This is a genomic window from Stenotrophomonas sp. AN71 (genome assembly GCF_050435725.1).
Lineage (GTDB): Bacteria > Pseudomonadota > Gammaproteobacteria > Xanthomonadales > Xanthomonadaceae > Stenotrophomonas.
In genome coordinates this window covers 281,381-486,506 of the sequence record NZ_JBNDKU010000002.1, presented here as the reverse complement: position 1 = coordinate 486,506, position 205,126 = coordinate 281,381, and the positions used below count along the sequence as shown (strand labels likewise).

Annotated in this window: 187 protein-coding genes and 2 tRNA genes (1 of these 189 only partly in view); 105 read left to right on the top strand and 84 right to left on the bottom strand. The window is 67.2% G+C overall.

Features of this window, described 5'->3' with window-relative positions; all coding sequences use genetic code 11:
- Nucleotides 1–160 precede the first annotated feature (160 nt).
- Complete coding sequence (locus ABH900_RS05960) at nucleotides 161–445, bottom strand: DUF2782 domain-containing protein (protein WP_014038952.1); 285 nt, start codon at nucleotides 443–445, stop codon at nucleotides 161–163.
- 98 nt (nucleotides 446–543) lie between these two features.
- On the opposite strand from ABH900_RS05960, the gene polA reads away from it, so the two are divergent.
- Nucleotides 544–3,318 (top strand): DNA polymerase I, encoded by a 2,775-nt coding sequence (gene polA / locus ABH900_RS05955; protein WP_429621977.1) that lies wholly within the window; start codon nucleotides 544–546, stop codon nucleotides 3,316–3,318.
- Between the two features lie 373 nt (nucleotides 3,319–3,691).
- Nucleotides 3,692–4,171 carry a DUF421 domain-containing protein gene (locus tag ABH900_RS05950; RefSeq protein WP_429621976.1) on the top strand — a complete coding sequence of 160 codons (480 nt, stop codon included), beginning with the start codon at nucleotides 3,692–3,694 and terminating at the stop codon, nucleotides 4,169–4,171.
- A 40-nt stretch (nucleotides 4,172–4,211) separates the two neighbouring features.
- Here the strand turns inward: ABH900_RS05950 and ABH900_RS05945 are convergent, their stop codons facing one another.
- The 7 genes from ABH900_RS05945 to ABH900_RS05915 form a co-directional block, all read right to left on the bottom strand.
- On the bottom strand, nucleotides 4,212–5,732 hold the full coding sequence (locus tag ABH900_RS05945) for a hypothetical protein (RefSeq protein WP_429621975.1): 1,521 nt from the start codon (nucleotides 5,730–5,732) through the stop codon (nucleotides 4,212–4,214).
- Between the two features lie 96 nt (nucleotides 5,733–5,828).
- On the bottom strand, nucleotides 5,829–6,725 hold the full coding sequence (gene hemF, locus ABH900_RS05940) for an oxygen-dependent coproporphyrinogen oxidase (protein WP_429621974.1): 897 nt from the start codon (nucleotides 6,723–6,725) through the stop codon (nucleotides 5,829–5,831).
- Between the two features lie 54 nt (nucleotides 6,726–6,779).
- Complete coding sequence (locus tag ABH900_RS05935) at nucleotides 6,780–8,384, bottom strand: hypothetical protein (protein ID WP_429621973.1); 1,605 nt, start codon at nucleotides 8,382–8,384, stop codon at nucleotides 6,780–6,782.
- A 37-nt stretch (nucleotides 8,385–8,421) separates the two neighbouring features.
- Nucleotides 8,422–9,543 carry a hypothetical protein gene (locus ABH900_RS05930; protein WP_429621972.1) on the bottom strand — a complete coding sequence of 374 codons (1,122 nt, stop codon included), beginning with the start codon at nucleotides 9,541–9,543 and terminating at the stop codon, nucleotides 8,422–8,424.
- A gap of 35 nt (nucleotides 9,544–9,578) precedes the next feature.
- Entirely contained in the window at nucleotides 9,579–10,139 is a 561-nt protein-coding gene (locus ABH900_RS05925; RefSeq protein WP_429621971.1) for a hypothetical protein, read from the bottom strand.
- 30 nt (nucleotides 10,140–10,169) lie between these two features.
- The gene (locus tag ABH900_RS05920; RefSeq protein WP_429621970.1) at nucleotides 10,170–10,589 is read right to left on the bottom strand and encodes an NUDIX hydrolase; all 420 of its coding nucleotides are present in this window, start codon (nucleotides 10,587–10,589) and stop codon (nucleotides 10,170–10,172) included.
- Nucleotides 10,586–12,955 carry a prolyl oligopeptidase family serine peptidase gene (locus ABH900_RS05915; RefSeq protein ID WP_429621969.1) on the bottom strand — a complete coding sequence of 790 codons (2,370 nt, stop codon included), beginning with the start codon at nucleotides 12,953–12,955 and terminating at the stop codon, nucleotides 10,586–10,588. The genes ABH900_RS05920 and ABH900_RS05915 overlap by 4 nt, the downstream gene beginning before the upstream one ends.
- Before the next feature lie 167 nt (nucleotides 12,956–13,122).
- On the opposite strand from ABH900_RS05915, the gene ABH900_RS05910 reads away from it, so the two are divergent.
- The 26 genes from ABH900_RS05910 to ABH900_RS05785 all read left to right on the top strand — a co-directional run bounded on the left by ABH900_RS05910 (nucleotide 13,123) and on the right by ABH900_RS05785 (nucleotide 37,836).
- Nucleotides 13,123–13,452, top strand: a complete 330-nt coding sequence (locus ABH900_RS05910; protein ID WP_429621968.1) for a hypothetical protein — start codon at nucleotides 13,123–13,125, stop codon at nucleotides 13,450–13,452.
- Between the two features lie 36 nt (nucleotides 13,453–13,488).
- Nucleotides 13,489–14,133: an RNA polymerase sigma factor gene (locus ABH900_RS05905; RefSeq protein ID WP_429621967.1), complete on the top strand. Its 645-nt coding sequence runs from the start codon at nucleotides 13,489–13,491 to the stop codon at nucleotides 14,131–14,133.
- Complete coding sequence (locus ABH900_RS05900) at nucleotides 14,130–14,345, top strand: hypothetical protein (RefSeq protein ID WP_429621966.1); 216 nt, start codon at nucleotides 14,130–14,132, stop codon at nucleotides 14,343–14,345. Before ABH900_RS05905 ends, ABH900_RS05900 begins: the two co-directional genes overlap by 4 nt.
- A 228-nt stretch (nucleotides 14,346–14,573) precedes the next feature.
- Nucleotides 14,574–15,971 (top strand): cytochrome ubiquinol oxidase subunit I, encoded by a 1,398-nt coding sequence (locus tag ABH900_RS05895; protein ID WP_429621965.1) that lies wholly within the window; start codon nucleotides 14,574–14,576, stop codon nucleotides 15,969–15,971.
- 1 nt (nucleotide 15,972) lies between these two features.
- On the top strand, nucleotides 15,973–16,986 hold the full coding sequence (gene cydB, locus ABH900_RS05890; RefSeq protein WP_429621964.1) for a cytochrome d ubiquinol oxidase subunit II: 1,014 nt from the start codon (nucleotides 15,973–15,975) through the stop codon (nucleotides 16,984–16,986).
- A 216-nt stretch (nucleotides 16,987–17,202) separates the two neighbouring features.
- On the top strand, nucleotides 17,203–17,946 hold the full coding sequence (locus ABH900_RS05885; protein ID WP_429621963.1) for a beta-ketoacyl synthase chain length factor: 744 nt from the start codon (nucleotides 17,203–17,205) through the stop codon (nucleotides 17,944–17,946).
- The gene (locus tag ABH900_RS05880; RefSeq protein WP_429621962.1) at nucleotides 17,939–18,736 is read left to right on the top strand and encodes a lysophospholipid acyltransferase family protein; all 798 of its coding nucleotides are present in this window, start codon (nucleotides 17,939–17,941) and stop codon (nucleotides 18,734–18,736) included. Before ABH900_RS05885 ends, ABH900_RS05880 begins: the two co-directional genes overlap by 8 nt.
- A complete protein-coding gene (locus tag ABH900_RS05875) occupies nucleotides 18,723–18,980 on the top strand; it encodes a phosphopantetheine-binding protein (RefSeq protein ID WP_005411610.1) in 258 nt (85 codons plus the stop codon). Before ABH900_RS05880 ends, ABH900_RS05875 begins: the two co-directional genes overlap by 14 nt.
- 17 nt (nucleotides 18,981–18,997) lie before the next feature.
- Nucleotides 18,998–19,255, top strand: coding sequence for an acyl carrier protein (locus tag ABH900_RS05870; RefSeq protein ID WP_057497823.1), 258 nt, complete (start codon nucleotides 18,998–19,000; stop codon nucleotides 19,253–19,255).
- A 22-nt stretch (nucleotides 19,256–19,277) separates the two neighbouring features.
- Nucleotides 19,278–19,829 (top strand): hypothetical protein, encoded by a 552-nt coding sequence (locus ABH900_RS05865; RefSeq protein ID WP_429621961.1) that lies wholly within the window; start codon nucleotides 19,278–19,280, stop codon nucleotides 19,827–19,829.
- Nucleotides 19,822–21,507, top strand: coding sequence for an AMP-binding protein (locus tag ABH900_RS05860; protein WP_429621960.1), 1,686 nt, complete (start codon nucleotides 19,822–19,824; stop codon nucleotides 21,505–21,507). Before ABH900_RS05865 ends, ABH900_RS05860 begins: the two co-directional genes overlap by 8 nt.
- Nucleotides 21,497–22,267 (top strand): glycosyltransferase family 2 protein, encoded by a 771-nt coding sequence (locus ABH900_RS05855; RefSeq protein ID WP_429621959.1) that lies wholly within the window; start codon nucleotides 21,497–21,499, stop codon nucleotides 22,265–22,267. Before ABH900_RS05860 ends, ABH900_RS05855 begins: the two co-directional genes overlap by 11 nt.
- A 1-nt stretch (nucleotide 22,268) precedes the next feature.
- Nucleotides 22,269–23,210, top strand: a complete 942-nt coding sequence (locus ABH900_RS05850; protein WP_429621958.1) for an acyltransferase — start codon at nucleotides 22,269–22,271, stop codon at nucleotides 23,208–23,210.
- Nucleotides 23,200–24,750 (top strand): HAL/PAL/TAL family ammonia-lyase, encoded by a 1,551-nt coding sequence (locus ABH900_RS05845; RefSeq protein ID WP_429621957.1) that lies wholly within the window; start codon nucleotides 23,200–23,202, stop codon nucleotides 24,748–24,750. The genes ABH900_RS05850 and ABH900_RS05845 overlap by 11 nt, the downstream gene beginning before the upstream one ends.
- On the top strand, nucleotides 24,737–25,168 hold the full coding sequence (locus ABH900_RS05840) for an acyl-CoA thioesterase (RefSeq protein ID WP_429621956.1): 432 nt from the start codon (nucleotides 24,737–24,739) through the stop codon (nucleotides 25,166–25,168). The genes ABH900_RS05845 and ABH900_RS05840 overlap by 14 nt, the downstream gene beginning before the upstream one ends.
- Nucleotides 25,165–25,794 carry an outer membrane lipoprotein carrier protein LolA gene (locus ABH900_RS05835; RefSeq protein ID WP_429621955.1) on the top strand — a complete coding sequence of 210 codons (630 nt, stop codon included), beginning with the start codon at nucleotides 25,165–25,167 and terminating at the stop codon, nucleotides 25,792–25,794. Before ABH900_RS05840 ends, ABH900_RS05835 begins: the two co-directional genes overlap by 4 nt.
- Nucleotides 25,772–28,141, top strand: coding sequence for an MMPL family transporter (locus ABH900_RS05830; protein ID WP_429621954.1), 2,370 nt, complete (start codon nucleotides 25,772–25,774; stop codon nucleotides 28,139–28,141). The genes ABH900_RS05835 and ABH900_RS05830 overlap by 23 nt, the downstream gene beginning before the upstream one ends.
- Nucleotides 28,142–28,194: 53 nt before the next feature.
- Complete coding sequence (locus ABH900_RS05825; RefSeq protein WP_429621953.1) at nucleotides 28,195–29,445, top strand: NAD(P)/FAD-dependent oxidoreductase; 1,251 nt, start codon at nucleotides 28,195–28,197, stop codon at nucleotides 29,443–29,445.
- Entirely contained in the window at nucleotides 29,433–29,990 is a 558-nt protein-coding gene (locus ABH900_RS05820; RefSeq protein WP_429621952.1) for a DUF3261 domain-containing protein, read from the top strand. Before ABH900_RS05825 ends, ABH900_RS05820 begins: the two co-directional genes overlap by 13 nt.
- Complete coding sequence (locus ABH900_RS05815) at nucleotides 29,987–31,171, top strand: beta-ketoacyl-ACP synthase (protein ID WP_429621951.1); 1,185 nt, start codon at nucleotides 29,987–29,989, stop codon at nucleotides 31,169–31,171. The genes ABH900_RS05820 and ABH900_RS05815 overlap by 4 nt, the downstream gene beginning before the upstream one ends.
- A complete protein-coding gene (locus ABH900_RS05810) occupies nucleotides 31,168–31,623 on the top strand; it encodes a hypothetical protein (protein ID WP_429621950.1) in 456 nt (151 codons plus the stop codon). Before ABH900_RS05815 ends, ABH900_RS05810 begins: the two co-directional genes overlap by 4 nt.
- Nucleotides 31,620–32,351: a 3-ketoacyl-ACP reductase FabG2 gene (locus ABH900_RS05805; RefSeq protein WP_429621949.1), complete on the top strand. Its 732-nt coding sequence runs from the start codon at nucleotides 31,620–31,622 to the stop codon at nucleotides 32,349–32,351. Before ABH900_RS05810 ends, ABH900_RS05805 begins: the two co-directional genes overlap by 4 nt.
- The gene (locus ABH900_RS05800; protein ID WP_429621948.1) at nucleotides 32,351–33,589 is read left to right on the top strand and encodes a beta-ketoacyl-ACP synthase; all 1,239 of its coding nucleotides are present in this window, start codon (nucleotides 32,351–32,353) and stop codon (nucleotides 33,587–33,589) included. The genes ABH900_RS05805 and ABH900_RS05800 overlap by 1 nt, the downstream gene beginning before the upstream one ends.
- Before the next feature lie 54 nt (nucleotides 33,590–33,643).
- A complete protein-coding gene (locus ABH900_RS05795; RefSeq protein WP_429621947.1) occupies nucleotides 33,644–34,084 on the top strand; it encodes an excinuclease ATPase subunit in 441 nt (146 codons plus the stop codon).
- Between the two features lie 160 nt (nucleotides 34,085–34,244).
- Nucleotides 34,245–34,505: a YcgL domain-containing protein gene (locus tag ABH900_RS05790; RefSeq protein ID WP_429621946.1), complete on the top strand. Its 261-nt coding sequence runs from the start codon at nucleotides 34,245–34,247 to the stop codon at nucleotides 34,503–34,505.
- Nucleotides 34,498–37,836 carry an ankyrin repeat domain-containing protein gene (locus ABH900_RS05785; RefSeq protein WP_429621945.1) on the top strand — a complete coding sequence of 1,113 codons (3,339 nt, stop codon included), beginning with the start codon at nucleotides 34,498–34,500 and terminating at the stop codon, nucleotides 37,834–37,836. Before ABH900_RS05790 ends, ABH900_RS05785 begins: the two co-directional genes overlap by 8 nt.
- A 167-nt stretch (nucleotides 37,837–38,003) precedes the next feature.
- Here the strand turns inward: ABH900_RS05785 and ABH900_RS05780 are convergent, their stop codons facing one another.
- Nucleotides 38,004–39,782, bottom strand: coding sequence for a monovalent cation:proton antiporter-2 (CPA2) family protein (locus tag ABH900_RS05780; RefSeq protein WP_429621944.1), 1,779 nt, complete (start codon nucleotides 39,780–39,782; stop codon nucleotides 38,004–38,006).
- 345 nt (nucleotides 39,783–40,127) lie between these two features.
- Between ABH900_RS05780 and mgtE the strand changes: the two genes are divergently transcribed.
- On the top strand, nucleotides 40,128–41,498 hold the full coding sequence (gene mgtE, locus ABH900_RS05775; RefSeq protein ID WP_429621943.1) for a magnesium transporter: 1,371 nt from the start codon (nucleotides 40,128–40,130) through the stop codon (nucleotides 41,496–41,498).
- Between the two features lie 179 nt (nucleotides 41,499–41,677).
- Nucleotides 41,678–44,404: a bifunctional acetate--CoA ligase family protein/GNAT family N-acetyltransferase gene (locus ABH900_RS05770; RefSeq protein WP_429621942.1), complete on the top strand. Its 2,727-nt coding sequence runs from the start codon at nucleotides 41,678–41,680 to the stop codon at nucleotides 44,402–44,404.
- Between the two features lie 42 nt (nucleotides 44,405–44,446).
- Here ABH900_RS05770 and ABH900_RS05765 read toward each other — a convergent pair whose 3' ends face one another.
- A complete protein-coding gene (locus ABH900_RS05765; protein WP_429621941.1) occupies nucleotides 44,447–44,827 on the bottom strand; it encodes a YbjQ family protein in 381 nt (126 codons plus the stop codon).
- Nucleotides 44,828–44,986: 159 nt separating this feature from the next.
- Here ABH900_RS05765 and ABH900_RS05760 point away from each other — a divergent pair, with 159 nt between their 5' ends.
- Nucleotides 44,987–45,688 carry an alpha/beta fold hydrolase gene (locus tag ABH900_RS05760; RefSeq protein ID WP_429621940.1) on the top strand — a complete coding sequence of 234 codons (702 nt, stop codon included), beginning with the start codon at nucleotides 44,987–44,989 and terminating at the stop codon, nucleotides 45,686–45,688.
- Between the two features lie 73 nt (nucleotides 45,689–45,761).
- Here ABH900_RS05760 and dkgB read toward each other — a convergent pair whose 3' ends face one another.
- Nucleotides 45,762–46,571, bottom strand: coding sequence for a 2,5-didehydrogluconate reductase DkgB (dkgB, locus tag ABH900_RS05755; protein WP_429621939.1), 810 nt, complete (start codon nucleotides 46,569–46,571; stop codon nucleotides 45,762–45,764).
- A gap of 86 nt (nucleotides 46,572–46,657) precedes the next feature.
- Nucleotides 46,658–47,872 carry an MFS transporter gene (locus ABH900_RS05750; RefSeq protein WP_429621938.1) on the bottom strand — a complete coding sequence of 405 codons (1,215 nt, stop codon included), beginning with the start codon at nucleotides 47,870–47,872 and terminating at the stop codon, nucleotides 46,658–46,660.
- A 105-nt stretch (nucleotides 47,873–47,977) separates the two neighbouring features.
- On the opposite strand from ABH900_RS05750, the gene ABH900_RS05745 reads away from it, so the two are divergent.
- Nucleotides 47,978–48,880 carry a LysR substrate-binding domain-containing protein gene (locus tag ABH900_RS05745; RefSeq protein ID WP_429621937.1) on the top strand — a complete coding sequence of 301 codons (903 nt, stop codon included), beginning with the start codon at nucleotides 47,978–47,980 and terminating at the stop codon, nucleotides 48,878–48,880.
- 109 nt (nucleotides 48,881–48,989) lie between these two features.
- Here the strand turns inward: ABH900_RS05745 and ABH900_RS05740 are convergent, their stop codons facing one another.
- The gene (locus ABH900_RS05740; protein WP_429621936.1) at nucleotides 48,990–51,110 is read right to left on the bottom strand and encodes a methyl-accepting chemotaxis protein; all 2,121 of its coding nucleotides are present in this window, start codon (nucleotides 51,108–51,110) and stop codon (nucleotides 48,990–48,992) included.
- A 183-nt stretch (nucleotides 51,111–51,293) separates the two neighbouring features.
- Here ABH900_RS05740 and ABH900_RS05735 point away from each other — a divergent pair, with 183 nt between their 5' ends.
- From ABH900_RS05735 to ABH900_RS05720, 4 genes are all read left to right on the top strand, one after another.
- On the top strand, nucleotides 51,294–51,749 hold the full coding sequence (locus tag ABH900_RS05735) for an Rrf2 family transcriptional regulator (protein ID WP_429621935.1): 456 nt from the start codon (nucleotides 51,294–51,296) through the stop codon (nucleotides 51,747–51,749).
- Complete coding sequence (locus tag ABH900_RS05730; protein ID WP_429621934.1) at nucleotides 51,739–52,644, top strand: NAD(P)/FAD-dependent oxidoreductase; 906 nt, start codon at nucleotides 51,739–51,741, stop codon at nucleotides 52,642–52,644. The genes ABH900_RS05735 and ABH900_RS05730 overlap by 11 nt, the downstream gene beginning before the upstream one ends.
- 170 nt (nucleotides 52,645–52,814) lie before the next feature.
- On the top strand, nucleotides 52,815–54,485 hold the full coding sequence (locus ABH900_RS05725; RefSeq protein WP_429621933.1) for a SulP family inorganic anion transporter: 1,671 nt from the start codon (nucleotides 52,815–52,817) through the stop codon (nucleotides 54,483–54,485).
- Nucleotides 54,482–55,102, top strand: coding sequence for a ParB-like protein (locus tag ABH900_RS05720; RefSeq protein WP_429621932.1), 621 nt, complete (start codon nucleotides 54,482–54,484; stop codon nucleotides 55,100–55,102). Before ABH900_RS05725 ends, ABH900_RS05720 begins: the two co-directional genes overlap by 4 nt.
- 93 nt (nucleotides 55,103–55,195) lie before the next feature.
- Here ABH900_RS05720 and ABH900_RS05715 read toward each other — a convergent pair whose 3' ends face one another.
- The 4 genes from ABH900_RS05715 to ABH900_RS05700 form a co-directional block, all read right to left on the bottom strand.
- Nucleotides 55,196–56,416 (bottom strand): RtcB family protein, encoded by a 1,221-nt coding sequence (locus ABH900_RS05715; protein ID WP_429621931.1) that lies wholly within the window; start codon nucleotides 56,414–56,416, stop codon nucleotides 55,196–55,198.
- A 56-nt stretch (nucleotides 56,417–56,472) separates the two neighbouring features.
- Nucleotides 56,473–57,597: a slipin family protein gene (locus ABH900_RS05710; RefSeq protein WP_429621930.1), complete on the bottom strand. Its 1,125-nt coding sequence runs from the start codon at nucleotides 57,595–57,597 to the stop codon at nucleotides 56,473–56,475.
- 355 nt (nucleotides 57,598–57,952) lie between these two features.
- Nucleotides 57,953–58,020 (bottom strand) — tRNA-Thr (locus tag ABH900_RS05705).
- 649 nt (nucleotides 58,021–58,669) lie between these two features.
- A complete protein-coding gene (locus tag ABH900_RS05700) occupies nucleotides 58,670–59,626 on the bottom strand; it encodes an aldo/keto reductase (RefSeq protein WP_429621929.1) in 957 nt (318 codons plus the stop codon).
- Nucleotides 59,627–59,795: 169 nt separating this feature from the next.
- On the opposite strand from ABH900_RS05700, the gene ABH900_RS05695 reads away from it, so the two are divergent.
- Nucleotides 59,796–60,653, top strand: a complete 858-nt coding sequence (locus tag ABH900_RS05695; protein WP_429621928.1) for a class I SAM-dependent methyltransferase — start codon at nucleotides 59,796–59,798, stop codon at nucleotides 60,651–60,653.
- 170 nt (nucleotides 60,654–60,823) lie between these two features.
- Nucleotides 60,824–61,363, top strand: coding sequence for a pseudouridine synthase (locus ABH900_RS05690; RefSeq protein ID WP_429621991.1), 540 nt, complete (start codon nucleotides 60,824–60,826; stop codon nucleotides 61,361–61,363).
- Between the two features lie 93 nt (nucleotides 61,364–61,456).
- On the opposite strand, the gene ABH900_RS05685 is transcribed toward ABH900_RS05690, so the two are convergent.
- Together ABH900_RS05685 and hrpB are read right to left on the bottom strand one after the other, a co-directional pair.
- The gene (locus ABH900_RS05685; RefSeq protein ID WP_429621927.1) at nucleotides 61,457–61,831 is read right to left on the bottom strand and encodes a hypothetical protein; all 375 of its coding nucleotides are present in this window, start codon (nucleotides 61,829–61,831) and stop codon (nucleotides 61,457–61,459) included.
- A gap of 211 nt (nucleotides 61,832–62,042) precedes the next feature.
- On the bottom strand, nucleotides 62,043–64,547 hold the full coding sequence (hrpB, locus tag ABH900_RS05680; RefSeq protein ID WP_429621926.1) for an ATP-dependent helicase HrpB: 2,505 nt from the start codon (nucleotides 64,545–64,547) through the stop codon (nucleotides 62,043–62,045).
- 67 nt (nucleotides 64,548–64,614) lie between these two features.
- Between hrpB and ABH900_RS05675 the strand changes: the two genes are divergently transcribed.
- Nucleotides 64,615–65,412 (top strand): TatD family hydrolase, encoded by a 798-nt coding sequence (locus ABH900_RS05675; protein ID WP_429621990.1) that lies wholly within the window; start codon nucleotides 64,615–64,617, stop codon nucleotides 65,410–65,412.
- 76 nt (nucleotides 65,413–65,488) lie between these two features.
- Here ABH900_RS05675 and ABH900_RS05670 read toward each other — a convergent pair whose 3' ends face one another.
- From ABH900_RS05670 to ABH900_RS05650, 5 genes are all read right to left on the bottom strand, one after another.
- On the bottom strand, nucleotides 65,489–66,319 hold the full coding sequence (locus ABH900_RS05670; RefSeq protein ID WP_429621989.1) for an NAD-dependent epimerase/dehydratase family protein: 831 nt from the start codon (nucleotides 66,317–66,319) through the stop codon (nucleotides 65,489–65,491).
- A 50-nt stretch (nucleotides 66,320–66,369) separates the two neighbouring features.
- Nucleotides 66,370–67,308, bottom strand: a complete 939-nt coding sequence (gene panE / locus ABH900_RS05665) for a 2-dehydropantoate 2-reductase (protein WP_429621925.1) — start codon at nucleotides 67,306–67,308, stop codon at nucleotides 66,370–66,372.
- Between the two features lie 172 nt (nucleotides 67,309–67,480).
- On the bottom strand, nucleotides 67,481–68,032 hold the full coding sequence (locus ABH900_RS05660) for a hypothetical protein (RefSeq protein ID WP_429621924.1): 552 nt from the start codon (nucleotides 68,030–68,032) through the stop codon (nucleotides 67,481–67,483).
- A 178-nt stretch (nucleotides 68,033–68,210) separates the two neighbouring features.
- Nucleotides 68,211–69,011 (bottom strand): ABC transporter permease, encoded by an 801-nt coding sequence (locus ABH900_RS05655; protein WP_429621923.1) that lies wholly within the window; start codon nucleotides 69,009–69,011, stop codon nucleotides 68,211–68,213.
- Nucleotides 69,008–69,976: an ABC transporter ATP-binding protein gene (locus ABH900_RS05650; RefSeq protein WP_429621922.1), complete on the bottom strand. Its 969-nt coding sequence runs from the start codon at nucleotides 69,974–69,976 to the stop codon at nucleotides 69,008–69,010. Before ABH900_RS05650 ends, ABH900_RS05655 begins: the two co-directional genes overlap by 4 nt.
- Nucleotides 69,977–70,060: 84 nt before the next feature.
- On the opposite strand from ABH900_RS05650, the gene ABH900_RS05645 reads away from it, so the two are divergent.
- A complete protein-coding gene (locus ABH900_RS05645) occupies nucleotides 70,061–70,810 on the top strand; it encodes a ferredoxin--NADP reductase (protein WP_429621921.1) in 750 nt (249 codons plus the stop codon).
- Nucleotides 70,811–70,884: 74 nt separating this feature from the next.
- Here ABH900_RS05645 and ABH900_RS05640 read toward each other — a convergent pair whose 3' ends face one another.
- Nucleotides 70,885–72,051, bottom strand: coding sequence for a lytic polysaccharide monooxygenase (locus tag ABH900_RS05640; protein ID WP_429621920.1), 1,167 nt, complete (start codon nucleotides 72,049–72,051; stop codon nucleotides 70,885–70,887).
- A gap of 301 nt (nucleotides 72,052–72,352) precedes the next feature.
- Between ABH900_RS05640 and ABH900_RS05635 the strand changes: the two genes are divergently transcribed.
- The 4 genes from ABH900_RS05635 (at nucleotide 72,353) to ABH900_RS05620 (ending at nucleotide 77,074) form a co-directional block, all read left to right on the top strand.
- Complete coding sequence (locus ABH900_RS05635; protein ID WP_429621919.1) at nucleotides 72,353–73,555, top strand: GGDEF domain-containing protein; 1,203 nt, start codon at nucleotides 72,353–72,355, stop codon at nucleotides 73,553–73,555.
- Between the two features lie 68 nt (nucleotides 73,556–73,623).
- Nucleotides 73,624–75,150 (top strand): alpha/beta fold hydrolase, encoded by a 1,527-nt coding sequence (locus ABH900_RS05630; protein WP_429621918.1) that lies wholly within the window; start codon nucleotides 73,624–73,626, stop codon nucleotides 75,148–75,150.
- Nucleotides 75,147–75,893 (top strand): ATP-binding cassette domain-containing protein, encoded by a 747-nt coding sequence (locus tag ABH900_RS05625; protein WP_429621917.1) that lies wholly within the window; start codon nucleotides 75,147–75,149, stop codon nucleotides 75,891–75,893. The genes ABH900_RS05630 and ABH900_RS05625 overlap by 4 nt, the downstream gene beginning before the upstream one ends.
- Nucleotides 75,890–77,074: an ABC transporter permease gene (locus tag ABH900_RS05620; protein WP_429621916.1), complete on the top strand. Its 1,185-nt coding sequence runs from the start codon at nucleotides 75,890–75,892 to the stop codon at nucleotides 77,072–77,074. Before ABH900_RS05625 ends, ABH900_RS05620 begins: the two co-directional genes overlap by 4 nt.
- Nucleotides 77,075–77,144: 70 nt before the next feature.
- Here ABH900_RS05620 and ABH900_RS05615 read toward each other — a convergent pair whose 3' ends face one another.
- Nucleotides 77,145–77,570 carry a hypothetical protein gene (locus ABH900_RS05615; RefSeq protein ID WP_429621915.1) on the bottom strand — a complete coding sequence of 142 codons (426 nt, stop codon included), beginning with the start codon at nucleotides 77,568–77,570 and terminating at the stop codon, nucleotides 77,145–77,147.
- A 67-nt stretch (nucleotides 77,571–77,637) separates the two neighbouring features.
- Nucleotides 77,638–78,423: an AraC family transcriptional regulator gene (locus ABH900_RS05610; protein WP_429621914.1), complete on the bottom strand. Its 786-nt coding sequence runs from the start codon at nucleotides 78,421–78,423 to the stop codon at nucleotides 77,638–77,640.
- A gap of 76 nt (nucleotides 78,424–78,499) precedes the next feature.
- Here ABH900_RS05610 and ABH900_RS05605 point away from each other — a divergent pair, with 76 nt between their 5' ends.
- Nucleotides 78,500–78,754 carry a hypothetical protein gene (locus ABH900_RS05605; protein ID WP_429621913.1) on the top strand — a complete coding sequence of 85 codons (255 nt, stop codon included), beginning with the start codon at nucleotides 78,500–78,502 and terminating at the stop codon, nucleotides 78,752–78,754.
- Between the two features lie 74 nt (nucleotides 78,755–78,828).
- Here the strand turns inward: ABH900_RS05605 and ABH900_RS05600 are convergent, their stop codons facing one another.
- Both ABH900_RS05600 and ABH900_RS05595 read right to left on the bottom strand, forming a co-directional pair.
- Nucleotides 78,829–79,842 (bottom strand): TonB family protein, encoded by a 1,014-nt coding sequence (locus ABH900_RS05600; protein ID WP_429621912.1) that lies wholly within the window; start codon nucleotides 79,840–79,842, stop codon nucleotides 78,829–78,831.
- Nucleotides 79,843–80,043: 201 nt separating this feature from the next.
- On the bottom strand, nucleotides 80,044–80,664 hold the full coding sequence (locus ABH900_RS05595) for a TIGR00645 family protein (protein ID WP_429621911.1): 621 nt from the start codon (nucleotides 80,662–80,664) through the stop codon (nucleotides 80,044–80,046).
- 112 nt (nucleotides 80,665–80,776) lie between these two features.
- Here ABH900_RS05595 and ABH900_RS05590 point away from each other — a divergent pair, with 112 nt between their 5' ends.
- From ABH900_RS05590 to ABH900_RS05575, 4 genes are all read left to right on the top strand, one after another.
- Nucleotides 80,777–81,466, top strand: a complete 690-nt coding sequence (locus ABH900_RS05590; protein ID WP_429621910.1) for a glutathione binding-like protein — start codon at nucleotides 80,777–80,779, stop codon at nucleotides 81,464–81,466.
- Nucleotides 81,467–81,660: 194 nt separating this feature from the next.
- A complete protein-coding gene (locus ABH900_RS05585; RefSeq protein ID WP_429621909.1) occupies nucleotides 81,661–83,886 on the top strand; it encodes a S9 family peptidase in 2,226 nt (741 codons plus the stop codon).
- Between the two features lie 25 nt (nucleotides 83,887–83,911).
- Nucleotides 83,912–84,427: a cytochrome c oxidase assembly factor Coa1 family protein gene (locus tag ABH900_RS05580; RefSeq protein ID WP_429621908.1), complete on the top strand. Its 516-nt coding sequence runs from the start codon at nucleotides 83,912–83,914 to the stop codon at nucleotides 84,425–84,427.
- A 67-nt stretch (nucleotides 84,428–84,494) separates the two neighbouring features.
- Nucleotides 84,495–86,294: a DUF885 domain-containing protein gene (locus ABH900_RS05575; RefSeq protein ID WP_429621907.1), complete on the top strand. Its 1,800-nt coding sequence runs from the start codon at nucleotides 84,495–84,497 to the stop codon at nucleotides 86,292–86,294.
- A gap of 105 nt (nucleotides 86,295–86,399) precedes the next feature.
- Here ABH900_RS05575 and ABH900_RS05570 read toward each other — a convergent pair whose 3' ends face one another.
- Nucleotides 86,400–86,864, bottom strand: a complete 465-nt coding sequence (locus ABH900_RS05570; RefSeq protein WP_429621906.1) for a hypothetical protein — start codon at nucleotides 86,862–86,864, stop codon at nucleotides 86,400–86,402.
- 184 nt (nucleotides 86,865–87,048) lie between these two features.
- Between ABH900_RS05570 and ABH900_RS05565 the strand changes: the two genes are divergently transcribed.
- The 4 genes from ABH900_RS05565 (at nucleotide 87,049) to ABH900_RS05550 (ending at nucleotide 89,648) form a co-directional block, all read left to right on the top strand.
- Nucleotides 87,049–87,297, top strand: coding sequence for a hypothetical protein (locus ABH900_RS05565; protein ID WP_012512426.1), 249 nt, complete (start codon nucleotides 87,049–87,051; stop codon nucleotides 87,295–87,297).
- Nucleotides 87,298–87,419: 122 nt separating this feature from the next.
- A complete protein-coding gene (locus ABH900_RS05560) occupies nucleotides 87,420–88,337 on the top strand; it encodes a bestrophin family protein (RefSeq protein WP_429621905.1) in 918 nt (305 codons plus the stop codon).
- A gap of 19 nt (nucleotides 88,338–88,356) precedes the next feature.
- Nucleotides 88,357–89,346 carry a porphobilinogen synthase gene (gene hemB / locus ABH900_RS05555; protein WP_429621904.1) on the top strand — a complete coding sequence of 330 codons (990 nt, stop codon included), beginning with the start codon at nucleotides 88,357–88,359 and terminating at the stop codon, nucleotides 89,344–89,346.
- 32 nt (nucleotides 89,347–89,378) lie between these two features.
- Complete coding sequence (locus tag ABH900_RS05550; RefSeq protein WP_406753126.1) at nucleotides 89,379–89,648, top strand: SHOCT domain-containing protein; 270 nt, start codon at nucleotides 89,379–89,381, stop codon at nucleotides 89,646–89,648.
- Between the two features lie 87 nt (nucleotides 89,649–89,735).
- Here the strand turns inward: ABH900_RS05550 and ABH900_RS05545 are convergent, their stop codons facing one another.
- A complete protein-coding gene (locus ABH900_RS05545) occupies nucleotides 89,736–90,599 on the bottom strand; it encodes a hypothetical protein (RefSeq protein WP_429621903.1) in 864 nt (287 codons plus the stop codon).
- Between the two features lie 48 nt (nucleotides 90,600–90,647).
- On the opposite strand from ABH900_RS05545, the gene aroE reads away from it, so the two are divergent.
- From aroE to dinG, 3 genes are all read left to right on the top strand, one after another.
- A complete protein-coding gene (gene aroE / locus ABH900_RS05540; RefSeq protein ID WP_429621902.1) occupies nucleotides 90,648–91,493 on the top strand; it encodes a shikimate dehydrogenase in 846 nt (281 codons plus the stop codon).
- A gap of 3 nt (nucleotides 91,494–91,496) precedes the next feature.
- Nucleotides 91,497–91,850, top strand: a complete 354-nt coding sequence (locus ABH900_RS05535) for a hypothetical protein (RefSeq protein WP_429621901.1) — start codon at nucleotides 91,497–91,499, stop codon at nucleotides 91,848–91,850.
- A 168-nt stretch (nucleotides 91,851–92,018) separates the two neighbouring features.
- On the top strand, nucleotides 92,019–94,121 hold the full coding sequence (dinG, locus tag ABH900_RS05530; RefSeq protein WP_429621900.1) for an ATP-dependent DNA helicase DinG: 2,103 nt from the start codon (nucleotides 92,019–92,021) through the stop codon (nucleotides 94,119–94,121).
- A gap of 16 nt (nucleotides 94,122–94,137) precedes the next feature.
- On the opposite strand, the gene ABH900_RS05525 is transcribed toward dinG, so the two are convergent.
- Entirely contained in the window at nucleotides 94,138–94,668 is a 531-nt protein-coding gene (locus tag ABH900_RS05525; protein WP_429621899.1) for a hypothetical protein, read from the bottom strand.
- 127 nt (nucleotides 94,669–94,795) lie between these two features.
- The gene (gene ilvD / locus ABH900_RS05520) at nucleotides 94,796–96,634 is read right to left on the bottom strand and encodes a dihydroxy-acid dehydratase (RefSeq protein ID WP_429621898.1); all 1,839 of its coding nucleotides are present in this window, start codon (nucleotides 96,632–96,634) and stop codon (nucleotides 94,796–94,798) included.
- A gap of 409 nt (nucleotides 96,635–97,043) precedes the next feature.
- Between ilvD and ABH900_RS05515 the strand changes: the two genes are divergently transcribed.
- From ABH900_RS05515 to ABH900_RS05505, 3 genes are read left to right on the top strand one after another with little or no spacing between them, the layout of a single operon-like run.
- Nucleotides 97,044–97,616 (top strand): DUF1190 domain-containing protein, encoded by a 573-nt coding sequence (locus ABH900_RS05515; RefSeq protein WP_429621897.1) that lies wholly within the window; start codon nucleotides 97,044–97,046, stop codon nucleotides 97,614–97,616.
- A gap of 7 nt (nucleotides 97,617–97,623) precedes the next feature.
- Nucleotides 97,624–98,802 (top strand): glutathionylspermidine synthase family protein, encoded by a 1,179-nt coding sequence (locus ABH900_RS05510; RefSeq protein WP_429621896.1) that lies wholly within the window; start codon nucleotides 97,624–97,626, stop codon nucleotides 98,800–98,802.
- The gene (locus ABH900_RS05505; protein WP_429621895.1) at nucleotides 98,802–99,461 is read left to right on the top strand and encodes a hypothetical protein; all 660 of its coding nucleotides are present in this window, start codon (nucleotides 98,802–98,804) and stop codon (nucleotides 99,459–99,461) included. The genes ABH900_RS05510 and ABH900_RS05505 overlap by 1 nt, the downstream gene beginning before the upstream one ends.
- Before the next feature lie 83 nt (nucleotides 99,462–99,544).
- Here the strand turns inward: ABH900_RS05505 and ABH900_RS05500 are convergent, their stop codons facing one another.
- The 10 genes from ABH900_RS05500 to baeS form a co-directional block, all read right to left on the bottom strand.
- Nucleotides 99,545–100,819 (bottom strand): DUF58 domain-containing protein, encoded by a 1,275-nt coding sequence (locus ABH900_RS05500; RefSeq protein ID WP_429621894.1) that lies wholly within the window; start codon nucleotides 100,817–100,819, stop codon nucleotides 99,545–99,547.
- Nucleotides 100,816–101,802 carry an AAA family ATPase gene (locus ABH900_RS05495; RefSeq protein ID WP_429621893.1) on the bottom strand — a complete coding sequence of 329 codons (987 nt, stop codon included), beginning with the start codon at nucleotides 101,800–101,802 and terminating at the stop codon, nucleotides 100,816–100,818. The genes ABH900_RS05500 and ABH900_RS05495 overlap by 4 nt, the downstream gene beginning before the upstream one ends.
- The gene (locus ABH900_RS05490; RefSeq protein ID WP_429621892.1) at nucleotides 101,799–102,983 is read right to left on the bottom strand and encodes a DUF4350 domain-containing protein; all 1,185 of its coding nucleotides are present in this window, start codon (nucleotides 102,981–102,983) and stop codon (nucleotides 101,799–101,801) included. The genes ABH900_RS05495 and ABH900_RS05490 overlap by 4 nt, the downstream gene beginning before the upstream one ends.
- A complete protein-coding gene (locus ABH900_RS05485) occupies nucleotides 102,980–104,596 on the bottom strand; it encodes a DUF4129 domain-containing protein (protein WP_429621891.1) in 1,617 nt (538 codons plus the stop codon). The genes ABH900_RS05490 and ABH900_RS05485 overlap by 4 nt, the downstream gene beginning before the upstream one ends.
- Entirely contained in the window at nucleotides 104,586–105,578 is a 993-nt protein-coding gene (locus ABH900_RS05480; protein ID WP_429621890.1) for a stage II sporulation protein M, read from the bottom strand. The genes ABH900_RS05485 and ABH900_RS05480 overlap by 11 nt, the downstream gene beginning before the upstream one ends.
- On the bottom strand, nucleotides 105,575–106,264 hold the full coding sequence (locus ABH900_RS05475; RefSeq protein WP_429621889.1) for an RDD family protein: 690 nt from the start codon (nucleotides 106,262–106,264) through the stop codon (nucleotides 105,575–105,577). The genes ABH900_RS05480 and ABH900_RS05475 overlap by 4 nt, the downstream gene beginning before the upstream one ends.
- Before the next feature lie 124 nt (nucleotides 106,265–106,388).
- Nucleotides 106,389–106,919: a gamma carbonic anhydrase family protein gene (locus tag ABH900_RS05470; RefSeq protein WP_429621888.1), complete on the bottom strand. Its 531-nt coding sequence runs from the start codon at nucleotides 106,917–106,919 to the stop codon at nucleotides 106,389–106,391.
- A gap of 155 nt (nucleotides 106,920–107,074) precedes the next feature.
- Entirely contained in the window at nucleotides 107,075–107,896 is an 822-nt protein-coding gene (locus ABH900_RS05465) for a nucleotidyltransferase domain-containing protein (RefSeq protein ID WP_429621887.1), read from the bottom strand.
- An 86-nt stretch (nucleotides 107,897–107,982) separates the two neighbouring features.
- A complete protein-coding gene (locus ABH900_RS05460; RefSeq protein WP_429621886.1) occupies nucleotides 107,983–108,672 on the bottom strand; it encodes a response regulator in 690 nt (229 codons plus the stop codon).
- Nucleotides 108,669–110,072 carry a sensor histidine kinase efflux regulator BaeS gene (baeS, locus tag ABH900_RS05455; protein WP_429621885.1) on the bottom strand — a complete coding sequence of 468 codons (1,404 nt, stop codon included), beginning with the start codon at nucleotides 110,070–110,072 and terminating at the stop codon, nucleotides 108,669–108,671. Before baeS ends, ABH900_RS05460 begins: the two co-directional genes overlap by 4 nt.
- Before the next feature lie 118 nt (nucleotides 110,073–110,190).
- Between baeS and smeA the strand changes: the two genes are divergently transcribed.
- The 3 genes from smeA to smeC are packed head-to-tail and all read left to right on the top strand — an operon-like array spanning nucleotide 110,191 to nucleotide 115,961.
- Nucleotides 110,191–111,387, top strand: coding sequence for a multidrug efflux RND transporter periplasmic adaptor subunit SmeA (gene smeA / locus ABH900_RS05450; protein WP_429621884.1), 1,197 nt, complete (start codon nucleotides 110,191–110,193; stop codon nucleotides 111,385–111,387).
- Between the two features lie 12 nt (nucleotides 111,388–111,399).
- Nucleotides 111,400–114,549, top strand: a complete 3,150-nt coding sequence (gene smeB / locus ABH900_RS05445; RefSeq protein ID WP_429621883.1) for a multidrug efflux RND transporter permease subunit SmeB — start codon at nucleotides 111,400–111,402, stop codon at nucleotides 114,547–114,549.
- The gene (smeC, locus tag ABH900_RS05440) at nucleotides 114,546–115,961 is read left to right on the top strand and encodes a multidrug efflux transporter outer membrane subunit SmeC (RefSeq protein ID WP_429621882.1); all 1,416 of its coding nucleotides are present in this window, start codon (nucleotides 114,546–114,548) and stop codon (nucleotides 115,959–115,961) included. Before smeB ends, smeC begins: the two co-directional genes overlap by 4 nt.
- A gap of 185 nt (nucleotides 115,962–116,146) precedes the next feature.
- Here the strand turns inward: smeC and mnmG are convergent, their stop codons facing one another.
- A complete protein-coding gene (mnmG, locus tag ABH900_RS05435; RefSeq protein WP_429621881.1) occupies nucleotides 116,147–118,036 on the bottom strand; it encodes a tRNA uridine-5-carboxymethylaminomethyl(34) synthesis enzyme MnmG in 1,890 nt (629 codons plus the stop codon).
- A 667-nt stretch (nucleotides 118,037–118,703) separates the two neighbouring features.
- Nucleotides 118,704–119,195: a hypothetical protein gene (locus ABH900_RS05430; protein WP_429621880.1), complete on the bottom strand. Its 492-nt coding sequence runs from the start codon at nucleotides 119,193–119,195 to the stop codon at nucleotides 118,704–118,706.
- A 159-nt stretch (nucleotides 119,196–119,354) separates the two neighbouring features.
- Between ABH900_RS05430 and ABH900_RS05425 the strand changes: the two genes are divergently transcribed.
- Complete coding sequence (locus tag ABH900_RS05425; protein WP_429621879.1) at nucleotides 119,355–120,317, top strand: pyridoxal-phosphate dependent enzyme; 963 nt, start codon at nucleotides 119,355–119,357, stop codon at nucleotides 120,315–120,317.
- The gene (locus tag ABH900_RS05420; protein WP_429621878.1) at nucleotides 120,302–120,946 is read left to right on the top strand and encodes a YdcF family protein; all 645 of its coding nucleotides are present in this window, start codon (nucleotides 120,302–120,304) and stop codon (nucleotides 120,944–120,946) included. Before ABH900_RS05425 ends, ABH900_RS05420 begins: the two co-directional genes overlap by 16 nt.
- 214 nt (nucleotides 120,947–121,160) lie before the next feature.
- Here the strand turns inward: ABH900_RS05420 and bioC are convergent, their stop codons facing one another.
- From bioC to bioB, 5 genes are all read right to left on the bottom strand, one after another.
- The gene (bioC, locus tag ABH900_RS05415) at nucleotides 121,161–122,045 is read right to left on the bottom strand and encodes a malonyl-ACP O-methyltransferase BioC (protein WP_429621877.1); all 885 of its coding nucleotides are present in this window, start codon (nucleotides 122,043–122,045) and stop codon (nucleotides 121,161–121,163) included.
- A gap of 12 nt (nucleotides 122,046–122,057) precedes the next feature.
- Complete coding sequence (locus ABH900_RS05410; protein ID WP_429621876.1) at nucleotides 122,058–122,837, bottom strand: SDR family oxidoreductase; 780 nt, start codon at nucleotides 122,835–122,837, stop codon at nucleotides 122,058–122,060.
- Nucleotides 122,838–122,866: 29 nt separating this feature from the next.
- Entirely contained in the window at nucleotides 122,867–123,646 is a 780-nt protein-coding gene (gene bioH, locus ABH900_RS05405) for a pimeloyl-ACP methyl ester esterase BioH (RefSeq protein WP_429621875.1), read from the bottom strand.
- Nucleotides 123,647–123,663: 17 nt separating this feature from the next.
- Nucleotides 123,664–124,887, bottom strand: a complete 1,224-nt coding sequence (gene bioF, locus ABH900_RS05400) for an 8-amino-7-oxononanoate synthase (protein WP_429621874.1) — start codon at nucleotides 124,885–124,887, stop codon at nucleotides 123,664–123,666.
- 67 nt (nucleotides 124,888–124,954) lie between these two features.
- The gene (gene bioB, locus ABH900_RS05395; RefSeq protein ID WP_429621873.1) at nucleotides 124,955–125,998 is read right to left on the bottom strand and encodes a biotin synthase BioB; all 1,044 of its coding nucleotides are present in this window, start codon (nucleotides 125,996–125,998) and stop codon (nucleotides 124,955–124,957) included.
- A 204-nt stretch (nucleotides 125,999–126,202) separates the two neighbouring features.
- On the opposite strand from bioB, the gene ABH900_RS05390 reads away from it, so the two are divergent.
- The 6 genes from ABH900_RS05390 to ABH900_RS05365 all read left to right on the top strand — a co-directional run bounded on the left by ABH900_RS05390 (nucleotide 126,203) and on the right by ABH900_RS05365 (nucleotide 131,802).
- Nucleotides 126,203–127,105 carry a hypothetical protein gene (locus ABH900_RS05390; RefSeq protein ID WP_429621872.1) on the top strand — a complete coding sequence of 301 codons (903 nt, stop codon included), beginning with the start codon at nucleotides 126,203–126,205 and terminating at the stop codon, nucleotides 127,103–127,105.
- A 105-nt stretch (nucleotides 127,106–127,210) separates the two neighbouring features.
- The gene (locus ABH900_RS05385) at nucleotides 127,211–128,554 is read left to right on the top strand and encodes a chloride channel protein (RefSeq protein WP_429621871.1); all 1,344 of its coding nucleotides are present in this window, start codon (nucleotides 127,211–127,213) and stop codon (nucleotides 128,552–128,554) included.
- A 224-nt stretch (nucleotides 128,555–128,778) separates the two neighbouring features.
- A complete protein-coding gene (locus tag ABH900_RS05380) occupies nucleotides 128,779–129,948 on the top strand; it encodes an L-dopachrome tautomerase-related protein (RefSeq protein ID WP_429621870.1) in 1,170 nt (389 codons plus the stop codon).
- 88 nt (nucleotides 129,949–130,036) lie between these two features.
- Nucleotides 130,037–130,726, top strand: coding sequence for a ComF family protein (locus ABH900_RS05375; protein WP_429621869.1), 690 nt, complete (start codon nucleotides 130,037–130,039; stop codon nucleotides 130,724–130,726).
- Between the two features lie 57 nt (nucleotides 130,727–130,783).
- Nucleotides 130,784–131,335: an HdeD family acid-resistance protein gene (locus tag ABH900_RS05370; protein ID WP_429621868.1), complete on the top strand. Its 552-nt coding sequence runs from the start codon at nucleotides 130,784–130,786 to the stop codon at nucleotides 131,333–131,335.
- Nucleotides 131,336–131,385: 50 nt separating this feature from the next.
- Complete coding sequence (locus ABH900_RS05365; RefSeq protein WP_429621988.1) at nucleotides 131,386–131,802, top strand: SecDF P1 head subdomain-containing protein; 417 nt, start codon at nucleotides 131,386–131,388, stop codon at nucleotides 131,800–131,802.
- Nucleotides 131,803–131,854: 52 nt separating this feature from the next.
- Here ABH900_RS05365 and ABH900_RS05360 read toward each other — a convergent pair whose 3' ends face one another.
- The 6 genes from ABH900_RS05360 to ABH900_RS05335 form a co-directional block, all read right to left on the bottom strand.
- Nucleotides 131,855–133,657, bottom strand: a complete 1,803-nt coding sequence (locus tag ABH900_RS05360; protein ID WP_429621867.1) for an MFS transporter — start codon at nucleotides 133,655–133,657, stop codon at nucleotides 131,855–131,857.
- Between the two features lie 166 nt (nucleotides 133,658–133,823).
- The gene (nagA, locus tag ABH900_RS05355; protein ID WP_429621866.1) at nucleotides 133,824–134,939 is read right to left on the bottom strand and encodes an N-acetylglucosamine-6-phosphate deacetylase; all 1,116 of its coding nucleotides are present in this window, start codon (nucleotides 134,937–134,939) and stop codon (nucleotides 133,824–133,826) included.
- On the bottom strand, nucleotides 134,936–135,712 hold the full coding sequence (locus tag ABH900_RS05350) for a DeoR family transcriptional regulator (RefSeq protein ID WP_429621865.1): 777 nt from the start codon (nucleotides 135,710–135,712) through the stop codon (nucleotides 134,936–134,938). Before ABH900_RS05350 ends, nagA begins: the two co-directional genes overlap by 4 nt.
- Nucleotides 135,713–135,745: 33 nt before the next feature.
- Nucleotides 135,746–137,080, bottom strand: coding sequence for a D-tagatose-bisphosphate aldolase, class II, non-catalytic subunit (locus ABH900_RS05345; RefSeq protein WP_429621864.1), 1,335 nt, complete (start codon nucleotides 137,078–137,080; stop codon nucleotides 135,746–135,748).
- Between the two features lie 17 nt (nucleotides 137,081–137,097).
- Entirely contained in the window at nucleotides 137,098–138,036 is a 939-nt protein-coding gene (locus ABH900_RS05340; protein ID WP_429621863.1) for an ROK family protein, read from the bottom strand.
- Complete coding sequence (locus ABH900_RS05335) at nucleotides 138,029–139,183, bottom strand: SIS domain-containing protein (protein ID WP_429621862.1); 1,155 nt, start codon at nucleotides 139,181–139,183, stop codon at nucleotides 138,029–138,031. Before ABH900_RS05335 ends, ABH900_RS05340 begins: the two co-directional genes overlap by 8 nt.
- Nucleotides 139,184–139,504: 321 nt before the next feature.
- On the opposite strand from ABH900_RS05335, the gene ABH900_RS05330 reads away from it, so the two are divergent.
- From ABH900_RS05330 to ABH900_RS05320, 3 genes are all read left to right on the top strand, one after another.
- On the top strand, nucleotides 139,505–142,864 hold the full coding sequence (locus ABH900_RS05330) for a TIM-barrel domain-containing protein (protein ID WP_429621861.1): 3,360 nt from the start codon (nucleotides 139,505–139,507) through the stop codon (nucleotides 142,862–142,864).
- 133 nt (nucleotides 142,865–142,997) lie between these two features.
- Nucleotides 142,998–145,973 carry a TonB-dependent receptor domain-containing protein gene (locus tag ABH900_RS05325; protein ID WP_429621860.1) on the top strand — a complete coding sequence of 992 codons (2,976 nt, stop codon included), beginning with the start codon at nucleotides 142,998–143,000 and terminating at the stop codon, nucleotides 145,971–145,973.
- A gap of 65 nt (nucleotides 145,974–146,038) precedes the next feature.
- Complete coding sequence (locus ABH900_RS05320) at nucleotides 146,039–147,394, top strand: Gfo/Idh/MocA family protein (protein ID WP_429621859.1); 1,356 nt, start codon at nucleotides 146,039–146,041, stop codon at nucleotides 147,392–147,394.
- Nucleotides 147,395–147,473: 79 nt separating this feature from the next.
- Here the strand turns inward: ABH900_RS05320 and ABH900_RS05315 are convergent, their stop codons facing one another.
- From ABH900_RS05315 to ABH900_RS05305, 3 genes are all read right to left on the bottom strand, one after another.
- The gene (locus ABH900_RS05315; protein WP_429621858.1) at nucleotides 147,474–149,366 is read right to left on the bottom strand and encodes an aspartyl protease family protein; all 1,893 of its coding nucleotides are present in this window, start codon (nucleotides 149,364–149,366) and stop codon (nucleotides 147,474–147,476) included.
- An 82-nt stretch (nucleotides 149,367–149,448) separates the two neighbouring features.
- Entirely contained in the window at nucleotides 149,449–150,576 is a 1,128-nt protein-coding gene (locus tag ABH900_RS05310; RefSeq protein WP_429621857.1) for a helix-turn-helix domain-containing protein, read from the bottom strand.
- 73 nt (nucleotides 150,577–150,649) lie between these two features.
- Nucleotides 150,650–150,726, bottom strand: a tRNA-Arg gene (locus ABH900_RS05305).
- A 149-nt stretch (nucleotides 150,727–150,875) separates the two neighbouring features.
- Between ABH900_RS05305 and ubiA the strand changes: the two genes are divergently transcribed.
- The 3 genes from ubiA (at nucleotide 150,876) to ABH900_RS05290 (ending at nucleotide 153,816) form a co-directional block, all read left to right on the top strand.
- Nucleotides 150,876–151,769 carry a 4-hydroxybenzoate octaprenyltransferase gene (gene ubiA / locus ABH900_RS05300; RefSeq protein ID WP_429621856.1) on the top strand — a complete coding sequence of 298 codons (894 nt, stop codon included), beginning with the start codon at nucleotides 150,876–150,878 and terminating at the stop codon, nucleotides 151,767–151,769.
- 168 nt (nucleotides 151,770–151,937) lie between these two features.
- A complete protein-coding gene (locus ABH900_RS05295) occupies nucleotides 151,938–153,362 on the top strand; it encodes a short-chain fatty acid transporter (protein ID WP_429621855.1) in 1,425 nt (474 codons plus the stop codon).
- A gap of 274 nt (nucleotides 153,363–153,636) precedes the next feature.
- The gene (locus ABH900_RS05290; RefSeq protein ID WP_429621854.1) at nucleotides 153,637–153,816 is read left to right on the top strand and encodes a hypothetical protein; all 180 of its coding nucleotides are present in this window, start codon (nucleotides 153,637–153,639) and stop codon (nucleotides 153,814–153,816) included.
- Between the two features lie 54 nt (nucleotides 153,817–153,870).
- On the opposite strand, the gene ABH900_RS05285 is transcribed toward ABH900_RS05290, so the two are convergent.
- Nucleotides 153,871–154,497: a YiiX/YebB-like N1pC/P60 family cysteine hydrolase gene (locus tag ABH900_RS05285; RefSeq protein ID WP_429621853.1), complete on the bottom strand. Its 627-nt coding sequence runs from the start codon at nucleotides 154,495–154,497 to the stop codon at nucleotides 153,871–153,873.
- A gap of 81 nt (nucleotides 154,498–154,578) precedes the next feature.
- Here ABH900_RS05285 and ABH900_RS05280 point away from each other — a divergent pair, with 81 nt between their 5' ends.
- Entirely contained in the window at nucleotides 154,579–155,022 is a 444-nt protein-coding gene (locus tag ABH900_RS05280; RefSeq protein ID WP_429621852.1) for a hypothetical protein, read from the top strand.
- A 19-nt stretch (nucleotides 155,023–155,041) separates the two neighbouring features.
- Here ABH900_RS05280 and ABH900_RS05275 read toward each other — a convergent pair whose 3' ends face one another.
- Genes ABH900_RS05275 through ABH900_RS05265 form a run of 3 tightly spaced genes read right to left on the bottom strand, consistent with a single transcriptional unit; the run spans nucleotide 155,042 to nucleotide 157,703 of the window.
- Complete coding sequence (locus ABH900_RS05275; protein WP_429621851.1) at nucleotides 155,042–155,728, bottom strand: VOC family protein; 687 nt, start codon at nucleotides 155,726–155,728, stop codon at nucleotides 155,042–155,044.
- A 54-nt stretch (nucleotides 155,729–155,782) separates the two neighbouring features.
- A complete protein-coding gene (locus tag ABH900_RS05270; protein WP_429621850.1) occupies nucleotides 155,783–156,862 on the bottom strand; it encodes an alpha/beta hydrolase family protein in 1,080 nt (359 codons plus the stop codon).
- Nucleotides 156,863–156,875: 13 nt separating this feature from the next.
- Complete coding sequence (locus tag ABH900_RS05265) at nucleotides 156,876–157,703, bottom strand: AraC family transcriptional regulator (protein WP_429621849.1); 828 nt, start codon at nucleotides 157,701–157,703, stop codon at nucleotides 156,876–156,878.
- A 186-nt stretch (nucleotides 157,704–157,889) separates the two neighbouring features.
- Here ABH900_RS05265 and ABH900_RS05260 point away from each other — a divergent pair, with 186 nt between their 5' ends.
- The 3 genes from ABH900_RS05260 to ABH900_RS05250 all read left to right on the top strand — a co-directional run bounded on the left by ABH900_RS05260 (nucleotide 157,890) and on the right by ABH900_RS05250 (nucleotide 162,261).
- Complete coding sequence (locus ABH900_RS05260) at nucleotides 157,890–158,276, top strand: hypothetical protein (RefSeq protein ID WP_429621848.1); 387 nt, start codon at nucleotides 157,890–157,892, stop codon at nucleotides 158,274–158,276.
- Nucleotides 158,277–158,557: 281 nt separating this feature from the next.
- Entirely contained in the window at nucleotides 158,558–160,960 is a 2,403-nt protein-coding gene (locus ABH900_RS05255) for a TonB-dependent receptor plug domain-containing protein (protein ID WP_429621847.1), read from the top strand.
- Nucleotides 160,960–162,261: an aminotransferase class V-fold PLP-dependent enzyme gene (locus ABH900_RS05250; protein WP_429621846.1), complete on the top strand. Its 1,302-nt coding sequence runs from the start codon at nucleotides 160,960–160,962 to the stop codon at nucleotides 162,259–162,261. The genes ABH900_RS05255 and ABH900_RS05250 overlap by 1 nt, the downstream gene beginning before the upstream one ends.
- Nucleotides 162,262–162,377: 116 nt before the next feature.
- On the opposite strand, the gene ABH900_RS05245 is transcribed toward ABH900_RS05250, so the two are convergent.
- From ABH900_RS05245 to ABH900_RS05230, 4 genes are all read right to left on the bottom strand, one after another.
- Entirely contained in the window at nucleotides 162,378–163,892 is a 1,515-nt protein-coding gene (locus tag ABH900_RS05245; RefSeq protein ID WP_429621845.1) for a PLP-dependent aminotransferase family protein, read from the bottom strand.
- Between the two features lie 9 nt (nucleotides 163,893–163,901).
- Nucleotides 163,902–164,501: a DUF6436 domain-containing protein gene (locus tag ABH900_RS05240; protein WP_429621844.1), complete on the bottom strand. Its 600-nt coding sequence runs from the start codon at nucleotides 164,499–164,501 to the stop codon at nucleotides 163,902–163,904.
- Nucleotides 164,501–164,761, bottom strand: coding sequence for a hypothetical protein (locus tag ABH900_RS05235; RefSeq protein WP_429621843.1), 261 nt, complete (start codon nucleotides 164,759–164,761; stop codon nucleotides 164,501–164,503). Before ABH900_RS05235 ends, ABH900_RS05240 begins: the two co-directional genes overlap by 1 nt.
- Before the next feature lie 72 nt (nucleotides 164,762–164,833).
- Entirely contained in the window at nucleotides 164,834–166,249 is a 1,416-nt protein-coding gene (locus ABH900_RS05230; RefSeq protein WP_429621842.1) for a PLP-dependent aminotransferase family protein, read from the bottom strand.
- Between the two features lie 180 nt (nucleotides 166,250–166,429).
- On the opposite strand from ABH900_RS05230, the gene cyoA reads away from it, so the two are divergent.
- Genes cyoA through ABH900_RS05205 form a run of 5 tightly spaced genes read left to right on the top strand, consistent with a single transcriptional unit; the run spans nucleotide 166,430 to nucleotide 170,975 of the window.
- Nucleotides 166,430–167,335: a ubiquinol oxidase subunit II gene (gene cyoA, locus ABH900_RS05225; protein WP_429621841.1), complete on the top strand. Its 906-nt coding sequence runs from the start codon at nucleotides 166,430–166,432 to the stop codon at nucleotides 167,333–167,335.
- Between the two features lie 5 nt (nucleotides 167,336–167,340).
- A complete protein-coding gene (gene cyoB / locus ABH900_RS05220) occupies nucleotides 167,341–169,317 on the top strand; it encodes a cytochrome o ubiquinol oxidase subunit I (RefSeq protein WP_429621840.1) in 1,977 nt (658 codons plus the stop codon).
- The gene (gene cyoC, locus ABH900_RS05215; RefSeq protein ID WP_429621839.1) at nucleotides 169,314–169,949 is read left to right on the top strand and encodes a cytochrome o ubiquinol oxidase subunit III; all 636 of its coding nucleotides are present in this window, start codon (nucleotides 169,314–169,316) and stop codon (nucleotides 169,947–169,949) included. The genes cyoB and cyoC overlap by 4 nt, the downstream gene beginning before the upstream one ends.
- A gap of 1 nt (nucleotide 169,950) precedes the next feature.
- Nucleotides 169,951–170,283, top strand: a complete 333-nt coding sequence (cyoD, locus tag ABH900_RS05210; protein ID WP_006399830.1) for a cytochrome o ubiquinol oxidase subunit IV — start codon at nucleotides 169,951–169,953, stop codon at nucleotides 170,281–170,283.
- Between the two features lie 11 nt (nucleotides 170,284–170,294).
- Entirely contained in the window at nucleotides 170,295–170,975 is a 681-nt protein-coding gene (locus ABH900_RS05205) for an SCO family protein (RefSeq protein ID WP_429621838.1), read from the top strand.
- A gap of 140 nt (nucleotides 170,976–171,115) precedes the next feature.
- On the opposite strand, the gene ABH900_RS05200 is transcribed toward ABH900_RS05205, so the two are convergent.
- Complete coding sequence (locus tag ABH900_RS05200; RefSeq protein WP_429621837.1) at nucleotides 171,116–171,694, bottom strand: DNA breaking-rejoining protein; 579 nt, start codon at nucleotides 171,692–171,694, stop codon at nucleotides 171,116–171,118.
- The gene (locus tag ABH900_RS05195) at nucleotides 171,694–173,460 is read right to left on the bottom strand and encodes a S8 family serine peptidase (protein WP_429621836.1); all 1,767 of its coding nucleotides are present in this window, start codon (nucleotides 173,458–173,460) and stop codon (nucleotides 171,694–171,696) included. The genes ABH900_RS05200 and ABH900_RS05195 overlap by 1 nt, the downstream gene beginning before the upstream one ends.
- Before the next feature lie 253 nt (nucleotides 173,461–173,713).
- Here ABH900_RS05195 and ABH900_RS05190 point away from each other — a divergent pair, with 253 nt between their 5' ends.
- The 3 genes from ABH900_RS05190 to ABH900_RS05180 all read left to right on the top strand — a co-directional run bounded on the left by ABH900_RS05190 (nucleotide 173,714) and on the right by ABH900_RS05180 (nucleotide 175,976).
- Complete coding sequence (locus tag ABH900_RS05190) at nucleotides 173,714–174,124, top strand: hypothetical protein (RefSeq protein ID WP_429621835.1); 411 nt, start codon at nucleotides 173,714–173,716, stop codon at nucleotides 174,122–174,124.
- A 108-nt stretch (nucleotides 174,125–174,232) separates the two neighbouring features.
- Nucleotides 174,233–174,673: a DUF2231 domain-containing protein gene (locus ABH900_RS05185; protein WP_429621834.1), complete on the top strand. Its 441-nt coding sequence runs from the start codon at nucleotides 174,233–174,235 to the stop codon at nucleotides 174,671–174,673.
- Complete coding sequence (locus tag ABH900_RS05180) at nucleotides 174,666–175,976, top strand: PQQ-dependent sugar dehydrogenase (RefSeq protein WP_429621833.1); 1,311 nt, start codon at nucleotides 174,666–174,668, stop codon at nucleotides 175,974–175,976. The genes ABH900_RS05185 and ABH900_RS05180 overlap by 8 nt, the downstream gene beginning before the upstream one ends.
- 129 nt (nucleotides 175,977–176,105) lie before the next feature.
- Here ABH900_RS05180 and ABH900_RS05175 read toward each other — a convergent pair whose 3' ends face one another.
- Nucleotides 176,106–176,768, bottom strand: coding sequence for an exopolysaccharide biosynthesis protein (locus ABH900_RS05175; RefSeq protein ID WP_429621832.1), 663 nt, complete (start codon nucleotides 176,766–176,768; stop codon nucleotides 176,106–176,108).
- A gap of 150 nt (nucleotides 176,769–176,918) precedes the next feature.
- On the opposite strand from ABH900_RS05175, the gene yidA reads away from it, so the two are divergent.
- The 4 genes from yidA (at nucleotide 176,919) to ABH900_RS05155 (ending at nucleotide 181,345) form a co-directional block, all read left to right on the top strand.
- Nucleotides 176,919–177,752, top strand: a complete 834-nt coding sequence (gene yidA, locus ABH900_RS05170) for a sugar-phosphatase (protein WP_429621987.1) — start codon at nucleotides 176,919–176,921, stop codon at nucleotides 177,750–177,752.
- 423 nt (nucleotides 177,753–178,175) lie between these two features.
- Nucleotides 178,176–180,494 carry a TonB-dependent receptor gene (locus tag ABH900_RS05165; protein WP_429621831.1) on the top strand — a complete coding sequence of 773 codons (2,319 nt, stop codon included), beginning with the start codon at nucleotides 178,176–178,178 and terminating at the stop codon, nucleotides 180,492–180,494.
- A gap of 140 nt (nucleotides 180,495–180,634) precedes the next feature.
- Nucleotides 180,635–181,024, top strand: a complete 390-nt coding sequence (locus ABH900_RS05160; protein WP_429621830.1) for a hypothetical protein — start codon at nucleotides 180,635–180,637, stop codon at nucleotides 181,022–181,024.
- A gap of 24 nt (nucleotides 181,025–181,048) precedes the next feature.
- Nucleotides 181,049–181,345, top strand: a complete 297-nt coding sequence (locus ABH900_RS05155) for a hypothetical protein (RefSeq protein WP_429621829.1) — start codon at nucleotides 181,049–181,051, stop codon at nucleotides 181,343–181,345.
- A 7-nt stretch (nucleotides 181,346–181,352) separates the two neighbouring features.
- On the opposite strand, the gene ABH900_RS05150 is transcribed toward ABH900_RS05155, so the two are convergent.
- Complete coding sequence (locus ABH900_RS05150; protein WP_429621828.1) at nucleotides 181,353–182,858, bottom strand: YifB family Mg chelatase-like AAA ATPase; 1,506 nt, start codon at nucleotides 182,856–182,858, stop codon at nucleotides 181,353–181,355.
- A 448-nt stretch (nucleotides 182,859–183,306) separates the two neighbouring features.
- Between ABH900_RS05150 and ABH900_RS05145 the strand changes: the two genes are divergently transcribed.
- Together ABH900_RS05145 and ABH900_RS05140 are read left to right on the top strand one after the other, a co-directional pair.
- Nucleotides 183,307–184,212 (top strand): Abi family protein, encoded by a 906-nt coding sequence (locus tag ABH900_RS05145; protein WP_429621827.1) that lies wholly within the window; start codon nucleotides 183,307–183,309, stop codon nucleotides 184,210–184,212.
- 432 nt (nucleotides 184,213–184,644) lie between these two features.
- Nucleotides 184,645–186,039 carry a serine hydrolase domain-containing protein gene (locus ABH900_RS05140; RefSeq protein ID WP_429621826.1) on the top strand — a complete coding sequence of 465 codons (1,395 nt, stop codon included), beginning with the start codon at nucleotides 184,645–184,647 and terminating at the stop codon, nucleotides 186,037–186,039.
- A 52-nt stretch (nucleotides 186,040–186,091) separates the two neighbouring features.
- On the opposite strand, the gene ABH900_RS05135 is transcribed toward ABH900_RS05140, so the two are convergent.
- Nucleotides 186,092–186,595: a cold-shock protein gene (locus tag ABH900_RS05135; RefSeq protein ID WP_429621825.1), complete on the bottom strand. Its 504-nt coding sequence runs from the start codon at nucleotides 186,593–186,595 to the stop codon at nucleotides 186,092–186,094.
- 45 nt (nucleotides 186,596–186,640) lie between these two features.
- Nucleotides 186,641–186,997, bottom strand: a complete 357-nt coding sequence (locus tag ABH900_RS05130; RefSeq protein ID WP_429621824.1) for a hypothetical protein — start codon at nucleotides 186,995–186,997, stop codon at nucleotides 186,641–186,643.
- Nucleotides 186,998–187,663: 666 nt separating this feature from the next.
- Between ABH900_RS05130 and ABH900_RS05125 the strand changes: the two genes are divergently transcribed.
- The 4 genes from ABH900_RS05125 (at nucleotide 187,664) to ABH900_RS05110 (ending at nucleotide 190,930) form a co-directional block, all read left to right on the top strand.
- Nucleotides 187,664–188,266 carry a DUF998 domain-containing protein gene (locus ABH900_RS05125; protein WP_429621823.1) on the top strand — a complete coding sequence of 201 codons (603 nt, stop codon included), beginning with the start codon at nucleotides 187,664–187,666 and terminating at the stop codon, nucleotides 188,264–188,266.
- A gap of 55 nt (nucleotides 188,267–188,321) precedes the next feature.
- On the top strand, nucleotides 188,322–188,687 hold the full coding sequence (locus ABH900_RS05120; RefSeq protein WP_429621822.1) for a hypothetical protein: 366 nt from the start codon (nucleotides 188,322–188,324) through the stop codon (nucleotides 188,685–188,687).
- A gap of 996 nt (nucleotides 188,688–189,683) precedes the next feature.
- Nucleotides 189,684–190,118, top strand: a complete 435-nt coding sequence (locus ABH900_RS05115) for a hypothetical protein (protein ID WP_429621821.1) — start codon at nucleotides 189,684–189,686, stop codon at nucleotides 190,116–190,118.
- A 95-nt stretch (nucleotides 190,119–190,213) separates the two neighbouring features.
- Complete coding sequence (locus ABH900_RS05110; RefSeq protein ID WP_429621820.1) at nucleotides 190,214–190,930, top strand: hypothetical protein; 717 nt, start codon at nucleotides 190,214–190,216, stop codon at nucleotides 190,928–190,930.
- 341 nt (nucleotides 190,931–191,271) lie between these two features.
- Here ABH900_RS05110 and arr read toward each other — a convergent pair whose 3' ends face one another.
- Together arr and ubiK are read right to left on the bottom strand one after the other, a co-directional pair.
- Nucleotides 191,272–191,706, bottom strand: a complete 435-nt coding sequence (gene arr, locus ABH900_RS05105) for an NAD(+)--rifampin ADP-ribosyltransferase (RefSeq protein ID WP_429621819.1) — start codon at nucleotides 191,704–191,706, stop codon at nucleotides 191,272–191,274.
- A gap of 126 nt (nucleotides 191,707–191,832) precedes the next feature.
- Nucleotides 191,833–192,084: a ubiquinone biosynthesis accessory factor UbiK gene (ubiK, locus tag ABH900_RS05100; RefSeq protein WP_429621818.1), complete on the bottom strand. Its 252-nt coding sequence runs from the start codon at nucleotides 192,082–192,084 to the stop codon at nucleotides 191,833–191,835.
- Nucleotides 192,085–192,239: 155 nt separating this feature from the next.
- Between ubiK and ABH900_RS05095 the strand changes: the two genes are divergently transcribed.
- Nucleotides 192,240–192,578: a P-II family nitrogen regulator gene (locus ABH900_RS05095; protein ID WP_005411374.1), complete on the top strand. Its 339-nt coding sequence runs from the start codon at nucleotides 192,240–192,242 to the stop codon at nucleotides 192,576–192,578.
- Between the two features lie 88 nt (nucleotides 192,579–192,666).
- Here ABH900_RS05095 and ABH900_RS05090 read toward each other — a convergent pair whose 3' ends face one another.
- Together ABH900_RS05090 and ABH900_RS05085 are read right to left on the bottom strand one after the other, a co-directional pair.
- Nucleotides 192,667–193,326, bottom strand: coding sequence for an RIO1 family regulatory kinase/ATPase (locus ABH900_RS05090; protein ID WP_429621817.1), 660 nt, complete (start codon nucleotides 193,324–193,326; stop codon nucleotides 192,667–192,669).
- Nucleotides 193,327–193,496: 170 nt separating this feature from the next.
- A complete protein-coding gene (locus ABH900_RS05085) occupies nucleotides 193,497–194,474 on the bottom strand; it encodes an alpha/beta fold hydrolase (RefSeq protein ID WP_429621816.1) in 978 nt (325 codons plus the stop codon).
- 223 nt (nucleotides 194,475–194,697) lie between these two features.
- On the opposite strand from ABH900_RS05085, the gene ABH900_RS05080 reads away from it, so the two are divergent.
- On the top strand, nucleotides 194,698–195,606 hold the full coding sequence (locus ABH900_RS05080) for an aspartyl/asparaginyl beta-hydroxylase domain-containing protein (RefSeq protein WP_429621815.1): 909 nt from the start codon (nucleotides 194,698–194,700) through the stop codon (nucleotides 195,604–195,606).
- A gap of 124 nt (nucleotides 195,607–195,730) precedes the next feature.
- Here the strand turns inward: ABH900_RS05080 and speE are convergent, their stop codons facing one another.
- Entirely contained in the window at nucleotides 195,731–196,582 is an 852-nt protein-coding gene (speE, locus tag ABH900_RS05075) for a polyamine aminopropyltransferase (RefSeq protein WP_429621814.1), read from the bottom strand.
- 191 nt (nucleotides 196,583–196,773) lie between these two features.
- Here speE and speA point away from each other — a divergent pair, with 191 nt between their 5' ends.
- Together speA and ABH900_RS05065 are read left to right on the top strand one after the other, a co-directional pair.
- Entirely contained in the window at nucleotides 196,774–198,663 is a 1,890-nt protein-coding gene (gene speA, locus ABH900_RS05070) for an arginine decarboxylase (RefSeq protein ID WP_429621813.1), read from the top strand.
- 43 nt (nucleotides 198,664–198,706) lie between these two features.
- The gene (locus ABH900_RS05065) at nucleotides 198,707–199,027 is read left to right on the top strand and encodes a DUF6122 family protein (protein ID WP_049417052.1); all 321 of its coding nucleotides are present in this window, start codon (nucleotides 198,707–198,709) and stop codon (nucleotides 199,025–199,027) included.
- Nucleotides 199,028–199,070: 43 nt separating this feature from the next.
- Here ABH900_RS05065 and ABH900_RS05060 read toward each other — a convergent pair whose 3' ends face one another.
- From ABH900_RS05060 to ABH900_RS05050, 3 genes are read right to left on the bottom strand one after another with little or no spacing between them, the layout of a single operon-like run.
- Nucleotides 199,071–200,399 carry an ATP-binding protein gene (locus ABH900_RS05060; RefSeq protein WP_429621812.1) on the bottom strand — a complete coding sequence of 443 codons (1,329 nt, stop codon included), beginning with the start codon at nucleotides 200,397–200,399 and terminating at the stop codon, nucleotides 199,071–199,073.
- On the bottom strand, nucleotides 200,396–201,055 hold the full coding sequence (locus ABH900_RS05055; protein WP_429621811.1) for a response regulator transcription factor: 660 nt from the start codon (nucleotides 201,053–201,055) through the stop codon (nucleotides 200,396–200,398). Before ABH900_RS05055 ends, ABH900_RS05060 begins: the two co-directional genes overlap by 4 nt.
- Complete coding sequence (locus tag ABH900_RS05050) at nucleotides 201,055–201,345, bottom strand: PepSY domain-containing protein (protein WP_429621810.1); 291 nt, start codon at nucleotides 201,343–201,345, stop codon at nucleotides 201,055–201,057. The genes ABH900_RS05055 and ABH900_RS05050 overlap by 1 nt, the downstream gene beginning before the upstream one ends.
- Nucleotides 201,346–201,492: 147 nt before the next feature.
- Between ABH900_RS05050 and ABH900_RS05045 the strand changes: the two genes are divergently transcribed.
- Nucleotides 201,493–201,927 (top strand): PepSY domain-containing protein, encoded by a 435-nt coding sequence (locus ABH900_RS05045; RefSeq protein ID WP_429621809.1) that lies wholly within the window; start codon nucleotides 201,493–201,495, stop codon nucleotides 201,925–201,927.
- 127 nt (nucleotides 201,928–202,054) lie between these two features.
- Here ABH900_RS05045 and ABH900_RS05040 read toward each other — a convergent pair whose 3' ends face one another.
- From ABH900_RS05040 to ABH900_RS05030, 3 genes are all read right to left on the bottom strand, one after another.
- The gene (locus ABH900_RS05040) at nucleotides 202,055–202,534 is read right to left on the bottom strand and encodes a hypothetical protein (RefSeq protein WP_429621808.1); all 480 of its coding nucleotides are present in this window, start codon (nucleotides 202,532–202,534) and stop codon (nucleotides 202,055–202,057) included.
- A gap of 126 nt (nucleotides 202,535–202,660) precedes the next feature.
- A complete protein-coding gene (locus ABH900_RS05035; RefSeq protein WP_429621807.1) occupies nucleotides 202,661–203,869 on the bottom strand; it encodes an NAD(P)/FAD-dependent oxidoreductase in 1,209 nt (402 codons plus the stop codon).
- 13 nt (nucleotides 203,870–203,882) lie between these two features.
- Nucleotides 203,883–204,377, bottom strand: coding sequence for a lipocalin family protein (locus ABH900_RS05030; protein WP_429621806.1), 495 nt, complete (start codon nucleotides 204,375–204,377; stop codon nucleotides 203,883–203,885).
- Between the two features lie 182 nt (nucleotides 204,378–204,559).
- Here ABH900_RS05030 and ABH900_RS05025 point away from each other — a divergent pair, with 182 nt between their 5' ends.
- Nucleotides 204,560–204,808: a hypothetical protein gene (locus tag ABH900_RS05025; protein WP_429621805.1), complete on the top strand. Its 249-nt coding sequence runs from the start codon at nucleotides 204,560–204,562 to the stop codon at nucleotides 204,806–204,808.
- 141 nt (nucleotides 204,809–204,949) lie between these two features.
- Nucleotides 204,950–205,126 carry the beginning of a DUF3772 domain-containing protein gene (locus ABH900_RS05020; protein ID WP_429621986.1) on the top strand. Its footprint extends 2,190 nt past the window's final position, so the window shows 177 of its 2,367 coding nt (coding positions 1–177); it begins with the start codon at nucleotides 204,950–204,952; its stop codon lies off the right edge, out of view.

Below are 205,126 nucleotides of genomic sequence, written 5' to 3'. Positions count from 1 at the left end.
CATGCGTGGATAGGGCCACCGCGATGCCCAGTAGATCCACGCCATGCGTGGATAGGGCCACCGCGATGCCCAGTAGATCCACGCCATGCGTGGATAGGGCCACCGCGATGCCCAGTAGATCCACGCCATGCGTGGATGGCGCGCACCCACCGCAACCGCATCACCAGCTGTACAGTTTCCAGTACACCGGCGATACGCCGTCCTTGTCGTTGTCCATGCGGCCGTCGCCGTTCTTGTCATACATGTAGAACGGTGCGCCACGCGACGGGGTCACCTTGACCATGCGCAGCTGGCCGGACACGCGGTATTCCTCGATGGTGTCGCCGTTGTCCATGGTGCGCTTGGAGACATCCGCGCCCTTGACGTCCACCGGGGGAGCACCTGCGCCGCCCATGCTGGCGCAGCCAGCAAGCAGGAGCAGGGAAGCCAGCATCAGGGTCTTCATCGGCGGGGGCCTTTGCCTGGATAGAGCCCTGATTATGCCCCATCGCCGGGTGGGTGCCGTGTCGTCGCGATGCAGGCACGGGCGCGTAGAATCGACGCATGAGCAGATTAGTCCTGATCGACGGGTCCAGTTACCTGTACCGCGCGTTCCACGCGCTGCCGCCCCTGTCCAATGCACAGGGTGAACCCACCGGCGCGCTGTTCGGCGTGGTCAACATGCTGCGCTCGACCCTGAAGGAGCGCCCGGCCTACGTGGCGTTCGTGGTCGATGCGCCTGGCAAGACCTTCCGTGACGACCTGTACGACCAGTACAAGGCCAACCGTCCGCCGATGCCCGACGAACTGCGCAGCCAGGTCGAACCGATGTGCCGCATCGTCGAAGCGCTGGGCATCAGCATCCTGCGCATCCCGGGCGTGGAGGCCGATGATGTGATCGGCACTCTCGCGCTGCAGGGCCTGGCGCAGGACCTGAAGGTGACCATTTCCACCGGCGACAAGGACTTCGCCCAGCTGGTGCGGCCGGGCCTGGAGCTGGTCAACACCATGACCGGCAGCCGCATGGATTCGGATGCGGCGGTGATGGACAAGTTCGGCGTGCGCGCCGACCAGATCATCGACCTGCTGGCATTGATGGGCGACACCGTCGACAACGTGCCGGGCGTGGAGAAGTGCGGGCCGAAGACCGCCGCCAAGTGGCTGGCCGAGTACCAGCACCTGGACGGGGTGATGGCCGCCGCGCCGACCATGAAGGGCAAGATCGGCGAGAACCTGCGCGCCGCGCTGGAGCGGCTGCCGCTGAACCGCGAGCTGGTGACCATCCGTACCGACGTGGAGCTGGACGCCAGCCCGACCACGCTGGCCCTGCGCGAGCAGGACGTGCCGGTGCTGACCGAGCTGTATGCGCGTTATGGCTTCACCCAGGCGCTGAAGGAGCTGGGCGCGCCGTTGCCGGCACCGGCCGTCGCCAGTGAGGCCACGCCGAGCCTGCGTGGCACCGCCGCAGGGTTTGCCCGTGGTAGTGCCGAAGCGCCGGCTGCCGGCACCCTGGATCCGGCATTGGCCGCACCGGGTGAGTACGAGACGGTGCTGGACGCCGAGCAGCTGCAGGCCTGGGTCGAGCGCCTGCAGCAGGCAGAGCTGATCAGCTTCGATACCGAAACCGATGCGCTGGATGCGATGCGCGCGCGTCTGGTCGGCATCAGCCTGGCGGTCGAGCCAGGCAAGGCGGCCTACATTCCGGTCGGCCACGATTACCCGGGCGCACCGGCGCAGCTGCCGATGCAGCAGGTGCTGGATGCGCTGCGCCCGGTGCTGCAGGACCCGGCGAAGAAGAAACTGGGCCAGCATGGCAAGTACGACCTGCACGTGCTGCGCCGCCATGGCGTGGACGTGCAGGGCTACCACGACGACACCATGCTTGAGAGCTTCGTGCTCAATTCCACCGCCACCCGCCACGATATGGATTCGCTGGCGCTGCGCTACCTGGGCTATAGCACGATCAAGTTCGAGGACGTGGCCGGCAAGGGCGCCAAGCAGATTCCGTTCTCGCAGGTGGGCATCGACGAGGCCAGCCGCTATGCGGCCGAAGATGCCGACATCACCCTGCGCCTGCACCGTGCGCTGCAGCCGCAGCTGCAGGCCGAGCCGAGCCTGGACAGCGTGTACCGCGACATCGAGATGCCGCTGGTGCCGGTGCTGACCACGATCGAAGCCAATGGCGTACGGATCGACTCCGATGAGCTGCGCCGGCAGAGCCAGGACCTGTCCTCGCGCATGCTGGCCGCGCAGCAGAAGGCCACCGCCCTGGCCGGCCGCAGCTTCAACCTGGATTCGCCCAAGCAGCTGCAGGCGGTGCTGTTCGACGAGCTGAAGCTGCCGGCGGTGGTGAAGACCCCGAAGGGCCAGCCGAGCACCAATGAAGAGGCGCTGGAGGCGATCGCCGACCAGCACGAACTGCCGCGGGTGATCCTCGACTACCGGGGCCTGGCCAAGCTGCGCAGCACCTACACCGACAAGCTGCCGGAAATGGTCAACCCGGACACCGGCCGCGTGCATACCAGCTATCACCAGTCCGGTGCCGCCACCGGCCGCCTGTCCTCGTCGGACCCGAACCTGCAGAACATCCCGATCCGCACCGAGGATGGCCGCCGCATCCGCCGCGCCTTCATCGCTCCGGAGGGCTTCCAGCTGCTGGCGGCCGACTATTCGCAGATCGAACTGCGGATCATGGCCCACCTGTCCGAGGACCCGGGCCTGGTGCGTGCCTTCGAGCAGGGCGCCGACGTCCACCGTGCCACCGCTGCCGAGGTGTTCGGACGCACGCTGGAAGAGGTGACCCCGAACGAGCGCCGTGCCGCCAAGGCGATCAACTTCGGCCTGATGTACGGCATGAGCGCCTTCGGCCTGGCCCGCAACCTGGGCATCGACCGTGGCCAGGCACAGGACTACGTGGCGCTGTACTTCAGCCGCTACCCGGGCGTGCGCGACTTCATGGAGCGGATGCGGCAGCAGGCCCGCGAACAGGGCTATGTGGAAACCCTGTTCGGCCGCCGGCTGTACCTGAACGACATCAACGCCCGCAACCAGGGCCTGCGGGCCGGTGCCGAACGCGCGGCGATCAATGCGCCGATGCAGGGCACCGCCGCCGACATCATCAAGCGTGCGATGGTGGATGTGGACCAGTGGCTGCGCGACAGCGGGGCGCCGGCACGGATGATCCTGCAGGTGCACGATGAACTGGTGTTCGAAACCGAAAGTAGTTTCGTGGAAGACTTGCGTTTGCAGGTGGTCGAGCGCATGTCGCAAGCGGCCAAACTGCGGGTGCCGCTGGTGGTTGATACCGGTATCGGCAACAACTGGGACGAAGCGCACTGAGCCTGTTTCAAGCCGAAAACGACGTGAATTTGTTCATCCGTCGGGGGTTTCTGACTCGATCATGAATGTTGCCCTGATTGACGTTCATTAAATTGGGCCCCTTCACGAACCGTTAGTGTTCGGAGTGCTTCTATAACTCCCGACAGGCGCAACGCCTGTTGTGGATCTCTCCCATCCCCTGGAGCAGATCTCGGAACGGGGACTCCTCCCCAAGTGCCCGTTCCCCGGCCCCGTTGACCTCCCCCTGGTCAGCGGGGCTTTTTATTTGTGCCGCCGGAAATGCGTGGTGTCCGGGGTCAGATCCCTTTGCCCGCCGGGCAAAGGGATCTGACCCCGGATGCTAGTCTGGGCCACCGCTCCACAGGGGAAAACAATGCCCGATCTGTTCGCACTGGCGATGCCGTGGTGGGAGTTCATCCTGCGCGCGGTGGTGGTCTATACCGTGGTGCTGGGCATGGTGCGGCTCAGTGGCAAGCGCGCGCTGGGCCAGATCACCCCGTTCGACGTGCTGCTGATCGTGCTGCTGGGCAATGCCGTGCAGAACGCCCTGCTGGGTACCGATACCTCGCTGGGCGGCGGCCTGTTGCTGGCCGCCACGCTGATCCTGCTCAACTACGGTGTGGGCTGGGTGAGCACCCGCAGCCGCCGTATCGAACGCCTGGTCGAGGGCGAGCCGGTGGTGATCGCACGCGATGGGCGGCTGTTCGAGGCCGTTCTGCGCCGCGAACAGGTCACCCGCGCGGATGTCGAGGCCGCCATGCGCCAGCAGGGCTGCCTGGGCGTGGAGGATGTCGAGCTGGCCCTGCTGGAGATCAACGGGCACATCACGATCATCCCCAGGAAGAGCGCCTGACCATGGCCGGGCAGGGGCTCGGCGCCACCGCTACCTTGCGTCAGCGCACGGCCTTGGCCTTCAGCGCCGGCCAGTTGCGCGTCGCGTCCACGTCGCAGGCCACATGGGTGCCCTTGCCGTCTTTCGCGCACAGTGCTGCCATGGTCTGCGGAATCTTCGGGTCTGCCGTCTGCGAGTACACCTCTACCAGCGACAGGCACCCTTCGCGAACGCCAGCGCTGCACAGCGTCTCGAAATAGGGCAGCGCGGCGCTCCATTTTTCAGCCTTGAACCGTGCTTCGCCGGCGACCTTGCAACCCAGCAGCTTGCCGTCGCTGCAGCAGGCCTCGGCACCGTTCTTGCGGCCGACCGTCGGGCAGTCCAGCGGCATGGGGATTTCCACGAATGCCAGCGGCGGTTGGCAGCTGGCACCAGCGGCTGCCGGTTTACGCACGAAGTAGGCATAGCTGTGGTCGCGGTCGACTCCGGCCAGGTTGCCATTGGCCAACGGCTGCAATACGAAATCGCTGCCGACGTCACGACGGATGTGAATCTGCCCGTCCTGCAGGCGAGCACGCAGGCGGGTGTCCAGGCCAGGCACCTCGACCAGCCCATTGTCGACAAAGCGCAGCTCCGTCAGCAGGCCACGGGTGGACGCATAGCTGCCACACGGCAGTGCGGTGGCGGGCACCGGTGCCAGCGATGCCGCGCTCAGCCCGGACAGCTGCGCCAGTGCCTTGGCCGGCTTGCAGGCGTAAGCTTCGGCGCGATGCGCACAGGAGCGCTGCAGCGCGTCCAGCGACGCCTGCAGACGTCCGCCGGTCCACAGGGAATCGGCCACCTTGTCGCAGAACGTCTCGCCCTGCTGCTGCCGGCACAGGGCGGTCAGTTCGTCCAGCTGCGCGTCCGTCAACGGTGTCCTGCGCGACTTGTCCAGACCCATGATCGAGCGCCCGATCAACTCACTGGCCATGACCTTCATCATGGCCATGCAGTTCTCCGCCTCGAACGCAGGCGATTCTTCGCGGCAGATATCGGGCATTACCGGTTCCGCGCCGGTCAGCTGCGGGCGCTCCCGGTCGGCATCCATCTGATAGTGGTCATACAGGTTGTTGCAGGCGACCTCGATCCCCTCGCTGCACCATGCGTGCAGCTGCGTCGACTCGGCGCGGGGCAGGGCTTCCAGACAATCGCTGGTGTTGGCCATGCAGCTGCCTTCCACCATGTCCGGCACCGGCTTGCAGGCCGCGGCGCGTTCCAGGTGGAAATCGTGGTAACCGCCGGTGATGGTGCGGTCTTCGTCGCTGAACTCGCGGTTCTCCAGCTCGCCGGTGGAGAGGTTGCCCATGGCCAGAATATTGTCCTGGCGTGCCAGCCGCAGCTGCTCGGTGGCCTGGTAGGGGCCGGCGATGAAGCCGTGCGCTCCGCTCTCGATGGTCAGCGTGGCGTTGCCGTCGTCCTGCTTGTAGGTGCCGCAGGCCATCGATTGTGCAGCGGCTGGCAGGCTGGCAGCGGCCAGTGCGAACAACAGCAGGGCGCGCCAGCCCGCAGCGCGGGGGCGAAGGGATACCGCAGGGAACATCGGTTCGTCCTTGAAGGAAGTGGAACGGGGGCCGTACGGCGCGCAGCGCACCGCAGGCGGGGGAGGGCAGCACGCGTCAGGCGTGGCGCCGGACGCTCACAGCCAGTCGCGCGGCACCAGGTAGTCCGCCAGACGTGCCTCGGCACTGCCAGCTTCGGGACTGAAGCCGTATTCCCAGCGCACCCGCGGCGGCAGACTCATCAGGATGCTCTCGCTGCGGCCGCCGCTCTGCAGGCCGAACAGCGTGCCGCGGTCGTAGACCAGGTTGAACTCCACATAGCGGCCGCGGCGGTACAGCTGGAACTCGCGTTCGCGTTCGCCGTGCGCGGTGTCCTTGCGCTGCTGGACGATCGGCAGGTAGGCATCAAGGAAGCCATCACCCACCGCACGCAGGTAGTCGAAATCGCGTTCGAAATCGCCATGTAGATCGTCGAAGAACAGGCCGCCCACACCACGTGTTTCGTTGCGATGGCGCAGGAAGAAGTACTCGTCGCACCAGCGCTTGTGCGCCGGGTAGCGCTCTTCGCCGAAGGGGGCGCACAGATCGCGGGCGACCTGGTGCCAGTACTGCACGTCTTCGTCGAACGGATAGAACGGGGTCAGGTCGAAGCCACCGCCGAACCAGCTGGCCACCACTTCACCATCGCGCTGGGCCTGGAAGAAGCGCACGTTGGCATGGGTGGTCGGCACGTAGGGGTTGAGCGGATGGAACACCAGCGACACACCCGTGGCGCGCCAGGAGGCGCCGGCCAGTTCCGGGCGGTTGGCCGAGGCCGACGGCGGCAGGCGGCTGCCGGCCACGTCGGAAAAGCCGATGCCAGCCTGCTCGAACACGGCGCCGTCGCGCAGCACGCGGGTACGCCCGCCACCCCCCTCGGCACGCTGCCACAGGTCTTCCTGGAAGCGGGCCTGGCCGTCGGCGGCCTCGATGGCCGCACAGATGCGGTCCTGCAGGTCGGTGAGGTAGGCGCGCACGCGCTCGAATTCGTTCATGGCGCGTACTTTACCGCAGGGCCCGCCCGAAGCCGCAGGCAGGCCCTGGCGGGCTCAGCGCTTGCGGTTGGAACTCCGTGGCGCCGGGGCGTCATCCACTGCCGTGTCGTTGGCCGCCTTCTGCAGCGCGCCGCCAAGAACGATCAGTTCCCAGTTCTGGGTTCCAAGCACGTCGCAGGCCACGTGAAGACCGCTGCGATCGGCATTGCACAGCTCTTGCAGAACTCCACGTGCGTCCACCCCGGCACCGTTGCCCTGCGCGGTGACCAGGTTCTGGCACCCCTCGCGGACGCCGGCGCGGCAGACCGTGGTGTAGTGCTCCGCGGCCTGCAGCCAGTGCCCAGACAGCGCAAAGCGGTTGCCGAGAATGTTGCAGCCCTGCAGCTTGCCCTGCGCGCAGCAGGCTTCGGCACCACCGCCATCGGCCAATGCCAGCGGGCAATCCTGTGGTAGCGGCAGCACGTTGAACTGCTTGGGTGTGCTGCAGCGGGCCGCGCCCTCGCCGGTGGGAGTGAACACCTGGAATCGTGTCCAGGTATCCAGGCCCAGCAGCTGGCCGCTCGGCAGCGGGCGCACCACGAAGTCGCCGCCCTGGTCGTGGCGGATGCGGAGGTCGCCCGCTTCGACACGCGCGCGAAGATGACTGCTCCAACCCACGCCGACCAGGCCGGCGTCACCGAAGTCCAACGTGTCCATCAGGCCACCCTCGGCCCGGTAGTTGCCGCAGGGCAGGGCCGTTGCAGGCTGCGGTCGCAACGATGTACCCACGGCCAGCAATGCAGGCAGGCGTTCGCAGGTAGCGGTATCGTTGTTGGATGTGCAGGCCGCAGTCAGCGCCTGCACTGCCTGCAAGGGGTCTCCTGCGTCCCAGGACAGTTCAGCCACCCGGGTGCAGAAGCCACCCTGCGGCACCTTCCGGCACAGCTGCAGCAGCTGTTGGCGGCGCTCAGCCGGCACGATCACCGTATGGGGCGGGGCCGCCATCGTCACCAGTGCTTCGGTCATCGCTGCCTTGACCAGCTGCTCCTGCACCGCGGGCGCAGCCTCCAGGGCCGCAGCACAGGCGGGAGTTCCCCGTTCGAAGCCACTGTCGTGGCAGGCAGCAGGGAGCTCGATGCCGGACAGGGCGGCGTCGAGGGCCGCCTTCTTTACCGCAGGGTCGGTCTCGACGGAGGGTGTTGCCTCATCGCGCCACCGGTCGGCCAGTTGCAGGCACATGCCCGGCACGCCTTCCTGGCAGGCCGATTCAAGAACGGAAAGCGGGGCGATGGTGCGGTTGTCCAGGCATGCAGCGGCATCGGCCAGGCAACTGCCAGCGGCCGGCGCGGCGGCCGCCGCGCACTGCGCCGGGGCCTGCAGGGTGTAGACCGTGCCCTCCACCTCGACGGTGTGGCCGTTGTCGCGCACCTGCAACGCGCTGGGCAGGCCGTACTCCAGGCTCACCAGCTGCAGTTTCCCGTCGATGTGCTGGAAGGCGACCGGCGTCGGTGCGCTGCCGAAATGCTTCTGCTCACCGCGGTTGGGCGAGCCGATGCGCAGCGTGCTGCTGCCTTCATCGGCCTTGAACAGGCCACACTGCGGTGACTGCGCGGCGGCCATCGGCGCGGCCAGCAGCAATGCCCAGGCCAGCCAGGGGCGGCACGGTGCGGGTGAAAGCATGTCGTCTCCTTGACGATCGAACAGAACACTCCAGGCGTTACGGCGAACCACGGCCTTCGCGTGGGGGCGTGCATTGTGCCGCACCCGGCACGGGCTGATATCGCTGGTAACCGGTCTGCGTGTCCATGCCGAGCAGGTCGCCGTTGCCGAGCCAGCGTAATACAAGGGTTTCGCCGTTCTGTTGCAGATGGATGGCACCCTTGTGCAGGCGGGCCCGGGTGCCATCACCGAAGTCGAGCATGTCGATCACGCCCCCATCGGCCTGATAGCGGCCGCACGGTACCTGCCGGGCCGGGACCAGGCGCAGGTCGGCGCCGAGTTCATGCAAGGGTGCAGTACGTTCGCAGGCACTGATGCGCCCTGCATCGCAGACCACCTGCAGGGCCTGCACCGCCAACGCAGGTTCCAGTGCATCCAACTGCTGTGCAGCCACTTCCACGCAGAAGCGGCCACTGCGGTGCTGCAGGCACAGCTGCTGCAGGTGATCGCGTGCAGCGGCCGGAAGGGGCGAATCCAGCGTGTCTTCGCCTTCCTGTTGCAGACGTTCATCCACCCGCTGCATGGCGGCTGCCAGAGCATCTTCGGTCAGCACCTCGCAGGCCAGAAGGTCATGCCCGGGCGTGTGTTCGCGGCACGCGGGAGGCCGCTCGAAGCGCGCGTGGCTGGTGCCGTCGGCTGCTGCCGCTGCGCTGCCATCGCGCAGCTGTCGCAGCAGCGTCGAACAGCCCGCGCCAATGCCTTCGCTGCAGGCGCGCTGGGCCTGGCCGGGTGAGGCAGTGGGCAGCTGCGCGATGCAGTGGCTGCCGGCGGCGCGACAGCTGCCGGCAATCGCGCTGGGTTCGGCAGCGCAGGTGCGGGGCTGGCGCAGGGTGTAAACCACCACCACGTCGTCCTCGATGCGCTGCCCGTCGGCACTGATCCGGATCGGTTGCGCCACACCATCGTCGAGCATGACCAGCCGGGTCTGCGCTGCACTGCGATCAACCCACAGCGGCTCCGGCTCACCGATGTCGTTGGTGCGGTAGCCGGAGCTGGGGGTGGTGAACACGAGCGCCATGCCACCATCAGTGCTGCGGTATTTGCCACATCGCAACGCGTCAGCGGCAGCAGGCAGCGCGGCCAACAGCAGCAGTGCGGGGAAAAGAGTCAGCAAGCGCATGCGACGGTCCTTGTCGTGCGGGAAAGAGATAGGGCTCAGTGGAAGCGCGTGCGGATGTCCGGCCGCAGCAGGCGCCAGCCCAGCCAGCCCTGCAGGCCGAGGAACAGGAACGACATGCCGACGACGGTCAAGGTGATCAGCCAGCGATTCAGCTGCAACTCCTGCAGCAGGCCCGGGTCATCGGCCAGGAACGGGATGAGATCGCGCATGAACACATCCAGCCACCAGGCGATGGCGAAGTTGGTCAGTGCGCTCAGCAACAGCAGCGCCACGAAGCTCCACAGCCCCCAGCGGCGTTCGCGCAGCAGGCCCCAGCTGGCCACGGACGAGACCAGGCACAGCAGCGCTGCGATCATCGAAGCGCCCACCGGGTGCGCCAGGAGCCAGATCAGGCTATGCACGTGCTGACGCTGTACTTCGCTTTCCACCAGATGCCAGAGCGGGAGGTTCTGCAGCGGCCACAGCAGCAGCGCCTGCAACACGAAGTACAGGGTCAGCAGCAGGGACAGCCAGAGCGAGGCCTGCGCGACCGGGCGCACCCAGGCGTGGTGGGCCCGGGTGGCTGGTGTGGGAAGTGGCGGGAGCGGCACTGACATCCGGTGTCCTTGCAGTCGGCGCCCGCCTGCTCAGCGGGCCGTCACCCGGGTGGCGACGGCCGGCAGGATATGGTGTTCGCTCAAGGGTGCCAAGGGCAGGCCGTGTGGCGACCGTAGCGGCACCCAGGCCAGTTCGGCGATTTCGGCGCGTGCCTGTGGTGTGCCGTCCACCTGCACCCACCACGCCTGCGCCTGCACGCGGTGGCCGGGCTCGTTCACCGCCCAGTCCTCGAATGCGCCCAGCGCGATGGCCGAGGTGGTGTGCAGCTGCACGCCCAGTTCTTCGTCCAGCTCGCGGGCCAGCGCCTGCAGCGGCGCTTCGCCGGGTTCGGGCTTGCCGCCCGGCTGGATGAAGCGGTCGGCGCCGTGCTTGCGCACCACCAGCGCCCGGCCGCGGTCATCCAGGATGACCGCGGCCACGATCTGGATCGTGGCCGCGGCAGCACTCACTTCAGGTTCTGCTCGAACAGCTTGAGGATGCGCTTGTACTGGTCCAGCCAGGAATCGGCACGGGTGTAGCCGTGGCGTTCCAGCGGGTAGGGCGCGATCGACCAGTTGTCCTTGTGCAGTTCGATCAGGCGCTGGGTCAGGTGCACCGAGTCCTGGAAGAACACGTTGTCATCCATCATGCCGTGGGCGATCAGCAGGTTGTCCTGCAGGTTCTGCGCATACTCGATCGGCGAGGACACGCGGTACGCCTCCGGATCGATGTCCGGGGTGTTGAGGATGTTGCTGGTGTAGCCGTGGTTGTAGTTGTGCCAGTCCACCACCGGGCGCAGCGCGGCGCCGGCCTTGAAGGTGCCCGGTGCACGGAACAGCGCCATGAAGGTCATGAAGCCGCCGTAGGAACCGCCGTAGATGCCGGCGTGGTCGCGGTCACCCTGCTGGGTGTCCACCAGCCAGTCCAGGCCGTCCTTGTAGTCTTCCAGTTCCGGGTGGCCCATGTTGCGGTAGATCGCCGTGCGCCAGTCGCGGCCGTAGCCCTCGCTGCCGCGGTAATCCATGTCCAGCACGATGTAGCCCTTCTGCACCAGCAGGTTGTGGAACATCTGCTCGCGGAAATAGGCCGGGTAGCGCTGGTGCACGTTCTGCAGGTAGCCGGCGCCGTGCACGAACATCACGACCGGATACTTCTTGCCGGGCTCCTTGGTTTCCGGCTCGTAGTACTTGGCCCAGACCACGCCTGCGCCATGCTTGGACGGCACCGCCACCAGCTTCGGCTGGATCCACTGGCGTGCCTTGTAGTCGGCGGTGCGGGTGTCGGTCAGCACGCGTGCCTGGCCACCGGCGCTGGGCAGCACGGCCAGCTGCGGCGGCAGGTAGGCGCCGGAGTAGCGCACCAGCAGCTGCTGGCCGTCCGGCGACAGCGAGAAGTCTTCCACGCCGTTGAGGCTGGTCAGTTCGCGCACCTGGCGGTTGCCGGTGTCGACCGCGCAGACTTCGTAGTCATGCGGCGCCTGCTGGTTGCAGAGGAAGTAGAAGCCCTTGCCATCGGCCGACGGCACCGGCGCCGAGGTTTCCCACTTGCCGCTGGTCAGCGCCTGCGGCTTGGCGCTGCCGGTCTGGGTGTACAGGTGCGAGAAGCCCGATTCCTCGGACAGCAGCCACAGCGTGCGGCCATCGGCCATCCAGCCGAAATCGTTGAAGCCCCAGTTGATCCAGGCGTTGTCGGTCAGGCGGTGGCGGTTCTGCACGCGGCCATCGGCGGCATTGACGCTGATGATCCAGCGGTCCTTGTTGTCGTTGGCGCGCAGCATCACCGCGGCCTGCTGGCCGTCGGCGCTCCAGCGGATGCCACCGCCCATGAAGTCGCTCATCACCTGCACGCTGCGCTCGCCCTTCAGCGCGTCCTTGCCGGCCTTGCGGCGCAGTTCGGCCAGCGGGTCGGTGCTGATGCCCGGCAGGCTGCCCAGCGAGACCTTCTCGGCCTTGCCGGTGCGCACGTCCACGTACCACAGCGTGTGCGGCTCGAAGCCGTTGCGGCCGACGCGGGTGCGGGTGTCCTCGGTCTCCTCGTAACCCGATTCGGTCACGTACAGCGGCATCTTGCTGGTGCGGCCGTCGTCGAAGTCCTTCGGCTTGGTCACCACGATCAAGTGGGTCAGGTCCGGCGACAGCACGCTGTCACCGATCTCGACGTCGGCGCCCAGGTACACCGGGCCCGGTGCGCGGGTCGGGTCGGCCTGGCGCCAACGCTGGTCCTGGTCCTTCAATGCTTCGCGCTGGTCGCGGTCGCGGCGCAGGGTTTCCAGCGTGCGCAGCTGCTGGTCGCGCAGCACGTCGGCCTTCGGCGGCGTGCGCGGATCCTTGTCGGCCTTCAGGCTGGCCACCTGCTGCACGCCGCCGGCGGCAGTCCAGTGGAACCAGTTCTGGCCGACGCGCCAGATCACGCCGTTGTCGGCGGCGAAGTTCACGTTGCCCGCGCGCTCGTTGCTGCGGGTCAGCTGGGTCAGCGCGCCGCTGCGCAGGTCGCGCACGAACACATCGCCATTGCGGACGAAGGCGCTGCGGCTGCGGCTGCGGTCGTAGACCGGCTCGGCCACGTCCAGGCTGCCGCGCTGGTCATCGGCCACCTGCGCGGCCACGCCGCCGGCCACCGGCTGGCGGAAGGTATCGCGGACCGGGCTGCCGTTGCGCTTGAGCTGGTATTCCACCTGCTGGCTGTTCCACGACCACCAGGCCTTCTCGACCGGCGGACCGATCCAGTCCGGGTCGGCCATGGCCTGTTCGATGGTGATCGGCGTCGGCGCGGCATGCGCAGCCGGTGCGGCCAGCACGGCCGACAGCAGGAGGGACAGGGGCAGCACTCGGGACATGGGCGGACGGCACCAGAAGAGGAAACCGGGCAAGCGTAGCAGCCGCACGGGCCGGGGGAGGGGGCCACAGGTCATGGCAGCGGAATCGGCAAAATGCTGCAACCGGTCGCTGGCGCCGCGCATCCAATCTCCTGAACCCGCATCATCCATCGAACAGGAGCCCGACCATGCAGGAACTGATCCCGATCACCCTCTTCATCTGCACCGCCTACGCGATCCATGCCATCGCCGATGCACGGGCGCGCAGCAAGCTGGTGGCCCCGCACGTGCCGGAGGAGGTGATCCGCTCGCTGGCCATGCTGGAAGAGGAGCGCCGCCGCCAGGGCGCGCTGCGCTGGGGTATCAGCCTGGTCAGCATGGCTGTGGCGATGGGCCTGCTGGAAGCGATCGGTGCGCGCGAGCTGACCTTCGGCGCCGCTGCAGCGTTGGCCGGTAGCGCCGGCCTCGGCCAGCTGCTGGCCTGGCACTTCACCCGCCCCGCCGCACGCAAGGGCTGAGGCACGCATGCCACGGGCACAGGGGGCGCCCCGCGCATGAGCCTGCTGGGCGGAGCACTGGCGGCATTGCGGGGACGTCGTCGTGACGCCCCCGTCGAGCCCACGCCGGACGCGGATGACGACCGCGCCCTGGTCAGCGCCATCATCGAAGGTTCGCAGCCGGCCTTCGCGCAGCTGGTGCAGGCCCATCAGCGCACCTGCGCGCATGTGATCGGGCGCATGGTCGGCGACCGTGACCAGGTAGCCGACCTTCTGCAGGAAACCTTCCTGGCGGTGTTCCGCCAGCTGCACCGGTTCCGCTTTGAATCCTCGTTGCGCACCTGGGTCTCGCGGGTGGCTTACACCACGGCGCTGCAGTACCTGCGGCGGCGACGGTTGGAAGCGCAGTGGATGGTGGCGGTGGAGGTGCCGGAGGAACTGGGCGTCGGCGATGAAGGCCCCGGGCCGGCTGAACTGAACGAGGTGTTGCAGGCCGGGCGCCAGCTGGGCGCGGCACTGGAACGGCTGAGCCCGCCACAGCGGCTGATCGTCGGTCTGCATTACCTGGAGGATTTCGATCTGGCCGAGATCGAGCAGGTGACCGGACTGGCGCGCGGTACCATCAAGAGCCACCTGCACCGCGCGCGCCAGGTCCTGAAGCAGGAACTGACGCGGCATGCCACCGCCGGAGAACTGCTGTGAACCCACCGACCGACCCTCGCGATGCGGAAGCGCGCGCGCTGGCACAGGCGTTGCGTGAGCAGGCGCAGCAGGAGGAAACGCCGGATGTGAGTGAGGCGCTGCAGAAGCGGATTACCTCCGAATCGCGCGACGGTGGTGTGTGGTACGCCGTTGTGCAGGTGCTGCTGGTGGGCGTGCTGGTGGCGGGGGCCGTCTGGTACTTCTGGCATTGAGGTTCCCGCCGGGCGATGGGCCGCTCCAATTGCTGTTGGTGGATGCCGACCTTGGTCGGCGCTTTGCGGTGTGCCAACCAAGGTTGGCACCTGCCAAGGCAGGGCGCCGGCGGCCCCGGCCGGCCCCTGCGACAAAGTGAAGCAGCGCGTCACCCGGTCGCATCCCGCCTTAACCAATTCCTCCTAAAGTGGTCCGGTATCCCACCGGTCGCAGGCAGGAGGCGTCCCTTGGACGCGTTGTTGTTATCCCGGATCCAGTTCGGATTCGTCATCAGTTTCCACGTGCTGTTCCCCGCCTTCACCATCGGCACCGCCAGCTGGCTGGCGTTCATCGAGTGGCGCTGGCTGCGCACGAAGCTGCCTGTGTGGCGCGAGCTGTATTTCTTCTGGCAGAAGATCTTCGCGGTGTCCTTCGGCATGGGCGTGGTCAGCGGCATCGTCATGGCGTTCCAGTTCGGCACCAACTGGCCGCGGCTGAGCGAAGTGGCCGGTACGGTCATCGGCCCGCTGCTGACCTATGAAGTGCTGACCGCGTTCTTCCTGGAAGCCAGCTTCCTCGGCGTGATGATGTTTGGTTGGGGCCGGGTTTCGCCGCGCCTGCATTTCCTGTCCACCTGCATGGTGGCGCTGGGCACGCTGTTCTCCACGTTCTGGATCCTGTCGTCCAACAGCTGGCTGCATACGCCGGCCGGCTACGAGATGGTCAATGGCATCGTGCATCCGGTGGACTGGTGGCAGGTGGTGTTCAACCCCTCGTTCCCGTACCGCCTGGCGCACATGGCGCTGGGCTCGTTCATCACCACCTGCTTCGTGATCGGTGGTGTGGGTGCGTGGTACCTGCGCAGGGGCACGCACGTCGAGGCGGGCCGGCGCATGCTGGTCGCGGCGGTGGCGTTCGCGGCGTTGACCGTGCCGGTGCAGATCTTCGTCGGCGACATGCACGGCCTGAACACGCTCAAGCACCAGCCGATGAAGATCGCGGCGATGGAAGCGCATTGGCACGAAACCAAGGCGGGCGAGGGCGTGCCGCTGGTGGTGTTCGCGCTGCCCAACGAAAAGGAAGAGCGCAACGACTTCGAGGTGGCCATCCCGAAGTTGGGCAGTGTGATCCTCACCCATTCGCTGGACGGTACGTTCGATCCGCTCACCTCGGTGCCGGCCAGCGAACGGCCGCCGGTGACGCCGGTGTTCTTTGCCTTCCGCATCATGGTCGGGCTGGGCACGTTGATGCTGCTGCTGGCCTGGGTCTCGGCGTTCCAGTTGTGGCGGAAGAAGCTGCTGGATTCACCGTGGCTGCTGCGCGGCTGGAACTGGATGCTGCCCAGCGGCTTCATTGCGCTGCTGTCGGGCTGGTTCGTCACCGAGATGGGCCGCCAGCCGTGGGTGGTGTACGGCGTGCTGCGCACCGCCGATGCCGTTGGCCCGCAGAGCGCGTGGATGACCGCGCTGTCGCTGGGTGTCTACGTGGTTGGCTACGCCTTCGTGTTCGGCTGGGGCATCTGGTACCTGGTGAAGATCCTGCGCCATGGGCCACAGCCGTTTGCCGAAGGACCGTCACTGGACCATGGCAGCCACACCCCGGCACGCCCGCTATCGGCGGCCGACGAACCGCTGGAGGAGCGCTGACATGGACCTGATGACCTGGTTGCCGGTGGCGTGGTTCGCGGTGATCGGCTTTGGCGTGCTGATGTACGTGGTGCTGGATGGCTTCGTGCTCGGCATCGGCATCCTCGCCCCGTTCGCCGAGGACGAGGAACAGCTGGACCTGATGATGAACACCGCCGCGCCCATCTGGGACGGCAACGAGACCTGGCTGGTGCTGGGTGGTGCCGGCCTGCTGGCGGCCTTCCCCAAGGCCTACGCGGTGCTGTTGTCGGCGTTGTACCTGCCGGTGCTGCTGCTGGTGGTGGCGCTGGTGTTCCGTGGCGTGGCCTTCGAGTTCCGCTTCAAGGCGCACCGCTCGCGCCGGCTGTGGAGCGTGGCGTTCGGCCTCGGTTCGCTGCTGGCGACGTTCGCCCAGGGCGTGATCCTGGGCACCCTGGTGCAGGGCATCCCGCTGGTGGACGGTGTCTATCAGGGCGGTGCGTTTGCCTGGTTCAGTCCGTTCGCGATGCTGACCGGTGCGGCGCTGGTGGCCGGCTATGCGCTGCTGGGCAGCACCTGGCTGATCCTGAAGACAGAGGGACGCGTGCAGGCGCTGGCGCGGCAGCTGACCCGGCCGCTGGTGGTTGCGGTGATCGCGGCGATGGGCCTGGTCAGCAGCTGGCTGCCGTTCCTGGATTCGCGCTTGATGGCGCGCTGGTTCAGCGACGGCAACTTCTGGTGGCTGTCGCCGGTGCCGCTGTTGACCCTGGCAGTGGCCGTCGCGCTGTGGCGCAGCGCCACCCATCCGCGCCGCGACCTGCCGCCATTCCTGCTCAGCCTGGCGCTGTTCGTGCTCGGCTTCCTGGGCCTGGTGCTGGGCATGTGGCCCTATCTGCTGCCGCCGTCGATGACGCTGTGGGAGGCTGCCGCGCCGGCCTCGTCGCTGGGCTTCACCCTGGTCGGGCTGGTCATTCTGTTGCCGGTCATCCTCGGCTATACGGCGTGGTCCTACCGGGTATTCCGCGGCAAGGTGCACGCCGATACCGGTTACCACTGATCGATCCAATCGCGGGCCGGCGGACGCAGGGCCCGTGTTGGGGAATGTGAAACCTGCACACCCTGCGCAGGACGTGCTAGCGTGCGCTCCTTTCCGGTGGCCAGGGGGGCTGCCGGCGACGTCCTGGACGGACGCACGGCTGCAGGAATGGGGGGCCGCCGCGCGTCGCCGTAATGGCTCGTGCCTATCGTTCTCCCGTTGAAGCACCACCGCGAAATGATCGAATTTTCCATCGTCGACTGGGCTGCCTGGGCGCCCGGCCTGAGCGAGCGTAGCCAGTGGCTGGGCTGGGCCGATGCACCGTCGCTGCCGCAAGGGGAAGACACCCCGGCACTGGCCGAGATACCGGCCATGCAGCGCCGCCGCATCGAACGGCTGGGCCGGATGGCGATCCAGGCTACCTGCTGGTGCGAGGACGGGCAGGGCGCCGACCGCGAGGTGCCGCTGGTATTCGCCAGTCGCCATGGTGACGTGGCCCGTTCGATGGACCTGCTGGGTGCGTTGATCAGCGAGCAGCCGCTGTCGCCGACCGCGTTCGGTTTGTCGGTGCACAACGCAATCGCCGCGCTGTATTCGATCGCCCGAGGCCACCGCGGCAACTACCTGGCGCTGGCCGCCGGGCGGGCCACGGTGGAGGCCGCATGCCTGGAGGCCGCCGGCCTGCTGGCCGATGGCGCCCGCGAAGTACGGGTGGTGGTCTATGAATCGCCACTTCCGGAAATTTACGCGACGTTCGCCGACGAACCTGACCCGTTCTTCGCGTGGTGCTGGCGGCTGACGGCGCCGGTCGCGGGCCAGCCAACCCTGACGCTTCACTGGGACGCCGCCCCCGACGTTGCCGACACTGCACCGGGTACGCTGCCGCATGCGCTCGACCTGCATCGCTTCCTGTTGTCCGGTGCAGCCGCGCTGGACCACGTGACCCAAGGCCAGCGCTGGTGCTGGAGACGCCGTGGCTGAAGCGCCGCGCCGCCTCGACCACGCCTGGCGGGTGCTCGGCACCGGCCTGAGCTTTGCCGCATTTGGCGTGGGCGGCCTGCTGCTGGGCGTGCTGGTGATGCCGGCGCTGCTGCTGATGCGCGATCCGATGGCCCGCCGCCGCCGCGCCCGCCGGGTCGTCCAGACCGCGTTCGCCAGCCATGTCCGGCTGATGTGCTGGCTGCGGGTGATGACCCTGCAGATCGAGGGCCGGGAGCGCCTGCAGCGGGACGGATTGCTGGTTCTGGCCAATCACCCGACCCTGATCGATGTGGTCTGCCTGATCGCGCTGTTGCCCAACGCTGACTGCGTGGTCAAACGGGCCGTGGCCTGCAACCCGTTCATGCGCGGCCCCGTGCGGGCGGCCGGTTACATTTCCAACGATGATGGTGCTGGCCTGGTCGATGACTGCGTGGCGGCGGTCCAGGCCGGCGGCACCCTGGTCATCTTCCCGGAGGGCACCCGCAGCGTGCCCGGGCAGCCACCGCGGCTGCAGCGCGGGGCCGCCAACATCGCCGTGCGCGGCCGGTTGGACATCACGCCGGTGCGGATCAGCTGTACCCCGCCGACCCTGACCAAGGGACAGAAGTGGTATCGTGTCCCCTCACGTCGCTTTCACGTTCGGCTGCAGATCGGCGAAGATATCCCGATCGCGCCCTTCCTGGCCGATGACGACTCGCCAAGGGGGGATGCCTTGGCAGCACGCCGCGTCACCGAGCACCTTTCTCGTTATTTCGACCTGTCTGGAGATCTGCCCCGTGCAAGCACTTGAGCACGAGATCAAGGAATTGATCATTTCCTCCCTTTCGCTGGAGGACATCACGCCGGAGGACATCGATCCGACCGCGCCGTTGTTCGTCGAGGGCCTTGGCCTGGATTCGATCGATGCGCTGGAGCTGGGCCTGGCGTTGCAGAAGAAGTACGGTGTCAGTCTCTCGGCCGATTCGGAAGAAACCCGTCGCCATTTCTCCAGCGTGCGCGCGCTCGGCGAGTTCGTCGCCGCCCGCCAGTCGTAACGGCGCCAGGAATTGCCATGACCAAGAATGAACTGTTCGAACGCATCGTCAGCATCCTGACCGACAGCTTCGAGATCGAACCGGCCCGGATCACCCCCGAGGCCCGTCTGTACGACGACCTGGACATCGACAGCATCGATGCGGTCGACCTGATCGTGCAGCTCAAGCCGCTGCTCGGCCGCAACCTGCAGCCGGAAGCGTTCAAGGCCGTGCGCACCGTGCAGGACATCGTCGATGTCGTGCATGGACTGCTGCCGGACCAGGCAGCCGCCTGACTGCAGCGCCGGCGGCATCGCCATGGCACGCGCACGCACGGTCGTGGTGGCAGCGATTTCGCTTGCCTACCCACTGCTGGTGTATCTGGCGATGGGCCGTTTCGAGCCACGCTGGCTGTCGCTGCTGCTGTTCACCCTGGCGGTGCTGCGCGCGCTGAGCACGCGCCAGCCGCTGTGGTGGGCCGCGGCCGCCGGCACCGGCCTGCTGGCCGTGCTGGCCACCGTGCTCAACCAGGCCCTGCCGTTGAAGCTGTACCCGGCGCTGGTCAATGCGGTGATGCTGGGCGTGTTCGGCACCAGCCTGCGCTTCGGCCCGCCGCTGGTGGAGCGCCTGGCGCGGCTGCAGGAGCCGGACCTGCCACCGTTCGCGGTGGCCTATACCCGCCGCGTCACCCAGGTGTGGTGCGGATTCTTCGTTCTCAACGGCAGCCTGGCCCTGCTGACCGCGCTGTATGCGTCGGACCGGGTCTGGATGCTCTACAACGGATTGTTGGCGTACGTGATGATGGGCGTGTTGTTCGCAGGTGAGTGGCTGGTGCGGCGACGGGTGAAGGCGGCGCACGCGCATGGCTGAGTGGATCGCCCTGGACCGGTTGTTGCTGGAGGCGCGGCCGCAACGCAGTGTCGGCTTCTGCGACGGCGAGCTGATCGATCACGTGCAGTTCCGCCAGCGCGTGCTGGCCTGGCGCGCGGCCTTCGCCGCTGCCCAGGGCCGCGACTGGGTCCTGTACTTCGACGACGCGGTGGCCTTCGCCGCAGCGCTGTTCGGTGCCTGGCATGCTGGCAAGCGGGTGTTCCTGGCGGCCGACAATCTGCCGGCCACACTGCAGGTACTGCAGCCGCAGGTCAGCGGTTTCGCAGGCGATGTCGCGCCCGACTACCGGCCGCTGGTGGCCGCTTCCGGCACCGGGGACGGCGAGCTGCAGGTGCTGAACGAGCGCGCCTGCGAGCTGTGCGTGTTCACCTCCGGCAGTACCGGACAGCCCAGCGCGATCGGCAAGCGCCTGGACCAGCTGGCGCGCGAGGTTGATGCGCTGCAGGCCGCGTTCGGCGCACAGATGGAGGGCGTGCAGGTGCACGGCACCGTCTCCCACCAGCACATCTACGGCCTGCTGTTTCGCGTGCTGTGGCCGTTGGCCGCCGGCCGCCTGATCCACCCGCGCCGGTTCTTCCATGAGGATCTGGTAGGTGCGCTGGCCGGGACTGAAACGGTGCTGGTGGCGACCCCGGCCCACCTCAAGCGCCTGCCCGAGCAGCTCGACTGGGCCAGCCTGCATGGCCGCCTGCGCGCAGTGTTCTCCTCCGGTGGCCCGCTGCCGGAAGAGGCGGCACGACAGGTCCGGCAGTGGCTGGGCGTGGCACCGACCGAGGTGTTCGGCAGCAGCGAGACCGGCGGTATCGCGTGGCGCCGGTGGGACACCGATCTGCCGCCGTGGCAGCCGCTGCCGGGCGTGCAGTGGCGGATCGATGACGGCTGCCTGGCGGTGGCCTCGGCACACCTGGAAACCTCGGACTGGTGGCGCACCCAGGACCGCGTCGAAGCGCTGGCCGATGGCCGCTTCCGCTTGCTGGGCCGCGCCGACCGCATCGTCAAGATCGAAGAACGCCGCGTTTCGCTGGATGCGCTGGAACGCGCGCTGCGCGAGGACGCCGAAGTGGACGACGTGCGCGTGCTGGTGCTGCCGGGCCCGCGCGAGCAGCTGGCGGCGGTGGTGGTGCCGGCCGATCCGGCGCTGCTGGAAGGTGGCGACGCCGCGCGGCGCGCGCTGGGCCAGCGCCTTGGCGCACGCCTGGCGCATGCGCATGACGCGGTGACCCGGCCGCGCCGTTGGCGCCTGGTGCAGGCGTTGCCGATCAATGCACAGGGCAAGGTCACCCAGGCCGCGCTGGCGGCGTTGTTCCAGCCGCTGATGCCGGTGCCGGTCTGGGATCACCGCGATGCCGCCAGCGCAACGCTGCGGATGACTCTCGATGCGACGCTGCGTGCTTTCCAGGGCCACTTCCCGCAAGCGGCGATCCTGCCTGGCGTCGCGCAGTTGGACTGGGCGGTGCGCTTTGGCCGCCAGGCGTTCGCGATGCCGGCCGCTTTCCTGCGCATGGATGCAGTGAAGTTCCAGCATGTGGCCCGCCCCGGCGATGAACTGACCCTGCAGCTGGACTGGGATGCCACGCGCAACGTGCTGGCCTTCCGCTACTCTTCCCGTCACGGTGTGCACGCCAGTGGCAAGGTGGTGTTCGCCGATGCGGACTGACCTGGCCGATACCGGTGCCGCATTCGCGCCACTGGTGGTGATTCCCGTCTACGACCACGAGCACGCCATCGCGGCCGTGGTCGATGGCGTGCAGGCCGCCGGCCTGCCCTGCCTGCTGGTCGACGATGGTTCGCATGCCGGCTGTGCGGCCGTGTTGCGCACGCTGGCACAGCGCCAGGACGTTGACCTGCTGCGCCTGGACATCAACCAGGGCAAGGGCGGAGCGATGCTGGCCGGTTTCGCCGAGGCCAGTGCGCGAGGCTACAGCCACGTGCTGCAGATCGACGCGGACGGCCAGCACGACACCGCCGACCTACCGCGTTTCATCGAGGCCGCGCGCGCGCGCCCGGACGCGGTGATCTGCGGTATTCCGGCCTACGACGCCAGCGTGCCGAAGGCGCGCCTGTACGGCCGCTACGCCACCCACGTCTGGGTCTGGATCAACACGCTGTCGTTGCATCTGCGCGACACCATGTGCGGCTTCCGCGTGTACCCGCTGCCGCCGGTGCTGCGCCTGATCGGCGAAGAGACCATCGGCCGCCGCATGGATTTCGACACCGAGGTGATGGTGCGCCTGTACTGGCGCCAGCTGCCGGTCGAGCACCTGGCCACGCGCGTGACCTACCCCTCCGATGGCGTGTCGCACTTCGATGTGTGGCGTGACAACGTGCGCATCAGCCGCATGCACACGCGCCTGTTCTTCGGCATGCTGCCGCGCGCACCGCGCCTGCTGTGGCGCCGTTTGCGGGGCCAGGGCTGAGATGGCGCGCACGCAGGACGCACCGCACTGGGCGGACATCGGCGAATCCACGTCGGTGGCCGGTGTGCTGTTCCTGTGCTGGGTGCACCGCTGGTTCGGGCGCTGGCCATTCCGCCTGTGCGTGTGGCCGGTGGTGACCTGCCACTGGCTGGGCAACCGTGTAGGCCGCCGGGCCTCGATGCAGTACCTGCAGCGCCTGCAGGCGCACAGCGGCGTGCTGGGCCGCGCACCGACCCGGCGTGACAGCCTGCGCCACTTCTTCGCCTTCGCCGATACGATGCTGGACAAGATCCTCGGCCTGGGCGGGCGCTATCCGGCCGAACGCATCCACCTGCATCGCGACCTGGTCCTGGAGAAGATCGCGCGCCGCGAAGGTGGGCTGATCCTCACCGCGCACATCGGCTGCCTGGAACTGTGCCAGGTGCTGGCCGAACAGGTGCCGGGGTTCCGCATCACCGTGCTGGTGCACACCGCGCATGCGCAGCGCTTCAACCGCCTGCTGCAGCGACTGGACCCGCTGGCGGCGGTGGAACTGGTGCAGGTGACGGAAATGGGGCCGGCCACGGCGGTGATGCTGGCCGAGCGCGTGGCGGCGGGTGGCTTCGTCGCCATCGTTGGCGACCGTACACCGGTGCAGGGCGGCCGCAGCGTCACCGCCGACTTCCTTGGCCATCGCGCGCCGTTCCCGATCGGTGCCTATGTACTTGCAGCCGCACTGGGCTGCCCGGTCTACACGATGTCCTGCCTGCACGAGGGCGGGGGCTATCGCGTGGCCTTTGAACAGTTCGCCGAACGCATCGTGCTGCCGCGTGGCTCGCGCGACGCGGCGCTGGCCGAACAGGCACAGCGATTCGCGCGCTGGCTGGAACTCCAGGTCATCCAGTCCCCGTTGGACTGGTTCAATTTCTTCCCCTTCTGGGATCAGGCTCCGCATGACGACTGACGCCGTACCCGTGTGCCGCTTTGGCGATGCACCGTTGACCATCGAAGACGTGGTTGCTCTGGCCCAGCGCCAGTGCGAGGCCGCGCTGAGCGACGTGCCGGCGTTCCGCGCGCACATCCAGCGCGGTGCCGACTTCCTCGACCGCCTGCTGCGCGAGGACGGGGTGATCTACGGCGTGACCACCGGCTACGGTGACTCGTGCACGGTGAACATCCCGCCGGCGCTGGTGGCCGAACTGCCACACCACCTCTACACCTATCATGGCTGCGGGCTGGGCCGCTACCTGGACCCGGTCGAAACCCGTGCGGTGCTGGCCGCACGCCTGGCCTCGCTGGTGCGTGGCATGTCCGGTGTCAGCGTGCCGCTGCTGGAAGGCCTGGCCACGCTGCTGCAGCACGATGTGCTGCCGCTGATTCCGGCCGAAGGCTCGGTGGGTGCCAGCGGTGACCTGACCCCGCTGTCCTACGTGGCGGCAGTGCTGTGCGGCGAGCGCGACGTGCTGCACGACGGCCGCGTGCAGCCGGCGGCCGAGGTGCTGGCGAAGATCGGCATGACCCCGCTGAAGCTGCGGCCGAAGGAAGGCCTGGCGATCATGAACGGCACCGCCGTGATGACCGGCCTGGCCTGCCTGGCCTGGCAGCGTGCCGATTATCTGTCCCGCATGGCCACGCGCCTGACTGCGTTCAATGTGCTGGCCAGTGATGGCAATGCGCATCACTTTGACGAAACCCTGTTCGCGGCCAAGCCACACCCGGGCCAGGGCCGCATCGCCGCACGCCTGCGCAGTGACCTGCACAGCGAGCGTCCGCCGCGCAATGAACAGCGCCTGCAGGATCGCTATTCGCTGCGCTGCGCGCCGCACGTGATCGGCGTGCTGGAGGACAGCCTGCCGTTCCTGCGCCAGCTGATCGAAACCGAACTGAACAGCGCCAACGACAATCCGCTGATCGATGCCGACGGCGAGCGGATCCTGCATGGCGGCCACTTCTACGGGGGCCACATCGCGCTGGCGATGGACACCCTGAAGAACACCGTGGCCAACGTTGCCGATCTGCTCGACCGCCAGCTGGCACTGGTGGTCGACGCGCGCTACAACCATGGCCTGCCGGCCAACCTGTCGGCGGCCACCGGCCCGCGCGCGGCCATCAATCATGGCCTGAAGGCACTGCAGATCAGCGTGTCGGCCTGGACCGCCGAAGCGCTGAAGCAGACCATGCCGGCCAGCGTGTTCTCGCGTTCCACCGAATGCCATAACCAGGACAAGGTCAGCATGGGCACCATTGCCGCGCGTGACTGCCTGCGCGTGATCGAGCTGACTGAACAGGTGGTGGCGGCGATGCTGGTCGCCGCCCGCCAGGGCCTGGCGCTGCGCGAACGGGTTGGCCTGAACGCGCAGCTGCATGGCAGTCTGGCCGACATGTACGCCGATCTGGGGCAGCGCATCGCCCTGGTTGAAGAAGACCGCGCGCTGGATCGCGAACTGCGGGAACTGCTGGTGGAGATCCGCGCGCAACGCTGGGAGCTGTATGTCGGTGAATGAGGCAATCGAACGGGCTGGCGAGATCGCGCTGACTCCGGCCTTCCATGACTGCGATCCGATGAACGTGGTCTGGCATGGCAACTATTTCAAGTATTTCGAGATCGCGCGCTGCGCGCTGCTCGCCCGCTACGACTACGACTACCCGCAGATGCTCGAATCGGGCTACCTGTGGCCGGTGGTCGACGCGCGGGTGAAGTACGTGCGCCCGCTGCTGTTCAACCAGGCCCTGCGCGTGGTCGCGCGCATCGTGGAATGGGAGAACCGCCTGAAGATCGAGTACGAAATCCTTGACGCGGAAAGCGGCCAGGTACTGACCCGCGCGATGACCATCCAGGTCGCGGTGGACGCGGCCAGCAAGGAAATGCTGTACCAGTGCCCGCCGGTGCTGTGGGAGCGCCTGGGAGTGCCTGCGCCATGAATTTGCTTGCCCGTCTTTCGAGCGTACTGCTGTGCGCGCTGCTGCTGGTGGCCGCGCCGCTGGTGCAGGCGGCTGACCCCGCCATCGATGCGATCACCCAGGCGGTAGCACGCCCGGACGTGCTGCGTGGCCAGTTCAGCCAGGAAAAGCAGGTCAGTGGCTTCAAGAATCCACTGCGCTCGCAGGGCCGGTTCGTGGTCGCGCGCCAGCACGGTGTGATCTGGACCACGCTCAAGCCGTTCCCGTCCGAGGTGGTGGTCACCGCCGACCGCATCCTCAGCCGCCAGCGCGACGGCAGCACCCGCGTCGAGCTTGATGCGCGGCAGCAGCCGGCGATGCGTTCGGTGAACGCGATCATGTTCGCGCTGATGAGTGGCGACGTGCAGGCACTGTCCAGCCAGTTCAATGTTGCTGCCAGCCGTGAAGGGCAGGGCTGGCGACTGCGCCTGACACCGAAGTCGGCGATGTTGGCCAAGGCGTTCCAGTCGCTGACGCTGCAGGGTGACCGTTACGTGCGCCAGGTCGAGATCGTTGAGGCCAACACGGACCGCACGCAGATCCAGTTCAGCGCGTTGAGCGAGGCCCCGGCCACGCTGAACCCCGATGAGGCGCGCCGCTTTGAGTGACGCCGTGGCGTTGAACGCACCGGACCGGTTGCGGCGCTGGTGGCATTGGCTGGGCATCGCCTGGCTGGTGCTGCTGCTGGTGCTGGGCGTGCAGCAGTGGCGCCTGTGGAGCCAGGAATCGCGGATCGACACCGACATTCTCGCCCTGCTGCCGCAGGACGCGCACGATCGCCTGCTCAGCGACGTCACCCGGCGCATTGCCGATGGCAGTTCGCGGCAGGTGGTGGTGCTGCTCGGCAGCAAGGACAGTGTCGCCGCCAAGCGTGCGCAGGCGGCCTTCGCCGCGGCCATGGCCGCGGATGCCGACAGCGCGTTGCTGGTGCCCAGTGGCTCGATCGAAGGCTGGTTCGATGAGGCGCGCGCGTTCTACGCGCCGTACCGCGACCGCCTGCTGACCCCGGCCCAGCGTGACCAACTGCAGCACACCGAACCGGGCGCGCTGGCCGGACAGGCACTGGCCGCGCTGTATGGCCCGATGGGTGCGCCGCGCCTGACCGACTGGCGGCAGGACCCGCTGTCGCTGTGGCCGCAGTGGTGGCAGCAGCAGGCACAGGGGTCGGGTCTGCGGCTGGGCGATGACGGGCTGCTCGAAGCCGAAGGCAGGCATTGGGCGGCGCTGCAGTTCGATACGGCCGGTTCGGCGTTCCAGCTCGACGGCGAGCGTCATCTCGATGGCCTGCTCGAACGGGCCGGTCAGGCCGCCAAGGCGGCTGCGCCGGAACTGGAAATCCTGCATGCCGGTGTGCCGCTGCACGCTGAGGCGGCTGCGGTGCAGGCCAACCGGGAGATCAACACCATCGGCTGGGGTTCGCTGGCGGCGGTGCTGCTGCTGGTGTGGCTGGCGTTCCGTTCCCTGCGGCCGATCCTGCTGGTTGCTGCTTCACTGTTGATCGGTTGCGGCGTCGCGCTGGCGGCCACCGTGCTGGTGTTCGGCAAGGTGCACGTGCTGACCCTGGTGTTCGGTGCGTCGCTGGTGGGCGTGGCCGAGGACTATGGCATTCACTGGTTCGCTTCGCGTCAGGCCGAGCCGGCTGATCGCCGCTGGAAACTGCTGCGACACCTGTTGCCCGGTCTATGGCTTGCCCTGCTGACCAGCGCGCTGGCCTACCTGGCACTGGGCCTGGCGCCGTTCCCCGGCCTGCGGCAGATGGCGTTGTTCTCGGTGGTCGGCCTGGCCGCTGCCTTCCTCACGGTGATCTTCTGGTTCCCGTGGCTGGACGGTGGCGAGATCCGTACCACCCGCTTCGCGCAGTGGCTGGGCAACACGCTGGAACGCTTCCCGCGTCTGCACGGCACGCGACCGGTGACGGTGTTCGTGCTGGCTGCACTGGCGATCTCCGCCATTGGCATCACGCGCCTGCACAGCAACGACGACCTGCGCAGCCTGCAGTCTTCGCCACCGGCCTTGATGGCCCAGCAGATCCGCCTGAGCCAGCTGCTGGGCATGCCCAGCCCGGCGCAGTTCTACCTGGTGCAGGGTGCCGATGCGGCGCAGCTGCTGCAGCGCGAGGAGGCGCTGACCGGGCGCCTGCGCGCGCTGGCCGGTGACCAGCGCATCGGCGGCTATCGTGCGATCAGCGACTGGCTGCCGTCGCCGGCACGCCAGCAGGCCGACGCCGCGTTGACCGCGAAGGTGGAACCCGGCGTGCTGGACGCAGTGTCCGAAGCCGTCGGTGAGCCGTTGCCGCGCCCGGACTTCGCCGCCACGCCGCTGACCGCCGAGGCGTTCCTGGCGTCACCGGCCTCGCAGCCGTTCCGCCACCTGTGGGTGGGCGAGGTCGGTGGGCAGATGATCAGCGTGGTGATGGTCGATGACCTGTCACGCGCCGACGCACTGACGACCCTGCGGGGCGCAGCCGAAGGCCTGCCGGGCGTGCGCTGGGTTGACCGCACCGCCGACTTCTCGCAGCTGCTGGGCCACTACCGCAAGTTGATGGGCGGGCTGCTGCTGGTGGGCATCGTGCTGGTGTTCGGTGCGCTGTGGCTGCGCTACCGCCGACAGGCCTGGCGCGTGTTCGCGCCGACCCTGATTGCCAGTGCGTTGACCCTGGGCCTGCTGGGCCTGTTCGGCCAGCCGCTGCAGCTGTTCAACGTGCTGGCGCTGATGCTGCTGCTGGGCATGGGCATCGACTACGGCATCTTCCTGATCGAGCACCGTGGTGACGCCAGCGCCTGGTTGGCGGTGTGCGTGGGCGCGGCCAGTACCTGGCTGTCGTTCGGCCTGCTGGGCCTGTCGCAGACCCCGGCGTTGCGCGCCTTTGGCCTGACCCTGCTGTTCGGCATCGGCCTGGTCTGGCTGATCTCGCCCCTGTTCCGGCCACCGCCGCACGACCTGCCTTCGGCCTGATTCTGCCTTCCGGCTTTTTTCTTTCCACTTGATCGAGCAACAAGGACGCACCGATGAATACCGCTGTGGACGCTGTCGAACGTACCGAGATCCTGATCATCGGCGCCGGGCCCGCCGGTTCCGTGGCCGCGGCCATGCTGCGCCAGCAGGGCCGCCAGGTGCTGATGCTGGAACGACAGCAGTTCCCGCGCTTCTCCATCGGCGAGAGCCTGCTGCCGCAGAGCATGGAGTACATCGAAGCGGCCGGCCTGCTGCAGGACGTGGTCGAAGCCGGCTTCCAGCACAAGAACGGCGCCGCCTTCGTGCATGGCGAGGCGCGCACTACGTTCGATTTCAGGAAGAAGTTCTCGCCGGGCTGGGGCACCACCTACCAGGTGCAGCGCGCCGACTTCGACAACGTGCTGGCACGCGGCGCCGAGCGCATGGGCGCCACGCTGCGCTTCGGCGACGAGGTGCTGTCGGTCGAACCCGGTGAACAGCCCGCGGTGAACGTGCGCCGCCCGGATGGCAGCGAGTACCGCATCGAGGCCGATTTCATTCTCGATGCCTCAGGCTTCGCACGCCTGCTGCCACGTTTGCTGCAGCTGGAATCGCCGTCCAATTTCCCCGTGCGCGGCGCGATCTTCTGCCATGTGCGCGACAACATCCCGGCTGAAGCGGACTTCGACCGCAACAAGATCCTGATCACCACCCATCCCGAGCACATCGATGTCTGGTACTGGACGATTCCGTTTTCCAACGGCTGCTGCTCGCTGGGCGTGGTCGCCGAACCGTCGTTCTTCGAGCGCTACGAGGGCGATGATCTGCAGAAGCTGCAGGCCATCGTCGGCGAGGATCCGAACCTGACCGGGCTGCTGGCCAACGCCGAATGGGCTGTGTTGCCGGTGCGCCGCATCACCGGCTATTCGGCCAATGTCAGCTCGCTGTGGGGCCCGGGCTATGCGCTGCTGGGCAACGCCGGCGAATTCCTCGATCCGGTGTTCTCCTCCGGCGTGACCATCGCCTTCAAGTCCGCGCAGCTGGCCAGCGACTGCCTCAAGCGGCGCTACGCCGGGGAAGTGGTGGATTGGGAGACGGAGTTCTCGACCCCGCTGCGTGCCGGCGTGAAGACCTTCCGCCGTTTCGTGGAAAGCTGGTACCAGGGCGGGTTCCAGAAGATCATCTACCACCCGCAGCAGCAGCCTGAAGTGCGCAACATGATCAGTTCCATCCTGGCCGGCTATGCCTGGGACACCAACAACCCGTACGTGGCCGACGAGAGTGGCCGCCGCATGCGCGTGCTGGAGGAACTGTGCAGCGTTTGATGGCCCGGATCGCGGCGCTGCTGCTGTGCGTGCTGGTGACGGCCTGTGCCGGCCGCATGCCGAAGCCGCAGGTGGAACTACCGCCGCTGCGCCTGTCGCCGGCCAGCCTGCCGGCGCCGCTGGCGTTGCAGCAGCAGCTGCATTTCCGCTTCGGCAGCCATGAACGCGACCTCGATGCGCTGCTGGAAGCCGATGCGCAGCAGGTACAGCTGGCGGTGCAGGCGATGGGCCAGACCGGTGTGCGCCTGCAATGGGATGGCCAGCAGCTGACCCAGCAGCGCGCTCCGTGGCTGCCGCCGCAGGTACGCGCCGAGCGTGTGCTGGACGACCTGCAGTTTGCGCTGTGGCCGACTGCCGCCATCGCCGCCGCGTTGCCGGCCGGCTGGCAGGTCAGTGATGATGGCCATCAGCGCAGCCTGTCGCGCGATGGCACGGTGTGGTTGCAGCTGCAGCGCCTGGACGATGGCAGCGTGCAGCTGGACAACCGTGCCGAAGGCTATGCGCTGCGCATCGAATCGATCGACATGGCCGGGCAGGACCGATGAGCGCACCGATCTACCTGAACGACCTGGGTGTGGTCTGTGCGCTCGGCGAGGGTCGCGCCGCGGTGGCGTCGGCGCTGTTCGCCGACGCGCCAGGCGGGCTCAGCGACAACGACAGCCTGCTGCCGGGCCGCACCCTGGCGCTGGGCGAAGTGCGCACGCCGCTGCCGGCGCTGGATGACCTGCCGGTGGCTCTGCGCGGGCGCAACAACGCACTGCTGGATGTGGCACTGGCGCAGATCGCACCGGCGGTAGCCGCGGCGATCGCCCGGCATGGCGCCGAGCGTGTGGCGGTGGTGCTGGGCACCAGCACCTCGGGCATCGGTGAATCCGAGCAGGCACTGCGGACCCACGCCGAGCAGGGCCAATGGCCGCAGGGATTCGATTACGCCCAGCAGGAAATGGGCACCGCCGCGCAGTTCGTGCGCCAGCGTAGTGGCGCGCAGGGCCCTGCATGGACCCTTTCCACCGCCTGCTCGTCCAGCGCGAAGGCACTGATGTCGGCCGCACGCATGCTGCGCGCCGGCATCGTCGATGCGGTGATCGCCGGGGGTGCCGATTCGCTGTGCCGCTTCACCGTAGCCGGCTTCAGTGCATTGGAATCAGTGTCGGCGCTGCGCTGCAATCCGTTCTCGCAGCACCGCGCCGGCATCAACATCGGCGAGGGGGCCGCGTTGTTCCTGCTCACCCGCGAGCCTGGCCCGGTATGCCTGGCCGGCTGGGGCGAGTCGGCCGACGCGCACCACATGTCCGCCCCCGACCCGCAGGGCCTGGGCGCCATCGACGCCCTGCAGCAGGCGCTGATGCGCGCCGGTTGGGCGGCCGATGAGGTGGACTACGTGAACCTGCACGGCACCGCCACCGGCCACAACGATGCCATGGAGAGCCTGGCGGTCTGGCAGGTGCTGGGCAACGGTGTGCCGGCCAGTTCGACCAAGCCGTTGACCGGGCATACGCTGGGCGCCTCGGGCGCGATCGAGGCGGCGTTGTGCTGGATGCTGCTGGCTGAAAACCCGCAGCAGCAGTTGCCGCCCCACTGGTGGGACGGCGTCGCCGACCCCGCACTGCCGGTGCTGCCGCTGGTCGCGCCCGGCACCCGCCTGGCGCAGCCGCCGCGGCGGGTGCTGAGCAATTCGTTCGCCTTCGGCGGCAGCAATGCCGTGCTGGCGCTGGAGCGTCGATGAACACGCTGTACGCGATCGAAGACGTGGTACCGCACCGCCAGGACATGTGCCTGCTGGAACGCATCACGCACTGGGACCAGGACGCCATCGAAGCCGAGCTGGTGGTGCCCGAGGCCGGGCTGTTCGTCGAGGCTGGCGAGGTTCCGGCGTGGGTTGGCATCGAGTACATGGCGCAGGCCATCGCGGCCTGGGCCGGTTGCCGTGCACGCGCAGCCGGCAAGCCGCCGCAGCTGGGCTTCCTGCTGGGCAGCCGCCGTTACAGCAGCCAGCGCAGTGGTTTTCCCAGCGGTTCCCGCCTGCGCGTACAGGCGCGCTGCGAGCTGTTGGGTGACAATGGTTTGGGGATGTTCGCCTGCCGCATCCTGGCGGGCGAGGACGAATGGGCGACAGCCAACGTGTCGGTGTTCGAACCGGCCGATGCGATGGCCTATCTGGAGAGTGGACAGGCATGACAGGGAATCGAAGCGTGCTGGTGACCGGCGCCAGCCGGGGCATCGGCCGGGCCATTGCGCTGCGCATCGCGCGTGATGGCTTCGACGTGGTGGTGCATTGCCGCAGCCGCCTGGACGAGGCACAGGCCGTGATGGCCGAGATCCATGCATTGGGCCAGCAGGCCCGCGTGCTGATGTTCGACGTGGCCGACCGCGAGGATGCACGCGCCGTGCTGGAGGCCGATGTCGAAGCGCATGGCGCGTACTACGGGGTGGTCTGCAATGCCGGCATCGCCCGCGACGGCGCCTTCCCGGCGCTGTCAGCGGACGATTGGGACCAGGTCATCCACACCAATCTGGATGGCTTCTACAACGTGCTGCACCCGTTGATCATGCCGATGGTGCGGCGGCGCAAACCGGGCCGCATCGTCACCCTGTCGTCGGTGTCCGGGCTGGCCGGCAACCGCGGGCAGGTCAACTACAGCGCTGCCAAGGCCGGCATCATCGGTGCCACCAAGGCGCTGGCGCTGGAACTGGCCAGCCGCCAGATCACCGTCAATTGCGTGGCCCCGGGCCTGATCGAGACCGAAATGCTCAACGATGAAGTGATCGAACACGCGCTCAAGCTGATTCCCGCCGGCCGCGTCGGCCGTCCCGACGAAGTGGCCGCCACCGTGGCGTTCCTGCTGTCCGAGCCGGCCGGCTACATCACCCGTCAGGTGATCTCGGTGAACGGGGGCATGCTCTGATGGCCGCCGACCGTCGCGTGGTGGTCACCGGTGCCGCCGCCATCAGTCCGCTCGGTCATGACTGGCCGACCATCGAGGCGCACCTGCGCAGCTGCCGCAACGCGGTGCGCGCGATGCCCGAGTGGGACGTCTACGCCGGGCTGAATACCAAGCTGGCCGCGCCGGCGCAGGACTTCGAGCTGCCGCCGAACTACAACCGCAAGACCACCCGTTCGATGGGCAAGGTCGCGATCATGTCGGTGCGCGCCACCGAGGTGGCACTGCGCGAAGCCGGTCTGCATGAGCACCCGGTGCTGCGCAGTGGCCGTACCGGCGTGGCCTACGGTTCCTCGTCGGGCAGCCACGAGGCGACCGGTGAGTTCGGGCGCATGCTCAACGAGTTCACCACCGAAGGCATCAGCGCCACCACCTACCTGAAGATGATGAGCCACACCGCACCGGTCAACATCGGTGTGTTCTTCGGCCTGTCCGGGCGCGTCTACACCACCTCCAGTGCCTGCACCTCGGGCAGCCAGGGCGTGGGTGCGGCCTATGAAGCAATCCGCAGCGGCAAGCAGACGGTGATGGTCGCCGGCGGCGCCGAGCAGCTCGACGCCACCGCCGCCGCAGTGTTCGACACCCTGTTCGCCACCAGCGTGCGCAACGATGCACCGCAGACCACGCCGCGCCCGTTCGATGCCGGCCGCGATGGCCTGGTGCTGGGTGAAGGTGCCTGCACGCTGATCCTGGAAGACCTGGAGCATGCGCAGGCGCGTGGCGCCACCATTCTTGCCGAGGTGGTCGGCTACGGCACCAACAGCGATGGCCAGCACGTCACCCAGCCCAGCGCCGACACCATGGCCCAGGCCATGCGCCTGGCGTTGGAGGACGCCGGCCTGGACGCTGCGCAGATCGACTACGTCAACGCCCATGGCACCGCCACCGACCACGGTGACATCGCCGAGACCCAGGCCACCGCGCAGGTGTTCGGCAACCGCGTGCCGATCAGCTCGCTGAAGAGCTACGTCGGCCACATGCTGGGTGCCTGTGGCGCGTTCGAGGCCTGGCTGAGCATCCAGATGATGCGCGCCGGCTGGTTCGCGCCGACCCTGAACCTGGCCGAGGTCGACCCGCGCTGCGGCCAGCTGGACTTCATCACCGGGCAGGGCCGCGATCTGCAGGCCGAGTACGTGATGAGCAACAACTTCGCCTTCGGCGGCATCAACACCTCGCTGGTGTTCCGCCGCTGGAGCGAGTGATCCACCGCCCCCTGTTCCCGCACCTACCCGCACCCTCGACAAGGAGATGTTCCGATGCGCCGTACCCTGATGATCGCCACTGCCACCGCGCTGCTGGCCCTGACCTCCACCGCCTCTGCCCGCGACACCCGCGTCGAGCAGTCCCTGCAGGAACTGGTCAGTTCGCAGGCCGCCAGGGATGCCGGCATCGACGGCAGCGTGCGTTTCTACCTGGCCGGCCAGCCGGTCAGCGTGCAGCAGCGCCTGGGCGAAGACGTGACCAACAAGAAGACCAACGCCGCCAACAAGAGCGATGCCGAGGCCTGCCGCTGGGTCGCGCTGTCGGCGCTGCGCGCGCTGCAGGATGGTGCCAGGTCGCGCGGTGCCAACGCGGTGGTCGACATCGTCAGCTACTACAAGAAGAACGAGTTCAAGAGCAGCACCAACTATGAGTGCTACGCCGGCGCCATCCTTGCCGGTGTCGCGCTGAAGGGTACCTACGCCAAGGTCAAGTAAGCGCCCGCAGGGCGGTGGCGCTGGCTGAACGCCGCCGCCACATTGCTGAACCCCGCCGGGGAAACGCCGTCGATCACGCCGCCATCGTCGGCTGACGGCTTTCCCCGGTGTCGGCTTTCCGACACAATCATGGCTCTTCCCGGGTTATCGTCCCGCGGACATGCACGCCTACGTCTATAAAAGCCAACTCAAGCCGGACACCTTCGTCTACGTTCCCCGACGCGATGATTTCAGCGCGCTGCCCGCGCCGCTGCTCACGTCGCTGGGGACGCTCACCTTCGTCCTGGACGTTGCCCTGGATGCCGGGCGCCGCCTGGCCCAGGCCGACCCGGACAAGGTCCGCAGCGAAATGAGCGAGCGCGGGTTCTACCTGCAGGTGCCACCGTCGGTGGCCAGCCTGATGCCGCGACACTATGACTGACCCCTCGCGTCCGCGCGCCCTGTCGGTCGCCTTCGCCGTTGGCGCGGTTCTGGCGCTGGGCGCCGCCGTGGGCGGCGTCAGCGGGGCCCTGCTTGCCGCACTCGCGCAGCCGGCGTTCGCGCTGGGCGTCTCGTGGTGGCGGCGCAGCCGCGCGCTGTTGCCGCTGAAGGTGGTTGCGCGTCAGGATCTGCCCGCGCTGCTGGCGCTGTGGCTGGCGGCTCCTCTGCTGCTGGCGCTGCTGCTGGCGTGGCCGCTGGCCGCGCTGCGCGACAGCGGCAGCCTGGCGGCCGTGCTTGGCCTGAGCGTGCTGGTCAGCGCCGGCCTGCTGGCAGCCTGGCGCACCTGGCCGCTCTGGAACGATGTCGAACGCCTCGATGGCAGCCTCGCCCAGCACTGGCAGGCGCTGGCCGGGCGCGACCTGACCGCCTGGCGTGGCCTGGGCGTGGCCGCGCTGGTGATCGCGCTGGCGGCGCTGGTCGTGCTGCCGGCCTGGCCGGGCCTGCTGCCGGAAAGCGCACGCTGGCCTGCTGCGCTGGCAGGAGTACTGTTGTCGCCCGTGCTGCACCTGCTGCTGCAGCGGGTGGCGCCGGCACCGCTGCCGTCGCTGCGCCCGGGCCCGCTGGCCACCGCCGACGGCGCGCACGAGCCGATGTTCTCCGCCGTGGCCGAAACCGTGCCGCTGGAGGCGATGGCACCTCAGGAGCTGACCCCGGCGCTGTATGAAGCCGCGCGCCATGGCCGTATCGATCGCGCCCTGCAGCTGCTGCAGGCCAGTGCTGATCCCTATGCACTGCCAGACCCGAACTGGCGCGACCAGCGCAGCCTGGCGGTGCTGGCCGCGGTGCTGCCGGACCTGCGCCTGCTGCGCGAACTGATCGCCCGCGGTGTCGACGTGAATGCGCCGCACCGGGGCATGACCCCACTGCTGGCTGCGACCCGGGACAGCTGGCATGGCCGCCCCGAAGCGGTGATGACCCTGCTGGCCAATGGTGCCGATTCGCGCGCCACCGACAGCGATGGCAACACGCCGCTGCACCATGCCGCGCGCAGCTCCGACCCGGGTGTGGCCGCGCTGCTGCGTGATGCCGCCGCCGAAGTCGATGCACTGAACCGCGATGGCTGGTCGCCGCTGGCAGTGGCCTGCCAGGTCGGCAACTGGCGTCTGGCCCGCTTCCTGCTCGAACGCGGCGCACGCAGTGAACCGGCCGATGGCACCCCGGTGCTGCTGGCCGCTGCCGCCACCGAGGACGACGACCCGGCCGGCGTGCAGCTGCTGCTCAAGCACAAGGCACGGGCCGATGCCCGTGATCGCCAGCGCCGCAGTGCGCTGCACGAGGCGGCACTGGCTGGCCACGTGGAGATCATCGGCGTGCTGCTCGGCGCCGGTGCCAACCTTGAAGCACGTGACGCGCTGGGGCGCACACCGTGGCTGGAAGCAGCGCGTGCCGGTCGTGCGGGCGTGGTCGAACACCTGCTGCCGCACAAGCCCGACCTGGCTGCGGTGGACGGCGACGGCCGCAACGCCGTGCAGCTGGCAGCGATGGCCGAGGATGTCTCGCCCTTGCTGATCAAGCGCCTGGTGGATCTGGGCATTGCCGCCGATGCCACCGATCCGGCCGGCCGCCGCGCGGTGGACTACGCCGCTGAAGCCGGTCGCTGGGCGATCGTTGCCCTGCTGGATCCGTCCTATCCGTTGCCGGCGGCAGTCAGCGATGGCCTGGCCGAGCGTGGCGAAGCGGCCAGTGCCAGCGGTCTGCTGCCGGACCGCCCGCCGCTGACCCTGCTGCGCGAAGCGCTGGGCTTCGGCAACACCGAAGGCATGGCGGCGCTGGCCAGGCTGTGCCAGCCGGAAGAACTGGGTGGCCTGCTGCTGGACCCGGAGCTGGCGCTGGAGCCGCGCGCGGTCGATTGGCTGCTGGGCCACGGCGCCGATCCCTATGTCCGCGATGCCTGCTCCGACACGCCGATGTTCGCCCTGCTGTCACGCGGCATCGATGCGGTACCGGCACTGCAGGTGATGCTGCAGCGTGGCCTGTCGCCGGCCGGCCGTGGCGGCCTGGCGCGATTCCTCGCCGCCTGCGCACAGCACGACCAGGCCGCCCGTGGCCTGGAACAGCTGGCGCTGGAACTGCTGGAACGCGGCGCCGACCCGTTCGCGGCCTCGCCGGCCGGCGACCCGCCGCTGTCGCTGGCGGTGCGTCTGGGCTGGCTGCGCCTGCAGCAGGCCCTGCTCAAGGTGGGCGTCGATCGTGAAGCACGCGACAGCCATGGCATGACCGCCTTGCACCTGGCCACCGCGCTGGCCCGCGAGGGCGCGCTGAAGCTGCTGGTGCAACACGGTGCTTCGCCGGAAGCGCGTGCCGCCGATGGCCAGACGCCGCTGGGCGTAGCGCTGTCGATCGGCCGCCGCGATCTGGCCGACTGGCTGGACTGGCGGGTGTGGCCGTTGCCGCGCCGCACCCTGCGCGAGGCCGATCTGCCGGCCGCCGCGATGGCCGGCGACGTCGATGCGGTACGCCGCCTGATCGACCTGGGATTCGCCGTCGACGCCGTCGATGCACAGGGCTGCACTGCGCTGCTGCGTGCGGCCGGTGGCGGCCATCTGGCGGTGACCGACCTGCTGCTGGCGCGTGGCGCCGATCCGCAGCATGCCGCTGCCAGTGGTGCGACACCGCTGTCGGCCGCCGTCAGCATGCGCCAGGTGGATATCGTTTCGGCCCTGCTCGATGCCGGCGCGAAGCTGGAACATCGCCTGCCGGGCGGTGTGACCGTGCTGATGCTGGCCTCGGCGCTGGGTCTGCCGGACATCGTCGCGCGCCTGCTCACCGCCGGTGCCGATGTGCATGCTGGCGATGCACAGCAGCTCGGTCCGCTGCATTGCGCTGCGCTGTATGGCTTCAGTGCGCGCGACCGCTCGCGCCTGCTGGCGCTGCTCGACACCCTGCTGCTGGCGGGGGCCGAACCAGACCAGGCCGCTGCTGGTTCGGTCACGCCGCTGCTGCTGCTGCTGGGCGCGCGCGCCGAGCCGGGCACCGCCTGCGACGAACAGGTGGTGATGGCGGCGGTGGAGCGCCTGCTGGATGAAGATGTAAGTCTGGAGGTGCGCGATCCGCGCGGCTTCGGCCCGTTGCATCTCGCGGCGCTTCACGGCCTGCCGCTGCTGGTGCAGCGCCTGCTGCGCGCCGGTGCCGATCCGGAGGTGCGTGACAGCCTCAACCGCAGCCCGCGCGAAATCGCGGTGATGCGTGGTTTCATCGATGTGGCCGGTGAGTTCGAACCGCGCGTGCCGGGTGTTTCGTCGATGGCGCGGTTCCTGCGCGACAACGGCTGAGGATCCGGGGTCAGATCCCTTTCCAATGGAAAGGGATCTGACCCCAATACCGTTGGATCCTGCTTCGTGTGGGTGCCGACCGTGGGCCGGCAGGATGCTTTCAGTAGATCCACGCCATGCGTGGATGATCGTGCCCGGAAACCAACGCATCCACGCATGGCGTGGATCTACTTGTCGTCGCTTTCCGCATCGGCCTCGAACAGGTGCATCAGGTCGTTGCGTGCATCGCGCGAGGTCTGGATCACCGCCGCTTCGTCGTCGTAGACCAGGTACTGGTCGCGCAGCAGCTGCTCGTCGTGCTCGCGGAAGCGTTGCACATGGCGTTCGGCCACGTTCGGCGCCACACCCAGTGCGGTCAGCACGCGCCCGCTCATCTCCAGGCTGGTGCCGAACACTTCGCGGAACGGCTCGGCCGACATGTCCATCAGGCGCCACGCATGCTGGCGGTTGCGCGCGCGCGCCAGTACCTTCGCATCCGGGTACAGCCGGCGCACCATGCGCACCGCACGCAGGTTGGTTTCCGGGTCGTCCACCGTGATCACGAACACATCGATGTGTTCGCCGCCGGCGGCGCGCAGCATCTCCGGCCGGGTCGGGTCGCCGTAGTACAGCTGGTTGCCGAAACGGCGCAGGTCGGCCACGGTATCCGGGTTCGCTTCCAGCGCCACGAACGGCACCTTCTGTGCGGTCAGCAGGCGGGCGATCACCTGGCCGAAGCGGCCCATGCCGGCGATCAGCACCTTCGGCCGATTGTCCGGGGCCACCTTGTCGGCCTCGGCCGGCTCGCGCGGTGCGGCCTTCTCCTGGCCGAGCAGGCGCAGCAGCGCGATCATCAGCAGCGGCGTGATCGCCATCGACAGGCCGACAATCGCCACCAGCCGGTCATGGTTGGCGTTGCCCAGCAGGTGCGCACGCTGGGCTTCGTTGAACACCACGAAGGCGAACTCGCCGCCCAGCCACAGCACGCTGCCCAGCAGCAGCGACTGCCTCGAACTGAGCCTGGCGACGCGGCCGACCGCGTACAGCAGGCTGAACTTGACCACCAGCAGGATGCCGACGCCGCCGGCGATCATCCATGGTTCGGCGGCGATACGGTCCAGGTCGATGCCCATCCCCACCGCGATGAAGAACAGGCCCAGCAGCAGCCCCTTGAACGGCTCGATCTGCGATTCCAGTTCGTGCCGGAACTCCGAATCGGACAACAGCACGCCAGCCAGGAACGCGCCCAGGCTGGGGCTGAGGCCGGCTTCCTGCATGAACCAGGCGGTGCCCAGCACCACCAGCAACGCGGTGGCGGTGAACACTTCAGGGCTGCGCGTGCGCGCGATGATGCTGAACACTTTGCGCAGTACCGGGCGTCCGCACAGGATCACCACCGCCAGCGCGCCCAGCGCCACCGCGGCATCTTCCCAGCGCAAGGTCTCGTTCTTCACCCCACCCAGCAGCGGAATGGCCGCCAGCAGCGGGATCGCGATCAGGTCCTGGAACAGCAGGATGGCAAAGCCCAGCCGGCCATGGTCGCTGTTGATCGCCTTGTGTTCGGACAACAGCTGCAGGCCGACCGCGGTGGACGACAGCGCCAGCGCCACGCCCACCACCAGCGCGCTCTTCCACTGGAACTGGTCGAGCAGCAGCAGTCCACCCAGCACCAGCCCGGACAGCGCCACCTGTGCTGCGCCGGCGCCGAATACCGAGCGCCGCATCACCTTCAGGCGCGCCGGCGACAGCTCCAGGCCGATCACGAACAGCAGCATCACCACGCCGATTTCGGCCGCGCCCAGGATGCGGTCGGCGTCCTGTACGAAGCCCAGCCCGTCCGGTCCCAGTACCACGCCCGCCGCCAGGTAGCCCAGCACCGCACCGAAGCCGAACTTCTTGAATACCGGCACGGCGATGACCGCCGCCAGCAGCAGCACCAGGGCCAGTTCCAGACCACCGCTATGCATGGGAATACCTGGTCATCGGGGAAGCCCGCAGTGCGTCCGTTCGGGTGGGGAAAGCGCGGCGAACGCCACAGCGACATTATGCGCGTCGGTCTGTGTACGGACGAGAACAACCGGCCGGGCCGTGGTTCGCCACAGGGCTGCCGGGTTGACCTGCATGGCCGGCGGGTCCAGACTGCCCGCCGCTGGCGGCGCGTCCGCCGGCACACGCATCCCGGAGTCCCCAACCCATGTCCAGCGACAGTAGAAGTCGACCTCGTTCGACGCCAGTGATGGCCACCGCCTGACATCGGGACGGTTTGCCTGCGTTGGCGTTGCGCGAGGTCGCACCCCCACAGGGCAAAACCGATGAACCAGAAGCAATTGCTGCGCCCGGTGGCCGATGCCGCCGCACTGGCCGCGCCACTGGCGAACTACAACACCGCCGATGCGGTGGAATTCCTCAACACGCTGGAGCTGGGCCGCGCCGCGGAAACGCTGGCTGCGCTGTCGCTGCCGCGTGCGGTGAAGATGCTTGAAGCGCCCGAACTGCAGCGCAGCGGTGAGCTGGTGGCCGCACTGCCGCCGGCCCGCGCCGCCGCCCTGCTTGGGCTGATGGCCGATGACCGCGCCACCGATATCGTCCATGAGCTGGACGAGGACGAGCGCGCGCGACTGATACCGCTGCTGGGCACCGACGCACGGCAAGCCATCCAGAAGCTGCTCAGCTACCCGCCGAATACCGCCGGTGCACTGATGACCACCGAGTACGTGGCGGTGCCGGCCAGCTGGAGCGTGGCGCAGACCCTGCAGCATATCCGCCAGGTCGAGCGCACCCGCGAGACCGTGTACGCGATCTACGTGCTGGACCCGGCCAGCCAGCAGCTGCAGCAGGTGGTGACCATGCGCCGGCTGATCACCGGCCTGCCGGAGGAATCGATCCTGGACGTGGCCCAGATCAATCCGCCGGTGACGGTGGACGCGCTGATGGACCAGGAAGAAGTGGCGCGGCTGATCCGCCGCCACGATCTGCTGGCGATCCCGGTGGTCGACGCGCAGCAGCAGATGCTCGGTATCGTTACCGTCGATGACGTGCTGGATGCGCTGATCGAGGAATCAACCGAGGACGCGCACAAATTCGGCGGCATGGAAGCGCTGGACAAGCCGTACATGCAGATCGGCTTTCTCGAGATGCTGCGCAAGCGCGCTGGCTGGCTGAGCGTGCTGTTCCTGGGCGAGATGCTGACCGCCAGCGCGATGCAGCATTACGAAGACGAGCTGGCACGCGCGGTGGTGCTGACCCTGTTCATTCCGCTGATCATGAGTTCGGGTGGCAACTCCGGCTCGCAGGCGACCTCGCTGCTGATCCGCAGCCTGGCGCTGCGCGAACTGCGCCTGAGCGACTGGTGGAAGGTCGCCCTGCGCGAGATTCCGACGGGCATGGTGCTGGGCGCCATCCTCGGTTGCCTGGCGATCGTACGTATCGTGATCTGGCAGCTGGGTGGCCTGCACGACTATGGCGAGCACTGGATCCTGCTGGCGATCACCATTGGTGCCGCACTGATCGGCATCGTCACCTTCGGTTCGCTGTCCGGCTCGATGCTGCCCTTCATCCTCAAACGGCTCGGCTTCGACCCGGCCAGCGCCTCGGCCCCGTTCGTCGCCACCCTGGTGGACGTGACCGGCCTGGTGATCTACTTCAGCATCGCCGCCCTCATCCTGCACGGCACCTTGTTGTAACGGGGCGTCATCCACGCATGGCGTGGATCTACTGGTCCCGGTAGTAGATCCACGCCATGCGTGGATGCGGTGCCAGGGTCGTGCAAGATGACCGGTAGATCCACGCCATGCGTGGATACGGTGCCCGGGGCCTGCGCACGATCATGCCGCTGCAGCGTCAGTCCGTGTACCGTAGGCGCATGAGTACCTACCACCTGCAGTCCGTGTTCCGTCCACAGTCGGTCGCGGTGATCGGCGGCAGCCCGCGCGAGCGATCGGCCGGGCGAGCGGTGATGCGCAACCTGCGCGGCACCGGCTTCCCTGGCAAGGTGGCGTGGATCAACCCGCGGCATGCCGAGATCGATGGCATCCGTACGGTCAAGCGGCTGAAGGACCTGGACTGGGTGCCCGACCTGGTGGTGGTCACCGCGCCGGCGGCGATCGTGCCGCAGGTGGTGCGCACCGCCGCCGAGCGTGGCGTGCACGCGGCGATCATCCTCACCGCGCATCTGGGCGAAGGCCCGGGCTCGCTGTCGGCGCAGGTGGAGGCGGTGGCGCGCAAGCATGGCCTGCGCATCCTCGGCCCGCACTGCCTGGGCGTGATTGCGCCGCATGCACGGCTCAACGCCAGCATCGCCGCGCACTTCCCGCAGGCCGGCGACCTCGCGCTGATTTCCGAATCCTCGGCGATTGCTGCGGCACTGGTGGAATGGGGAGTGGCGCGCTCGGTCGGTTTTTCCGCGGTGGTTTCGCTGGGCGACACGATGGATGTCGACTTCGGCGACCTGCTCGACTACTTCGCCACCGACTACCGCACCCGCGCCATCCTGCTCTATGTCGAGCAGATCAAGGACGCGCGCAAGTTCATGTCGGCCGCGCGTGCCGCGGCCCGTGCCAAGCCTGTGGTGGTAGTGAAATCCGGTCGCGCCGAACGCGTGCAGCCCGGCAGCGGCGACACCCATGTGCAGGCACTGGCGCGTGCCGACGATGTGTACGGTGCGGCCTTCAACCGCGCCGGCCTGCTGCGCGTGGGTGCACTGGACGAACTGTTCACCGCTGCCGAAACGCTGGGCCGGCTGGGTACGTTCCCCGGCCGGCGGTTGGCCATCCTCAGCAATGGTGGCGGCGTTGGCCGACTCGCGGTCGATCAGCTGATCGCACTGCGCGGCACGTTGGCCAATCTGTCCGAAGGGACGGTCGAAAAACTCGATGCGGTGCTGCCGCAGGGGTGGTCGCGCAGCAATCCGGTCGACATCGTGGTCGATGCGGATGGCGATCGCTACGCTGCCGCGATCGAGGCCCTGCTGGCCGACAACGAGAATGACGCGGTAATGGTGGTCAACGTGCCGACCGCCTTCACCTCGTCGGCCGATGCAGCACAGGCGTTGACCCGCACGCTCGGCCTGCGCCCGCGCCATCATCGCGACAAGCCGGTGTTCGCGGTGTGGCTCGGCAACGATGACCAGGCCACCGCCACCCTCAATGCAGCACGGGTGCCGACCTATCCGACCGAGGCCGAGGCGGTACGCGGCTTCCAGCATCTGGTGCGCTATCGCGAAGCGCAGAACGCGCTGATGGAAACGCCGCCCAGCCTGCCGCAGGATTTCAACGTCGACACCGTTGCCGCACGCGCGCTGGTTGACGCCGCACTGGCCAAAGGCCAGCAGTGGCTGGACCCGTTGGCCACCCACGAACTGCTCAAGGCCTACGGCATTCCGTCCGCGCCGGTGATGCATGCGCGCGATGCGCACGAGGCGATGGACCTGGCCCAGCCGTTGCTGGAACGCGGCGCCAGCGTGGCGCTGAAGATCCTGTCACCGGACATCCCGCACAAGTCGCAAGTGGATGGCGTGCGCCTGAATCTGGCCACGCTGCCGGCCGTGCAGAACGCGGCCAATGCGATACTGTCGCGCGCACGGCAGCTGCGCCCGGATGCGCGCATCGACGGCCTGCTGGTGCAGCCGACCATTGTTCGCCCGAAGGCGCGCGAGCTGATCGTCGGCATCGCCGATGATGCGACGTTCGGTCCGGTGATCGTGGTCGGCCGGGGCGGCACCGCCGTTGAAGTGATCAACGACAAGGCGCTGACCCTGCCACCGCTGGATCTGCGCCTGGCCCACGAATTGATCGGCCAGACCCGTGCCTCGCGCATCCTGAAGGCCTATGGCGATGTACCGGCCGCCGACGAGCGCGCACTGGCGCTGGCGCTGGTGAAGCTGGCGCAGCTGGCGGCCGATATTCCCGAAGTGCGTACGCTGGACATCAATCCGCTGCTGGTCGACAGCGCGGGCATCCTCGCACTCGATGCGCGCATTGCCGTGGCGCCGTCGCGCATCCTGCACAAGGGGCGCGGCCATCCACGCTTCTCGGTCTTCCCGTACCCGAAGGAGTGGGAGCGCACCATCGAGCTGTCCGATGGCGGCCGTGCCTTCGTGCGCCCGGTGCGCCCGGAGGACGATGCGCTGTTCCGCACCTTCTTCGCCCATGTCAGCGACGAGGACCTGCGGCTGCGCTTCTTCCAGTCGGTGAAGCACTTCAGCCACGAGTTCATCGCGCGCCTGACCCAGCTTGACTACGCACGCTCGATCGCGCTGGTGGCGATCGAACCACGCAGTGGCGACATGCTGGGCGCGGTACGACTGCATGCCGACGCCGATTACCACCGTGGCGAGTACGGCATCCTGATCCGTTCGGACCTGAAGGGCCACGGCATCGGCTGGCGGCTGATGGCGATCATGATCGAGTACGCCAAGTGGCTGGGCCTGGATGTGGTCGAGGGCCAGGTGCTGCGCGAGAACAGCACCATGCTGGCGATGTGCCAGAGCCTGGGCTTCAAGACCAAGCTGGACCCGGACGACCCGACGGTGATGATGGTGACGCTGCCGGTGCAGCAGGTCGAGGTGCCCGACGTCCCACCGGTGGCGTGATCGTCGCCCATCGGTAGCGCCGGGTGATGCCCGGCGCTCAGGTCAACGCAGCGGTTCCACCACCACCGCCGTGCCATAGCACAGCACTTCGGTCAGTCCGGTCATCACATCGGTGGCGTCGTAGCGCATGCCGATGATCGCGTTGGCGCCCAGCTGCCGCGCGTGTTTGACCATATCGCGGTAGGTTTCCTCGCGGGCCTGTTCGCACAGCTCGGTGTAGATGGTGATGTTGCCGCCGAAGATCGTCTGGATGCCGCCGAGGAAGTTGCCGACGATCGAGCGCGAGCGCACGGTGATGCCACGCACCACGCCCAGATTGCGGGCAATGCGGAAGCCGGGCAACTCGAAGGCGGTGGTAACCAGCGAATCGTCGAAGCGTGTCAGCGAGGTGGTCGGGTTGCCGCTGTTGTAGGGGTCTGCCATGTTCGCGTCCGTGTCGTAGCGTCGAGCCTGTGGCCCTGAAATGTAGAGTCGAGCTTGCTCGACTGTCGCAAGGCCGGAGCAGTCGAGCAAGCTCGACTCTACAACGCAAACACCCGTTGCAGCATGGTTCCGTCACTCCGCTGGCGCGACAATGGCGCCATGACCGACCGAATCCCCCTGTTGCTGCTGCCCGGCCTGCTCAACGATGCCGAGCTGTGGCGCGCGCAGCTGGCCGACCTGGCCGACATCGCCGATTGCATCGTGGGCGACCAGACCCGCGGCGAGACCCTGCAGGCGGTGGCCGAGGATGTGCTGGCACAGGCGCCGCAACGCTTCGCGCTGGCGGGCTTCTCGCTGGGTGGCTTCGTCGCTCAGCAGATCCTGCGCATCGCACCGGAACGGGTGATGCAGCTGGCGTTGATCGATACCTCGATCCATGCCGACTCGCCGGATCGCGCCGAGCAGCGCCGCAGCCAGCGCGCCAGTGTGCGCCTGCCGGGCAAGTTCCATGGCTTCGGTGACACGCTGATGCGCAGCTACATCGACGCTTCGCGGCTGGATGACTATGTGCTGGTACAGCGTGTGCGCGACATGACCGCTCGGCTGGGGGCCGACGTGTTCCTGCGCCAGAGCGCGCTGGAACGCCGCGACGGCCATGACGTGCTGGCCGGCTACCGTGATCCGCTGTTGATCGTGTGTGGTGCGAATGACCGCATCACGCCGTTGGCGGTGAGCGAGGAAATGCACGCGCTGGTGCCGCATTCGGAGCTGGTGGTGGTGCCCGACTGTGGACATCTGGCGCCGATGGAGAAGCCCGACGAGGTCAGTGCGTCGATGCGCGGGTGGTTGTTGCAGGACTGATGGATCCGCCGGGCATGGCCCGGCGCTACCCACGGTAATCCGGTAGCGCCGGGCCATGCCCGGCGGCTTGGGCTCAATCCCAGGCCGGAGCGATGCCTTCCGGGTTGGCCAGGCGGTGCCCACGATCGAGCTTGGCGATCTGCGCCATGTCTTCGTCAGTCAGGCGGATTGCAGCCGCTTCCAGGTTGCTGGCCAGGTTCTCGCGCTTGGTCGAGGAGGGAATGACCGAATAACCCTGCTGCAGCGCCCAGGCCAGGGCGACCTGGGCCGGGGTGGCCTGGTGGCGGCCGGCAATGGCCTGGATCACCGGGTCCTTGATCACCTCGCCATAGGCCAGGCTCATGTAGGCGGTGATGTGGATGCCGTTGTCCTGCAGGAACTTCACCAGCAGGCGGTTCTGCAGGTACGGATGGATCTCGATCTGGTTGGTGGCGATGGCATCGGCACCGAGGATCTCGATGGCCTTGCGGGTCTGCGCGATGGTGAAGTTGGAGATGCCGATCGCCTTCGTCAGCCCCTGTGCCTTGGCTTCGGCCAGCGCCGGCAGGTACTCCTCCATCGGAACGTCGACCTTGTCGTTGGGCGACGGCCAATGGATCAGCGCCAGATCGACGCGGTCGGTGCGCAGCTTCTGCAGGCTGGTACGCAGGCTGGCCAGCAGCGCATCGCGCTTGAACTCGGTGATCCACACCTTGGTGGTCAGGTACAGATCATCACGCGGCACGCTGGACTCGGCGATGGCCTGGCCGACCTCGGCTTCGTTGCCATAGATCTGCGCGGTATCAACAGCGCGGTAGCCGACGTTCAGCGCGTTGCGCACCGAGTCGATCACGGTCTGGTCCTTCAGGCGGAAAGTGCCGAGGCCAAAAGCGGGGACAGTCATGGGAAGCTCCAAGGGGGGAGGGAGTCGCAAAGGGAAGAGGGTAGGGCAGGTACCGTATGCATGCCGGCAACGCTGCATTGCATGAATCAATGCGCGGCCACGGTGATGCCGTCGGCCCGGTCATCGATGCCATCGCGGCGGTCCAGGCGGCCACTGAGTACGGTCAGCGCGTACGCGCCCACCACCACCAGCGCGCCCAGCCATGGGGTGTGCATCAGGCCGATGTGCTCCACCACCAGGCCGCCCAGCGAGGCGCCCAGCGCGATGCCGATGTTGAACGCGGCGATGTTGAGGCCCGAGGCCACGTCGCTGGCCTGTGGTGCATAGCGCTGCGCCTGCTTCACCACATACACCTGCAGGCCCGGCACGTTGCCGAACGCCACCGCACCCAGCGCCAGTACCGTCAGCAGCATCAGCCAGATGTTGTAGGCGGTAAAGGTGAGCACGAACAGCACGATGGCCAGCAGGGCGAAGATACGCTTCAGCGCGGGCACCGGGCCCATGCGGTCGGCCATGCGGCCGCCCCACAGGTTGCCGATCGCCACCGACACGCCGTACACCAGCAGCACCAGGCTGACCGCATTGGCCGAGAAACCGGTGACGTCCTGCAGGATCGGCGCGAGGTAGGTGAAGGCCAGGAAGGTACCGCCGTAGCCCAGCGTGGTCATCGCATAGACCAGCAGCAGGCGTGGCTGGGCCAGTACGGCCAGCTGCTGGCGGAAGCTGGCCGGCGCGCTCTGCGGCACGCTGCGCGGCACGAACAGCAGCGCGCCGACCAGCGCGACCACGCCCAGCCCGGCCACCGCCAGGAAGGTGGCGCGCCAGCCCAGGTGCTGGCCGATGAACGTGCCCAGCGGCACGCCGGTCACCAGCGCCACGGTCAGGCCGGTGAACATGATGGCGATGGCACTGGCGGCCTTTTCCTTCGGTACCACGGCGGTGGCGATGATCGAGCCGATGGAGAAGAACACACCGTGGGCCAGACCGGTGAGGATGCGGGCGACGATCAGCGAGGTGTAGCCCGGGGCCATCCAGGCGATGACGTTGCCCAGGGTGAACAGCAGCATCAGCGCCACCAGCAGCTGCTTGCGCGGCACGCGGCCGGTCAGTGCGGTCAGCACCGGCGCGCCGATGGCCACGCCCAGCGCATACAGGGACACCAGCAAACCGGCTGAGGGCAGGCTGACCTGCAGGTCGGTCGCAATGGTGGGAATCAGCCCGACGATGACGAATTCGGTGGTGCCGATGGCAAATGCACCGAGGGTCAGGGCCAGCAGGGCGAGGGGAATGCCACGGATCATGGCAGGCTCCGGAGGGAAGGAAGGGGCGCAGTGTGCGCGGCCGACCTTTGCCGAAAAACCAGTCTTCACGCCAATCACTCTTGCCGCGTGGTCAATAATGGCCGCATGAAAACCACTCTCGATGAAATGCAGGCGTTCCTGGCGGTGATCGACAGTGGCTCGATCAGCGCTGCCGCCGAGCAGCTGGGGCAGACGCCTTCTGGCGTGAGCCGCGCGCTGGGACGGCTGGAGGACAAGCTGGGCACGACGCTGCTGACCCGCACCACCCGCCGCCTGCACCTGACCGCCGAGGGTGAGGCCTACCTGCGCCATGCGCGCGCGATCATCGATGCGGTGGAATCGGCCGAGGAACAGATGGCGGCGCGGCGCGAGCGCCCGGCTGGGCGCCTGCGCGTGGATGCTGCCATGCCGTTCGTGCTGCATGTGATCGCGCCGCTGGTTGCCGGCTACCGCGTCCGCTACCCGGAGGTGCAGCTGGAGTTGAACAGCTCCGAGCGCTACATCGACCTGCTGGAACGGCGCACCGATCTGGCGATCCGCATCGGGCCGCTGGCCGATTCCACCCTGCATGCGCGGCCGCTGGGCCGTTGCCGGTTGCGGCTGGTGGCCAGTCCGGCCTATCTGGCCGCACATGGCGAACCGGCCAGCGCGGCGGCACTGGGCCAGCACACGCTGCTCAGCTTCAACGAGCCGGAATCGCTGAACCTCTGGCCGCTGCCGGGTGATGCGGATGGCCAGCTGTTGATACGCCCGGATATCGCGGTATCCAGCGGCGAGACCCTGCGTCGGCTGGCGGTGGAAGGTGTGGGCATTACCTGCCTGTCCGACTTCGTCACCGATCGCGACCGTGCCGCCGGCACCCTGGTGCCGGTGCTGGCGGCGCAGACGCTGGATGTGTACCAGCCGATCCACGCGGTGTACTACCGCAACACGGCGGTGTCGGCGCGGATCAGCTCGTTCCTGGATTACCTGGGTGAAGCGATGGCGCAGAGCGCCTACCTGCGCTGATCGGATTCGGGTGGGTGCGGACCGTTGGTCCGCACTGATCCTGCCGTCGCCCGACCAACGGTCGGGCGCTACCCCGGCCGGTAGCGCCGGGCCATGCCCGGCAGATCCCTCAGGCCGCGCGTGCCAGTGCGTCCCTGGTCGCTGCGGTGGTCGACAGATCGAACACATCCACCGCATCGATCAGGCGGTTCGCCTGCTGCTCCAGGCTGCGCGCGGCGGCGCTGGCTTCTTCCACCAGCGCGGCATTCTGCTGGGTGGTGCCATCCATCTGGATCACGGTCTGGCTGACCTGCTCGATGCCCGCGCTCTGTTCCTGCGAGGCGGCGGAAATCTCGGCCATGATGTCGGTCACGCGCTGCACCGAGGCCACGATCTCGGCCATGGTGTCGCCGGCTTCGCGCACGCGCTGTGCACCGTGGCCGACCTGCTCCACCGAGGCTTCGATCAGGGTCTTGATCTCCTTGGCGGCAGCAGCCGAGCGCTGCGCCAGCGTGCGCACCTCACTGGCGACCACCGCGAAACCACGGCCCTGCTCGCCGGCGCGTGCGGCTTCCACTGCGGCGTTCAAGGCCAGGATGTTGGTCTGGAACGCGATGCCATCGATCACGCTGATGATCTCGGCGATCTGCCGCGACGAGGTCTCGATCGCCCCCATCGTCGTCACCACCTGGCCGACCACGTCGCCGCCGTGCGAGGCGACGCTGTGCGCGCCGATCGCCAGCTGGTTGGCCTGGCGCGCGTGCTCGGCGTTCTGGCGCACGGTGGAGGTGAGTTCCTCCATCGACGCGGCGGTTTCTTCCAGGTTGGCCGCCTGCTGCTCGGTGCGGCGTGACAGGTCGTTGTTGCCGGCCGCGATCTCCGCCGCGGCGGTGTGGATGTTGCCGGAGGCGTGCTTGATGTCGGTGACGATGGTTGCCAGCTGTGCGGCGGTGGTGTTGGCATCGCCCGCGATCCGCGCGAACACGCCCTGGAAGTCGCCGTGCATGCGCGTGCCAAGGCGGCCATCGGCAATGGCGCGCAGCATGCCGGATACCTCGCCCAGGTTCAGCTCGGTGGTCTGCATCAAACGGTTCAGACCTTCGACCATCGCGCGGAAGTCATGCTCGAAACGCGCGCTGTCGCCACGCTGGCTGAAGTCGCCGGCAGCGGCTGCTTCGGCCAGGCGGCGGATCTCGCCGTTGATCGCGCCAAGGTTGTGCTTGACCGCGTCCAATGCTTCGGTGATTACCGCCTTCTCACCGGGCAGGCGCTCCATGTCCTGGCTGAGATCGCCGACGGCGTAGCGGCCCATGATCGTGATCGCGCGCATCTTCACCCGGATGTGTGCATCGACCAGTGCATTGCTGTCGGCCACCATCTCGCCGAATGCACCGGGGAAGACCGCGGCGTCCATGCGGTGGCTGATGCTGCCGGCCTCATGTGCCTGCGCCATCGCGGTCTGTGCATCCAGCACGCCACGCAGCGTGGACTGTACCGCCTGCATGGCCTGCGCCAGCCGGCCGATCTCGTCGCGGCTGCGCACCTGTACCACGTGCTGCAGGTCGCCTGCGGCCACGGCGCGGGCGGCCGCTTCCACCGCCAGCACCGGCTGCACCACCGCACGCCGCAGCCACCAGGCCAGGCCCATCAGCAGCAGTACGGCGGCCAGTACGGTCAGCGCCGCGCACAGCAGCAGGGTCTGTCGTGCCTGCTGTGAACGTGCGGCCACTGCCGCCTCGGCCACCTGCGTGGCGTGCGTGCTCAACGCGTCCAGCGCACTCGCCACCGGACGATCCTTGCCGCGTACCAGATTGTCGCCGGCGGCCGGGTCGTAGTGGGCTTCGGCGAAGGCCTGCAGCGCTGCGTGGTAGTCCTGCTGCAGCTGTGCATGCAGGCCGATGAACGCCTGCGCCAGTTCACGCGTGCGCGTGTCTGGGCTGGTTACGAGGCTCTTTGCCAGCTGCTCGACCAGGCGTCCCTCGCTGTCGAAGGCGTCCAGATGGCGCTGGCGCAGCGCATCGTCGTGGCCGCGCAGCAGCACGTTCTTCCATTCCTGCACCTGACCGCGGAATTCGCGCTGCAGGCGTTCGGCGTCACGGCTGTGCGCGACTTCGGGTGGAACCTCGGTGGACAGTTTCAACCAGGCAGAGGCCAAGCCGGCGAGGGCGCACAACAGGACCACGGCCAAGCCAACGGAAACCGCGCCAAGCAGCTTGGACTGCAGGCGCGGCGCACGGACAGACGCATTCATGTGGAAGGACTCTCGGGAAGGGGCACTGCGGTATCGACCCGTCGGGCACGCACTGAAGTGCGACGGACATCACATTCGCGTTTCGTTTAGTGATGTGAAGGAGATGTTTCATAGGACAAATGTGTCCATATGGAACGAAAGCAGACCCTCGACAGGGGATTTAAATGTAACTATTGTTGTTACATGAAATCCGCCAATCCGCTCTCCGACGCACTGCACGTGATGGCCCATCTGGTCGGCCAGCCCGGCCCGCGCACTTCCGAACAGCTGGCCTCCTGCCTGCCCACCCACCCGGTGGTGATCCGTCGCCTGCTGGCCCAGCTGCACAAGGCCGGGCTGGTGAGCAGCACACGCGGACACGGCGGTGGCAGCCAGCTGGCGCGCGATGCCGCTGCGATCACCCTGCACGACATCTATCTGGGGGTAGGGGCGCCGCCGCTGGTGCAGGTCGGCACGCGTGATTCCGGCCGTGGCTGCCCGATCCAGCAGCTGGTCAACAACGCGCTGCTGGAAGGCGCGCGCGAGGCACAGCGGCTGCTCGAACAGCGCCTGCAGGCGACTACGCTGGACCAGCTCGGCGCCGACTTTGCCCGTCATCTCGCCCATCACCGCTCCCTGGAAGGTCACCATGAATCCTGATGTGCTCATCGTCGGTGGCAGCTATGCCGGCATCGCTGCCGGCCTGATCCTGGCGCGTGCCCGTCGCCCGGTCACCGTCATCGACGCCGGATCGCCGCGCAACCGCTTCGCCAGCCACTCGCATGGCGTGCTGGGGCTGGACGGCATCAGTGGCGCCGAGCTGCTGAAGACCGCGCGCCAGCAGCTGCTGGACTACCCCAGCGTGCGCTGGCTGCAGGCCGAGGCCGTGCAGGCCAGTGCCACCACCGACGGCGTGGACGTGCGTACCGCCGATGGCCAGGTGCTGGCTGCGCGCAAACTGCTGCTGGCCAGCGGCATCGCCGACCAGCTGCCGGCGTTGCCGGGGCTGGCCGAGCGCTGGGGCAGCACCGTGCTGCATTGCCCCTACTGCCACGGCTACGAAGTCGGTGGTGGCGCAGTCGGCCTGCTCGGGGGTCATCCGATGTCGGCCGCCAAGGCACCGTTGTTTGCCGACTGGGGCAATGTCACCTTCTTCAGCCAGGGCCTGGCGACCACCGACGAAGAGCTCGCCGCCATGCAGCAGCGCGGCGTGCAGATCGAGACGACGCCGGTGGTGGGTGTGCAGGGCGAGCAACCAACCTGGCTGGAAGTGGAACTGGCCGACGGTCGTCGCATCGCCCAACGCGCGCTGTTCGTGCCGGCCACCCAGGCGATGGCTACGCCCCTGGTGCAGCAGCTGGGCTGCGTGCTGGCGGAAAGCCCGCTGGGCGTGCTGATCGAGGTCGATGCGATGAAGCAGACCTCGGTGCCGAACGTCTACGCCGCAGGTGATGCAACCACGGTGGGCAATATCACTCTCGCCGCGGCCGAGGGCGTGCGCGCGGGTATCGGCATGCACCACGCGCTGGTGGGCGAAGACAGCCTGCCGCGCTGATCGCCGCCCGTGCGGCCGGGGTCGGATCCGATCCCGGTGGCGCAGCATCCACGCATGGCGTGGATCTACGGCAGCAGGCATCCGGATCCGGGCGTTGACACCGCGACCATTGTCGGGCCACCGCCGAGCGCAGATAGTGACGGCACCCCCGCCTGCGCCCCGGACCCGGCATGGACGAAGTGAACCGCCTCAGATCGCTGTTGGCACCGTTGCAGGGCCTGCGTGGCTGGCGACCGGCGCAGGCCACCCGCGATGCCATCGCCGGCGTGACCCTGGCCGCGATCACGCTGCCGGAACAGATGGCGACGGCGCGGCTGGGCGGCTTCGAGCCGCAGGTCGGCTTCTACGCTTTCGTGGGCGGCACGCTGGGCTTCGTGCTGCTGGGCCGCAACCGCCGGCTGACGGTCGGCGCCGATTCCACCATCACGCCGATCTTCGCACTTACCCTGGCGGGCCTGGCCGCGCAGCAGTCTGGCGCGTTGGCCGGCAGCGCCGTGGTGCTGGCGTTGCTGGTTGGATTGTTCCTGGCGCTGGCGGCGCTGCTGCGGATCGGCGTGGTTGCCGCACTGTTGTCGGTGCCGGTGGTGACCGGCTTCCTGGGGGGCATCGCCGTCCATATCGCGGCCTCGCAGCTGCCGGTGGCACTGGGCGTCAGCCTGCCATCGAGCGAGCTGCCCGAACGCCTGTACGAGCTTTTGCTGGCCTTGCCCCATGCGCAGCTGCTACCGACCTTGATCAGCTTTGGCGTGCTGCTGGCGATGGCGCTGTGCGACCGGATCAACCCGCGCGTTCCCGGTGCGTTGATCGCGGTGGCCGTCGCCACCTTGCTGGTTGCAACATTCGGGGCCAAGCGGCTGGGTGTGGGCACTCTCGGCGCGGTGTCACCTTACCCGCCGGCGTGGCAGCTGCCTTCACTGGAGACCTTCACTACCCTGGTGCCGCTGGCACTGCTGCTGACTCTGGTGATCATCATGCAGGTCGCCGCGGTGGACCGTGCGTTCCCCGGCGAGGAAGAGCCCGACGTCAACAAGGACTTCCTCGGGGTCGGCGCCGGCAACCTGCTGTCGGCCGCGTTCGGAGCCTTCCCGGTCAATGCCAGCCCGCCGCGCACGGCCGTGGTGGTGGAAGCCGGTGCGACCTCGCAGCTGGGCGCGTTGATCGCCGCGGCACTGGTGATGCTGCTGGCCTTCTGCGGTGGCGGTGTGCTGGGTGCCATCCCCGATGCAGCGCTGGCGGGCGTGCTGCTGTTCGTGGCGGTGCGCCTGTTCCGCCTGCGCGTGCTGATCGATATCGCCCGGCGCGCGCGTGGCGAAGCGCTGCTGGCGGTGCTGACCTTCCTGGCGGTGGTGTGCCTGCCGATCCAGTCGGGCATCGCGATTGGTGTGGGCCTTGCCCTGCTGCACGGGGTGTGGATGATCGCGCACAGCCCGATGCTGGCGCTGTCGCGCCTGCCGGGCAGCACGGTCTGGTGGCCGGGCAACCGTGGCGAGACCGAGCCCGGCGTGACCGTGCTGGCCTTCCAGGCACCGCTGCTGTTCGCCAACGCCGACAGTTTCAAGCGGCAGCTGCTGGCCAGCATGGAGGCGACGCCGGCGCCGGGCCTGATCGTGCTGGAAGGCAGTGCGATCGTCGAGATCGACTACAGCGCGGCGCAGACACTGCGCGAGGTGATCGGTCTGTGCCAGCAGAAGGGCATCGTGTTCATCATTGCCCGGCTGGGCTCGGTGCGCGCGATGCAGGCGCTCGACCGTTTCGGCATTGCCGCACTGCTGGGGCCCGACGGCGTGAGCCACAGTGTGCAGCAGGCCATCGACCACTACCACGCACGAGGTACGCCATGACCCGCATTCCCGAACCGCGGCTTTCACCGGTTGCCATTCTCGACCTGCGGCCGACACAGATGAGCGTGGGCCTGCTGGAAGTGCAACGCAAGCGTGCGCAGTGGAAGACCCTGCCGAAGCAGGGCGAGGAGCGCTACCTCGGCCGGCACATGGTGCCGGTGGTGATGGGACCATCGAACCGGCCCTACCTGATCGACCATCACCATCTGGCGCTGGCGCTGCATGAGGAGGGCATCGAGCATGTGCTGACCGTCGTGCAGGGCGATCTTTCACACCTGCCGCGCAAACTGTTCTGGACGGTGATGGAGCGCTACTGCTGGGCCCATCCGTTCGATGCCGAAGGAACACGCCAGCCACCCTCGGCGATGCCGAAATCGCTGCTGGATCTGGCCGATGACCCGCATCGTTCGTTGGCCGGCGAGGTGCGTCGCCGTGGCGGCTATGCCAAATCGGTGCAGCCGTTCGCCGAATTCCTGTGGGCCGACCATTTCCGCCAGCGGATGACCCGCAAGTTGATCCGCCGGGATTTCCAGCAGGCGGTGGCCACCGCGACCGAACATGCGCGGCACGATGATGCGCGCTATCTGCCGGGGTGGTGCGGCATCGAGCACGGGTGAGGGGTGTTGGCCATTGCGCCATCCACGCGTGGCGTGGATCTACTGCAGGTCCGTTGAATGCGGCGGGTGCCGGCCTTGGCCGGCACCGCTCCATCATCCCTTCACGCACAGCACCTGCCGCAGCGTGTGCACCACATCCACCAGGTCCAGCTGTGCCGCCATCACATCGTCGATCGACTTGTAGGCCGCCGGCGACTCGTCCAGCACACCGCTGTCCTTGCGGCACTCTACGTGCGCGGTCGCTTCGCGGTGCTGTGCCAGCGTGATCTGCTGGCGCGCGGCACCGCGGCTCATCACCCGGCCGGCGCCGTGGCTGCAGCTGTGGAAGCTGTCCGCATTGCCTTTGCCACGCACGATGTAACTGCGCGTACCCATGCTGCCGGGAATGATCCCCAGCTCGCCTTCGCGGGCACTCACCGCGCCCTTGCGCGTCACCAGCAGCTCCTGCCCGCGATGCGTTTCCTTCTGCACGTAGTTGTGGTGGCAGTTCACCGCCATCGCTGCCAGCTGGAACTTCGGCAGCCGGTGACGCATCTCGGCCAGCACGCGCGACATCATCGCCTCGCGGTTTTGCCGCGCGTAGTCCTGCGCCCATGACACCGCTTCGACGTAGTCGTCGAACAGCGGCTCGCCTTCCATGAAGAACGCCAGGTCCTTGTCCGGCAGGTGGAAGCCGAGCACGCGTCGCGCCAGCTCCTCGCGCGCCTTCTCGATGAAGTACGTGCCGATCAGGTTGCCGGTGCCACGTGAACCACTGTGCAGCATCACCCACACCGCGTCCGTTTCGTCCAGGCACAGCTCGATGAAGTGGTTGCCACCGCCGAGCGTACCCAGTTGCCGGTCGAGCTTGTCGGTGCGGATCCTGCGGTGCTTGTCCTTGATCTTCTCCAGTCCGGCGGCCAGCCCGGATTGCACCAGCCGGGTGTGGATGCTGTCGGGCATGCGGTGGTGTTCACCGCCGCGCCCGTTGCCGACCGGAATGCTGCGCTCGATGCTGTTGCGCAGCTGCCGCAGGTCATCGGGCAGGTCGTTGGCGCGCAGCGTGGTGCGCACGGCGGCCATGCCACAGCCGATGTCGACGCCGACCGCGGCCGGAATGATCGCGCCACGGGTCGGGATCACCGAGCCCACGGTTGCGCCCTTGCCCAGGTGCACGTCCGGCATCACCGCCACCCACGGCCCGACGAACGGGATCGCGGCGATGTTGCGCAGCTGCTCATGCGCCTGTGCCTCCAGTGGGACACCGTTGACCCAGCCCTTGATCGGCGTGCTGCCCTCGGCATGCAGCCATTGATAGTTGTCTTGAATGTCCATGTTGTCTCGAATGTCCCTGATGGGCCGGCGGCGCGTCCCTGCGCCGCCGCTGCCCCCTACTTGATCGTCACCAGCTGCTTCAGCACGCCGTCCAGGCCGCCGAACACGGTGAGCTTGTCGATCTTCTCGGTGACCTTCTCCAGTGCCTCCAGCTCCTTCAAGCGCATCAGCACCGGGTTGTCCTCGATCAGCTTTGCGGTGTTGAGCTGCGAACGCGTGGCGTTGGCCTCCTCGCGGCGACGGATCACACTGGCCTGGGCCTGCTTCTCGGCCAGCACCACACCGTTGAGGATCTCCTTCATCTCGCCCGGCAGGATCACGTCCTTGATGCCCACGCCGAGCAGCCGTACACCGTGGCCCTCGATCGCGGCCTGCACATGGGCGGCGATCTCGCCGTCCAGCGCGGCCTTGTCGCCCAGCAGCTCGTCCAGGCTGCGTGCGGCGATTGCCTGGCGCAGGCCGAACTGCAGCTGCCGATAGACGAACTCATCGGCATTGCTGAGCGTGCGGTGTGCACGCACCGGATCGGTCACCTGCACGCTCGCGGCAAGGTTCACCCGCAGGGTCACCTTGTCGCGGCTGAGCAGCTCCTGGCCCGACACGTCCAGCGAACGCGCACGCAGTTCCACTCGCTCCACCGACACGTTGCCGTTGAAGTTCCAGAACGCGTGCAGGCCGGCGCCCAGCGCCTGCCGCAGCGTGCCATCGATGAACAGCAGGCCGACCGACTCGCTCGGCACGGTGCTGATCACTGCAACGCGCGGCAGCACGCCCAGCTGCCCCAGGCGCTGCTGCACGTCTGCCGGCACGTATGGCTCGACACCCAGCGCCATCACGCGGACCTGGGTGTCGACCGAACCGCGCCAGTACAGACGGCGGCTGCCCGGCGGCAGGACCTCATCGATGCGGCCGTTGCGCAGCAACAGGCCGACCTCGCTGGCACCGACGTTGGCCAGCACGAAGTGCGTGTCCAGCGTCGCACCCAGTGCTTCGATCAGGCTGTCCTGGTCGCTGCCGGTATAGGCCGCGCCCTTCGATGCGTTGTACACGTCCACGTGCGGGCGGCCGCCGAACGGCGACAGCTGGTGCACGCCCGGCAGCAGGATCTGCTGGAAACGACGGTTGCGATACACCAGGCCGCGCTCGCCGTCGCCGATCACGACCTTGATGGTCCAGAACATGGGAGTCTCTCCTTGTATGGCTCTGGTGGTTCGACCCGACGGAATGAATGCCATGACCCGGGTCGATCCGGTCATGGCAGGGCCGGCTGCACACTCCGTGCAGCCAGCGGAAAAGGGCGGCCATCGGCAGACGGTCCGCGCGCGGGGCCTGCGGTGCGTCATCACCATTGACACTGTTCCTGCCGGCAAACAGCACCGGAGCGGAGCGGGGCGGGTGGTGCTGACAGGCCGAGGCCCGGCGTGCGCTCCGTTGCCGTTCCTGCGGCGCCCGGAGGCGTTCGCAGGACCGGCGACGATGGCCGCTGGGGCTTGCGCCCCGGGTGTTGCTTCAGGCAATGACGTGAAAGGTCACTGATTGGAGTGGGAATCGAACCCACGACAGACGGATTACGGATCCGTTGCTCTACCCTACTGAGCTATCCAGTGGTGAACCGCGCGGAATCGAACCGCGTACCGGCGAACCGGCGCCTGCCTCCAGCAGGCGATCCAGGCGATGGCATGTCCGCGACCTCCGGCATACGCCACGGCAACGCCGCGCGCACCAGCCCGTGGTTGAAACGGGACCGTTGGATAATCGAGGGTGCAGGCCACCGACATTATCGGCGAGCGATAATGTTTGGGTGCGATGCAGATAATGTCCAGGCGTTGCCGTGCGCACGGAGAAACTCCTCCGGCGCGGCGGGAAAACCTGAATCAGTGTGCGGCGGGGTGCCGCGCGGGGTGCAGTTCTGGCATCGCGGGTCCTTGTGTCGACGCAAACGAAAACGCCCCCGGGACTTGCGTTCCGAGGGCGTCGTCAGGCCTCGGAGATCGGGGTGGCCGATCTCCGCAGGGCGGGTATCAGGCCGTTGTCAGCTGGACTTCCTTGCCGAACGCGCGCGCCAGCACGTCCATGCGCAGGCATGGCAGCAGTTTGGCGATGGCGACGGAATGCGCGTTCAAGGGAGGTTTCCAGTGGTTGTTGAAACGAGGTTCGCACGATAAACCACGATTTAGTCGTGCGCAACCATTTTGTTGAATTATTTTCTCGGCCGCGATGGCGATGCCGACCCGCGGCCGGCATCGCGCGCGCTCAACCTTCCGCGCTGGCCGCATCCAGTTGCGCGACATCCTGCACGCTCAGCGACACGTTCGCTGCGGCCAGCAGGTCATGCAGCTGCTCGACGCTGGTGGCGCTGACGATCGGTGCAGTGATCGACGGCCGCGCGATCTGCCACGCCAATGCGATCTGCGCGGCAGTTGCGCCGTGCTTGCTGGCCACGTCATCCAGTGCCTGCAGGATGCGCAGGCCGCGTGGGTTCAGATAGCGCTTCACCACCGTCTCGCCACGCGCCGGGCTCTTGGCCGCATCGGCCGGCGTACGGTACTTGCCGCTGAGGAAGCCACTGGCCAGCGCGTAGTAACCAATCACGCCGATCTGCTCGCGCTGCACCAGCGGTTCCAGTTCCTTCTCATAGCCGGCGCGGTCGTACAGGTTGTACTCCGGCTGCAGGGTTTCGTAACGCGGCAGCTTGTAGTCGGTGGACACCTTCAGCGCATCGGCCAGGCGCGTGGCGCTGTAGTTGGAGGCACCGATGGCCCGCACCTTGCCGGCTTCGATCAGGCGACCGAACGCGGCCAGGGTCGCTTCCAGCGGCGTCGACTCATCATCCTCGTGCGCCTGGTACAGATCGATCACATCGGTCTGCAGGCGGCGCAGCGAATCCTCGACCGCGGCATTGATGTTGTCCGGGGTCAGCCCGGGGCGTTCGGCCCACTTGGCCACCTTGGTCGCCAGCACCACCTTGTCGCGCTTGCCGCTGCGGGCGAACCACTTCCCGATCAGCGTTTCCGATTCGCCGCCCTGATTGCCCGGCACCCAGGCCGAGTACACGTCGGCGGTATCGACCAGATTGAAACCGGCATCGACGAAAGCATCGAGCAGGGCGAAGCTGGCCTTTTCATCGGCGCTCCAGCCGAATACGTTGCCACCGAAGGCGAGCGGACGTACATGCAGGCCGGAACGGCCCAGTTCGCGGGTTGCCGTCATGGGCACGGACTCCTTGGGGGAAGTGTTCCAGAATAGAACGCGTTGTGTGACCGTGCTGCGGCGATGGCCACAAAACAGTGTTCCGCGACACGCACGCAGCTAACGTTTTGTGAACACCTGGGACGCTGCGACTGCTAGTCTCGCCGCATCTTCCGTTGGAGTCGTCCCGATGATGCCTGCTTCGTCCCTGCGTGGTTGCCGCCTGCTGCTTGCCTCGGCCCTGCTTGCCGCTGTTCCCGCGTTCGCCGCACCGGCCACGGTGGCGCCGGCGAAGATCCAGGTATCACCGGCCATCGATGCCGCGGTGAAAGCGCCGACCCGCGATGCCAACAACGTCAAGCGCGACGCCTATCGCCATCCTGCGCAGACGCTGGCCTTCTTCAAGGTCGCGCCGGAAAAGACCGTCATCGAGATCACCCCCGGCAACGGCTGGTACTCGGAAATCCTGGCGCCGCTGCTGCATGACAATGGGCGTTACGTCGCCGCCGTGGTGGATCCGATGGCGGTGGCCGAAGGCCGTGGCCGTGACTACCAGCAGCGCAGCCGCGACAGCCTGGAAAAGAAGTACGCCGGTGCACCGGCGCAGTTCGGCAAGACCGCCGTGGTGGCCTACGACCCGGCCAAGCCGGTGTTCGGCCCGGCCAACTCGGCCGATGTGGTGCTGACCTTCCGCAACGTGCACAACTGGCGCAAGGCCGGCCAGGCGCAGGGCATGTTCCAGGGCTTCTTCAGCGTGCTCAAGCCGGGCGGTGTTCTGGGTGTGGTCGAGCATCGTGCCAAGACCGATGTGGCCGACGACGATGACACCGGCTATGTCGGCCAGCAGCAGGTGATCGCGATGGCCGAGGCTGCTGGTTTCAAGCTCGATGGCCGCACCGAGGTCAACGCCAACCCGCGTGACACCAAGGATCACCCGAACGGTGTGTGGACGCTGCCGCCGACCAACCAGCACGACAAGGCCGATGATGCGAAGTACCAGGCGATCGGCGAAAGCGACCGCATGACCCTGCGCTTCATCAAGCCGTAAATCGGCAGCGCGGTATGGCGTGCACGCATTGACTCTGTAGAGCCGAGCCATGCTCGGCTCATCGCGCGCAGAGCGACGGAGCGCAACAGCAGTCGAGCATGGGCTCGGCTCTACCGTTGGGGGGCGCGTGGCGTGGGACAATGCGCCATCCGCCCCCCGCCGTTTCCGCAATGCTGATCGCCTTCAACAAGCCCTTCAACGTGCTCTGTCAGTTCACCGACCGCAGCGTACCGCCGCGGCCGACCCTGGCCGGATTCGGCCTGCCGCCGCGCGTATATGCCGCCGGACGCCTTGACCATGACAGCGAGGGCCTGCTGCTGCTGACCGACAACGGCACGCTGGCGCACAAGCTGACCGACCCGAGGCACAAGGCCGACAAGACCTACTGGGTGCAGGTGGAAGGCATGCCCGGCGATGACCAGTTGCAGCAGCTGCGCGATGGGGTGCTGCTCAATGATGGCCCAACGCTGCCGGCGAAGATCGAACGCCTGGATCCGGCACCATCATTGTGGACGCGTGATCCGCCGGTGCGCTTCCGCAAGACCGTGCCCGACAGCTGGCTGGCGGTCACGATCCGTGAAGGCCGCAACCGCCAGGTGCGGCGGATGACCGCGGCGGTGAACCTGCCGACGCTGCGGCTGGTGCGGGTGTCGATGGGACCGTACCGGCTGGACGATCTGCAACCGGGACAGTGGCGGCAGATTGGCTGAAAGAAAAAGGGCCGGAGGCCTTCCGGCACCCGACCCTCATGCAGCGTTGTGAGGTCGGAGCCCCTCCTGCGGAAGGGATCCGACCCCGGCGAATCAGGCGTCGCTGCCGATATCGCTGTGTTCGTCCACGACGGTGGCGTTGCGACGGTCGCGTGCGCTGATGCGATGCGCCTGGCCGTCGACCAGCTGGCCATTGGCGGCCTTCTTCTTCTGCTGCTTGCGGTACAGCGCGTAGCCCAGCAGGCCAACACCGACCGCGGCAGCGGCGATGGTCACTGCCGGGTTGCGCTTGGCGAACCGGGTTGCGGCCTTGCCGCCGGTCTTCACCGCGCCGATGGCGGCGCCGGTCTTGATCCAGTCAGCGTTGCGCAGGCTGCCACCGGCGCTCTTCAAACCATCACCTGCACTGTGGGCCAGGTCCAGGGCGCGCTCGAGAGCGCGGTCGGTGATTACAGTCAGTCTGCTCATGCGGGGGTCCTTGCCTCGGGTCGAAGTCCAGTGTGTCGCGTTGCCTGTAAACGGTATGTCAGTCGCACGGGCGTGTGGTGTGACTCTACCCCAGCCATTCAGGATCAGGCAGGGTGGGGTCGGATCCCTTTGTTTCGGGAAAGGGCTTTGACCCCAGCAGGGATGTACGGGGTCAGAGCCCGTTGCGTTGCAACGGGATCCGACCCCATGCTCAGGTTCCGCGCGGCTTGGCCCGGTGCGTGGCCGTTGCGGTCCAGGGGTCATCCGGCCATGGATGGCGCGGGTAGCGGCCCTTCATTTCCTTCTTCACCTCGGCGTAGGTGTTCTCCCAGAAGTTGCGCAGGTCCTGGGTGACCTGCAATGGGCGACCGCCGGGTGACAGCAGGTGCAGGGTCAGTGGCACGCGGCCATCGGCGATGCGCGGGGTGTCAGCCAGGCCGAACAGCTCCTGCAGTTTCACTGCCAGCACCGGCGGTAGCGGCTCACCCTTCTCGCTGTCCAGCGCATAGGTGATCGGCCGCTCCAGTCCGGATGGCACGGTGATGCGGGTCGGAGCATGACGCTCGACCAGCTGCCGCTGCGACCACTCCAGCGGTGACTTCAGCGCCTCGCTGAAGCTGGACTCGTCCAGCGCATCCAGGCGGCTCTTGCCGGCGAAAGCGGGCTGCAGCCATTGCGCGCGGTTGGCCAGCAGGGCCGCGTCGCTGCAGTCGGGCAGCTCCAGCTCCGGCATCCAGCGCCGTAATGACTCGACCCGTGCCTGCCACTGGCGCAGGCCCTCGGTCCACGGCAATGCCTGCAGGCCGAGTTCGGCCACCGCATCGGTCAGTGCCTGTGCGGCGAGCTGCGGATCGACCCGGCCGGTCGAGCGGCTGTCCAGCACGATGCGGTCGAAGCGGGTCTCGCGCAGCGCCACCAGCGCACGGCGCTCGCCATCCCAGCGCACCACATCTTCGGTGACGAAACGCTCCGGCCACGCCTTGCGCAGCTGACCTTCGTCCACCGGTGCGGCGCGCAGCAGCAGCGCATCACGGGCCTCGAAGCGCAGTTCGCTGGCCACAAGCCACGGTTCGCCACGCAGGTCGCTCAATTCGTGCAGGCGCGTGCTGCGGCCGTTGGCCAGCAGGTAGCGCAGCGGGTCGCTGGGATGCTGGAAACCGATGCGGTCGGGGAAGGCGTGTGCGAGCAGGTCACCGAGCTCGTGGGCCTCGATGCTGGCTGGTGGCGCGGCCTCGCAGCGCAGGCGCCGACGCCATTGCTTCGCGGCGGCGTCGATGGCCGCCAGTCCACTGCGGTTGGCGTCGGCGGGTGCGCGGCCATTACGGAAGGCCGCCAACGCGCGCCAACGTGCCGCCAACGCGTCACCACCCTGGCGCAGCGGATCGCGTGCCTCCAGCAAGGCAGCCAGATCGGCGGCCAGCGCCTGCGCGCGTGCATCAGGTGCGGCCAGCAGCATCGCCGCCATCCGCGGATGCGTACCCAGTGCCAACACGCGGCGCCCGAGTGCACTGATCGTCCCGTTGCTGGACAACGCACCGAGCCGTTGCAGCAGTTCGCGCGCTGCACCCATCGGCCCGGCGGGCGGAGGATCGAGGAAGCGCAGGTCGCTACTGCCCCAGGCCGCCAGTTCCAGCGCCAGCCCGGCCAGCTCCACCTGGTCGATCTCGGCGCGGCGTTGCGGTTCCGGCCGCTGCGATTGCGGCCACAACCGCCAGGCCACGCCTTCAGCCACGCGCCCGGCGCGGCCGGCACGCTGGTCGGCGGAGGCCTGCGCGATCGCCACCACGTCCAGCCGGGTGAAGCCGCTGTTGGGGTCGTAGCGGGGTTCGCGCGCCTGTCCGCTGTCGATCACCACGCGCACGCCGGGCAGCGTCACCGAGGATTCGGCCACGTTGGTGGCCAGCACCACGCGGCGGCGGCCGTCGCTGGCCGTCTGCAGCACGCGCGCCTGCTGTTCCACCGGCAGTTCGCCGTGCAGGGCCAGCACCTCGATGCTGCTGTCCAGCGACTCCCGCAACCCCCCCTGCACGCGCGCGATCTCGCGCTGGCCAGGCAGGAACACCAGCAGGTCTCCCGGGTGTTCGGCCAGCGCCTGCTGCACCGCGCGACGCACCTGCAGTTCCAGCGTCTCATCACGGCGTGCCGGGAAGTGGCTGATCACCACCGGGTAGCTGCGGCCTTCGCTGCTCAGGCGCGGTGCATCGAGGAAGCGCGCCAGCCGCTCGCCATCCAGCGTTGCCGACATCACCACCAGGCGCAGGTCATCGCGCAGCTGGGCCTGTACGTCCAGCGCCAGCGCAAGGCCGAGATCGCCACTGAGATGGCGCTCGTGGAATTCGTCGAACAGGATCGCACCGACCGTCTCCAGCATCGGGTCGTCCTGCAGCATGCGGGTCAGGATGCCCTCGGTGACGACCTCGATGCGGGTACGCGCGGAGATCCTGTTCTCGAAGCGGATGCGATAGCCCACGGTATCGCCCACCTCTTCGCCGAGCTGGCGTGCCATGAACAGCGCAGCGCTGCGTGCGGCCACCCGGCGCGGCTCCAGCAGGATGATCCTGCGGCCCTGCAGCCACGGCGCATCGAGCAGCGCCAGCGGCACCTGGGTGGTCTTGCCGGCGCCCGGGGGCGCTTCCAGCACCAGTCGCGGCTGCGCGGCCAGGTGCTGCTGGATCTGCGGCAGCAGCGGGGAGATCGGGAAGTGCGGGGTGTTCATGTGCAAAGGATAAGGGGCCGCGGCGGGCACAGGTACAATGCGCAGGCACTTTTCCCTCGCGATGACCATGCACCTGATCGATATCGGCGCCAACCTGACCCACGACTCCTTCGACCGCGACCGCGATGCCGTGCTGGACCGCGCGCGGCAGGCCGGCGTGGTGCAGATGGTCATCACCGGTGCAAGCCGTGAGCATTCGCCGCTGGCCCTGCAGCTGGCGCAGCAGCACCCGGGCTTCCTGTACTCCACCGCGGGTGTGCACCCGCACCACGCGGTGGAGTACACCGAGGAGTGCGATGCCGAGATGCGCGCGCTGCACGCCCATCCGGAGGTGGTGGCGGTGGGTGAGTGCGGGCTGGACTACTTCCGTGATTTCTCCCCGCGCCCGGCCCAGCATCGCGCCTTCGAGCGGCAGCTGCAGCTGGCGGTGGACACGGGCAAGCCCGTATTCCTGCACCAGCGCGACGCGCACGCCGATTTCATGGCGCAGATGAAGAACGTCGAGGGCCGTCTTGGCCCGGCCGTGGTGCATTGCTTCACCGGCGAGCGCGATGAGCTGTTCGACTACCTCGACCAGGACTGGTACATCGGCATCACCGGCTGGCTGTGCGACGAACGTCGTGGCGCGCATCTGCGCGAGCTGGTGAAGAACATCCCGGCCAACCGCCTGATGATCGAGACCGACGCGCCGTACCTGCTGCCGCGTACGCTGAAGCCGATGCCGAAGGATCGCCGCAACGAGCCGATGTTCCTGTCGCACATCGTGGAGGAGCTGGCGCGTGACCGTGGCGAGGAGGTGGCAGTGACCGCAGCCAACGCCACCGCCGCCACGCGCGCGTTCTTCCGTCTGCCCGACGCGCATTGATCTGGTAGTGCCGGCCGCTGGCCGGCAACCTCAAGAACGCCGTAATTGCCACGCGATGGCCTGCCAGCGGCCGGCACTACCGGAGCAGATTGCGCAGCCCTTCCCGATACGTCGGGAACCTCGGCTCCCAGCCCAGCACCGCACGCGTGCCGCGACTGTCGATGCGCTTGTTGCTCTGGTAGAAGCGCCGCAGCGTCGGGCTCAGCGCCGGGTCGTCCCAGGCCACCGCCGCTGGCATCGCAAAGCCGCCCAGCTGCGCGGCGAAGGCCAGCACATCCTGTGGCGGTGCCGGTTCGTCGTCACTGGGCAGATACAACCCCTGCGCGGCCGGCCGTTGCAATGCGGCGATGATCACCGCCGCCAGATCCTCCACGTGCAGGCGGTTGAACACCAGCCCGGGCCGCACGATGTGGCGTGCACGGCCCTGCGACAACTGCAGCAGCGCATTGCGGCCGGGCCCATACAGACCCGGCAGGCGGAACAGTGCCGACGTAATGCCGCGTTCCACTGCGAGCGCACGCCACTGGGCTTCAGCCCTTCTGCGCTGCATGCCGGTGGCTTCAACCGCATCGGCCTCGCTGCTCTCGTCAATCCAGCCACCTGCGCGATCGGCATACACCGACGTGGACGAGAGATAGCCGACCCAGCGCAGGGCCGGGCTGGCCTGCAGTGCCGGTAGTAACACGCGCAGCGCCGGGTCACCCTCGGCATCGGGCGGCACGCTGCACAGCACGGCCTCGGCCTGTGCGATTTCATCGAGCAGCGCCGCTGATAGCGTGGTGTCGGTACGCAGTGGATGCCGCAACAGGCCGTCGTCCGGTGCCGACGCCGGGTCGCGCGTCGTGCCCACCACCCGCACGCCCAGCGCCTGCAGCTGCGTGGCCAGCACGCATCCGCTCCAGCCCATGCCGAGGATCACCACCCGCGCGGGCAGCGGGCTCACCTGCGGGGCCAGGCTCACGCGCCGCGCAGTGCCTGGTAGGCCTGCAGGCTGCTGTAGGCCACCTGCAGCAGCAGGCCCTCCTGGTCGGCCTTGCGTGCCCGTGCCAGCATGTCGCCGACGATCTGCTCGGCTTCCACCTGCTGGCCGGCTTCCAGGTCACGCAGCATCGAGGCCTTCAGCGCCGAACCGGCCTGGGTCAGCGTGCCACGCGCGGTGTCCTGCGCCGCATCGGGAATCGGTTCGCCGGCGGCCTCGGCCACGGCCAGGCACTCGTCGTACAGGCCGCGCACGATGGCCTGGCCATCATCGGTGGCGACGATCGTGCCGATGTCCGCGCGCAGCAGGCAGGTGGCCGCGGCCAGTGCGGTCAGGAACGTGTACTTGATCCACTGCTCCTGGCCGATGTGCTGGCTGGCGAGGTGGTCGAGATCGGCCTGCGCGCAGAGGGCGGCGAACGCGCGAACCCGCGGGGAGATCGCACCACCATCGCGTTCGCCGAAGGTGAGTTTGGCCGGCTTGCCCAGATGCAGCACAGCGCCATCGGCTGCCTTGGTGGCGCTGATGAAGCACAGGCCGCCCAGCACCGCCTCGCGGCCGAAGCGCGCATCCAGCGTGTTGTAGTGATGCAGGCCGTTGAGGATCGGCAGCACCGTGGTGTCGGCGCCCACGGCAGGCGCGATGGCGTCGATCGAGCTGTCCAGGTCGTAGGCCTTGCAGCTGAGCATGACCAGGTCGAACGGCCTCTGCGCAGCGAGCGCGCGCAGCGCATCGGCAGTGACGTGCTGCACCGGGAAGCTTGCATCGCCCAGCGGGCTGCGGATGACCAGGCCGTCGCGGTCCAGCTGCGCGGCGCGTGCGGAACGCACCAGGAAGGTCACGTCCACACCGGCCTGGGCCAGGCGTCCACCGAAGTAACCGCCGGTACCGCCGGCGCCGAGGATCAGGATGCGCATTGCACGTTCACCGTTTTCTGGGGGAATCAATGCAGCGATTGTGCCGGAGATCGCGGCTGGCGGTGGTGCCCGGCGTGGTGCTTGGCCGGGCTGCAGTCTCCTGCAGGGCCGGCCGGGGGCTTCGTACAGAACCGCGCGAAACCCCCGGGCCGCCCCTGGCAGGGGTTACCCATCAGTTGATCGCGGTGATGAACGCCGGATCCTGGATGGTCTGCTCGATGTTGAGCTTGATGGTCTCGTTCAGTGCGCCGAACACGTTGGCGAACTTGGTGGTGTTGCGTTGCACGTTCTTGACCTGGTCATAGACGACATCGCCCTTCGGCGTGGTGACGACGTAGCGTACGCGCAGGGTCCAGTCGACGCTGTAGCCCAGGTCGTCGATCAGGAACTCTTCCACTTTTCCGCTGAGCACGTTGCCGCTCTTGTCCATCTTGACCCCGACCAGACGCAGCTCGGAGAACACGGCGTCACGCATGATCGCATCGACATTCTTCTCGAACAGGATGTCGCCCATGGCGGTGTTGCGCACCTGGTTGGGCTTGATCTTGCCGCCCTTGGCGGGAAGGTACTCGAACGCGGTGACATCCACCTTGCCTTCGGCGGTCAGTACCGAGCTGGGCGCATAGTTCAACGGAAGGGGCCGCGTGGAGCAGCCGGCAAGAACGAGCAGGAACAGCGAAGCAACGACGAGCCGGCAGCGGCCGGCGGTACGGTGGGCCAACATCTGTGTGGATCCCCTGTGTGCGTCCATGGCATATGAAAAACCAGCGGGCCCGGAGGCTCGCTGGTCGGTCGGGTGAAGCGCGTCGATTAAACGACTGAACGGGGAGCGTGGCAAGTGCCTGCCACGCCGGATCCATCAACCGCCGCCGGCCCCGGGTACGAGGGCACGGCAGGTCAGCTCAACTGCGCATGCCCACGCCGCGGCGCAGCAGCCACAGCGCCAGCGCCGTCAGCACCACCACGAAGCCGATCATCAGCGCATACGCCACCACCACCGGCACATCGCTGCTGCCGAGCAGGCCATAGCGGAACGCGTTGACCATGTAGAAGATCGGGTTGGCGTGGGTGGCCGCCTCGGCCCAGGTCGGCAGCAGCTTCACCGAATAGAACACGCCGCCCAGGTAGGTCAGCGGGGTCAGGATGAAGGTCGGCACGATCGCCACGTCATCGAACTTCTTCGCATACACCGCATTGATGAAGCCGGCCAGCGAGAAGATCGTCGCGCCCAGGATCACCGTGGTCAGCGTCACCAGCGGATGCGGAATGCGCACCGGGGTGAAGAACATCGCGATGATCAGCACGATCACGCCCACCATCAGGCCGCGCAGCACCGCACCGGCCACGTAGCCCCACAGGATCACCCAGTTCGGCATCGGGCTGACCAGCAGTTCTTCCACGTGGCGGCCGAATTTGGCGCCGAAGAACGACGAACTGATGTTGCCGTAGCTGTTCTGGATCACGCTCATCATCACCAGGCCCGGCACGATGAACTGCATGTAGCTGTAGCCGCCCATGTCGCCCACGCGCGAGCCGATCAGGCCGCCGAAGATCAGGAAGTACAGGGTCATGGTGATCGCCGGCGGCACCAGGGTCTGGCCCCAGATGCGCATGATGCGGGCCACTTCGCGGCGCACGATGGTCATCAGTGCGATGCGGTTGCGCTGGCCGTCGGTCAGGACCGGGGTCGGGGTGCTGCTCATGCGGACGTCTCCTGGTTGCCGGTGAGGCGCACGAACAGTTCCTCCAGGCGGTTGCTCTTGGTACGCATCGAGCGCACGCGGATGCCGGCTGCGTTCAGTGCTTCGAACACGCGGTTCAGATCCATCGCACGCGGCATGTCGATATCCAGCGTATGGCCATCGGTAGCGGTCAGCACCGCGCCTTCGATCACCGGCAGCTGCGCGGGCAGGGTGCCGTCGATGTCCAGCAGGAAGCCTTCCACATCAAGCTTGGCCAGCAGTTCGCGCATCGGGCCCTGGGTGACGATCTGGCCGTGGTTGATGATGGCCAGGTTGCGGCACAGGTGCTCTGCCTCTTCCAGATAGTGGGTGGTGAGGATGATCGTGGTGCCGGCGGCGTTGATCTCCTTCAGCACCCGCCACATGTCGCGGCGGATCTCGATGTCCACGCCGGCGGTCGGCTCGTCCAGGATCAGCAGGCGCGGCCGGGTCATCATCGCGCGGGCGATCATCAGCCGGCGCTTCATGCCACCGGACAGGGTGCGGCTCATCACCTGCGCCTTTTCCCAGAGGTGGGCGCGCTTGAGCTCGACTTCGGCCATCTGCTCGGCTTCCGCGCGCGGCACGCCGTAGAAGCCGGCGTAGTTCACCAGGATGTCGAAGGGCTTCTCGAACAGGTTGAAGTTGATTTCCTGTGGCACCAGCCCGATCAGGCGCATGGTGGCGCTGCGGTTGCGCACCAGGTCGCTGCCGAACACCTCCACCTGGCCCTCGCTGAGGTTGACCAGGGAACTGATGATGCCGATCAGGGTCGACTTGCCGGCGCCGTTGGGGCCGAGCAGGGCGAAGAAGTCGCCCGGAGCCACTTCCAGGGAAACCCCTTTCAGGGCCTGGGTGCCGTTGTCATAGGTCTTGCGCAGGTCGCGCACGCGCAGGGCGGGCGCCGTATCGTTCAGGGAGGCCAAGCTCGAAGCCTTCGCGCCCATGGGCTGGCGCTGGAGAGGGGCGGGGAGCGGCTATTATAGAAGACCCCGAGGGCTTGCCCCGGCTACACACTGTCCCGAAAAGCCGTGCCTGTTCAATTTCCCCTCAAGCTGGTCGGTCGCCGCATGCTGGCCCCGACCGTCGGCCACTACCAGTTCGTGCGTGACGACGGACAGCCGCTGGACTTCCAGCCCGGCCAGTTCATCCAGGTCCATTTCAGCTACGCCGACGGCACTGAAACCAAGCGCAGCTACTCGCTTGCGACCATCCACGACCATGCGCTGGGCCCGGGCGAGGCGGTCGATATCGCGGTCAGTTTCGTGCCCGGTGGCGCCGCCACGGCCCTGTTCGAGGCGCTGGAGCACGGCGGCCAGATCAGTGCGTCCGGTCCCTACGGCCGGTTCTGCCTGAACCCCGGTGACCACAACGCCCGCTACCTGCTGATCGCCACCGGTACCGGCGTTACCCCCTACCGCTCCATGCTGCCGCTGCTGGAAACGGCCATGGCCGAGCGTGGCGTACAGATCGTGCTGCTGCAGGGCGCGCGAAGCCCGGGCGAACTGCTGTACAGCGACGATTTCTACAGCTTCGCCGAAAAGCACGAGAACTTCCGTTATGTTCCGTGCCTGTCGCGCGAACTGCCGGCCGATCCGCATCCGGACGTGCAGCACGGCTACGTGCAGCAGGCGCTGGCCGGCTTCACGCCGGACCCGGCCACCGACATCGCCTACCTGTGCGGCAACCCGGACATGGTTGATGCCTGCGCCGAGCAGCTGAAGGCCGCCGGCCTGGGCAACCCGCAGATCCGCCGCGAAAAGTACGTCAGCAGCAAATAAGCCAGGGTAGTGCCGGCCGCCGGCCGGCAACCCCATGAACCGGAGGCGGCCTCATGCCGCCCCCGGAACCTGCCTCAGTATGCGATCCACGCATCGCGCCAGGCCGAGCCCACGCCCGGCCGGTACGCTTCGGCATTGACGTTGCACCATGCGCCTTCCGGGAACGGGCGGCAGGCATACAGCTTGCCATCGCTGCCCTTCACTACGGTCTGGCCGGGCACGTAGCTGCCGATGCCGGCAGGGTACACGTGGTCGAAATCACCCCCCGGCGACGGCGTGCCCGGGTCCGGCACCTGGGTGTCGAGCTGGAAGCGGTTGCCGTCCTTCAGATACACGCGGTTGTCGGTGGCCGAGGCGGCCGGCGTGATCACGCCATTGGCAAGCACGCCCACGCGTGCGTGCTGGGCGCTGGCGTTGACCTTGCGGGCCAGCACCTGCGGCCACTGCGCGGCGGCGGTCTGGCCGTTGGCCAGCGTGGCCTCCACGCGCTCGACATCATTGCCGTTGGCGTTGAACACGCGCAGCGCCAGGGTGGTGCCGACCGGCAGCTCGCCGCGCGCGGTGACCGGACCGGCATCCTGCCACTGCGGTGCCGGCGCAGTGCCACCGCCCTGGAAGCGCACGTCCATGCAGGTGTAGAACGCCTCGGTCGAATCCGAACGCTGCCAGGTGTTGTAGATCACGTGCTGGCCGCTGCGCTGCGGCAGCGTGCACTGCAGCTTGTAGGTGCCATCGGCCGACAGCGGCGTATTGCCCAGCGTGCAGAACTCCTGCAGATCGGCCCAGCGCAGCGCGCTGCCCGGCTGCCAGCCTTCGCGGGTGACGAAGAAGCGCCAGTCACGCGTGGCATGCGGCGCGGTGGCCTTGAACACGAAGGTGAACTTGCCGTTCGCATCGGGCTGGATCGGCGTGGTCTGCCAGTCGCTGCGGTTCACATCCAGGCCACGGAAGGTCGGGTTGTTGCCGCTGCACAGCTTGCCGTCGGGCACCACCGCCTGATGGTTGCCGTTGGCGTTGGCCTGGTTGATGCCGTTCCAGTCGTAGAACGCCTGCGAACCACCGACGGCCTTGGCCGCGGCGCAGGCCGGATTGGTCGGGTTCTCCGGATTGCCCTGGAAGCAGGCGTAGACGCGGCTGACCGGCGTGGTCATGGTGCCGTGCGCGAACGCGGTGCCGGTCAGGCACAGGCCCGCAGCAGCGAACGAGGTAGCCAGCAACAGCGGTGTGGATCGGAATGACATGGCGCATCCTTGTGGTCGTCGAAAGGGAACGGTGACCGCAGGAGCTGCGCTGCGCGGCGGACTTTCGGCGGCACCACGGCGAGTATCGAGTCGCGCTTGAGAGTGCGGAACCCTGGGAACGCCGATCCGTGACTGCGCATGTGAAGCCTTTCCCGCAGGCTTCACGCGGGGCTGAATGGATGCGCTGGTGGTCACGCCATCGGCGTGGCATCGATCACGACATGGAGATCGCGTCCAGCGCCACGGTGGCTGCGCGACAAGGCGCTAAGATGCGCGCGCCGCCCCGGCAGACGAGTGCCGCATGTCTTTGGATTTCCCCACCATCACCGTGCTTGGCTTCCTGCTGTGCATCGGCATTGCGGTGGGCTTCTCGCTGTTGCTGATCGTACTGCGCGGGCAACCGGTGCTGCGGCAGTGGACCGTCAGCCTGTGGCTGCTGACCCTGGGGGTGACGCTGCTGGCGTTGCGGCCCTATCTGCCGCTGGTACCGGCGGTACTGGCCGGCAACGCGGCGATGGCCGGCTGCGGGTTGATGATGCTGCGCGGTGTGGCCCTGCATCTGGATCAGCCGTTGCCGCTGTGGCGACCGCTGTTGATGGCGGCTGCGTTCATGGCCTGCATCTTCGCCTTCCTCGTGCTGTGGCCAGACCTGGGCCTGCGCCTGCAGGTGTTCAGCGTGTTCGCGCTGATCGTCGACGGCTGGATTGCCGGGCTGCTGCTGCGCCATGCGCCGCCACAGCAGCGCACCAGCTGCCGCCTGGCCGCCGCCGTCTTCCTGGCGGAGGCGGCGCTGTACGCATTGCGCCTGTTCCTGCCGGTGGCGCCCGACGCCGGCGAGGACATCATGCGGACCGGCTCGCCGATGTTCGCTACCTATATCGCCGGGGTATTGCTGGAACTGGCGCGCTGCTTCGCGATGGTGCTGCTGCTGGTCGAGCGCATGCTGGTCGATCTGCGCAGGACGGCGCGCACCGATGGCCTGACCGGCCTGCTCAACCGCAGCGCGGTGCTGGCCGACGGCCAGGCGCGGTTGCAGCAGGTGCGCCGCCAGCGCAGGCCCCTGGTGCTGCTGCTGGTGGATGTGGACCACTTCAAGAAGATCAATGATCGCTGGGGCCATCTGGCCGGCGACCAGGTGCTGTGCCACTTCGCGGCTGTGCTGCAGCACTGCGTGCAGGACCGTGATCATCTGCTGGGGCGCTATGGCGGGGAAGAATTCGTACTGGTACTGGCCGGCAGTACGCAGCACGAAGCCATCGAACTGGCGGCGGCGATCCGTGTGCGTCTGCAGCAACGGCCGGCGCCGCTGGCCGGTGCGCAGGTGGCCGTTACCGCCAGTGTCGGTCTGGCCGTGGATGAGGGGCAGGGCGATCTGTCCACCCTGCTGGCGGCTGCCGATGCCGCGCTGTACCGGGCCAAGGCCGAGGGGCGCGATCGCCTGGTCTGTGCGTCGCGCGCTGCGGATTCGCCTTCGCCCATCGCCGTCGACGCCGCGCCCGTGTAAGTTGGGTCACATCTTCCGCGGCAGCCCGTCGTGGTCGACAGGAACATCCTCCAGGGGAATTGAGCACGATGCAAAGACACCACCTCGCGCTGGCTGCGACGCTGGCCAGCCTGTTGCTTGCCGGATGCAGCCCGCCACCGTCGGGCGGAGCCGATGCTGCCGGCGACGCGCCCAGCCGTCGTTACGGCAAGATCGATTTCCAGCCCTGCACGCTGTCCACCGAAGGCGCCAGCGCCAACGTGGAGGCGCAGTGCGCCACTCTGCAGGTGCCGGAAGACCGGGCCCGGCCGGAAGGCCGACGCATCGGCCTGCGTATCGCCTGGCTGGAGTCGGGCAGCAGCGGCTCCAGCCAGCCTGACCCGGTGTTCTTCCTGGCCGGCGGCCCTGGCCAGGCTGCCAGCGAAGTGGCGGTCGTGGTCGATATCGCGCTGCGCCAGGTGCGCAAGCAGCGCGATGTCTTCCTGATCGACCAGCGTGGTACCGGCGGTTCCAACCCGTTGAGCTGCCTCGGCGCAGATGGCAAGCCGCTGGCCATGGATGAAAACGCCGCCCCCAGCGAGGCGCTGTTGCGCGACTATGCGCAGCGGTGCGCGGCCTCGCTGCAGGGGCGTGCCGACGCACGCTTCTACACTACCGGTGAAGCCATCGCGGATCTGGACGCCGTGCGCGAGGCATTGGGCGTGGAGCAGGTCAACCTGGTCGGTGCCTCCTACGGCACCCGCGTGGCCCAGCGCTATGCCGGCGCCTACCCGCAACACACCCGCAGCATCATCATCGATGGTGTGGTGCCGAACGAACTGGTGGTCGGCGGTGATTTCGCCACCACGTTCGAAGATGCGATCGCCCTGCAGTCGGCGCAGTGCCGCAAGGATGCCGCCTGCAGCAAGCGCTTCCCGACCGATACCCGCGCGCAGCTGCGCAGTGTGGTCGATACCCTGCGCCGCGCGCCGGTCAGCGTCGACTACCGTGACCCGGGGACCAATGCACCACGGCGGGACGTGTTGACGCCGGACAGCGTGGTCGGCCTGGCGTTCGCTTTCTCCTACCTGCCGCAATACGCCTCGTTGTTGCCACTGGTGCTGGATGAAGCCGCGCAGGGCCGCTACGCACCGCTGGCATCGCTGGCGCGTGGCGCGAGCCGCAGCATGGATTTCCAGATCAACCGTGGCATGCAGTGGACGGTGATCTGCAGCGAAGATGCCCCGCGCTACCATGCCCCGGCCGAGAATCCCGAGCGCCTGTTCGGCAACGACGTGGCCAGTGCCTTCTTCGCCGCCTGCCCGGTGTGGCCGCACCAACCTGCCGCGGCCGCCGCTGCGACGCCGTTGCGCAGTGATGTCCCGGCGCTGCTGCTGTCCGGTGAACTGGACCCGGTGACGCCGCCGCGCTATGCCGAGCAGGTGCTCAAGGGCCTGCCGAGCGGCCGCGCGCTGGTCGCTCGTGGCCAGGGCCATGGCACGCTGACCGCCGGCTGCATGCCACGCCTGCTCGGCCAGTTCATGGATACGACCGATGCCAAGACGCTGGATGCCGGCTGCCTGGACACGCTGAGCTACGTGCCGGCGTTCACCTCGTTCAACGGATGGGAACCATGATCGTCGCCGACAACCTGCACAAGGCCTTCGACACCCGCACCGGGCGCATCCAGGCGGTGTCCAACGTCGGCTTCCGCGCCGAGGATGGCCGCATCACCGGGCTGCTTGGCCCCAACGGCGCCGGCAAGACCACCACCATGCGCATGCTGTACACGCTGATGACGCCCGACCAGGGCAGCATCACCGTCGATGGCATCGATGCTGCGCGCGATCCGGTGGAAGTGCGCCGCCACCTTGGCGTGCTGCCCGATGCTCGTGGTGTCTACAAGCGCCTGACCGCACGCGAGAACATCGCCTACTTCGGTGAGCTGCACGGCCTGTCGGCCGAGCGCATCCGCGAACGTATCGAGGTGCTGTCGCACGCGCTGGACATGGGCGACATCCTCGACCGCCAGACCGATGGCTTCTCGCAGGGCCAGCGGACCAAGACCGCGATTGCCCGCGCGCTGGTACACGACCCGCGCAACGTCATCCTGGACGAGCCGACCAACGGCCTGGACGTGATGACCACGCGCGCGCTGCGCCGTTTCCTGCTGGGCCTGCGCGAAGAGGGTCGCTGCGTGATCCTGTCCAGCCACATCATGCAGGAGGTGGGCGCGCTGTGTGACCACATCGTGATCATCGCCAAGGGCACGGTGATGGCCGCTGGCAGTGCCGACGAACTGCGCGCACAGGCCGGCGAAACCAACCTGGAAGATGCGTTCGTGAAACTGATCGGCAGCGAAGAGGGCCTGCACGCATGAGCATGATGTCGACCCTGATGACGGTGATGCGCAAGGAACTGCGCGATCTTTCGCGTGATCGCCGCACGCTGCTGCTGACCCTGCTGTTCGGCCCCCTGCTGTACCCGGTGTTGCTGTTGGGCATGGGCAAGCTGGCCGAGAGCCGGGTGCGCACCCAGATCGAGGAGCCGCTGCAGATTCCGACCATCGGTGCGGAGAATGCCCCCAACCTGGTGCGCTTCCTCGCCGCGCAGGGGCTCAACGCGGCACCGGCACCCAAGGACCTGGCCGAGGCCATCCGCACCCAGGACATCGATGTGGCACTGCGGATCGGCGATGACTTCAGCAAGGACTGGGCCGACGGCAAGCCGGCGCTGGTGGAGGTGATCAGGGACAGCACCCGGCGCGCGGCCGAAGTGCCCGGCGCACGCCTGGAGGCGGCACTGGCGACCTACAACGGCCAGGTCGGCGCGCTGCGGCTGATGGCGCGCGGCATTGATGCACAGGTGGCCCGCCCGCTGGATGTGGCACGCCAGGATCTGGCCAGTGCCGAAGCCAAGCGCGGCATGATCCTGTCGATGCTGCTGCCGGTGCTGCTGACATTGACCTCGTTCATCGGTGGCGCCTACCTGGTGATGGATGCCACTGCCGGCGAGCGTGAACGGCAGTCGCTGGAGCCGCTGCTGGCCACGCCCGGATCGCGCAGTGCGATCGTCAGCGGCAAGATCGCCGCCGCCTGTGTGGTGGGCTTCGTATCGCTGCTGCTGACCCTGGTCGCGTTCAAGGTGAGTGCGCAGATCGCGCCCGGCAACATCGGCCGCCAGTTCAACATGAACGTCGGCTCGATGCTGCAGATGCTGCTGGTGATGCTGCCGATGCTGCTGATCGGCACCTCGCTGCTGACCTTCCTGTCGGCAGCGGCCAAGAGCATGAAGGAAGCGCAGAGCCACATGACCTGGCTGATGCTGCTGCCGATGCTGCCCGGCTATGCGCTGGTGGCCTACCCGCTGAAGAGCGAGGTGTGGCAGTACGCCGTGCCGTTCCTGTCGCAGAACCAGATGCTGTTGAAGGTGATCCGCCACGAGACCATCACCCCGACGATCTGGGCGGTCTACCTCGGCGCCAGCCTCGGCCTGGCCGCACTGCTGTGGTTCGCCGCCGTGCGCCGTTACCACAACGAACGCCTGGCAATCTCCGGCTGACCGTCGGGTCGCGCCGGGCCATGTCCGGCGGATTTCGAACGAGGCCCGGTCATTCCAGGCCTCGTTGTTCTCAGGTTCGAGTTGCTTGCCAGGCGACGAAGCGTTGGGCGATCACCGGTGCCAGTCGGTCGAAGTTCTCCCAGGTATCGGCGACGTGGTACAGCGAAGGGAGATCGTCTGCCAGCAGTTCGACGTAGTCATCGGGATACAGGCAGTCATCCGCTTCGTAATACTCCAGCGTGAATGCGTTCGCCTCATCGTTGATCATTTCGTCAAGAAACTTGCCATCGCACACCAGCAGGAACTGGCCGGGTGTCATCGCACGTCGGGTCAAGGCTTCCAGCTCATCCTGCATGTCGTCGGCCAGTTCTTGACCTGCCATACCCCGCAGTAGGAGCCAGGCCACGTACATGCCGATATGCGTCGCACCGGCTTCGGCGGGAAGCTCGGCGGGAAAATCGCCGTCGGAATGCCAGCTGGCGTCGTCGTACTTCATCTGTTCTCCTCCTGAATTCAGCAAATAGCTTAGGTCGCAAGGGTAGACAGCGGGAGCGTCGAATGCGTCAGCCGCCGGAATACCGTGCAGGTGTCACCCCCATCTCGCGCTTGAATACGGTGATGAATGCGCTGGGCGTTTCGTAGCCCATCGCCAGGGCGACGCTGGTCACCGGCTCGCCGGACAGCAGCCGTGGCAGCGACAGCAGCACGCGCAGGCGCTGGCGCCACTGGCTCAGTGGGATGCCGGTCTCGGCGTGCCAACGACGGGCGAGGGTGCGGCCGGACAGGCCGCTGCTGGCGGCCCAGTCCTCGATGCTGCGGCCGTCATCGGGTGCGCGTGCCAGTGCCGCGGCGATCTTCTGCAGTCGCCGGTCACGCGGTTGTGGCAGGGCAAGCGGCAAGGGCGTGCTGGCGCCGATCTCATCGGTGATCACACCGGCCAGTCGTGCCTGCGCGGCATCCAGTGGCTGATGGGGCCATTGCAGTGCTCGTATCGTCGCAGCCTGCAGCAGCGTATTGGGTTGGAAAATGCGCGGTGTGGCGGGCAGACCCAGGCAGGCCTCGGCGCTGAAGTACAGGCTCCAGCCATCGAAGGCCGCAGTGCTGGCCAGCGCGTGCGACAGGAAGGGCGGAATCCAGGCGACGTGGCCGGCCGGCAGCAGCCAGTGCAGGTCGCCGGCCGCGATCCGCAACAAACCCTGATGCGCGCCCAGCAACTGTCCGCGCGCGTGCTGGTGACGGGCGGTACTGCGCGGACCGTGCAGGCGCAACTGGGTCGCCAGCAACGCCGGCCCATCGGCGGCATCGGCCAGTGCGGGGTCGATCAACGCAGTGGGTGTCTGATTTGCCATATCAATTGGCAGTTATACGGCAGAACTGTCGCCGTCGGGCCTCGACACTGGTGCCTCTTCAACCGAGTACGCCGCCATGCAGCCGCAGGACATTCTTCCCGACCACCAGAACGACGTGCAGGTGAACGGTCTGACCGTGCGCAAGGGCAGCGTCGGCGCCTTCCTGGCCAGCGTCCGCGACTGGCAGGATCCGGCCAGCGATCCCGGCACGCGCGCCACTGCCGAAGCGGATCTGCGCGCGCTGCTGCCGGGCCTGCACGCGTTGGGCCTGTTCCAGCTGCTGGTGGCGCGTGATCCGGCCCTGCAGCGGCTGATCGACGCGGCAGCCTGAAAAGCACAAGGCCCGGACATGCCGGGCCTTGATCCAGAACCGCCGGGCATGGCCCGGCGCTACCACCGCGTTCCTCAGTTGTTGCCCGGTGCGAATACCAGGGTGCGGCGGGTGGTAACCGGCGCGCTGACCGGCTCAAAACGCCAGCGCTTGACTGCGTTCATCGCTTCGCGATCGAAGATGCGCGACGGCGTCGCACGCAGCACTCGGGCATTGATCACCGAGCCGTCGGTACCGACCGTGATCTCCACCAGCACCTCACCCGAGGTGCCGGCACGCAGCGCCTCGGACGGATAGCGCGGTGCCGGCGTGCTGACCGGGCGCAGGTTCGGTGCCGCTGCGGCGGCCGGAGCGGCAGCTTGGCGTGCGGCGCTGGCCTGCTGCGCGGCGGCCTGCTGCTGCTTCTGCTCGGCGTCGCGGCGGGCGGCGGCCTGGCGCTCGGCTTCCTGGCGCTCGTTGTCGCGGCGCGCGGCATCCTGCTGGGCGGCGATCTGCTTGGCGGCGTCGGCTTCCTTGGTGCGTTGTTCGGTCAGGCGCTGCTGCTCGGTCTGCTGCTTGCTGCGGTCCTCGGCATCCTTCTTCGCCTTCTCGGCTTCGGCCTCGGTGCGCTTGGCCGCGTTCTGCACGCCCTTGGCCAGGCCTTCCTTCAGGCGCGGCAGGGCGGGCGCGGTGGCATCGACCTTCTCGATCAGCGCCACCAGGCGCTGCGCTTCGGTGTAGTCCTCGCGGCCCAGGTGCTGCTCGGCAGCGATCAGCGTGTACGGCAGCAGGTCGGTCAGCGCGCTCTTCACCGAGGCGTCGTCTGGGGTCTTGTCGCGCAGGGCCAGGTAGTACTCGATGGCGTTGTCGCCGGCCGGCGCGTACATGCGGTTCTCGCGCAGGGCCTGGCTGGCCGACTCACGCAGCTGTTCGGTACCCATCGACTGCACCTTGGCGGCGACCACCGGTGCAGCCGGGGCAGCAGCCGTGGGCGCTGCGGCGGGCGTCGGTGCCGATGATTCTTCCTTGCCCGAGCAGGCGGCCAGCGCCAGTGCAAGGGCAACCGGCAGCCACCGGCGCGCGGCGGTGATCGTTGAGACGTGCGACATCCTGCTCCCCTCTAGAAGACGACGTGACGTAAATCATTGATACGCATGGCCGGGACCTGCGGTCCGGGCGCGGCAGGGTGACGTTTCCCGACGCCACCGCCGGCAACGGCGAGGGTGCAATCTAGCATCCCGGCCGCCGCCGCGTACAAGGGGCGGTGGCCGGGACGGGCAACGACGGTCCTGCCGCTGCCGGCGACGACATCAGTGGTCGTTGGCCTTGTCGTGCGTCTTGCTGTGGCTGTTGGACATCAGCTTGTCGGTCCAGGCGATGCCGATGGCCGACAGGATGAACACGCAGTGGATGATGGTCTGCCACAGCACGCCTTCCTGGGTCAGCATCGAGCAGCGGGCGACACCGATGTTGGCCGCGGCCACGCTCATCTGTTCCGGCGTGCACAACGGGATGCCGCCCAGCGCGCCACTGGCGATGAAAGTCTTCAACAGATGGATCGAGGAAATGCCGATGATCGCCATCGCCAGCTTCACCTTCAGTACGCTGGCATTGACGTGGCTCAGCCATTCCGGCTGGTCCGGGTGGCCTTCCAGGCGCAGGCGCGAGACGAAGGTCTCGTAGCCGCCGACGATCACCATCACCAGCAGGTTGGAGATCATCACCACATCGATCAGGCCCAGCACGATCAGCATGATCTGCTGCTCGCCCATCGAGGCGGAGTGTGAGATCAGGTGCCACAGTTCCTTGCCGAACAGGAACACGTAGACGCACTGCGCGACGATCAGGCCGAGGTACAGCGGCAGCTGCAGCCAGCGCGAGGCGAAGATCAGCGTGGACAACGGGGAGAGCGGCGGGCGGTTTGCACTCATGCGGAGGATGCTGCGTTTCGGGGGAGAGGCGAGGTTACCGGCCCGCCATGACGGTGCCAACCCACCTCACGCACTAGACTTCAGGTTCCTTTCCGCACCCCGAGCCGACGCCATGATCGACCTGTATTACTGGCCCACCCCGAACGGCCACAAAGTGACCCTGCTGCTGGAGGAGGCCGGCCTGGAGTACCGCATCCATCCGGTCAACATCGGCTCGGGCGACCAGTTCAAGCCGGAATTCCTCGCCATTTCCCCCAACAACAAGATGCCGGCCATCGTTGACCAGGCCCCGGCCGATGGCGGCGCCCCGCAGAGCGTGTTCGAGTCCGGCGCGATCCTGCTGTACCTGGCCGAGAAGACCGGCCGCTTCCTGCCGAGCGACCCGCGCGGCCGCGTGACGACCCTGGAATGGCTGTTCTGGCAGATGGCGGGCCTGGGCCCGATGAGTGGCCAGATGGGCCATTTCAATGTGTATGCGCCGGAGAAGATCCCCTACGCGATCGAGCGCTACGACAACGAAGTCCGGCGCCTGCATGGGGTGATGGACAAGCGTCTGGCCCAGCATGCCTTCCTGGCCGGCGACGACTACACCATCGCCGACATGGCCAGCTATCCGTGGATCGGCGCCTACGACAAGCTGCCGGTGGACTTCGCCGCCTTCCCGAACCTGAAACGCTGGCATGAGGCCATCGCCGCACGCCCGGCCACCCAGCGTGCCTATGCGCTGCGCCAGCAGGTCAACCCGAACGCCGGCACGCCGCTCAGCGACGAAGAGCGCAAGCACCTGTTCGGCCAGCGCTGAGGGCTGAGGAGGCATCATCCACGCATGGCGTGGATCTACTGGCGGTGGGTGCCTACCGGTGAGTGCCGACCGTTGGTCGGCACTCCGTATGGGCAGAAGGTCATGCTGCCTTCCTGCATGGGCTTGGTTAGGATGGGGGACCACCGCCCCCGCGCCCACCGCCGGGGCGGACCTGCCGTTTGCCGGGATCCTCCATGCGCCATCTGTTCGCCTCACTCGCCCTCATGCTCGCCACCAGTACCGCCGCCCACGCCGAAAAGCTGACCCTGGAAGCCATCACCGGCCCGCTGCCGCTGTCCGGTCCGACCCTGATGAAGCCGAAGGTGGCGCCGGACGGTTCGCAGGTCAGCTTCCTGCGTGGCAAGGACAGCGACCGCAACCAGCTCGACCTGTGGACCTACGACATCGGCAGTGGGCAGACCCGGTTGCTGGTCGATTCCAAGGTGGTGTTGCCCGGCACCGAAACCCTCAGCGATGAGGAAAAGGCGCGCCGCGAGCGCCAGCGCATCGCCGCGATGAGCGGCATCGTCGACTACCAGTGGTCGCCGGACGCACAGCGCCTGCTGTTCCCGCTGGGCGGCGAGCTGTACCTGTACGACCTCAAGCAGGAAGGCAAGGCGGCCGTGCGCCAGCTGACCCACGGCGAGGGCTTCGCCACCGATGCCAAGCTGTCGCCCAAGGGCGGCTTCGTCAGCTTCATCCGCGGCCGCAACCTGTGGGTGATCGACCTGGCCAGTGGCAAGCAGCTGCAGCTCACCCACGATGGCAGCACCACCATCGGCAACGGCGTGGCCGAGTTCGTGGCCGACGAAGAGATGGACCGCCACACCGGTTACTGGTGGGCACCGGACGATTCGGCCATTGCCTTCGCCCGTATCGATGAGGCGCCGGTGCCGGTGCAGAAGCGCTACGAGGTCTATGCCGACCGCACCGATGTGATCGAACAGCGCTACCCGGCCGCTGGCGACGCCAACGTGCAGGTGAAGCTGGGCGTGATCTCGCCGGCGGAACATGCGCAGACGCATTGGATCGACCTCGGCAAGGAGCAGGATATCTACCTGGCGCGAGTCGATTGGCGCGATCCGCAGCACGTGAGTTTCCAGCGCCAGTCGCGCGATCAGAAGAAGCTGGACCTGGTGGAAATCACCCTGGCCTCGAACCAGCAGCGCGTGCTCGCTCACGAGACCAGCCCGACCTGGGTGCCGCTGCACAACAGCCTGCGCTTCCTCGACGATGGCAGCGTGCTGTGGTCGTCCGAGCGCACCGGTTTCCAGCATCTGTACCGCATCGACAGCAAGGGCAGGACCACCGCGCTGACCCACGGCAACTGGCCGGTGGACGAACTGCTGGCGGTCGATGAGAAGGCCGGCAAGGTCTACTTCCGCGCCGGCATCGAGAGCTCGCGCGAAAGCCAGATCTATGCGGTATCGCTGCAGGGCGGACAGCCGCAGCGCCTGTCCAGGGCGCCGGGCATGCACAGCGCCACGTTCGCACGCAATGCCAGCGTCTACGTCGACAGCTGGTCCAACAGCACCACGCCGCCTCAGATTGAACTGTTCCGCGCCAACGGCGAGAAAATCGCCACGCTGGTCGAGAACGACCTGGCCGATCCCAAGCACCCCTATGCGCGCTACCGCGATGCACAGCGCCCGGTCGAGTTCGGCACGTTGACCGCCGCCGATGGCACGACGCCGCTGAACTACAGTCTGATCAAGCCGGCCGGCTTCGACCCGTCCAAGCGCTATCCGGTGGCGGTGTACGTCTATGGTGGCCCGGCCAGCCAGACCGTCACCGACAGCTGGCCCGGCCGCGGCGATCATCTGTTCAACCAGTATCTGGCCCAGCAGGGCTACGTGGTGTTCTCGCTGGACAACCGCGGCACGCCGCGCCGTGGCCGCGACTTCGGTGGCGCGCTGTACGGCAAGCAGGGCACGGTGGAAGTGACCGACCAGCTGCGCGGGGTGACCTGGCTGAAGCAGCAGTCGTGGGTGGACCCGGCACGCATCGGCGTGCAGGGCTGGTCCAACGGCGGCTACATGACCCTGATGCTGCTGGCCAAGGCGTCGAACCAGTACGCCTGCGGCGTGGCCGGCGCACCGGTCACCGACTGGGGCCTGTACGACAGCCACTACACCGAACGCTACATGGACCTGCCGGCGCGCAACGAAGCCGGTTACCGCGAAGCGCGCGTGCTGACCCACATCGACGGCCTGCGTTCGCCGCTGCTGCTGATCCATGGCATGGCCGACGACAATGTGCTGTTCACCAACTCGACCAGCTTGATGAGCGCGCTGCAGAAGCGTGGCCAACCGTTCGAACTGATGACCTACCCGGGTGCCAAGCACGGTCTGTCCGGTGCCGATGCCCTGCATCGTTACCGCACGGCCGAAGCCTTCCTCGGACGTTGCCTGAAGCCCTGATCCACACTCGGGAAGGAGCCCGTCGATGACCCTGCCACCGCCCATTCCCACCCATGGCCCGAAGCCCGCCGGCTGGTGGGGCCGACACTGGCGCTGGGCGATGCCGTTGACGGTGCTGCTGGCGCTGGCCGGAGCGGGAGGCGTCGTGGCCTGGAGCGTGCTGCGCTGGAGCGAGGCGGCACGCGAGAGCCCGCCGATGCGTGAGGCGATGCGCCGCGCGGGGTGCAGCATCGAGCTGGTGGAGGCGTTTGGTGAGCCGCTGCGCACCGAATCGATGCCGCTGGGCAGCATGCAGACGGCGATCAACGGCCAGCGCGATGTCGGCCTGACGGTGGCCCTGGAAGGACCCCATGGGCACGGCAGGCTGTTCGTGAAGGGCACGCGCAGCGAGGACGTCTGGGATTACCCGGTGATGTACGTGCTGGGCGAGAACAAGCAGACCTTCGACCTGACCGCGCTGGATGACGACGAAGCCGCGCGGGAATGCGAACTGCAGGCCTGCCGCGATCGCGGCGAATGCCCGCTGACTGCGGCGCTGTGACTTCCCACCGATTGTCGCCACCGTCGTGAGCGCGTAGGGTGCGGGCAACCCTGTCCTGGAGTGCACCATGAAGCCGATCGCGTTGGCCGTTGCCCTGGCCCTGACCGCCGCCCCGTTGCTGTCCGCACCGCCGGCGCTGGCTGCACCCGCCGCCAAGGCCGCTACGCCGGCCAGCCCGGCCTGGGTTGCCCGCAGCAATGCACTGGCGCAGATCCTGCTCGATGCCCAGGGCCCGTTCCAGCCGGAAGAAACCGGCTTCTTCGGCGTGCCCGGCTATGACGACAAGGTGGCCGACCTCGGCCCGGACAACGGCAAGCGCTACCGCGCCGCGATGGCCAAGGCACGCGACGAGCTGAAGGCCAGGCTGGCCACCGAAAAGGATCCCAACGTCCGCCAGGACCTGGAGATCATGATCCATGCCGCCAACCAGAACATCGAAGGCAGCGAGCTCAACGAGAAGTACCTGCTGCCGTGGAGCGATGCGCCGCAGACAGTGTTCAGCGGCCTCAACCTGCTGCTGTCCGACCAGGTGCCGGCCGAGCGCCGGGCCAAGGCGATCGACCGCCTCAAGGCCTATGCCGGCCTGCAGCCGGGCGGCACCGCCTTCACTACGCTGGCCCGCCAGCGCTACGAGGAACGGCTGAAGGAGAGCAGCCTGCTGCAGCCGACGAAGATCGAAGTGCAGCAGTCACTGGACAACGTCGAGACCTATATCACCGGTATCGAGTCGCTGTTGAAGAAGTACCAGATCGCCGGTGCCGACGAGGCCATGAAAGCGCTGGCCGGGCAGATGAAGGATTACGCCGCCTGGACCCGCAAGGAGGTGTTGCCGAAGGCGCGCGCCGACGCACGCCTGCCGGCACCGCTGTATGCCTACCAGCTCAAGCAGGTGGGCATCGACATCGACCCGAAGGTGCTGATGCAGCGCGCGCAGCTGGAGTTCATGGAAACCCGTTCGGCGATGCAGCAGCTGGCGCCGCTGGTGGTGAAGGACAAGGGCCTGAAAGTGGCCGACCCGAGCGACCCGGTGGCGGTGATCCGCGCGCTGAAGGCCGACAAGATCGCCGATGATCATCTGGAAGGTCATTACCGCAAGGTCATCGACGCGATCGATCCGCTGATCCGCGAGCACGCCATCGTCGACGTGCCCAAGCGCGCCATGCAGATGCGCCTGGGTTCGGCTGCCGAAAGCGCAGCCAGTCCGGCCCCGCATTTCCTGCCGGCGCCGCTGGTCAACAACACCGGGCAGCAGGGCACCTTCGTGCTGCCGCTGGGCAACCCGGCCGCCGGCCCGGGCGCGCAGTACGACGACTTCAATTTCGGTGCTGCAGCATGGACGCTGAGCGCGCATGAAGGGCGCCCCGGTCACGAGCTGCAGTTCACCGCGATGGTGGAGCGTGGCGTGTCGCTGGCACGCACCATGTTCGCGTTCAATTCGGTGAACGTGGAAGGCTGGGCGCTGTATGCCGAGGCCGAGATGGTGCCCTACGAGCCGCTGGACGGCCAGATGATCGCCCTGCAGTTCCGCCTGCTGCGCGCGGCGCGCGCGATGCTCGACCCGATGCTCAACCTCGGTCTGACCGACCGTGCCAACGGCGAGCGCGTACTGATGGAGCAGGTCGGCCTGTCCAAGGCGATGGCCACCCAGGAACTGGACCGCTACATGGTGCGCATGCCGGGCCAGGCGGGCAGCTACTTCTACGGCTATACCCGAATCCTGGAACTGCGCATGCAGACCGAGCTGGCACTGGGTGCGAAGTTCGACCGCCTTGCGTTCAACAACTTCCTGCTGGACCAGGGCCTGCTGCCGCCGGACCAGCTGGCCGAGGCGGTGAACAAGGTGTTCGTGCCGAAGTACAAGCGCTGAACTTCGCCGGGTAGTGCCGGCCGCTGGCCGGCATTCCCATGGCGCAGGAAGGATTGCTGAGGTTGCCGGCCAGCGGCCGGCATTACCGGCGGTGGCCCATTCGGGTCACCGCTGCGGTTGCGGGGTGATCACCTGCGTCGGCAGCCGCGCCGGCGGTTCCGGGTTCGGTACCCAGATCGCCACGCCGGCGGCGCGTTTCTGCGTGGTCGGAATACCAATGCCGACGCCACCGCCGACATGTGAGCCGAATGTGCCGGCGCCTACAGACATGCCCACCGGTGAGCCGCTGCTGCCCACGCCCATCAGCACCACGCCGTTGGCGCCCAGTGCCGCGGCCTCGCGCTTCAGGCGCGCCACCGCCGCATCGGTCTGGCCCTGGGTGCCGAAGCCCACGGCGGATGCCGATTCCAGCTGGGCGATTTCCTGGGAGCCGGCCGGCGGGGTCGAGTAGATCTGGACCAGTGCCGGATCGATCGGTGCGCGGGCGCGGCCCAGCATCACCTTGGAGGTGCTGGCGCAGCCGGCGGCGACCAGCAGGATGGCCGCCACCGCGGCCCAACGAATGTTCATGGCACGACCCCTGTAGGACTGGTTGCGATCATCGGCGGGCCACTCTGAATCGGCGCCAACACCCTGGCACGGGCACGCACCAGCACACGCTAGCACGCGCCCGGTGACAGCCCCGCCAACGGCAGTAGGCGGCAGCCGCAGGAACGACTAAGGTGGGGACAGGAACCAACTGCGGGAGAGCGGAATGGGTGTGATCAGTCTGTTGTGGGGTGTGCTGGCGCTGCTGTGGATGATCCTGGCGCTGATTCCGCTGCTGGGCTGGGGCAACTGGTTCCTGATTCCGTTCGCCGCCGTCGGTGCGGTGATTGCCGCGCTGGGCATTCTGTTCACCCATCCGACCAAGCGTGGCCGGGCCTGGGCCGGGCTGGTGCTGAACGGCATCGTGGTGGTGGTCGGCATCCTGCGCCTGGGCCTGGGCGGCGGCGTGGTCTGAACCCCGCCGCGGGTGCGACAGGGCGTCGCAGGTGCGCGGCCGGCGGCTGGGCAGGGGCGTACAATAGGCCGCTGCGCGAGCCCCCCGCGTGCCTGTGAATCCGTGCCCTGCGCGGCAGCCCCATGATCATTCGACCCCGCCCCCACGGCTGGCAACTGCTGTACATCCTGCGCGGCTCGATCGTTCCGGCGATCGCGCCGAAGGTGCTGGCCATCCTGATCCTGTCCATCGCCGTGGCGGCGGTGGTGGAACTGGCCCCGCCGACCGGCATTGAACGTGTTTCCGTTACGCCGTTCACCCTGCTCGGCCTGGTGCTGTCGATCTTCCTGAGCTTCCGCAACAGCGCCTGCTACGACCGCTGGTGGGAAGGCCGCAAGCTGTGGGGCCAGCTGGTCTACGAATCGCGTTCGCTGGGCCGGCAGGTGAACCTGCTGCTGGCCGATGACACCGGCCGCCGGCGCCGCATCGCCTACCTCACTACGGCCTTCGCGCATGCGCTGGCCGCGCGCCTGCGTGGCCGCATCGTGGCCCTGGCGGCGTTGCCGTGGCTGGACAAACCGCAGCGCGAGCAGCTGGGCCAACGCGAGAACGTGCCCGATGCGCTGCTGGCGATGATCGCCGCCGAACTGGCCCAGGCGCTGCGCGCCGGCCAGCTCGACCCGATCCTGTACACCCAGCTGGAGGAGCGCCTGCACGCGATGTCGTCGATCCAGGCCGGCTGCGAACGCATTCTCACCACCCCACTGCCGTTCGCCTACACGCTGCTGCTGCACCGCTGCGCATGGATGTTCTGCGTGCTGCTGCCGTTCGGCCTGGCCAGTTCGCTGGGCTGGGGTACGCCGGTGCTGTCGGCGGTGCTGGCCTACGCCTTCTTCGGCCTGGACCAGCTGGGCGAGGAAATGGAAGATCCGTTCGGCCTGGAGCCGAACGACCTGCCGCTGGACGCACTGGTGCGCACGATCGAGATCGACCAGCTCGACGCGCTCGGTGAACGCCCCTTGCCCGAACCCCTGCTGCCGCAGGGTTACCTGTTGCAATAGCCACTCTTCGGAGCCTGCCATGTCCCATCCGCTTTACCGCCCGCGCCGTATGCGCCATGACGAGTTCTCGCGTCGCCTGATGCGCGAGAACACGCTGACCACCGACGATCTGATCTACCCGGTGTTCGTGCACGAACGGGCCGGCCGCACGGCGGTGCCGTCGATGCCGGGCGTGGAGCGGCTGTCGATCGAAGAACTGCTGAAGGTGGCCGAAGAGGCGCTGGAACTGGGCATTCCGGTGATCGACCTGTTCCCGGTGATCGACCCGTCGCTGAAGTCGCTGGACGCGTCGGCGGCGTGGGCCGAGGACGGCCTGGCGCAGCGGGCGATCCGCGCGCTGAAGTCGCGCTTCCCGGAACTGGGGGTGATGACCGACGTGGCGCTGGACCCGTACACCACCCATGGCCAGGACGGCATCATCGATGACAAGGGCTACGTGCTGAACGACATCACCGTCGACGCATTGGTCAAACAGTCGGTATCGCACGCCGAGGCGGGCGTGGACATCGTTTCGCCGTCGGACATGATGGACGGCCGCATCGGTGCGATCCGCCGCGCACTGGATGCCGACAACCACCTCAACGTGCGCATCATGGCCTACTCGGCCAAGTACGCTTCGGCCTTCTACGGTCCGTTCCGCGATGCGGTGGGCAGCGCGGCCAGCCTTGGCAAGGCGGACAAGAAGACCTACCAGATGGACCCCGCCAACGGCGACGAGGCCCTGCGCGAGATCGCGCTGGACCTGGAGGAGGGCGCCGACATGGTGATGGTCAAGCCGGGCATGCCCTACCTGGACCTGGTGCGCCGGGTGAAGGAGACGTTCGGCGTGCCGACCTTCGCCTACCAGGTCAGTGGCGAGTACGCGATGATGAAGGCCGCCTTCGCCAATGGCTGGCTGGACGAGCGCGCCTGCGTGATGGAGTCGCTGCTGGGCTTCAAGCGTGCCGGCGCCGACGGCGTGCTGACCTATTTCGCGCCGCAGGTGGCGCGATGGCTGCGCGAGCGCTGACAATAGCGCCACGATAGACGGAGGAATACGCGATGGGACCCGAACTGGGATGGATGCAATGGCTGATCTGGGGCATCGGTACGCTGGTGTTCGGCGCCATCATCGTCGGTGTCTTCATCGCGGCCTGGCGGGCTGGCAAGCGCCCGCCGGAGCAGCTCTCCGCCGCCCGCCACGTGGCCCGTGAGCAGGCCCTGCCGGACAGCGTGCAGGCCGAGCTGGCCGCGCTGAACCAGCGCAAGGACAACGGTCAGCTGAGCGAGATGGAGTACGAGCAGCAGCGCGCCAGGGTGTTGTCGCGCTGACGGGTGGGTGCCAACCTTGGTTGGCACTTTCCTGCATGCCAACCAAGGTTGGCATCTACCAAACGGCCATCCACGCATGGCATGGATCTACCGCACGCACCCGGCCACCGCGGCCACCTTCGGCACCGCCAACCGGTACACGTCCACACCGCCGGCACGCGGCGCCTTCGCCGCGCTGCTGACGACCATCATTTCGCCCGGCTTGGCGGTGTCGACCACCGGCGCGCTGGTCCAGCCGCCCGCCTGATTGAACGACAGCCCCAACGGTTGCAGCGCCGCGTCACTCCACGCGCAGCCGCTGCTCCACACCCGTGTGGTCGTGCTGTTGCCACGACTGAACACCACGGCGCCATCATTGCCCAGCCAGTCGCCGTCGGTCTCGTCATCGGGGCTGTTCAAGGCGGTCAGCGCAGTGGCCGGGCCACGCACGCCCTGCGTGTCCAGCGTCGCTACGAACAGGTCCCAGCCGGCGCCGCGTCCCTGCTGGCGGGCAAACAGCAACCGCCGGCCATCCGCACTCACGGCCGGCCCGCGCTCTTCGCGGCGTCCACCGTCGCCCACCAAGGGTTGCGCCTTGCCCAATTGGCCATCGGCGGCGACCGCGGCCCGGTACAGTGCCAGCGCGTCTTCGCGGCCGGCCGCGAACAGCAGCCAGCGGCCGTCGCGGCTGAAATAGGGATCGCGGGCCTCACCGGCCACGCCCACCGCCAGGGCCTGCGCCTGCTGCCAGCGGCCATCGACCACGCGCGCTTCCCACAGGCCCCAGCCGGCATCGCCGCGCCGGGCGAAGACAATGCGCTGGCCATCGGCACTGATCGTCGCGCGGCCCTCGTCAGCGCGGGTCGAGACCACGCCCATGCCTTCAATGCCGTACTCGTTCAACGCCATCGCCACGGGGGCAGAGAGTAGACTGGCGGCGAGCACCAGCAGGGGCGGGGTGATGCGCATCATCCGGGTCCGTGCACGAAAGAGCACCAGTCTAGCCAGCTTGAGGATTCCATGACCGACCGTTACGCCGTCTTCGGACACCCCGTTGCCCACTCGAAATCGCCGCAGATCCATGCTGCGTTCGGTCGCCAGGAAGGCATCGCGATCGACTACCGCACCATCGATCTGGCTCCAGAAGCCTTCCTGGCCGGTCTGGAAGCCTTCGCCGCCGAGGGGGGTGTCGGTGCCAACGTCACCCTGCCGCACAAGGAAGCGGCGTTCTCGGTGTGCACCACGCTGACCGCGCGCGCGCGCCGCGCCGGCTCGGTGAACACGCTGCTGCGCAAGGGTGACCGCTGGCACGGTGACACCACCGATGGCATCGGCCTGGTGCGCGACCTGACCGACCGCCACAGCCTGGACCTGCGCGGCCGCCGCATGCTGCTGATCGGCGCCGGCGGCTCGGCACGCAGCGTCGCTCCGGCGCTGCTCGATGCCGGCATCACCGAGCTGGTGGTGGTCAACCGCACGCCGGAACGCGCCGACGAGCTGATCGACGCCATGGGCGAACCGGGCCGCGCGATCAGCCGCTACTGGGAAGACCTGCGCGAGCTGGGCGACTTCGAACTGATCGTCAACGCCACCTCCGCCGGCCGTGACCGCGACGTCGAGTTCAAGCTGCCGCTGTCGCTGGTCAATTCGATGACCACCGCCGTCGACCTCAACTACGGCGAGGCAGCCATTGCCTTCCTGGCCTGGGCGCGTGCAGCGGAGTGCCGCAACACCGTCGATGGCCTGGGCATGCTGGTCGAGCAGGCCGCCGAGAGCTTCCTGCAGTGGCATGGGGTGCGCCCGCAGACCGATGAGGTCTATCAGAGCCTGCGCCAGGGCTCGGCCGTGCTGGCCGGCGAGGATTGACCGATGGACAACGCAACCCTGCTGGTGACGGTGCTGAGCATGGTCGGCGTGCGCCTGCCGGTGCTGATCGCGCTGTGCGTCGGCCTGGTCTGGGTGGTCGGCGCACCGCGTGATGCCACCCGCACCGGTGCCCTGGTCGGCCTGCTGCTGTTGCTGCTGTCCAGCCTCGGCGGCATGGCGGCGGGCATCCTGCCGATGTGGATGGTCCGCAGTGGCGATTTCAGTGCCGTGTCGAGCCTGAGCGCCATCCTCGGCGTGCTGCATTTCGCGCTGGCGATGGTCGAGGCCATCGGCGTGGTGCTGCTGGTGTGGGCGCTGGTTCGCCTGCTGCGTACCCGTACGAATCCGGTCTCCTGACCGGTAGCGCCGGGCCATGCCCGGCGTATCTGCCCCTTGGATGGTCCGTTCATCGGACCGTGACCGCCAGCGGGCGACGTCGCTGACCCTGTTCAGCGCCCGCGCTGCGGTGACCGTGGCCGGCCATGCGACAATGGCCGGCCTGATCCAGCCACGGTACCTCCCGGCGTGACCGAAACCGTCGCCGCTCCGCGCACGCTCGATGAGCCCTTGAAGGACGCGATCCGCAAGGCGTACACGACGCTGCAGGCCAATACCCCCGGTTTTTCCACCCGCCGCTCGCAGAGCCAGATGATCGGCGTGGTGTCGCGTGCGCTGTCGAAAAGCGGTGGTGTCGGTGTGGTCGAGGCGCCCACCGGCGTCGGCAAGAGCCTGGGCTACCTCACCGCGGGCGTGCCGATCGCGCTGGCCAGCAAGAAGAAGCTGGTGATCAGCACCGGCACTGTGGCGCTGCAGTCGCAGCTGGTCGAGCGCGACATCCCCAACTTCCTCAAGGCCACCGGCCTGGAAGCGACGGTGGCACTGGCCAAGGGCCGTACCCGTTACCTGTGCACGCGCAATGCCGCCGAGGCGCATGGCGATGGCGCGCAGGGCGGCATGTTCGACGATGAGGCCCCGCTGTTCGACCGGCCGTTGGCGCCGATCGAGATGGACATCGCCAAGCGCCTGACTGACGCCTTCACCGGCGGCAGCTGGGACGGCGACATCGACAACGCGCCCGAAACCATCAGCCCCGGCTTGCGCAGCCGCATCACCACGCCGGCGTCGGGCTGCGCCGGGCGCCGTTGTGCCTACTCGGCGCAGTGCGCGGTGCTGCGTTCGCGCAACACGGTGCGCGATGCGCAGATCGTGGTCACCAACCACGCGCTGTTGCTGTCGGCGCTGTCCATCGGCGACAACGACAGCGGTCAGCCGTTGATCGCACCGCCCTCGGACATGCTGCTGGTGCTGGACGAAGGCCATCACATCGGCAACGTGGCGATCGATCAGGGTGCGGCCAGCCTGGCGCTGGATGAGATGGCCAAGCGCACCGGCCGCCTGCAGATCCTGATCGCCGGTGCCTACCGCGCGGTCGACAAGGATCGCCTCGGCAACCTGCTGCCGAACGAGGCGATCGACGTGGCCAGCAAGGTCAGCAAGCAGCTGCGTGCGTTCCGCGACCACATCGAACGGGTGTGGATGCCGGCGCCGGCCGACGAAGAACCGATGTGGCGTGCCGCCAACGGTCGCCTGCCCGAGGCCTGGCGCGAGCCGATCGAAGCGCTGGCCGACGACACCCGCAGTCTTTACAACTGGGCGCATGCGGCCACCGCGCAGGTGGCCAAGGGCAAGCCGGACGATGCCGCGCGCGAGCGCCTGCAGCGCAACCTGGGCATGGCGCTGGAGATGATCGAGCAGCAGTACAACCTGTGGCAGGCCTGGCGCCGCGAAGACAAGGACGGTGCGCCGCCGATGGCGCGCTGGGTCACCGCCACCCGCGATGGCGACCTGGTGCTGCATGGCTCACCGGTGTCGGCCGCGCACGTGCTGCGCAAGCTGCTGTGGGATGAAGTGGATTCGGTGGTGATGACCTCGGCGACGCTGACCGGCGGCGGTGATTTCCAGTCGCTGGCGATCGACAACGGCATCCCCGAAGAGGCCGAGATGGTTTCGTTGTCCTCACCGTTCGACCTGCCCAACCAGGCCGAGCTGGTGGTGCCGCCGTTCCCGGTCACGCCGGACGACCGCGAAGGCCATCCGCGCGAAGTGGCGCGCTACCTCGACACCGAACTGGATTGGGCCAAGGGCTCGATGGTGCTGTTCACCTCGCGCTGGAAGATGGAGAAGGTGGCCGGCCTGATGTCGGCTGCGCGCCGCAAGCAGGTGCTGGTGCAGGGCGAGATGTCCAAGACCCGGTTGATCGATGAGCACCTGCGCCGCGTCGCTGCCGGCGAAGGCTCGGTGCTGTTCGGCCTGAACTCGTTCGGCGAAGGTCTGGATCTGCCCGGAGAGGCCTGCACCACGGTGGTGATCACCCAGGTGCCGTTCGCGGTGCCGACCGACCCACAGACCGCGACTCTGAGCGAATGGTTCGAGGGGCGCGGGTTGAACGCCTTCAACCTGATCGCGATTCCGCATGCGCTGCGCACGCTGACCCAGTTCGCCGGCCGCCTGATCCGCACGTCCACCGATACCGGCCGGGTGGTCATCCTTGATTCGCGGTTGCTGACCCGCCGCTACGGCAAGCGCATCATCGACGCGCTGCCGCCGTTCAAGCGGGTGATCGGCTGACAGGCGACCACCCTACCTACGGTTCCGGACACGACTCGGACGCCAGCGCATAGGGTTGGTACATGCAGCGGATGAGGGCATCGACGATCTTCAACTGCGGCCGTCCTGCGGGACGCTCGTCGTCTCCCTGCTCGCGTGCGTTGCCCAAGGGCATCGGGAGTTTCGCCAGCCGCGCACGTGCCCGTTTCAGTGCCGGCAGATCATCATCGAGGAAGGCGATGGTGGCATCGACATAGTGATTCCATCCTTCCGGATCGGCACCGTGGGGCTTGTAGGTCAAACGCATCAGGGCAATGGCAGGATCGCGCTGTCCTGCGTCGGCGCGCATCGTTGCTTCATGCCAGGCCAGCCCAGCATGCCCGGCCGCCTTCGCCTGCTGGCGATAGGCAGTGAACAACTCTGCGATCTCCAGCTGGCAGCCTGCACGCTCGGCCAGCGCATCCCAGCCCTCATCCGGGCCATTGTCGAACGCCTCCGGCGACATCGCCAGCAGTCCGGCGCGATCGTCGAACCGGCAGTCGTCTGCCAGCGCGGGTGCGGAGCTCACGGCGAGCGCCAGGGCCATCAGGCAGCGGAAATACATCGTCACGTCCTTGTGCGGAATGAAAAGGGGACGGAGGGGATTAAGTCGTTTGTGCCATAAACGACTTAATCCCCTCCGCCCCCTTTTTTGATCAATCGCCGAGCAGGGCGGTGTTGCGCACTGCGCCCTTGTCGGCGCTGGTGGCCAGCAGGGCGTACGCCTTCAGCGCGCTGGTGACTTTGCGCGGGCGCGGTGCGCGCGGCTTCCAGCCACGCGCGTCGGCGTCGGCGCGGCGCTGTGCCAGCGTGGCCTCGTCCAGCAGCAGGTCGAGGCGGCGGGCCGGGATGTCGATGCGGATGCGGTCGCCGTTCTCCACCAGGCCGAGGGCGCCGCCGCTGGCGGCTTCCGGCGAGACATGGCCGATCGACAGGCCCGAGGTACCGCCCGAGAAGCGGCCATCGGTGAGCAGCGCACACTGCTTGCCCAGGCCCTTCGACTTCAGGTAGCTGGTCGGGTACAGCATCTCCTGCATGCCCGGGCCGCCCTTCGGACCTTCGTAGCGGATCACCACCACCTCGCCCGGCTGCACTTCGTCGGCGAGAATGCCGGCGACGGCGGCGTCCTGGCTTTCGTAGACGCGCGCTGGGCCTTCGAAGATGTGGATTGATTCGTCCACGCCGGCCGTCTTCACCACGCAGCCGTCGATGGCCAGATTGCCACGCAGCACAGCAAGGCCGCCTTCCAGCGAATACGCGTGCTGCAGCGAGCGGATGCAGCCTTCGGCACGGTCCAGATCCAGCGATGGCCAGCGCGTGGCCTGGCTGAACGCCTCCTGGGTCGGAATGCCGGCCGGCCCGGCCTTGAAGAAGGTGTGCAGGGTATCGTTGTCGCTGCGCATCACATCCCAGCGCTCCAACGCGTCGGCCAGGCTGGCGCTGTGCACGGTCGGCACGCGTACATCGAGCAGGCCGGCGCGGTCCAGTTCGCCGAGAATGCCGAACACGCCGCCGGCGCGGTGCACGTCTTCGACGTGGTACTTCGGTGTGTTGGGAGCCACCTTGCACAGCTGCGGCACGCGTCGCGACAGCGCATCGATGTGGGTCAGGTCGAACTCCACCCCGGCTTCCTGCGCTGCGGCCAGCAGGTGCAGGATGGTGTTGGTGGAACCGCCCATGGCGATGTCCAGGGTCATCGCGTTGGCGAACGCCGCCTGGGTGGCGATACCGCGCGGCAATGCGCTCGGGTCTTCGCCGCCATACCAGCGATGGCACAGCTCGACGATCAGCCGGCCGGCGCGGCGGAACAGCGCCTCGCGGTCGGCGTGGGTGGCCAGCGTGGTGCCGTTGCCGGGCAGTGACAGGCCCAGCGCCTCGGTCAGGCAGTTCATCGAATTGGCGGTGAACATGCCCGAGCACGAACCGCAGGTGGGGCAGGCGCTGCGCTCGAACGCGGCCACCTTTTCGTCGGACGCACTGTCATCGGCGGCCACCACCATCGCATCGACCAGGTCCAGCTTGTGCTCGGACAGCCTGGTCTTGCCGGCTTCCATCGGTCCGCCAGAAACGAACACCACCGGGATGTTCAGGCGCAGCGCGGCCATCAGCATGCCGGGGGTGATCTTGTCGCAGTTGGAAATGCACACCAGCGCATCGGCGCAGTGGGCATTGACCATGTACTCGACCGAGTCGGCGATGATCTCGCGGCTGGGCAGCGAGTACAGCATGCCGTCGTGGCCCATCGCGATGCCGTCGTCCACGGCGATCGTGTTGAACTCCTTGGCCACGCCGCCGACCTGTTCGATCTCGCGCGCGACCAGCTGGCCGAGATCCTTCAGGTGCACGTGCCCGGGCACGAACTGGGTGAAGGAGTTGGCGACGGCGATGATCGGCTTGTGGAAGTCGCCATCCTTCATGCCGGTGGCACGCCACAGGGCGCGGGCGCCGGCCATGTTGCGGCCGGCGGTGGAGGTGCGGGAGCGGTATTCGGGCATGGCTGGCGGAACGGGCGGGCCGTACGACGTGGGGGTCGCCTGATCATGGACAATTTTTTCGGTTGCTGCTGCAACCACCTGCGCCGCTTGCAGCGGCTGGGTGGTCCGCGCATTCCTCCTTATCCCCGCGCCGTTGGCGCGCCCCCTTGAACAACAAGGGGGCTTCTTGCCGGAGGCTTGGCTGCGCACGCCGGGCATAGCCGGGCGCCGCGGGGTGTGTGCCAACCACGGTTGGCACCTACCAGGGCGGTGTGCGTCCCGGGGTCGGATCCCATCGCGGCGCGATGGGCTCTGACCCCATTGCCCGACGAAAATGAAAGTCCGTTCATCTTTCGTACTTTGCCGATTCCGGTTGTTGGTCAGGATTTGGCATCATTGGGGCATTGATCTGTCGATGAGGCATGAGGCCATGAAACGTTCCCGCACCACCGCGCTGCTGCTGATGAGCGCCGCGCCGCTGCTGTTCACCGCCTGCCAGAAGGAGCCGGAGGTGAAGGTGCAGGAAGGCCTGTATACCTCGGTGCAGGCCTGCACCGAGGCTACCGGCGATCCGTCCTCGTGCCGCAACGCGTTCGCTGAAGCGCAGAAGCAGTCCGCCGATGCGGCGCCGAAGTACGCCAGCAAGGAAGCCTGCGAGAAGGACTACAAGCCGGAACAGTGCGTGCAGCAGCACACCTCGGCCGGTACCTCGTTCATCGGGCCGATGATGATGGGCTTCTTCATGTCGCAGATGCTGAGCAACCGCGGTGGCCTGGCCCCGCAGGCGCCGGCCTCGGCCCCCGCCTACCAGGACAAGAGCGCCGGCTGGGCGCGCCCGGCCCCGGGCGGCACCGGCGGCCTGAACACCGCCAGCGGCATTGGCGCCGGCAAGGCCGGCCTGGCCCCGGTCACCAGCACCCCCAACCGTGCAGTGACCGCCAGCCGCGGCGGCTTCGGCAACTCCAGCGAACGCCGCAGCACCAGCGGCAGTTACGGCGGCTGACCGACCCATGCAACGCATTCGAATCGCCGAACGTGCCCAGTGGCGGGCACGCGCGGAGGAAGCCGGTTTCCGCTTCCACACCATCGACGGCCAGCCGTACTGGGATGAAAGCGCGTACTACGCTTTCACCCTGCGCCAGATCGAACAGGACATTGAAGACCCCAGCGCCGAGCTGCACCAGATGGCGCTGGACCTGGTCGGCGATGTCATCGCCAGCGAACGGCTGATGGACCAGCTGGCGATTCCGTCGCATTACCGCGACTGGATCGCTGACAGCTGGCGCCAGCGCCAACCGCATCTGTATGGCCGCCTGGACCTGGCCTACGACGGCACCGGCCCGGCCAAGCTGTACGAACTGAACTATGACACGCCGACCTCGCTGTTCGAGGCCAGTTTCTTCCAGTGGCAATGGCTGGAAGACCAGCGCAATGCCGGCCGCCTGCCGCAGCATGCCGACCAGTTCAATGCGATGCATGAAGCGTTGGTCGAGCGCTTCGGCGAACTGGCCGCGCAGCTGCCGCCGCCGCTGTACTTCAGTGCGGTGGGCAGTTCGGACGAAGACCGCGGCACGGTCGACTACCTGCGCGATTGCGCCTCGCAGGCCGGCCTGCAGGGCCAGGCCATCGCCATCGAGGACATTGGCCTGTCCGAGGACGGCCGTTTCACCGCGCTGGACGATTCGGTGATCGGCACGCTGTTCAAGCTGTACCCGCTGGAAGACCTGATGGCCGAGGAATTCGGCCGCGCACTGCCCGGCTCCGGCGTGCAGCTGCTGGAACCGGCCTGGAAGGCGGTGCTGAGCAACAAGGGCATCCTGCCGCTGCTGTGGCAGCGTAACGTCGGTCATCCGAACCTGCTGGAAGCGCACTTCGATGACGGCAGCACGCTGGCCTCGGGCTGGGTGCGCAAGCCGCTGTTCTCGCGCGAGGGCGCCAACATCGAGATGCACCTGGCCGATGGCAGCACCCAGCGCAGCGACGGTCCCTACGATGGCCCGGCGATCATCCAGCGCGCGCATCCACTGACCCGCTTCGAAGGCGGCTACCCGCTGATCGGCAGCTGGGTGATCGGTGACCATGCCTGTGGCATCGGCATCCGTGAGGACGACAGCGCGATCACCCGCGACAGTGCGCGCTTCGTGCCGCACGCGATCGTCGATGAGGCGCCGACGCGGATCTACGTCTGATGGTGGTGCGGCGCAACCGCGGCCTGCGGCCTGCGCCGCTGGCCGGGCGCCATCTGGATGATGGTCACCGCCTGTGGCGCTATGCCGACCGGGTGGCGGTGCGTTGCCATCGCTGCAACGCGCCGGGCTGGGTGGTGGGAACTCTGGAATCGAAGCGTTTCCGTTGCCTTGGCTGCAGCGAAGCGTTGGATGGTGGTTGTGGCTGCGCTCGTTGTGGTGCTGGCGACTGGGTGGGGCCGGTGCGCTACAGCGGCTACCGCCCCTGTGGCTATTGCGGGCACCAATGGGTCAGTGCCGAGGTGCGCCGCGCACGCGCAACGTCTCCGGTGCGGACATTGACCGCAGACTGCAGCCAATGCGGACGCAGCAGCGAGGTGGACGTCACGCTGTCGCGGCTGCGTGGCAATGAAGCGATCGACCCGCATTTCGGCCTGCCGCTGCGACTGGTCGAAAAGACCGCTGCCGGCCTGCTCTGGGCCTACAACGAAGCCCATCTGCAGGCATTGCACGACTACGCCGCCGCGCCGCTGCGCGAGCGTGCGGGGATTGCCAACGGCTCGATGTTCTCGCGCCTGCCGCAGTGGATGAAGCTGGCCCGCAACCGGGTGCTGCTGCAGCGCGCAGTGGAGCGGTTGCAGCGACGGTTGCTGCAGGGGTAGTGCCGGCCGTTGGCCGGCAACCGCTGTGGGTAGATGCCGACCCTGGTCGGCGCTGTGGCATGTATGCCAACCAAGGTTGGCACCTACCAGAACGATGCGCCGGTAGCGCCGGGCAGGGCATCGGCGGTCACGTCCAGCACCATCACCTTCTCGCTGCGCAGCGCTTCATGCGCTTTCGCGCGTTGCTGAAGGTACAGGGCCGCAGCGCCGGCCTGGGTAGCCTCCTCCAGCGTCTGCACCTCGCCCTCCAGGGCACCGTCCAGCTCGCGCTCGCGCAGGCTGGCCACGCACACCAGGTGGCGTCGCTGCAATAGGCGCACCGCCGCCAGCAGGTCTTCGATGTCCTCATCGCGCACGTTGCTGACCAGCATCACCAGTGCACGCCGACGCTGGCGCAGCGACACTTCGGTGGCAGCGGCCAGGTAGTCGGTGGCCACCGCGCGTGGCTGCAGGTCGTAGCTGGCGCGCAGCAGGTGTTCGACCGTGCCCATGCCGCGCTGCGGCGCCATCCAGCGACGTTCGCCACCGGTGGCGAACAGGCCGGCGGCATCGCCCTGGCGCAGCGCCAGGTAGGCCACCACCAGCGAGGCGTTCAAGGCGTGGTCGAAGTGTGAGAGCCCGCCTTCGCTGGCCAGCATGCGCCGGCCGCTGTCGAGCATCAGCAGCAGCTGCTGGTTCTTCTCGTCCTGGTACTCACGCGAGATCAGCTTGCGCGCACGCGCGGTGGCTTTCCAGTCGAGCTGGCGCAGGCTGTCACCGACGCGGTACTCGCGCATCTGGTGGAAGTCGGTGCCTTCACCGCGCCGGCGCTTCACATGTGCACCGACCAGCCGCGAGGCCTGGTCGGCACTGAACAGGGCGAAACGGGTGAGCGGCACGAAGTTCGGATAGACCCGTACCTCCAGCGCTGGCGGCAGCGTGCGTTGCTGCCACCACAGGCGCCACGGCGAGCGCATGCGCAGGTGCACGCCTTCGAAGCGGAAGTGACCACGCTGCAGCGGCTGCAGGTGGTAGTGCAGGGTGGAGGCGCTCCCGGCCTGCAGCTGCACCCGTTGCGGCAGCGATTCCAGCGGCCAGCCGCCTGGCACGAGGTCGAACACCTGCACCGTCATCGAGTGGTCCGCCTGAAGGCGCAGCGCGGCTTCGCGACGCACGCCCAGTGCCAGCGCTTCGGGCAGTTCGCGTTGTACCTGTGGCGAAGGCCGCCGCGTCTGCCGCCACAGGTCCATCAATGCCGGCACGGCAATTGCCAGTGCGGCCAGTACCCAGCTCCAATGCGGCAGCAGCCCGCCCAGCACCAGGCTACCCAGGACGGCCCAGGCCAGCAGCAGCGCCAGTAGCAGCGGGGCCGGCCTCATCGGCGCGGCGCTTCCACCTTGGCCAGCAGCGCGCCCAACACGTCGTCGGCATCCTGGCCTTCGATCTGCAGCTCCGGGGCCAGCGCGATGCGGTGGCGCAGTGCAGGACGTGCAATGTCGCGCACGTCGTCGGGGGTGACGAAGTCGCGGCCGGCCAGCACGGCCTGCGCGCGCGAGGCGCGCACCAGCGCAATGCTGCCACGCGGGCCGGCGCCCACCGCGATGCCTGGCCACTGCCGGGTGGCGGCCACGATGCGCACGGCATAGTCGATCACTTCATCATCAACGGTAATTGCAGCGGTGGCGCGCTGCAGCTCCAGCAGCTCACCGGCGCCAAGCACGCGCGGCACCTGGCTCAGATCGAAATCGCTGGCGGCGCGCCCACGGGTGATCGCGGTCACCATGCGCTTTTCGTCCTCCAGCTGCGGGTAGTCGATCAGCACCTTCAGCAGGAAGCGGTCCAGCTGCGCTTCCGGCAGCGGGTAGGTGCCTTCCTGCTCCAGCGGATTCTGCGTGGCCAATGCCATGAACGGCGGCGCCAGGGTGAAGGCCTTGCCTTCGATGGTCACCTGGCCTTCCTGCATCACTTCCAGCAGGGCGGACTGGGTCTTGGCCGGTGCGCGGTTGATCTCGTCGGCCAACAGCAGGTTGGTGAACACCGGGCCACGGCGGATCTTGAAGCTCTCGCTCTTCGGGTCGTACACCGCGTGGCCGCTGACGTCGCTTGGCATCAGGTCGGGAGTGAACTGCACGCGGCCATAGTCCAGTTCCAGCGCCTGTGCGAGAGCGCGTACCAGCAGGGTCTTGCCCAGCCCGGGCACACCCTCGATCAGCACGTGGCCACCGGCCAGCAAGGCCACCATGATCTGGTCGAGTACATCGGCCTGGCCGATGAAGGCGTGGCCGACGGCAGCGCGGATGGCATCGACGCGTTCGATCAGGCGGGCATTGGCGGCCGCCGGCAGCTCGGGGACTTCGGTCATAGCAGGGATCTCATCTGGAGCAGCAAGCGGATACGCTCGCGCAGGGCGGAGGAATCATGCGGCGGAGGCGGAGTGAGGGCGCTGGCGACGCGGCTGCGGGGCCATGCCAGAAGTTCGGCGATGGCCTGTTCGCGTGGGGCACCCTCGAGTGCGGCGGCAACCGGCGCGCGCAGGCGCAGGCGATGCAGGAACACGGCCAGCACGGCGTCATACAGGCGCGCGCCGTGGCCGAAACGCAGCAGCAGTTCGCCGCTGGCGCGCACGTGCTCCAGCAACGAGCGGCGTTCCAGCACCGGTGAGGGCAGTCGGCTGCCAAAGCGCTGCGAGCGGCCCCACAGCCAACCCAGCACGGCGATCAGCAACGGCGCCCACAACGGCCAGCCCTGGTAGAACAGGCGTGCCCACAGCGACGGTGGGCGGCTGGCATAGACCAGCCAGAATGCGCCCTTGCCGTAGTTGGGATCGAGCAGGTAACGGGTCAGGTCGCGATGGGACGGATCGTGCAGCCCGTCACTGGCCTTTCCGGTGGACGCTGCCATGCGCGCGACCGGCGAATCCACCTCACCGCGCATGAACTCCATGTCGGCCAGCACGCTCACCTTGCCCTGGCCGTGGCGCAGGCGCGCGAACACCAGGCCGTGCTCACCGCCCCAGCGCCGTTCGGTCTGCGCATTGGCGGCAAAACCCAGCGTGAAGCGACGGCCGCCGCAGAATTCCACATGGCTGGGATCGTCTTCCACGTGGAAGGGCTGGCAGTCGCTGCGCTGGTAAAGGCTGTCCACACCCAACTGGTCCAGCAGTGGCCCCTGCGTGCTGCTGGCATCGTCTTCGGCCGGCGGCGGCGTGCGTACCAGCAGATGGCCACCGTGGCCGACCCAGTCCAGCAGCGCCTTCGCCGCTGGCGCCGGCAGTTCGCTGCTGTCCTGCAGCAGCACCACCGTGTCATGCGGCCCCAGTGCCATCTGCTGCAGTTCCAGGCGTGGCTGCGAATGCACGTCGATACCGTCGGCGCGCAGGGCCTGGCCCAACACGTACAGCGGGTTGTACGCGGCCTCGCCCTGCGGCGGCAGGCGCACGGTTTCGGTCACACGCTCATGGGTGCGCAGGTACAGGACCGTCAGCGGTACGCCGAACAGGACCAGCGCGCCCAGCAGCAATGACCAGAAAACGCGCGGGCTCATGCCAGCCACCGGTACTGCTGGCGCAGGGTCTCGGCCAGCGCATCGAAATCATCGCGGTTGGGCAGGCGGCCACCATAGGCGGCGTACTGCCACATGCGTACGACGCGCGCGAACAGTGCACGGTCGGTGGCATCGGGCATGCGCCGCGAGGCACGCAGGCACTGCGCTTCGGTGGCGCCGGGTGGAAGCGCGATGCCGCTGCGCTCGCCCACCGTGCGCACGCTGGCGCGGTACAGCAGGGCCAGCGCCTGCCGCGGCCGGCCCTGGTCCCACAGCAGGCCGGCCTGGGTTGCCACGTCCGGCGGCAACACCACCGGCAGCTCCACCTGTTCCTCCACCACCTGCGGCGCAGCCTCGGCCTTGCGCCGGCTACTGCCACGCAACCAGGGCAGCCACAGGCGTGCGGTCAGCAGCAGCACCAGCAGCAGGACGCCCAGCAAGCCCCACAGGCCCCACTCGGCCAACCGCGCCAGCCAAGCGATGCCGGCACTGCGGTTCTTGCGCTCCCCCTTGTTGCTGCCGTCGCTCTGCAGCGCCTTGTCTTCCTTCTTCTCGTCCTTGGCCTGTTCGATCGGCTTCCAGTGCGTGACCTGGCGGGTCGGGCGCTGCAGCGGATCCTCATAGGCGCGGTTCACCGCCTGGTGGAAGCCGGCGGTATCCACCGGTGCGGTACCGAAGATCACCGCGGGGGTGTTGCCGGGATCATTGGCTGCCGTGGCCGGTTCCTCGGTGCTGTCCTCGTCGGCGTCGGCATCGTGGGCTTCGTCGGCGATCGTCTGCGCATCCTGTGCGTGCCCCGGTGTGGAAACCAGCGGCAGTGCCAGGCACAGCAGCAGGGCCAGCGTCGATGTGGCCGGCAACAGGCGTTCGCGCAGCCGGCGCAGGGCGATTTCCACGTCCCACGCTTCCATCTGGGTGCGCCGGTTCAAATACAGGCCGAAGCCGGCGCCGACATAGAACGGTCCGATCAGCGCCGAGGCCAGCCAGCTTGCCAGGTTGAAGGCAAACCACGCCCACGCTGGCGTGTCCTGGCCGATCATGTCCCACGCCGCGCGCCACGATTCGGACATCAGCTCCAGTGGCATGAACATGAACACCGCGCCGATCGCGCCGGCCACCACCGCCGCTTCGAAGGCCATGCAGGCCACAGTGAGCACGGCCGCGGCGCCTGCCGCACCGGCCGCCACCGCGCGGCGGCGTGCAGCGCGCTGGGCCGGCGCATTGCCTTCCAGCAGGTTCACCGGCAGGCACAGGCTGCGCAGCACGCTGAAGCGGCGCCAGCCCAGGTAGCCCCAGAACCCGCCGTGGCCCCAGCTGCGCTGTGCGCGCAGGGCTGCCAGCGTGCCCACCGGTTCACCGAAGATGCCGCGTGAGAGCACGTACAGCGGCGCGCGTTCGAACAGCGGTTTGCACCACCACATCGCCAGCCAGGCCCAACCGAAGGCATCCCGCCACGCGCCCAGCAGGTTGAAGATCACGAACAGCGGTGCGCTGGCCAGCAGCCAGCTCCCCCATACGGCACGCGCGTGGCGGCGGGTGAGGGCGGTGCCGAGCTCCATCGCCTCCCAGCCACTGCGCGCGCGCAGCATCACGTCCAGACGATCAATGCGCATGGCCGCCTCCGCGTCCGCCACGCCACAGCCATAGCAGCACGCCGGCCCACAGCACGCCGGCCACGCTGAACTTGCCCCAGGCCGGCACTTCGGCGATCGACGACCAGAATGCTTCGATGAAGGCAGCCACCAGCAGCATGAACGCCACGCCCAGGCACAACCGTGCACCGATGCGACCGCCTTCGACCAACGCATCCAGGCGGCTGCGCCGGCCCGGTGCCAGCAGTTTCATGCCCAGCTGCAGGCCGGCACCGCCGGCGATCACGATCGCGGTCAGTTCGAAGGCACCGTGGCCCACGACGAAGCGCCAGAACGGACTGCCATGGCCGATGTGCTGCAGGTGACCGGCCACCGAACCGATGATCACGCCATTGAACAGCAGCACCAGCAGCGTGCCCAGCCCGGCCAGCAGGCCGCTGGCGAAGGTTCGCAGGGCGATGCTGATGTTGTTCATGATGTAGTGGCCGAACATCATCCAGTCGGTGCCGCTGTCGCGCCCCAGGCGTTCGGCGGCCGGGTCGTACATGCGCTCCATCTCGGCGATCTGGCGGTTGTCCATCACCGTGTGGATCAGGTCCGGATAGAGCTGCACCAGCACGAAGCAGGCCACTGCCGGCAACGCGAACATCGCCAGCGCCACCCACATGCTGCGCGCCTGGCTGCGCACCAGCAGCGGGAAATCGGCGATCAGGAACTCCAGTGCGGCGCGCCAGCGCGTCGGCGGCGTGCGGTACAGCACGCTGTGGCCCTGCTGCATCAGCTGCTGCAGGCGTTGCACCAGCTGTGGGCTGTAGCCACGCTCGCGGGCCAGCGCCAGTTGCTGGCACAAGCGCCGGTAACGTTGCGGGAATGCGTTGTCGTCCAGCGCCAGTGGGCTGGGCTGGCGGCGTGTGCGGCGCGAGGCGCCGGCGCGCAGCTGCAACCATTGCTCAAGGTCCCGCCATTCCTGCTGGTAGCGGGCGACGAACTGTTCCTGCTTCATCGTCGCCCCTGCAGCCAGTTGGCCATCGCGTACAGGCGCAGCACACCGACCTGACCGTGGGGGCCGGTCAGCGGCTCGGCGATACCGGCCAGCTCCTGCTGGCGCGCCGGCGACAGCCGTGGCGCCCGCTCGGCGAAGGCCAGCACGGCCGCCTGTTCTTCCGGGCGCAGCGGCTGCGGTGGCACCAGTACGCTGTCGATGGTCGGCGGTGGCGGCAGGTACTGCACCGGCGCGTGCACCACCACCGTGCCGGCCACCAGGTCACCGAGGCGACGGCCATAGGGATCAAACAGGCTGCTGATCAGGCCCAGCGCGTAGCCGAACGGCAGCATGTCCACGGTGCGCAGCAGGTTACGGGTAATCGCCGCCATCCAGCCCACCGGCGCGCCATCGCGGGCAAGGACGCGCAGACCCAGCGCACGCTTGCCGAGGGTGCGCCCCCACAGGGCTTCGCAGACGATCGGGTAGACCCAGTAGACCAGGAACATCAGCGCCAGGTAGAGGCCGGAACCGAACCTGTCCAGCAACGCCAGTGGAATCGACATCAGCACCAGCGCGGCGATGCGCACGCCGAGGTCGACCAGCCAGGCCATCGCCCGCGGCACCGGGCCGGCCGCCGGCAACTGCAGCGGCACACCCTCCGGCGTCACCACCTCGCGGTAGGTATCGAGCATCGGTGCGGCCATCAGTGCGATGGCCTTCGTTGTGGGTGCCGGAGTCCTCTCCGGCAGGCAGCCACAGGCATGGGGGGTCTCGACAGGTCCTGGTCGGGCCCAGACTTTAGCAGAGCCGCATGGCGGCGTTGGCCGCTCAGCCCAGGTAGTCGTTCTTCAGCCGCACGTAGTGGTCGGCCGAGTAGTGCAGTGATTCGATCTCCTTGGCGCTCAGCGTGCGCGCTGGACGTGCCGGGTTGCCGACCCACAGCTCGCCCTCGCCCACGACCTTGCCTGGGCCGACCACCGCGCCGGCACCCACGAACCCATGGCGTTCCACCCGGGCACCGTCGAGGATGCAGGCGCCCATGCCGATCAGGCTGTAATCGCCAATCGTGCAGGCATGAATGATGCAGCCGTGGCCGACGGTCACGCCCTCGCCGATCAACGTCGGGTAGCCGGCCTTGTTGTACGGGCTGTGGTGGCTGACGTGGATGATCGTGCCGTCCTGCACGTTGGTACGCGCGCCGATGCGCACGTAATTGACGTCGCCACGGATGACCGTGCCTGGCCACACCGACACATCGTCGGCCAGTTCCACATCACCGATGATCGTGCAGGCCGGATCGATGTACACGCGTTCGCCGAGAACGGGCATCTTGTCGCGGAAGGGGCGCAGCGGGTTCATCGGTTTCTCCGGAAATCAGGGCGTTCGCAACGATGATACCTGTGCCGGGGACCATCGCCGGGCCCTGCGCGGATGTGCAGTAGATCCACGCCATGCGTGGATGGTGACCTCGGTGCCGACCAAGGTCGGCAGCTACCAGAAACGGGTACAGCCGATCAGGTTGGCGCGTGCTCGGCCAGCATCCGCCGGAACAGCGCGTCCAGCCAGGCACCCTCGCCGTGCCCGGTGGGCAATGGCGGGGCCTGCGCAGCGCGGGCGGCCATGGCGTGGTCGATGTAGTCGCTGATGAGGGGGATACGTGGACGAGCGGTCACTTCGGCGCTGGCACGCTTGACCACCAGCAGTGCGTCGATGGCCTCGCGCAACGCTCCCTCCGGCAGCAGCCGCTCCAGCAGATTCTCGAAGGCCATCGGTGGTGGCGTGGGTTCGTTCTCGATCCATTGGCAGGCAAGCAGGGCGCGCAGCACGTAAAGGTACTTCTTGGTGCTGACGGTGGGCTCACCCAGATGGCGGCTGTGCGTGGTCCTGGCCATGCTCATGTAGTGCCACCAGCTGCCCAGCGGTGAATAGAACTCCTTTGCGGCCTCCCACAGCTGCGACACCGCGGCGTCATCCTGCTGGTAGATGATCGGCGAGCGCAGCCATTCGATCAGTGTCGGGTTGGACTTGGAGACCAGCCGCAGCGCCTTGCGCAGGTCCCAGCCGCTGACATCGAGCTCGTCGTCGATCGGCAGTTCGATCACATCGCGCTGTGGCTGCCCGGGGCCGGTCTCCTCGTTGATGCTGAGGTACCACGGCTGGCGGTGCACGTAGATGAAACGCGCGTCGTAGTCGCTGTCAGGCGAGGAGAAGCCCCAGCCGCGGCTGCCCGATTCGCAGGCCAGCAGCACGCGCACGTCGTGGCGTCGTTCGATCTCGGCCAGGGTGGAAAGGATGGCGGCGCGCTTGTCCGGCGCGATCGGGTGGATGTCGTCCATGCAGTTGTGTTCGTAGAGTCGAGCGTGCTCGACTGTAACGCAGGTGTGCATCGCTGCGCCCGCCGGGCATGGCCCGGCGAACGCGATCAGGGCTCGTAGCTGTAGCCCATGCCGTACACCGAGCGGATCGGATCTTCTTCCATGCCAGCGTCGGCCAGCTTGCGGCGCAGGTTGCGCACGTGGCTGTCGACGGTGCGGTCGACCACCACGCGGTGGTCCAGGTACAGGCGGTCCAGCAGCTCATCGCGCGCCCAGATCCGGCCCGGCGTGGCCAGCAGGGTGCGCAGCAGGCGGTACTCCACCGGCGTCAGGTCCAGGCCCTTGCCGTTCCAGGTGGCGCGCGCGGCGGGCTCGTCGATGTGCAGTCCGGCATTGGCACGCGCGGTCGGATCCGGGCGGTAGCGGCGCAGCACCGCCACCACCCGCGCGACCACTTCGCGCGGGCTGAACGGCTTGCAGATGTAGTCGTCGGCGCCGATGTCCAGGCCCAGCAGGCGGTCGATCTCCTCCACCCGTGCGGTCACCATGATCACCGGCACGTCGCTGCCGGCGCGCAGCTCGCGGCACAGGTCCACGCCGTCACGCTGCGGCAGCATCAGGTCCAGCAGCACCAGGTCGGGCTGATAGTGCGCGAACGCCTCGATCACCTGTCCACCGTCGTCCACCCAGTGGCTGTCCATGCCGGCGGCGGCGAGGTAGTCGCGCAGCACCGAGGCCAGGCGTGGCTCGTCCTCCACGATCAGGATCTTCGCGGGCGCGACGGGGGACGTGCTCATGCAGACTCCGGCAGGGTGATGACCACGCGCAGCCCGCCCAGTGGTGACGGTTCGGCATGGATGTGGCCATGGTGGGCCAGGATGATGTTGTGGCTGATGGCCAGGCCCAGCCCGCTGCCGCCACTGGCGCGATTGCGCGAGCTTTCCACGCGGTAGAAGCGCTCGAACAGCAGCGCGCACTTGTCGGCCGGCACTCCCGGCGCAGTGTCTTCCACGATCAGCTGCACGCCGGCCGGCACGCGCATGGCCTGCAGGTGCACACGGCCACCGGGATGGGTGTAGCGCAGTGCGTTCTCCAGCAGGTTCGCCAGTACCTGCTGCAGGCGGCGCTCGTCACCGGAAACCAGCAGCGGCGCAGCAGGCAGATCTTCCTCCAGGGTCAGCTGCGCGCCGGTGAAGCGCACGCGCATGCTGTTGAGTTCGCTGCGCAGCAACGCCACCAGGTCCAGCGGTGCGAAGCGATAGGCCAGGCCGCCGGACTGGGTCATCGACAGGTCGTGCAGGTCGTCGATCAGCTTGCCCAGCTGGCGGATCTCACTCTGTAGAGCACCGAGGTTGGCGCGGTCCAGCGGACGGATGCCGTCCTCGATCGCCTCCAGTTCGGCGCGCACCACCGCCAGCGGCGTGCGCAGTTCGTGCGAGATGTCGGCGATGAAAGCGCGGCGGTTGCGTTCGGTATCGTCCAGCGCTTGTGCCATCCGGTTGAAGTCGTTCACCAGCGCATCCAGTTCGTCGTCGCTGGTGCGCTCGATGCGGGTGGCGTAATCCCCGGCGGCCAGCCGGTGCGTGGCCGCGGCCAGCTTCGCCAGGCGCTGGCGCAGCGCACGCGAGACCAGCCACGCCAACAGCACCGTCACCAGCAGCAGCGAGATGCCGATCACCCACCACGCGCGCATCTGGGTGTTGTAGAAGTTCAGGTCGTTGGTGGCGATGACGGTCTGGAACGGCACCATGCCCAACCAGCCCACCGTCTGCCCGTCCACCTGCACCGCATGGGGTTCGTCGTCGCTGGTTGCGTCGGGGTTGCCGGCCACCCACCGGTGCTGCGCGTCGAACAGCCCCAGCCGCGACGGCACACCGGTCTGGTCGGACAGTGGCGGTACCGGTCCCTCGTGCCCATGGGCGAGGTCCGGGCGCAGCATCCGTGTCCAGCGGTCGCCGTTGCCGCGCAGGTGTTCCCAGCCGGCGTGCTCGCGGTACTCGCGTTGCAGGTGCGGCATCAGGCGCTGCATGCGCAGGTCGCCCTGATCGTTGAGGTAGTCCAGGAAGCCGGTCTGGAAGGCCACGCGGCTGGCAATGCCGTTCACTGCCAGCACCAGCAGGCAGGCGGTGAAGATCGCGAGGAAGGTCTTCGCGGTCAGGCCGAGTTTGAGTCGAATCTTCGCCATCGCGGAGGCCATTAGCGGCGCAGGCGGCGCTGAAAGCAAGCGTCAGCTGAGCCGGTCGCACAATCTCCATATTCTCTGCACAGTTTCACGGCAGCGTGACGAGGGTCAACGCAAGGCTCCCACGCCCCCCATGTCACTCCTGCGCCCGCTGTCCCGCTCCCCCCGTCCGCTGCTGTTGCCCCTGCTGCTGGCCCTGGCCGCCTGTTCGGCCGGCAAGACCGATGCCCCGGCCACGCCCGAAGTGGGCGTCATCACCGCCAGCGCGCAGCCGCTGGCACTGCAGCAGACCCTGCCTGGCCGCGCGGTACCGTTCGAGGTGTCCGAGGTACGGCCGCAGATCGGTGGGCTGATCCGCCAGCGGCTGTTCACCGAAGGCCAGCAGGTCAAGGCCGGCCAGCTGCTGTACCAGGTGGATCCGGCGCCGTACCAGGCCGCCTTCGATACCGCCCGCGGCCAGCTTGCGCAGGCCGAGGCCACCGTGCTGTCAGCACAGCCCAAGGCCGAGCGCACCCGCGCGCTGCTGGGCATGGATGCGGCCAGCAAACAGGACGCCGACGATGCCACCTCGGCGCTGAAGCAGGCGCAGGCCAACGTGATCGCCGCGCGCGCTGCGCTGCAGGCTGCCCGCATCAACCTCGACTACACCCGGGTGAGCGCTCCGATCGACGGCCGCATCGGCACCTCCAGTGTCACCGCCGGTGCGCTGGTCGCCGCCGGCCAGGATGCCGCACTGGCCACCATCCAGCGGTTGGACCCGGTGTATCTGGACGTCACCCAGTCCAGCACGCAGATGCTGGCCCTGCGCAAGCAGCTCGATGCCGGCCTGGTGAAGGCCATCGATGGCAAGGCGCAGGTGAAGGTTCTGCTGGAGGATGGCAGCACCTACGCGCATGAAGGCACGCTGGAGTTTGTCGGCAGCGCGGTCGATCCGGGCACCGGCAACGTGGTGCTGCGCGCGGTCATCCCCAACCCGGATGGCCTGCTGCTGCCGGGCATGTACCTGAAGGCGGTGCTGCCGATGGCCACCGATGCGCGCGCCCTGCTGGTGCCGCAGAAGTCGGTGGTACGCAACGAACGTGGCGAACCGCTGCTGCGCCTGCTCGACGCCAAGGACCACGTGATCGAGCGCCGGGTCAGCACCGGCCAGGTGGTAGGCAATCAGTGGCAGATTACCGACGGCCTGAAAGCGGGTGAGCGGGTAATTGTCAGCAATGGCAGTGCGGTATCGCTTGGCCAGCAGGTGAAGGCGGTGGCGGCCACGACGGCGCAGCTGGCGGCGATGCCGGCGATCGACCCGAATGGCAACACCGACGAAAAGTCACACTGAGGCCTGCCGCACATGGTTCGTTTCTTCATCGACCGGCCGATTTTTGCCTGGGTGATCGCCATCGCGGTCAGCCTGCTTGGCCTGCTCGCCATCCTGGTCCTGCCGGTGGACCGCTACCCGCAGATCGCCCCGCCCACCATCACCATCCGCGCCACCTACACCGGCGCCTCGTCGCAGACCGTGGAGAACGCGGTCACCCAGGTCATCGAGCAGTCCCAGCAGAGCCTTGATCACCTGATGTACATGACCTCCACCAGTGCCTCGGATGGCTCGGCGCAGGTCAACCTGGTGTTCGCCACCGGCACCAATCCGGATACGGCACAGGTGCAGGTGCAGAACCAGCTGCAGGCGGCGATGGCCACGTTGCCGCAGGCAGTGCAGCAGAACGGCCTGACCATCACCAAGTCCAGTGGTTCGATCTTCGAGGTGCTGTCGTTCACCAGCGAAGACGGCAGCATGGACAACTTCGATGTCGCCAACTTCATGGAAGCGCGCATCGACGACCAGATCAGCCGTGTCAGCGGTGTCGGCAACATCCAGCCGATCGGCCAGGAATACGCCATGCGTATCTGGCTGGACCCGGAGAAAATGCGCCAGTACGCCTTGATGCCATCGGATATCGAGAGCGCGCTGCAGGCGCAGAACACCGATGTCTCCGCCGGTGAACTCGGCGGTCAGCCGGCACTGAAGGGCCAGCAGCTCGATGCCACGGTGACCGCGCGCAGCCGTCTGCACACCCCGGAGCAGTTCGCACAGGTGGTACTCAAGGCCGATGCCAACGGCAGCGTGGTGCACCTGGGTGACGTGGCGACGATCGGCCTGGGGCCGGAGAGCTACGACAGCATCAGTACCTTCAACGGCAAGCCGTCGGCGTCGCTGGGCATCGAACTCAACGCCGGCGCCAACGCCATCGCCGTTTCCAAGGCCATCGAAGCGCGGCTGCAGCAGCTGCAGAAGTACTGGCCGCACGGCTACACCTACCACGTGGCGTTCACCACCACGCCGTTCGTGACCATCTCGCTGAAGGAAGTGGTGATCACCCTGATCGAGGCCATCATCCTTGTTGTGCTGGTGATGTACCTGTTCCTGCAGAACTGGCGGGCCACGCTGATCCCGACCATCGCAGTGCCGGTGGTGCTGCTGGGCACGTTCGGCGTGTTGGCGGCGTTCGGCTATTCGATCAACACGCTGACCATGTTCGCGCTGGTGCTGGCCATCGGTCTGCTGGTGGACGATGCCATCGTGGTGGTGGAGAACGTGGAGCGGGTGATGACCTTCGAGGGGCTGGCGCCGAAGCCGGCTACCCTGAAAGCCATGGGCCAGATCACCGGCGCGCTGGTCGGCATCGTGCTCGTGCTGACGGCGGTGTTCCTGCCGATGGCATTCTTCAGTGGCGTCACCGGCGTGATCTACCGCCAGTTCTCGGTGACGATCGCTGCAGCGATGATCCTGTCGGTGCTGGTGGCGATGACCATCACCCCGGCGCTGTGCGGCAGCATCCTGCACCAGATTCCCAAGGGCGGCCATCCGCATGGCGACCACGGCGGCGAGCCGAGCCTGCTGGGCAAGTTCTTCATCTGGTTCAATCATCGCTTCGAGCGCACCTCGAATGGACTGCGCCGGCGCGTCGATGGTTTCCTCGGACGGCGCACGCTGGGCGTGCTGTTCTACCTGGTGCTGAGCGTGGTCACCGGCCTGTTGCTGTGGCATCTGCCGGGTGCGTTCCTGCCCGACGAGGACCAGGGCATGCTCAACGCGCTGGTGAAGCTGCCGGCCGGCTCCACGCTCGAACAGACCCGTGCGGTGATGGACCGCCTCAGCGCCGCCGCGGTGAAGGACGACAGCGTGCTGTCGATCCAGGCCACCGCCGGCTTCAGCGTTACCGGCAGCGGCCAGAACGTCGGTCAGGCCTTCATCCGCCTGAAGGACTGGGATGACCGCAAGGACGATGCCGATACCATTGCCGCGCGGCTGACCCAGGCCATGGCCAGCGTGCCCGATGCGCAGGTATTCATCACCTCGCCGCCGGCCATCCTTGGCCTTGGCGATGCCGGTGGCTTCACCCTGGAACTGCAGGACGAAGGCGGTGCCGGCCATGCTGCGGCTGTGGCCGCGCGCAACACCCTGCTGAAGGAGGCCGCCAAGGACCCGAAGCTGGTCAATGTGCGCTACGCCAGCCTGGAGGACGCGCCGGTGTACGCGGTGAAGGTTGACGACGCCAAGGCACAGGCGATGGGCGTGAATCCGCAGGACATCAATGACACGTTGAATGCCGCGCTGGGCGGCGACTTCGTCAACAACTTCATCTACAAGGGCCGCATCAAGAAGGTGTTCATCCAGGGCACCGCCGAAGCACGCATGCAGCCGCAGGACATCGAACGCTGGAGCGTACGCAACCAGGCCGGGCAGATGGTGCCGCTGTCGTCGCTGGTCAGCACCCACTGGACCAGCGCGCCGGCCGCATTGCAGCGCTACAACGGCGTGTCGGCGATGGAGATCACCGGACAGCCGGCGCCGGGGGTCAGCTCCGGCGAGGCGATGGCCGAGATCGCGCGCCTGGCCGACACGTTGCCGGAGGGCTTCAGCCATGCCTGGTCGGACATGGCCTACCAGGAACAGTTGTCGGGCAACCAGGCGCCGATGCTGTACGCCATCTCGCTGCTGTTCGTGTTCCTGTGCCTGGCCGCGCTGTATGAAAGCTGGGCGGTGCCGTTCGCGGTGATGCTGGCGGTACCGGTAGGCGTGTTCGGCGCGGTGCTGATGATGAATCTGCGTGGCCTCAACAACGACGTGTATTTCCAGGTCGGCCTGTTGACCACGATTGGTTTGGCGGCCAAGAACGGCATCCTGATCGTCGAGTTCGCGCGCATCCTCGAACAGCAGGGCAAGAGCACCCGCGAGGCAATCCTGCAGGCGGTCTACCTGCGGCTGCGGCCGATCGTGATGACCTCGCTGGCATTCCTGATGGGTGTGCTGCCGCTGGTGTTCGCCACCGGTGCAGGTTCGGCCGCCCGCCGTTCGCTGGGCACCGGCGTGGCCGGCGGCACGGTCGCCTCGATGGTGCTGGGCATGTTCTTCGTACCGTTGTTCTACCTGCTGGTGCGCCGCCTGTTCCCGGGCCACGCGCCGGCCGAAGCCACTGCCCCGGAGGCAAGCCCATGACGCCGATGTTGCTGCGTGCCCTGGCGGCCGCCACGATGACCACCGTGCTGGGTGGCTGCGTGAGCATGGCGCCGCGCTATCAGCGCCCCGAGGCGCCAGTGCCGGTGCAGTTCGGTAACGCCGCCACGGGCGAGGTCGACCCGGCGTTGGCGATGCCGGCCTGGCGTGAGGTGTTCCTGGAGCCGCGCCTGCAGCAGGTGATTGCGCTGGCGCTGCAGAACAACCGTGACCTGCGTGTGGCGGTGCTGCAGGTGGAGAAGCAACGTGCGCAGTACCGCATCCAGCGCGCCGCACTGCTGCCATCGGTGGATGCCAGCGGTAGCGTCACCCGTGCGCGGGTGAGCGATGCCAACAGCGAGACCGGCGCCAGCCAGGTCACCGAATCCGATGCCGTGCAGGTGGGCATCAGCAGCTGGGAGCTGGATCTGTTCGGACGCATCCGCAGCCTGAAGAACGAGGCCCTGCAGAACTGGTTGGCCAGTGCCGAGAACCAGCGCGCCGCACGCACCAGCCTGGTGGCCGAAGTGGCGACGGCGTGGCTGGCATTGGCCGCCGATGAGCAGTCGCTGGCATTCACCCGGCAGACCCTGGACAGCCAGCAGCAGACCCTGCAGCGCACCGAGGCGCGCCATGCGCAGGGCCTGGCCTCGGGTCTGGACCTGTCGCAGGTGCAGAGCAGCGTGGAAGCCGCGCGCGGCTCGCTCGCCAAGCTGCAGACCCAGCAGGCGCAGGATCGCGATGCGTTGCAGTTGCTGGTGGGGGCACCGCTGGAGGCGGCACTGCTGCCCAGCGCCCAGGCGCTGGACGGCACCGTGGTCTTGGCACCGCTGCCGGCCAACCTGCCTTCAAGCGTGCTGCTGCAGCGCCCGGACGTGCTGTCGGCCGAACACGCGTTGCAGGCGGCCAACGCCGATATCGGTGCTGCACGCGCTGCCTTCTTCCCCACGCTGACGCTGACCGCCAACTACGGCCACAGCTCCATTGCGTTGTCGACGCTGTTCTCGGCCGGCACCCGCGGCTGGTCATTCGCGCCCAGCATCACCGCGCCGATCTTCCACGCCGGCGCATTGAAGGCATCGCTGGACGCCTCGAAGATCGGCAAGGACATCGGCATCGCGCAGTACGAGAAGGCGATCCAGCAGGCCTTCAGTGAAGTGGCCGACGCACTCGCCACGCGGGATCACCTGACGGCGCAGATGGACGCGCAGCGTGCGCTGGTGGCCGCCAGCCAGCGCAGCTACACGCTGGCCGATGCGCGTTACCGCACCGGGCTGGACGGCTATCTGCAGGCGTTGGACGCGCAGCGCAGCCTGTATGCCGCCCAGCAGGACCTGATCGCGCTGCAGCAGCAGGACGCGGGCAACCGGGTGACGTTGTTCAAGGTGCTGGGCGGTGGCGCCGACGCACGGTAGCGCGTTCGCCAAGGTCGGTGCCGACCTTGGCCGGCACGGAGGCCTTCATCCACGCATGGCGTGGATCTACCGGGGCGGGAGACCTTGATAGGTGCCGACCTTGGTCGGCACAGATGCATGCAGCGTCGCGATCGGATGATTCGTGCCGACCAAGGTCGGCACCCACCAGAAGCAGGTTCGACCGCTTACGCCACGCGGCCGCGGCGGGCGCGTTCCAGGTGTACCAGCAGCAGCGAGATCGCCGCCGGCGTCATGCCTGGGATGCGCTGTGCCTGGCCGATGGTCTGCGGGCGCACGCGCTCCAGCTTCTGCAGCGCTTCGGCCGACAACCCCCGCACCGTCGCGTAGTCGAACGCCTCGGCGATCGGCGTGGCTTCGTGGCGCTGCTGGCGCTCGATCTCCTCGCGCTGGCGATCCAGGTAGCCCGCATACTTCACGCCGATCTCCACCTGCTCGGCCACCTTGCCGTCGGCCACGGCCGGGCCCAGCGACGGCACCTGCATCAGCTGGGCGTAATCCAGCTCCGGGCGCTTGATCAGGTCCAGCACATTGGTTTCGCGGCTGACCGCCACGCCCAGTGTTTGCTGCACTTCACGGCCCAGCGCATTGGCCGGGGTCGCCCACATCGCGCCCAGCCGTGCACGCTCGGCGGCGACGGCGGCCTGCTTGGTTTCGAATGCATTCCAGCGGCGGTCATCCACCAGGCCCATCTCGCGGCCGGCCGGGGTCAAGCGCTGATCGGCATTGTCCTCGCGCAGCTGCAGGCGGTATTCGGCGCGGCTGGTGAACATGCGGTAGGGCTCGTTGGTGCCGTGGGTGATCAGGTCATCCACCAGCACACCCAGATACGCCTCGTCGCGGCGCGGGCACCAGCCGTCCAGTCCACGCACCTGACGCGCAGCGTTGAGTCCGGCCAGCAGACCCTGCGCTGCCGCTTCTTCGTAGCCGGTGGTGCCGTTGATCTGGCCGGCGAAGAACAGGCCGTTCACCAGCTTGGTCTCCAGCGAGGCCTTCAGCCCACGTGGATCGAAGAAGTCGTACTCGATCGCATAGCCGGGTCGGGTGATGTGCGCGTTTTCGAATCCGCGGATGCTGCGCACCATCTCCAGCTGCACATCGAATGGCAGCGAGGTGGAGATGCCGTTGGGGTAGATCTCGACGATGCCCAGCCCTTCGGGTTCAACGAAGATCTGGTGGCTGGCCTTCTCGGCGAAGCGCACCACCTTGTCCTCGATGGACGGGCAGTAACGCGGGCCGATGCCTTCGATCTGGCCGCTGTACAGCGGCGAGCGATGCAGTGCGTCGCGGATGATCTGGTGGGTCTGTTCGGTGGTGTGGGTGATCCAGCAGCTGACCTGCTGCGGATGCTCGTCCACCGAGCCGAGGAAGGACATCACCGGCCGCGGCGAATCGCCGGGTTGCTCGTCCATCACGCTGTAGTCCAGCGAACGGCCATCGATGCGCGGCGGCGTGCCGGTCTTCAGGCGGTCGACCTGGAACGGGCGCTCGCGCAGGCGCGCGGCCAGCGTGGTGGCCGGCGGGTCGCCCATGCGGCCGGCAGCGTATTGGGTCGGGCCGACGTGGATCTTGCCGGCCAGGAAGGTACCGGCGGTCAGCACCACGGCCTCGGCGTCGAAGCGCAGGCCGGTCTGGGTGATGACCCCGCGCACGGCGTCGCCCTCGATGACCAGGTCATCGACGGCAGCCTGGAACACGGTCAGGTTGGCCTGGCCCTCGACGATGGCGCGGATCGCCATGCGGTACAGGTTGCGGTCGGCCTGGCAGCGGGTGGCGCGCACGGCCGGGCCCTTGGAGGCATTGAGCGTGCGCCACTGGATGCCGGCGCGGTCGGCGGCATGCGCCATCGCGCCACCGAGGGCGTCGATTTCCTTGACCAGGTGGCCCTTGCCGATGCCGCCGATGGCGGGGTTGCAGCTCATCGCGCCCACCGTCTCGATGTTGTGGGTCAGCAGCAGGGTGCGCACGCCGGTGCGGGCCGCGGCCAGCGCGGCTTCGGTGCCGGCGTGGCCACCGCCGATGACGATGACGTCGTAACGATGGAAGGACGGGTTCATGGGGCTGTTCAGCTGGGGGCGGGCGCGGCCGGGCGCCGGCGCCGGGGTGGCGATTTTAGCGCCATTCGGGGTCCTGGCGCCGGCGCCGGCCGGCCGACGTCGAAATCGACGCTAAAGTTGGCAGGATTTTTGCAGATAACCCAATAGCACCCACCGTGGCTGGCGCCGCAGGCGCCCGTGACCGGAATTGGAACAGGGGCCGGTACAGGCGCACGGTGGGGGAGCAGAGGGCCGGCAGTCGGGGGACTGCCCGGCCCTGTTTTTTTTGGGGTTGCCGGGAGGGCCGCATCCACGCATGGCGTGGATCTACTGAAGCGGGGCCTCTGGGAAAGCACCCATCCACGCATGGCGTGGATCTACTGAGGCGGGGCCTCTGGGAAAGCACCCATCCACGCATGGCGTGGATCTACTGATGCCAGAGCCCAGGGGCCGCCATGCGTGGATGCCGTGGCGGCGTGCCCCAAAACAAACGGCCCCGCATTGCGGGGCCGTCTGCCTTCAGAGGTGCCGACATCCGACAGGGCCGGAACAGGGGGGATCCAGATGTTCCTGTCGGATATCGGCGTAGAGCCTTTTGCGGCGACCCGTGTCGTTTTTGTCACTTTGTGACGCGGGCCGTCACTGGTCCCGTAGATTGCGGCTTGGACCGTGTGAAATGCAAGACGGTTCAGCGCTCAACTGTGCGCTGCGTCCCACGATCCATGTTGCGCCAGGGGGAACCGTTCATCCTCGGCGCGCTCGGTGCCGGGGTCGGACGGGACTGCGGCGGGGGCGCCGACGGCTGGATGTTCGATTGCGGCGGGCGACGCATCGAGTCCATGTTGCGCCACGGCGAACCGCCGTTGTAGGACGGCCGCGAGGGCGGCGGCGGACGGTTCTCGCCACCATTGCCAGGCGGGCGCGGCGGCGGGCGATGGTTGTGCGGCGGGCGGTAGATCGGGCGCGAGTAGTACGGGTTGCCATAGCCACCGTAGTAGCCGCCATAGCCCCCGTAGTACGGGTAACCAGAGTTGTAGGGATAGCCGGCCGGGTAGCGGTACTCCACCGACGGTGCACCGTGGTAGTAGCCGCCACTGCGGCCACCGCCGACATAGTCGTAGGTGGTACAGCCGGTCAGGGCCAGCAGTAGGCCACCGGCAAGCAACAGGCGGGTTTTCATAGCGGGTCCCCCCAGAGGACGGGTGTGCAGTCAGCTTCGTGCGCGGGCGTTGAATCGGCCCTTAATTCCACTGGCCAGGATGAATGGAGGCGAAGGCCCCCATGCTGGCATGACCTGTGCCGGGGTCGCCAGCGCGAAGCCATACGTTAATCTTGCGTCATGAGCGATTCACTGTTGCCCCGTGCCGATGATGTCCTGGCTGCCGCTGCGCGGATCGCGCCGCACGCCAGCGTGACCCCGGTGCTGCGCTCGCGCACGCTCGATGCGCTGGCCGGCGCGCAGTTGGCCTTCAAGGCCGAGCACCTGCAGCGCGGTGGCGCATTCAAGTTCCGTGGCGCCTGCAATGCGGTGTGGTCGTTGGATGCCGATCGCGCCAGGGCTGGTGTGGTTACCCATTCTTCCGGCAACCACGGCGCGGCACTGGCCCTGGCCGCGCGGACCCGTGGCATTCCCTGCCATGTGGTGGTGCCCGAAGGTGCGGTGGCGGCCAAGCTGGCCAATATCGCCCGTCATGGCGCCACGCTCTGGCGCTGCCCGCCGACCATCGCCGACCGCGAGGCCACCTGCGCCAAGGTGCAGGCCGATACCGGCGCGACCCTGGTCCATCCGTATGCGGACCCGACGGTGATGGCCGGGCAGGGCACCGCCGCCCTGGAACTGCTGCACAGCGACGGCCCGTTCGATGTGCTGGTGGTGCCGGTGGGCGGCGGCGGCCTGGCCAGCGGTACCGCGCTGGCCCTGCAGCACGCCAGCCCGCAGACCCGGCTGGTGCTGGCCGAACCGGCCGGCGCCGACGACACCGCGCGGTCGCTGGCAGCAGGCGAACGGCAGGGCGCATTCACCCCGGACACGATCTGCGACGGCCTGCGCACCCTGATCGGCGCGCCCAACTTCGCGCTGCTGCGTGCGGCCGGCGCCGAGGTGATCGTGGTCGATGACGCCGCGACGATGGCCGCGATGCGCCTGCTGTGGGAGGTGCTCAAGCAGGTGGTCGAACCGTCCTCGGCCACCGTGCTGGCGGCAGTGCTGGCGCAGCCGCAGCGCTTCGCCGGCCTGCGCGTGGGCCTGGTGCTGTCCGGCGGCAACGTCGATCTGCCAGCGCTGCGATGGGGAGCGCCGTGAGCCGCGACCGGCACCGGCATCGCACTGGCCTGCTGGGCTGGTTGTGGCGTCTGTTCGTGCTGCTGGTGATCTGGCTGCTGGGCGTGACCGCCTGGATCGTCTGGGTCGGCGAGCGCGACCAGGCCGCCAAGGCCGACGCCATCATCGTGCTTGGCGCAGCCGCCTATGACGCCAAGCCGTCACCGGTGTTCGAAGAACGCATCCGCCATGGCCTGGACCTGTACGAGGCCCGGTACGCGCCGTTGCTGATCTTTACCGGTGGCTACGGTGGCACCGGTGCGCGTTTTTCCGAATCGCAGGTGGCGCGGCGTTACGCGCTCAAGCACGGTGTGCCGGACGACGCGATCCTGATCGAGACCGCCTCGCGCAATACCGTGCAGAACCTGGTTGAAGCCAAGCGGCTGATGGACCAGCGCGACCTGCACCGGGCGATCATCGTCAGCGATCCGCTGCACATGGCGCGCGCGCTACGCCTGAGCAAGGCGCTGGGTATCGATGCGCTGGCCTCGTCCACGCCCAGCACGCGCTTCCGCAGCTTCCACACCAGCTGGCGCTTCCTGGTGCAGGAAATCTACTTCTTCCACCGCGATCTGGTGCGCCCGCCGTTGAGTTCGCCGGCCAACACCTGAGCCGCTGCCGCTGCGCTCGCCGGGCATGGCCCGGCGCTACCCGGTTTGCGTGCTGGCCGACATCTGCCTTTGGTAGGTGCCGACCTTGGTCGGCACAACCTGTCAGATCGCGATGGCGCCGGCATTGTGCCGACCAAGGTTGGCACCTACCAGAGCAATTCGCGTTCGGTGTGGCATGCGGTAGCGCCGGGCCATGCCCGGCGGCACCTTTGGATCAGGTCTGCTTGCGCCGGATCGGAATCGCCGACACCGGCACCGAGGCGACGTCATGCCCGCCTTCACGGATCGGCGCGCCCGGGTCCGGGGCCCAGGCGTGGGCATAGATCACTTCCCAGCTGCTGGGCAGCTTGCCGTCGGCGCGGCGCATTGGCTCGTATGCGGCCGCCGCCGCAGCGAAGCGGCCGCGTCCGGTCAGCGTGTGGCGTCGGTCCACCCGTGCATTGGTCGCGCCCATCGCGCGCAGCTCGCGCATCAGCGAGGGCAGATCGTCGTAGGTCAGGGTGAACAGGTCGCGGTCCAGCACCGGGTCGCGGAAGCCGGCCATCATCAGCGCATCACCGAACTGCGCGATCTGTGCGAAGCGGCTCACGTGCGGACGGTCGTCGGCGGCAGCGAAGGCCTCGTTGAGTTCGACCAGTGTTTCCGGGCCGAAGGTCGAGCACAACAACAGGCCCCCGGGCTTGAGCACGCGGCGGAAGCCCGCGAACACCGCCGGCAGGTCATCCACCCACTGCAGGCACAGATTGCTGAAGATCACGTCCACGCTGTTGTCGGCCAGCGGCAGCGCAGCGGCATCGCCGCACAGGCGCTGGAATGGCTTCCACCAGCCGGCCTGGCGCCTGGCCTGGTCCAGCATCGGCAACGCCACGTCCAGCGCGATCACCTGCGCCTTCGGCCAGCGCTTCTTCATCAGCGCACTGGCATGGCCGGTACCGGCGCCGATGTCCAGCACCACCTCTGGCTTGCGGGCCTCCAGATAGTCCAGCGATTCGATCAGCCGCGACTGCACCTCGCGCTGCAGGGCCGCTGCGGCGTCGTAGCTGGTGGCGGCGCGGGCGAACGCGCGGCGGACGTGGCGTGCATCGAAGTGGGACGGCATTGCGAAAGTCTCTTAGAACGTACCGGGGTAGGCGCCGCCATCGATCAGCAGGTTCTGCCCGGTGATGTAACCGGCCTGTGCACTGCACAGGAAGGCGCAGGATGCGCCGAATTCGTCGGCGGTACCGAAGCGGCCGGCAGGGATCTGCTGGCGGCGGCGCTCGGCCACCTCGCCCGCATCGCCATCCTTGCCCGCACTGTGGGCGAAGTTGGCGCGCAGGCGGTCGGTGTCGAACTGGCCGGGCAGCAGGTTGTTGATGGTGACGTTGTGGGCCACCGTGCGCCGCGACAGCCCGGCGACGAAGCCGGTCAAGCCGCTGCGCGCGCCGTTGGACAACGCCAGGATGTCGATCGGGGCTTTCACCGCCGAGGAGGTGATGTTGACGATGCGGCCGAAGCCACGCTCGATCATCGCGTCCACGGTGGCGCGGATCAGCGCGATCGGCGCCAGCATGTTGGCATCCAGCGCGGCGATCCAGTCATCGCGCTCGAAGCTGCGGAAATCGCCGGGCGGCGGGCCACCGGCGTTGTTGACCAGGATATCCACCTGGGGGCACGCGGCCAGCGCTGCGCTGCGGCCGGCCTCTGTGGTGACATCGGCGACGACCGCGCGCACCTCGGCGGCGCCAGGCAGCGCACGCAGCTCCTCGGTGGCCCGCTGCAACGCAGTTTCGCCACGGGCCACGATCACCACGTTGACGCCCTCGCGGACCAGCGCACGCGCGCAGCCCAGGCCGAGCCCCTTGCTGGCGCCGCAGACCAGTGCCCAACGGCCGTTGATACCCAGATCCATGCGTCAATCCTGCGGAATGTGGAAGGCGCTCATTGTCCGCCATCGGCCGGTGACAGGCCGGCAACGAAGTGTTGCAGGGCGGCGGCCACCTCGTCGGCATGGCCCAGGAACGGGGCATGGCCGCCGTGGGCGATGGTCAGCGCCTGCCCGCCCGGGGCCAGAGCTGCCGCGGCCTGCATTGCCGCCGGCGACACCAGTCGGTCACGCTGGCCGGCGATCCACAGGCTGGGTTTTCCCAGCGCCGGCAGTGCGCCGCGCAGGTCGGTGTTTTCCAGCAGCTGCAGGCCTTCCAGCAGCGCGCGTTCGGTCGGCGCACCGCGCTCTACCAGGCGCTGGCGCAGTGCACGCAGCTCCTCGCGGGCGTGCGCCGAACCCATCACGTCCAGCGCCAGGAAGCGGTCCAGAGTGCCAGCGAAGTCGGTGGCCAGCTCGCGTCCGAACTGCTCGAACACTGACGGTTCCACCGCGTGTGGCCAGTCCTCGGCGCCTACGAAACGTGGCGTCGCCGCGATCATCGCAAGCCCGCGCACCTTCGGCAGCGTCGCCGCTGCGTGCAGCGCGAACAGGCCGCCCAGCGACCAGCCGCACCACACCGCCGGTGGGGTGGCTGCTGCAATGGCATTGACCACGAACGGCAGGCGCAGCGGCGTGGTGTCCTCGCGGCTGTGGCCATGGCCAGGCAGGTCGACCAGATGCAGGGTGAACTGATCCGCAAGCCGCTGTACCAGTGGCGCGAACACACCGCCCTGCAGGGCCCAGCCGTGGATCAGTACCAGATCCGGCCCCTGGCCGGTGACTTCAATATGCATGGGCAACGACATGAAACTCAGGCAAAGGCAGGCAACGGCGGCGGGGCGGCTTCGCGCACGGCCAGCGCCACGCGGTCGCGCGCACTGGCAATCGCCTCCACCAGGCCGCGCACCTGTTCGGGTGTGTGCAGCGCGGACAGGGTAACGCGCAGGCGCGCCTTGCCTTCCGGCACCGTTGGCGGGCGGATCGCACCCACCAGCCAGCCGGCCTGTTCCAGCGCCTTGGACATCGCGACCGCCGTGTGGTCGTCGCCACACAGCAGCGGTTGGATCGGGGTTTCCGAGGCCATCAGGTCCAGCCCGTGGCGGCGTGATTCAGCGCGGAACAGCGCGATCAGGTCGGCCAGCTTGGTGCGGCGCCAGTCGTCACGGCGCGCCAGGCGCACCGCTTCCAGTGCAGCGGCGGCCAGCGCTGGCGGCATCGCAGTGGTGTAGATGTACGGGCGCGCGGTTTCGGCCAGATGTTCGACCAGATCCTCGCGGCCGAGTACCAGTGCACCGGAACCGCCCAGTGCCTTGCCCAGCGTGACCAGCTGCAGCGGCACGTCGTCCACGCCCAGCCCGGCGGCGGCGACGGCGCCACGGCCATCACCGACCACGCCAACGCCGTGCGCATCGTCCACGTAGAACAGCGCCTGCTGCAGGCGTGCCACCAGCGACAGCGCGCGCAGCGGTGCGATGTCGCCATCCATGCTGAAGACACCGTCGGTGGCCAGCATCGCCGCGCCATCGGGCGCATGCTTGAGCTGGCGCATCGCGCCTTCCGCATCCAGGTGCGGGTAGCGGCGCAGGCGCGCACCGGCCAGCCGCGTCGCATCCAACAGGCTGGCGTGGTTGAGCTTGTCCTGCACGCAGACGTCGTTTTCTTCGCTCAGCAGCGCCTGCTGCACCGCCAGGTTGGCGGCGAAGCCACTGCCGAACAACAACGCGCGCGGGTAACCCAGCCACTGCGCCACTTCGCGCTCCAGCGCCTCATGCATCGCGTGGTGCCCGCAGACCAGGTGTGAAGCGCCGGCACCGGTGCCTTCGCGCGCGGCAGCGTCCTGCAGTGCGTTGACCACGCTGAACTGCTGGGCCAGGCCGAGGTAGTCGTTGCTGCAGAAGCCGGTCAACCACTGCCCGTCCACTTCCAGGCGGACGCCATCGCGACGGGAGATCGTGCGCCGCGGGCGGCGACGGCCTTGGGCATCGCGCAGGGCGCGTTGGGCATGGAGGCGGGCGGTCAGGTCGGGGCGGGCCATGTCGGCTGAATGCGGCGACGGGGCGGCTAGGGTAGCGCGTTGCCGCGACGCCTGCCTGTGCCCCGTCTCAGGCCGCGTGGGCGCAGCCGCAGCCGGGTGCATCGGCGCTGATGTCGGCGTGCACGGTGCTGCCGTGGTCATGGCCCTCGGCATCCACCTGCACCGCCATCGGCTGCAGGCCAAGACGTGCGAACAGCGCCAGGTCGCGTTCGCTCTCCGGGTTGCCGGTGGTCAGCAGCTTGTCGCCATAGAAGATCGAGTTGGCGCCGGCCAGGAAGCACAGTGCCTGCAGTTCGTCACTCATGGCTTCGCGCCCGGCTGACAGCCGCACCATCGCGCGCGGCATGGCGATGCGCGCCACCGCGATCATGCGCACGAACTCGAACGGGTCCAGCTCGGCACTGCCGTGCAGCGGCGTGCCCGCCACCTGCACCAGCTTGTTGATCGGTACCGAATCGGGATGTGCCGGCAGCGTGGCCAGCGCCAGCAGCAGGCCCACGCGCTGCGCGCGCGTCTCGCCCATGCCGACGATGCCGCCGCAGCAGGTCTTCAGGCCGGCATCGCGCACGTGGCCCAGCGTATCCAGGCGATCCTGGTACTGGCGCGTGTGGATGATCGAGTCGTAGTAGTCCGGTGCGGTATCGAGGTTGTGGTTGTAGTAGTCCAGGCCGGCGTCCTTCAGTGCGCGCGCCTGATCGCCGCTGAGCATGCCCAGCGTGGCGCAGGTCTCCAGGCCCAGCGCCTTCACCCCGGCGATCATTGCCACCACCTTCGGGATGTCGCGGTCCTTCGGCGAACGCCACGCGGCGCCCATGCAGAAACGCGAGGCACCGGCGGCCTTGGCCTGCCGTGCCTTGGCCAGCACCGCATCGGTCTCCATCAGCTTCTGCGCGTTCACCCCGGTGCTGTAGCGCTGCGCCTGCGGGCAGTACGCGCAGTCTTCCGGGCAGCCACCGGTCTTCACCGACAGCAGCGTGGAGACCTGCACCTGGGCCGGGTCGAAGTGCTCGCGGTGCACCGCTGCGGCGCGGAACAGCAGCTCGGGGAACGGCAGATCGAACAGCGCCTGCAGTTCGTCGTGTTGCCAGTCGTGGCGGATGGCAGCAGCCATGGCGGGACCTTGGGTACGAGTGGAGCGAGGGCGGCAGTGTGGGTGGGGGAGGAGTGTCTGTCAACCATCTCGTTTAGTTCTAGGTTTACAGTGTGCGGGCCCATTTCCGACCCATCGCGGTGGGCGCTACCATCGGCCGAACCCACCATCGGACAGCAGGGAATGCAGACGTTGCAGGCGCCAGGCAGGCGCAGATCGGGACGGGTGATCACCGCGCTGCTGCTGTGCGTGGGGTGGGCGGTGCAGGCCCACGCGGAAAGCCGCGCGCTTGGCGCCATTGCCTACCACTCCCACGGCGAGGCACTGGCCGCGCTGCGTGCGCAGCCCTCAATCACCGAGCGCCAGGAGAACGGCTGGATCGTGCTGCATGACCCGGCCGGGCCGGTGTTCTGGTCCATCACCGCGCCGGCCAATGGCTGGCATCCATCGATTGTCCGGCGCGCGCTGGTGACGGAAGGCGGCCAGGTGACGGTGCAGATGTCGGTGAAGTGCGGTGTTACCAGGCCAGCCTGTGATTCGCTGGTGCAGACCTTCCAGGCGAGCAACGAGCGTCTGCGGCAGCGGGCCACCGCGCAGGCGCAGGCAGTGCCGTCGCCCGTGCCGAGCGATGGGTCGGACGAGCCCACGGCCGAGGACGTCGCCGTGAACGCGCGTATCCGCGCGGCGATCTTCGAGAGCACAGCCGGTGGCCCCAGGCTCGCCGACTACCCGGTGGCGAAGATCCATGCGGGGCCCGCCGCCGCGCTGGACATGAGCACGCCTGCAGCACGCATGTTCAAGACGCGGATGTCGGCGGCACTGAAGGACGGCAAGGTCGAGTTCGCTGGCGAGTACACCGTGGCCGGCTGGGGGTGCGGAACGGGTTGCTTCTCGCAGACCTTCATCAGCCTGCGCACCGGCAAGCCATTGCCGCAGAGCCTGGGCGGAGAGCTCGGCCCGAACATCGTGAAGATGGACCCGCACAGTGCGCTGGTGGTGGCCGAAGGCACCGAGTACGACAGCAACTATGAAAAGACCGGTCACTTTGCATACTTCTATGTGCTGGAAGGGCACGCGTTGAAGCTGCTCAGGAAGGTGGCGGTGCCTGAGGCGCTGGAAGAAGACTGATCTTCCCGCCTTCCACTGCGGTTGCTGCATTTCACCGCATCCTGCAAGGCCTTCAGCCACAGTGGCCGCTGTCCGCCTGCTTCCGCAGCGTCCAGACTGCCTCGCATGACTGATCTCCATCGCCTTCGCGGCCGCATCACCGCGCTGGTTCTCAGCGAGGCCTGGCGCCGCCGTGCCGCGCTGTGGGGCGGTGCCGTGGCCGTGGCACTGGTGGCGATCCTGTTCGCCAAAGCCAGCGATGCGGCCTTCCATCTGTTCCAGCACATCACCGCGCACTCGCCGTGGTGGGCGCTGCTGCTCACGCCGGGCATCTTCGCGCTGCTGGCCTGGTTGACCAGTGGTGTGCTGAAACCCACGCGCGGCAGCGGTATTCCGCAGGTCATCGCTGCATTGGACAAGCCGGATGAGTCGTTCCGGAAGACCAATCTTTCGCCCGCGGTGTCGGCGGGCAAGCTGCTGCTGACCTCGCTGTCGCTGCTGGGCGGCGCGTCGGTGGGGCGCGAAGGCCCCACGGTGCATGTCGGCGCCAGCCTGATGTACCTGTTCGGCCGCTGGTTCGGCTTCAAGGACCCTCGTGAGCTCTCGCACTTCCTGCTGGCCGGTGGCGCGGCCGGTATCGCGGCGGCGTTCAACACGCCACTGGCCGGCATCGTGTTTGCCATCGAGGAGCTCAGCGGCCGCTTCGAGCATCGCTTCTCCGGCACCCTGCTGACCGCTGTGATCGTGGGCGGCGTGGTGTCACTGGGCCTGCTGGGCAACTACACCTACTTCGGCCATGTCAGCGCGCGCCTGCCGCTGGGCCAGGGCTGGTTGGCGATCCTGCTGTGCGGTGGGGTGGCGGGGCTGCTGGGCGGGTTGTTCGCGCGCGCGGTGCTGGCCAGTGCGGCCGGCCATCCGCGTTGGCTCGGTCAACTGCGGCAGCGGCATCCGGTGCTGCTGGCCGCCGGATGCGGCCTGGTGGTGGTGGGGCTGGCAATGGCGTTCGGTGAGGGTGCATTCGGTACCGGCTACGAACAGGCGCGCAGCCTGGTGCAGGGCCAGGCGCTGGTTGGCCACGAATTCGGGTTGATGAAGCTGCTGGCCAATCTGGCGTCCTATGTGGCGGGCATTCCCGGTGGCCTGTTCTCGCCAGCGCTGGCGGTCGGCGCGGGGTTGGGCCACAACCTCGCCGTGCTGATGCCGGGCGTGGACCCGCGCGCGTTCGTGCTGCTGGGCATGTGTGCCTACCTGACCGGGGTCACCCAGGCGCCACTGACCTCGGCGGTGATTTCGCTGGAGCTGACCGACAGCGGCGATCTACTGCTGCCGATCCTGGCCACGGTGCTGATCGCCCGCGGCGTGTCCGGGCTGGTGTGCCGCGTGCCGATCTATCGCGGGTTGGCGGAGTTGCTGATGGTACCGAAGGTTGCCGACGGTGCCGCAGAAGCTGAGCCTGCCGCGCGATCATGAAGCGGCACGTGCAGTGAGTTGTCGACCCTGGATGCCAAACGTGCGCAACCCGGTGGCGCAGATAGAGCTCGACCATTGCATTGATTGAAATGCTCAATCAGTCATTGATCTTCACTCCAACAGTGAAGCTGATTCCCCGCTCCACCGACTACTCCGAGACGCATGCGCCGCAGAAGATGCGTCCACGCCGGGGCTGCACCCGGACCTGCATCGAGAGAGCGACCATGATCAATTGCCGTATCCGCCGCCTGGCGGCCGCCGTCCTGGCCCTGGCCAGTTCCCCCGCGCTGGCGATCACCGGCACGCCGTTGCTGCCCAGCGAACGCAGCATCGGTACCCTCGAGCCGGTGGCGCGCTTCGAAGGCGCCATGCCGACCAGCGTGGCGGTTTCGGAAACCGGGCGGATCTTCGTCAACTTCCCGCGCTGGGGCGACGAGGTGCCCTACAGCGTGGCAGAGTGGCGCGATGGCCGCTCCGTGCCCTATCCGGATGCGCGCATCAACCGCAGTGAGGGAACCGATCCGGCCGCCCATTTCATCAGCGTGCAGAGCGTGGTGGCCGACGGTCAGGGCCACCTGTGGGTGCTGGATACTGCAGCGCCCGGCTTCTCCGCCCCACAGGCCGGCGGCGCCAAGCTGGTGGCGATCGACCTGGCGACCAATACCGTGGCAAGGACCGTCGTGTTCCCGGCCAACGTCATCGATGCGCGCACCTACGTCAACGACGTGCGCTTCGACTTCCGTGTCGGCCGCGAAGGCGTGGCCTATGTGACCGATTCGTCGCTGAGTGGCATTGGCGGCATCATCGTGATCGATCTTGCCACGGGGGCTGCATCCAAGCGCCTGGTCGGGCATGTGTCCACCTCCGCCGATCTCGCATTCGTGCCGATCGTGGAAGGCCAGCGGATGCAGCTGCGCAAGGCCGACGGCTCATCGGCGCCGTTCACCGTTGCCGCCGATGGCATCGCGCTTTCGCCAGATGGGAGCACGCTGTTCTACACGCCACTGTCCAGTCGTCATCTGTACAGCGTGCCGACCGCGTTGCTGCGCGATCCGAAGGTGAGTGAAGCGGAACTGGCGGCGGCGGTGGTGGACCTGGGTGACAAGGGCGCCTCCGATGGCATGGAGATGGACGCCAACGGCCGCCTGTATGCGAGCGACTACGAACACAACGCCATCCACGCACGCGACGCGCAGGGGCGCTGGACCACGGTGGTGCACGATCCGCGCATCCTGTGGCCGGATACGCTGTCGATGGGGCCGGATGGCTATCTGTACTTCACCGCCAACCAACTGCATCGGCAGGCCGGCTTCAATGGCGGCGTTGATCGCCGGCAGAAGCCCTACATGGTGTATCGCACCCGGGTGGATGCCGCGCCCGCACCGACGCGCTGATTGCGGCGGCGGGCGACCTGGAATTCCTACAGGCCGTTGAGGCCGACGGCTATGGAATCGAGCGGCTGGAGGGGGCACGCTGGGACGCATGCCTGCCCTCTTCAACGCTGGTCACGCCCTGCAGGCGCTGCTGCGCCAGTTGATGCCGCTGCGCTGCCTGGTCTGCAACGATCCCGGCCAGGATGCGCTCGATCTCTGCGCTGCGTGCCTTGCCGATCTGCCCTGGTCCGGCCGCGCCTGCCTGCGCTGCGCACTGCCGTTGCCGGACACCGCGCTGATCGTCTGCGGCAGTTGCCGCGAAGAAGCACCGCCGCAAGCGGCGACCCATGCCAGCCTGCTCTACCTGCCGCCGGTCGATCAGCTGCTGGTGCGCTACAAGTTCCATCAGGATCTGGCCGCCGGTCGCCTGCTGGCGCAGCTGATGCAGCGTGCGCCACCGCCGTGGTCGTGCCTGCCGTTGGTGCCGGTGCCGCTGCACAACCGTCGTCTGCGCCAGCGCGGCTACAACCAGGCCGGGGAGCTGTGCCGGCTGCTGCCGATGCCAGTCTGGCACGGTCTGTATCGGCGCCGTCACACCGCGCCCCAGTCCGAGCGCAGCGCGGAACAGCGCAGGGAAAATCTGTTCGATGCCTTCGATGTACGTGGGCCGGTGCCGTCGCGGCTGACCGTAATGGATGACGTGATGACCACCGGCAGTACGGTGATGGAGATTGCCGAAACGCTGCGTGCGGTGGGTGCCGACGAGGTGCGTGTGTGGGTGTGCGCGCGGGTGCCGTGATCGCCGCTTTCATGCGGAAGGGCTAGGATGGGGCGAATCCGGATCGAAGGAGTGGCGATGAATTCCCCCTTGTCTCCCCTGTTGTCGGCGGTTGGGCGCAGCTGGTGGATCCTGCTGCTCTATGGGCTTGTCGCATTGGGCTTTGGCATTGTCGCCATTGGCTGGCCACTGTCGGCGGCGATGGCGCTGGCCTGGACGCTGGGTGTGATGGCCATTGTTGAAGGCGTGATCAGCCTGTTTGCGCTGGTCAGCGGCGGTAGCGGTGCGTCGCGCGGCTGGCTGGCGCTTTACGCCATCGCTTCGCTGGGCTTCGGCATCCTGGCGGTGATCAATCCGCTGGCCACCGCCAGCGTGCTGGTGCTGTTCCTGGCGGCGTGGCTGCTGGTGGCCGGCATCTATCGCATCGTGCTCGCGATCCGCGTGCGCAAGCAGATCCAGGGTGAGTGGCTGCTGATCCTCAGTGGCGTGCTGGCAGTGGTGCTGGGCCTGCTGTTCGCGGCCAACCCGTACGCGGGTGTGGCGGTGACCACGCTGTGGATCGGCATCGGCAGCCTGCTGTACGGCCTGCTGCAGGTGCTGGTGGCGTTCAAGCTGCGAAAGCTGAAGTGAGGCTTTCGCTTCCACTGCTGTTGGGCGCGGCCGTGGTCCTGACCGGATGCATGTCGGGTGCCACGCCCAGCACGCGGGCGGGAGCGGACCGCCCGCCGCTTGCCGGTGTGGATGTGCGCCTGAGTGCAGTCGATGCGGCCGGCAAGGGCGCACCAGTGCAGTGGCAGGACGAGCGGTTGACCCTGCGCGAGCCACCGATTGCCAACAGCGCGGACATCGCCGATGTGCGCTCTGTGCTGGATGATTACGGCATGACGGCGCTGCAGATCCGCTATCGACCCGAGGCACACCAGCGCATCCACGATGGCACGGCGGCGATGGTCGGCCAACGTATCGCGATCAGTGTGGATGGCCGTGTGGTGACGGTGGCGACGGTACAGGGACCGTTCTCTGAATCGATGAGGCTGAGCGGGTTGCCGGGCAAGGACGAGGCGCAGGAACTGGCCAAGCACATCACCGGCAAGTGACGGGCGCGCCAACAACCCCGCGCTGCGCGCGGAGGTCGACCCAGGTCGACCGCTACCGGGCGAACCGGGCTTCGATCTCTTCCAGTGATTTGCCCTTGGTCTCCGGCAGCCACAGCGCGGCCACCAGGAAGAACACGAAGGTGCACGCCGCCCAGAACACGAACATGCTGGCGTAGCCGTAGTGGCCCACGGTCGGCAGGAAGATCGCGGCGATGGTGGTGGACACGAACTGGTTGATCAGCAGTGCGATGCTCATGCCGTTGGAGCGGATGCGGTTGGGCATCAGCTCGGATAGTGCCAGCCACACGCACACGCCGGGGCCGACCGCGAAGAACGCGACGAACACCAGGATGCAGGCGGCCACTGCCCAGCCGTGCGCCGGCGGCGGCACCGGGCCGACGCGGGCCTGCTCGATGCGCAGCGGTGCCTGCGCGGCACTGGCCGGGTCGGCGAACGGATTCAGGTGGAGCTTGCGGAAGAATGTGCCGATCACGCTGTCCGGCTGCACGGTACCGGCGCGCTCGATGCGCAGCTCACGGTCGGTCAGGCTGTCGCTGCGCAGGGCCCGCACATTGGTGAAGTCACCGTAGGCATACGACACGGTCAGCTGCATCGGACGGCCTTCGCTGTCGATGCCACTGCCAAGACGCTGCCACTGCGCGTCATCCAGCACCAGCTGCAGGCGATCGCCGCTGACGGCGGCCTGCAGTTGCGCTTGCACGTCGGCGCGGCCACGCTCGGCCTGGAAGAACAACGTCGCCGCGGCAAGCAGGGCCACGCAGATGCCGCCGCTGCCCAGCATCAGCAGGAACTTGCGGCCCTTGCGATCGACCAGCAACAGCGCGACCACGGTCATCACCGCGTTGAGCAGCTTGATCGCCACGTCGGCGCTGTTGGCCACCGAGCCGGACAGGCCTGCCTGGTTGAGGATGTTCACCGCGTAGGCCAGCACCGAGTTGATGCCGGTGGCCTGGGTGCAGGCCAGTACCACGCAGGCGAGCAGGAACGGCACCACATAGCGGCGGCTGAGCAGCGCCTCGCGCTTGCCATTGCTGCCGCTCGATTCCGGCGCCTGGATCTGGGCAAGCGTGGTTTCCACCTGCGCAGCGGGCAGCACGCGCTGCAGGCTGCGGCGGGCATCGTCCACGCGGCCGCGACGCACCAGCCAGCGCGGCGATTCGGACAGCCAGAAAATGCCGGCGCAGAACAGCAGGCCCGGCGCCAGGCAGCTCCAGAAGATGGTGCGCCAGGCGTGGTCCTTCACCGCGAACAGTTCCTGCGCCTGCTGCGCCACCGGCAGCGAACGCACGGCTTCGGCGGCATCGTCCACCGCATGCGCGTGATACAGGCCGATCAGCGCGGCCAGCACCAGGCCGATGGTCAGCAGCAGCTGGAACATCGCTGCGCCGCGGCCGCGACGCTCCGGGCTGAGCACTTCGGCCAGATACAGCGGAACCACCACGCCGATCAGGCCGCCACTGACACCCTGCAGCAGGCGGCCCAGCAGCAGCGGGGTGTAGCCGGAGGCCAGTGCCATGATCGGGATCGAAGCGGTGAACAGCAGCCCGGCCAGCAGCATCGCGCCACGTCGCCCGATCAGGTCGGCCACCATGCCAGCGAACAGCGAGGACAGCACGCTGCCCAGAAGCACCGCAGCGACCACGAAACCGAGCTGCTGGCTGCTGAGCTGCCAGGCATGGCTGGCGGTTGCTTCCAGGTAGGGCAGGGCGCCGGCGATGATGCCGATGTCGATGCCGTACAGCAGGCCACCGAGGCCGCCGATGAAGAGCAGGTAGCGTACGGGCCAGCGCGGGGCGGTGGAAGCGGGTACGGCAGGTGCGGCGGCTGCGGTCATCGGCGTATTCCTGGAATAACGGGGATGGTGCGTGGCTGAGGCATTGCGCTTGCGCGCTTCATGTAGAGACGAGCCATGCTCGGCTTGCCGTGCGAGGCGCGGCACGGTCGTCGATGTCGGTAAGAAAAGCAGCCGAGCATGGCTCGGCTCTACAGAAATGCGCGGCTCAGTGCAGATCGACCACACGGCCGCCGATGACCACCTGCTGCAGGCGCAGCTCGGCGTCCAGCACCACCAGGTCGGCGCGGGCGTCGGGCGCGATGCGACCGCGATCGCCCAGGCCCAGGTAGTCGGCCGGGAACGTGGAAACGCGCTGCGAGGCATCGGCCAGCTCCAGGCCGACCTGCACCAGGTTGCGCAGCGCCTGGTCCATGGTCAGCGCGCTGCCAGCCAGCGAACCACTGGCCAGACGCACGCAACCACCGCACTTGTGCACACGCTGTTCTCCCAGCGCGTACTCCCCATCGGGCATGCCGGTGGCGGCGGTGGCGTCGGTCACCGCGTACAGGCGCGGGATCGCGCGTGCGGCCAGGCGGATCACGCCCGGGTGGATGTGCTGCAGGTCGGGAATGATCTCGGCGTACTGTGCATGTGCCAGTGCCGCCGCCGCGATACCCGGGCGGTAGTGATCGACGCCGGTCATGCCATTGAACAGATGGGTGAAACCGGAGGCGCCGGCCTGCAGAGCAGCAACACCCTCCTCGTAAGTACCTGCGCTGTGGCCGAGCTGTACGCGGATACCCATCGCGGAAAGCGCCGGAATCAGCGCGGTGTGCTCGCCGATCTCCGGTGCCAGCGTCATCACCCGGATCGGGGCCAGCGCATGCAGCTGCTGCACCAGCGCCATCGTCGCTTCGATGGTGCGGTTGGGCTGCGCGCCCAGCCGCTGCGGGCTGATGAACGGGCCTTCCAGATGCACGCCGGCGATACACGCCGCCTCGGCATCGGGTGCGGCCATGGTGGCGGCCACGCCCTGCAGCGCGTTCTCGATCTCGTCCAGGCCGGCGGTCATGGTGGTCGCCAGCAGCGTGGTGGTGCCGAAGCGCAGATGGGAGCGGGCGATGGTACGTGCCACGCCGCCGCCCTGCATCAGGTCCACGCCGGCCGCGCCGTGCACATGCAGGTCGATGAAGCCGGGCAGGATGACCGGCAGCTGTCGCTCGTCGCCGCCACTGTGATCGTCCACCTGCAGCTGGCGCACGTGTGAATCGAAGTGGACGTGGCCGCGCCGCCAACCCAGCGGAGTGAGGATGCGGCCCTGCAGGGAGCAGGTGTCGGTCATGCGGGAGGCTCGGCGATGATCACTTCGATGCCCAGCCGCTGCAGGCCCTCGCGGGATGCGTCGTCGATGCCGGCGTCGGTGATGACGGTATGGATCTGGTCCAGGCGGGCGATGCGGTGCAGGCTGACGCGGCCGAACTTGGAGGCGTCGGTCAGCACCACGATGCGGCGCGCGCGCTCGACCATGCGGTGGTTGAGGCGGGCTTCGGCCTCGTCGTGGGTGGTCAGGCCGAATTGCAGGTCCAGGCCGTCCACACCCAGGAACAAGGTGTCGAAGCTGTACGAGTTGAGGCTGGCCTCGGCCTGGCTGCCCTGCAGCGACAGCGACTGCTGGCGCAGCAGGCCGCCGGTCAGCAGTACGGTGATGCCTGCGGCATTGGCCAGCTCCCACGCAATGTTCAGCCCGTTGGTCATCACCGTCACGTCGCGATGGGTGCGCAGGTGGCGGGCCAGGGTCATCGTGGTCGAGCCGGAGTCGATGATGATGTTGTCACCCGGCTGCACCAGTCGCGCGGCACGGGCACCGATCGATTCCTTCAGCGGCAGATTCAGGGCGTCCTTTTCGTGAATGTCCTGTTCCTGCGGCGGCGTGCGCACCAGGGTGGCGCCACCGTGGGTGCGGTTGGCCAGGCCCTGGGACTCGAAATGCGTCAGGTCGGCACGGATCGTCACCGCCGACACGCCGCAGCGCTCGACCAGATCGGCGACCTGCACCGAGCCGTGCTCGATCAGCAGCTGCAGGATCTGTTGCCGGCGGGAGCGGGTGTTGCGCATGGCCATTCTCGGTTTCGCGGGGAAAGGTAGAGATTAGCCGTTCGCAGGAACGGCGGCAGCCGAGCTTGCGTTCCGCGTGCGGGCTCCGGCCTGGTTGGTGCTGCAGGCACGGGCGTATTCGCCCAGGCATAGGCCGATGCGGTGCTGCACCAGGGCCGTGGGCGTATTGGCCAGGTGGCCTTCGCGCACGGCACGGTATTGCTCCGGCAGGTACTGGCTGAGCAGCACCAGTGGCGGTGCATGCCGTTCCAGGTTGGCGAACAGGGTCTGCACGGCCTGCACCAGCGTCGGCTCGCCCCAGTAGTAGCGGCATCGATCGCTGAAGGAGTAGCTGCGCAGCAGTCGCAGCGCGGCCTCGTCGCCCTGGTAGTAGGACTGCCAGTACTTCGGCTGGGCCACCATCACCTCGTCCAGCACCTGCGGCAGACGCGAGCACTGCGCAGCCGGCAGCAGTTCGGCCTCGATCGCCGCCAGCGCGAACAGCGCCTCGCGGTAGGCGAAGGTGGCGGCCGGGCCGACCTTGAGAATGGCGAAGTGATCACGCACCAGTGAGTGCAGACCGCTTTCGCGCTGGTAATCGGTGGAATGCGCCTCGAACACGATGCGCGGTTGCTGTTCGAGGAAATCGGCCAGCGTGCCGGCGGCGGCCGGGTCGTATTCGTGCACGCTGCTGTGGTCGAAGTCCACGCCCGGCTGCACCACCATCGCGATCACGCGCTGCCAGGCATCGCGCAGCTGCGGCGTATCGAACGCCTGCTGGTGGATGGCCAGGGTCTGTGCGGCGGCGGCCGGTGTGGTCACCTGAAGGCCCTCAGCCAGCGAGGCCTCGCCCCCGGGAATCGGCACTTCGGTACCGATCACGTAGACCGGCGGCGGCAGGCGGTGTTCGGCGGCGGTGCGCTCGGCGATTTCGGCCAGCTCGGCCGAACGTGCAGCAACGATGGCATCGGGCAGTGGCACCGGATCATCGGCGCAGGACATGCTGCAGTCCAGGTGGATCTTGTGGAAACCGGCAGCGACGTAGGCTTCGATCAGCACGCGCGCGTGGGTCATGGCCTCCGCGGCGGGGCGCTTCTGCCACGCATTCGGGCCGAGGTGATCGCCACCGAGGATCAGCCGTTCGCGCGGGAACCCTTCCTCCTCGGCCAGTGCGCCGACATAGTCGCGATACTGCGGCGGGGTCATGCCGGTGTAGCCGCCGAACTGGTCGACCTGGTTGGAGGTGGCCTCGATCAACAGCACCGTGCCATGGGCCATCGCCACGTGCATGGCCGCGCGCAGCACCTGTTCGTTGCTGCAGCAGACGCTGTACAGGCCGACATTGGCGCCGGCACGGTGGGAAGCAAGCAGGGTCTGCAACGGGGACATGGTCAGGCTCCGGTCAATCAGGAATACGAGGGTTGGCAGGCGAGCAGGGCGGCACCACGTGCGCCGCCGGCATCGCCGAAGCGCGGCGGCACGATCGGGGGAACCTGCACGCCGTTGAACAGATGGGCCGAGATGGCGGCCGGCAGCTGCTGGTACAGCGGCGTGTACTGCGAAAGGCCGCCACCGAGCACGATCACGTGCGGATCCAGCGCCAGCACCAGTGCCGCCAGGCTGTGGCCGAGCAGGTCGCGGTGGATGTCCAGTGCCTGGCGTGCGCGTGTGTCGCCGGCTTCGGCCAGGGCAATCACCGCGCTGGCGTCGGCTGCACTGCCGCCCAGGTGGCGTTCGATCATCGCCAGCCCGCTGCCCGATACATAGCGCTCGACGCAGCCCTGCAGGCCGCAGGCGCAGTCGATCAACGGCAGCCCGTGGCGCTGCAGCAGGTGGCCAGGCACGCTCCAGTGGCCCCATTCGCCGGCCAGGCCGTTGAAGCCGGACAGCAGGCGCCCCCGCAGGCAGAAACCGCCGCCGGCGCCAGTGCCGAGGATCGCACCGAACATGCTGGGGTAACCCTCGGCGGCACCGCCATGCGCTTCAGACAGGGCGAAGCATTGCAGGTCGTTGCCGAAGTGCAGCGGGCGCTGCAGGCGTGCCTGAAGATCCGCTGCGACGCTGTGGCCGGTCAGCGCGGGAACATTGGCGCTCAGCTGGCGGCCCGTACGCCGGTCGCGCACGCCGGGCAGGGCGATACCGATGGCGGCATCGCTGCGGCCCAGTGCGGCATCCGCTTCGGCGACCAGCACCTGCATGGCTTGCAGGAAACCCGGGTAGTCACCCTGCGGCGTGCTGACGCGGCGGCGCCAGGTGACCTGCATCGCTGCATCGCACGCCACCAGCTCGATCTTGGTGCCGCCGATGTCGATGCCGTAGCAGGCGTGGGCGATCAGCTCAGCCATGGTGGATGGTGACGCCCTTGACGACGCGGTTGACGGTGCCGTCCGGGAACGGGTTGTCCGGGGTCAGGCCGAGTGCAGCCGATCGCTGCAGCGCGAACAACTGTGCGAAGCCCAGCCACACCGATGCCAGCCACGGATCGTCCAGTGCCGGTACGGTGAGGGTGTATTCGTCATCGGCGCCGATATCCGAATGCGGGCCGATTGCCAGCACCTGGCCGGCCACGCCGTCGCGGCGCAGTTCTTCCAGCAGGTCCTGCTCGAAGCGTCGCGCCAGCGGCTGCACGCTGCGCAGCACCACCACCAGCGTGTTGCCATCCAGCGTGGACTTCGGCCCGTGGCGGAAGCCCAGCGGCGTGTTGGCCAGCGCCAGCACGCGGCCGGCGGTCAGCTCCAGCACCTTGAGCGCGCACTCGCGCGCCAGCGCTTCCAGCGGGCCGCTGCCGAGGTAGATCACGCGATTGAACGGACGCTGTGCCAGCGTTGCCACCGGCGCATCCCACTGCGCCTGGCCTTCCCGGGCCAGCGCGGCGATCTGCTTCAGGCGCGCCACGCGTGCATCCCACGGCGAACGATCAAACACGGTCAGAGCGGCCAGCAGCATGCAGGTCAGGCTGCTGGTCATGGCAAACGCACGGTCGCAGCTGGCCGACGGCATCAGCAGGGTGCAGGTATCGGCGCGGCCGGCACCGCGGCGGGCCAGTTCGCCATCCGCATTGCAGGTGATGTCGAGGAAGCGCGCGTCGTCCACGTCGCTGCGCACGCGGTCCACCGCCGCCACGCTTTCCGGGCTGGAGCCGCTGCGGCCGAACGAGACCAGTAGGGTCGGGCGGTCGTGCTGCAGGTACAGCGCCGGGTGGGTCAGCAGGCTGGTAGTGTGCACCACGCGTACGTCGGCTGGCCATTGCGCGTTGATCGCATCGGCCACCATTTCGGCGATGAAGCCGGAACTGCCGGCGCCGGTGAACAGCACGCGCTGGTTGGGATCGTTGAGGCTGTCGCCGAGAAACGCCTGCAGGCGGTCGCGGGCACGCGACAGGTCCTGCGCCAGGGCTTCCCACAGCGCAGGCTGCTGGGCGATTTCGGTAGCGGTATCGGCTCCGCCAAGGCGCTGCCAGGCGGACACATCGGAAAGCAGGGTGACGTCCATTCGGAGGTTCCAGTTGGGCCAGCGCACCATCTTCGTTTTCTTTCGAAATGTCAAACATCGAAAGTAAAAGGAAAGAAAATGGGTGGACGACTTTTCCCGTCGCAGATGCCCGAAAAAACGAAAGGGCCGGCCAAATGCCGTATCGCACAATGCTTAACAGGCGCCTGCAAGCGCTTACACAAAGTATTGCGACGCACCAACTTTCGTTTCAAAGGAACATATCTTCCTTTTTCCTTTCAATTTGTTGACATCTTTCGAATCGCTGCCCTAGAGTCGGCCCAACCGCTTTCGAAACGCCCGGTGAACGGGTTGGGAGTCCGCGTGGAAAACTGCGTTCGTCGCTCGCCGCTGCTGCTGGCCCTGTTGCCGGCGTTGCTGCTGGCGTCCATGCCGGCCCAGGCCGAGCCGGTCGGCAACCTGCGCTCGGTCGGCGAAAGCGACAGCCGCGACGGTGTACGTGGCTGGGACCTGCAGACCGACACGGGCGCGCGCATCCGCATCGAACTGCCGGCCACCGACATCCTCCGCGTGCAGGCCGGCCGCAACGGCAAGCTGACCGGTGCCGGTGACAAGGCTGCGCCGATCGTGCTGCCGCAGCCCAAGGCCACCGTACAGGCACAGCTGGAAGAAGACGCGCAGGAAATCCGCGTGCGCACCGATGCACTGGTGCTGCATGTGCAGCGGCAGCCGCTGCGCCTGCGCCTGGAGCGCCTGGACAACGGCCAGCCCACCGCACTGTGGCAGGAACTGCAGCCGCTGGACCTGGATGCCACGCAGACTGTGCAGGTGCTGTCCTCGCAGGCTGATGAAGGCTACTTCGGTGGTGGCCAGCAGAACGGCCGTTACCAGTTCAAGGGCCGTGAGCTGGAGGTGTCCTACTCCGGCGGCTGGGAAGAGGGCGACCGCCCCAGCCCCGCGCCGATGCTGCTGAGCAGCCGTGGCTGGGGCATGCTGCGCAACACCTGGAGTGATGGCAGCTACGACCTGCGCCAGCCCGACCAGGCCACCCTGCTGCATCGCGAAGACCGCTTCGATGCCTATTACTTCGTTGGCGCCGATCTGCCCAAGCTGATCGAGCGCTACACCCAGCTGACCGGGCGGCCGAACATGGTTGCGCGCTGGGCGCTGTCCTACGGCGATGCCGATTGCTACAACGACGGCGACAACAGCAAGAAGCCCGGCACTGTGCCCGAAGGCTGGAGCGATGGCCCGACCGGCACCACGCCGGACGTGATCGACAGCGTGGCCAAGCAGTACCGTGCCCACGACATGCCCGGTGGCTGGATCCTGCCCAACGACGGCTACGGCTGCGGATACAAGCAGTTGCCGGAAACAGTGAAGGGCTTGGCCGGATACGGTTTCCGCACTGGCCTGTGGACCGAGAACGGCGTCGACAAGATCGCCTGGGAAGTGGGCAAGGCCGGCAGCCGCGTGCAGAAGCTGGACGTGGCCTGGACCGGCAAGGGCTACCAGTTCGCGATGGATGCCAACCGCCAGGCGTTCAACGGCATCCTCGACAATTCCGACTCCCGCCCGTTCCTGTGGACGGTGATGGGCTGGGCCGGCATCCAGCGCTATGCGGTGGCCTGGACCGGCGACCAGAGCAGCAGCTGGGATTACATCCGCTGGCACGTGCCGACCCTGGTTGGTTCGGGCCTGTCCGGCATGGCCTATGCCAGTGGCGATGTTGATGCGATCTTCGGCGGTAGTGCCGAGACCTTCACCCGCGACCTGCAGTGGAAGGCATTCACCCCGGTGCTGATGGGCATGAGCGGCTGGTCGTCGAACGCGCGCAAGCACCCGTGGTGGTACGACGAGCCCTACCGCAGCATCAACCGCGATTACCTGAAGTTGAAGATGCGCCTGACCCCGTACATGTACGGGCTGGTGCACGAGGCCGCACAGACCGGCGCGCCGCCGGTGCGTGGCCTGATGTGGGATAATCCGCGCGACCCGCATGCGCAGGATGAGACCTACAAGTACCAGTTCCTGCTTGGCCGCGACCTGCTGGTGGCGCCGGTGTACCGCAGCCAGGCCGCCAGCCGTGGCTGGCGCCGCGACATCCACCTGCCGGCCGGCGGCTGGATCGACTACTGGGATGGCCGCCGCGTGCAGGCCGGCGCCGATGGCCGCCAGCTCGACCGCCAGGTGGACCTGGCCACGCTGCCGGTGTTCGTGCGTGCCGGTGCGATCCTGCCGATGTACCCGTCGATGCTGTTCGATGGCGAAAAGCCGCTGGATGAGGTGACCTTCGACCTCTACCCGCAGGGTGAGTCGCAGTACACGCTGTACGAAGACGATGGCAACACCCGCCGCTACCAGCAGGGCGAGTCGAGCACGCAGCGGGTCCACGTGCAGGCGCCGGCGCAGGGCAGTGGCCCGGTACAGGTGCAGATCGACGCAGTGCAGGGCCAGTACAACGGCCAGCTGGCGCAGCGCCGCTATGGCCTGCGCGTACTCAGCCGACAGGCGCCGCGTGCGGTGCAGGCCGGCGGCCGCGCGCTGCCGGCGCTGGCCGATGCCGCTGCGTTCAACGGTGCTGCTGAAGGCTGGTATTTCGATGCCTCCGAACGCCGCGGCACCGTGCATGTGCGCACTGCCACCCAGGACATCCGCCAGCCGTTGCAGCTGCAGCTTGACTTCGCGGTGGCCGTCGCGGCCGCCGACGATGCGTACCCGGCCGCACCGGTGCAGGGCCGCGAACTGCCGGCCGACAGCCTGCTGGTGGTCAACCGCCCGGCCGAGGAACCCGGCCATGCATTGGAAAATGCCTTCGACGATGACCCGGCCACCTGGTTCCGCAGCGTGCGCAACCAGGCCGTGCGCACCGGCGCGCATGAGTGGGTGATCGGCTTCGGCGAGCGCAGGATGATCGACGGCATCGACATCGCGCCGCGCAACGACAAGAACTGGAAGCACGGCCAGGTACGCGATTACGAGGTGTACCTGGGCGACAGCAACGGCGAGTGGGGCGAGCCGATCGCCCGCGGCCGCCTGCAGTTGAAGGAAGGCGTGCAGCGCATCGACTTCCCGGCCCACGCCGGTCGCCTGCTGCGCTTCCGTGTGCTGAGCGTGCAGAACCCGGAGGGCGACGGCGCCAGCAGCACCGACCCGATGGTCACGGCGGCACAGGGCAGCGCCCGTGCCTTCGACGCGCTGCAGCCGCGCGACGTGGGCCCGATCGCGCTGTCCACCTTCCATATCCTCGAACACCAGGAACCGGAGCGACCGGCCCGGCAGCGCTATCTCTCCGAGCTGCCGGTGCCGGCCGCGCTGGCCAGCCAGCTGCGCACCGACCAGTCCTTCCGTGGCGACGCCGGCATGCGCATGAACGGCCTGCAGTTCCGCCGCGGCCTGGGCGTGGGCGCCAACAGCCGCATCGACCTGCGCCTGCAGGGCGGCTGGCACCTGCTGCGTGCCGACCTCGGCATCGACGATGCCTGCCGCAGCGCCGGTGGCCTGCAGTTCCAGGTCTGGGGCGACAACCGCCTGCTGTACGACAGCGGCCTGGTGAAGGCGCCCGGCGTGGTGAAGCCGGAGCTGGACATCCGTGGCCTTTCCACCCTGAGCCTGCGCACGCTGGGTGCGCAGGGCAGTCAACCTGCCCAGGTCTGCGCCAACTGGGCCAACGCCGTACTGATCGGCCAGGAGGGCGACTCCGCCAGCATCGTCGCCCCATGACCCCTACGTAACACCGCTCCTCCCCCCGCCCATTCCGACTACGGCCCTCATGGCCGTGGCCCGGGAGCGTTTTGCCCGCCGAACGCCCACGCGCTCACTTATTGCGCCGCACCCCTGCCAGGAGAGAACCCCGATGTTGCCCGCCCGCCACCACCGCCCCCCCTGTCGCACGATCGCTCCGCTGACGCTGGCCATTGCCGGCGCGCTGTTCTCGATTGCCGCTCCTGCCTTCGCCCAGGACAGCAAGGACAAGGCCACCGACCTGGCCCGTATCGAGGTCACCGGCTCCAACATCCGCCGCACCGATGTCGAGACGGCCTCGCCGGTGCAGGTGATCAGCAAGCAGGACATCCAGAACATGGGCGCGCGCACGCTGCTGCAGGTGCTGGACAACCTGCCGGCCGCACGCCCGGCACAGCAGGATGCACGCTCGCTGTTCACCGGCTCCGATGGCGCTTCGCAGGCCAACCTGCGCGGTCTGGGTGCGCAGGGCACGCTGGTGCTGCTGAACGGTCGTCGCCTGTCGTACTACGGCGCACCGGCCGGCTTCCAGACCCAGTTCGTCAACATCGATGCGATCCCGGCCGCCGCCATCGAGCGCATGGAAGTGCTGACCGACGGCGCCTCGGCGGTGTACGGCACCGACGCAGTGGCCGGCGTGATCAACGTGATCACCAAGCGCAACTTCCAGGGCGCGGAGATCAGCTTCAGCAACGACACCTCCTCGCGCATCGACTCCTACGGCGAGCGCCAGGCCAGCATCACCGCCGGCTTCGGTGACCTCACCGAGAACCGCTTCAACATCTACGGCGCGGTGAACATGTACCGCCGCGACGCGATCCCGCTGAGCGATTTCTACGACAAGCGCCCCGAGCAGTACTACGTCAACAACCCGAACTACCTCAACAACCTGCGCCTGGGCGTGGGCAGCAGGCCGGGCGAGTTCAACCCGGGCAGCTACTTCGCCTTCGATCCGGTCACCGGCCGCCGCGTGCAGGAAGCCGCGCCGGGCTGCAAGAACGTGCTGACCAGTGAAGCGGCCGGCCCGCGTTGCGTCTGGGAAACCTGGATGAACAACGAGATCGACGCCGGCGCCAAGTCCGAGCGCAACACTGCCTACCTCAACGGCACTTTCCTGGTGGGCGACAGCACCGAGATCTTCGCCGAGGCGACCTACACCGACATTGACCTGCGTGCCAACGGCGGTACGCCACGCACCTACGGCACCACCACCGGCAATCCGACCAGCTGGTTCTCGCGCAACACCGGCAACACCGTCAACCAGTTCCTGTACCCGTACCTGGGCCCGAACAACGAGTACAACCATGCCAGCCCGCAGATGAAGGCGATGATGGGCGGCGTGGTCGGCCTGAACTACCTGCTGCAGGATGCCGGCCCGAGCTACTTCGGCCAGCGCAACACCGACAAGAGCTACCGTGTGCTGGCGGGCGCGCGTGGCAACGTCGGTGACTGGAACTGGGAAACCGCCTTCGCCAGCGCCGGTACCCACTCCACCACCTACCAGACGATCAACGTCAACACCAAGGGCTTCGAGAAGGCCTTCGGCCCGTACACGATCGATCCGGGCACCGGCCGCGTGGTCATCTCCGATCACCCGGCGTACAAGTTCGGTGAGATCAGCGAAGCCAACGCCGCACTGATCCGTGAAGCGTTCCCGACCTTCGACATCCAGTCGTGGACCCGCCTGCACACCCTGGACGGCAAGATCGAAGGCCCGCTGTTCCAGCTGCCGGCCGGCGAGATGCGCGCGGCGTTCGGCTTCAACGCCAGCCGCGAAACCTTCTACACCCCGGGCAACGCCGATGCCGCCAACGGACTGATCACCCAGCAGGGCGGCTCGTGGTTCGACGGCAAGCGCAACACCTACGCGCTGTTCGCCGAAACCGTGGCGCCGATCACCGACAAGCTGGAGCTGGACGCGGCAGTGCGCGTGGACAAGTATCCGAACTTCAGCGCCAACGTGGCACCGAAGATCGGCTTCAAGTACCAGGCCTTCGACCAGCTGATGCTGCGTGGTACCTACTCCACTGGCTTCCGCGCACCGAGCCTGGCCGAGTCCGGCAACGGCGGCGTGTTCGCACAGCTGGGTGGCTTCCGTGACGAACTGCGCTGCAACGAGACCAACGCCATCGCCAACCTGTTGCTGAAGTCGCAGCGGCCGGGTGATGTCGATCTGGGCAAGAACCTGCTGAACGTCGATTGCAGCCGCACCGTGGCGCGCATGACCCAGCCGAACAAGGACCTGAAGCCGGAGAAGGCGAAGATCGCCACCCTCGGCTTCGTCTACGAGCCGGCGAGCTGGCTGTCGGTGTCGGCGGACTACTGGTTCATCTATCGCAACAACGAGATCGTCGCGCCCGACTATCGCCGCATGGAAGACATCATCTCGATGTCGCGCTCGCCGATCACCGACAGTGACCGTGCCAACCTGGCCCAGCTGGCGGCGATGTGCGCCGATCCGGCCAGTGGTGTCAGCTGCCCGGGAACGCTGCCGGGCTACTCCGCCGGCAACGTGGCCAGCGTGGTGGGCCAGTACAAGAACCGTGGCAAGACCCTCATCGACGGCTTCGACATCGATGCGCGCAGCCGCTTCTCGCTGGGTGACTGGGGCAACCTCAACATCGGCCTGGCCGCCACCATCGCCAACCGCAACCGCTTCTACATGGATGAACAGAGTGGCTGGTACTACGGCGATGTGGTGGGCTACTACAACAACCCACGCCTGCGCGCCACGCTCAATGCCGACTGGACCTACAAGCAGGTCACCACCAGCATGTTCGTCAACTACGTGGGCGGCACCAAGTGGGCCACCGATCAGATCGACGAAGAGAGCAACAACAAGGAAACCTGCACCGGCGGCTACCTGGCCCTGCAGAAAAGCAAGTGTGATGGCGCACCGTCGTGGTGGACCGCCAACATGAGCGTCACCTGGCGCCCGGACGATGCCTGGAACCTGAGCTTCACCGTCAAGAACCTGTTCAATCGCCTGCCGTTCTACGACCCGAACAGCTTCCTGGGTGACTCCAGTGACTACGCAACCATCTTCGGCCGTGGTTACAGTGTGACCATCGGCTACCGGTTCAAGTAATTCCGTTTGCGTGACCTGGCGTGCCGGCTGCGGCCGGCACGCTGCCAAGAGGAGAGATGTTTGCCATGAAGCGTAGGGAATTCATCGCGGCCAGTGCCGCTGTCGCCGCCAGCAGCCTGCTGCCGCAGACCCCGGCATGGGCACGCGGGCGCAAGGTGCGCCTGGCCATGATCGGTACCGGCATGCGCGGCCTGGTGCTGCTGAAGGAACTGGTGCGTCGCGACGACGTCGAAGTGGTTGCCGTCTGCGATATCGAGCCGATCATGCTCGGCCGCGCCGCCGAAATGGTGACCAAGGCCGGCAAGCCGGCGCCGAAGACCTATGGCCAGGACCGTGACACCAACGCCTGGAAGCACTTGCTGGAACAGAAGGGCATCGACGGCGTGATCATCGCCACGCCGTGGGAATACCACGCACCGATGGCGATTGCCGCGATGCAGGCCGGCGTGGCCGTGGGCTGCGAAGTGGTGGCCGGCATCACCCTGCAGGACCACTGGGACGTGTTGAAGACCCAGCTGAGCACCGGCACCCCGTACATGCTGCTGGAAAACGTCTGCTACCGCCGCGACGTGATGGCCGCGCTGCAGATGGTGCGCCAGGGCCTGTTCGGCGAGCTGGTGCACCTGCAGGCCGGCTACCAGCATGACCTGCGCGGTGTGAAGTTCAACTCCGGCGACCCGAACCAGCCTTACGACAGCGGCGTGGAATTCGGCCCCAAGGGCTGGAGCGAAGCACGCTGGCGCACCGAGCATTCGGTGCAGCGCAATGGCGAGCTGTATCCCAGCCATGGCATCGGCCCGTGCGCGATGTACACCGGCATCAACCGTGGCAACCGCTTCACCCACATCAATGCCTTTGCGACCAAGGCACGCGGCCTGCACGACTACACCGTGGCCAAGAGTGGCGGCACCACGCATCCCAGCACCAAGGTGAAGTTCAAGCTGGGCGACATCGTCACCACCACGCTGGCCTGCGAGAACGGCGAGACCATCCTGCTGCAGCACGACACCTCGCTGCCGCGCCCGTACTCGATGGGCTTCCGCGTGCAGGGCACTCACGGCCTGTGGATGGACGTGAACCATTCGATCCACATCGAAGGCCGCAGCCCGCCGCACCAGTGGGAGGAATTCAAGAAGTACCAGGATGAGTACGAGCATCCGCTGTGGAAGCAGAATGCCGACACCGCCGCCAGCGCCGGCCACGGTGGCATGGACTGGTTCGTCATCCACGCGTTTGTTGAAGCGCTGAAGGCCAAGGCGCCGATGCCGATCGACATCTACGACGCGGTGACCTGGAGCGCGATCACGCCGCTGAGCGAGCAGTCGATCGCCAACGGTTTCCAGACGCTGGAGTTCCCGGACTTCACCGCCGGTGCGTGGAAGCAGCGCAAGCCGATCTTTGCGTTTGACGGTAAATACTGATCCGCTCTGTGTAGCGTCGAGCCATGCTCGACGGTCTTGAATGCAACGCCGGGCGATGCCCGGCGTTGCTGTTTGTGCCTCAATCAGCAGCCCACCGCGCCGCCACCCGATCCGCCAACACCAGCTCGGCATCCATCTGCCGGCCATCGCGCAGAAAACGGATGCCCACGCGCGCCCCAACCGGTCGCTCACGCAGCAGCGCCCGCCAGTCACCCAGCCTCCGCGCGGCCACCGGTTCGCCCGCGATCATGACGATGCGATCGTCCTTGCGTAGTCCAGCATGTGCACCGGCACCGCTCGGCGCCACATCCGCCACACGCAGTGCACTGTCTTCGGCCTGCAGCCACAGCCCGCTGCGGTCGAAGGCATCGGGCCGTGTGCTTTCAGCGTTGGGCACCAGATAGAGGCGCTTGGTGTCGTAGTCGATGCCCATGGAGAACCGGCGCAGCACACCACCACCGAGGATCGCGCCATAGTCGGCCAGGGCCAGCGCGCCTTTGTCTGTGGTGGACAGATCACCCACCAGGCCGGTGACCTTGATATCGCCCATGTGAAGCGCGCCCAGCCGCGCGGGATGTGCACGGCCTGGGCCACCCAATCCCCAGCCCACCACCGCCTCCTCGCTGGCGTGGTACTTCTCCAGCAACTGATGCGTGCGCACGAACGGGCTGCTCAGGCTCAGCGAGTTGCGTGAGCCGGTGTCCAGCCACAGCCGCAGCGGGATGCCGTCCAGTTCACCGTTCAGCACCGGCGCGCGGTCGTCCTGTTCGAACGGCAGCACCACCGCGTTGGCGGGCGGCTGGTACTGGCCGGGTCGGGTAAAGCTGAGCACGCGCGCGTCATAGTCGAAGGTGGTGACGAAGCGCAGGAAGGTCTCGTAGCCGATGAAGCCATCGTGTGGCACACCCATCGAGTTGATCTGCTGGCCCAGGTCGATGATGTGGAACACCGGGTTATTCAGGTGTGCACCACCAATGCGCAGATGGCGGGCCTGCGCCAGGCCCAGGTCGCTGGCGTTGTCGCCGGCACCATGCACGCTCAGGTGGCCCGTGGCGGTCAGCCCCAAGCGCTTGGCGGCGCTCGGAGTCAGCAAGTTGATGGCGCCGGTGTCTACGAGGAATCGCGCCGGCTGGCTGTCCACCTCGGCCTCGACGTAGACATGGTTGTTGATCAGGTCGAACGGGACGTGGGTGGTGCCGCTGGCATCGTCGATGGAGCTGTCACGGGCCATTGCCGGCGGTGCGTACACCGCGTCCGGCACTGGGCCATCTACCCGATAGCGCTGCACCCGGACGTCGCTGCGCAGGCGCGGATCGGCACGGCCCTGGCCATCGAGGGTGTCGGTGATGATGCGATGGGGCAGCAGCAGGCCATCGACCGTCCGGTAGTCCTCCAATGCCGTGGCGGTGGGGGTGCGGGCAGATGCGATCACCATCCGGCCGAGCAGGCCGCTATCGGTGTCGAACCAGAGCTCGATCGGGTCGGCGCCCTCCGGCGTGGTGGCCAGTACGGTGTACTGCCGGCCATCGTGAGCCTCGGCACGAGGCGCGGCGAAGCGCGCGGCCGGGTACGCGTTGGACCAGTAGGCGCGCGTTGCCAGCCACGACTGCGTACGCGCGGTCCGTCGCGGAACGGTGCCATCCAGCAGGCCGACCTCGCCGCCGTAGTCGCGCCGCCACGACAGTTGTCCGTCGAAACCCTGCGCGACGGTGTAGGCCCCCAACTGCGCCTGTTCGGCATAGCGGCCCATCTGCAGGTCCTGAGTGAACTGCCAATGTCCCTGCAGCCCGCCGACCGACTGCTCACCCTCCGCCTGCAGGCGCTGTATTGCCTGCCATCGATTCCCGCCACTGGCGGTGCGGGCCTTGGCCAGCACACCGGCGGCGTCCACCTCGGCAGCCTGTACCCCGGCAGCCTGCACCGGAACCACCAGCATCCACAGCAGGCCGAACATCATCCATCGCCATCGCATCGCATCACCTTCTTGGTCGGGTCGAGGGCTGATGGCACCGCAAGGACGTGCGCCGTTCGACCGGACGTGAAGGATTGGACGTTCAGTCGGACGTGGCGGGCTGGCGCCGGTACTCGCTGGGGGTCTGCCCGGTCGCGCGCTTGAACGCGCTGTTGAAGGTCGACTTGCTGCCGAAGCCCGCGGCAAGCCCGATGTCCAGCACGCTGCGCGGGTCGGACGGATCGGACAGGCAGGCCTTCGCAGCCGCGATGCGGAAGCCGTTCACGAACTCGGAAAAACTCTGGCCCAGGCCCTGGTTGAGCGCCTGCGAGACCTGGTTGGGTGTCCAGCCGCTGTGATGGCTCAGCTGCTGCAGGTCCAGCCCAGGCGCTTCATGCAGGCGCTCGTCCTGCATCAACGTCGTCAGCGCGCTGGCGATGGCCGTGCATTGCGCCGCGTCGATGCCGGAACGCTGGTAGCGTGCAACGGCTGTTTCGTCGAGGGCCGCCGGCAGGCCGGCGATGACTGGCGTGGAGCTGCCGGGGGGAGCCTGCAGGAGCTGACGTACCACCCTGCAGGCCAGCAGGTACATGCCGGCGGCGGTCAGCAGGCTGAGCCCGATGCTGGCCAGCAGTGGAGCGGCGTCGGGAGGCCACCGGTTCATCGTGCTGGACAGCCAGCAGCCGGTCATGACCACGGCCAGGCCACGCAGACCCGAGCGCTGGAGGGCTGTTCCCCGTGCCGGTGACGACTTTCGCAGCGACAGCCACAGCGTGGCCAGCAGGTAGGGTGTCCCCTGCAGCAGCCAGCCATGGAAGCTGAGCTGGAACACGGCGTTGCCGAGTGGCGAAGCCTCGAAGGGCGTGAGCGCGTTCAACAGCGAGATGACGAAGGCGAGCGCGGCAGGCAGCAGATGCGCGATCGACAACGACGCGGCACCGGCCGGCGCGGGCGCCAGCAGGTCACGCGCGTGGCCATACAGCAACGGGCCCAGCAGATAGACCAGCGGCACTTCGATCACCCGCAGCCAGCGCACGGCATCGGGCGAGAGCCAGGCCTGCCCACCGAGCAGCACCAGGCCGAACAGGTTGGCGGCGGCAAAACAGGCAAGAAACGCAGTGAGCAACGGGCTGCCACGTGGCGCGCGGCCGAAGCTCACTCCGGTGGACAAGGCGGCCAGGCCAAGAATCGCAGCGCCTGCCGCCAGCTTCAGCAGATCCGGTGGCGTCATGCCCGCAGTGTTGATGAAGCGCGCAGCATCGTCCAGCGCGGGCGGGCCACGTGCAGACAGTGAAGGGGGAGAATGGCGCGCCCGGAGGGATTCGAACCCCCGACCAATGGCTTCGGAAGCCACTACTCTATCCGGCTGAGCTACGGGCGCGTTGTAGAACCAGCACGCCACCGGTCAGTACCGGGGCGGGCATCGCAGCGCCATGTGGCGGTGCGGGACGGGCATTCTATCCAGTTTCGCTGCACAAATCTCCCCCCGTCCGCAAAGTCGGGCCGAAGGCACAGGAGTATCCTAGTGCGATGGCTGATACCCCCCTTTCCGCGCCGCATTCGGCGCCGACGCCGCGTTGGCGGCACTACTGGAGTCTGATGCGCGCCGATCGCCCGATCGGCACGCTGCTGCTGCTGTGGCCCACCTGGTGGGCGTTGTGGCTGGCTGCCGGCGGCCTACCGCCGCTGTGGACCCTGTTCGTGTTCACCGCCGGCGTGTGGCTGACCCGTTCGGCCGGTTGCGTCATCAACGACTACGCCGACCGCTGGCTCGACCCGCATGTAGAACGCACCAAGGCGCGTCCGCTGGCGACCGGCGCGATCAGTGGCCGTGCTGCGCTGGCTCTGTTCGCGGTGCTGATGCTGGTGGCGTTCGGCCTGGTGCTGACCATGAACGGGCTGACCATCGGCCTGAGTTTCATCGGTGTGTTCCTGGCCGCCAGCTACCCGTACCTGAAGCGCTACACCCATCTGCCGCAGGTCTATCTGGGCATGTCGTTCGGCTGGGGCATCCCGATGGCGTTCGCTGCCGTGCAGGGCGAGGTGCCGATGCTGGGCTGGCTGCTGTATGCGGGCAACATCCTGTGGTCCACCGCCTACGACACCTGGTATGCCATGGTCGATCGCGAGGACGACCTGAAGATGGGCTCGCGCTCCACCGCGATCCTGTTCGGCGATCTCGACCTGGTGATCCAGGGCGTGCTGTACGCGCTGTTCCTGGCCACGATGGCGCTGGTCGGTCTGCGCGCCGGGTTGGGCGGGTACTACCTGGCCGGCCTGGCCGTGGCCGCCGCGCTGGTGGTGTACGAGTTCTGGATCTGCCGCAACCGCGAGCGCGGCCCGTGCTTCAAGGCGTTCCTGCACAACAACTGGGTCGGCGCGGCGCTGTTTGCCGGCATCGCGATGGACCTGGCGCTGCGCTGAGCCCAAGGTACGGTAGAGCCGGCCGCTGGCCGGCTGCACTGGTGTGCGATCCCGAGGTTGCCGGCCAGCGGCCGGCACTACCGCCTTCCGCCACCTACGACCAATAGGTGGCTGACAGCCCGCACCCTACCGCCCAGAATCGGCCCATCGAACCTGGGAGAGTAGGCGATGGCCTCGACGGCAGCAGTACAGGACGGCTGGATGGCGCGCGCAGCCTTGCGCTCGGCCGCCTGGGCGGAAAAGTGGTTCCCCGACGCGTATGTGTTCGCGGTGCTGGGCGTGGTCATCGTCGCGCTGGCCGCGACCGGCTTCGGCTCAACCCCACAGGCCACTGCACGGGCCTTCGGCGACGGCTTCTGGAGCCTGATTCCCTTCACCATGCAGATGGCCTTCGTGGTCATCGGTGGCTACGCCGTCGCCACTGCGCCGGTGGTCGCACGCTTCATCGACTTCCTGGCCCGGGTGCCGCGCACCGGCCGTGGCGCGGTGGTGTACGTGGGCCTGGTCAGCATGCTGGCCTCGCTGCTCAGCTGGGGCTTCTCGCTGGTGTTCGGCGGCCTGCTGGTACGCGCGCTGGCCCGCCGTACCGAACTGCGCATGGACTACCGCGCTGCTGGCGCCTCGGCGTATCTGGGGCTGGGTGCGGTGTGGGCGATGGGGCTGAGTTCGTCGGCCGCGCAGTTGCAGGCCAACCCGGCCAGCATGCCGCCGGGGCTGGTGGAGATCACCGGCGTGCTGCCGTTCACCGAAACCATCTTCCTGTGGCAGTCGATCGCACTGACCTCGGTGCTGATCCTGGTCTCGCTGCTGATCGCCTGGCTGACCGCACCTGCGGCCAGCAGTGCACGTACCGCCGAGGAGTTCCCCGGCGCCGCGCAGGCCGAGCCGGAACCGCTGCAGCGACGCACGCGCCCGGGCGAATGGCTCGAATACAGCCCGCTGCTGACCGTGCTGCTCTCGCTGCTGGCGTTCGGGTGGCTGTTCAACGAGTTCGCCAACAAGCCGGTGATCACCGCCATCGCCAACCTCAACACCTACAACTTCCTGTTCATTTCGCTGGGCCTGCTGCTGCACTGGCGGCCGCGCAGTTTCCTCAACGCGGTGGCCAAGGCGGTGCCGAGCACCACCGGTGTGCTGATCCAGTTCCCGCTGTACGGTGGCATTGCGATGATCCTTACCCACGCCGCCGGCGGTGACGGGCAGACCCTCGCGCACAGGCTGTCGAGCCTGTTCGTGCACGTGGCCAGCACCGATTCGTTCGCGCTGGTGATGGGCGTCTACTCGGCGGTGCTGGGCTTCTTCGTGCCGTCCGGAGGTGGCAAGTGGATCATCGAGGCGCCGTATGTGATGCAGGCCGCCAACGAACTGAAGGCGCACCTGGGCTGGGCGGTGCAGGTCTACAACGCGGCCGAAGCGCTGCCGAACCTGATCAATCCGTTCTGGATGCTGCCACTGCTGGGCGTGCTGGGGCTGAAGGCGCGAGACATCGTGGGCTTCACCTTCATCCAGCTGCTGGTGCACATTCCGCTGGTGCTGGGCCTGCTGTGGCTGCTGGGCATGACCCTGGCGTATGTGCCGCCGGTGATGCCCTGAATGCAGGGCTGGCTTTCCTGCATGACGAGGGAAGCCAGCCTCGTTCAGCGCGTGTTTCCGCCTGCGAACGCCATGAATGCGTGCCGCAGTGACGAAGGTATGAGCACATGCCGAACCCGCATGAATCCTTCATCCGCTTGTGCCGCAAGGGGCTCTGCGCGTTCATTCACGCACGTACACACAGGTGTAGCCGTCCGCCAACGCGCGATTAACTCTTCGCTGCAGACGATGGCCGCGTCCACCGCATTCCGCGCGTGGCTTTCGGAGAACGGACATGGCACAGCAGAACCAGAACCAGAACCAGAACCCGAACCAGAAACAGCAGGGTCAGCAGAGCCAGCAGGATCCACAGCAGGGACGTCGTGACCAGCAGCAGCAACAGCAGCAACAGGAACAGGATCAGCAGCGCAAGGAGCGCAACCAGCAGCAAGGCGGCCACGACGAAGAAGAATGACCACGCTGCGCACGCGGTGTGACCGGTGAAGCCCCGCCCTGTGCGGGGCTTCGCTTATTCCAGTACGCCGATGCGCTGCAGGACCGGTGCGGCTGACATGTCGTTCGGATTGGTGCCAGGCTGATCCTGCGGTACTGCCATGCCCATGCTGCGGTAGAGGTCAATCCAGTGCCGGGCGATCTCACCGGTCTGCGGGTTGCGGAAGTTCATCGGCTGCAGCGCGAACACGTGGTGCGCGCGGAAGGCGCGCTCGATGAAGTCCGAGCAGTAATAACTGTCTTCATTCAATACATAGGATGTGTTGTACGGCTTGCCCAGCATTGTGCGCGCGGTGGCGACCGCGTCCTCGATGGCTGCCTGCTGCGGCGCGCGCAGACGATAGGCCACGATCTGCCGACGCTTGGCCTGGGCCTCCTGGCGGAATTCGATCAACGATTGCCGGCGTGACCCCTTCTCATCGGCATGCAGTACCTCCCAGCCCTTCGGCGCCGAAGCCACCAGCGCGACGTGATCGAAGCTGGTCGCGCCCTGCTTGCCGGTGGCATCGTCGATGGCCGCACTCAGGCCGCTGCGACCGGCGGTGACAAACAGGAGATCGCCTTCGCGGACGTCGACTGCGCTCGCCACCGCAGGCCACAGGGCGGGCAGCAGCAGGCCGATCAGGAGCAGGAGGCGGTGCATGGGCATCTCGGGCAGGCGGAATGCCGGAATTGTATGTCGCGCGGTAGCATGGGGCGACCGAACCGGATTCAGGATGCGCCCATGCGTGGATATCGCTCCGCTGTGTCGCTGGCGCTTGTTGCAGGCATCGCCGTGACCGCCTGCACGCCAACACCCGCGCCGCCGCCTGCCCGCAGCGAATGCCCCTACGCCGAATTCGAGGGGTTCCTGAAGCACTTCGGCAACGAGATCACGCTGCAGGAAAGGGCCACCGCCGATCCACTGCTGGACAGCTATATCGATGCCGAGGCCGAGCCGGAACCGCGCAAGGTGGAAAGCCGGCTGGCGCTGGCCGACGTCGAGTGGCCGGTGATGCCTGATCCAGCAGCACTGGCCGGGCAGGGGCGCGAGATGCAGATCAGTGTGTTGGCCGATGGGCAGCGCCAGGTGCAGATCCGCACGCCGGACAGCAGCGACCAGCAGACGTATACCTTTGCGCAGGCGCCGTGCTGGACGTTGGTCAAGCGTGAGGATGAGTCGATCTGAGCCAACCGCCTGCGGTGGCTCAGTAGCCGGTCGGCCGTGATGTGGTGACGTGCCAGCCCAGTGTGTCGTCGCGCAGTTCGCCACTACCCGTCACATCGCCAACCTGCAGCAACAGCCCCTGTGCATTGGGTAGGTCCTTCTGCTCTGGGAACCAACGGCGATCGGCGGCGACCACGATCAGCAGGCCCTCGTCGTCACCCATCGGCGCGAACTGCGGCGAGGCTGGGCTGATCGGCTGCAGGCCGAAGCGCTGGCTGGACTGTTCGCGCACGGCGTCGACGTCGTGGCTGGGCAGGCCGACTTCGCTGAGGCAGGTCAGCTCACTGCCGTGGAATGCGCCTTCGCGGGTACTGGCTGGCAGGCGACGGCGACCGATCAGTTCCAGGATCAACCCATCCGGGCCGGTGAAGTACACCGACTGCGATTGCCAGCTGCTTTTCAGCGCGAAGTAGTCCAGCCCCGCTGGATTGCGCTGCAAGGGCGTGCGTTCGCGCAGCCAGGTCATCGCTTCGTCGAAGCGGTTGTCGGGCACGTTGAAGGCCAGATGCACACCGCCGACCGGGCGCCCTTCAGCTGGCTGCAGTTCGATCGTGCTCCAGCCGATGTGCACATGGTTGCCGACCACGCGCTGCTGCAGCACATCGTGGAAGTACGCGGCGACAGCGGCCACATCGGACACCGGCAGGGTGAGGTGCAGCAGGCGCATGATCGATCCTCCCTGGACGCGCCCACTGTAGCGCCGCGTCATGCTCGGCGGCCACTAGCGCAGTGTTTCGGCGAAGAATCGCACCGCTGCGACCACCGCCTGCGCATGGGTCTCCGCCTTGGGTACCGACGTGGTGCACAGGTCCGGCAACTGCTGCCGCCCGGTGGAAGTACACGTGGCCAGGAAATCGTAGTGGCCCACATTCGGCAGGCGCATCAGTACCACACCCGGAATCAACGCCTGGGCTGCCTCGCCATTGCTTTGCGGCGGCGCAACCCTGTCCGCCTCGCCCAACACGATCGATACCGGCTGCCGCAGCGACGAAAGCTGCTCCGGCGCGAATGCCTGCACGATGGCTGGCGCCAGCAGGAACACGGCGCGCACACCGGGAATCGCGCGCGCGTCGTCGGCCTGGGCGATCCACGGTGCAAGCGCAGGCGAAGCCGCAGCGGCAGCACGCGCCGTCATCGTGTGCGTGGCAGCTTCCTGCTGCGGTTGGCAGACGCCGTCATCGGGGTGCGCGGTACAGAACGCCAACAGCCGCTGCAGGTCGGGGCGTGCACCGGCGGCGAGCAGCGCGGTGTAACCACCGGCAGAGAAACCGGCCACGCCCAGCCGCGCAGGATCGACGTGCGGGCCCAGAATCGGATCGGCCTGCACGGCGGCCAGCGCAGCGCGCAGATCATCCGCGCGCAGCCAGCTTAGCATGCTGCCGGTCAGGGTCATTTCATCAGCACCGTTGTTGCCGGGATGATCGACCGCGATCACCAGGTAACCGTTCCGCGCCAGCGCCGTGCCCAGCCAGCCCATCATGCGCGCACTGCCGCCGTTACCGTGCGACAGCAACAGCGTCGGCAGGCGATCGCCCGCGACCGGCGCATTCAATGCCGAGCGACCGACATCGAACAGCGGCGCACCCGACGGGCCGATGGTCAACGCGTTCTCCCTGCTACCGGCCGGTGCCGGATACCACACCGTGTAGCGCAGGGTGTCGTGGCGCTGTGCATCACGCACGGTGGCGCTGGCCACCGTCGTGGTGCCCTGGCGCTCGCCGGCCGCTTTGGATTCGCGGGCAGTGGCGGTGGTCACCAGGCACATCAGCATCATTCCCAGCACAGCGGCGGTCATGCGCATCTTCAACTCCATGTCAGCGAGGGTTTTCGTCCACCGGTAACCAGATCTCCACGCCGCCGTTGCCGGTGTGCTCGTCGAAGCGCGTGTCGTAGCGCTCCAGATCCGGTGCGTCGGCCAGGCTGAGGCCGGAGCCGGGCAGGTACTGATCCAGCAGCCAGAACCAGGTCGAGCGGATGGCCGAGATGTGCCCGCCGTGCCAGGCCACCAGATAGCGGCGGTCCGGCACGTCCACCCGTTGCCAGTGCGCCGGCACGGTCGACAGCGCGCTGGCGGGCAGTGCAGCTATGTAATCGAAGCCACCATCGTCGTCGCTGTTGCAGCACACACCGAAGCTGATCGGAGCGGGCGTCGGCCATTCCCGGTTGAGCTGCGCCCACTGGCTGGGAATCGCACCGCCACTGTCGCGGGTATGCCGCATGCCGATGCCCACCACCTGGAAGGTGGGAGTGTCGAGCAGCCGCGGCGATTCACTGCAGGGCGCCGGCGCATCGTCCACGCGGATGGCCTGCACCAGCGCCAGGCCATCGGTGCCCTGTTCGCGTACCCGCTCCGGCGTCTGCCCGAACTGCTCGCTGAAGGCGCGGGTGAACGCTGCATGGGTGGAATAGCCGGCCCCCAGCGCGACCTGCAGGATGTCGCCGGCCCCATTGGCCAACCGTTGCGCGGCGGCGGTCAGGCGGCGCCCCCGCAGGTAACGCACCACCGAAGTACCGGTGCGGGCCTGGAACAGCCGCGACAGATGGAACGGCGATAGACCGGCCGCCGCCGCGATATCGGCTAATGCCAGCGGCTGGTCCGCATGGGTTTCGATGTACCACAACGCCTTCCCTGCCGCGCTCATCCTGCCGTTCCCCGAATCCAATGCCGGCACAGTAGCGGATCGGCAGGCGCGGCGTTTAGCAGTTCTTGCGCTGCAAAAGCTTTGCGTCTGCCTGCGTACCGACAACAATGCGCGCTTCATGGACGTTATGGAGGGCAGGGAGATGCGATCGACGATGTGGGATGCCAGGTCAGCGGAGCCCGGCCGATGATCGAACTGCTGCTTACCCTCTGGGTGCTGCCCAGTCTGCTGACCCTGGCGCTGCTGATGCTGATGTTGGTCCGCGCGCCACGTTGGCGGGGCAATCCCTGGGTGTACCGTGTCGGCTTCGCGTTGCTGGGCGGGTTTCTGACACCGACGTTGTTGGGGGCCGGTCACGGTGGGATGCCGTGCGCGACCATCGGCGGACTTGTGATGGTGCTTATGCATCTGGAATGGATCGGCGATCTGAAGGTCGACGTCATGGGCTTTGGCACCACGCACATCTGGATCATGACCACGCCGTCCCTGGTGGTATTCGCCGGCATGATGTTCGTCCCGCTGCGAACGGCATGGCCGGCGCACTTTGGCTCCGGGGGCGACGCCGTGGGTTAGCTTCCGGCACATCATCCACGCATGGCGTGGATCTACTGTGTCCGGTGCTCGCCGATGTGGGCCGGCACATCGCCCATGGATGGCGTAAATCCATGGCGGGATACGCCTGCCAGTAGATCCACGCCATGCGTGGATGCCTTTCGCCCAACAAGCGATCACGCATCAAGTTGTCGTACTGACGTCATGCCTCCTTCACAGATCGCGCCGAGACTGCGCGCCTTGTCCAGCCCTGCCACACCCCTGCAGGCGCTGGCCCTGTCGCGTCCTCCCGGAGCCCTGCCGTGCATCGTTCGAAGCTTTCGCGTTCCATCCTCCTTGCCCTTTCCATGGCCAGCGCAGGAGGCGCGATCGCAGCGGAGGCCGATGCGGTCGATGCCGCAGGCGGCAGCCGCGCGGCACCCACCCAGCTCGACGCGATGCTGGTCACTGGCACCCGGGCGTCCAACCGCACCCAGTTCGAAACGCTGGCGCCGGTGGACGTGTTCACCAAGGAAGACATCCGCTCGGTTGACTCGACCGACCTGAAGGACGTGCTGGCCCAGCTGGTGCCGTCGTTCGTGGTGCAGCGCCTGCCGATGGCCGATGGCCAGGTGTTCGTGCGCCCGGCCACCCTGCGCGGGCTGTCGCCCGACCAGACCCTGGTGCTGGTCAACGGTCGCCGCTTCCACCGCAGCGCACTGCTCGGCAACCGTGGCGCGCAGGCGGCCGACCTCGCACAGATTCCGACCAGCGCGATCAAGCGCATCGAGGTGCTGCGCGATGGCGCGTCGGCACAGTACGGCTCGGATGCCATCGCCGGTGTCATCAACATCATTCTCGAAGACGGTCCCGGCACCGAGATCAACGCCGGCTACTCGCAGTATGCGCAGGGCGACGGTGCGTCGCGCGATTTCAGTGCGCGCACCGGTTGGTCGCTGGGCGACTACGGCAGCCTGGTGCTGTTCGCCGAATCGTCGAACTCCGATGCCACCTCGCGCACCCGCCAGCGCCCGGACGCCATCGCCTTCCAGGCAGCGCATCCCGAGCTGGAGGTGCCCAACCCGGTGCAGCGCTGGGGCCAGCCGGAACTGGAAAGCCGCCGCGTCGGCTTCAACGTGAAGGCTCATGCCAGCGATACGCTGGAGCTCTATGCCTTCGGCCTGTACAGCCACAGCGATGGCGTCAGCGATTTCAACTGGCGCAATCCGGATACCACCACCGGTGCCTATCGCAGCACGCCGATCTTCCCGGGCTGGAACCTGCGCTCGCTGTACCCGGTGGGTTTCAGCCCGCAGTATGGCAACGTCCAGAACGATCTGCAGCTGGTCGGCGGCCTGCGCGGTGAGATCACACCGAAGCTGCGCTGGGATGTCAGCGCCTCGTATGGCCGCAACGCCATCGATTACAGCCTGAAGAACTCGATCAATGCCTCGCTCGGCCCGGCCAGCCCGACTGACTTCGATCTCGGCCGCCTGACCCAGACCGAGAAGAACGCCAACGCCGATTTCAACTACGAATGGGACGTGGCCGCGCTGTCCAAGCCGATCAACGTCGCCTTCGGTGGCGAGTTCCGCCAGGAAACCTACCAGGTACGCGCCGGCGATCCGGCCTCGTACGCGGTGGGGCCGGGTGCCGCCGCCGGGTTGGAAGCCAACTCCAACGGCGCGCCGGGCTTCTCGGCCAGCCAGGCCGGGCAGTGGAGCCAGCGTAGCAAGGCCGCCTATGTGGATATGGAAGTACCGCTGGGCGAACGTTGGAGCATTGGTGCAGCAAGCCGCTACGAAGACTTCTCCAGCTTTGGCAGCACGCTGGATGGCAAGTTGTCGGCGCGCTTTGCGATCACCCCTGACGTGGCCCTGCGCGGTACCGTGTCCACCGGCTTCCGTGCACCGACGCCGGCGCAGCTCAACACCACCAGCACCACGCAGGGCCTGGATACGCGCACGCTGCAGATCTTCACCAGTGGCCGCCTGTCGCCGAACGACCCGCTGGCGCAGCTGCTCGGCGCCCAGCCGCTGAAGCCGGAAGAGTCGCGCACCGCGTCGCTGGGCCTGACCTGGCGCACCGACCTGGGCCTGTCCGGTTCGGTGGATGTCTACCAGATCAAGCTCACCGACCGCTTCAGCCAGTCGGCCAGCTTCGCCATCCCGGCCGGGACACCCAACCCGCTGGGCTACACCTCGGTGAACTACTTCACCAACGATTTCGACACCACCACCACCGGCGTGGACGTGGTCGGCAATTACCTGCGCGACCTCGGCGCCGGCCGCATGACGCTGACCCTGGCCTACAACTACAACCAGACCCGCGTGGACAACGGCAGCACATCGGTGGCGACCAACGAAACCCAGCGCGTGCTGTTCGAAGACCGCCTGCCCGAGCACAAGGGCAGCCTCACCGGCAGCTGGGACATCGGTGCCTGGTCGCTGATGGCGCGCATGCGCTATTACGGTGCCTGGACCGATTCCAGCGGCAACGCGGCGGGCGATATCTACCAGCGCTTCGGCGCGATGAGCTTCCTCGACCTGGCGGTGGGCTACCGCATCAATGAGCACCACAGCCTGCGCGTCGGTGCGGACAACGTGCTCGACCGCTATCCGGATGAGGCCACTTTCCAGGCCAGTCGCGGTCTGGTCTACTCGCGCAACGCGCCGTACGACACCGACGGCGCCAATCTGTACGCGCAGTATCGGCTGACCTTCTGATGGACAGCCGTCGCCGCACCCTGCTGCGTGCTGGCGCATTGCTGCCGGCCGCAGCGGCGCTGTCTTCACTGTCTGCCACGGCCGCCGCGCGCTACGCTGCACCCATGCAGATTCCCGCAACGACCGTGGCGCCGGACGCGCTGGCCCGCGATGAAAGCTACTGGGCCGCCGTGGCCAGCCACTTCGATATCACCGATGAAGTGAACCACCTGGAGAACGGTTACTGGGGCGCGATGGGGCGCGAGACGTTGGCCAGCTACCAGCGGCACACCGCGGAGGTGAACCGTGGAAACGCCTGGTACGGGCGCCGCGCGTTTCCGGCGCAGTACATGGCGGTACATCGCCAGGTGGCCGAGCTGCTCGGTGTGGGCGTTGATGAGATCGCACTGACCCGTGGCGCCACCGAGGCGATGCTGGCGCTGATCGGCGGCTATAACCGGCTGCAGCCGGGCGACCAGGTGCTGTTTGCCGACATCGACTACGACAGCATGATCGGCGCCATGCGCTGGTTGCAGCAGCGTCGCGGCGCGCAGGTCGAGCGCATCGCGCTGCCGGCGGTGCCCGATCGCGCGCAGATCCTGCAGGCCTACGATGCCGCGTTCGCACGACTACCGCGGCTGAAGCTGGTGCTGCTGACCCAGGTCAGCCACCGCCATGGACTGGTGCTGCCGGTGGCGGAGATCGCCGAGCGCGCACGTGCGCGCGGTATCGATGTGATCGTCGATGCGGCGCATGGCTTCGGCCAGATCGACTACGCGGTGCCGCAGCTGAAGTCTGATTTCGTCGGTATCAATCTGCACAAGTGGATCGGTGCGCCGGTCGGTGTCGGCGCGATGTACGTGCGCAGGGGACGTGTGGCGGATCTGGACCCGTACATGGGCGAGACCGACGACGGCCGTGTCGGCAGCCGCGTGCATACCGGCACGGTCAACTTCGCCGCCTATCTGGCGCTGCCGGAAGCGATCGCCCTGCACCAACGTATTGGGGCGGCCAACAAGCAGGCGCGCCTGCGCTACCTGCGCGAGCGCTGGACGGTACCGGCGCGGAAGATGGCGCATATCGAAGTGCTGTCCTCGCCGGACCCGGCGCTGGCCAGTGCGCTGGCCAGCTTCCGCCTGCGCGGGCAGGCCAGCGTGGCCGACAACATCGCGCTGCAGAAGCGCCTGCTGGACGAGCACCGCGTGTTCACCACCCATCGCGATGGGCTGGAATCGGGCGCCTGCGTGCGGGTGACGCCGTCGGTGTTCACCCGGCCGCAGCAGATGGACGCGTTGGTGCAGACGCTGGCGGCGTTGGCCTGACCCCGCTTTGGTAGATGCCAACCTTGGTTGGCACCGCATCCACGCATGGCGTGGATCTACCGGGCCTCCGACGGGCCGGTGGGCGCCGACCGTTGGTCGGCACATCCCATCCCCGTCTACCGATCAATCGCCGGCAACGCATCGGACAACAACAACCGATCGATCCGCCGCAACGCACTCTCCAGCTGCCGACGATCCGCGGCCAGCCCCAGCGACAGCCGCACGCCGTTCTGATGCAGCACCCCTGGCGGGCAGAACGCCGACGACGGCGCGATCGCCAGCCCCTGCAGCTGCGCAGTGCGCACCAGGGTCGCATCGGTCCATGGTGCAGGTACCCGGCACCACGCGTGCAGCCCTTCAGCGCGCACCAGCAGCGATGGCGCCAACAGGTAGCGCGCCATGCGTGTGCGCTCGCGCGCTTCATTGCGCACCTGCGCCAGCAGCGCCTGCGCCGAGCCATCCAGCAGCAACTGGCTGGCCAGCGCCGAGACCAGCGGATGCCCCATCAAGCGCGTGGCACGCAGTGCCGATGCCATGGCTTCGGCGTGTGCCGCACCCGGACACCGCACGAAGGCGGTGCGCAGGCCGGGGCTGATCACTTTCGACAGCGTCGCCACATGGAACACGTGGCGCGGTGCCAGCGTTGCCAGCGGCGTCGGCGGGGCTTCCGCCAGGTGCCAGTAGGGGTCATCCTCGATCGCCAGCAGCGCTTGGCTTTCCAACACGCGTGCCAGTGCCTGGCGCCGTTGTAGCGGCAGCGTCAGCGCGGTCGGGTTCTGGCAGGTGGGGTTGAGATAGACCAACCGCGCACCACTTTCATGCGCCTGCCGCGCCAGTGCATCGGGGCACATGCCATGCTCGTCACCGGCCACCGGTATCAGCCGTCGCCCGAGCGCCGCCGTCGCCTGCAGCAGGCCCGGGTAGACCAGCGCGTCGCACAGGATCGCATCGCCATCACGACTCTGGCTGACCAGGATCGCCGCCAGTGCCACTTGTGCGCCCTCGGTCAGCAGCAGGCAGGCATCGTCCACCACGCCCAGCATCGGCTGCAGCCAGCGCGCCGCCGCGTGGCGGTCGGTGGGGTTGCCTCCCCCCAGGTGATAGGTCATCAGGTTCGGTGCGTTGCTGCGTGCAAGCACGGCGGCCGCGCCGCGACGCAGCGTCTCGGCCAGCGCATCGGCATCGGGCACCGGCGGCACGTTCATGCTCAGATCCACCACCTGCTCGAACCCGGCTTTGGGCGGCGCGATGAAACTACCCTGCGGGCCACGCGTTTCGATCAGGCCGCGCTTGCGTGCTTCGTCGAATGCGCGGGTGACGGTGGTCAGGTCGATGCCCAGCTGCTGCGCCAACGCGCGCTGCGAGGGCAGGCGTTGTCCGGGGGCAAGGCCGCCGCGGCGTACCGTGCGTTCCAGTGAGTTGACGATGCGCAGGTAGATCGGCCCGTTGTGCGCCAGTACGTCCTGTACCCATTCGCGGGCTGCGACATCCGGTCGCGGCATGTACGGAGCATGTCGGGGCGTATCGTTGCTTCCAACGGCGGGAGCCTGTCCATAACCATCGGTCGGTTCGGACAGGTGACCGCCGTTGTTGTTTGCGGCGCGCGCGCCGGCCAGCCTCCATGATGTCATTGCGCGTCCTCAGCGCTTGGCCTGCCACGGGCAATAGCAGCCCACGGCCAGCAGTCCTTTCGGGCGCACGGTTTCACCGCGCACCAGTTTGTCCAGCAGCGGCTCGACAAAGCTGTTGGCCGAGTTGCACACCATGCCGATGCTGTAGGGGCCAGCATAGGCAAGGTGGCCGCGCCGGTCCCAGATCGCCACCGCAGGGCTGGCCGGAATGTGCTCGATGCCGTCGAGGGTCGGCAGGTTGATCACCTTGCTGCGCAGTGGCTCGGGCAGCTCGCCCTGCGTTCCCGGGCGGCGGATCGCATAGAAGTCGATGCCGGCGCGGCGGTACATGCTGATCAGGTAGCTCAGGTGCGCACCGGTTTCACGATTGCACACGCCGCAGGCCGGGTCCCAGAAATGCACCACGCGGATGCGTCCGGTGTCGCCGGCCAGCTCGGCCGGCAGCCGCAACTGCGAGTCATCGAAGACGATGGCCTGTTCGGTGAACGTGGATTGTTCGCCATAACCGAAGTACTGCCACAGCGCCGCCGCAACCCCGGCCATGAACAGGCAGGCGAGGGCGATCATCGTTGGCAGCAGCCAGCGGCGGCGCGGCGCGGCTGCGCCCATCAGGAATCTTCCCCGCCGAACTTGTGCACGTACTGCTTGCGCATCTCGCGGCAGGAATCGGCCTGCGCACGACGCTGGATCTCGCTACGCGACTGATCCTCGCTGCGCTGCACGCATTGCTCGATGGCGTGGCGTTCGGCGGCCTGCACGCCGGCGGTCTGTGGCTGCAGGCAGACCCAGGCAAGCGCGGCCAGCATCAAGGCGACGAAGGCGGCGCAGCCGCCCATCACCAGGTGGAACTTCAGCTTCTCGGCGCGCATCGCGGCACATCCCTTCATCCATACATTGCATACAAAATATCATCTTGTATGGATATTGCCCATGCGCCAGGCTCAGACAATGGCGTTGTGGCGTGCCTCGGGGACCTCGGACAGGATCTCGTTCAGTTTGGCCAGGGCGCCCGCCAGCGCACCCTGGTCGACCGCACCGCCCAGCGACAGGCGGATGGCGTTGCCCGGCGGCGGTTCTTCCACGCTGAAGGCATCGGAGCTGGCGATGCCCAGGCCTTGCTCCTGGGCGGCCTGGATCAGCCGGTACTGGTCCAGCCGCGGCGGCAGCGGCAGCCACACATGCAGGCCGGCCGGGTGGGCCCGGGCGCGCGCGGGCAGGTACTGCGCCGCAATGCTCTGGCGTTCGCGAAGTTCCTGCTGGAAGCGCTGCACCATGTCCTGGGCCTGGCCGCTGCGGATCCACTGCGACGCCACGGCCACCATCGACTGGGTCGGCATCAGCGCGATCGCGCGCAATGCATCCAGCACCGGTTCCATCGGCTCGCCGGCCGGGACCACCAGATAGGCGGTGCGCAGCCCCGGCGCCAGGCACTTGGACAGGGTAGAGATGTAGTAGACCGGACAGCCGGCGTCGCGGTGTGCGGCCAGCGGCGGCGCGGCATCTCCGGCGAGCAGCCAGTAGGGATCGTCCTCGATCACGGTCAGATCGTGGCGTTTGGCGACTGCCAACAGCGCCTGCCGGCGCTGCGCCGACATCGTCGCCGTGGTCGGGTTCTGGATGGTCGGCACGAGGTACAGCAGGCGTGGGCGGCGCAGCTGGCAGGCCTCTTCCAACGCTTCCGGCAGCATGCCTTCGGCGTCCATCGCCACCGGCACCACACCCCGCTGCAGCACGCGCGCGGCAGCCAGCAGACCGGGGTAGGTCAACGGCTCGGCGGCAATCAGCTCGCCCGGCTGGGTGCGGGCCAGGATCAGCGCGCACAGCGCAGTCTGCGCGCCGGGGCAGATCACCACCTGATCGGCGCCCACGCGGCCCAGCATCGGCGCCAGCCATTGCACGGCGGCAGCGCGGTCTTCGCGGGTGCCGGCGCCAACGTGGTAACTCATCAGCTCGCCCTGGCCGAGTTGCTGGCCGAGGTGCTGGAAGCCGGCCTCCAGACCCTGCGCGAACGGTGCGCTGCCCAGTAGCGGCGGGATGTTCATGCTCAGGTCGACCGAGGTGCTGCGGTTGCCGGCGGAGCGTGCGATGAAGGTGCCGCCGGCGCCCTGAGCATCCAGCAGGCCGGCCTGGCGCAGCTCGGCGAAGGCGCGGGTGACCGTGGTCAGGTCCACGCCCACCTGCTGGGCCAGGTCGCGTTGCGGCGGCAGGCGGTCGCCCGGGCGCAGCACGCCGTCGTCCACCGCCTCGCGCACCTGCTGGGCAATCTGCAGGTACAGCGGGCCGGCGCCCTCACGGAAGGGGCGAACCCAGGTCCGGTTCGGGTGTTTCAGGCGGCGGCCGGCGGCAGAAGGCGTCATCGGTCAGTTTTTCCATACGTGCAGATGCACAAGTCCATACAATCATGTATCTTGTATGGGCTTGATTGGAGTGGATCGCCATTTTGTAGGCGGCCTCGTACCCACAGTGTAGCCGCTCCACGCCCGGGCGCTGCGCAGGCGAGCCGGTCAAGCGTGCTTCTTCAACAGGGTTGACCTCCAATGAATATCTGCTGGAACCGCATCCGCCTGGCGCTGGTCGCCCTGGCCTGCGTCGGCCTGTCGGGCTGTGACTGGGTGCTGCTGGATTCGAAGGGCATGGTCGGGCTCGCCCAGCGCGACCTGATCCTGATCTGCATCGGCGTCATGCTGATCGTGGTGATACCGGCCATCGTGCTGACCTTCGTGTTTGCCTGGCGTTTCCGCGCCGGCAATACCAAAGCGAAGTACACGCCGGACTGGGCGCACTCCACCAAAGTAGAGATCGTGGTCTGGGGCGTGCCGTTGCTGATCATTGCCGGCCTGGCGGTGATCGTGTGGAAGTCGACTCACGAGCTGGACCCGTACAAGCCGCTGGATGTGCCCGGCGAACCGCTGCACGTGGATGTGATCGCCACCGACTGGAAGTGGGTGTTCGTCTACCCGGACCTGGGCATTGCCACGGTCAACCAGCTCAACTTCCCGGCCAACCGCGCGCTGGCGTTCAACATCACCTCCAACTCGACGATGAACACCTTCTTCATCCCGCAGCTGGGTGGGCAGATCTATGCGATGGCCGGCATGCGCACGCAGCTGCACCTGATCGCCAATGAGCCCGGCCAGTTCCGCGGCATGTCCGGCAACTACAGCGGGCACGGCTTCTCGAACATGAAGTTCATCGCCACCGCCAGCAGCAACGAAGACTTCGAGCGCTGGGTGGCCGAGGTGCGCAGCGCACCCGATGCGCTGAGCTTCGCGCAGTTCAAGGCGCTGGCCGCACCGTCGAAGAACGCGCCGGTGCAGCACTTCTCCAGCGTTGAACCGCTGCTGTTCAAGAAAGTCATCGACCAGTTCATCGGCGTCGGTGAGAACACCGCTGCTGCGGCACCGGCAGGTGCGGCCGGCGGTGCCCAGGTATCCCAGGAGTAACGAACATGTTGGGTAAATTGACGTGGGAGGCCGTGCCGCTGCACGAGCCGATCGTCGTGGTCACCTTGGCGGCCATGGTGCTGGGTGGCCTCGCGCTGCTTGGCGCGGTGACGTACTTCAAGCTGTGGGGCCCGCTGTGGCGCGACTGGTTCACCACCGTGGACCACAAGAAGATCGGCATCATGTATGTGGTGGTGGCGCTGGTCATGCTGGTGCGTGGCTTCGCCGACGCGCTGATGATGCGCGCGCAGCTGGCCGCGGCCGGGCCGGGCAGTGACGGCTTCCTGCCACCGGAGCACTACGACCAGATCTTCACTGCGCACGGCGTGATCATGATCTTCTTCGTGGCCACCCCGTTCGTGGTCGGCCTGATGAACATCATCGTGCCGCTGCAGATCGGCGCGCGCGACATGGCGTTCCCGTTCCTCAACGCCTTCAGCTTCTGGATCTTCGTGGTTGGCGCGGCGCTGATGATGATCTCGCTGGGCGTTGGCGAGTTCGCCATGACCGGCTGGGTCGCCTATCCGCCGCTGTCGGGCATCGAGTTCAGTCCCGGCGTGGGCGTGGATTACTACATCTGGGCGTTGCAGGCCTCGGGCATCGGTACATTGCTGACCGGCGTCAACCTGTTCATCACCATCCTGCGCATGCGTGCGCCGGGCATGACCCTGATGAAGATGCCGGTGTTCACCTGGACCGTGCTGGTTACCAGCGTGATCATCATCGCCGCCTTCCCGATCCTGACCGTGGCGCTGGGCGCGCTCACCCTGGACCGCTACCTGGACTTCAACTTCTACACCAACACATTGGGTGGCAACCCGATGATGTACGTGAACCTGGTGTGGGCCTGGGGCCATCCGGAGGTGTACATCCTGGTGCTGCCGGCGTTCGGCATCTTCTCTGAAGTCACCGCTACGTTCGCGCGCAAGAAGCTGTTCGGCTACAAGTCGATGGTCGGTGCCACGCTGGCGATCGGCATTCTGTCGTTCATCGTCTGGCTGCACCACTTCTTCACCATGGGCTCCGGTGCCAGCGTCAATGCCTTCTTCGGCATCATGACGATGATCATCGCCATCCCCACCGGCGTGAAGATCTTCACCTGGCTGTTCACCATGTACGGCGGCCGCGTCGAGTTCAGCGTGCCGATGCTGTGGACCATCGCCTTCCTGGTCACCTTCACCATCGGTGGCATGACCGGCGTGCTGCTGGCCATCCCGGGCGCGGACTTCCTGCTGCACAACAGCCTGTTCCTGGTGGCCCACTTCCACAACACCATCATCGGCGGCGCGCTCTTCGGCTATCTGGCCGGCTTCGCCTACTGGTTCCCGAAGGTGTTCGGCTTCACCCTCAACGAGCGCCTGGGCAAGTGGTCGTTCGCCTGCTGGGTGATCGGCTTCTACCTGGCCTTCATGCCGCTGTACATGCTGGGCTTCATGGGCATGACCCGGCGCATGAACCAGTACGACAACCCGGCGTGGACGCCGTACCTGATCGCCGCCTTCATCGGCGCGCTGTTCGTGTTCGCGGGCATCATCCTGATGCTGGTGCAGATCTACGTGAGCGTGCGCGACCGCAAGCGCAACCTGGACCTGACCGGTGATCCGTGGAATGCACGCACGCTGGAATGGGCCACGCCGTCGCCGCCGCCGTTCTACAACTTCGCCGTGGTGCCCAAGGCCGATGAGCTGGACGCCTTCCACGAAGCCAAGAAGCGTGGCCTGCCGCCGCCGCCGAAGAAGTACGCACCGATCCACATGCCGAAGAACACCGGCGTGCCGCTGATCCTCAACATCTGGATCCTGGTGCTGTGCTTCGCCCTGGTCTGGCACATCTGGTGGATGGCTGCGGCCAGCTTCATCGCGATGATCGCCACCCTGATCGTGCGGTCCTACGACGAGGACGTGGACTACTACGTCAGTTCCGAAGAGGTGGCGCGCACCGAAGCGGCCAGCCTGGCCAAGTTGAAGGAGGTACGCGCATGAACCTGTTGACCCGCCCCGAGCTGGCCAGCGACACGCAGGTGCACGAGGACCACCACGAACACGACCACAGCCATGAGCAGGGCGGCATGAAAGTGTTCGGCATGTGGGTCTACCTCATGTCCGATCTGGTGCTGTTCGGCTCGCTGTTCGCCTCGTACGCGGTGCTCAGCACCGCGTACGCCGGCGGTCCGACCGGCAAGGAGCTGTTCTCGCTGCCGTTCGTGATGACCGAGACCTTCCTGCTGCTGGTCTCCAGCATCACCTACGGCCAGGCCGTGCTGGCGATGCATCGTCACGACGCCTCGGCGGTGCTGCGCTGGCTGGGCGTGACCTTCGTGCTCGGTGCCTCGTTCATCGGCATGGAGATCTACGAGTTCTCGCACCTGATCCACGAAGGCGCGGGCCCGAGCACGAGTGCCTACCTGTCGGCGTTCTTCGCCCTGGTTGCCACCCACGGCCTGCACGTGGCCAGCGGCCTGATCTGGATGGCGGTGGTCATGCACCAGGTCTACCGCCGTGGCCTGACCCCGACCAACATCACCCGCGTTTCGTGCCTGAGCCTGTTCTGGCACTTCCTGGACCTGGTGTGGATCTGCGTCTTCACCTTCGTCTATCTGATCGGAGCCTTCTGACATGGCCCACGTTGAAACCTCGCGCGCCGGCAATGCGCACGGCTCCACCAAGTCCTACCTGATCGGCTTCGTGCTGTGCGCGCTGCTGACCGTCGTGCCGTTCGCGCTGGTGATGAACCCGGTGCTGTCGCGGCCGCTCACGCTGTTCCTGCTGGTCGGCTTCGCGGTGGCGCAGATCCTGGTGCAGCTGGTCTATTTCCTGCACATGGACCGCAAGTCCGAAGGTGGCTGGAACCTGGCCAGCTTCGTGTTCACCCTGGTGATCCTGTTCATCGTCGTCGCGCTGTCGGTCTGGATCATCTGGAGCATGCACTACCACATGATGATCAACTGAGACGGCGGCCCGTGATGCGCATTGCCTTCCCCCGCCACGGCCTGCGGCTTGCCGCGGGCCTGCTGCTCGGCCTGCTGGCCGGCTGCAGCGCACAGTCGCGCATGGACTTCTATGCCAAGGACATCGCCTGCGAAGAACTCGGCCAGCAGTGGTCGATGCCCGACAGCCATGGCACCGTGCGTGGCCCGAAGGACCTGCAGGGGCAGGTGACCTATTTGTTCTTCGGTTTCACCAGCTGCCCGGACGTGTGCCCGACCACGATGGCCGAGCTGAGCCAGGTGAAGCATCTGATGGGCAAGGATGCCGACCAGCTGCAGGTGGTGTTCGTCAGCGTCGATCCGGCACGTGACACGCCCGAGGTCGCGCGTACCTATGTGGAGGCCTTCGACCCCAAGGCGATCGCGCTGGTTGGCAACGAAGCACAACTGGCCGCGATGGCCAGCGACTTCAAGGCGTTCTATGAGAAGGAACCGGGCCAGCTGCCCGACACCTACACCATGAGCCACATCGCCGGTGGCTATGTGTTCGACCGTCAGGGTCGGCTGCGACTGTTCGCACCGTATGGCATGCCGGTAGAGAAGCTGTTCTCCGACGTGCAGCGCCTGCTGCTGGAACCGCAGCACCCGGCCGCCGGCAACGACGCACTGGCCAGCTGCAGCCTCAAACGCAACGATTCGCTCGCAGCGCGATAGCGCCGGCTCTGCTCCGGTAGGTGTCGACCTTGGACGACACGCGATGAATGAATCCGGTGGGTGCCGACCGCTGGTCGGCACATCCCCCACATCATCCCCCGGCCGGCCGGGAGAGCCGGCCGGGGGCACCACTCAACGCCTTACTTGGTTTCTTCCCACTGCACCACGTCCGGTTCGGTCGCACGGATACCGGCGGTGGACAGCAGCTTGGTGGTCGCATCCAATGCCGCGTTCACCGACGGGTACTCCACGATGGCCTGGCCCGAAGCCTTCGACACTTTCACCACGGTGCCCCCGGTGGCGGTTGCCGCGCGCTGGGCAGACGCTGCATCGGTAAAGAACACCTTGACGCGCGAGGTCGCCACCACCGGCGCTCCGTCATGGGAGACCGCCGCCGCGAACTTGCCTGCGCCGGCATCAGCAGGCGCCGCCGCTACGCCATCCAGCGAACGCTTGGTACGCGAGCTGGTGGTCGCCGCTGCCTGTGGGGTGATCGTGAACTGGCCGCCACTGGCCTGCTTCACCGTGGTCGAGGGGGACAGCTGGAAACGCGTGCCGCCCACGTCGAACGAGCGGCCGGTAGCGGACGCCTTCAATTCCTGTGCATCCACGGTCGACAGGGTCCTGGCCGGAGGGGTCTGCCCCGAGCTCTGCGCCCAGGCAGGGGAGGTCATCGCCGCGAAGGCGAGCGTGCTCAACAGAATGGTCGTCTTCATCATCAGTGCCCCAGAACGCGGATCTTGAAGAATTCGAGGTTGCCGCGCGATGCAGCGGTCGCGGCCTGCCCCATGTCGGTTACTTCCAGCGTCCAGGTGCCGGTGGCATTCTCATCCAGGAAGGCATTGCTGGACAGCAGGTCCCAGCTGGTGAAGTTGCTCTGTGCGCCCCCCGTGCCCGAACCGATCGCGGTGAACGCCGGTTGCACCACGCTGCGGGTGCCGCTGGGCGAAACCAGCACGAACTGCAGCTGGCGGGTGTTGCGGTGGTTGACCCGGAAGCCCAGCTGCACGCTTTCGATGTTGGAAGCGCCGTTGGCCAACTGGAAGGTCAGGCGTGCGGCGGCGGCCGAGGTGTTGCCGATGGCCACGGTACGCGTCGTGTTGCGCCAGCCACTGTCGACCAGCGCACCCAGCGACTGGAAGTTCTCGGCGACCTCCACCGCACGCGCGGCGTTGACCACGCCGAAGCCGTACCAGTTGCTGTAGGCACGGTTGGCCGCGTTCACCGTCCAGCCCGGCACCAGCGTGCGCCCGTCGGCCAGCGTCACCGCCGGCTGGTTCGGGTGGTTGCGGGTGGCGGTGGTGGCCAGGATGTACTTCACATCGCGATAGGACAGGTTCGGATTGGCTTCCAGCACCAGTGCCGCCACGCCCGATACCATCGGCGCCGAGGCCGAGGTGCCGTTCATCTTGGCGGTGTAGTTGCAGGTGCTGTCGATGGCCGACAGGTTGCTGTCCAGCGTGTTCTGGCGGTTGGTGTTCTTGTTGCTGCCCTGCGTGCATCCGGTCACGTCGGTGGTGACGATGGCCGGGTCGTACGCGCGTGCCACCAGGCCGGGTGCGTACTGTGCCTGCAGCCCGTACTCGCCGCCAAAGGCCGAAACCCACAGGGCCGAACCGGTGGAGGAGTACGACGAGCGCACGCCATCGGCGCGCACCGCCGCCACGGTGATCACGTTGAACAGGTTGTTGCGCGGATCGCGGCCGGCCGGCACGCAACCGGTGTTGCGGTTCTTGGTGTCGGTGGTGCAGACATCCTGGGTCTGGCTGATCGAGGCATTGTTGAAGTTGTTGCCGGCCGACTTCACGTAGATGCCGCCGCGGCCACCACGGGTACCCGACAGTGCCTGCTCGTACGAACGTATCGTGTTCTCGCTGTACGCCAACGGCAGGTTCGGGTTGCCCGGGCCGGCGCCCCAGCTGTTGTTGAACACCTGTACGTCGGCCGATTCTGCGCCGTCCCACCAGGCGTACTCGATGTTGCTCTGCTGGTTGCCCAGGGCTGTGCGCGAGATCGGGTTGAAGCCCTTCAGCGTCGCTGCCGGGGCCACGCCGCGCACGCCCAGGTTGTTGGCGCCCACCGCACCGGCGATGCCACCGACCATGGTGCCGTGGTTGTCGACATCCGGGTTGGTTGGGGTGGGGTTGTTCGAACCATTGGTGAAGTTCTTGCCGGCCACCGCCGCCACGTTGGCTGCCAGGTCCGGATGCGCGATCTGCAGGCCATCATCGACGATGGCGATGGTGACGCCCTGGCCACGGATGCCGTTGCGGAACAGGCCATCCACGTTCAGATCGTTGCCGGCCACCGGCAGCGTGTCGGCCGGGACCGTCTGCCCGGTGTTGAGCAGATGCCACTGGATCCCAGCCAGTGGATCGGCCTGCTGGGCCTGGGCGGTGGCGGCCAGACTGCCCAGCACCAGGGCAGTGGCAAGGGCCAGGCGCGCGGAGCGCGGTGGCGCGGAGCGTTGCGTGTGTCGCTTCATACACGAATCCTTCTGTTGTGAATCGGCATGGCAGGACGGCGGGGCGGATCTGCCCCATCGCAACGAGCCAAACGCGACACAACGAAGAACCCCCTACCTCTTCACACCCGCAATGTGCGAATGTGCCAATTGCGTCACAAACGCTTAGTACGTCAAGTTATGACAGGTCACGCGAATGCCTTCACGCCATCTTCGCGCGCTTGCTTCGAGGTACGGGAAACGTGGGTAATCACATACACAAGTGAAGTCACACATGAAGAACGCACGCCAGCGTGCCCGTGCGCGCGTGGACCAGAGTCCGCTCTCGGTTGCCGTCATCCGCAAGGTGGTGCTGTCCGTGCATACGCGCAGCCACGACTATGGCGACGATGCCGATATCAGCGAGTTGCTGCCCGAGCTGGCAGCATTCGGCATCACCACTGTGAAGCCGCTGCGCCTGTTGATGAAGAAGCACCGTCGCGCGCTGCTGCAGGAGGAGCGGATCGTCATGCGGCGCGCGGAGACGCTGCATCTGCGCGCCGAATGGCGGCCCGGTGGCATAGACGTGCATGCCAACACCAGCCGCTACGCCATCGGCGGCCTGGTCCGCACCAGCATGGAACACGAATTCGGCTTCGAGACGATGTTGCCCTTCCACGAGGTGCGCGAGGACGAATCCACGTAGCGCGGTGCCTGCCCGATGGGTGTGGCAGCCCCGCCGGGGCATCATCGCGCGTCCTCACATCGCGCTGTGCTACTACAGCCCGTGCACCCTTCCGCACGGAGCACGATGATGGTCAATCCCCTGGCCCAGGCCCACCACGGCCTCGGCACCACCCTGTTCAGCCTGTTGAACCCGATACCGTTCGGGTTCTTCGTCGGCGCGCTGATCTTCGACGCGATCTACCTCAACAGCGCCGAGGTGATGTGGGGCAAGGCTGCTGCGTGGCTGATCACCTTCGGCCTGCTGATCGCCATCATCCCGCGCCTGATCAACCTGTTCGCGGTCTGGCGCCGCAACGGCACCGCCACCCGCATCGATCGTATCGACTTCTTTCTCAACCTGGTGGCGGTACTGCTGGCAATCTGGAACGCCTTCGTGCACAGCCGTGATGCCTATGCCGTTGCGGTGCCGGGCACGATCCTGTCGGCGCTGACCGTGGCCCTGATCGCGCTGGGTCTGATCCTGCTGTCGTCGCAGCCGCCGGTGCTGCAGGGAGGTCGTCATGGCTAAGTCCATCCTGCCCACCGTGGCGGTACTGTCGTTGGCCGTGATGCTGTCCGCCTGCGCGGGCAAGGCCGAATACAACCCTGCCGACCAGTCCGGCGCGAAGCCGCCCCTGCCGGCACCGAAGAACTTCCTGATGCCACCGATGCAGGTGCCCAAGGGCGTGGGCTGGGCCGACGGCCAGTCACCCTCGGTGGCCGAGGGCCTGAAGATCGAGCGCATCGCGGCCAACCTGCTGCACCCACGGCGCCTGCTGACCCTGCCCAACGGCGATGTGCTGGTGGTGGAGGGCAACGGCCCCGGCGAAGAGCCGGTCACCACGCCCAAGCAATGGATCGCCGGCAAGGTGAAGGCGCGCTCGGGCAAGGCCGGCAAGGGCGGCAACCGGGTCACCCTGCTGCGCCGCACGCCCGGTACCGATACCTGGACCCAGCACGTCTACATCGAGGGCCTGCACTCGCCGTTCGGCATCCAGCTGATCGGCGACACGCTGTACGTGGCCAACACCGGCAACATCGTGCAGTACCACTACGTGCCCGGCGAAACCCGCATGACCGACACGGGCCGCGAGTTCACCGACCTGCCCAGTACCATCAACCACCACTGGACCAAGGAACTGCTGGCCAGCCGTGATGGCAGCAAGCTGTATGTGGGCGTGGGCTCCAACAGCAACATCACTGAGAACGGCCTGGCAGTCGAGTACCGCCGCGCGGTGGTGCTGGAAGTGGACGTGGCCACCCGTGGCAGCCGCATCTACGCGTCCGGCATCCGCAATCCCACCGGTCTGGATTGGGAGCCGAGCACCGGCACGCTGTGGGCGGTGGCGAACGAGCGCGATGAGATCGGCGCGGACCTGGTGCCGGACTACCTGACCTCGGTGAAGGAAGATGGCTTCTACGGTTGGCCCTACAGCTACTACGGCCAGCATGTGGATGAGCGCGTGCAGCCGCAGCGCCCGGACCTGGTGGCCAAGGCGATCGTGCCCGACTACGCCATCGGCTCGCACGTGGCGCCGCTGGGCCTGCTGTTCTACACCGGCCAGGCGCTGCCTGCGCAGTATCACGGCGGTGCCTTCATCGGCGAACACGGCAGCTGGGACCGTTCGCCGTTGAGCGGCTATGAAGTGGTGTACGTGCCGTTCAAGGACGGCAAGCCAACCGGACGGCCGCAGACCGTGGTCAGTGGCTTTGCCTCGAAGGACGAGAAGACGCTGATGGGTGCACCGGTGGGCATGGCAATGGACGCCGAGGGCGCACTGCTGGTGGCCGACGACGTCGGCGACGTGGTGTGGCGGGTGTCCGCCAAATAGCCTTGTAGCGTCGAGCCATGCTCGACTGCTTTGGATCTGGCTCTGCAGAGCCGAGCCCACGCTCGGCTTACGCACGCAGCGCGGGGTTTCCCCGTACAGGTCGAAGCGCAGCCGCGCGTGGGCTCGGCGCTACACGTCCGAAGGCGCTGCGCGGAACCCGCTGAACACCGATTCCGCAGCAAACCCCACGCCGCCCAGCAGTACGCCGAAATACACCACCGTGGCCACCACGAAACCATAACCGGCCGCCACTGCCGCACCATCGCGCTGGATGAAGCCAATCGCAAAGGACATCAGCGCCAGTGCCGGCAACGTGTTGCTGAAGGGAATCGGCCCGGCCGGGGCCATCAGCAGCAGGGTTGCGAACACCAGCATCAGGTTGTTCAGGCGCATCATCTTCTTCGAGCGCACCATCACCGCCAGCCGCATCGGCCGCGACAACCGCTCCATGCGGTGGACCCACTTCAGCGCACGGCCGAGGTTGGCCTTCAGCTTGTCGGTGGCGATCTCGCGGCGCGCCAGCTTCTGCGGCACCCATAGCGGTCGGTTGCGCACCCGGCTCAGGCCGATCAGCAGGATCGAGGCGCCGAACACCGTGCTCAGCCCGGGAATCGATACCGGAATGATGAAGATGGCCGACAGTAGGATCACGACCAGCAGCAGGCCCTCATCGCCCAGCGCACTGAGCAGGGTGCCGACGCTGACCCGGTCGCCGGGCAGCTCATCGATCATCTGTTCGATCTGCTGGGCCAGCGGTGCGCTTTCATTGGTTTCGGGGGCGTGGTACGTCATGCGTCGAGGGGTCTCCAGGGAAGGGCGGTCAGGGGGCCGTCCTGCGGTGGGGAACGCACAGGCTCGACCAGTATCCCGGCCAATGCGGGCAAAGAGGTGAACCGGGCATGAGGGGTTAACATGGACGGCCCGCATGAAGGTAAGACACTGATGGACATGGGCCGCAGGCAATCGACCATTGAACTGGTCGCCATCGACATGGATGGCACCTTGCTGGACCCGGCCCATAAGCTCACCGCGCGGGCCAAGCAGGCCATTGCGCAGGCGCGCGCGCTGGGCGTGCACATCGTGCTGACCAGCGGCCGCCCGGTGCCGGGCCTGGCGCCGTTCCTGCATGAGCTGGGCATCGACGGCGACGACGACTACTGCATCGCCTGCAACGGTGGCCTGGTTCAGCGCATCGGCACCCGCGAGACGGTGGTCGAGTATCCGCTCAGCTTCGACGATTTCCTGTTCTGCGAACAGGTGGCGCGCGAACTGGGTGTGCACTTCCAGGCGCTGGATGCGCAGCGCATGTACACGCCCAATCAGGACATCAGCTACTACACCGTGGCCGACTCGCATCTCTCGCGGATGCCGCTGTCGTATCGCCGCGTGGCCGACATGGACCCGTCGATGTCCTTCATCAAGCTGATGATGATCGACGCGCCGGACGTGCTGGATGCCGCCATCGCGCGCCTGCCCAGCGAGCTGACCGAGCGCTTCGCGGTACTGAAGAGCGCGCCGTTCTTCCTGGAAGTGTTCGACCACCGCGCAGGCAAGGGGCCGAGCCTGCAGAAGCTGGCCGAGCACCTGGGCATCGACCGTGCCAACGTGATGGCCATCGGTGACCAGGAGAACGACCTGACCATGCTGCAGTACGCCGGTACCAGCGTGGCGATGGGTAACGCCATCGATGCGGTGAAGTCGGTCGCGCGGTTTGAGACCACCAGCAATGCCGATGAAGGCGTGGCGCGCGCGATCGAGCGTTTCGTCCTGCAGTAACCGCGCGCCCCTATGCCCCGGTAGGTGCCAACCTTGGTTGGCACACACAAACGGCAAGCGCCGACCAAGGTCGGCCTCTACCAGACCCCATTCGCCCCGGTAGCTGCCAACCTTGGTTGGCACACGCAAACGTCAAGCGCCGACCAGGGGCTATACCCACGTATAGCCCACCCATCCCCACCGCCATCGGCGCTGTACCACGGTGCAATGGCGGATGCGGCAGGGCGATGCAAGAATTTCGCACGTCGAAATCACCCCACCGAATCCCACGGCAGATGATCGTCTTCCTCTGCCATTGACCGGCACTTGCTGCACGGTCCAACCCTCAACGCAATCGCACCACCAGCCAGGGCGCCGACACCGGCGCTGCATCGCGCTGGGCGTGCGCCTGCGCCACCTTCCCCCTGCACGCTGGATCTGCCCATGAACATCCCACCCACGACGCGCCTTGCCTTGGCGATCATCGCCACCATCAGCGCACCGGCCTACGCCGCCGAGTCGGCCGACACCGCGCACGACACGCCCACCACGTTGAACGCATTGCAGGTCATCGCCACCCCACGTGGCGCGGCCGTTGCACCGACCCAGGTGGTCGGCCCGAACCGCTACATCATCAAGGCCGAAGACCTCGATGCCATGGTCACCGGCAACAACGGCCTGTCGATGCTGAAGAACGTGCCGGGCGCGAGCTACACCGCCACCGATGGGCTGGGCTTGGACATCTCGGCCACCAGCCTGTTCGTGCGCGGCTTCCGCATGAATGAAATGGGCATCACCTTCGAGGGTGTGCCGCTGAACGACAACGGCTTCCTCTCGCTCACCGGCACCAGCGTGGTGAACGTGGGCGTGCCCGATGGCATCGGTGCGATCACGGTCAGCCCCGGCGGGGCACCGGTCAGCGTGTTCTCCAGCAGCGTCAACGGTGGCAGCCTGGAGTACCGCCTGCGCGATCTGCAGGACACCCCCAGCCTGCGCGTGAAGCAGGGCGTGGGCAGCAACAGCACGCTGGTCACCACCGTGTCCGGACAGACCGGACAGCTTGGCGAGCACGGCCCGAAAGTGCTGGTCGACCTGCAGCGCGTGTCGGCTGACAAGTACCAGGGCGAAGGCACGCAGAACTTCCTGCGCGGCGACCTGAAGCTGCAGCAGGACGTCGCCTGGGGCGACTTTACTGTGTTCCTGTCCGACAGCAAGGCCAAGGTGTGGGGCTACAACAACATCTCCTTTGACATGATCCGCAAGCTGGGCTGGAAGGCCGACATCTTCTATCCGGACTATGCGTGGGCCTGGTACGTGGCCTCGCCAGAGAACGCAGACAAATCCTGTGGCGCCTACACCTGCGGTGAGCTGTCCGAACTGATTCCGTACGACACCGGCCAGATCACCCGCGATCGCGTGTCCTCGATCAACCATCGCTTCCAGATCACCCCGGCACTGAGCGGCAACGTGCAGCTGTACAACGCCAACAGCCACACCCAGGCCACGCTGACCGACCCGACCGTGCCGTCGCCCAACGGCGCGCCGTTCTCCGAACAGGTGCAGACGCCGCACTTGAATCGGCTGGGCGGCATGCTCAACCTGCAGTTCGAGGCTGGCGCGCACACCTTCACCGCCGGCTTCTGGCAGGAGAAGAGCAAAGCCGCCGCGAAGACCGAGTGGTACCAGCAGCCGTTGCTGGGCGAGGGCCCGCCGCTGAAGGCCACCGGTCCGTTCGATGTGTATGGTCCCGCGTTCAAGACCGACAATGCATCGAGCTGGGTGACCCGCTCCCGCCAGTTCTACCTGCAGGACGACATCGTGTTGAATGACACGCTGAAGCTGGGCGTCGGTTTCAAGGCCGTCGATTTCCGTACCAGCGGCGGTGGCCTGGGCGATGCCAAGGATCGGCCGGTGAACGGCACGCTGCGCGCAAAGAGCAACTTCCTGCCGCACGTCTCGCTGTTCTGGAGCCCGACCGAATCCACCGATGCCTTCATCGACCTGGCCAACACCATGAACGGCTATCGCGTGGCCCAGCGCGGCAACATCGGCTACACCGCCTCTGCGTGGACCATCACCGACCAGGAGGAGTTCGACCGGGTGGCCGGCACGCTGCGCCCGGAGAAGAACTGGAACCTCACCGTGGGTGCGTCGCATCGTTTCGACCGGCTGACCATCACCGGCGACGTGTTCTACAACGATATCCGCAATCGCCTGCTGTCGGCCGCCATCGGTACCCAGTTCGCGCAGATCAACACCGTGCGGCTGATGCCGAAGATGCATGTGATCGGCGCCGATCTCGGTATCACCGCCGATCTGACCGATCACCTGCAGTTCTACCAGGGCGTGGCCGTGGCCCGTTCGTACTACGACAGCGATTTCGTGGTGGGCGACACGGTGTACCCGATCAAGGGCAATGCCCAGCCGGGCTACCCGCAGGTCTCGCTGGTGAGCGATCTTTCCGCGCACTTTGGCGACTGGCGCTTCGGTGCCACCAGCACCTCCTACCTGCGCCAGCCCTTCACCTACGAGAACGATATCCGCGTGCCGACCTTCTGGCAGGTCAACACCTATGCTGCCTACCGGTTTGGTGCGGACAGCATGGTGCCGGGGCTGGAGCTGCGGCTGGACGTGAGCAACCTGTTCAACCGCCACAACATCGGCACCGCCACCATCGCCGGTTCGTCGTTCTCGGGGGATTACCAGACCCTGCAGCGCAGCGCACCCCGGCAGCTGATGTTCAGCACCTCGATGTCCTTCTAGGTAGATCCACGCCATGCGTGGATACGTGATCGGGGTCAGATCCCTTTGCGCGGCAAAGGGCTCTGACCCCTAAAGCCCGCCCAGAAGCGCGCCTTGCGCAATCAACAGGGGTTTTCTGGCAGCGACGCAAGGTTCCCACAATGTTGCTGCGTCATCCTGTCGGTATGGCACAGCACAACCCACGAACCCCGTTGTTCGGCATCCGGGGCCCAGGACGGCCCCGGCAGGCGCTGTCCGTGGCGCCTGTGATCGACCTGCGGGCCGAATTCCAGTTCTGGCAGGTATATGAACGTGTGGTGCAGCCACTGCCGGGTGGTGGGCTGCGGTTGGCCTGGCTGGTCTGCCAGAAGGTCTACCGCGACCGCTGGCAGTACCCGGGTGACAGCGATGAGGCGGCGCTGTCGCGGGTGCTGTTCGGCGGCAACATGACGGCTGACCGCGCGTCGGAGCTGGCGGAGCTCCACGCGCTGGTCAGCCGTCGGGTGGCGTCGTTGGCCCGGCGGGGCGTATTGTTCGGGCGCGGTCGCTGAACCGCGCAACTGCAGGGCATTCCGATGGCTCTTCTTCCGGGGCACTACCGCATCCTCGCGTACCGCGGATTCCATGACCTGCCGCGGATGATGCTGGTAACCGATAGAGCATCAAAGTGCTGGGTGCTGGACTGTCCGTTCGAGGACGAACGGGACGACTACGCACCGGTGTATCGCGTCCATGCTGTTGATGCTGATAGCGTGGGGCTGACGGAGGTATGGGAGCGTCATGCCCGTGGGCTTTTGCCCGACATTGGCGTTCTACCGGCAGATACCCTGCAGTTTGACGAGACGCGGCGGGCCTCCTTCGTCCTTATGTGATCCTCCGTCATACCCCCGCTTTTCCCCGATCCAGCTGCCGATACCCAATCGCTTCAGCCAGATGCGCGGTCTGAATTGCCTCGCAACCCGCCAGATCTGCAATCGTCCGCGCCACCCGCAGAATCCGGTGCATCGCCCGTGCCGAAAGCTGCAAGCGCTCAATCGCCTGCTCCAGCAGATCCTGATCGGCCTCGCTCAGTTGCGTGCACGCGCGCAGCGCCGCAGGCGGCAGATGCGCATTGAGGCCGCCACGCGCCTGCTGCCGGGTATGGGCGGCCTCCACCCGCGCGCGCACCACCACGCTCGGCTCGCCCAGCGGCGTGCTCTCCCGTAGCTCCACCGCATCCATGCGTGCCACGCTGATATGCAGGTCGATGCGGTCCAACAGCGGGCCGGACACGCGCGCACGGTAGCGGTTGATGCGTTCGTCGCTGCACAGGCAGCGGTTGCTGCGGTCGCCGGCCCAGCCACACGGGCAGGGGTTCATCGCCGCTACCAGTTGGAACCGTGCGGGATACTGCACGCTGCGCGCCGCACGGGCGATACGGATGTGGCCCGATTCCAGGGGCTCGCGCAGGGTTTCCAGCGCGCTCCGGTTCCACTCGGGCAGCTCATCAAGAAACAGAACGCCATGATGGGCCAAGGAAATTTCACCGGGGCACGGCGGATTGCCACCGCCTACCAATGCGGCCGCGCTGGCGCTGTGATGGGGAGAACGGAAGGGCCGCTGCCGCCAACGCCTCGGGTCCAGCCCCTCACCACTCACCGAGGCAATCGCGGCCAGCTGCAATGCCTCGGCTTCCTCGGTGTCCGGCAACAGACTGGGAAGGCGCGAGGCCAGCAGCGTCTTGCCGCAGCCGGGGCTGCCGATCAGCAGAAGATGGTGGCCGCCGGCCGCCGCCACTTCCAGCGCCCGACGTGCGAGCGCCTGCCCGCGGACGTCAGCCAGATCGGGTAGGGGTAGCGGCGTGGTATCCACGCGTTCCACGGGAGGCAGCAGGCGCGGGTTCCCCAACCCGGCGCAGCACTCCAGCAACGTGCGCGCCACGCGCACATCGGCATGCTCGGCAAGCGCTGCTTCGGCCGCGTTGCCGGGTGGCACCACCAGGATACGCCCAGCTTCGGCAGCCGCTATCGCTGCGGGCAGTGCACCCGCCACCGGGCGAAGTTCGCCGGTCAGGCCCAGCTCGCCCAGGAACTCGTACTGCAGCAGCGACTGCGGATCGACCTGGCCACTGGCCGCGAGAATGCCCAGCGCAATGGCCAGGTCGTAGCGCCCGCCTTCCTTGGGCAGGTCGGCGGGTGCGAGGTTCAACGTGATGCGCCGCTGCGGGAAGTCGAAGCGTGCGCAGAGCAGGGCAGCCCGCACGCGCTCGCGCGATTCGCGCACGCTGGTTTCAGCCATGCCGACGATCTGGGTGGCAGGCAAGCCACCAGAGAGATGCACTTCCACCCGCACCAGTGGGGCGTCAACTCCGGCGCGGGCACGGCTGTGGACCAGCGCCAGGCTCATGTGCGGTTTCCTGCGAAGGGACGTTCGATGGTGCGGCAGATGCTTTGCGGGTGACCATCGGGAATTGCTGGCAAAGCGACTAGGGGGTTTCCGGTAGATGGTTGGGGTGCGGCTCCCCCCGTCAACGACGGCCAGTCTTCGCAATTGAGTGACGGATCTCGACCGGTATCAACGGGAGCAGCGCCGGGGACCGACGCCGTTACCGCTCGCCCGTGCCTGTTCTTCGCTTGGTCCAGTGCGATCCGAAGGGCGTAACGGATTCACGTCTATTCTTCACAAAGTTCTTTTCGAACATGTACTTGCGAATCATCAGGACGGTACGCAGTTGCTTGCAGGTAGATAATGGGGTCGTTACACTAGCCCCAACACACCCGCCAAGCCTCTGCGCGCTAGTTCGCGACATGCTCAAATTTGGCGGGTTTTTTTTTGCCCGCGGATGGGCGTCAGGATGACTCAATACCGCAAGCCGCCGCTGTCCATCCAGGCGCAGCTGGATCTGCTCCAACGGCGCGGGCTTGCAATAGGCGATGCCGACAATGCGAATCGCTATCTGCAGCGTGTCGGCTACTGCCGTCTCATGGGCTATCCCTACACCCAGCGTATACCAGGCAGCGATAACTTCCGTGACCAAGCGACCTTCGAGGAAGCCGTCAGCCTCTATGAACTTGATAGGGGGCTTCGAGACCTGGTGATGGAGGCGGTCGGCCACATCGAGGTAGTAACGCGGACCGTGCTCACGTACCACTTTGCACATCTCCATGGCGCCTTTGGCCACCTGGAGCCGCGCAATCTGCACTTCACTGGGCAAGAGCACGCCGTTTGGCTTGACGGCATCGAGAGTGAAGTGATGCGCTCCAAAGAGGCGTTCATTCGACACTACAGGGAAAAGTACACCTCGCCGGCGTTCCCCAAGGTGCCGATCTGGATGGCGACTGAAGTCATGTCGTTGGGGTCGCTTTCCCGCTTCTACAAAGCACTGCACACCAGAGAGCAGAAAGCAGTTGCAGCCGCAATGCAGCTGGCGGCCCCAGTCTTCGCGAACTGGTTGCATGTCACCAGCGTGGCGCGGAACATCGTCGCCCATCACGGCAGATTGTGGAACAAGGAACTCGGCGTTTCGGCCGTCCGCCCTCGCTCGGCGGGATGGTCTGAACATGAGGCACCCTTTCCGCCGAATCGCTCGTTCTTCCTATTGCTGCTGCTTCGCAAGCTTCTGGGTGGTACGACCGCTGATACCAGCGGCTGGCGTGAGCGCGTCGATGCCCATCTTTTCGCCGGCCTGACGAACGAAGCCCGAACGAAAGGCCTTGGCGCTGTGGAAGGGTGGCGGGAGCATCGCCTTTGGCGGGAGTGAGTCCCAAGGCTGGCCGAAGCCGGCCCGATGCTTGTTACCGGATTGACCACCCGCACCGGCGGGCATAGGCGCCGGCACGCGCACGGCGATGAACCAGCCCGAGGCTCATGTTTGGATTCCTGCGGGGCCTGGTACTGGCAGGGGCCGTCAGGCCCGGCGCCGAAGGGCCCCACCCACGGGCATGGCACAATCGGCAACGGTGATATCCCTGCCTTCCAGCGTCCTCAGTCAGACTCACCACGTGATGCATCGCCTCAGCCGTCAGTGCCAGGAGATTCCGTGCGACCTTCGATACGACTCGTTGCTGCATGCATCCTGTGCGTTGTGGGCTCTGCCTACGCAGGCGTTCCCGATGCAACGGCGCAAGAGACCTACTGGCCGACGCAGGGATGGCGCCATTCCTCCCCGGAAGCTCAGGGACTGGATTCGGAAGTGCTGGCCAATGCGTTCGACTACGTGCGCGAGCACCAGTCACCGATCCACAGTTTGACCATCATTCGCAATGGCTATGTCGTGGTGGATGCTTATTTCTGGCCGTTCCAGAAGGGGCAATTCCACGATGTTGCGTCCGTGACGAAGAGTGTCACCTCCACGCTTGCCGGCATCGCGATCGGGAGACACCAGCTGGAACTGCACCAGCCGCTGACCTCAGTCTTCGGTCCCCAAGGGATCGCGAATCTGGACGACCGAAAGAAGCGGGTGACCATCGAGCACCTGCTGACGATGACTTCAGGGCTGGACTGCGACGCCAGCCAGGGCGAAATCACGCTCTCGCGGATGAGGCAAAGCAGCGATTGGAGCCGGTTCATGCTGGATCTGCCGATGCGCGATGAACCCGGGAGCCACTTCGAGTACTGCTCCGGTGGCATGCATCTACTGTCCGCAGCGATCACGAAGGCGACGGGCCAGAGTGCGTTCGATTTCGCCCGCCGCGAGCTGTTTGGCCCCTTGGGCATCAACCATGCGGCGTGGCCGGCCGATGGCCACGGGGTTTCGTATGGTTGGGGTGATCTGCACCTCGAGCCTCTGGACATGGCGAAGCTGGGCTACCTGTGGCTGAACGATGGCCGTTGGGAAGGCCGGCAACTGGTCCCGAAAGAGTGGATGCGCGCTGCCGTTCGGCCGCAGGCCCAGCCGCAGGGCAGCGACGAGAAGTACGGCTATGGCCTGTGGCTCCAGCCGGACAGGAAGCCGTCACTGTTCGAGGCGAATGGCCGCGGCGGCCAACGCATCAGCGTAAGCCCGGAGAAGAATATCGTGGTCGTGTTCACCGGCGGGGAGTTTGAACCCGGCGATATCGGCACCTTCATTCTTGCTGCGCTCAAGTCTGACCAGCCCTTGCCGGAGAATCCATCGGCGGCGGCGCGGTTGGCGGCTGCTGTGGGCGACGCGGCAACGCCGCCTCCGCCGATATCGTTCATGCCGCCACTGGCACGCACGGTGTCAGGCAAGCGATACGCGCTGTCGGAGAATCCGCTGGGCTTGAAATCGCTCATGCTCACGTTCGCGGGAACCGAAACGGCGCAGCTTCAGTTCGAATTGAAAAGCCGCAACGAGCCCTCCAGGCCGATCGGGTTGGACGGAACACCGCGCGTGTCGTCCGATGGAAATTTTGGCTTGCCGGTAGCAGTAGGCGGCCGGTGGGAGAGCAGCAACACTTTTGTCTTCGACTACAACGAGGTCGGAAACATCAATGCGTTCCGGTTCCGGCTCACGTTCTCGGGTAATGATGTCGATGTGGACCTGAGCGAGCGATCGCGGGTGATTCAAAGTATGCGAGTCCACGGAACGACGGTCAGCCAGGTAACCACTGGGCAGGCGCACTGAAACCAGCTCGCCGGCAGGCGTGTGTTGTGCCCCAAGAGTGCTGGCGAAACGATCATGAGAGGGGCGGCCGCCGCCGGCCCGGGGCCCCGAACAGACACCGCTGCTCATCAGGCACCGCCCCGCTGAAGCGCCGAAACCGTGCCTCAACCCACGACGGCCCCGCACTCTCCACCAGCAACTGCCCTTGGCTCTGATGTAAATCCAACCATCGCTCGAAGCTGAGGCGCAGGCGTTCGATATCCGGTGCCCGCTGCAGTGCGTCGGCAGGCATTCGGATCAACACGCGCGAGGGCGCGTTCTCCACGTCCAGCACCACAACGCCCTTGCACCGGATCTCGAAGGACGTGGTTCCGGCATAGCGCGTGCGAAGTTCAAAACCCTCCTCGGCCTTCGCTGCAACGAAGCCCAGCGCATCACTGTGCAGCAGCCGGTAATCGGCCTGTTGCAGCTTCTGGTAAGCCCACGCCTGATCGGCGGATGGTTCGGGCCAGGCTGCCCACACCACGCCGATCACCGCGACGCACACCGCGCCGGCGATAAGACCGTACTTCTTCATTCATCACCCCACACACAGACAGAATGGAATGCGCTGCAAGCGCGCTCAGTCCTGTGGTCGCATCCGTTCGTGGATGAAAGCCGTCAGTGCCAAATCGGCCATCACCAGCCCTTCCATCACGCGATCGCCCACGTGTTGATCGGGCGCACCGTTCTGGCGCGTGCGCTCGGCAGCCAGCAGGATCTCCTGCACGATGCGCTGGCCGGTCAGCGCGCAGTCGGCGTCGCACAGCGTCATCTGCCGGCTGCGCAGGTGATGGCGCTCGGACCAGGGCTGGCCGTCGGCTGCAGCGCCGGCACTGATGGCGTGCAGGGTGGCGATGAGAGTGTTGGGGTCTCGCGCAGGCGCGGGTGACGGCGCTTCCTGGATCGGGCGCGGGGGAGGGGAGTGCGGCGTGGTCATGGCTGGCTCCGTGCAAGCAGGCGGACGCCGCCACCGATAAAGGTGGCGGACGGTGCATGGCTCGAAAACCGGGTTGTTGGGAACCGGCGGGCACGAGGCCCCCACGCACCGCCCGCCATAGCCGGCAGACGGATTGCCAGCCGGCACCACGCAAGGTGATACCGGCTGGCAAGCGCAAACTACTTTCCCAACGGCGGGTTTTCGAGTCCCGACCACCGATGCACGGTGGCGCAGTAACGATTACCTGCCGCTGTGTGGAATGCCAAGGGCTTGAGGCCAATGCCGCCAAAACCCGAGACGTTTTCGGCATTGTCGCATAGCGCCGAAAGGGGCGAGAGCCTTGGCGTGCTAGGCGAAACGGCACTTCTGGAACGAGGTCGTCAGATCCCTCCGCCAGAGATGCATGGCGCGGCAAATGCGACAGCATCGGCCCGGCGGCCATGTGTGATCGCCCATGCGATGCAACCGGTGCGAAGACCGTTGATGGGTGCCGCGCACTTCGCTTCCAGGCGTGAGTGACTTTCTGCCTATTGACCCTATGGGGCGCCACACACAATCTGACTACAGCTGTAGTCACGCGTGCCGATCCTGCCCACAGCAGGATGGTTGTGTGGCGTTTGAACGGATTCCCCCCACTGGCGCAGGCCAACGCAAGGATCACTGAACGTGTCACGCCGCAACCGACTTCTTCTCTCCGCCGGTCTAGTGCCGCTTCCGTGGTTCCTGTTCTGGACCAGCGTTGCCGCCGTGTTTGCCCCGGGCTACAACCCGCTTGCACAACACGCCAGCGAGCTGCTGCAGGCGCCAACGCTCGCGAGCATCTGCGCCAGGATCGCCGCCATCGGCTCCGGCGTAGGCTTCGTGGCATTTTCCATTGGGGTATGGCGGGAATCTGGTCGCCGGATTGCCTTGGGCGCGCTCTGTTGGATGATCTTTGGTGTCTCGATGCTGACCAACGGGCTCTGGCCCATGGGCCATCCAATGCACGGGTTCTACACCATCGGTATCGCCAACATCATCGCACCGGCGATGTCGCACATCGAGTTGAGCGCGTGGTCTGCCAACCGAAGGGCGTACGCCGTGACCGCTGTGGTGAGCATCGCGGGAATCTTCTATCTCTGGTTGAACCTGGTGGGAGCGGACCCGGAGGGGTTCAGGGGGCTGACCCAGCGCGTGTTTTCATCGATCAACTCGCTGTGGCCATTCCTGGTTGCGCTGTACCTGCTGCGAAGGGGTTCAAGCGCGCTGAAGGCGGAGCCGACGTATTGATGGGCGGGCGTGCAGGCACATGGACGACCATTGAGCGTGTGGGGTTGAGAAGGGGATGAGGATTTTTCGCCGTCAGCTGATCTACGTTCGAGTGCACCAGGACCACTTCATTGCGCGCGTGGTGGGTGGAGACAGGACCATCCGCCGTCAGTGTCATGCCCTTGGCAATCGCGCGGGCCCGATCAAGGACTTCTCTACTCTCCAGCCCCAGCTCAAGGCGATCTTCTCGGAACTCCTGCCTGGGTTCTCTTTCGTCAAGCCGTGGGGGCTTCTGCACTTTGATGCGGTTGAGTATCCGGTCACGAAGGAGGAATTGGCCGGATTTCAGAAGGCTGCCATGCAAGGTGGTGTGAGCTTCTGTTTTCTCTCCACGTGGGAGCAGCGGCATGATGACAGGGATCTGTTGGAGATGTTCAAGTAGGGAACGGCACGAAAATTCTTTTAGGGCCAAACTGCTTCGTGATTGGGCGTGGTTGAAGTATTGCGAGAGTCCGCTTCTGGCCGCAGGGCGTCATGCGACCCATAGCGGCCATCGGTGCGGCCGCCGAGCCTAGCGCTGGGTCCGGTTATACGCTGGCTTGTTAGCCGGACCCAGTCAGCCTAAGATCGAGCTGTATCAAGTGGAACGCCCGCCATACGGTGCTTTGTGGATAAGTCGTATAGCTGGACCCATGGGTCCGGCTATTAGGTAGTTAGGCATCAGACACAGCTTATGTCGCACGGAAAGATTGAAAGCAAACACTTTGAGAAATACAGCTTGTTCCTCGTGGAAAAGCACCGGCCACCCAGCCGTGGCGGCAACACAGGCGCGCTCCACTCTCATGTCTTGACCATCGACGGTGAGCGATACAGCTTCCTAGGTCTTGGGTCGCAGCAGTGGGTATACAAATCTGACACCGTGTCTTTTGAGTATGAGGTCAAGAATGGCTACAAGAATATTCTCTTGGAGACCCTTGTTGTCATATCCAAATTCGGTGAGCCAATAGTTCGGGGCAACCGTGGTTTCAAGTCCACGTTGCGCACGGCAGACTCCCGTATGCCTGCCAGCCGCCGTGAGCAGCGCGACTGATGGCTAACAATTCATTCAAGCCGACGCAGCTTCGTAGCTCGCCTTAACTCTGGCGTTTAAGGTCCGCTACTACTGGCCGAAAGCAGACGCGTCGGCGCCAGGCAAAGCGACCAAGAGTGCTAGAGTCCGCTCTCGACCCCATACGGACATCTACACGTCTGCTTGCGCTGGCCGCCGGGCCTAGCGCTAGGTTGGGCTATACGGCTGCTTGTTAGCCGCCCCCCGCTGCCCTAAGATCACCCTATATCAAGGGGAAGCCCGCCCATCCCTGTGCATTGTGGGAAATTCGATTCGCCGGACCCAGGGCCCGTTTATTAGGCAGTTGGGCGTCGCAGGATAGATATAGACATGTCGAAGAAGTGGAAAATATCGAAGGATCCTCTGTTTCGCGGCGACGCGAAGGACGGCGTAAGACCGGCGTCTCACGGCTCAGCCAAGTCGCTTGTAAGGCATATTCTATTCCTGGATGGCCCAGGAAGGCTGACGCCCTACCTCTCCTTCACGGAGTCTAAAGAAATTGCCGGGATTTTTGCAGGGAAGACTGGCAAAACTTATGAGGCCTTGCCTCGAGAGTGGCAGGATCAAGGCGTCAAGCATCGTTCGAGGAAAGAACTTCAAGATCTACTTAAGGGTTCTGGCAAAGGAGATGCCGCTTGGCCGGACTCTCTCGAGGTTGCGCAAGCCCGACGCTATGTTGAGGAACATCTAGAACATTTGGCTGATTTCAGCGACCTGTCAGACCAAAATGCCGTCGACTCTGTCACTGCCGAAATCGTCCCATGACCACCCGCCGTCTAACTTCCTGCGAAAACTGTTGGTTCAACCCACTTCAGAATGGATCCGTAGGGCTGTCACTCGGCTACTGCACGGAACATCGCGTGACACTTCGGGATTCCTCTGCAACCACATGCGGAAGGCACTTTCGGAAAGATCTTTCTTTGGCTAGTGCTGAGAACTATGCGAGCAAGCATCGAGTAGTCTTTCCTAATGAATCCTGCGTCCAAGATATTTTGCGTAAGGAAGCTGCCGAAGACCCGCTTCAAGTCACTAAAGATACAAAGCTCCTCAGAACTGATGAGGTCGGGGAGCTGGCGGCTGACTACGGGCAGTTCGACGGAAAAATCTCGACCCTTTCAGAGCTGAGGAGGCCGATTCCGTCAAGGAAGGAATTTGCATGCCTCAACCTAGGCAGGTCATATGTCTATCGCTGCAAGGTTCGCGGTGGTGCATGGACATCTGGCCTAAACATCCTATGGTGGGTAAAGAAACAACTCCCAAACGAACCCACTTTCGTCGCGTCTGACTTTCGATACTCCGTCGCAGGTAATCTTGCAAGGCAGGAAGAGCTGGCTGCCTGGTCACTCTTGGTGGCTCGTCTACTCATAATTTCTGATGTGGCACGCAACTCTGTAGGGGAACTTCAAAGTCTTGAGAACCTTCCTCAAAGGGCTGCAGTCGCGTCCGAAAATCTATCACCTCGCAAGCTCATGCGCTGGATAAAGAGTGAAGCCATCCTAACAATTGATCGCGAGCTTCCTGAAAGCAGATATAGGTCCATTATGGACCCGATCATCAATGGCGAGAACGGCAACTAAAATTTTGGCAAGGCTTAAGCCGCTTCGCGGCTCGGCTTAGCTTCGGTGTTGAACGTCCGCTATTGGCCGGAAGCGGACATCCACACTGACAGGCTCAATGGCTCAGCGGCAGCCATCGGCTCTCCCGCTCAAGCGTGTCCACCAGGTTCATTCCCGTCAGCTCGCTGTCTTTGGTGCTCGGCCACATGTGGTTCTGCCCTTCTTCGAACCAATACATACCGCTGCCGCCACCACCGTAGTGGCGACACCCATGCTCGTTTTGGGGCAGCGGAGCATCGAGCTCGGACTGGACATCTACGATGCCGATGAGGAAGCGTGCAATGCTCCGTGCCCAGAGGCCATCAATTGATGATCTCCCCACTCCCCGCCGCAACAAACGCCCTCAGCTGTCGAACGAACTCCGCGTCATACAGTTCCCACTCGACAATCTCCCCCAAAACCCGCAACGGCTCCGCACTCCGATACGACCGTGTCGGGTTCCCAGGGAACTTCTTGTTGGTGACATTCGGATCGTCCTCAAACGGCCCGGTCGGCTCCACCACATACACGCGCGGCCGCCCTTCACCCCGGGCCATCTCCGCAGCCAGCCCGGCGCCCTTGGCAATCGTCGTGAAGTAGATGTGGTTCATCACCACACCGTCGCGATAGTTGGAGCGGAAGCCCGCGCTCAGCAACCCGCCCACGGCGAGGTCGGCGCGGGTGCCGTGATAGAACGGCCCGTCGACCTGGTCGCAGGTGTCATGCGAAACGGGTGTCCATTCGGTGTCCTGCGCCATCGGCACTGCCCCTGCGTGTCCTGCCGGATCGACAGGCCGGCGAGTCTAGGACGCCCGGTGGGCCTTGCTGCAAGGCCCCATCCACGAAATACTCTGTAAGTGGGAGGCGCGGTGCGCCTCCTTTTTTCATTCTGCGGCGCCGCGCCCTTCCAGCTCGCGCACGGCCGTTTCCAGCGCATCCAGCTTCTCGCGGGTCTTCAACAGCACGGCGCGCTGTACTTCAAACTCCTCGCGGGTGACCAGATCGAGCTTGGCCAGGCCGGCCTGCAGCGCGCTCTTGAAGGTGGCCTGCAGTTCCTCGCGCGATTCGCGCAGGCCGGGCGGCACCATGTCGCTGAGGCGACGCGCCAGGTCATCGATTTGGTTCAGGTCGATCATGGTGTGCTCCGTGGGGTAGGGCCCGTGCGTCCAGCGCGGGCAGGGCGTTCAGGCGTAAGGATACTGCTGGCCCCGGGGCCGCGAACAGGCGGCAGGGGTTTCGCACGGGCCGCGTTCAGGCGCTATCCTCCACGCCGGAATACAGGAGATCGACGATGAAGATGGTCATGGCGGTGATCAAGCCGTTCAAGCTCGACGACGTGCGCGAAGCGCTGGCCGAGCGTGGGGTTACCGGAATCACGGTGACCGAGGTGAAGGGCTTCGGTCGCCAGAAGGGCCATACCGAGCTGTACCGTGGGGCGGAGTATGTGGTCGATTTCCTGCCGAAGGTGAAGCTGGAAGTGGCGGTGACCGATGACCAGGTGGAAGCGGTGGTTGAGGCCATCGTGAAGGCGGCGGGCACCGGCAAGATTGGTGATGGCAAGGTGTTCGTGTACGACCTGGGTAGCGTGGTGCGCATCCGTACCGGTGAGTTGGACGCGGACGCGTTGTAAGCCGCTGAAAGGGATGTGACCGGTGGGGTTTTGCGTCGCCGGAACGAAGAGCGGTCGAGCAAGCTCGACCTCTACCAGAGCGAAGCGCTTAGCGCCGCTTGGCCCACTTGTAGAACCGCTTCCAGCCCTGGCGCACGGCGGCGACCCAGCCCGGATCGGCCACCCGTGCGGCCTGTGCGGCACTCGGGGCCTGGCCGGTCACGCGCTGGCGAATCTTCAGCAGGTTCTTCATGTCGCTGCGGCGCATCTGCCGGCTCAGCGGGCCACGGCGCAGCCAGCCCGGCGCATGCCAGGCCGAGGTGAAGTCCAGCAGTACCGGCACGCCGGCGCTGACCACCACGTTGGTGCCATGCAGATCGTTGTGAGTGATGCCGGCGGCATGCAGGCGGCCGAGGGCGTGCTGCAGCTGCTCGAACACGTCGTTGCCGACGGCCTGGGCGGTGCTCAGGGTCTGGCCGGGAATGAACTCCATGCCCAGCGCCAAGCCACCGAGGGTGCCGAGCAGGGCGGGGGCATGCTTCCAGCCGCCCAGGCGCTGCAGCATGCGCGCCTCGCGGCGGACCATCAGCCGGGCGATCAGCGAAACCGGAGTGCCGCGGTAGCGGGAGTAGTCCTTGATGACCGCCTCGCGCCCATCCAGGCAGGTGCGGTAGACGTCGGGAGCGAGGAAACGTTCACCGCGCTTGAGCAGCAGCGGTGTCGCGGCGTCATTGCCGCAGGAGGAGGGGGGCAGAGCAGGAAGATACATGTCGGGGTCTCGGACGACCCGGTGGGTGGCGCAAAGCGTCAAGCGAACCGGTGTTACAGGGAGTTACTAAGTTTTCGTTAATTTTAGTACTCGCCAGTTCGCTATTCCACGATTTGTCGGAGAAATGTCGGGGTCGTGGCTGGAACAGTTCGTCACGCAGAATCGGACAATTATGTTTCACTTTCCGGATGTGCCTTCTGCATCAATGGCTTGGGCGCGTTCTCGCTGGCGATGTGCTGGACGAACGGCAGCAGGGCGTCGCGCAGCTGGTCCAGGCCGGGCTGTTCGATGGGGAAGTGGCCACAGCCGTCCAGCAGCACCCGTTGCTTCGGCGCGGCCAGGCGCTGGAAGAAGCGGTCGCTGATCGCCACCGGGGTCCAGTCGTCGCTGGCCGGGTGCACCATCAGCACCGGACAGCGCCGGAACTGCTCTGGCTCCAGGGCCGGCGCGGTGTCGAACAGTGAGGCCAGCAGCCCCAGGGGCACGCGGTTGCCGCCGCCCAGCGGGTCGGCACAGACCAGGGCGGTCAACGCCGGATCGCGCGACATCCGCTGCATGTGGGTGAACCAGCGCACCGGTACGCGCAGGCCCCGGGTCATGCGGCTCAGCGGCCGCAGCGTCGGCAGGAAGGTGCGCATCCATGGCTGGTGGACCAGTGCGGCCTGCACCACCGGGTCGCGCGGGTCTGCCAGGGTAGTGGCCACAAGCCCCCGCACCCATGGCGATTCGGCGGCCACCAGATAGGCGAGATAGCCGCCGATGCTGGCACCGAGCAGCACGATCGGGCGGGGCCGGCGTTGGTGCTCGGCGTCGATCAGGGCCAGCAGCGCCTGCTTCCATGTGCCGTAGTCGACGCTGCTCCAGGTCGCGGGGCTCAGGCCGTAGCCGGGCAGGTCCGGCGCCAGCACTTCATGCCCGGCAGCGGCCAGCCCCGCCGCCAGCGGCGCGAACATGCGCCCGTAACCCCCGGCGCCATGGACCAGCACCACGGTCAGGCCGGCGTCGGCGGATCCATGGCGATCCATCTGCAGCCCCCCGGCACCCCAGCCGAAGCGCTCGCTGCGCGGCGCGGCGGTGGGCTGGTCCGGGAAGAAGTCCGCATAGCGGGCGCTCAGGGCGGGGTAGGGGGCGCTATCGCAGGCAGGCATCGCGGCAGTGTAGGCCAGCCATTCAGCAACGCGGCGCTGAACAGGGCACACGGGCAACTTGACCCCGACGCAGCGCCTGCCGACCATAAGCTGTTAATTCGCGACATCGGCGGCCGCCCCCACCGGCACGTCCCCGCCCCCTGCCGCGTTCCCCACCGGTGCTGGCCGCCAGGCCGTGCATCGCCCCCGTTTCCCGTTCCGGCCACGGCTGGAGGAAAGTGCTTTGACTATCAAGATCGTTCTTGCAGCGCTGTTCGTGGCCTGCGTGCTGTACATCCATTTCCGTGGCAAGGTCCGCGCGCGCTGGTCGCGCCAGCTGCTGGACCACTCCAGCTTCATGGCCCCGATCAACGTGGTCATGTACATGTTCTCGAAGGTGCCGACCACGCCGTTCCTGGACCCGGGCAAGGAGTTCCCGCAGCTGGAGCCGCTGCGCCAGAACTGGCAGGTGATCCGTGATGAGGCACTGGCGCTGCGCGATGCCCAGAAGATCGCTGCGTCCAGCAGCTTCAACGATGCCGGCTTCAATTCGTTCTTCCGCCGCGGCTGGAAGCGCTTCTATCTGAAGTGGTACGGCCCGTCGCACCCGTCGGCGAAGGCGCTGTGCCCGAAGACCGTGGCGCTGATCGAATCGATTCCGGACGTGCGTGCGGCGATGTTCGCGCAGTTGCCGCCGGGCAGCGAGCTGCGCCCGCACCGCGATCCGTTCGCTGGTTCGCTGCGCCTGCACCTGGGCCTGACCACGCCGAACGATGATGGCTGCTACATCGAAGTGGACGGCATCAAGAAGAGCTGGCGTGATGGCGAGTGGATGATGTTCGACGAGACCTACATCCACCATGCGCACAACGAGACGCAGCAGGACCGCGTGATCCTGTTCTGCGACATCGCGCGCCCGTTGCGCTTCGGCCTGCCGGGCCTGTTCAACCGTGCGGTGGCGGCCACGCTGCTGGCCGGTGGCGCTTCGCCGAACCTGCCGGGTGACCCGACCGGTGGCGTCAACAAGGCGTTTGGTGGTGTGTACAAGGTGCGACTGAAGGCCAAGGCGCTGCGCGAGCGCAGCGTGGTGGCTTATCAGGTGATCAAGTGGGGCCTGGTGGCGGCGGTGATTGCCGGTATCTGGGCGCTCTGAAGCGCTGGGTTTGATGGGGTTGCCGGCCAGCGGCCGGCACTACCGGAACATGAAAAACCCGCGCTGTCGCCAGCGCGGGTTTTTGCTTTGGTGGGTGCCAACCTTGGTTGGCACAACCAACGCCTTACTTCAATGCCGCCTGCACGAACGGCGGGGTCACCAGCACGCCGGTGTGCAGCGCGGCGGTGTAGTACAGGGTGTTGAAGGTCTTGGCGGCCGAGTCGGCCTGGCGGAAGTCGAAGCTGCTGTCGCCCTTGCGCGCCAGGGTCACGCTCCACCAGCCGGTGGGGTAGCACGGCTGCGGGAACGGCAGGGTCTTGAACGAGCCGAAGCCGGCCTTGCCCATCTCGGTGCGCATCTCGTTGATCAGCTCCAGCTGCATCAGCGGCGATTCGGACTGCTGCACCAGGATGCCGTCGTCCTTCAGGGCCTTGAAGCAGCTCTCGTAGAAGGCCTTGTTGAACAGGCCTTCGCCCGGGCCGACCGGATCGGTCGAGTCCACGATCACCACGTCCACGCTGCCGGCCGGGCAGTTGGCCATGTAGGCCACGCCATCGTCGAACATCAGTTCGGCGCGCGGGTCGTTGTTGGCATCGCACAGTTCCGGGAAGTGCTTGCGCGCCATCACCGTGACCTGCTCGTCGATGTCGCACTGGGTCACGCTCTCCACGCCGGTGTGCTTGAGCACTTCGCGCAGGGTGCCGCAGTCGCCGCCACCGATGATCACCACGCGCTTGGGCGCGGCGTGGGTGAACAGCACCGGGTGGCTGATCATCTCGTGGTAGAAGAAGTTGTCCTTGCTGGTCAGCATGATGGCCCCGTCGATGGTCATCAGGTTGCCCCAGTCGGTGGTCTGGAAGATCTCGATCTTCTGGAACGGCGACTGCACCTCATCCAGCTTGCCGGTGATGCGGTAGCCGATGGCCGAGCCGGTGCGTTCGAAGTGCTCGATGTACCAGTTGTTGCTGTCAGTCATGGAAATACAGTCCTGTTCGGAGGGGTAAAGCCGGGCTGGCGGGCGGGGCCGCGTGGCACAGATGCCACATCCGGACGGATCGGCCCGTTCAGGTTGAGACCTGCCACGGGCGCGGGCGCGCATGATAACGAACCTGTGGGCATATAGGCGTTATCATGCCCCCCCTTTTATTTCCAACAAGGCCGACTGCAATGACCGATTGGTCCCTCGACCAAGCCCGCAAGACCTACTCGATCCCGCATTGGGCGGATGGTTATTTCGATGTGGATCAGGCCGGGCACATGGTGGTGAGACCGACCGGGGCGGACGGCCCGGTGGTGTCGCTGCCCAAGGTGGTGGATGCCGCGCGTGCAGCCGGTGCCAAGCTGCCGTTGCTGGTGCGCTTCCCGGACATCCTCGGCCAGCGCCTGGGCAAGCTGCAGGCGGCCTTCGCCCAGGCCCAGCAGGACTGGGACTATGCCGGCGGCTACACCGCGGTCTACCCGATCAAGGTCAACCAGCACCGTGGCGTGGCCGGCACCCTGGCCAGCCATCACGGTGAAGGCTTCGGCCTGGAAGCGGGCAGCAAGCCCGAACTGATGGCGGTGCTGGCGCTGTCGCGCCCGGGTGGCCTGATCGTCTGCAACGGTTACAAGGACCGCGAGTACATCCGCTTGGCCCTGATCGGCCGCAAGCTGGGCCTGCAGACGTTCATCGTCATCGAGAAGCCGTCCGAGCTGAAGCTGGTGCTGGAAGAGTCCAAGGCGCTGGACGTGAAGCCGGGCCTGGGCGTGCGCATGCGCCTGGCTTCGCTGGGCGCCGGCAAGTGGCAGAACAGCGGCGGCGACAAGGCCAAGTTCGGCCTGTCCCCGCGCCAGCTGCTGGACCTGTGGAAGTCGCTGCGCGATACCGAGTACGCCGACTGCCTGAGCCTGCTGCACTTCCACATGGGCTCGCAGATCTCCAACGTGCGCGACATCGCCAACGGCATGCGCGAAGCCACCCGCTATTTCGTCGAGCTGTCACAGCTGGGTGCGAAGATCACCCATGTAGACGTGGGCGGCGGCCTGGGCGTGGACTATGAAGGCACCCGTTCGCGCAGCTTCTGCTCGATCAACTACGGCCTGAATTCGTATGCCAGCAACATCGTGCAGCCGCTGGCCAATGCCTGCGAAGAGCACGGCCTGACCCCGCCGCGCATCGTGACCGAGTGTGGCCGCGCGATGACCGCGCACCACGCGGTGCTGATCGCCAACGTGTCCGAAGTGGAGCAGGCGCAGGAAGGCCGCGTGCCGGACCAGCACGACGACGAGCCGGCGGCGATCCGCCACCTGCGCGAGATCCATGAGGAACTGGACACGCGCCCGGCGGTGGAACTGTTCCAGGAAGCGCAGCACTTCCACGCCGAAGGCCTGGCCAGCTACGCGCTGGGCCAGATCGACCTGCCGCAGCGTGCGCGCATCGACGATCTGTTCTACGCCATCGCCCACGGCGTGCGTGCGCGCCTGAGCTACGACGAAAAGAGCCATCGCCCGGCGCTGGATGAGTTGAACGAGCGCCTGGTCGACAAGTACTTCGTCAACTTCAGCGTGTTCGAGTCGATTCCCGATGCGTGGGCGATCGACCAGGTGTTCCCGATCGTGCCGATCGAGCGCCTGAACGAAACGCCGGACCGTCGCGGCATCATCGCCGACATGACCTGCGATTCGGATGGCATGGTCAAGACCTATGTCGAGAACGAGAGCCTGGACAGCTCGCTGCCGCTGCATGCGATCAAGCACGGCGAAAGCTACCGCATCGGTTTCTTCATGGTCGGCGCCTACCAGGAGATCCTGGGCGACATCCACAACCTGTTCGGTGATACCGACGCGGTGGAAGTGCTGGCCGACGCCGATGGTTATGCGATCACCCAGCAACGTCGTGGCGATACCACCGACGTGATGCTGGACTACGTGGGCTACCGGCTGGACGACCTGCGTGCGGCGTACGCACAGCGCGTGGCCGCCGCCGAGCTGTCGCCCGAACGTGCGCAGGAACTGTCGCAGGCGCTGGAAGCGGGCCTGACCGGTTACACCTACCTGTCCGACGAACCGTTGGTCTGATGATTACGGGAACGCCGGGCATGGCCCGGCGCTACCGGTCACCATGAGCGCACGCGCGATCTTCCATCTGTTCCTGCATGCCGCCGTGCCAGCGTTGCTGGCATGGCTGTTCTGGCGCAAGCGTTTCGCCTCGGCGTGGTTGTTGATGTTGCTGGGCTGGATCATCGATCTGGACCACTTGCTGGCCGACCCGATCTACGCGCCGAACCGCTGCAGCATCGGCTTCCATCCACTGCACACCGCGCCGGCCATCGCGGTCTACGCCGGCCTGTGCGTGCCGAAGAAAACGCGGCTGGTGGGCATCGGGCTGATCATCCACATCGTGCTGGATGCCATTGACTGCTGGTGGATGCATCACCGCTGATGCTTGGTCGGCGCTTCTGATGCGTGTCGACCAAGGTCGACACCTAGCGCTGGGCCGCGCCCGGTAGCCACACCGTTGCGCGCAGTCCCGGCCGCGCATTCTCCAGTTCCAGCCGCCCGCCATAACTGGCCGTGATGTCGCCAACGATGGCCAGGCCCAGGCCGCTGCTGCCCTCGCGCTGATCCAGCCGCACACCACGCTGCACTACCCGCGCCAGTGCTTCCTCGGCCAGGCCGGGGCCGTCATCGCGTACCTCGATGCGCAGCTGGCCCTCATCGATCTCTGCGTCGATGCGGACCTGTTGCCGCGCCCATTTGCCGGCGTTGTCCAGCAGGTTGCCCAGCATCTCTTCCAGATCCGCAGCGGCCCCAGCGAACTGCAGCGCCGGATCAATGTTCGTCGCCGTGAACGCGATGCCGCGCTCGCCATGCACGCGCGCCATCAACCGGCACATTGCCTGCGCGATGGCCGCCACATCGCTGCGTTGGCGATGATCGGCGGCCAGCCCGGCAGCAAGGTAACGATCGACACTGGCCTGCATGCGAGCGCCCTGCTCGCGCACGGTGGCACGCCACGCGCTGCCGATACCATCGGCCTCGGTGGCCAGCACGCTCAGGGGAGTTTTCAGCGCATGCGCCAGATCCTGCGCGCTGGTGCGCGCGCGTGCGACCATGCGCTGCTGGTGGTCCAGCAGCGCATTGAGTTCCTCACCCAATGGTGCGACTTCCGCGCCGAGTTCCTGCGTGTCGATACGCTGCGCGTCGCCGCGTCGCACCCGTTCCAGTTGTGCGCCGAGGCGATGCAGCGGGCGCAGGCCGAAGTGCACCTGGCTGGCCAGCACCGCCAGCCACGCCGCGACCAGCACGCCCAGCGCAATGGCGGTGCGTTTGCGGAACGCGGCAACATCCGCGTCCAGCGCGCTGCGGTCGGTGGCGACCACGGCGACGAACGGCTCGCTAGCGCGCGGCAGGCGCACCTGCTGCACGCGTGCACGCAGCGATTGCTGCAACGGTCCGGCCAGGTTGCGCGTGGCCGCGCCGCTGGCTACCGCCTGCAGGGTTTCATCCCACAACGAGCGCGACTGCATCAGCACGCGGCCGTCGGCGGCGGCAATCTGCCAGTAGGCGCCGGAGAACACCCGCCGGAAGCGCGCGTCGTTCGGTTCCTGGCGCAACTGCAGCTGGCCGTCGGGAGCGACTTCCATCTGCGCGATCAGGGTCAGCATGTCCTGCTGCAGTTCGTGGTCGAGGCGGTCGCGCGCGCTGCGCTTGAACAGCTCGCCCAGCAGCGCGCTGGCCAGCACCGAGACCAGCAGCAGGCCCACGCCACCGGCCAGCAGCAGGCGCCGCCGCAGCGAGGGTTGTCGCTTCACGGCGCCGCCAGCCGCCAGCCCTGGCCACGCACGGTCTGGATCAATTCAACCCCGAGCTTGCGGCGCACCCGCCCCAGCAGCACATCCAGCGCGTTGGAGTCCGGGTCGTGGCCGCCGTCGAATACCTGCTCGCCCAGCCGGTCGCGGCCGATCACCTGTCCGCTGTGGTGGATGAAGTAGCTGAGCAGGCGGAACTCCTGCGGGCTGAGCGGCAGTGCGTGCCCGTCCAGTTCGAACCGGCCGGCATTGACGTCCAGCTGCAGCGGGCCGCAGTGCAGGCGCGGACTGGCATGGCCACGGCTGCGGCGGATCAGCGCGCGCAGGCGCAGTACCAGTTCATCGGCCTGGAAGGGTTTGGTGAGGTAGTCATCGGCGCCGGCATCGAAGCCGGCCAGCTTGTCGTGCCAGCGCCCGCGTGCAGTCAGCACCAGCACCGGGAAATCACGGCCGTTGCCGCGCCAGCGCTCGATCACGCTCAGTCCATCCAGCCCGGGCAGGCCGAGGTCGACGATGGCGGCCTGCAGGTCCTCCGTCTGGCCGATCTCCTCGGCCTGGCGACCGTCTGCGACCACCGCCACCACGTAGCCGGCCTGCTCCAGCAGGGGCGCCAGGCGCTGAGCCAGCGCGGCATCGTCCTCGGCCAACAGGATGCGCATCAGTCGTCCAGCTCCGTCTTCAGCAGCTTTCCGCTGCGCGCATCATAGTCCAGCTCCACCACCACACCGTCGCCGCGCAGGATTTCCACTTCGTAGACGCCGTCATCCAGCTCTACTTCCAGCAGCTGGCCCGGGTAGCGCTTGAGCGCATCGCGCACCACGCTTTCCAGCGGCACGTAGCGGCCCTGTTGCACGGCGCGGCGTGCCACCTGCTGCGCCGGGTCCTGTGCGGGCACGGCGGCGGTCGGGGCGCTGGCCAGGGCCAGCAGCAGGGGCAGGGTGGTGAGCATGCGGGGAGGGGGCGCGGAAGGAGGGGAACAGACGTGAGTGTGCCGGGGCCGACTAACAGCCGGCTAACAGCCACGGCTAAGGCGTTGTTAACCGGGCCATGCATCGTGGCGGTGCCGGAATGGTCCGGCCTCGAACAGGAGCCCCCCATGTTGAAGTCCTTCACCCTCGCCACCGTTGCCCTGCTGGCCATCGTACCGGCCGCGCAGGCCGCACCGCTGGGCATGGCCCAGGTCGAACAGACCCTGCGCAAGGCCGGATACACCCAGATCCACGAGATCGAGCGCGATGACAGCCTGTGGGAAGCGGATGTGAGCCGCGCCGATGGCCGTTTCAGCGAAGTCTACGTCGACCCGAAGACCGGCGAGATCTTCGACGAGCACAACGGCCGCGCGCTGCTGAACACGGAGCAGGTGTTGGCGCGTGCACAGGCGCATGGCCTGCGCGAAATCCATTCGCTGGAACGTGATGGCGCGACGTGGTCGCTGGAAGCGCGCAATGCCCGCAACCAGAAGGTGGAAGTGCGCCTGAGCGGCTACGACGGCCGCATCCTGCACAGCGAGCGCGATGGCTGGCTGGATTGATTCCTGCGCCGGTAGGTGTCGACCTTGGTCGACACACCCGGGAAGAAGCGTGTCGACCAAGGTCGACACCCACCAGCCACATGCACCGGTAGCGGCCGACCCTGGTCGGCCCAGGCCGGCCGCGGCATTACCAGCCGTACGGCGGTGGGTAATCCCAGCCCGGCCCGCGGCCGTAGTAACCGCCATACGGGCCGAAGAAGCCCGGGCCCTTGCCTTCGCTCACGTGGATGTTGAGGTTGACCCCGTGGGTCTTGCCTTCATCGGTGGTGTAGTTCTTGCTCAGGTTCAGCGTGGCGGCGTTGTAGTGGCTGTTGCCGCCACCCTTGGAATAACCGATGCCGGTGGTGAAGCTGCCGGACACCTTGACCTTGTCATCCGTCACGTCGGCGATCTTCGCGTCGTTGTGCACGCGCGGGCCGCTCTTGTCACCGTAATAGGTGCCAGGCGGGTCCTGCTGCAGGGCCGGCTCGTTGAGGTAGCGCATCGGCGCCTGCGGCAGCGTCAGGTCCAGGCCGGACGCCTGCGGCGCGGTGGCGCCGGCAGCGGACTGGGCCAGTACGGTTCCCGGCAGGGCCAGGCACAGCAGCAGGGTCAGGGGGCGGATCATGACGGCGCTCCAGCGGACAGGTGGCCGCGCAACACGCGGCGGTACAGGCCGACGCTAGCAGGGCTTGCTTGAATGATGCCTGTCGGCGCCCGGTTGCGGTAGGGCCGGGCGCTGCCGGGCGGCAGGTTACAGCCGCCCGAACCCGAACAACCCCGCCAGCGGGTGCTTACGCCGCTCGATGCCGGCCCGCAGCAGCTGCGCCCCGATCATCGAGTAGGTGATGCCGTTGCCGCCGTAGGCCATGGCGAAGTGCACGCGCGGGCCCCACTGTTGGTGCGGCCCGAAGAACGGCAGGCCATCAGCGGTTTCGGCGAAGGTGCCGCCCCAGGAGAAGGCCGCTACCGGGTCCAGCCGCGGGAACCAGTGCCGCAGCTGCTTCATCAGTTTGTCGGCCTTTCGGTCCACGCGCCGGTCGCGGCGGGCGGGGATGTCGATGGCGTCGTCCAGCCCGCCCACCAGCAGACGCTGGTCGCCGGTGGCGCGCAGATACAGGTAGGGGCGCGCGCTTTCCCACACCATCGTGTTGCGCAGCTGGCCCAGCACCTCGGCATCAATGGGATCGGTGATGAAGGCATAGCTGCTGCGGTTGCGGGCGACGCGCTGATCGAGCCAGCGCTGGTTGGCATAGCCCATGGCCAGCACCACCTGGCGGGCGCGGATCGTGGCGCCGGCCTCGGTAAGGGCGGTCACGCCGCGCGCGCCGGGCGCAAGCGTGTGCAGCAGCGTGCGGTCATGCACGTGGCCGCCACGTCGCCGCAGGCGTTGCAGCAAGGCATAGGTCAGCCGATAGGGATCGACCCGTGCGGCCTGCCGCGTGAGCAGGGCGCCGCCGGCATCCACGTCGAAACGCTCCCGCAGCGCATCGGCGTCCAGCCAGCGGGCGTCCAGGCCAATGCCACGGCGGGCATCGCCTTCGGCCATCAGGCGCGGCACGTCGCGTGCGCGGCTGGCCAGGTACAGGCTGTCCATGCGCTGGAAATCGACGTCCTTCAGGCTGCGCGCCACGTCGCCCAGGGCCGGTATCGCCTCGGCACAGGCGAGGTAGGCCAGCGCGGCGGCGTCATGACCGTAGCGCTTAGCCAGTTCCAGCAGGTGCGTGTCGATCTCGTACTGCAGCAGCGCGGTGCTAGCGGCGGTGCTGCCCCAGCCGATGTCGCGCTGCTCGATCACCGCAACCTCGTGCCCATGCTGGGACAGCTCGTCGGCGATCAGCGCACCGGTGATGCCACCACCCACCACCAGCACGTCGCAGCGCAGATCCTGCTGCAGCGGTGGGAAGGCGTGGATCAGGCCGTTGCGTACCGCCCACCACGGGTAGCCACTTTTCAGGTCCATGGCGGCGCGTGGCTCAGGCGGTGGGGTGGCCGGTGTGCGGGGTCTGGATCAGTTCGGACAGATCGAAGCCCTGCAGGCGCGCCGCCGCCAGATAATGGTCCTGCACGGTCGCGTCCAGGTGTGGCTCGCGCGCCAGCAGCCACAGGTACTTGCGGTCGGGGCTGCCGACCAGCGACACACTGTAGTCCGGGGCGACCTGGATCACCCAGTAGTCGCCCTTGGCGAACGGCAGCCAGCGCAGGCCCTTGGGCAGGAAGCTGACCTCCAGGCGCGCGCTGTCGTTGTCGACGGCGCAAGCCTCGCCGCTGGCCTCCTCGACCTCGCCGTCCATGCGGCAGCGGTTGGTGACGCCGACGTTGCCGTTGTCGAGCAGGGTGTAGTGCGCCGACACATCGGTACAGCCTTCCGGCTCGTGGCGCATCGGCAGGCGTGCGATCTCGTACCAGGTGCCCAGGTAACGGGGCAGGCGCAGGTCGGGGACGGTCTTCAGTGGCGGGAGATCGGTCATCGGCGGTCGTGGCAGGGATGGGCCTCCACGATGCCGATGGCCTTGCCATGGGGGGGTGAAGCCGAGGCGATGGCCGTGTCCAGAACGTTGCGTCGCCCCAGCGCAGTGCCCGTTGTCATCGACGCGGCGGTATCCTGCCGCCAGCGCCGTGTTTTCCTGATCCAACCGAGGTGGAGGTGCCGATGTACCAGGTGATCCTGTTGAAGAGTGAATCCGCGTTCGCACGCGAGCAATGGCCGCAGGTCGATGACCTGGTCGATTACGAGGGCGTCAGCTACAGCCTGCGCGCCGGCCCACGGCAGCCGTTGCCGACCGACCACGACTGGCACCCGGTGGCGGTGTATGCACCGGATGAGATCTCCGAGGAGGAGTTCCAGGACTGGTACGCGCTGCAGCAACCGACGGTGGAAGAGCTGCGCCTGAAGTACTGATACCGCTGCGCGTCCCCCATCCGCCCTTTACCGGCTCTGCCGTATAGTCGCGCGCAGGCGCGGTGGTCCGCGCGAAACGGTGTGGCTGGCGTGTCTTCTTTCCTGCGATCGATCCGTGCACGGGGGCCGTGGCTGGCCCTGATGCTGTGCACCGCTTTCCTGCTGTCCGCGCCGGTGCTGGCCCAGGATGAGGACCCCACACCGAAGCAGCAGCTGGCGCAGATCGATTCCAGCCTGAAGGACATCGAGCGCAAGCGCGGCGACGCCGAGGCCATCGAGACGCTGGCCATGCTGTCCGATGACGCCAACCAGGCACGG

Excerpts from the sequence above, each read along its gene's own strand:
- ABH900_RS05360 (WP_429621867.1), bottom strand. The coding sequence starts at position 133,657 with ATGACCGCAGCCGCCGCACCTGCCGTACCCGCTTCCACCGCCCCGCGC.
- ABH900_RS05690 (WP_429621991.1), top strand. The coding sequence starts at position 60,824 with ATGCTGATCGCCTTCAACAAGCCCTTCAACGTGCTCTGTCAGTTCACC.
- ABH900_RS05250 (WP_429621846.1), top strand. The coding sequence starts at position 160,960 with ATGGACAGCCGTCGCCGCACCCTGCTGCGTGCTGGCGCATTGCTGCCG.
- ABH900_RS05535 (WP_429621901.1), top strand. The coding sequence starts at position 91,497 with ATGGACAACGCAACCCTGCTGGTGACGGTGCTGAGCATGGTCGGCGTG.
- ABH900_RS05960 (WP_014038952.1), bottom strand. The coding sequence starts at position 445 with ATGAAGACCCTGATGCTGGCTTCCCTGCTCCTGCTTGCTGGCTGCGCC.
- ABH900_RS05795 (WP_429621947.1), top strand. The coding sequence starts at position 33,644 with ATGCGCCGTACCCTGATGATCGCCACTGCCACCGCGCTGCTGGCCCTG.
- hemB (WP_429621904.1), top strand. The coding sequence starts at position 88,357 with ATGTCCCATCCGCTTTACCGCCCGCGCCGTATGCGCCATGACGAGTTC.
- ABH900_RS05750 (WP_429621938.1), bottom strand. The coding sequence starts at position 47,872 with ATGATCCGTGGCATTCCCCTCGCCCTGCTGGCCCTGACCCTCGGTGCA.
- ABH900_RS05155 (WP_429621829.1), top strand. The coding sequence starts at position 181,049 with ATGGCTCTTCTTCCGGGGCACTACCGCATCCTCGCGTACCGCGGATTC.
- ABH900_RS05840 (WP_429621956.1), top strand. The coding sequence starts at position 24,737 with ATGTCGGTGAATGAGGCAATCGAACGGGCTGGCGAGATCGCGCTGACT.
- ABH900_RS05270 (WP_429621850.1), bottom strand. The coding sequence starts at position 156,862 with ATGCGCATGACCGCCGCTGTGCTGGGAATGATGCTGATGTGCCTGGTG.
- ABH900_RS05085 (WP_429621816.1), bottom strand. The coding sequence starts at position 194,474 with ATGCCTGCCTGCGATAGCGCCCCCTACCCCGCCCTGAGCGCCCGCTAT.
- ABH900_RS05240 (WP_429621844.1), bottom strand. The coding sequence starts at position 164,501 with ATGGGCGCAGCCGCGCCGCGCCGCCGCTGGCTGCTGCCAACGATGATC.
- ABH900_RS05410 (WP_429621876.1), bottom strand. The coding sequence starts at position 122,837 with ATGGATCTGGGTATCAACGGCCGTTGGGCACTGGTCTGCGGCGCCAGC.
- ABH900_RS05780 (WP_429621944.1), bottom strand. The coding sequence starts at position 39,782 with ATGCATAGCGGTGGTCTGGAACTGGCCCTGGTGCTGCTGCTGGCGGCG.
- ABH900_RS05375 (WP_429621869.1), top strand. The coding sequence starts at position 130,037 with ATGCCTGCCCTCTTCAACGCTGGTCACGCCCTGCAGGCGCTGCTGCGC.
- ABH900_RS05615 (WP_429621915.1), bottom strand. The coding sequence starts at position 77,570 with ATGAAGTACGACGACGCCAGCTGGCATTCCGACGGCGATTTTCCCGCC.
- ABH900_RS05295 (WP_429621855.1), top strand. The coding sequence starts at position 151,938 with ATGGCCTCGACGGCAGCAGTACAGGACGGCTGGATGGCGCGCGCAGCC.
- ABH900_RS05055 (WP_429621811.1), bottom strand. The coding sequence starts at position 201,055 with ATGCGCATCCTGTTGGCCGAGGACGATGCCGCGCTGGCTCAGCGCCTG.
- smeA (WP_429621884.1), top strand. The coding sequence starts at position 110,191 with ATGTCACTCCTGCGCCCGCTGTCCCGCTCCCCCCGTCCGCTGCTGTTG.
- aroE (WP_429621902.1), top strand. The coding sequence starts at position 90,648 with ATGACCGACCGTTACGCCGTCTTCGGACACCCCGTTGCCCACTCGAAA.
- ABH900_RS05370 (WP_429621868.1), top strand. The coding sequence starts at position 130,784 with ATGAATTCCCCCTTGTCTCCCCTGTTGTCGGCGGTTGGGCGCAGCTGG.
- ABH900_RS05925 (WP_429621971.1), bottom strand. The coding sequence starts at position 10,139 with ATGTCAGTGCCGCTCCCGCCACTTCCCACACCAGCCACCCGGGCCCAC.
- ABH900_RS05575 (WP_429621907.1), top strand. The coding sequence starts at position 84,495 with ATGAAGCCGATCGCGTTGGCCGTTGCCCTGGCCCTGACCGCCGCCCCG.
- ABH900_RS05720 (WP_429621932.1), top strand. The coding sequence starts at position 54,482 with ATGACCCGCATTCCCGAACCGCGGCTTTCACCGGTTGCCATTCTCGAC.
- cyoB (WP_429621840.1), top strand. The coding sequence starts at position 167,341 with ATGTTGGGTAAATTGACGTGGGAGGCCGTGCCGCTGCACGAGCCGATC.
- ABH900_RS05545 (WP_429621903.1), bottom strand. The coding sequence starts at position 90,599 with ATGATGCGCATCACCCCGCCCCTGCTGGTGCTCGCCGCCAGTCTACTC.
- ABH900_RS05790 (WP_429621946.1), top strand. The coding sequence starts at position 34,245 with ATGCACGCCTACGTCTATAAAAGCCAACTCAAGCCGGACACCTTCGTC.
- ABH900_RS05675 (WP_429621990.1), top strand. The coding sequence starts at position 64,615 with ATGCACCTGATCGATATCGGCGCCAACCTGACCCACGACTCCTTCGAC.
- ABH900_RS05715 (WP_429621931.1), bottom strand. The coding sequence starts at position 56,416 with ATGGACATTCAAGACAACTATCAATGGCTGCATGCCGAGGGCAGCACG.
- ABH900_RS05265 (WP_429621849.1), bottom strand. The coding sequence starts at position 157,703 with ATGAGCGCGGCAGGGAAGGCGTTGTGGTACATCGAAACCCATGCGGAC.
- ABH900_RS05130 (WP_429621824.1), bottom strand. The coding sequence starts at position 186,997 with ATGACCACGCCGCACTCCCCTCCCCCGCGCCCGATCCAGGAAGCGCCG.
- ABH900_RS05910 (WP_429621968.1), top strand. The coding sequence starts at position 13,123 with ATGCAGGAACTGATCCCGATCACCCTCTTCATCTGCACCGCCTACGCG.
- ABH900_RS05095 (WP_005411374.1), top strand. The coding sequence starts at position 192,240 with ATGAAGATGGTCATGGCGGTGATCAAGCCGTTCAAGCTCGACGACGTG.
- ABH900_RS05315 (WP_429621858.1), bottom strand. The coding sequence starts at position 149,366 with ATGCGATGGCGATGGATGATGTTCGGCCTGCTGTGGATGCTGGTGGTT.
- yidA (WP_429621987.1), top strand. The coding sequence starts at position 176,919 with ATGGACATGGGCCGCAGGCAATCGACCATTGAACTGGTCGCCATCGAC.
- ABH900_RS05590 (WP_429621910.1), top strand. The coding sequence starts at position 80,777 with ATGATCGACCTGTATTACTGGCCCACCCCGAACGGCCACAAAGTGACC.
- ABH900_RS05670 (WP_429621989.1), bottom strand. The coding sequence starts at position 66,319 with ATGGGCTGGAGCGGATGCGTGCTGGCCACGCAGCTGCAGGCGCTGGGC.
- ABH900_RS05850 (WP_429621958.1), top strand. The coding sequence starts at position 22,269 with ATGGCGCGCACGCAGGACGCACCGCACTGGGCGGACATCGGCGAATCC.
- ABH900_RS05770 (WP_429621942.1), top strand. The coding sequence starts at position 41,678 with ATGAGTACCTACCACCTGCAGTCCGTGTTCCGTCCACAGTCGGTCGCG.
- ABH900_RS05700 (WP_429621929.1), bottom strand. The coding sequence starts at position 59,626 with ATGACGGCAACCCGCGAACTGGGCCGTTCCGGCCTGCATGTACGTCCG.
- ilvD (WP_429621898.1), bottom strand. The coding sequence starts at position 96,634 with ATGCCCGAATACCGCTCCCGCACCTCCACCGCCGGCCGCAACATGGCC.
- ABH900_RS05030 (WP_429621806.1), bottom strand. The coding sequence starts at position 204,377 with ATGACCGATCTCCCGCCACTGAAGACCGTCCCCGACCTGCGCCTGCCC.
- ABH900_RS05320 (WP_429621859.1), top strand. The coding sequence starts at position 146,039 with ATGAAGCGTAGGGAATTCATCGCGGCCAGTGCCGCTGTCGCCGCCAGC.
- ABH900_RS05090 (WP_429621817.1), bottom strand. The coding sequence starts at position 193,326 with ATGTATCTTCCTGCTCTGCCCCCCTCCTCCTGCGGCAATGACGCCGCG.
- ABH900_RS05635 (WP_429621919.1), top strand. The coding sequence starts at position 72,353 with ATGTCTTTGGATTTCCCCACCATCACCGTGCTTGGCTTCCTGCTGTGC.
- ABH900_RS05380 (WP_429621870.1), top strand. The coding sequence starts at position 128,779 with ATGATCAATTGCCGTATCCGCCGCCTGGCGGCCGCCGTCCTGGCCCTG.
- ABH900_RS05830 (WP_429621954.1), top strand. The coding sequence starts at position 25,772 with ATGAGGCGCGCCGCTTTGAGTGACGCCGTGGCGTTGAACGCACCGGAC.
- speA (WP_429621813.1), top strand. The coding sequence starts at position 196,774 with ATGACCGATTGGTCCCTCGACCAAGCCCGCAAGACCTACTCGATCCCG.
- ABH900_RS05950 (WP_429621976.1), top strand. The coding sequence starts at position 3,692 with ATGCCCGATCTGTTCGCACTGGCGATGCCGTGGTGGGAGTTCATCCTG.
- hrpB (WP_429621926.1), bottom strand. The coding sequence starts at position 64,547 with ATGAACACCCCGCACTTCCCGATCTCCCCGCTGCTGCCGCAGATCCAG.
- ABH900_RS05905 (WP_429621967.1), top strand. The coding sequence starts at position 13,489 with ATGAGCCTGCTGGGCGGAGCACTGGCGGCATTGCGGGGACGTCGTCGT.
- ABH900_RS05745 (WP_429621937.1), top strand. The coding sequence starts at position 47,978 with ATGAAAACCACTCTCGATGAAATGCAGGCGTTCCTGGCGGTGATCGAC.
- ABH900_RS05195 (WP_429621836.1), bottom strand. The coding sequence starts at position 173,460 with ATGAAGCGACACACGCAACGCTCCGCGCCACCGCGCTCCGCGCGCCTG.
- ABH900_RS05165 (WP_429621831.1), top strand. The coding sequence starts at position 178,176 with ATGAACATCCCACCCACGACGCGCCTTGCCTTGGCGATCATCGCCACC.
- ABH900_RS05160 (WP_429621830.1), top strand. The coding sequence starts at position 180,635 with ATGTTGCTGCGTCATCCTGTCGGTATGGCACAGCACAACCCACGAACC.
- ABH900_RS05310 (WP_429621857.1), bottom strand. The coding sequence starts at position 150,576 with ATGACGCCACCGGATCTGCTGAAGCTGGCGGCAGGCGCTGCGATTCTT.
- ABH900_RS05420 (WP_429621878.1), top strand. The coding sequence starts at position 120,302 with ATGGGGAGCGCCGTGAGCCGCGACCGGCACCGGCATCGCACTGGCCTG.
- ABH900_RS05345 (WP_429621864.1), bottom strand. The coding sequence starts at position 137,080 with ATGTCCCCGTTGCAGACCCTGCTTGCTTCCCACCGTGCCGGCGCCAAT.
- ABH900_RS05935 (WP_429621973.1), bottom strand. The coding sequence starts at position 8,384 with ATGCTTTCACCCGCACCGTGCCGCCCCTGGCTGGCCTGGGCATTGCTG.
- ABH900_RS05340 (WP_429621863.1), bottom strand. The coding sequence starts at position 138,036 with ATGGCTGAGCTGATCGCCCACGCCTGCTACGGCATCGACATCGGCGGC.
- bioF (WP_429621874.1), bottom strand. The coding sequence starts at position 124,887 with ATGGCCCGCCCCGACCTGACCGCCCGCCTCCATGCCCAACGCGCCCTG.
- ABH900_RS05385 (WP_429621871.1), top strand. The coding sequence starts at position 127,211 with ATGACTGATCTCCATCGCCTTCGCGGCCGCATCACCGCGCTGGTTCTC.
- ABH900_RS05570 (WP_429621906.1), bottom strand. The coding sequence starts at position 86,864 with ATGAACATTCGTTGGGCCGCGGTGGCGGCCATCCTGCTGGTCGCCGCC.
- ABH900_RS05625 (WP_429621917.1), top strand. The coding sequence starts at position 75,147 with ATGATCGTCGCCGACAACCTGCACAAGGCCTTCGACACCCGCACCGGG.
- ABH900_RS05800 (WP_429621948.1), top strand. The coding sequence starts at position 32,351 with ATGGCCGCCGACCGTCGCGTGGTGGTCACCGGTGCCGCCGCCATCAGT.
- ABH900_RS05810 (WP_429621950.1), top strand. The coding sequence starts at position 31,168 with ATGAACACGCTGTACGCGATCGAAGACGTGGTACCGCACCGCCAGGAC.
- speE (WP_429621814.1), bottom strand. The coding sequence starts at position 196,582 with ATGACTGACAGCAACAACTGGTACATCGAGCACTTCGAACGCACCGGC.
- polA (WP_429621977.1), top strand. The coding sequence starts at position 544 with ATGAGCAGATTAGTCCTGATCGACGGGTCCAGTTACCTGTACCGCGCG.
- smeB (WP_429621883.1), top strand. The coding sequence starts at position 111,400 with ATGGTTCGTTTCTTCATCGACCGGCCGATTTTTGCCTGGGTGATCGCC.
- ABH900_RS05040 (WP_429621808.1), bottom strand. The coding sequence starts at position 202,534 with ATGATCCGCCCCCTGACCCTGCTGCTGTGCCTGGCCCTGCCGGGAACC.
- ABH900_RS05290 (WP_429621854.1), top strand. The coding sequence starts at position 153,637 with ATGGCACAGCAGAACCAGAACCAGAACCAGAACCCGAACCAGAAACAG.
- ABH900_RS05550 (WP_406753126.1), top strand. The coding sequence starts at position 89,379 with ATGGGACCCGAACTGGGATGGATGCAATGGCTGATCTGGGGCATCGGT.
- ABH900_RS05465 (WP_429621887.1), bottom strand. The coding sequence starts at position 107,896 with ATGGACGACATCCACCCGATCGCGCCGGACAAGCGCGCCGCCATCCTT.
- ABH900_RS05685 (WP_429621927.1), bottom strand. The coding sequence starts at position 61,831 with ATGAGCAGACTGACTGTAATCACCGACCGCGCTCTCGAGCGCGCCCTG.
- ABH900_RS05560 (WP_429621905.1), top strand. The coding sequence starts at position 87,420 with ATGATCATTCGACCCCGCCCCCACGGCTGGCAACTGCTGTACATCCTG.
- ABH900_RS05660 (WP_429621924.1), bottom strand. The coding sequence starts at position 68,032 with ATGTTGGCCCACCGTACCGCCGGCCGCTGCCGGCTCGTCGTTGCTTCG.
- cyoC (WP_429621839.1), top strand. The coding sequence starts at position 169,314 with ATGAACCTGTTGACCCGCCCCGAGCTGGCCAGCGACACGCAGGTGCAC.
- ABH900_RS05860 (WP_429621960.1), top strand. The coding sequence starts at position 19,822 with ATGGCTGAGTGGATCGCCCTGGACCGGTTGTTGCTGGAGGCGCGGCCG.
- ABH900_RS05460 (WP_429621886.1), bottom strand. The coding sequence starts at position 108,672 with ATGAGCACGTCCCCCGTCGCGCCCGCGAAGATCCTGATCGTGGAGGAC.
- ABH900_RS05825 (WP_429621953.1), top strand. The coding sequence starts at position 28,195 with ATGAATACCGCTGTGGACGCTGTCGAACGTACCGAGATCCTGATCATC.
- ABH900_RS05835 (WP_429621955.1), top strand. The coding sequence starts at position 25,165 with ATGAATTTGCTTGCCCGTCTTTCGAGCGTACTGCTGTGCGCGCTGCTG.
- ABH900_RS05930 (WP_429621972.1), bottom strand. The coding sequence starts at position 9,543 with ATGCGCTTGCTGACTCTTTTCCCCGCACTGCTGCTGTTGGCCGCGCTG.
- bioB (WP_429621873.1), bottom strand. The coding sequence starts at position 125,998 with ATGGCTGCTGCCATCCGCCACGACTGGCAACACGACGAACTGCAGGCG.
- ABH900_RS05200 (WP_429621837.1), bottom strand. The coding sequence starts at position 171,694 with ATGATGAAGACGACCATTCTGTTGAGCACGCTCGCCTTCGCGGCGATG.
- ABH900_RS05120 (WP_429621822.1), top strand. The coding sequence starts at position 188,322 with ATGAGGATTTTTCGCCGTCAGCTGATCTACGTTCGAGTGCACCAGGAC.
- ubiA (WP_429621856.1), top strand. The coding sequence starts at position 150,876 with ATGGCTGATACCCCCCTTTCCGCGCCGCATTCGGCGCCGACGCCGCGT.
- ABH900_RS05695 (WP_429621928.1), top strand. The coding sequence starts at position 59,796 with ATGATGCCTGCTTCGTCCCTGCGTGGTTGCCGCCTGCTGCTTGCCTCG.
- bioC (WP_429621877.1), bottom strand. The coding sequence starts at position 122,045 with ATGCCGTCCCACTTCGATGCACGCCACGTCCGCCGCGCGTTCGCCCGC.
- ABH900_RS05065 (WP_049417052.1), top strand. The coding sequence starts at position 198,707 with ATGAGCGCACGCGCGATCTTCCATCTGTTCCTGCATGCCGCCGTGCCA.
- ABH900_RS05650 (WP_429621922.1), bottom strand. The coding sequence starts at position 69,976 with ATGGGCGCGAAGGCTTCGAGCTTGGCCTCCCTGAACGATACGGCGCCC.
- ABH900_RS05425 (WP_429621879.1), top strand. The coding sequence starts at position 119,355 with ATGAGCGATTCACTGTTGCCCCGTGCCGATGATGTCCTGGCTGCCGCT.
- hemF (WP_429621974.1), bottom strand. The coding sequence starts at position 6,725 with ATGAACGAATTCGAGCGCGTGCGCGCCTACCTCACCGACCTGCAGGAC.
- ABH900_RS05730 (WP_429621934.1), top strand. The coding sequence starts at position 51,739 with ATGAATCCTGATGTGCTCATCGTCGGTGGCAGCTATGCCGGCATCGCT.
- cyoD (WP_006399830.1), top strand. The coding sequence starts at position 169,951 with ATGGCCCACGTTGAAACCTCGCGCGCCGGCAATGCGCACGGCTCCACC.
- mnmG (WP_429621881.1), bottom strand. The coding sequence starts at position 118,036 with ATGAACCCGTCCTTCCATCGTTACGACGTCATCGTCATCGGCGGTGGC.
- ABH900_RS05885 (WP_429621963.1), top strand. The coding sequence starts at position 17,203 with ATGATCGAATTTTCCATCGTCGACTGGGCTGCCTGGGCGCCCGGCCTG.
- ABH900_RS05815 (WP_429621951.1), top strand. The coding sequence starts at position 29,987 with ATGAGCGCACCGATCTACCTGAACGACCTGGGTGTGGTCTGTGCGCTC.
- ABH900_RS05585 (WP_429621909.1), top strand. The coding sequence starts at position 81,661 with ATGCGCCATCTGTTCGCCTCACTCGCCCTCATGCTCGCCACCAGTACC.
- ABH900_RS05515 (WP_429621897.1), top strand. The coding sequence starts at position 97,044 with ATGAAACGTTCCCGCACCACCGCGCTGCTGCTGATGAGCGCCGCGCCG.
- ABH900_RS05475 (WP_429621889.1), bottom strand. The coding sequence starts at position 106,264 with ATGGCCGCACCGATGCTCGATACCTACCGCGAGGTGGTGACGCCGGAG.
- ABH900_RS05610 (WP_429621914.1), bottom strand. The coding sequence starts at position 78,423 with ATGGCAAATCAGACACCCACTGCGTTGATCGACCCCGCACTGGCCGAT.
- ubiK (WP_429621818.1), bottom strand. The coding sequence starts at position 192,084 with ATGATCGACCTGAACCAAATCGATGACCTGGCGCGTCGCCTCAGCGAC.
- ABH900_RS05480 (WP_429621890.1), bottom strand. The coding sequence starts at position 105,578 with ATGAAGCAGGAACAGTTCGTCGCCCGCTACCAGCAGGAATGGCGGGAC.
- ABH900_RS05710 (WP_429621930.1), bottom strand. The coding sequence starts at position 57,597 with ATGTTCTGGACCATCAAGGTCGTGATCGGCGACGGCGAGCGCGGCCTG.
- ABH900_RS05740 (WP_429621936.1), bottom strand. The coding sequence starts at position 51,110 with ATGAATGCGTCTGTCCGTGCGCCGCGCCTGCAGTCCAAGCTGCTTGGC.
- ABH900_RS05605 (WP_429621913.1), top strand. The coding sequence starts at position 78,500 with ATGCAGCCGCAGGACATTCTTCCCGACCACCAGAACGACGTGCAGGTG.
- bioH (WP_429621875.1), bottom strand. The coding sequence starts at position 123,646 with ATGCATATTGAAGTCACCGGCCAGGGGCCGGATCTGGTACTGATCCAC.
- ABH900_RS05190 (WP_429621835.1), top strand. The coding sequence starts at position 173,714 with ATGAAGAACGCACGCCAGCGTGCCCGTGCGCGCGTGGACCAGAGTCCG.
- smeC (WP_429621882.1), top strand. The coding sequence starts at position 114,546 with ATGACGCCGATGTTGCTGCGTGCCCTGGCGGCCGCCACGATGACCACC.
- ABH900_RS05470 (WP_429621888.1), bottom strand. The coding sequence starts at position 106,919 with ATGAACCCGCTGCGCCCCTTCCGCGACAAGATGCCCGTTCTCGGCGAA.
- ABH900_RS05365 (WP_429621988.1), top strand. The coding sequence starts at position 131,386 with ATGTCGGGTGCCACGCCCAGCACGCGGGCGGGAGCGGACCGCCCGCCG.
- ABH900_RS05600 (WP_429621912.1), bottom strand. The coding sequence starts at position 79,842 with ATGTCGCACGTCTCAACGATCACCGCCGCGCGCCGGTGGCTGCCGGTT.
- ABH900_RS05620 (WP_429621916.1), top strand. The coding sequence starts at position 75,890 with ATGAGCATGATGTCGACCCTGATGACGGTGATGCGCAAGGAACTGCGC.
- ABH900_RS05580 (WP_429621908.1), top strand. The coding sequence starts at position 83,912 with ATGACCCTGCCACCGCCCATTCCCACCCATGGCCCGAAGCCCGCCGGC.
- ABH900_RS05595 (WP_429621911.1), bottom strand. The coding sequence starts at position 80,664 with ATGAGTGCAAACCGCCCGCCGCTCTCCCCGTTGTCCACGCTGATCTTC.
- ABH900_RS05490 (WP_429621892.1), bottom strand. The coding sequence starts at position 102,983 with ATGAGCCCGCGCGTTTTCTGGTCATTGCTGCTGGGCGCGCTGGTCCTG.
- dkgB (WP_429621939.1), bottom strand. The coding sequence starts at position 46,571 with ATGACTGTCCCCGCTTTTGGCCTCGGCACTTTCCGCCTGAAGGACCAG.
- ABH900_RS05855 (WP_429621959.1), top strand. The coding sequence starts at position 21,497 with ATGCGGACTGACCTGGCCGATACCGGTGCCGCATTCGCGCCACTGGTG.
- ABH900_RS05495 (WP_429621893.1), bottom strand. The coding sequence starts at position 101,802 with ATGACCGAAGTCCCCGAGCTGCCGGCGGCCGCCAATGCCCGCCTGATC.
- ABH900_RS05045 (WP_429621809.1), top strand. The coding sequence starts at position 201,493 with ATGTTGAAGTCCTTCACCCTCGCCACCGTTGCCCTGCTGGCCATCGTA.
- mgtE (WP_429621943.1), top strand. The coding sequence starts at position 40,128 with ATGAACCAGAAGCAATTGCTGCGCCCGGTGGCCGATGCCGCCGCACTG.
- baeS (WP_429621885.1), bottom strand. The coding sequence starts at position 110,072 with ATGGCCTCCGCGATGGCGAAGATTCGACTCAAACTCGGCCTGACCGCG.
- ABH900_RS05115 (WP_429621821.1), top strand. The coding sequence starts at position 189,684 with ATGTCGAAGAAGTGGAAAATATCGAAGGATCCTCTGTTTCGCGGCGAC.
- ABH900_RS05765 (WP_429621941.1), bottom strand. The coding sequence starts at position 44,827 with ATGGCAGACCCCTACAACAGCGGCAACCCGACCACCTCGCTGACACGC.
- ABH900_RS05655 (WP_429621923.1), bottom strand. The coding sequence starts at position 69,011 with ATGAGCAGCACCCCGACCCCGGTCCTGACCGACGGCCAGCGCAACCGC.
- cydB (WP_429621964.1), top strand. The coding sequence starts at position 15,973 with ATGGACCTGATGACCTGGTTGCCGGTGGCGTGGTTCGCGGTGATCGGC.
- ABH900_RS05785 (WP_429621945.1), top strand. The coding sequence starts at position 34,498 with ATGACTGACCCCTCGCGTCCGCGCGCCCTGTCGGTCGCCTTCGCCGTT.
- ABH900_RS05335 (WP_429621862.1), bottom strand. The coding sequence starts at position 139,183 with ATGGACGTCACCCTGCTTTCCGATGTGTCCGCCTGGCAGCGCCTTGGC.
- ABH900_RS05500 (WP_429621894.1), bottom strand. The coding sequence starts at position 100,819 with ATGAGGCCGGCCCCGCTGCTACTGGCGCTGCTGCTGGCCTGGGCCGTC.
- ABH900_RS05230 (WP_429621842.1), bottom strand. The coding sequence starts at position 166,249 with ATGACGCCTTCTGCCGCCGGCCGCCGCCTGAAACACCCGAACCGGACC.
- ABH900_RS05915 (WP_429621969.1), bottom strand. The coding sequence starts at position 12,955 with ATGTCCCGAGTGCTGCCCCTGTCCCTCCTGCTGTCGGCCGTGCTGGCC.
- nagA (WP_429621866.1), bottom strand. The coding sequence starts at position 134,939 with ATGACCGACACCTGCTCCCTGCAGGGCCGCATCCTCACTCCGCTGGGT.
- arr (WP_429621819.1), bottom strand. The coding sequence starts at position 191,706 with ATGGCGCAGGACACCGAATGGACACCCGTTTCGCATGACACCTGCGAC.
- ABH900_RS05510 (WP_429621896.1), top strand. The coding sequence starts at position 97,624 with ATGCAACGCATTCGAATCGCCGAACGTGCCCAGTGGCGGGCACGCGCG.
- ABH900_RS05185 (WP_429621834.1), top strand. The coding sequence starts at position 174,233 with ATGGTCAATCCCCTGGCCCAGGCCCACCACGGCCTCGGCACCACCCTG.
- ABH900_RS05485 (WP_429621891.1), bottom strand. The coding sequence starts at position 104,596 with ATGCGCATTGATCGTCTGGACGTGATGCTGCGCGCGCGCAGTGGCTGG.
- ABH900_RS05760 (WP_429621940.1), top strand. The coding sequence starts at position 44,987 with ATGACCGACCGAATCCCCCTGTTGCTGCTGCCCGGCCTGCTCAACGAT.
- ABH900_RS05135 (WP_429621825.1), bottom strand. The coding sequence starts at position 186,595 with ATGAAGAAGTACGGTCTTATCGCCGGCGCGGTGTGCGTCGCGGTGATC.
- ABH900_RS05145 (WP_429621827.1), top strand. The coding sequence starts at position 183,307 with ATGACTCAATACCGCAAGCCGCCGCTGTCCATCCAGGCGCAGCTGGAT.
- ABH900_RS05735 (WP_429621935.1), top strand. The coding sequence starts at position 51,294 with ATGAAATCCGCCAATCCGCTCTCCGACGCACTGCACGTGATGGCCCAT.
- ABH900_RS05035 (WP_429621807.1), bottom strand. The coding sequence starts at position 203,869 with ATGGACCTGAAAAGTGGCTACCCGTGGTGGGCGGTACGCAACGGCCTG.
- ABH900_RS05565 (WP_012512426.1), top strand. The coding sequence starts at position 87,049 with ATGGGTGTGATCAGTCTGTTGTGGGGTGTGCTGGCGCTGCTGTGGATG.
- panE (WP_429621925.1), bottom strand. The coding sequence starts at position 67,308 with ATGCGCATCCTGATCCTCGGCGCCGGCGGTACCGGCGGTTACTTCGGT.
- ABH900_RS05175 (WP_429621832.1), bottom strand. The coding sequence starts at position 176,768 with ATGACGTACCACGCCCCCGAAACCAATGAAAGCGCACCGCTGGCCCAG.
- ABH900_RS05325 (WP_429621860.1), top strand. The coding sequence starts at position 142,998 with ATGTTGCCCGCCCGCCACCACCGCCCCCCCTGTCGCACGATCGCTCCG.
- ABH900_RS05280 (WP_429621852.1), top strand. The coding sequence starts at position 154,579 with ATGCGTGGATATCGCTCCGCTGTGTCGCTGGCGCTTGTTGCAGGCATC.
- ABH900_RS05350 (WP_429621865.1), bottom strand. The coding sequence starts at position 135,712 with ATGCGCAACACCCGCTCCCGCCGGCAACAGATCCTGCAGCTGCTGATC.
- ABH900_RS05845 (WP_429621957.1), top strand. The coding sequence starts at position 23,200 with ATGACGACTGACGCCGTACCCGTGTGCCGCTTTGGCGATGCACCGTTG.
- ABH900_RS05275 (WP_429621851.1), bottom strand. The coding sequence starts at position 155,728 with ATGCGCCTGCTGCACCTCACCCTGCCGGTGTCCGATGTGGCCGCTGTC.
- ABH900_RS05805 (WP_429621949.1), top strand. The coding sequence starts at position 31,620 with ATGACAGGGAATCGAAGCGTGCTGGTGACCGGCGCCAGCCGGGGCATC.
- ABH900_RS05870 (WP_057497823.1), top strand. The coding sequence starts at position 18,998 with ATGACCAAGAATGAACTGTTCGAACGCATCGTCAGCATCCTGACCGAC.
- ABH900_RS05245 (WP_429621845.1), bottom strand. The coding sequence starts at position 163,892 with ATGACATCATGGAGGCTGGCCGGCGCGCGCGCCGCAAACAACAACGGC.
- ABH900_RS05260 (WP_429621848.1), top strand. The coding sequence starts at position 157,890 with ATGATCGAACTGCTGCTTACCCTCTGGGTGCTGCCCAGTCTGCTGACC.
- ABH900_RS05025 (WP_429621805.1), top strand. The coding sequence starts at position 204,560 with ATGTACCAGGTGATCCTGTTGAAGAGTGAATCCGCGTTCGCACGCGAG.
- ABH900_RS05725 (WP_429621933.1), top strand. The coding sequence starts at position 52,815 with ATGGACGAAGTGAACCGCCTCAGATCGCTGTTGGCACCGTTGCAGGGC.
- ABH900_RS05630 (WP_429621918.1), top strand. The coding sequence starts at position 73,624 with ATGCAAAGACACCACCTCGCGCTGGCTGCGACGCTGGCCAGCCTGTTG.
- cyoA (WP_429621841.1), top strand. The coding sequence starts at position 166,430 with ATGAATATCTGCTGGAACCGCATCCGCCTGGCGCTGGTCGCCCTGGCC.
- ABH900_RS05865 (WP_429621961.1), top strand. The coding sequence starts at position 19,278 with ATGGCACGCGCACGCACGGTCGTGGTGGCAGCGATTTCGCTTGCCTAC.
- ABH900_RS05945 (WP_429621975.1), bottom strand. The coding sequence starts at position 5,732 with ATGTTCCCTGCGGTATCCCTTCGCCCCCGCGCTGCGGGCTGGCGCGCC.
- ABH900_RS05285 (WP_429621853.1), bottom strand. The coding sequence starts at position 154,497 with ATGCACCGCCTCCTGCTCCTGATCGGCCTGCTGCTGCCCGCCCTGTGG.
- ABH900_RS05180 (WP_429621833.1), top strand. The coding sequence starts at position 174,666 with ATGGCTAAGTCCATCCTGCCCACCGTGGCGGTACTGTCGTTGGCCGTG.
- ABH900_RS05505 (WP_429621895.1), top strand. The coding sequence starts at position 98,802 with ATGGTGGTGCGGCGCAACCGCGGCCTGCGGCCTGCGCCGCTGGCCGGG.
- ABH900_RS05430 (WP_429621880.1), bottom strand. The coding sequence starts at position 119,195 with ATGAAAACCCGCCTGTTGCTTGCCGGTGGCCTACTGCTGGCCCTGACC.
- ABH900_RS05150 (WP_429621828.1), bottom strand. The coding sequence starts at position 182,858 with ATGAGCCTGGCGCTGGTCCACAGCCGTGCCCGCGCCGGAGTTGACGCC.
- ABH900_RS05640 (WP_429621920.1), bottom strand. The coding sequence starts at position 72,051 with ATGTCATTCCGATCCACACCGCTGTTGCTGGCTACCTCGTTCGCTGCT.
- ABH900_RS05235 (WP_429621843.1), bottom strand. The coding sequence starts at position 164,761 with ATGCGCGCCGAGAAGCTGAAGTTCCACCTGGTGATGGGCGGCTGCGCC.
- ABH900_RS05050 (WP_429621810.1), bottom strand. The coding sequence starts at position 201,345 with ATGCTCACCACCCTGCCCCTGCTGCTGGCCCTGGCCAGCGCCCCGACC.